This window comes from Pseudomonas silesiensis, assembly GCF_001661075.1.
In the GTDB taxonomy this organism is placed as follows: Bacteria; Pseudomonadota; Gammaproteobacteria; order Pseudomonadales; family Pseudomonadaceae; genus Aquipseudomonas; species Aquipseudomonas silesiensis.
On record NZ_CP014870.1, the window covers coordinates 858977 to 1087209 of the forward strand.

A 228233-nucleotide genomic window follows, 5' to 3' on the forward strand; every position below is an offset into this window, starting at 1 on the left:
ATCCTTGATTGGCGGCTGGCCACCTATCATGCGTTTACCGATTGCCAGTTTCCCGTTGTCGGGCATTTTCGACAGCGGCCAGAGTTCGGCCATGAACAGCGCAGGCAGGGCGATCTCCGGGGGGCGGCGCTTGAGTTCTTCGAAGATATGCCGAGCGGCTTTATCCACAGGCCAGGAGAGGCGGGACGGCACGTCGTTGTTCGCGGCCGGCAGTGTGTCGACGAAGCCCGGGCTGACCATGGTGACTTCGATGCCGTCCGGCGCCAGATTGAGGCGCAAGGACTCGAACAAATACCGCAAGCCGGCTTTCGAAGTGCCATGGGCTTCGGCCCGGGGCAGCGGCAGATAGGTTGCCGGACTGGCCATCCCCACCAGGTGCGGCGCAGTCCCGGCCCGCAGCAAGGGCACGGCAGCTTCGATGCAATAACTGCTGGCAAGCAGGTTAGTGCGTACGACGTGCTCAATGATTGAAGCATCCAGCTGCCGGGCGTCGACATACTCGCAAGTGCCGGCGTTAAGGATTACTGAATCCAGCGAGCCCCACTCCCGGGCAATCCGTTCGCCGATTTCACGCACGGTCTGGCTGTTGGTCAGGTCACCAGCCACCACCATCACCCGTCCTGGATAGCGCTTGGACAAGACTTTCAAAGATGCCACCGAGCGTGAACTGACCGCCAGGTGGGCGCCGGTTTTCAGTATTTCTTCGGCCAACGCCGCGCCAATACCGTTGCCGGCACCGGTCAGCCAATAGCGTCGTGGAAGTGTAACGCTCATCCCATGCTCCTTTTCAGCCAGGCACACGACTGGCCCAATACGGGTAAATGTTCATAAATAGTGCCCGGGCATCGAAGCAATCCCGGTAGCCATGTACTTTCCTGCGCAGGCGATCACTCATCCCCGGCTCCTGCGTTCTGCCGCGACGGTAGATTCTTGAACGCCGCCAACGCTCGCGCGCGGGACTCACTAAGATTGACGATTGGCAACGGATAACCTGCCACACCAAACAGCCCGCCGAGGTTTGCCGGGTCGTGCACTTCTTTTTTGCTCAGTCCGGCCAATTCCGGCAGCCAGTGCTTGATGAATACGCCCTCGGCGTCAAATTTTACCGACTGGCTCAACGGGTTGAAAATCCGGAAATACGGCGCCGAATCGGTGCCGGTGGATGAACTCCACTGCCAGCCGCCGTTGTTCGCCGCAAGGTCGCCATCGATCAGGTGGCGCATGAAAAAGCGTTCGCCTTCGCGCCAGTCGATCAGCAGGTTCTTGGTCAGAAACATCGCCACGACCATACGCAGACGATTGTGCATCCAGCCGGTTTCAAGCAATTGGCGCATGGCCGCATCGATGATGGGCAGGCCGGTGCGTGCTTGCTGCCAGGCCAGGAGTTCTTCAGGCGCATGGCGCCAGGCCAGGGCCTCGGTTTCCGGGCGGAAGGCGCGGTGACGGGACACCCGTGGGTAGCCCACCAGAATGTGTTTGTAGAACTCGCGCCACAGCAACTCATTGATCCAGGTGACGGCGCCCACGTTGCCGCTTTCGAATTCACCCTGATTGCTTTGCAGGGCCGCATGCAGGCATTGTCGAGGGGATATCACGCCTGCAGCGAGGTAGGCCGAAAGCTGGCTGGTGCCGGGTTTGGCCGGGAAGTCCCGCTCGCTTTCGTAGTAGTGGATCCGGGCGTCGGTGAAAGTGTCGAGGCGGCGCCGGGCTTCGCATTCACCCGCTGGCCAGAGGGCGCGCAAGCTGTCACCGGGCGAGTCGAAGCCCTCGATGTCTGCGGGGATCTTGTCCGGTTTGATGCTCAAGGATGCTTGCACCCTTGGGGCGTGCACCAGGCTCGGAAGCGCATGATGCAGGCGTTCATGGCACACCTTGCGGAACTGGCTGAACACCTGGAAATACGTGCCGGTCCTGGTCAGGACGCTCCCGGGCTTGAACAACAGCTGGTCGAGATAGCTGTGAAACTCGATGCCCCGGCTCTTCAGCGCGTCAGCCACCGCCAGGTCCCGGCGGGTTTCATGAATGCCGTATTCCTCGTTGACGTGTACCGCATCAATCGCCAACTGCTGACAAAGCTCGAGCAAAACATTCGGAGCGTCATCCCAGCGTGCTGCCTGGCGGATCAACAAGGGAATATTCAGTTCGTTCAGTGCGTGGCTTAACTCGCTCAGGTTGCGCAGCCAGAAATCCACTTTGCACGGCGCATCGTCATGCTCTCGCCATTGTTCCGGACTCAGCAGATACACCGCCACGCTCGGACCCCGCGCTGCAGCGGCCGAGAGGGCGGTGTTGTCATGTAGGCGCAAGTCGCTGCGCAGCCAGATCAATTGCATGGTGGTGTCCATGGATAACAATTAAATGAGCCCGCGCTGGACCAGTTCCTGGTGAGCCGATAACGGATCTTCGGCCAGGAACACGTCAGCAGTCACGGTGGCTCTTGCGGACAACTCGGTGTGGTGGATGCGCACCGTGGGTCCTGCAATCATTTTTGGGCAACTGACGCCATTCAAAAGTTTCGTCAGCTGTGAAAGGTTCATCGCTTTACTGGAGTACAGTAGTACACCGCGTGCTTTCAGGTGATCGACCGCAAGCGCGAGTTCACCGGCAGGCAGCGGCCAGTCGAACACCTCCACCGGGCAATCGGCGCTGCTGATCAACCAGGCGGTCAGCCACAGGTGGGGTTCCAGCGGCAAGTCCGAGTGATTGATCAACAGCAGCGGCGCGCTGCGCAACTGCCGGTTGTTATGGTAGATGCGGGCGCCGAACTTGCTGCGAAGCCAGGAATAAAAAAACACGCGCTCCATCTGCGCGCCGAACTGGCCTTGCCAACGTTGTTCCAGCTCCGCCAGCAACGGCATCAGCAGTTGTTCGCACACGATTCGCGGTGGATACAGCGCCATGGCCTGGTTGACGGTGTCATCGAGGGTGCGTTCGCTCAGTTGAGTCACCGCGTGCAGCAGTGTGTGGCGCAGCACATGCCAATCGTTTTCAACCGATTCGGTAAACGCCTGGGGGGTGTCGAGCAATTGCTTGACCTGGCTGACGGCAACGCCGCGATCGAGCCAGGTAAGAATCGTCAGGATGCGTTGAACATGTTCGGCGCGGAACAACCGATGCCCTTTGGGCGTACGTTGCGGCACAATCAGGCCATATCGCCGTTCCCAGGCGCGCAGGGTCACGGCATTGACGCCAGTCTGGCGAGCCACCTCACGAATGGGCAGCCAGCCTTCATCGAGGGCCTTTGCGAAGTCGGCGCCCACGTCTGCTCTGGCGCCGGTGTCGAGTGGGGTTTTCATCAGATCGCGTTTCGCAGGCTGAGATTTTCCGGGTGCGGTTGCAGGTAAACCTGCTGCGCGATGTAGGGGTCCGGATGCTGGCGAAAATAATGTTTGAGCAGGGTCAGCGGCACCACCAGCGGCACGATGCCTTGACGGTACTGGCCGATGACGTGCTGCACTTCCTGCTTGTCTTCAGCGCTGATCGCTTGTTTCAGGTAACCACTGATGTGCTGCAAGACATTGGTGTGGGTGCGGCGCGTGGCGCATTTTTTCAAGGCGGCCATCAGTTCGCTGAAATAGCGTGGGCCCAGTTCGCCGGGATCGGTCTGGCCCATGTTGCCCAACAGATTGCCCAAGGTTTTGTATTGCACCGGGTTGTGGGCCATCAACAGGTATTTGTAGCGCGAGTGAAAGTCCGTGAGGCCGTGGCGGGTCAGGCCTGCTTGCCGCAACTGCTGCCAGGCGCTGTAGGCGAATACGCGGGTCAGGAAGTTTTCCCGCAGCACCGGGTCGTTGAGCCGACCCTCTTCTTCCACCGGCAAATCCGGATGCAGGGCGCAAAACGCCTGGGCGTAGATACCGCGACCGCCGCCGTCCACTGGCGCCCCGTTGGCGTGGTAGACCTTGACCCGTTCCAGTCCGCATGACGGGGATTTCTGCATAAAGATGTAGCCGCAGATATCGCTGAGCTCGGCCGCCATTTGCCGGCCATAGCCCGCCAGTGGCCGAGTGACGTTGAGAGCGGGATCGACTGTGCCGATGGCATCGGGTTGTTCGGGGCTACCCACCAGGCGGATGGGTTGGCGCGGAATGCCGAGGCCGATGGCAACTTCCGGACACACCGGGACGAAATCGAAGTAGTCAGTGAGGGTGTGGCTGCACAGCCGCGATTGCTTGTGCCCGCCGTTGAAGCGCACCTCGGCACCCATGAGGCAGGCGCTGATGGCGATTTTAGGTTTCACGGTGGGGCAGGGCATCGGGGGCACCTCGAATCCAGACCTGTACAGATTTTTTGCTCTGTACAACATGTGCTCCATCATAGATTCAAAGGTGTACAAGTCAAATTATTTGTATAAGTTTTCCATGCTAACCCCAATTTCCTGCGAAGACATCTCCTGTAGGCGCCGGCTTGCCGGCGAAAGGATTCAAGCCATGCGGTGTTCTTCATGGCACCTTCGCTGCGGAGCGGCAATCCGACAAACCAGCCATTACCGACATTTACTGCAGGTGCGCGTGCAACCGCCTGGCAGCTTCCTGACCGCTGAGCCAGGCACCTTCGACCCGTCCGGACAGACACCAGTCGCCGCACACGTAAAGACCCAGATCGGCATCGGCCAGCACGCCCCATTCATGGCTGGTGGCAGGGCGGGCGTAGAGCCAGCGATGGGCAAGGCTGAAGGTTGGAGCGGGCATGGCGTCATGCAGCAATTCGGCGAATGCGCCATGCAATTGCTCGATCACCGCTTCCTTGGACAGGTCGATATGCTGCCGGCTCCAGGCACTGGTGGCATGCAGGACCCAAGTGTCCAGGGTGTTGTCGCGCCCAGGTTTGCTGCGGTTGCGGGCCAGCCAGTCGAGCGGGCTGTCTTGCACGAAGCAGCCTTCCATGGGCGTGTCCAGCGGCGTTTCGAAGGCCAGTGCGACAGCCCAGGTCGGGTCCATTTTCACCCCGGCAGCGGCCCCGGCGAGCTTCGGCGCGGAGGCCAGCAGCGCGGTGGCCTGCGGTGCCGGCGTGGCGATTACTACATGGCCGAACGGGCCGTGGGTGAAGCCTTCGGCATCCTGCAGATGCCAGTGCTCTTCGCCACGATAGACCTCGGTGATCCGGCAGGCGAACTGCACTTCCAGATCGCCAAGCAGGCCGCGGGTGATGGCGCTCATACGGGGCGTACCGACCCAGCGGGTCTGTTCGTCCGGCGAAAGATTGAGTTGGCCGCCGTGGTAGGTGTAGAGCTGCGGCGTCCACTCGGCGACCCAGCCGTTGGCTTGCCAACGCTGGACTTCCGTGACGAAGCGACGATCGCGGGCGGTGAAATATTGCGCGCCCAGGTCCAGAGCCCCCGCATCGCTGCGTTTGCTCGACATGCGTCCGCCACTGCCGCGGCTTTTATCGAAAAGTTGAACGACATGCCCGGCCTCCGTAAGGGCCTGGGCGGCTGATAGTCCGGCGATGCCGGTGCCGATGATTGCGATAGGTACAGTCATAGGGGCCTCGTTTACCTTTCTGTACAGACTACGCCGTGGATTAAACCTGTACAATATTGTTTTTTGGTATAACTTTTAGCGTTCTCGATCTGACAGCTTGGCCTATTGTTAAACACAGACCTGCTCGATACCAAAGATCCCTGCTTATAAAAATAGACTAGTGATCAGGGTTAAACGCCACGCGAGGAAGTAGTCATGCACATATTGCTGACCGGCGGTACTGGTTTGATAGGACGTCAGCTCTGCCGACACTGGTTGAGTCAGGGGCATCGTCTGACGGTCTTGAGCCGCACGCCGGAAAAAGTCGCAAAAATTTGCGGGGCACAGGTGCGTGGTGTCGCACTGTTCGAAGACCTTGGGCAGGAAACCGTCGATGCCGTTATCAATCTGGCGGGGGCGCCGATTGCCGACCGGCCATGGACCACCAAGCGCAAGGCGTTGCTCTGGAGCAGCCGGATCACACTGACCGAAACGATGCTGGCCTGGCTCGAAAGCCGCGAGCAGAAACCGCAGGTATTGATCTCGGGCTCCGCCATCGGCTGGTATGGCGATGGAGGCGAACGGGAATTGACCGAGCAATCGCCTCCGGTCATCGATGATTTCGCCAGTCAGTTGTGCATCGCCTGGGAGGAGACCGCGCAGCGTGCCGAAGCCTTGGGCATTCGCGTGATCCTGATTCGTACCGGGCTGGTACTGTCGGCCGAGGGCGGCTTTTTGTCGCGGCTGCTGGTGCCGTTCAAACTGGGGCTGGGCGGGCCGATCGGCAACGGTCGACAGTGGATGCCGTGGATCCATATCAACGATCAAATCGCCCTGATTGATTTTCTTCTGCATCGGAATGACGCCAGCGGTCCTTATAATGCCTGCGCGCCCCAGCCGGTGCGCAATCACGAGTTCGCCAAGACGTTGGGCAGCGTGCTGCACCGCCCGTCGTTCATGCCGATGCCGGCCCTGGCGTTAAAAGTCTGTCTGGGCGAGCTGTCATTGCTGTTGCTAGGCGGCCAGAAGGCTGTACCGGCTCGCTTGCTGCAAGCGGGATTCACCTTTCGGTTCACTGATTTGCGCGCGGCTCTGGACGATCTGTCCAGCCGCCTCTGAAATAGGACGTTGCATGACCGATCACGCATTGCTTCTGGTCAACCTGGGCTCGCCTGCCTCCACCTCGGTGGCCGATGTGCGCAGTTACCTCAATCAATTTCTGATGGACCCTTATGTGATCGACTTGCCATGGCCGGTGCGACGGTTATTGGTTTCGCTGATCCTGTTCAAGCGGCCGGAACAATCGGCCCACGCCTATGCCTCGATCTGGTGGGAAGAGGGCTCGCCGCTGGTGGTGCTCAGCCGTCGCCTGCAACAGGCCGTGACCGCGCAATGGACCCACGGCCCGGTGGAACTGGCGATGCGCTACGGCGAGCCGTCGATCGAGTCGACGCTGGTGCGCATGGCGGGGCAGGGGATCAAACGTATCACCCTGGCGCCCCTGTACCCGCAGTTCGCCGACAGCACGGTGACGACGGTGATCGAAGAAGCCAAACGGGTCGTGCGTGAGCACAACCTCGATGTTCAGTTCTCCATTCTTCAGCCGTTCTACGACCAGCCGGAATACCTTGACGCGCTGGTTGCCAGTGCCAGGCCTCATCTGCAGCAGGATTTCGATCACTTGTTGTTGAGCTTCCATGGCTTGCCCGAGCGGCACCTGAAGAAACTCAACCCAGGCCACTGTTTCGAGGGCGGCGGCGATTGTTGCGCCAGTGCGCCACCGGAAGTGGTCGCGACCTGTTATCGCGGTCAGTGCCTGCGAACGGCGGCGGAGTTTGCCAAACGCATGGGCTTGCCGGACGGCAAGTGGTCGGTGTCGTTTCAGTCGCGTCTGGGTCGGGCCAAATGGATTGACCCCTACACCGAAGCGCGCCTTGATGAGTTGGCTGGAATGGGCGTGAGAAAAGTGCTGGTGATGTGCCCGGCATTTGTCGCCGATTGCATTGAGACGCTTGAGGAAATTGGTGATCGCGGGAAGGAGCAGTTCCGTGAAGCGGGGGGAGAGGAGTTGGTGCTGGTGCCGTGCCTCAATGATGATCCGCAGTGGGCGCGGGCGTTGAGCGCCTTGTGCGAGCGGGCGCCACTGGCGCTTTAGAAGCTTTGCCGGCAAGCCGGCTCCTACACAGGTCGTGTGATCGACACAAAACCTGTAGGAGCCGGCTTGCCGGCGAAGGCGTCTCAAGCAGCAACAAAAATCTCTGCCTTACAACAGCGTCTCATCCGCCTTCTTGTGCTTCCAGCTGTCATTGCCCGGCAGCAACAGGTTCAGCGCAATCGCCGTTACCGCGCACAGCGCGATGCCTTTGAGGCCGAAGTCGTCCGGGCCAGTGCCGGTGCCGACCAGCACGCCGCCAATCCCGAACACCAGTGTTACCGAGACAATCACCAGATTGCGCGCCTCGCCCAGGTCGATTTTATGGCGGATCAGGGTGTTCATCCCCACCGCCGCGATCGAGCCGAACAACAGGCACAGAATCCCGCCCATCACCGGCACCGGGATGCTTTGCAGTAGCGCACCGAATTTGCCGACGAATGCCAGGCTGATGGCGAAGATCGCCGCCCAGGTCATGATTTTCGGGTTGTAGTTCTTGGTCAGCATCACCGCGCCCGTCACTTCGGCGTACGTGGTGTTAGGCGGACCGCCAAACAGGCCGGCGGCGGTGGTCGCAATCCCGTCACCGAGCAACGTGCGGTGCAGGCCGGGCTTCTTCAGGTAGTCGCGACCGGTCACGCTGCCCACGGCAATCACGCCGCCGATATGCTCGATGGCCGGCGCCAATGCCACCGGGACGATGAACAGAATCGCCTGCCAGTTGAACTCCGGCGCGGTGAAGTGTGGAATCGCAAACCAGGGAGCGGCGGCGATCTTCGCGGTATCGACCACGCCGAAATAGAACGCCATCGCAAAGCCCACCAGCACGCCGGAGATAATCGGCACCAGGCGAAAAATGCCTTTGCCGAACACCGCGACGATCAGGGTGGTCAGCAACGCCGGCATCGAGATCAACATCGCCGTCTGGTAATGAATCAGCTCGGCGCCGTCGCCCGACTTGCCCATCGCCATGTTCGCGGCAATCGGCGCCATGGCCAGGCCGATGGAGATGATGACCGGGCCAATCACCACCGGGGGCAGCAAACGGTCGATGAAACCGGTGCCTTTGATTTTCACTGCCAGGCCGAGGAAGGTGTAGACGAAGCCTGCCGCCATGATACCGCCCATGGTCGCTGCGAGTCCGAATTGGCCCTTGGCGAGAATGATCGGGGTAATAAAGGCAAAGCTCGACGCCAGGAACACGGGCACCTGACGCCCGGTGACGATCTGAAACAGAATCGTCCCAAGGCCAGCAGTGAACAGTGCCACGTTCGGATCGAGGCCGGTAATCAGCGGCATCAATACCAACGCCCCGAACGCCACGAACAGCATCTGCGCACCAGACAGCACCGTGCGCCAGAGCGGATCGTTGAACTCATCCTGCATGGTCACGCGTCCTTCTGCTTGGTACCGAAGATCTTGTCACCGGCATCGCCCAAGCCTGGGATGATGTAACCGTGTTCATTCAATTTTTCATCGATGGAAGCGGTGTAGATGGTCACGTCCGGGTGAGCCTTCTCCACGGCGGCGATGCCTTCTGGTGCAGCGACCAGCACCATGGCGCGGATGTCGCGGCACCCGGCTTTCTTCAGCAGGTCGATGGTGGCGACCATGGAACTGCCGGTGGCGAGCATCGGGTCGATGATCATCGCCAGGCGTTCGTTGATTTCCGGGACCAGTTTTTCCAGGTAGGTATGAGCTTGCAGGGTCTGTTCGTTGCGGGCCACGCCCACGGCGCTGACCTTGGCGCCCGGGATCAGGCTGAGCACGCCTTCGAGCATGCCGATACCGGCGCGCAGGATCGGTACCACGGTAATTTTCTTGCCGGCGATTTTCTCCACCGACACGGTGCCGGCCCAACCTTCGATATCGTAGGTTTCCAGCGGCAGGTCTTTGGTGGCTTCGTAGGTCAGCAGGGCGCCGACTTCCTGAGCGAGCTCACGGAAATTCTTGGTGCTGATGTCGGCGCGGCGCATAAGGCCAAGTTTATGACGGATCAGCGGATGGCGGATCTCGAGGATGGGCATGGGAAAGGCTCCGGCGGCGGGCAAAAAAACCGGCCTAGATTAATCTATCCGAGGGTGTTGTCCTATAGACATTCAGAACGTTAGTCCACAAACGCTTGATCTGGCCGTGCGGGATGCGTACCTTTGCCCGCTTTTCCGTATCCGTCCCCCTGGAGAGCGCCATGTCCGCTGATCTCGAGCATATCCGTCAAATCATGCGAGAGGCTGACTGCCTGTACACCGAAGCTGAAGTCGAGGCGGCCATCGCCCGCGTCGGTGCACACATCAACGACCAGTTGGCCGAGAGCAATCCGGTGGTGTTCTGCGTGATGAACGGCGGGCTGATCTTCGCCGGCAAGCTGCTCACGCATTTGCAATTCCCGCTGGAAGCGTCCTACCTGCACGCCACCCGTTATCGCAACGAAACCAGCGGCGGCGACCTGTTCTGGAAAGCCAAGCCGGAAGTCTCGTTCATCGACCGTGACGTGCTGATCATCGACGACATCCTCGACGAAGGTCACACCCTGGGCGCGATCATCGACTTCTGCAAACACGCCGGCGCGCGCAAAGTGCACACCGCCGTGCTGATCGACAAGGACCACGACCGCAAGGCCCGCCCGGACCTGAAAGCCGATTTCGTCGGCCTGCCGTGCATCGACCGTTACATCTTCGGTTACGGCATGGACTACAAAGGCTACTGGCGCAACGCCAACGGGATTTTTGCTGTTAAAGGAATGTAAGCAGATGACCACGCCGAGCTTTCTTGATCAAACCCTGTTCACTGAATTGGCCGAGAAAGCCGCGGCGAATCCTCGTGGGCGTCAGCATCACAACTTTCATCAGATGGAAGATGCCTGTCACCGCATGGCCGTAGGGTTGCAACCGGACACCTACATCCCGCCTCACCGTCATCTGGGCGATAACAAAGCCGAGACCTTACTGGTCCTCAAGGGGCGGCTTGGTCTGTTGATTTTCGACGAGTCCGGCGTGGTGGTGAAGAAGCAAATCCTGCAAGCCGGTGGCGACTGTGTGGGCGTGGACCTGCCGACCGGCGTGTTTCATGGCTTGGTGGTGCTGGAAGCCGACAGTTTGATGTTCGAGTGCAAGGCCGGTCCTTATCGTCCGGTCGGTGAGGGTGAGCTGGCGCCGTGGGCGCCGCGTGAAGGCGAGCCTGGTGTTGCCGAATATCACGCCTGGATGCGCGCGCAGTTCGATTGAGTTTCACCCTGTGGGAGCGAGCTTGCTCGCGATAGCGGTGCGTCAGGCAATGATGATGTCCACTGACAGTCCGCTATCGCGAGCAAGCTCGCTCCCACAGTGGTTTCGTGTTCACCAATCCACTGTCATACGCCCATGGTAGAGTGCTCGGCCACGTCTCCGGAGCCCGTCATGAGTCTATTGATCCGCAGCTGCGCCGCCCTGTTGCTGACCCTCAGTTTGCCCCTTGCCGCCGCTCCGGCGCCGATGCACGCGCAGTTTCTGCCCCCGGATGACCTGACCCTGCGTGACGCGGCTCCCGAGCAGCAACAACTGCTGCAGGTCACCGACTACGCCGTGGTGGTGGGCAGCCAGCGCCAGTCCAACCAGCAGCCGATTCCGGTCACGTCCCCCTTACTGATCCGCCTCAAGGGCAAACCCTTGAACAAGGGCGCAACCATCAACCAGGTACTGATCAACTTCGATGGCGAAAGCAAAAGCCTGAAAAAGCCGGTCTACGACGACAAGAGCAAAACTCTGACGCTGTTTTATCCGATGACCCAGTATCGGGTGGTGATCGACCTGTTGCGTAACGACACGGTGTATTGCCAGTTCCTCAGCTATGCCAACGGCCATGTCTGGGCCGATCTGCACACCGGCAGTGTTCGTCCGCGTTGAGCCCGGCGCCATGTGAGGGGTAAACTGCCCGCCCCGTGAAATGTCAGGCTGGAGTCGGCAATGCGTAAAGATAAGAAGCAAGTGATTGGTGACGAGATCGGTGATGCGCAGATCAAGCTGTTCCTCGATTTTGAGCCGGTCGATGCCACTTCGCCGTCGCTGCACAAGCTGATCAAGGCTTATCGCGGACTGCGCATCGATGATTTCGAGCGTTTTCTGACGTTCTTCGTCGAAGCCGGTCTGGATCTGGACGGCAAGGATGAGCACGGTAATGACTTCGTTGCTTTGATCAAGGATCAGCGCAATGCGGCCGATTACATCGAGTTGATCGAGAAGGCTCGCGGTTAACCACATGTGCTCGCCACAAATTATTTAACCGCACATAAAAAAACGCCCCGTCTTCAATGAAAACGGGGCGTTTTTTGTGCAACCGAATCAAGCGTAGCTTTCGGTCTCGCTGCTGGCTTCAACCAGTTCCAGTGCAATGTTGTTCTGCACATTGATCTTGCGATACAGCGCAGCATCGGTTTCCAGAACCTTTTCCCGTGCCGGGAAAATTTCCGCCAGTTTGGCAGCCCATTCGCTGGAGGCCTTGTTCGGGAAGCATTTTTCGATCAGCTCAAGCATGATCGAAACCGTCACCGAAGCACCGGGCGAAGCACCGAGCAGGGCAGCAAGGGAACCGTCCTTGGCTGCGACCAGTTCGGTACCGAACTGCAGGACGCCGCCTTTCTTCGGATCTTTCTTGATGATCTGCACCCGTTGGCCAGCCACTTCCAGGCGCCAGTCTTCGGCTTTCGCCTGAGGGTAGAAGCGACGCAGGGATTCCAGGCGCTGCTCCATCGACTGCATGACTTCGCTCACCAGGTACTTGGTCAGGTCCATGTTGTTTTTCGCCACCGCCAGCATCGGGCCGATGTTGCCGGCGCGAACCGACATCGGCAGGTCCATGAACGAGCCGTGCTTGAGGAACTTGGTGGTGAAACCGGCGTATGGCCCGAACAGCAGGGACTTCTTGCCGTCTACGACACGGGTGTCCAGGTGCGGCACCGACATGGGTGGCGAACCGACTGCTGCCTGGCTGTAGACCTTGGCCTGGTGGTGCTTGACCACCTCCGGGTTGTCGCAACGCAGCCACTGGCCGCTGATCGGGAAGCCGCCGAAGCCTTTGCTTTCTTCGATGCCCGAAGCCTGCAACAGCGGCAATGCCGCGCCGCCGGCGCCGAGGAAGACGAATTTGGCATCGACTTCGCGGGTGTTGCCGCTGTTGACGTCCTTGATGCTGACGGTCCAGCCACCGTTGTTACGCTTCAGGCCGGTGACGCGCTTGCAGTACTTGACCTGGGCATCGGGTGCGCTGGTCAGGTGCTTGAGCAATTGATTGGTCAGGGCGCCGAAATTGACGTCGGTGCCATTGATGACGCGGGTGGCGGCGACGACTTCGTCGGCCGGCCGGCCTGGCATCATCAGCGGCATCCACTCGGCCATGGTGGCCTTGTCTTCGGTGTATTCCATGTCCGCGAAGGCGTGATGCTTGCTCATCAACTCGAAGCGTTCCTTGAGGAAGGAAACGCCAGCGTCACCCTGGACGAAGCTCAGGTGCGGCACCGGGCTGATGAAGGTCCTGGACGAGCCGAAGGTGCTCTTTTTGGTCAGGTAGGTCCAGAACTGCTTCGACACCTCGAACTGGGTATTGATGTGCACGGCTTTCTTGATGTCGACGGTGCCGTCGGCGGCCTGCGGCGTGTAGTTGAGCTCGCATAGCCCGGCGTGGCCGGTCCCGGCGTTGTTCCACGGGTTCGAACTCTCCGCGGCACCGGAATCCATCAGCTCGACGACTTCCAGCTTGATCGCGGGGTCGAGCTCTTTGAGCAGTACAGCCAGGGTGGCACTCATGATGCCGGCCCCAACCAGTACTACGTCGACTGCTTCGTTATGCGCCATTTAACGCGTCTCCAAAATCTGCAGCACCAAATTGTCGGCATGGCTGCCAGGCGTTACGGGGCGTGTCAGTGATGCCCCAAGTACCCATGGCAGGATCGCCATGTCCGAATCTTCGCAATTTTTCGCAACTTCGACGGACGCTACCGGCCGGGTCCAAAAGAGTTATGAACTCACTTCGACACGCGGTTGGCAATTCGACTTATGGTCGATACATCCGTTTGTGCAACCAAATCCGTAGCGGACAGGCTTCAGGCTCCGGTGTTCGAGGAATACTCGGTCCTGTGTCGTTGGGCTGTTTCAGACGCTAATGGTGCATATTCAGACGCAAAACTATTCATTTGCTCGCCACACTCTTGTGAAGTTGTGAAAACCCGTTTTTTTCACGCTCTTTTGAAGACGTGAACCTCAAAAAGGGCTGTCCCAGCCTGGCACCGGGCCCGGATGGATGGCCGCCATGCAATACATGACAGTCAAAACGGGCAAACAGCTCAGTGACCGAGCGTAATGACAGCTCTGCAGATTCGCGAAAAGTGGGGTTTTTGCCTAAGGGACAGCAAGCGCGCCAGCTTCACTCGATCTGTGTGGGCGGCTCTCTGTGGGCGGTGCGGGGTGCCAATACCAGGGGCATTGACGATGCTGCGAGGCCCGATCAGGAGACGTCCTTATAATCGGGGGGAGATTGTAACGAAGAAACGCGGGGAAATGGTCGAGTTTGATGAGTTTTATTAGGCGTTCGGTCAGGTGGTCAACAGATGTTGAGCCCGCGCGCGGGGTTGGCGCTGGCTGACACGGGCGTTGGCGGGTAGCGGATGGTGCAACCAGTTGAGACGAATTTCTTCGATTTCGACCCAGCCATCGCCCATGGGCTGGAGGCTGCACTGCTTGAATGCCTGGCAATGGCCATTGCGGTCGAGCAGGGCGAAGCAGCGGTGCAGTGGGCGTGGCGCGAACAGCGAGATGAGATAACGCATGGCGAAGTACCTTGGGGGGACTGCTGTGAAGAGTGGCATCGAGTCGTGACGTAAAAGTGTATGAGCGATGACAGGTACGTGACAGGTATCGCGGTCTGAAAGATTTGTCAGACTTTTCCGTAATGGTTGCGCTGGTTCGCTGCAGGGGCGCACCGCTATACTGCGGGCTTGTTTGTGCCTGAATTCTGGAGAGAAGAGCATGTTGCAACGCCTGTTGTTCGGTTTGATGACTGTGACCAGTTTGACCCTGGTCGGCTGCGCCCACAGCCCGCAACAACTGAATCCGGAACCCAAGCTGACGACGCAGCTGGCGCCGGTCGGTCGTGGCCAGCCGGTGGTGGTGCGCGTGGTGGACGGTCGTCCGTCGCCAACCCTGGGCACCCGCGGTGGCTTGTACCCCGAGACCAGCGCGATCACGGTGCAGGGCGCGCAGATCCTGCCGAAGTTGCAGGCCCAGGCTGAAGCGGCCGTGCGTCTGCTGGGCTTTACCCCGACGTCCAACGCGATGAATGCGCCGCAAATCACCGTGACCCTGGCGGAGCTTAAATACCAATCGCCCAAGGAAGGCATGTACGTGACCGAGGCGACCATTGGCGCGACCTTCCGCTCCGATGTGCAGAACGCCAACCGCCGTTACAGCGGCCGCTATGGTGCATCCCTGGACCAGCGTTTCGGTATGGCGCCCAATCAGGAAACCAATACCAAGCTGGTCAGCGATGTGTTGAGCGATGCATTGACGCGTCTGTTCAAGGATCCGTCGATTGGCCAGATTCTCAACGAATGATGCACTCCCCCTGTAGGAGCGAGCTTGCTCGCGATGGACGTGAACGATGACGCGTGCAATCTGAATAAACGCGTTGCCTTAACGTTTTTCGCGAGCAAGCTCGCTCCTACAGGGGGCGGTGTTGGGTTCGGCGGGTAGCGGACGACAGGCTGACGCAGACAGCAATCTGCCAAATGGTGCGTTATTTGTCGCAAAAGGCGCCGCCGCAGGGGGGGCATTCGGTAGAATCCGCGCCGTGGTCGTCGATCCGGCGCCTGCCACAACTGTTTTTTCCGAGGTTCGTGATGTCGCTGCATTTGATGACGCTGTTTACCGCCCATCCCGCCAAATTGATCAACCTGCTGGCCTTGCTGTTTGCCTTCCCTGGCAGCTGGCTGCTGCATGCGACCCGTCGTCGTGAGCAGCGTGCGCTGGCGAGCATCGAGGCGCAACGCCAGCGTCGTCCTGGCGAAGAGCCCGACCTGGATTGGGCGACCTTGCGCATGAACCGGTTCTTCTACCGCTTCGGTTTCGCTTGCCTGGGGTTGGCTCTGCTGGTGTCGTGGATCAGCACACAGGTCTAGATCGTTAAAGCACAAGATCCCGGATAAAGAAAACGGCGCCTGAGGGCGCCGTTGTCGTATCAAGCCGTTACCTTACAAAGGCAATCCCGCCTTGACCCGGTACTGATTACGCACCGGTGTCGCATATTGCAGCACCAGGTACGGGCGATGCTCCTCGGGGCATGCCTCCAGGCGTCGCTGCCATTCCTCCTGCGCCTTGATCAACTCATCGGCCGCAAACACTTCGGTGGCTTTGGGCACCTGCAATTGTGGGTCGGCGTCTTTCCACTGCGCATATGCCAGGTAATGCACCGGGAATAACCGATAGCCGCCGAGAATCTGCTTGTCCATCTCGATCGCCAATTGCTTGGTGTCTTCGAACAGCTGCGTGATCGGCGCGGCGAAGTTCACATGGACGCGGCCCTTGTAGCCGGTGATGCCCTTGGCGATGCTCACGTCGTCCTCGCCCGGCACTTTGGTGTAGCTGCCAGTGGTGGCGCGGATGAACAGCTCGCGGGCCTTGGCCTGGTCGCACGGGTCGTACTCGTAGCTGATCGACACCGGAGTGACGTTCAGCGAGCGGATGACCTCGCCGAACGGCTCGTCCTTGCGGCTCATGTGGAACATCTTGAGGATCGCCGATTCGGTGCGATCGTCGCCGTCCTTGGCGCGACCTTCGGCCTGGGCGATCCAGATCGACGCGCAATCGTTACGGATCGAGTGGTTGATATAGGCCGACAGCAATTGATAGGCCGCCATCTTCTCGCGCCGACCGATGATCGAACGGTGCACGATGAAACTCTTGTTCAGGCGCATCAGGTCGCTGACGAAGGGCTTTTGCAGCAGGTTGTCGCCAATCGCGATGCGGGGTGTCGGCAGGCCGGCATGGTATACGGCATAGTTGACGAAGGCCGGGTCCATCACGATGTCGCGGTGATTGGCGATGAACAGATAGGCGCTGCCGGACTTGAACTGCTCGACGCCGGTGTACGTCACGCCATCGGTGGCCCGCTCGATGGTGTGGTCGACGTAGAACTCGACTTTGTCCTGCAGCGTGGCCACCGAATTGACGCCGGCGAACTCACGGCGCAGCCGATGAGCTATAAGAGGTTTGAGCATCCAGCCGAAGGCACCGGCATAACGCGGGAAGCGGAAGTGGATGAGGATATCTAGAAACGCCTTGTCACCAAGCAGCCGATCCAGCACTGCCGGGACTTCGCTATCGTCGTAAGGTCGGATGGCATCGAATTCGCCCATCATGCTCTCTTGTTGGAAACGGCTAGGGTAAGTAAAGGTTTTGATCGAAAACCAACGGGACACGGTCTGAAAAGGTAGCCAGACAAAAATAGCCCTGCAAATAGACCGGCGATTATACGCACAAGTCACCTGGGAGACCGCGATGCTGGAAACCGAGCGCTACGAATGTCCGTATTGTGGTGAAGAGGCTGAAGCCGTACTGGATTTGTCTGGCGGCGATCAGACGTATATCGAGGACTGCCCGGTGTGTTGTCGCCCCATTACGTTTGTCCTGCAGACCGACGGGCAGGAATGGTTGCTCGAAGTTCACAGCGAAAACGAATGAAAAGGGGCACGCCATGCAGCGAATCTATGAGCCGGAAAACCTGATGGAAGGGGAGTTGCTGCAAGGCATGCTGGCCAGCGAGGGCATCGAGGCGCATCTGGTGGGTCGCGATTTGGTCGGGGGTAGCGGCGAATTGCCGATCTTCGGCCTGCTGGGGTTATCGGTCGATAACGATCAGGCTGACTACGCCAGGGAACTGATCACTGCGTACAATACCGCGCTGCCGCTGTCCGGCGATGAACCGGAGAGTTTTCCCGGCACGCTGGTCTGTTAGGCTGGTGTTCGTTTTATCTAGAGTTGTGCTGCCCCATGTGTGGACGTTATGCCCTGTTTCGCTGGAACCCCGCCTTTGCGGCCCTGCCTGGTTTTCCCGCCGATCAACAGGCCCAGTGGAATATTTCTCCCAATGATTCGGTGTTGATGCTGCGTGCCGGCAGTGATGGCCAGCGTGAGTTGGCCCGCGCCCGTTGGGGGCTGACTCCGCCGTGGCTGACCGACCTGTCCCGCACCCCGGCCCATGCCCGCGCCGAAACCGTGGCCGAACAACCGATGTTCCGCGAGGCCCTGCGTGTGCGCCGCTGTCTGCTGCCGGCCAACGGTTTCTACGAATGGCGCGGCACCACCCGCAAGCGTCCGTACTGGCTGACCCCGGCGGAGGGCTCGGCGCTGTTTTTTGCGGCGATCTGGGAAGCCTATCCGGTGCAGGAGCAGATATGGCTGAGTACGGCTGTGATCACCCAGCCGGCAGCGAGTCAGCGTCGGCCGTTGATTCTCGATGCGGCGGGGCAGGAGGCCTGGCTCAATCCCGAGACACCGCTGCATGGGTTGCAGGCGTTGCTTGCCAGTGAGCCCACGGCGTTGCGCGAGCGGGTGCTGGCGAACATGGTGAATGATCCGAAGCTTAATGGGCCGGAGTGTCTGACGCCGGGTTAATGGTTGTTTGTGCTGATGCCATCGCCGCACCGCCGCGATGGGGCCCTCGGATCAGACCTTGAACTGATTGATCCATGACCCGCCCTTCTTTGTGGCAATCGACTTATCCGCTGAAGTTTTTTTACCGCAGTCATGGGAGCTTTATCCAAAATATCGGTCTGCATGTCTGATGTATCTGGCGCCGAAACCAATCCACGCCTAGGATACCCGGCATGTTTTCAGGGAGTTTTTTGATGAGCAAGACATTGGTTTTGTGTGCGCTGAGCGCAGGTTTGCTGCTCGCCGGTTGTCAGTCGGTCAATACCACCAGCGGTGGCGCGGTGGGCGTTGAGCGCAAACAGTACATGTTCAGCATGTTGTCGACTGATGAGGTCAACCAGATGTACGCCCAGTCTTATCAAAAGACGGTGGGCGAGGCGACCAGCAAAGGCGTGCTGGACAAGACCAGCAACGATGCCCGGCGCGTCCAGGCGATCGCCGACCGGCTGATTGCCCAGGCACCGAAATTTCGTCCGGATTCGGCACAGTGGAAGTGGGAAGTCAATCTGATCAAGAGCGACGAACTCAACGCCAACTGCGGGCCTGGCGGCAAGATCTTTTTCTACACCGGGCTGATTGACAGCCTGAAACTGACCGACGATGAAATCGCCGCGATCATGGGCCATGAAATTGCCCACGCCCTGCGCGAACACGGTCGGGAAGCGATGTCCAAGGCTTACGGTATCGAGATGGCCAAGCAGGGTGCAGGTGCCTTGTTCGGCCTGGGCCAGGGCAGCCTGGCGCTGGCGGACACCGTGGCCAACTACGGCATGACCCTGCCCAACAGCCGCTCCAATGAAAACGAGGCGGACCTGATTGGCCTGGAACTGGCCGCCCGCGCCGGGTACAACCCGAACGCCGCGATCACCCTGTGGAACAAGATGAGCAAAGCTTCGGAAGGTTCGCCACCGGAGTTCATGAGCACTCACCCGGCTTCGTCGAGTCGTATTGCTTCGTTGCAGGCGGCGATTCCGAAGGTGATGCCGTTGTACGAACAGGCCAAGAAGTCCTGATAGTCATGCGGTGACGCCACTGACGCCTTCGCTGTAGGAGCGAGCGGTGCGGCGATCCGACTTGCCCGCGAAGGGATCGATGCGGTCCGCCTGATATATCGCGTTATCGTTCTTCGCGGGCAAGTCGGATCGCCGCACCGTTCGCTCCTACAGCGAAGAACGGTTACGCGGTGCTACTGACTAAACGCATCAAACCCACCCACTGCTCTGCATCGCCTTGTACACCGCGACAATCGCCAGGATGAGGAACGCCGACGCCGCCAGGCGACGGATCAATGTCAGTGGCAGTTTGTCCGCGGCAAAGTTACCCGCCAGTACCACCGGCACGTTGGCAATCAGCATGCCGAGGGTGGTGCCGATGATCACCAGCCACAGTTCCGGGTATTGCGCCGCCAGCATCACAGTGGCGACCTGGGTCTTGTCCCCCATTTCCGCGAGGAAAAACGCGATCAGCGTGGTCAGGAACGGTCCGAATTTGCGGGCGGTGCTGGCTTCGTCGTCGTCCATCTTGTCCGGCACCAGGGTCCACAATGCAGTCGCGGCGAAGCAGGCGGCGAGGATCCAGTGCAACGTCGAATCCGAGAAGAAACTGCCGAACCAGGCGCCTACCACACCGGCTGCCGCATGGTTGGCCAGGGTCGCGGCGACAATGCCGGCGATGATGGGCCAGGGCTTGCGAAAACGGGCAGCGAGGATGAGTGCGAGCAGTTGCGTCTTGTCGCCGATTTCGGCCAAGGCAACGATCGCGGTAGGAACGAGTAAAGAATCCAGCATCAGGGTTTTCCTAAGGGGCGGGTCGACACGGCTATGACACGTACAGCCTTCCCGCCCCGGGTAAGGTGTTCGTGTCATAGGTCTTGTCAAACCCTGCGTTCCGTCTGATGCGGACGCTTGGGTCGCATACGCCATGGTCTGTTGACCAAGTATGTTGACGTATGCCGGACGAGCATGGCGCTCGTGGGAGACTACTCCCCTAGGACGGAGCGGATTCTGCCTAGGCAAATCCGATTGAGCAAGCCTCTTTTTTTAAAAGAAGTGTCAGCCGCGCTTGGCCCGGTAGATCCTGAAACCTTGTCCTTCGGCCTTGATCGCACACACACCAAGGTGCTCTTCGATCAGCGGCTGATACTTCAGGAAGCTATTCGCTACCAGCCGCAGTTCGCCACCATTTTTCAGATGTTTGGCCGCTTTTCGCAGCAAATTCTCTGTGGCGTGATAATCGGTATGCACCCCGACATGGAAGGGCGGATTGCTCAGGATGGCGCTCAAACCCATGGGGGCGGCATCGATTCCGTCACCGGTAATAACGTCCGCTTCGAGGCCGTTGGCAGCCAATGTCAGACGACTGCTGGCAGCGGCAAATGCATCCACATCGAGCAAGGTCACCAGATTGTGCGGGTAGCGACGCTTCACCGCAGCGCCCAACACACCGGCACCGCAACCGAAGTCCAACAGATGGCCGCTCGGTAACTTGTCCAGATGTTCCAGCAGCAAGGCGCTGCCGCGATCCAGCCGGCCGTGGCTGAACACTCCTGGAAGACTGATGACTTTCAACGGGCCTTCCGCCAGCGGCAATTCGTATTCCTGGGCCAGGCTTTCCAGTGATTTGGCTTGCGGCGCATTGGCCACGGTGACTTGCCAAAGCTGGCAATGCCGCGCGCTGTCGAGTTTGCGCGGTTTGCCGAAGGGATTGAGTTGCTTGGCCGCGCCCTCGATGCCGCTGCGTTTTTCGCCGACCAGGTACACCTCGCGACCGGCCAGGCGCGAAGCGACGGCATTGAGGATGTAATCGGTCAGGTCCTTGGACTTGGGCAGAAACACCACGGCGGCGTCGAACCCGCGCTCCGGCACCGTTACGCCAAAATGGCTGCGCTCGGCAAACCGCGCGTCCAGCGCCGCTTGATCGCCGGCGTGCCAGCACCAGCCATGGGCATCGGGCAGACGACCCAGCAGGTCGTCGGCGGGCAAGCCGGCCAACAACACCGGACCCTGGAATAATTCAGCCTGGCGAAGCAGTACTTCACTGCGCGGATCCATCATCTGCTCCTTGAAAAAAAGTGCCGCAGTTTATCAACTGACAACCCGCAGCGCCTTACCGCTGAAGTATCCCCGGGCGTTCTCGGTCAATTGGCCAACGATCCGTTGCCGCGCTTCGCGACTGCCCCAGGCATTGTGCGGCGTGACGATCAGCCGTGGGATGTCATGGGCCAACAGCGGGTTGCCAGCCGTCGGTGGCTCGACGCTCAGCACGTCGGTGGCCGCGCCGCCCAGATGACCGTTGCGCAAGGCGTCGGCCAAGGCCTGTTCGTCGATCAGGCCGCCGCGCGCGGTGTTGATCACGAAGGCTCCGGGTTTCATCGACGCCAGTTGCGCAGCACCGATGAAGTGGCGGGTGTGTTCGTTGAGCGGGCAGTGCAGGGTCAGCGCGTCGATTTGCGGCAGCAGTTCATCCAGTGGCAAGCGATCCGGCCGGGCCGGGCGTCCCGGAATCTGCCCCAGCAACACGCGCATGCCGAACGCTTCGGCCAGCCGTGCGACCGCGCCGCCCAATTCGCCGTGCCCGAGCAGGCCGAGGGTTTTGCCTTGCAGTTCGACAATCGGGTAGTCCAGCAGGCAGAACTGTTTCGCCTGCTGCCAGCGACCTTCGCCGACGGCTTTCTGATAGTCGGCCAGGCGGGTCGCCAGATTGAGCAGCAACATGATGGTGTGTTGAGCCACCGACGGCGTACCGTAACCCTGACAGTTGCACACCGTTATGCCATGGGCGCGGGCAGCGACGAGGTCGACGTTGTTGGTGCCTGTGGCGGTGATCAGGATCAGCTTCAGTTCGGGGCTGGCGGCGATGGCATCGGCATCGATCAGGATTTTGTTGCTGATGGCGACGGTGGCGCCCTTGAGGCGTTCGATCACCTGGTCAGGCGTGGTCTGCGCGAACAGCTGCAGTTCGCTGAAACAGGCACGCAACGGGCTGAGGTCGAGATCGCCCAGGTCCAGGGAGGGATGGTCGAGGAAAACGGCGCGGTGAGAGTTCGTCATCAACTGTACCTTTTGTGCATTGAACTGAAGGCGTAATCTGCCGAGCCTACCAGATGAAACAAACAGTTACGCATCATCATGGCAGACGCAGAACCTGTGGGAGCGGGCTTGCCCGCGAAGGGGAGTGTCAGGCAACAATTTCGGCGACTGACACACCGCTTTCGCGGGCAAGCCCGCTCCCACAGGGAGCTCGTCCGGTCATTTATTTACTTCAATCGATCTGCCCCAGAGGAGCCCCCATGTACTGGACAGAATTCTTGACCGTTGCCCTGATTCATTTGCTCGCCGTCGCCAGCCCCGGCCCTGACTTTGCCGTGGTGGTCCGTGAAAGCGTGACCCACGGTCGTCGCGCCGGCACCTGGACGGCGCTGGGCGTCGGCATGGCGATTTTCCTGCACGTCGGTTACTCGTTGCTCGGCATCGGCCTGATCGTGTCGCAGTCGATCGTGTTGTTCAACGCCTTGAAATGGGCCGCCGCCGCTTATCTGCTGTATATCGGCTTCAAGGCTTTGCGTGCCCGTCCGGCCAAGGCGGTGACGGATGACCTGCACAAGGAAGCAGGCGAGCGCACGGCTCGTGGCGCCTTCACGTCGGGTTTCGTGACCAATGGCCTGAACCCGAAAGCCACGCTGTTCTTCCTGTCGCTGTTCACTGTGGTGATCAATCCACACACTCCGCTGACAGTGCAGGCTGGCTACGGCCTTTATCTGGCGCTGGCCACGGCGGTGTGGTTTTGCCTGGTGGCGATGCTGTTCAGCCAGCAGCGCGTGCGCGCCGGTTTTGCCCGCATGGGTCATTGGTTCGACCGGACCATGGGCGCGGTGCTGATCGCCATTGGCGTGAAACTCGCCTTTACCGAGATGCATTGATCTGTAGGAGCCGGCTTGCTGGCGAAAAGGTCACCGCGGTGTTTCTGAATAACCGCAGTGAGGCCATCGCCAGCAAGCCGGCTCCTACAGAGGGCCGTGTCTGGACCGGATACCTGCAGGTGCTGGCGCAACGCTATCATCTGCTCGGCTCTGCAAATCATTCCTTTGGCTGATTTGGCTGATGCACAAGGGCACTAGAGTGCTTACTTTCAGCCACGACCGTGCAGTCAGAAAAGGGATTCTTATGTTGCAGACTCGCGTTATCCCCCCAGCCGAAGGCGCTTACCAGTACCCGCTGTTGATCAAACGGTTGTTGATGTCCGGCGCGCGTTACGAGAAAACCCGCGAGATCATCTACCGCGACCAGTTGCGCTACAGCTATCCGACCCTGATCGAGCGGGTCGCACGGCTGGCCAACGTACTCACGGCTGCCGGCGTCAAGGCGGGCGATACCGTGGCGGTGATGGACTGGGACAGCCATCGATACCTGGAGTGCATGTTCGCCATCCCGATGATCGGTGCGGTGATCCACACCATCAACGTGCGCCTTTCGCCGGAACAGATCCTCTACACCATGAACCACGCCGAGGACCGCTTCGTGCTGGTCAACAGCGAGTTCGTCGGGCTGTACACCGCCATTGCCGGGCACCTGACCACGGTAGAGAAAACCCTGCTGCTGACCGACCTGCCGGAAAAGACCGCCGAATTGCCAAACCTCATCGGCGAGTACGAGCAGTTGCTGGCGGCGGCGAGCACGCAGTATGACTTCCAGGACTTCGACGAAAACTCGGTCGCGACCACCTTCTACACCACCGGCACCACCGGTAACCCCAAAGGCGTGTACTTCACCCATCGGCAACTGGTGCTGCACACCATGGGTGTGTCGACGATCATGGGCGCCATCGACAGCGTAAGGCTGCTGGGCACCAACGACGTGTACATGCCCATCACCCCGATGTTCCACGTGCACGCCTGGGGCCTGCCGTATGTGGCGACCATGCTCGGGCTCAAGCAGGTCTATCCCGGTCGCTATGACCCGGAGTATCTGGTGGAGCTGTGGCGCAAGGAGAAGGTCACCTTTTCCCACTGCGTGCCGACCATCCTGCAGATGGTCCTCAATTCCAAGGCGGCGCAAGGCACGGATTTCGGTGGCTGGAAAATCGTCATCGGCGGCAGTGCGCTGAATCGCGCGTTGTACGAAGCGGCCAAGGCCAAAAACATTCAGCTGACCGCCGCCTACGGCATGTCGGAAACCGGGCCGCTGGTCTCGTGCGCGCACCTCAACGACGAGCTGATGGCCGGCACCGAGGACGAACGCACCACATACCGGATCAAGGCCGGAGTGCCGGGGCCCCTGGTGGAGGCGGCGATCGTCGACACCGACGGCAACTTCCTGCCCGCCGATGGCGAGACCCAGGGCGAACTGGTGCTGCGTGCGCCGTGGCTCACCGAAGGTTATTTCAACGAGCCGCAGAAGGGCGCCGAGCTCTGGGCCGGGGGCTGGCTGCACACCGGTGACGTGGCGACCCTGGACAGCATGGGGGTGATCGACATTCGCGACCGGATCAAGGACGTGATCAAGACCGGTGGCGAGTGGATTTCCTCACTGGACCTGGAAGACCTGATCAGCCGCCACCCGGCGGTACGCGAAGTAGCAGTGGTGGGCATTGCCGACCCGCAATGGGGTGAGCGGCCGTTCGCCTTGCTGGTGATCCGCGAAGGCCAGGTTATCGGGGCGAAGGAGCTCAAGGAGCACCTCAAGCCGTTCGTGGAGCAGGGACACCTGAGCAAGTGGGCGATCCCGAGCCAGATCGCCCTTGTTACTGAAATTCCCAAGACCAGTGTCGGCAAACTCGACAAGAAGCGGATTCGCGTCGACATCACCGAATGGCAAGCCAACAACAGCACCTTCCTCTCCACGCTTTAAGCGTCCCTGGCGTGCCCGAAAAGGCACGCCAGGCCCACCAAGCAAGCGCTTGGCTTGTCAAATCCGAATTTTCAGCCATCCTTGCCGTGCCGACAGGTGTCGGATTGGCGAAAGGACTGTTCCAGAGTGGTTGGCGCTGCAAATCACACTTTAGAGGGATCAAGCAGTACTACCTGCTGGCTATAGTCCGCTCAAGGATTTTTAAGAACGGAGCACACGCACGAACCGGGGCGATGCAACTTTGGAATGACTTAGGGCCACCTTGGCGCCCAGTCATCCATAGCGTTTTTAAGAGTGCTAATTGCCATAACAATAATGCACATGGAGTAGCGTCGATGACATCAGTAAACCAGTTCTGGCGCAGGGCGAAACTGCCCTTGGCGGTCAGTCTTGCCTCTACGCTCGCCGGGCCAGCATTCGGCGTCAGTTTCAACGTTGGTGAAATCGAAGGTCAGTTCGACTCATCCCTGTCGATCGGAGCCAGTTGGTCTACCGAGAGTGCCAACAAGAACCTCATCGGCGTCAACAACGGCGGTCGCGGCCTGTCCCAGACCTCCGACGATGGTCACTTGAACTTCAAGAGCGGCGAAACCTTCTCGAAGATCTTCAAGGGTATCCATGACCTTGAATTGAAATATGGCGACACCGGCGTTTTTGTCCGTGGCAAATACTGGTACGACTTCGAACTCAAGGACGAAAGTCGTCCGTTCAAGGACATCAGCGACAGCAACCGCAAGGAAGGCGCCAAGTCCTCCGGCGGGCAGATCCTCGATGCATTCGTCTACCACAACTATGCGATTGCCGATCAGCCGGGCTCCGTGCGTCTGGGCAAGCAGGTCGTGAGCTGGGGCGAAAGTACCTTCATCGGCGGCGGCATCAACTCGATCAACCCGATCGACGTTTCCGCGTTCCGTCGTCCGGGTGCCGAGATCAAGGAAGGCCTGATCCCGGTCAACATGTTCTATGTGTCCCAGAGCCTCACCGAGAACCTCTCGACCGAAGCCTTCTATCAACTGGAATGGGACCAGACCGTCACCGACAACTGCGGCACGTTCTTCTCGCAACCGGACGTGATCTCCGATGGCTGCGACAACAACCTCGCGGTATTGCGCACCCGCAATGGCCTCAACAGTGCACTGGCGGCTGCGGGCCTGCCGGCCGGGCTGCGTAATGCCAGCATCAATACACTCGCGGCCAGGGGCGTGACCTGGGGCGACCCGGATGAAGGCGTGATCGTTCGTCGCGGTCCGGATCGCGATGCACGGGACAGCGGCCAGTTTGGCGTGTCCTTCAAATACATGTTCGATCCGCTGGACACCGAGTTCGGCGCCTACTTCATGAATTACCACAGCCGTGCGCCGATTTTCAGCGGCCATGGCGCACCGGCGAGCGCCTACAGTGGAGCAGGTCTGGTCGGGGGGCTGGTGGGTGCAGGCGTTCCGCTCGGCGTTGCGGCCGGCCTGGCGCCGACCTTGCTGCCGTTGGTGGTGGCGGGCAACTCCAGCTACTACGTCGAATACCCTGAAGATATTCGCCTGTATGGTCTGAGCTTCTCCACCACCTTGCCTACCGGTACCGCGTGGAGTGGTGAAGTCAGCTACCGGCCGAATGCTCCGGTTCAGCTCAACACCACCGACATCCTCTTTTCCGGCCTGACGCCGCTGAACCCTAACGTCTCCGCGCTTCAAGGTCAGCCAGGGCAGGATCAACAAGGCTATCGCCGCAAGGAAGTCACTCAGCTGCAGACGACCTTTACCCACTTCTTCGACCAGGTGATGGGTGCTGCGCGCCTGACGTTGGTGGGTGAGGTCGGCTATACCCACGTCGGCGGCCTGGAAAGCAACTCCGAAGCCCGCTACGGCCGTGACCCGAGCTACGGTCCCGGTCCGTTGCCAGGTGGCCAGTGTCAGGTACTGAACACAGGGACTCTGGCCGGCGGCCCGCAGAACAACGTGAGTCGTTACTGCGAAAACGATGGCTTCACCACCGCCAACTCCTGGGGTTATCGCGGTCGTGCCATCTGGGAATACAACGACGCAATCGCCGGGGTGAACCTCAAGCCGAACGTGGCCTGGTCCCATGACGTGGAAGGTTACTCGCCTGGTCCTGGCGGCAACTTCGAGGAGGGTCGCAAAGCGGTCAGCCTGGGCGTCGATGCCGAGTACCAGAACACCTACACCGCGAGCCTGGCATACACCAACTTCTTCGACGGCAAGTACACCACCACGGATGATCGCGACTTCGTTGCGCTCAGCTTCGGCGTGAACTTCTAAGCACTGTATTTTCAGGACTAACACATATGAAAATAACAAAGAGTCTGTTCCACGTCGGTGTCCTGGGGCTTTCGCTGCTGGCGACCGGTGTGATGGCGGCGGTCCCTGCGGCCGAAGCGGACAAGCTGGGCAAGAGCCTGACCCCGATGGGCGCCGAGATGGCGGGCAACGCCGACGGTTCTATCCCTGCCTGGAAACCCATGGCGAAAAACGCCGGTAACGTTGACGGCAAAGGCTTCCTGTCCGACCCGTTCGTCAGTGAAAAACCGCTGTTTACCATCACGGCGCAGAACGTCGACCAGTACAAGGGCAAGCTTGCCCCGGGCCAGTACGCGATGTTCAAGCGTTACCCCGAAACCTTCAAGATGCCGGTCTACCCGTCCCATCGCGGCGCAACCGTACCGGATGCGGTGTTTGCTTCCATCAAGAAAAACGCCACCAGTACCAACCTGGTGTCCGGTGGCAACGGCCTGGAAAACTTCGAGACCGCGATACCGTTCCCGATTCCGAAAACCGGTGTGGAAGTGATCTGGAACCACATCACCCGCTATCGTGGCGGCAGCGTGACCCGTCTGGTCACCCAGGCCACGCCGCAGCCGAACGGCTCGTACAGCCTGGTGTACTTCCAGGACCAGTTCGTGTTCCGCGACAAGATGAAGGATTACGATCCGGCGAACCCGGGCAACATCCTGTTCTACTTCAAGCAGAAAGTGACCGCGCCGGCACGTCTGGCCGGCGGTGTGCTGCTGGTGCACGAAACCCTCGACCAGGTGAAAGAGCCACGTTCGGCGTGGGTCTACAACGCCGGTCAGCGTCGGGTACGGCGTGCGCCGCAAGTGTCCTATGACGGGCCGGGTACCGCTGCCGATGGCCTGCGTACCTCCGACAACCTGGACATGTACAACGGTGCACCGGATCGTTACGACTGGAAACTCGAAGGCAAGAAAGAGATGTACATCGCCTCCGACGCCTACAAGCTCGACGATCCGAAGCTGAAGTACGCCGATATCATCAAGGCGGGTCACATCAACCAGGACCTGGCTCGCTACGAGCTGCGCCGGGTCTGGCATGTGGTGGCGACCTTGAAGGAAGGTCAGCGGCATATCTACGCCAAGCGTGACTTCTACATCGACGAGGACACCTGGCAAGCCGCGGTGATCGACCACTACGACGGTCGTAATCAGCTCTGGCGCGTGGCGGAAGCTCACGCCCAGAACTATTACAACGTCCAGGTGCCTTGGTACACCCTGGAAACCCTGTATGACCTGCAGTCGGGTCGTTACCTGGCGCTGGGCATGAAGAACGAAGAAAAGTCGGCGTATGACTTCGGATTCACCGCAACCACCAGCGACTTCACCCCGGCGGCATTGCGTCAGGATGGTGTTCGCTAACGTTCACCCAGACAGAGGCCGCACCCTCGAAAAACGCCCCGACCGGTTCGGGGCGTTTTTTGGCGTGGTCTTTTTGTAGCCATTTGTAGCAACCTCCTTCATTCCCTCTTCGTTTACCGCTAGTCTGCGGACATCTGCAACGCCGCCATCAGCATTCGAACAAGAGCCGGCCATGACTGATCTGTCCCCACTCCGAGGCCCTGCAAGCGTCACCGTCGCCGCACTGGACGGGCGCTTTTTTCGGCCGCCGTTGCCTGATGGCCACGTGCTGCGGCCGCGTTTGTGCGAGCGCCTGAGTGCCGGTCTCGGTGGCAGGCTGTTGCTGGTCAGTGCCCCGGCCGGGTTCGGCAAAAGCTCATTGGCCGTGGAGTTCTGTCAGGGGTTGCCGGACCATTGGCAAAGCCTCTGGCTGGGGTTGAGTCCGCGCGACAGCGACCCCGGGCGTTTTCTTGAACGGTTGCTCGAAGGCCTCCAGGATTACTTTCCGCAACTGGGCAGACAGTCCCTGGGTTTGCTGAAAATGCGCCAGCGGCATCAACCCTTCGCCTTCGAAGAATGGCTGGACGGTTTGCTCGACGAATTGGCCGTGCATTTGTCGCCGACGGCGCCGCTGCTCCTGGTACTCGACGATTACCATCTTGCCCAGGGCCCGGTGCTCGATCGTTGCCTGCAGTTTTTCCTCAATCATCTTCCCGACGGCTTGCTGGTGATGGTGACCAGCCGTCAGCGTCCGGACTGGCACCTGGCGCGCCTGCGACTGTCACGGCAACTGCTCGAGTTGCATGAGCAGGACTTGCGCCTGACCCACGACGAAGCCCTGACCCTGCTCGATCGACACAGCACCTCCTTGCGCGGCGAAGCGCTGGAGAACCTGATCCAGCGCAGCGAAGGCTGGGTCGCAGGCCTGCGCTTCTGGCTGCTGGCGGCCTCCGAAGCGGGCACCGCCGGCGCGTTACCCCAGTCCTTGCATGGTGGGGAAGGGCTGATCCGCGATTACCTGCTCGAAGAGGTCATCGATTGCCTGCCCGCCGAAGTGCAGGCGTTCCTGTACGACACCGCGCCTCAGGAACGCTTTTGCAGCGAGTTGTGCGACGCCGTTCGCGAAGCCCACGACAGCGCCGAGATCCTGCGTTTCCTCTCGGCCCATCAGGTGTTTCTGGTCCCGCTGGACGAACAGGGTCACTGGTATCGTTACCACCATCTGTTTTCCGACCTGCTGCGCACGCGGCCTGCCACACCGGCGATGGTCCCGGTGGCGAGCCTGCACCTGCGCGCCTGTCGCTGGTTCAATGCCCAGGGATTGCTCGATGAGGCGGTGGAGCAGGCACTGCGGGCCGGGCACCTGGATGTCGCGGCGAACCTGGTGCAAAACCTTTCGGAAGAGCAACTGCTGGCGGAACAGAACGTCGGCATGTTGCTGCGCTGGAAAATGGACTTGCCCGACAGCCTGCTGGTCAGCACGCCACGGCTGATCGTGCTGTACAGCTGGGCGTTGGGACTGGCCTGTCAGCTGGACGCCGCCGAGGAACTGGCCAGTCATTTGAGCCGCTTCCTGCCGGCCCCGTCGGCCACGGCGCAGAAGTCCATGCTGGCGCAATGGCTGGCCTTGAGCGGAATCATCGCCCGGGGCCGCGGCAATCGCGAGCTGACATTGCTCTATTGCACCGAAGCACTGGAGAGCCTCCCGTCCAGGCGTTACGGCCAACGCCTGATGTGCCTCTCGACCTTGTCCAACCTGGCCATTACCGACGGTGACCTGTGGCGTGCACGAGGTTTGAACCGTGACTCCCTGGAGTTGGCGCAACGGGTCGGCAATCCGTTGTTCGAAGCGCTGGCCCACTACGACCGGGGCCGGGTGTTGCAAGCGCGGGGCGAGATCCTGCGGGCACTGGAGGAGGTCCGTCAGGGGCTGCAACGCCTGCAAGGGTTATCCCCGCAACGGCTGTTTGCCGTACGCGCCCGGCTGACACTGTATGAAGGTTTCCTGCTGGCCCTGCGCCTGCAACCACAAGCTGCGCGTCTGCGATTACTCGCGGGTTTGACCGAGGCGCGCGCCTGTCGCGATATCAGCGTGTTGATCGGCCATTGCGTGATCGCCCGGCTCGAAGGCAGCAGCGGTGAATTCGCCAAAGCCTTCGCCGAACTCGCCGAAGCCGAACGCCTGATGCACATCTGGGACGTGCCGCCGATCTACTACCTGGCGATGATCACGCTGGTCAAATGCGAACTGTGGCTGGCCCAGGGCCGTACCGATCTGGCCGAAGCCTGGCTTACGCGATTGGGCCAGACCTACAACGGCGATCATCCTGCTGCGCCTCCGGAATTCCATCCACAGTTGCCGCTGCATATCGAATTGCAGCAGGCCTTGCTGGAAGTGATCCAGGGCCAGCCGATGCAGGCCGAAGGACGCTTGAATGCGTTGCTCGAAAATGGCCAGCAGACAGGCCGGCAGCTGCTCAGCGTGATGGCGCTGACCCAGAAAACCGAACTGCTGCTGGCACACAATCGCGAGCCCGAGGCCCGCAAGGCCTTGAGTCAGGCACTGGAAGCGGCGGCCGGTGGAGTGCTGCAACCGTTTAACGGGTTGTTGACAGAACAGCCGGACTGGCTGCGTGGGCAACTCCAACTCGGTGCGCCGACCCCCGTTTCATTGAGCCTTTCAGAAAAACTTCCGGCAGTGGCAGCCCGACCCGCAGCGGAGTCATCCGCTTCCGCGGAACAACTCAGTACGCGGGAAATGGCCGTCCTGCGTTTGATCGCCCAGGGTTGTTCGAATCAGGAAATCAGCGATCAGCTGTTTATCTCGCTACACACGGTGAAAACTCATGCCAGCCATATCAACAGCAAACTTGGGGTTGAACGGCGAACGCAAGCGGTTGCCAGGGCGAAAGAGTTGGGTGTATTGCAGTAATCGCCGTTCGAAGACCCACCGAAACAAGGAGATCCTTGCCATCAAAGGATTTCGGTCATTTCTCCTCTGAAACAGTCACATCCGGATGTATGCCCACGTCGATGGGGTGCTTCAGGAGCGACAGTAAGCCTATGGAGCAGTCGTCTCCGGTTTTACTGGCAATGGACTGTTGCAGGTTGTCACCCAACACATCCCTCATTTTTTTTCTGGGTAATGTTGCATTCCACTCCAGCAACTTTTGGATTGCAGGGGCGGGGACGCCGCTGGATTTGTGATAGAGGCTTTCTGCGGTGCCGTCGCTCATGATCGCGAAGCCAGTCTTGGCGTCGATTTGCCCACGGTACAACCTGAGCCGCGACGCCGCTTTATTGTCAGTTAGAAACAGGGTGGTGTTGGCGAATTCGCCATTTTCTGGATGAGAAAGGGTCTGAAGCTGTCCGTCTGCATCAAGGCTTGCGATGACGCCATCGCCCAAGTGGCCTGCCAGGTAGCGGCCTCGTGAGTAAGCGACGAACGACAAGGTACAGGCAAAGTCGTTGATATCGCCGCCGACCTTTGCAGATTTGCGTTTGAACGCATCCAAACAGCGATAAATCAGTCGCTGGGCTGCCTTCGCATTGTGTTTGTCCATGTTTTGCCAGAGGCTTTCAAAGTTTTTGCAGACAAAGGCCAAGGTAGCCGTGACCGCTACGCGTGCGCCGATTTCGGATCTGGCTCTGGAACCAGCCCCATCGGCCAATGAAATGCAGGTCACCTCGTTGGACTCTCTGGCCGCGACATAGTCCTGGCAAGGCGTTTGAGTCTTGAGGTGCGAGCGTCCTGCCACAAACGCGCAGGCCGTTTTGCAGCTTAGGTCTATCGGGATCTCAGGCATGGTTCAGACCTGTGCCCAAGCTTCGATACCTTTAATATCAAGCGTCACCGCGTCACCAGGTGTCGATTGAGACGCTCGCGAAACGCTTCGGCTCAGCCAGTCAAAGAATTCTTTGAAGTGCAAACCTTTGAGGCGCAGGGGCGGGCGCGTCGGAGAAAACTGGGCCAACGACTGTAGGTTCGCCGCCGCACCGATCGCGATCGGGAAAACGGTCAATTTGCGTTTGCTGATCATGCTGGCCACGCGAGCGGTCGCCTCGGCAATATCATCTGTCGATTCGCCATCGGTCATTAGGACCATCCAGGGTTGGAAATAATCAACTCCGGCACGTTGATAATCTTCCTTGCGTGCTTCCAGCAAGTCCAAAGCGATGCTCACGGCGTGCCCCATCGGTGTCATGCCCGATGCCACCAACGGCGGGACGTCCTGACGACTGATGGAGCCGAAATCCAGCATTTTTTGCGCTGTCCCGCCGAAGGTCACGATGCAGATTTCAGCGGCATATTGCGCCACCTCATCGTCACGAATCGCCTCGAAAAACATCTGAACGCCGGAATGCAGTTCCGCGATGGGCTCGCCTTCCATTGATCCGCTGACGTCCAGCACGAGGCACACGGGCACGCGAGAGGTCGGGTTTTCGGCCAGATCTTCCTGGCGGAGGAGATAGTCTTCTTGCATGGGATTATCCTGTTGAACTGAGCGTTACAAAAAACGCTTCAAGAGTTGTTTGAGCCAGCGCACAACGATGCTCTCGTGATTGAGCGGGCGTGCTGGCGCGGTTCGGAAAGGTTGCGGTCGGGCGGAAGCAGGTTGCTGCTGCGGTGTTGTCGGCGTCTGGCGCACGGGGGCAGGCGATGGCGCAGAAGCAGGCACGGTGCGTTTAGGTACAGGTGCAGGTGTCGTCATGTTACGTACCGGCGGCGGGTTCGGGCGAGGCGTGGCGGCCGCTGGAGGTGGCGCCACACGCTGCACTGCCTGCTCGGTTTTCTTTTGGCTTTCGCTGGCCAGGTGCTTCAACTTGGCCGACTTTTGACACTCCGCACATCGAGTCGATTTACCCGAGGCCTGCATTTTCTTAAACCAGGCTTTGGATTCGGTGTAGGTTTTTTTGCAGCTGCCGCAGACAGCCTCAACCGGGTCGGTGATACGAAACGCGGCGGGGAACAGTTCATCGGAATGCTTGCCCTTGTGCAACTCTTCGCCGTACTGAGCCAGTAGCGTCAACCAGTCACCGATCGGTCGACGCTGATTATCTTCGAATGTGTTGCTGAACGCCTGTTTGAGCAGGTACGGCAAATGACTCCAGATATTCTGCCAGGTGCCCACCGGGGTGACGCTTACCTTGCCTTTGCCACTGTCCTTCTTGAATCGATAGGGGAAGTTCATGTTCCTGATGTTGTCGGACGCCGTTCCGCCACCTTGTTGGGAATAGGGTGGTTTGCCTGGCAGCAGGATCATGAACAGCATGGTGGCGACGGCGAACAGTTCGTGATCTTTTGTACGCAGGTATTTGCCATACTCTTTCCCCTGAATCTCAGGCGCGGTGAAAGGCACGGTGCCAACTTCGCAGGGAAAATGATCGACCTGAAAGCTGTCTGTATCGACCATCCAGACCTTGTTGCTATCCGGAGTGACGAGCAAGTTCATGGGATTGATGTCGCCCACAATGATGTTCAGCGAATGCAGGTATTGCACCTGTTTCAGAAACGCAATCGCGACATTCACCAGATCTCGTCGCGTCCAGTGCGGGAACGTTTTGGCCAGTAACGGTTTGACGAATACCGAGGTCTGAAGGGTTTTCCCTTCTGCCCGAGGCATCACATAGCCAACAAACTCTTGATCAGCATTGAAAACCAGTTCGGTCGGCCAACAAATGCCAGGCTCAACGATACGGCGTGTCACCATGAGCTCGATTTTCTCACGGCGCCGGATACTGAGCTTTCCGGTGTGATAAATCTTGCACACTTCAGCGTTGCCTGCCGCGCCGTAAATTGTCCCTTCGCCACCGGAGCTGATTGACTTGCCAAGCGTCAATCGGCGGCCGCTTGACGTTGTTACCACCGAGCCTTCTGTGACAATTGTGCCTCTATTCTGGATAAGACGATCGGGTATGGCGAGGGGCGTCTTGGGCTGGTCGAAAGGCATCAGTGGGGCGCGGCCGACCCAGCGTATGGCTCGTGCATCAGCAGCTTTGCACTGAATGAGTTGCGCCTCATCGCAAGTCAGTAACAGCAGGTCGTAGTGACGGCACAAGTCGACGGCGTCATCCGACTTGATCTGGTCTTGTGGTGCCGTCGTTCGCTTGAGCGCGAAGATCGGTTGGCCATCGAAAGCGCATTCGGCCAGTAAATCCCCGGGACGCAGTGTTGTACCTTTGGGGAGCGCGCCGTGCGGTCGCGAAGGCTGGCCGGCGAAAAGCTGGAAAAATTGTCGAGCGTTTTTGTGGACCTGTTCGTGTCCTTTTGTCAGGGACTGAAGCTCCAGAAGATCGGAGTAGGCGATAAAGGGCAGACCATTCTTGCCGCGAATGCGGTTGATAATGTCCGGGTCCAGAAAGAGGACGCTTTTATCGATGAGCACATGTTCCATTGAAGGGGGCATTGGCTTCCTGCCATCTTGTTTCAAAATAGGCGCGGCGCGAGGATAACCTATCAATTTTGCGGACCACAACCGCAGTACCCAGCCTTGGCATCAGGATTAAACCCATGCAAACCCCGAATACAGCCCTTATCCGTGAAACTTTCCCCGTCGGCCCGTTGCAGTGCAACTGCACGATCATCGGCGATCCGATCACGAAAAAAGCCATTGTGGTCGATCCGGGTGGCAATCATGAATTGATCCTGGCACGCCTCGACGCCCTGGGCCTGAAGGTGGTCAGCATCATCCACACCCACGCGCACCTGGATCACTTCCTGGCCTCCGGTCAATTGAAGGAGAAAACCGGCGCGACCCTGCATTTGCACAAGGAAGATCAATTTCTCTGGGACAACCTGGAGATGCAATGCCAGATGTTCGGGGTGCCCTACACGCCGGTGCCGTCGCCGGATCGCTGGTTGGCCGACGATGAAGAGCTGGCCTGCGGCTGCGGCGTGGCATTGCACACGCCGGGGCATACGCCGGGGTCCATGAGCTTCTGGTTCGCCGAGGCCAAATTGCTGATTGCCGGTGATACCTTGTTTCGGCGCGGAGTAGGGCGCACAGATTTGTGGGGTGGCGATCAGGCGACCATCGTGCGTTCGATCAAGCAGCGGCTGTATACCCTCGATGAAGAAGCGACGGTGGTGACGGGGCATGGTCCTGACACGCGCCTGGGGGATGAAATGCGCGAGAACCCGTTTGTGCGCGCTTGATGTGCATTTGTGCACAGTCCGGGTGGAATTTTTGCCCATAAAAACGATCCAACGCCCGCAAAGGCTGACGCCTAGGTCCGTTGCACCACAGAATGCATAAAATCAGGAGCTATACATGTTCACCAAGCAGCGTTTGATTATTGTCGCTACGGCTGTGGCCTTGCTGTCTGGCTGCGCCTCGCCTAACCCTTACGACAATCAGGGTCAAGCTCAGGGCCAGGCCGACAGTGGTTCCACAGGCATGAGCAAAACCGCCAAATACGGCGGGCTCGGCGCGCTGGCCGGTGCGTTGGCCGGTGCGGCCATCGGCCACGACAACCGTGGCAAAGGCGCGCTGATTGGCGCGGCCGTGGTAGGTGCTTCCGCTGCCGGTTATGGTTATTACGCCGACCAGCAAGAGAAAAAACTGCGGGCCAGCATGGCCAACACAGGCGTTGAAGTGCAGCGTGAGGGCGATCAGATCAAGCTGATCATGCCGGGCAACATCACCTTCGCCACCGATTCGGCGAACATCGCCTCGAGCTTCTATCAGCCGCTGAACAACCTGGCGGGTTCGCTCAAGGAGTTCAGTCAGAACCAGATCGAGATCGTCGGCTACACCGACAGCACCGGCAGCCGCCAGCACAACATGGACCTGTCCCAGCGTCGCGCCCAAAGCGTGGCGACCTACCTGACGTCCCAGGGTGTCAGCGGTGCCAACCTGAGCGCCCGTGGCGCCGGTCCGGATAGCCCCGTTGCTAGCAACGCCGACGTCAATGGCCGGGCGCAGAACCGTCGGGTCGAGGTCAACCTGAAGGCGATTCCGGGTCAGCAGTATGGCGCCCAGCAGCAAGGCACCGTTCAGCAATACCCGTAACACCGCAAAACCCTGTAGGAGCGAGCTTGCCCGCGATGCGGCCCTGACAGGCACCAGAACCAGTGGGCCAGAAACAAAAAGCCCCCGGACAATCACTCATCCGGGGGCTTTTTGCGTCGCGCGAAACCTGATTACTTCTTCAGGCCATAATGCTCATCCAGCATACCCGGCGCATTCGGGGCTTTCGGTGCGTAGTCGCGAGGCGGCTCCTGATTGCGCGGTGGCGTCAGGCGTTCCCGTGGAGCCTGCGACGCGTCGGCGTGCAGGGCGGCCAGCAAGCGTTGGCGGGTCTGCTCGTCCAGGGCCAGGCGATTGGCACCCTCGGCGAGATGGTCCTGCACTTCCTGATAGCTCGCAGTCAGTTTCTTGACCAGTGTCGCAGTGCTGTTGAAGTGGGTAACCACCTCGTTCTGATAATTGTCGAAACGTTCCTGAACGTCATCCAGCTGACGTTGCGTGCGGTTAGGCGCGGCATTCGGCACCAGGCGAGCGATCAGGAATCCAATGGCGACACCCACAACCAGGGCAAGAGTCGGCAACAACCAAACTAAGAGCGAGTGTTCCACGAGTCCTTCCTCTATAAACGGCTTTGCTTTACGTTAACGGCTCGAACCTGCGCTGTATACCGCGATTCACTCGCAATAGATTGGCACAGACAATTTGCTAGACGAATCGACCCGATTCGAGGTCACGGAGTTCCTTCCTTGCTTATGCGCGAAACCCCTGTAGTGATTGATGGCCCGGTCGGTAAACTGGAAGCCCTCTACCTTGACAATGACCAGCCCCGCGGTCTGGCGCTGATCTGCCACCCGAACCCGGTGCAGGGCGGCACCATGCTCAACAAAGTGGTCTCGACCCTGCAACGCACTGCCCGCGATGCCGGTTTGATTACCCTGCGTTTCAATTACCGTGGCGTCGGTGCCAGTGAGGGCTCGCACGACATGGGCACCGGCGAAGTCGATGATGCCCAGGCGGTCGCCGCATGGTTACGGGCGAAACATCCTGATTTACCATTGACGCTGTTTGGCTTCTCCTTCGGCGGTTTTGTTGCGGCAAGTCTCGGCGGCCGCCTGGAAGTCCAGGGCGAGCAGCTCAAGCATCTGTTCATGGTGGCGCCGGCAGTCATGCGCCTGGGCGATCAGGAACAAGTGCCACACCAGGTCGCACTGACCCTGATCCAGCCGGAAACCGACGAAGTCATCGATCCGCAGTTGGTCTACGACTGGTCCGAAAAACTCGAGCGTCCCCATGAGCTGCTGAAAGTGGCAGAATGCGGACACTTTTTTCATGGCAAGCTGACCGATCTCAAGGATCTGATCCTGCCGCGTCTTTCGAACTGATTGCAGTCTGACAAGCGATTACCCATGACGACTCGTACCCGTATCCTCACCGGCATCACCACCACCGGCACGCCGCACCTGGGCAACTATGCCGGCGCGATCCGCCCGGCGATCCTGGCCAGCCGCGACAGCAATGCCGATTCGTTCTACTTCCTGGCCGACTACCACGCCCTGATCAAGTGCGATGACCCGCTGCGCATTCAGCGCTCGCGCCTGGAAATCGCCGCGACCTGGCTGGCCGGTGGCCTGGATGTGGAACGCGTGACCTTCTATCGCCAGTCCGACATCCCGGAAATCCCCGAGCTGACCTGGCTGCTGACCTGCGTCGCCGCCAAGGGCCTGCTCAACCGCGCCCACGCCTACAAGGCCTCGGTGGACAAGAACGTCGAGACCGGCGAAGACCCGGATGCCGGCATCACCATGGGCCTGTACAGCTACCCGGTCCTGATGGCCGCGGACATTCTGATGTTCAACGCGCACAAAGTGCCGGTGGGTCGTGACCAGATCCAGCACGTGGAAATGGCCCGGGACATCGGCCAGCGCTTCAACCACCTGTTTGGCCAGGGCAAAGAATTCTTCACCATGCCCGAGGCGCTGATCGAAGAAAGCGTCGCCACGCTGCCAGGCCTCGACGGTCGCAAGATGTCGAAGAGCTACGACAACACTATTCCGTTGTTCAGCAGCGCCAAGGAAATGAAGGACGCGATTTCGCGGATCGTCACCGACTCCCGCGCCCCGGGCGAAGCGAAAGATCCGGATAACTCGCACCTGTTCACCCTGTTCCAGGCATTCGCCACCCCGGCGCAGTCCGCCGAATTCCGCAGCGAACTGTTGCAGGGCCTGGGTTGGGGCGAGGCGAAGAATCGTCTGTTCCAACTGTTGGACAGCGAACTGGGTGAGTCCCGTGAGCGTTACCACCAACTGATCGAGCGCCCGGCGGATCTGGAAGACATCCTGCAGATCGGTGCGAAAAAAGCCCGTTCGGTCGCCACGCCATTCCTCCACGAACTGCGTGAAGCGGTTGGCCTGCGTTCTTTCGTCGCCCAGACGCAAGTCGCGGCGACCACCAAAAAGAAAGCCGCGAAAGCCGCGCGTTTTGTCAGCTTCCGTGAAGAAGACAGCAGTTTCCGTTTCCGCCTGCTGGCGGCCGATGGCGAGCAACTGCTGCTGTCGCGCAACTTCGCCGATGGCAAAACCGCAGGCCAGGTGACCAAGCAGCTGCAAGCGGGTCAGCCGTTGGATGTACGCAGTGAAGACCGTAGCTTCAGCGTCTGGTTAGAAGGCGAGTGCGTGGCCGACAGCCCGACATTTGCTGACAACGCCGCTCGCGACGTCGCCATCGACGCCTTGAGGGTTGCGCTGACACCGGTCCAGGAATAATCAACGGCTCTGCCCGACCAAGGGCTGATTGCCATTCCCCCGGGCCGTCGCTACAGTGACGGCCCGTTTTTGTTGCCTTGCTAACGAATTATGACGCCCCTAGAACGATATCAAGCTGATCTGAAACGCCCGGAATTCTTCCATGACGCCGCGCAGGAAACTGCGGTGCGCCATTTGCAGCGCCTGTACGACGATCTGGTCGCTGCCTCGCAGAACAAACCGGGCCTGCTCGGCAAACTGTTTGGCAAAAAAGACCAGGCGCCAGTCAGGGGCCTGTACTTCTGGGGCGGCGTTGGTCGCGGCAAGACTTACCTGGTCGACACCTTCTTCGAAGCGCTGCCGTTCAAGGAAAAGACTCGCACTCACTTCCACCGCTTCATGAAGCGCGTGCATGAAGAGATGAAGACCCTGGGCGGGGAAAAAAACCCGCTGACCATCATCGCCAGGCGTTTCTCCGACGAGTCGCGCGTGATTTGTTTCGATGAGTTCTTCGTCTCCGACATCACCGACGCGATGATTCTTGGCACGCTGATGGAAGAGCTGTTCAAGAACGGCGTGACCCTGGTCGCGACGTCGAACATCGTGCCGGACGGCCTGTACAAGGATGGCCTGCAGCGTGCGCGTTTCCTGCCGGCCATTGCGCTGATCAAGCAGAACACCGAGATCGTCAACGTCGACAGCGGCGTCGATTACCGTCTACGTCACCTCGAGCAAGCGGAACTGTTCCACTTTCCGCTGGATGAAGCGGCCCAGGAAAGCCTGCGCAAGAGCTTCCGGGCCCTGACCCCAGAATGCACGGCCGCCATCGAAAACGATGTGCTGATGATCGAGAACCGTGAAATCCGTGCTGTGCGCACCTGCGATGACGTGGCCTGGTTCGACTTCCGCGAACTGTGCGACGGCCCGCGTAGCCAGAACGATTACATCGAACTGGGTAAAATCTTCCACGCGGTGTTGCTCAGCAATGTCGAGCAGATGAGCGTCACCACCGACGACATCGCCCGACGCTTCATCAACATGGTCGACGAGTTCTACGACCGTAACGTGAAACTGATCATTTCTGCCGAAGTCGAGCTTAAAGACCTCTATACCGGCGGTCGCCTGAACTTCGAGTTCCAGCGCACGCTTAGCCGCCTGCTGGAAATGCAATCCCACGAATTCCTGGCCCGGGCACATAAGCCGTAGACAATTCGAAAACATAAAAAAGGGCCTGCAAATGCAGGCCCTTTTTTGTGTTCGAACTTTCTGACACACCACATACCCTGTGGGAGTGAGCTTGCTCGCGATAGCGGTGTGTCAGGCACATCATTGCTGGATGTGCCGCCGTCATCGCGAGCAAGCTCGCTCCCACAGGTCGGAATGTCAGTCTCGAGCGAGAAAACATGCAAGTTCATCCTGCCGCTGACAGCCCACCAGCAACCACAGCAGGATTCGGGCTTTGCGCGGACAGAGAAACCCCGTCATCAAAGCGCCTCTACCAATCAAATCCATCTCGCTGCCGGTAAAACCATACGACGCTTGAGCGGTGGCACCTGATCCGGTGCGTGTCGCAATGAGGACAGGGATTTTCCTGGCGATTTTTTCGACAGCATCAGCCCACTGTTCCGACACATGACCTGCTCCGAAACCAGCAATCACCAAGCCGTCGTAACCCAGGTCCAGGATGTTATCCAATAACAGGGTCTCGGCCGACAGCGTGCTTTCCAGCAGGGCAATTGCCTGTGTTGTTCGCTGCGGCAAGGGTAAAAGCTTCCGTTGGGACGGCTCGTGAAAATAACGGACGCTATCTTCCAGAAGCATGCCCGTGGGACCCACCACCGGTGATGAAAACGCCTGTAACGCCAATGAGTCGGTTTTGCGCACTGAATTTGCGTGGTGCACCTGGCCGCCCATCACCACTTGAGCGCCGCGGCAGCGACTGTTTGACGCCAGCGCAACCCGGCAAGCGTCCAGTAAATTCGCTGGACCATCAGCTCCCACCTGGCTTGCCGCCCGCATGGCACCGGTCAGGATCAACGGCGCATCGTGGTGCCACAAGTAATCAAAAAATGCTGCGGTCTCTTCAAGGGTATCCGTGCCTTGAGTAATGACCACGCCCGTCGCACCCTTCTCGACCTGAGCGTTCGCCCAGTGGAGAACGCTCAACAAAAATTCGAAACTCAACGAAGCACTCGGGTGCAGGCCGAGTGTTTCTACAGTGATCCGCGCCAGGTTTTTCAATTCCGGCACCGTGGTCAGGAGGGCTTCGCCGCTGACTGCCGGGACAACGCCTGCGCCGACATGGCTGGCTTGCATGCTCACGGTGCCGCCTAGCGCCGCGATGGCCAATTTTGGCAGATCCATGGTTTACCTCGCTTGTTGATGAGGAGGGCAGGCTGTACCAGAAGGTCCAGCCTGATGGCAGCGCTTCAGCCGGCTATCAGCAGCCCGATAAACGGAATGATCAGCAGGGTACTGATGGCCATGGAGAGGACATTCCCGATGTAGGGGTGCATATCGCCCGGTACCCTTTTGGCAAGAGCGCATGCCAATGGTGGAGCGATCAGTGCGCCCAACAGGGCGCTCGACGTTATGACTTGCCAACTGCCGCCATAGGTCAGAACCGCCGCCGGTACGACCGACACCAGCGGAACGTAGGTGGGATACCAGCCGAGGCGCCTCCATTGGCGACGCCATATCACCACGCCCAAGGCGGAGGTCAGCGCCTGCGCACCGATCAGTTGCGGCAGCAAGCCTGAGCCGTAAGCAGGGCTCATGGGATTCAAGGCGTAGGCCAGCAGTACTCCCAGCAGCAGACCGATGCTGGCCAGCTCATTACCGAAGAACGGCGCTTCCGAAAAATCCGCCAATACCCGGCGCAGGCCCCAGATGATTCCGTAGTCGGTGGTTTTACTCTTGGCTGGTTCAACTTCGGGCGCGGGTGATTCCTTGGGCCGGGACTTCACCAGATTGGGCACATGACGACACAGTAGGAATGCCAGGACACTGGCAACCGCCATGCCAGAGACGTTGCCGATCACTACGGGTAAGCCCAGTGGATTGCAGACGTAGTTGACGATCAGCAAACAAAGCGGAGTGACGAGCACGGCGCCCATGATTGCGCCATTGATTGTCACCTTCCAGCCGCCGCCGAACATCAGCACCATAGCTGCCGGTAGTGAAACAAACGCTGCAAATGTGGGTTGCCAGCTGTTGGCCGTAACCGTCCAGCCCCACAACAGATTGCTCAGCAACAATCCAAGCAGCGAACTGGTGACAAGCCACGGCCATAATCCGCTGCCGTAGGAAATGGCAAAGCCTTGCCATACTTTTCCCGTTCGATTGGCCCAGTAGGCCAGATAAGCTCCAGCCAGCAGCCCGATCGAAGCGAACTCGTGTTTGTAGAATGCAACCTCGCTGATGTCTCCCAATACCCAGCGCAACCAGGCACTCGGATCGGGGAGGTTCGACACCATGTGGTTATAGTCGGGCCAATGGGCAGACCATGATGAGCGGTGGGTGAACGAAAGCCAGGCGATCAGCAGTCCGGTGCCGATCACCAGCAAGATGATCGAGTTATCAAGCTTCTTGCTGGCGAGCGGATTCAGCCGATGGGTATCGGTAGTGGGTTCCATGGTTGGGCCTCCCCGATCAGCGTGGGAGAGCAGGGTGTTGGATGTAACCGAGCATCTGATCATAGAGATCGGTGCGTCGGTCACGATGCAGATCGTTCAGGTTGTTCCAGATGGGGGCACTGCGGGCGCTGGTCAGGTCAATATCGGCAAAAAGTATTTCTTGTCTGTCCGCCGACGCCACTTCGCCAATCGGCCAGCCATGGGTGCCGGCAATCAATGAGCAGCCCAGGTAACGAGCGCCTCGCTCTTCACCGATCCGGCTGGCGGCTGCAATAAACACATTGTTGACATGAGCGGCCGTCATCGTCAGATACGAAGCCATGCATTTCCCGGCGTCATCGAACAGCGGCGGAGGCGTCCACACCCAGTTGTTCAGGCTGCAAATGATGTCCGCGCCTTGTTGACTGAGGATTCGCGGTACCTCCGGGAACCAGATGTCCCAGCAGATCAACAATCCGATACGGCCGATGGGCGTATCAAACACCGGGAAACCCAAGTCACCCGGCGTGAACCACAGCTTTTCAAGGTTCCATAAATGGGCTTTGCGGTACTTCCCGATAAAGCCGTCCGGACCTACCAGTACAGCTGTATTAAAGAGTCGCATACCATCGCGTTCGGCCAGCCCCGCAACCAGGTAAACCTTGTGGTTGCGGGCGAAGTCCATCCAGCTTTGGACGCACGGCCCGCCGGGAACCTCTTCTGAATGGTCGAAAGCGTCCTGCCGGCTGGTGAAGAAATAGCCTGTACTGGAAAGCTCGGGTAGCACGATGAGATTTGCACCGCCGTTCACGGCCTCCTGCGCCAATTCCAGGCAGCGACACAGATTTCCTTCCCGGTTTTTCATGCCGACTTGTGGATCGAATTGCACGACTGCTACACGAACAGGACTTGTTGATTCGCTCATACGGGTGACCTCGTTTTTATTGTTTTTCAACTTGTTTAATCGCGGTTTTATTAAGCGTCGAAGACTCAAGTGCGAGGAAGTCAGCCGTTTCCTTTTCGGTTGTAGTCCGTTTCCCAAGATTGGTGAGGGCGAGCCAATGCATGGCCTGCATTGGCTCTTTCCTGGGGGATCGAGGTCAGGTTCTGAGTTTGTATTCGGGGTAATCAGCCATGGAGAAGCCGCCATTGAAGGTAGCCTCGGTTTTGTTACAGATATGGATGACTGCATCGACCGCGCCGCGGAAGCAAGGCTCAGTCCAGCCGGCATCGACTGAAAAAGACTCTCCACAAAGGTAGAGGCCAGAGATGGCAGCGTAATCCCTGTTGTACTTCATCAAGCTCACGGCATCGTAATAAGTGCCAGGCCTATATAATTTTGCACATCCCAACGCATTTTTGTCCGTCATCCAGCGATGCACGACAGCTTGTTCGATGCCGATATATGGTGAAATTTTTTCCTGAATATTTGCAGCATTCATCAGTATGCGATCAAGCTCTTTTACGCATTTCTTGACCAGCTCCTTATCAGTGAACAAGGCGAGTTTGGTCGCATCGTCTTCCCAGGTGTAACTCAGGAGGATGCAGTCATAGCTATAATTTTCATTGTAGCGATAGGTGTATACGTCGTGAATGAAGCTGTCAGTGACAATGGCTTGCGGGATAGTGGTGTTTTTTAATAAAAATGACTTCTTGAGAGGGGCAAAAACTTTGCAGCTGGTTTCCCAGTGAGCGGTTTTATAGGCATTTATCGTTTCGAAAGGAAGCATTTCCTGATTGAAATTTTCCAGTGTTATTCGAGTTTCGAGCAGCCAGGAAGGAAGGGTCATGATGACGGAATCAAAATCGTCGAATTGTTCCTGAGTGTGCTCTGGATCGCTAGTTTTCCAGTTGTAATAAACACGTATCTTTTTGTTATCCAGTTTTTTCAGTTTGGTTACGGAGGAGTCGGTAAGGAAGCCGTCAATTCTCTCGAGGCTGTGCTCATAAAAAGATTTTCCGGTCGCATCCGTGTTTATAAACAGTAAGCATTCATCCAGTGCTGCAAGACCGATGTATCGCGGTCTGTCGAATCCCAGCCCCTTGGAGTCAAATACGGCTTCGCTGTGCAAGTGAGGGGACGCAACGGGATTGCCAGTTGAGTCCACTCGGCCTTGAACCAGTTGCAGCTGACTGCTGAATCCGAAAATCGCTGTGCGCATGGGATATAGCGAGCAGACATCGTAAAAGGCGCCCCAGCTACCGTCACCGATTCCTATTGCGTAAAAAATGGCGGATTCATCCGCCGTCATGCCCATCCCGCCGAAGTCGCCGGGCGAGCTTTCATCCCAAGCGGTGATTACGGGCATGCGGACCAAGTCGCGAAACGAAACGTTCTCGTATTTTTCGACGATCGCCGCCCAGATGGTTTCCCATTTTTCGCTGGCGTAGACCTCTGAAATGTGACGACTCATTCGGTCGGCAAAGGCTTTCCATTTGGCGTATACCTTCTGAAGTTCGTCTCCCGGAGGGGGAGTTTGACCATCTTCATTTTTCCAGATGAGCATGTGTGGAAGCGTTGCGCCTCCAACGCTCCCTTCTCGCAAATAAATTCCGGTTGACGTTACCCACTGACTGCCAGGGTTTGCGAAGTCTGAAATAGCTAGCTCGAATTCATTGGCATAATAGGCCATCAGGGAGCGGCCTTCCTTCGGTGGCTCGTCTGCTCTGTTGAAAAAAGGCATTCGCATAGCGCCCATCTCGAAAGGTGTATGGCCTTCTGGCGAGTTAGGGCTGCCTGGTATCGTCAGGTGTCTGCCACCTATCCGTTTGGATTGTTCGATTAGTGTTACATGATTAAACCCGCAGCGATAAAGCTCTCTTGTTGCGGTGAGCCCGGTAACGCCTGCGCCAATAATACATATCTTATGGTTTGGATTGGTCGCTCGTGCGATGCCACTTTCCTGTTCCACCAATGTTCGATAGTCGAAGCATAAGTCCGGCGGGTTGGGGAAGCGAGCACGCCACTTGTTTTTTGCAGTGCGCTTTGTCCGAGCGATATTCCTGGCGATTTGTGACGGGTAGTCGTAGCTGGATCCAATAGTCACTTTTATCTTCCCTGATAGATAGTCGATCTCTGGTAGGGAAGTATGTTTGATTTTTTGTTTGGTCCCTGCAAGAGCAAAACGACACGCTCTCGTTCGGCGCATTCCTATTGAGTTGTGGGAAAACTATCTCGGCATTTACTAGTACCTGTAGGAACAATGCTTGCCCGCAATTGAAACGACGTGGTGTATCAGGCAAAACGAGTCATCGTTCATCGCCAGCAAGCTGTGCTCCTACAGGGTTCGCAGTGGTTTACGCCGCCTGCTGAAATTGCTGCCGATACTGGTTCGGCGACAACTCCGTATGCTGGCGGAACAGCCGCGCAAAGAAGCTGGCATCGTCGTAGCCCACCTCGTAACTGATGGTCTTGATGCTCTTGCGGCTACCGGACAGCAGGCCCTTGGCGGTTTCGATGCGCAGGCGTTGCAGGTAATGCAGCGGTTTGTCGCCGGTGGCGGTCTGGAAGCGGCGCATGAAGTTGCGGATGCTCATGCCGTGCTCGCGGGCGACGTCTTCGAAGCGGAATTTGTCGGCGAAGTGATCTTCGAGCCAGTGCTGGATTTGCAGGATGATCACGTCCTGGTGCAGTTTCTGCCCGCCGAAGCCGATGCGTCCCGGCGCGTAGCTGCGCTGCACTTCGTAGAGAATGTCGCGGGCTACGGCCTGGGCCACATTGGCGCCACAGAAGCGCTCGATCAGGTAGATGTAGAGATCGCAGGCCGAGGTGGTACCGCCGGCGCAAAACAGGTTGTCGGCGTCGGTCAGGTGCTTGTCCTGATTGAGCTGGACCTGCGGGAAGCGTTCGGCAAAGGCATTGAAGAAGCGCCAGTAGGTGGTCGCTTCCTTGCCATCGAGCAAGCCGGCTTCGGCGAGCCAGAAGACGCCGGTGGCCTCGCCACACAGCACCGCGCCACGCGCATGTTGCTGACGCAGCCACGGCAAGACCTGTGGATAACGTTGGCAGAGCGTTTCGAAGTCGTCCCAGAATGCTGGAAGGATGATGACGTCGGCATTTTCCAGGCCGCCATCTACCGGCATGATCACGTCGCTGAAGCTGTTCACCGGTTTGCCGTCGGGACTGACCAGCCGCGTTTCGAACGCCGGCGTCAGGCCGTGGCCCAGTTGTTTGCCGTAACGCAGGCTGGCCAGGTGGAAGAAATCCTTGGCTTGCATGAGGGTGGAAGCGAAAACCCGGTCGATAGCCAGGATGCTGACGCGCCGCAAGGGCGTGGAGGCTCGGTTAGACATAATTCAACTTTATTCTTATAGGGGAAAGTGGTCACCAGACGGCTGGATCGTCTTATTTTTTGTCTGATGTGTCCAGTGTCCTGTATCGCTGGCGAGGCTTAGTCTCTGAAGGATCACTCCTTCCCGCAATAACGACAGGTGCCGCATGATCCCCAGAACCTTGTTCAGTCCCGAGCACGAACTGTTTCGCGACAGCGTGCGAACCTTCCTCGAAAAAGAAGCCGTGCCCTTTCATGGGCAGTGGGAAAAACAAGGCTACATCGACCGCAAACTCTGGAACAAGGCGGGGGAGGCGGGGATGCTCTGTTCGCATCTGCCGGAAGAGTATGGCGGGCTGGGCGCGGATTTTCTGTACAGCGCAGTGGTGATCGAAGAAGTGGGACGCCTGGGCCTGACCGGGATCGGTTTTTCTCTTCATTCGGACATTGTTGCGCCTTATATCCTGCATTACGGCAGTGAAGCACTGAAGCATAAATACCTGCCGAAACTGGTGTCCGGCGAAATGGTCACTGCGATTGCCATGACCGAGCCGGGCGCCGGTTCCGACCTGCAAGGGGTCAAGACCACCGCCGTGCTGGACGGCGATGACTATGTGATCAACGGTTCGAAAACCTTCATCACCAACGGCTTTCTGGCGGACCTGGTGATTGTCGTGGCCAAGACCGATCCGAAGGCCGGCGCGAAGGGCACGAGCCTGTTTCTGGTCGAGGCGGATACACCGGGTTTCGACAAGGGCAAGCGTCTGGAAAAAGTCGGCATGAAGGCTCAGGACACCTCTGAACTGTTCTTCCAGGACGTCCGGGTGCCCAAGGAAAACCTGCTCGGGCAAGCGGGGATGGGGTTTGCCTACCTGATGCAGGAGCTGCCCCAGGAGCGGCTTACCGTTGCCATCGGCGGCTTGGCTTCGGCAGAGGCGGCGCTGCAATGGACGTTGGACTACACCCGTGAGCGCAAGGCGTTCGGCAAGGCGATTGCCGATTTCCAGAACACGCGTTTCAAGCTGGCGGAGATGGCGACCGAAATTCAGATCGGCCGGGTGTTCGTCGATAAGTGCCTGGAGTTGCACCTGCAAGGCAAGCTCGACGTGCCGACGGCGGCGATGGCCAAATATTGGGGGACTGACCTGCAATGCAAGGTGCTCGACGAGTGCGTGCAGTTGCATGGCGGTTACGGCTTCATGTGGGAATACCCGATCGCCCGGGCGTGGGCGGATGCGCGGGTGCAGCGGATTTATGCCGGGACGAATGAGATCATGAAGGAGATTATTGCGCGGTCGCTTTGATCTGTGGTGACTGTCAGGGCCCCATCGCGAGCAAGCTCGCTCCCACAGGGTTCCGTGTCGATCACATATGTGTGGTTCGAGGCAGATCAACTGTGGGAGCGAGCTTGCTCGCGATTGGGTTTATGAATCCATCACGGAGCAGGATTCGGGTGATCCTTGTGAATCGCATCGATCCCCGCCAGCACTTCATCGGAAAGTTTCAGCTCGAAGCTCGCGATATTGCTATCGAGCTGCTCCAGCGTCGTCGCCCCAATGATGTTGCTGGTCACGAACGGTTGCTGCGTCACGAATGCCAACGCCATCTGCGCCGGATCCAGGCCGTGTTCACGAGCCAATGCCACATAACGGCTGCACGCTGCCTCTGACTGCGGATTGAAATAGCGGCTGAAGCGGCTGTACAGGCTCAGGCGGCCTTTGGGCGGGCGGGCGCCGCCTTCGTACTTGCCCGACAGAAAACCGAATGCCAGCGGTGAATAGGCGAGCAATCCGCACTGTTCGCGAATTGCAATTTCCGCCAGCCCGATCTCGAAGCTGCGGTTGAGCAGGTTGTAGGGGTTCTGGATCGACACCGTACGCGGCCAGCCACGGGCTTCGGCCAGGGCGAGAAAGCGCATGGTGCCCCAAGGGGTTTCGTTGGACAGGCCGATGTGGCGGATCTTGCCGGCCTTGACCTGTTCGTCCAGGGCTTCGAGGGTGTCCTCCAGCGGGGTGAGGTTGGCTTCGGTCTGGTGTTTATAGCCCAGCTGGCCGAAGAAGTTGGTGCTGCGCTCCGGCCAGTGCAGCTGGTACAGGTCGATATAGTCCGTCTGCAGGCGCTTGAGGCTGGCATCGACGGCTTCGGTGATGTGCTGGCGGTTGTGCCGCAGGTTTTTGTCACGGATGTAGTCGATGGTATTGCCTGGGCCCGCGATCTTGCTGGCGAGGATCCAGTCGGCGCGATCGCCACGTGTCTTGAAATAATTGCCGATGTAACGTTCGGTGGTGGCGTAGGTTTCGGCCTTGGGTGGCACCGGGTACATCTCGGCGGTGTCGATGAAATTGATTCCGGCGCCTTTGGCCCGTTCAATCTGGGCGAAGGCTTCAGCTTCGCTGTTTTGCTCGCCCCAGGTCATGGTGCCGAGGCAGATTGCACTCACGTTCAGATTGGTTCGGCCTAGCTGGCGATAGTCCATCGGGTGCTCCTTGGGCAAAAGAATCATAAAAGCAGGTTGAATTATTTTTCGCAATCTGCATAATTGCGCACCTCTTTCTGCAGTGGAAGTGATGCGCCGCCGCCGAAGAATCTTGCCGTTGAACGGACGCGCCGACCCGAGCCCCCGAAAGCGTCTGTATCCGGCTGCCTTTGACTTGTCAAAGTACGCACTATTCAGTAAGATCCGCCGTCTAATTTACAGGGCGGCCCCTGAGGCTATAAAGAATGAAAACTTTTACTGCTAAACCGGAAACAGTACAGCGCGACTGGTTTGTCGTCGACGCTGCAGGTCAGACCCTGGGTCGTCTGGCCACCGAAATCGCGAGCCGTCTGCGTGGCAAGCATAAAGCTGAGTACACTCCTCACGTTGACACCGGCGATTACATCGTCGTTATCAACGCCGAGCAGATTCGTGTGACCGGTGCTAAAACCACCGACAAAATCTACTACTCCCACTCCGGTTTCCCGGGCGGCATCAAGTCGATCAACTTCGAAAAACTGATCGCTAAAGCCCCTGAGCGCGTGATCGAGACCGCGGTCAAAGGCATGCTGCCTAAGAACCCGCTGGGTCGCGACATGTATCGTAAGCTGAAAGTCTATGCGGGCGCTGTACACCCTCATACTGCTCAGCAGCCCCAAGAACTGAAGTTTTAACGGAATAGTTCATTATGTCGGCGACTCAAAATTACGGCACTGGCCGTCGCAAAACCGCAACCGCACGCGTTTTCCTGCGTCCGGGCACTGGTAACATCTCCATCAACAACCGTTCGCTGGATAATTTCTTCGGCCGCGAAACTGCCCGCATGGTAGTTCGTCAGCCGCTGGAATTGACTGAGACTGTCGAGAAATTCGACATCTACGTCACCGTGATCGGCGGTGGTGTGAGTGGTCAAGCTGGCGCAATCCGCCACGGTATCACTCGCGCACTGATGCAGTACGACGAAACCCTGCGTGGCGCTCTGCGCAAAGCTGGCTTCGTTACTCGCGATGCTCGTGAAGTTGAACGTAAGAAAGTCGGTCTGCGTAAAGCGCGTAAGCGTCCGCAGTACTCGAAGCGTTAATTCGCTTTCACGTTCAAAAAGAACGCCTGGTTCCTTGCGGAGCCGGGCGTTTTTTTATGAGCGCGATTTATCCGGAAATTGTTCTGTGACAACTTGCCACATCCGCAGAAGCCCTATACTGCAAGGCTTGGCAGTGAAGCCTCGCGGTAATTACCTTGTCAGAATTGGGGCTTTTCATTACCATTCGGCAAAATTTTTATAAGTACATAGATTTACTTAGTAGATGCCTGATTTAACAGGCCACAAAGCTGATGGGAGAGGACTGAATGAGCAATGACGGCGTGAATGCAGGCCGGCGTCGCTTCTTGGTAGCAGCCACATCCGTGGTGGGTGCTGCAGGAGCGGTGGGGGCTGCGGTCCCGTTCGTGGGGTCATGGTTTCCCAGTGCCAAGGCGAAAGCCGCAGGTGCACCGGTGAAGGTGAATGTCAGCAAAATCGAGCCAGGCCAGCAGATGATTGCTGAGTGGCGCGGTCAGCCGGTGTTCATCGTCCGCCGTACCGAGGAAATCCTGGGGAATCTGAAAAAGATCGAGGGTCAGTTGTCCGACCCGACCTCCAAGAACTCGACACAACCGACTTACGTCGACCCGGAAACGCGTTCGATCAAGCCAGAGGTTCTGCTGCTGATCGGAATCTGCACGCACCTGGGTTGCTCGCCGACTTTCCGTCCGGAAGTGGCACCTGCAGATCTGGGCAAGGATTGGGTGGGGGGGTATTTCTGCCCTTGCCACGGTTCCCACTACGACCTGGCTGGCCGCGTCTACAAGTCGCAACCTGCGCCTTTGAACCTGCCAGTTCCCCCGCATTCCTATGAAACCGATGAGATTATTGTCATTGGCGTCGATACGGAGAACGCGTGATGAGCAAGTTCATGGATTGGGTTGATGCGCGCTTTCCCGCAACCAAAATGTGGGAAGACCATCTCAGCAAGTACTACGCTCCGAAGAATTTCAACTTCTTCTATTTCTTTGGCTCCCTCGCACTGCTCGTCCTGGTCAACCAGATCGTCACCGGTGTCTGGCTGACCATGAGCTACACCCCGTCGGCGGAAGAAGCCTTTGCCTCCGTTGAATACATCATGCGCGACGTCGAGTACGGCTCGATCCTGCGTATGCTGCATGCGGTCGGCGCTTCGATGTTCTTCATCGTGGTCTATCTGCACATGTTCCGTGGTTTGCTCTACGGGTCGTATCAGAAGCCGCGTGAGCTGGTGTGGGTCTTCGGCATGCTGATCTACCTGGCGCTGATGGCGGAAGCCTTCATGGGCTACCTGCTGCCGTGGGGTCAGATGTCCTACTGGGGTGCCCAGGTGATCATCTCGCTGTTCGGTGCGATTCCGCTCATCGGCGACGACCTGACCCAGTGGATCCGTGGTGACTACCTGATTTCGGGTATTACCCTGAACCGCTTCTTCGCCTTGCACGTCGTGGCGTTGCCGATCGTGATTCTCGGTCTGGTGGTGCTGCACGTTCTGGCGCTGCACGAAGTCGGATCGAACAACCCGGACGGTGTGGACATCAAGAAACACAAGGACGAAAACGGCGTACCGCTGGACGGCATTGCCTTCCACCCGTACTACACCGTGAAAGATATCGTCGGCGTGGTGGTGTTCCTGTTCATCTTCTGCTCCATCGTGTTCTTCTTCCCGGAAATGGGCGGCTACTTCCTCGAGAAGCCGAACTTTGAAGTGGCGAACGCGTTCAAGACTCCAGAGCACATCGCTCCGGTCTGGTACTTCACACCGTTCTACGCGATTCTGCGGGCGGTTCCGGACAAGCTTCTTGGCGTAATCGCCATGGGTGCGGCCATCGCGGTGCTGTTCGTCCTGCCGTGGCTGGACCGCAGTCCGGTCAAGTCGATGCGCTACAAAGGCTGGCTGAGCAAGATCTGGCTGGTGGTGTTCTGCGTTTCGTTCGTGATCCTCGGCATCCTCGGTGTTCTGGCTCCGACGCCAGGGCGTACGTTGCTGTCGCAGGTCTGTACCTTCCTGTACTTCGCCTACTTCATTCTGATGCCGTTCTACACCAGGCTCGAGAAGACCAAACCGGTTCCGGAAAGGGTGACTGGCTGATGAAAAAGCTATTTGCTGTACTGATTCTTGCTGCCATGCCTGTACTGTCCTTCGCGGCCGCACAAGGTGGTCCCGAGCTGGAAAAGGTCGACATCGACGTTTCCGACAAGGCCGCCATGCAGGATGGCGCCCGTACGTTCGCCAACTACTGCATGGGCTGCCACAGCGCCAAGTTCCAGCGTTACGAGCGTGTTGCCGATGACCTGGGCATTCCGCACGAGCTGATGCTCTCGAACCTGGTGTTCACGGGTGCCAAGATCGGCGACCACATGAGCATCGGCATGCAGCCGGCTGACGCCAAGACCTGGTTCGGTGCCGCGCCACCCGACCTGACCCTGGTGGCTCGTGTCCGTGGTACCGACTGGCTCTACGGTTACCTGAAATCGTTCTATGAAGATCCGTCGCGTCCTTGGGGTGTGAACAACAAGGTGTTCCCGAACGTCGGGATGCCTAACGTTCTGGTCGGTCTGCAAGGTCGTCAGGTCGTCGGCTGCAAACAGGTTCAGATCGTCGAGGACGGCAAGAAGCAATATGATCCGCTGACCGGTACGCCGCTGACTCATGAAGCGTGCGATCAGCTGACCATCGTGCCGAAAAGCGGTGCTTTGACCGAAGAGCAGTTCGATGAGAAGGTCAAGAATCTGGTAACCTTCCTCGCTTACTCGGCTAACCCGGTTAAGCTGCAACATCAGCGCATCGGTACGTACGTATTGCTGTACCTGGCGTTCTTCTTCGTATTCGCCTATTTGCTCAAGCGTGAGTACTGGAAAGACGTGCACTGATCAAGCTTCAAGCAATTGCTGTTAATCGCGCGCGCCCAAGGGCGTCTCTGAAAGTGTAACGAGCCTGGTGATCCAGGCGTTACGGGAGGCGCCCTCTGGGCGCGCTCGTTTTTCCGCTTCCGATAATTTCAACAAGCGAGGAGGACCGCCATGGGCGTGACCAATCGGTTGGCCTGTTACTCCGACCCCGCCGACCACTATTCCCACCGAGTGCGTATCGTACTTGCAGAGAAGGGTGTCAGCGCAGAGATCATTTACGTGGAAGCTGGTCGCCAGCCGCCTAAACTGATTGAAGTGAACCCTTACGGCAGCCTGCCCACCCTGGTCGATCGTGACCTGGCGTTGTGGGAGTCGACCGTGGTGATGGAATATCTGGATGAGCGTTACCCGCACCCGCCGTTACTGCCGGTTTATCCCGTAGCGCGTGCCAACAGCCGTCTGCTGATTCATCGCATTCAGCGTGACTGGTGTGGTCTGGTGGATCTGATCCTGGATTCCCGGTCCAAGGAAGCGGCCCGTGTCGTGGCTCGTAAAGAGTTGCGCGAAAGCCTGACCGGCGTGTCGCCATTGTTCGCCGACAAGCCGTTCTTCCTCAGCGAGGAACAAAGTCTGGTGGATTGCTGCCTATTGCCAATACTCTGGCGATTGCCGATTCTGGGCATTGAACTGCCGCGGCCTGCCAAGCCGCTGCTTGATTACATGGAGCGCTCGTTTGCGCGTGAGGCATTCCAGGCGAGTCTGTCTGGTGTCGAACGCGATATGCGCTAAGGCTTAAGGAGCCGCTATGAACTCCAGTCGACCTTATCTGGTCCGTGCGCTCTACGAGTGGATTGTGGACAACGATTGCACCCCGCACATGCTGGTCAATTCCGAATATCCATCGGTGCAGGTGCCTCAGGGTTTTGCCAGTGACGGACAAATTGTCCTGAATGTATCGCCGGCGGCCGTGCGTCATCTGCACATGGATAACGAGGCGGTCAGCTTCGAAGGGCGCTTCGGTGGCGTGCCGCATACGCTGTACGTGCCTATCGCATCGATCCTGGGCATTTATGCCCGTGAGAACGGCCAGGGCATGGTGTTCGATCTGGAATCGCCCATGGATGGCGAGGATGAGATCGAGCCGGATGATGATATTCCGCCACCCGACAGTGAGCCGCCGCGTCCCAGCGGTCGACCGAGTTTGAAGGTGGTGAAGTAATAAAAAGGCGATCCGAATGGATCGCCTTTTTTATTACTTCCGTAGGAGCCAGGCTTGCCGGCGAAGGGGCCCTCAAGGACGCCTTCGCCGGCAAGCCTGGCTCCTACAGGTCGACGGCGATCTCAAGGACGCCATCGCCGGCAAGCCTGGCTCCTACAGGGGGGGGTCAGTCGATGTATTCGAACAGTTTCACGATCTTCTGCACCCCGGAAACGCTCTGCACCAGGCTGGTTGCCTGGGCCGCTTCCTGCTTGGTCAGCAAGCCCAGCAGGTAAACGATCCCGTTTTCGGTAACAACCTTGATGCGCGACCCCGGAATGCTCGCATCGGCCAGCATCTGGGTCTTGATCTTGGAGGTTAGCCAGGTGTCGTTCTGGCGAGCAAGGAAGCTTGAAGGTGGCAGCACCTGCAGTTCGTTGTGAACCTTTTTCACGCGCTGAACCGCGGCGGCAACCTGCTCGGCCTTGGCCTTGAGGTCGGCACGCGGCGTTTGGCCCGCGAGCAGCACAACGCCGTTGAAGCTGGTGATCACGATGTGTGATCCGTTGTCCAGGACAGGATCGGCCTTGGCGATATTCACGCCGGCCTTGGTTTCGATCAGGGAGTCGTCGATCTTGCTGCCGAAGGTGCGGGTACCGCGGTCATCATCGATCGGTGCTTCACGGCTGGCGTTAACCACCGAAGTGCAGCCGCTGATGCCGAGGCACAGGGTCAAGGCCAGTAGGCCTAGGCGATTAGGGGTCATTCTTCACTCCCGAACAGTTGGCTGTCGATCAAGTCGCAAAGGCAATGGATCGCCAGCAGGTGGACTTCCTGAATACGTGCGGTGACGTTGGCCGGAACGCGAATTTCGACGTCCTCGGGCAAAAGCAGCGACGCCATGCCGCCGCCGTCACGACCCGTCAATGCTACGACAATCATTTCGCGATCATGTGCGGCCTGGATCGCTTGAATTATGTTCGCCGAGTTGCCGCTGGTGGAAATCGCCAGCAATACATCGCCCGGCTGGCCGAGGGCGCGGATTTGTTTGGAGAAAATTTCGTTGTAGCTGTAGTCATTGGCGATCGAGGTGATCGTCGAGCTGTCGGTGGTCAGCGCGATGGCTGGCAGGCTCGGGCGTTCACGTTCGAAGCGGTTGAGCAGCTCCGACGAGAAATGCTGGGCATCGCCGGCGGAACCGCCGTTGCCGCAGGAGAGCATTTTGCCCTCGTTGAGCAGGGCGTTGACCATGACCTGGCTGGCTTGCTCGATGTGCGGTGCAAGTACTTCCATCGCCTGTTGCTTGGTGTCGATACTGGCCTGAAAAAGCTGGCGAATTCGCGATTGCATGTCCATCTGTGTGACCTTAATTAGCGCGGCTACTGGGCACATGAATGTGCAGCCCGCAAAGCAAAGAGCAAAAGTGTTGGGTGAAAGTGTCCGGTTCGCGGCGCAAGCGATCAGCTGTCGAAGGCATTCTGCAACCAGTTCAACCGGGCGAGGTCGCTGTCGATGGCAACCACGTCGAAGCGGCAAGGGGAATTGGCCCAACGCGACTCGCGCTGAAGAAAATATTGCGCGGCGAAAATCAGTTTCTGCCGCTTGCGCCCATCGATGCTATCGAGTGCGCCACCCCATTGGGTGTTCTTTCTGTAGCGGACTTCAACGAATACTACTGTATCGCCATCAAGCATGACCAGATCAAGCTCGCCGCGTTTACACAACCAGTTCTGCGCCAGGAGGCGCAGACCCTGTTGCTCAAGATGCTCGAGCGCGTGGCGCTCGGCATCTTTTCCGCTTTGCTGGCGTGACCTGTCAGGCATCAGCGTTGGGTGTCCGGCAGGCGTTGAACCTGGCCATTGACGAACTGGGCCCATGGCAACTGGCGCACTACACGCTGGTTTTGCGTCATGCCCAGGCTGCCCGACTGACCTTCGATACGGCTCTCCGGCAAAGCCTTGAGTTGCCCCAGGCGTGGCGCCAGGCGATAAGCGTCGACGCCCATCGCATACAGGCGACCCAGGCTGCCGCCGGCTTGTGGCCATTGAGCGGTCACCTGGCGGCGCAGTGGATCGTTGGCGTCCAGCAACCAGGGCGTTTCGCAGAAGCGCACGCCATTCATGTCGTTGTACTGGTTCTGGTCGCCGCTGGCGCTGAACACGTGGGAGGTGGCATAGACCGGCACGTCACCCGCGTATTGGAAGTTCAGGGTCGGCTTGATCTGCTGGGCTTGCTGAGGCGTTGCCGCGAGGAAGATGAACTCGATGTCCTGGCGACGCGAAGGCTGGGCAGCGACCTGTCCGCCAACGGTGCTCTGCAGGCTCTTGGCGCGACCTTCGCTCTGGCGCAGCTGGAACATGTCGGCAATCTGCTGGGCCAGCTGCACGGGCTGATCGACGCGCTCGGTCGCGACGATGCTGCCGCCGTTGGCCTGCCAGTCTTGACTGAAAGCCCTCATGACACGATCGCCCCATTCGCCTTTCGGCACCATGATGGCGGCGCGATGCAGGCCATCGGCGCGCGCGCGACGGGATACTTCCCGGGCTTCGTCTTCGGCAGCCAGGCCGAACTGGTACAGTTGTGCCGGACCTTGTTCGCCTTCGCTGTAGTTCAGCGCCAGGGTGGTGATCGGCAGTTGCGGGCGAGCGCTGAGCTGTTTGACCAGCGGTTTCTCCAGCGGGCCGACGACCAGTTGCACGCCGTCGGCCTGGGCCTTGCGATAAAAATCATCCAGGGACGTCAGGCGCGAGCTGTCGTAGAACTCGATGGCCGGTGGCTGTTGACCAGCCTGTTGCGCCTGGTAGTGAGCAGCCATGAATCCTTCGCGCAATGCTTTGCCGACCGAGGCCAGCGGGCCCTCCTGCGGCAGCAGCAGGGCGATCTTGCCCAAGGGCTGGCTGGCCAGTTCCTTGAGTTTGCTCAGCGGCAACGGCAGTTGAATGGCGGCGGGGTGCTTGGGGTTCTGGGCGCGCCAGTTGTCGATCGCGGCTTGCTGTTGTTCCAGGGTGCCGGCGGATTTTACCGCCAGGGCCAGGCTCATCCAGCCGCCGAGGTCATCGGTGGAGGTCGGCTGCAATTGATCGGTCGGCAGCGAGGCGATCAGCGTCCAGATCGCCTCGTGGTTCTTGCCGGCCGCTTCGCCTTCCAGCATCGGCGCGATGAAGATGCGCGCCCGTGCGGCGGCCAGGGTCTGGCCATCGGCTTCAAGGGCGCGGGCATGCACGGTGCCGGTGCGAACCTGCTGCTCGACCGGCAATTGCGCCAGGTGTTGCAGGCTTGGATGGCTCAGCGCCGTCAACGCCGCTTTCGGTTGATTGCGGGCCAGGGCCAGTTCAGCCGCCAGGGTGCTGGCGAAAACCTGCGGGCCAGGCTTGAGTTGCTCGACGGGCACTTGTTGCAGGATTTGCGCGGACTGGCCGGCGTTACCCTGGCGATAGGCCAGGTCTGCCGCATTCAGGCGCAGCAAGGCGGCTTTTTCCGGGTCTTTACTTTGAGCGGCCTGTTGGAGCAATTGCTCGATACTGGCATCAGGGGTCCGTGGAAGTTCGCCAAGGCTGGAGGAGGGCGAGCTGGCGCAAGCCGCCAGCAAGGCAGCGAGGCAGAGGGCAGTGAACAGCCGCAGGCAAGCGATCATGTAGTGTTCCTGATACTCGATCAAATTAGCGTGGAATTGTACCCAAGCGCTGGCCGGGGCGCGATGTTACTGGCGTGAATCGATCAATTTAGCTCATGCAAATGTTGCAGTACGGCATAAAAGGCAGAAAAACCAGGGATGGCTTGCGCCTGTCGCGAACGTCGCTACGCGCTACAATGGCGGCTTTTACCGATCATGAGGTGTGCGCTTTGACTGCTCCAGGTGCTTTGAATTCCGCTGCCGGCTCGCTTTATGTGGTGGCGACGCCCATCGGCAACCTGGACGATATCAGTGCGCGGGCACTGAAAATCCTGCGCGAGGTGGCACTGATTGCCGCCGAAGACACCCGCCACTCGCAGCGGTTGATGCAGCACTTCGGCATTCCCACACCGCTGGCGGCCTGCCATGAACATAACGAACGGGATGAAGGTAGCCGCTTTATTACCCGTCTGCTGGCCGGCGACGATGTGGCGTTGATCTCCGATGCGGGGACACCGCTGATTTCCGATCCGGGTTATCACCTGGTGCGTCAGGCCCGTGCCGCGGGCATCAATGTAGTGCCGGTGCCGGGTGCCTGCGCATTGATTGCAGCGTTGTCGGCGGCAGGCCTGCCGTCGGATCGTTTCATTTTCGAAGGCTTTCTCCCGGCCAAGGCCGTGGGGCGCCGTGCTCGCCTGGAGCAGGTAAAGGAAGAGCCGCGCACGCTGATTTTCTATGAGGCCCCGCACCGCATCCTTGAATGCCTGCAAGATATGGAGCTGGTCTTCGGGCCGGAGCGTCCGGCGTTGCTGGCGCGGGAACTGACCAAAACCTTTGAAACGCTCAAGGGCTTGCCGTTGGCCGAGCTTCGCGAGTTCGTCGAGTCGGACAGTAATCAGCAGCGCGGCGAGTGCGTCGTGTTGGTGGCGGGCTGGTCGGCGCCCGAAACCGAGGATGCCGTCAGTAGCGAAGCGATGCGTATCCTTAATCTGTTGCTCGAAGAAATGCCGCTCAAGCGTGCCGCCGCGTTGGCGGCGCAGATTACCGGCGAGCGCAAGAATGTGCTCTACCAGGTCGCGCTGGATAAGCAGAAGGGCGAGTAAAACCCGACGCAAAGGCAGGGTCCAAGGCGTTTAGCGCTTGTTCTTCGGCCGCTCTACCGTTAACCTTCGCGGCGGAGAGTCGATCGGACAGTCGCTGCCCTCTATGAAAATTAGGGGGGGGAGGAAAGTCCGGGCTCCATAGGGCGAAGTGCCAGGTAATGCCTGGGAGGCGTGAGCCTACGGAAAGTGCCACAGAAAATAACCGCCTAAGCGCTTCGGCGCCGGTAAGGGTGAAAAGGTGCGGTAAGAGCGCACCGCACGACTGGCAACAGTTCGTGGCTAGGTAAACCCCACTTGGAGCAAGACCAAATAGGGTCCCAAGGCGTGGCCCGCGCTGGGACCGGGTAGGTTGCTAAAGATGTCCAGTGATGGCCATCGTAGACGAATGACTGTTCAAGACAGAACCCGGCTTACAGATCGACTCTCCACCTTTTTTTCAGCCTCTGCTTAACTCATTGAGCAGGGGTGCTGTGATGGCAATTTCCCTCCTTTCACAATCGTCAGCAGAAGCACTTCTGTAATACCAAAAAAATCTTACTCTTAACAAAATACTTTAACTTCCGAGCCCAGGCTTCTGTTCTGGCTCAAGTTATTGGTTAGCTTCACCTGCCGGATCCCCGTAGCCCCCTCCTTTATGCCCCTAAATCCAAGTTCTGTAAGGGTTTTCCTTTGATGTGCGCCTTGACGGTGCGGTAGCCGCATTCCTATAGTGTGCGCAAGTGGCGGAAAGTGGCACGAAGTGGGTTTTTTGAGCTAAAACCGCTAGAATTTGGAGAAACGCTGTCGTGTTTCGCGGAGCTAATGCAATCAGTCTTGATGCAAAGGGCCGTCTCGCTATGCCGAGCCGGTACCGTGACGAGCTGGTTTCGCGCAGTTCCGGTCAATTGATCGTCACGATCGATGCCGTTGATCCATGTCTGTGTGTTTATCCCCTCGATGAGTGGGAAATCATTGAAACCAAATTGCGCGCATTGCCTTCGCTCCGCGAAGAGAACCGCCGTCTGCAGCGTTTATTGATTGGTAATGCCGTCGATCTCGAGCTCGATGGCAGTGGTCGTTTTCTGGTTCCGCCGCGTCTTCGTGAATATGCCAGGTTGGATAAGCGCGCGATGTTGGTAGGCCAACTGAACAAGTTCCAATTGTGGGACGAGGATGCCTGGGACGCGGTTTCTGCCGCTGACCTGGCTGCTATTCAACAACCGGGCTCCATGCCTGATGAACTGCGTGATTTGATCCTGTGACTATTGATAGCGGCTTTAACCACATCACCGTACTGCTTGACGAAGCCGTCGAGGCTCTCGCCGTACGACCTGATGGCTGCTATCTGGACGGTACGTTCGGACGCGGCGGACACAGCCGGTTGATCCTCAGCCAGCTCGGGCCGGATGGTCGGGTACTCGGGTTCGATAAAGATCCTCAAGCGATTGCCACCGGGCAAACGCTAGCGGCCGAAGACGGCCGCTTTGTCATTGTACAGCGTAGCTTTGCCGAGCTCGGTTCGGAAGTCGCCGAACGCGGCCTGACGGGCAAGGTCAGCGGCGTTCTGCTCGATCTGGGCGTGTCTTCGCCGCAACTCGACGACCCTGAGCGCGGCTTCAGTTTCCTCAACGATGGGCCGCTGGATATGCGCATGGACCCGTCCCGCGGGATCAGCGCTGCCGAATTCGTCAACACTGCGCCGGTGGAAGAAATTGCCCGGGTGTTCAAGGAGTACGGCGAAGAACGTTTCTCCGGTCGCATGGCCCGTGCCGTGGCCGAGCGTCGCGACATCAAGCCGTTCGAGCGCACTGGCGATCTGGCTGAAGTCCTGAAAGTCGCCAACCCGGCGTGGGAAAAGGGCAAGAACCCGGCGACCCGTGCGTTCCAGGGCCTGCGCATCCACGTCAACAACGAACTGGGCGATCTGGAGGCCGGTCTCGAAGCCGCCCTGGACTGCCTGGAAGTCGGCGGTCGTCTGGTGGTTATCAGCTTCCATTCGCTGGAAGACCGCATCGTCAAACTGTTCATGCGCAAACTGGTGAAAGGCGAAGCCGACAACCTGCCGCGCAACCTGCCAGTACGTCACGTCGCCTTCGAACCGAAAATCAAGGTCCATGGCAAGGCGCAGTCCGCCTCCGAGGCCGAACTCAAAGCCAACCCTCGTTCACGCAGCGCCATCATGCGTGTCGCGGAGAAATTGCGGTGAGCAGGCTTTTCGCCAAGCCACTTCCTGGCGGAAGCTTTTTCATGCTGCTGCTGTTTGTCGGCGTGCTCGTGTCTGCCGTCGGCGTGTCCTACAGCGCCCACTGGAACCGTCAGCTGCTGAACTCGCTGTACAACGAGTTGAGCGTGCGCGACAAGGCCCAGGCGGAGTGGGGCCGGTTGATTCTCGAACAGAGCACCTGGACCGCCCACAGCCGTATCGAAGTCCTGGCAACCGAGCAACTGAAGATGCGCATTCCCGGCGCCGCTGAAGTGCAGATGGTGGCGCCATGATGAAACTCGAAGGCGCACTCTTTCCGTGGCGATTTCGCCTGGTGCTGGGCTTGCTCGGCGTCATGGTCGCGGCCATTGCCTGGCGCATCATCGACCTGCAAGTCGTCGACCGTGCCTTCCTGAAAGGCCAGGGCGACGCGCGCAGTGTTCGACACATCCCGATTCCGGCTCACCGTGGCTTGATCACCGACCGTAATGGCGAGCCTTTGGCCGTGAGTACGCCGGTCACCACCCTGTGGGCCAATGCCAAGGAAATGCAGCTGGCCAAAGAGAAGTGGCCAGCTCTGGCCGCTGCGCTGGGGCAGGATCCCAAAGCCCTGGCCGAACGTCTCGAAGCCCAGGCCAATAAAGAATTCATTTACCTGGTGCGCGGGCTCACCCCCGAACAAGGCCAGTCCGTGCTCGATCTGAAAGTGCCGGGGGTTTATGGCATTGAAGAGTTCCGGCGCTTCTACCCGGCCGGTGAAGTCACCGCGCACATGGTCGGATTTACCGACATCGACGACCATGGCCGAGAAGGGGTCGAACTGGCCTACGACGAATGGCTGGCCGGGGTGCCGGGCAAGCGACAGGTCATCAAGGACCGGCGCGGCCGACTTATCAAGGATGTCCAGGTCACCAAAAACGCCAAGGCCGGAAAGCCCTTGGCGTTGTCCATTGATCTGCGCCTGCAGTATCTGGCCAACCGTGAACTGCGCAACGCGATCATCGAGAACGGCGCCAAGGCTGGCAGCCTGGTGATCATGGACGTGAAGACCGGCGAGATCCTCGCCATGGTCAACCAGCCGACCTACAACCCGAACAACCGGCGCAACCTGCAACCGGCGATGATGCGCAACCGCGCAATGATCGATGTGTTCGAGCCGGGTTCGACCATGAAAGCGATCTCCATGAGCGCCGCCATCGAAACCGGTCGCTGGAAACCAAGCGATACCGTCGAGGTTTACCCGGGCACGCTGCAGCTGGGCAAGTACACCATTCGTGACGTTTCCAAATCCGAAGGTCCGGTGCTCGACCTGACCGGGATCCTGATCAATTCCAGTAACGTCGGCATGAGCAAGGTCGCGTTCGACATCGGCGGCGAAACCATTTTCCGCCTGGCACAGAAAGTCGGTCTTGGCCAGGACACCGGTCTGGGTTTCCCGGGCGAGCGCGTCGGCAACCTGCCGAACTACCGCGAATGGCGCAAGGCGGAAACCGCCACGTTGTCCTACGGCTACGGTATTTCCGTGACCGCGATCCAGTTGGTCCACGCCTTCTCGGCCTTGGCCAACAATGGTCGCCTCGCGCCACTGACGCTGATCAAAACCGACAAGGTGCCGCAATCCACCGAAGTGCTGCCCGAAGCGGTCGCGAAAACCATGCAGACCATGCTGCAGCAGGTGATCGAAGCTCCGCGCGGAGTATTCCGTGCGCAGGTGCCGGCCTATCACGTGGGCGGCAAGTCCGGTACCGCACGTAAAACGTCGGTCGGTACCAAAGGCTATGCCGTGAACTCCTACCGCTCGCTGTTTGCCGGCTTCGGACCGATGAGCGATCCGCGCTACGCAATCGTCGTGGTGATCGATGAACCGACCAAGGCCGGTTACTACGGCGGCCTGGTATCGGCGCCAGTATTCAGCAAAGTGATGTCCGGGACCCTGCGCTTGATGAACATCACGCCGGACAATCTGCCACCTGTTCAACAAGCGAACGTAACACCAGTCGTTCCGCTAAAAGCCAATGGAGGGCGCGGCTGATGTCCCTGAGCCTGAACAAGATTTTCGCCCACGCCGGCCGCGATCTGTTGATCCGCGAACTGACCCTGGACAGCCGCAACGTGCGGGCGGGCGATCTGTTTCTCGCCGTTCCTGGCGCCAAATTCGACGGTCGAGCGCACATTGCCGACGCCTTGCAGCGCGGTGCCGCAGCCGTGGCTTATGAAGTCGAAGGCGCGACAGTGCTGCCGATCACCGACGTGCCGCTGATTCCGGTCAAGGGCCTGGGGGCGCAGCTGTCGGATATCGCGGGGCGTTTTTATGGTGATCCGAGCCGTCATCTGAATCTGATCGGCGTCACCGGCACCAACGGTAAAACCAGCGTAACGCAGCTGGTCGCGCAAGCGCTGGACTTGCTCGGTCAGCATTGTGGCATCGTCGGTACCCTGGGCTCCGGTTTCCATGGCGCGCTGCAAAGCGGCCTGCACACCACCCCGAACCCGATTGCCGTGCAAGCGACCCTTGCCGACCTGAAAAAGGCCGGTGCCAAAGCCGTGGCGATGGAAGTCTCTTCCCATGGTCTGGATCAGGGGCGCGTGACGGCGTTGGCGTTCGATGTGGCAGTGATGACCAACCTGTCCCGCGATCATCTGGATTACCACGGCACCATGCAGGCCTATGGCGAAGCCAAGGCCAGGCTGTTTGCCTGGAACGATTTGAAATGCCGGGTGGTTAACCTCGATGACGATTTCGGCCGGCGACTGGCTGCCGACAAGCGCGAGTCGCGGTTGATCACCTACAGCCTGGAAGATTCCCGCGCCTACCTCTATTGCCGTGAAGCGCACTTCGACGACGAAGGCGTGCGCGCCACACTGGTCACCCCGCAGGGCCAACATTTTTTGCGCAGTACCTTGCTCGGTCGCTTCAACCTGAGCAACGTACTGGCCGCCGTGGGTGCCTTGCTCGGACTGGACTACGCCCTGGACGAAATTCTCAAGGTGTTGCCGAAACTCGAAGGCCCGGCCGGTCGCATGCAGCGGCTTGGCGGGGGTTCCCAGCCCTTGGTGGTGGTTGATTACGCCCACACGCCGGACGCGCTGGAAAAAGTCTTGATGGCCCTGCGTCCGCACGCCAAGGGCCGTTTGCTGTGCCTGTTCGGTTGCGGCGGTGATCGCGATCGCGGCAAGCGTCCGCTGATGGCCGAAGTGGTCGAGCGCCTGGCCGACGGTGTGCTGGTAACCGACGACAACCCGCGTACCGAAGACCCCGCGGTGATTTTCGATGACATCCGCGCCGGCTTCACGGCTGTGGATAAAGTCACGTTCGTCGCTGGCCGTGGCCAGGCGATCGCCCAGCTGATCGCCAGCGCTTCGGCGGATGACGTGATTGTCCTGGCTGGCAAAGGTCATGAGGACTATCAGGAAATCAATGGCGAGCGTCACGCATTCTCCGATCTGGTCGAGGCCGATCATGCCTTGACCGCGTGGGAGGTGGCCCATGCTTAAAGCCTTGAAACTGAGCCAACTGACCGATGCGCTGAACGGCCGGTTGCTGATGGCCGACGCCACCTTCGATGGCGTCAGTATCGACAGTCGCGCCATCAAGCCGGGCCAGCTGTTCATTGCCCTGACCGGTCCGCGCTTCGATGGCCATGACTATTTGAACGACGTGGCCAGCCTGGGCGCCGCCTGTGCGTTGGTCGAGCGTGAAGTCGCTGACTGCGCGCTGCCGCAACTGCTGGTTAAGGATGCCCGCCAGGCCCTGGGGCAATTGGGCGCGATGAATCGTGCCGCGTTTACCCATCCCGTGGCGGCCATCACCGGCTCCAGCGGCAAGACCACGGTCAAGGAGATGCTCGCCAGCATCCTGCGCACACGCGGTTCGGTACTGGCGACCCGCGGTAATCTGAACAATGACCTCGGCGTACCGCTGACCCTGCTCGAACTCGCGCCGGAACACACCGCAGCAGTGATCGAGCTTGGCGCTTCGCGGCTCGGCGAAATTGCCTACACCGTCGCCATGACCAAGCCCCATGTGGCCGTGCTCAACAACGCAGGAACCGCCCACGTCGGCGAGTTCGGCGGGCCGGAAAAAATCGTTGAAGCCAAGGGTGAGATCATTGTAGGGCTGGCGGCCGATGGCATCGCCGTGCTCAATCTCGACGACAAGGCGTTCGCCATCTGGAAGGCCCGCGCCGCCGGTCGCCAGGTACTGACGTTCGCCCTGAGCAATGTCAGCGCCGACTTCTTTGCCAGCGATCTTGACCGCGACGCTCGCGGCTGCCCGGCCTTCATTCTGCACAGCCCTGAAGGTGAGGAGCGGGTTCAACTGAACCTGCTCGGCACCCATAACGTCGCCAATGCCCTGGCCGCCGCAGCGGCAGCCCATGCATTGGGCGTATCGCTGTCCGGCATCGTCGCCGGCCTTGGCGCGGTGCAACCGGTCAAGGGTCGCACTGTCGCGCAACTGGCCAGCAATGGCATGCGCGTGATCGATGACACGTACAACGCGAATCCCACCTCCATGTGTGCCGCCGTTGATATACTGGCCGGCTTTTCCGGCCGCACCGTCCTGGTGCTCGGGGATATCGGCGAGTTGGGCGAGTGGGCGGAGCAGGGGCACCGCGATGTGGGCGAATACGCCCGTGGCAAGGTTTGCGCGCTTTACGCTGTCGGGCCACTGATGGCCCACGCCGTGAACGCCTTCGGTGAGCAGGCCTGGCACTTCAGCACTCAGGCTGAACTGATCAAGGCGCTCGAGGCCGAGCAAGACACAAACACCACCATTTTGATCAAAGGCTCGCGCAGCGCGGCGATGGAAAACATCGTCGCCGCTTTGTGCGGGACCCGTCTGGAGAAACATTAATGCTGCTGCTGCTAGCGGAGTATATGCAACAGTTCTACAAAGGCTTCGCGGTCTTCCAGTACCTGACCCTGCGCGGGATCCTCGGTGTGCTGACCGCGTTGGTTTTGTCGCTGTGCTATGGCCCGTGGATGATCCGTACTTTGCAGAAACGTCAGATCGGTCAATCCGTTCGTAACGACGGTCCACAATCGCACCTGTCCAAATCCGGCACCCCGACCATGGGCGGCGCGCTGATTCTTTCGTCCATCGGCGTCAGCACCTTGCTCTGGGCAGACCTGAGCAACCGTTATGTCTGGACCGTACTGCTGGTGACCTTGCTGTTTGGCGCCATCGGCTGGGTCGATGACTACCGCAAGGTGATCGAGAAGAACTCCCGTGGTCTGCCGAGTCGCTGGAAATACTTCTGGCAATCGGTGTTCGGCCTGGGGGCGGCGATCTTCCTGTTCATGACCGCCACGACGCCGGTGGAAACCACCCTGATCCTGCCGATGCTCAAGGACCACAGCATTGCGCTGGGCGCAGGCTTCATCGTCCTGACTTATTTCGTGATCGTCGGTTCGAGCAACGCGGTCAACCTGACCGATGGCCTCGACGGCCTGGCGATCATGCCGACCGTGATGGTTGGCGGCGGGCTGGGGATCTTCTGCTACCTCTCGGGTAACGTGAAGTTCGCCGAATACCTGCTGATTCCTTATGTTCCGGGCGCCGGCGAGTTGATCGTGTTCTGCGGCGCGCTGATCGGCGCGGGCCTGGGCTTCCTCTGGTTCAACACCTATCCGGCCCAGGTGTTCATGGGCGATGTTGGCGCGCTCGCGCTGGGCGCGGCCCTGGGCACTATCGCGGTGATCGTCCGTCAGGAAATCGTCCTGTTTATCATGGGCGGCGTGTTCGTGATGGAGACCCTGTCGGTCGTGATCCAGGTTGCCTCCTTCAAGCTGACCGGTCGCCGTGTGTTCCGCATGGCACCGATTCACCACCACTTTGAACTCAAGGGCTGGCCCGAGCCGCGTGTGATCGTCCGTTTCTGGATCATCACCGTGATTCTGGTACTGGTCGGCCTTGCCACCCTGAAGCTGAGGTAGAACGAGTGTCTCTGATCGCTTCTGACCACTTCCGCATCGTTGTCGGCCTCGGCAAGAGCGGCATGTCCCTGGTTCGCTTCCTGGCGAACCGGGGCACGTCGTTTGCTGTCGCCGATACGCGGGAAAATCCACCGGAACTGGCCACGCTCAAGCGTGACTATCCGCACGTGGAAGTGCGTTGTGGCGAGCTGGACGTCGAGTTCCTGTGCCGCGCCGACGAGCTCTACGTGAGCCCTGGCCTGGCGCTGGCGACCCCGGCCCTGCAGGCTGCCGCCGCCCGTGGCGTTAAATTGTCCGGCGATATCGAGCTGTTCGCGCGTAACGCGAAAGCGCCGATTGTCGCCATCAGCGGTTCCAACGCGAAAAGCACCGTCACCACCCTGGTCGGCGAGATGGCGGCAGCGGCGGGCAAACGTGTTGCTGTCGGGGGCAACCTCGGCACGCCGGCGCTGGACCTGCTCAGCGACGATGTCGAGCTGTACGTGATGGAACTGTCGAGCTTCCAGCTTGAGACCACCGATCACCTCGGTGCGGAAGTGGCGACCGTGCTCAACGTCAGCGAAGATCACATGGACCGCTACAGCGGCCTGCCGGCCTACCACCTGGCCAAGCACCGGATTTTCCGGGGTGCCCGACAGTTCGTGGTCAACCGCCAGGATGCCCTGAGCCGTCCGTTGATAGGCGAGGGCCAGCCGTGCTGGACCTTCGGCTTGAGCAAGCCCGATTTCAAGGCTTTTGGCATTCGCGAAGAAGACGGCGAGAAGTACCTGGCCTTCGAATTCCAGAACCTGATGCCGGTGCGCGAGTTGAAAATTCGCGGCGCGCATAACCAGTCCAACGCCCTGGCGGCATTGGCGCTGGGTCACGCCGTCGGCCTGCCGTTCGACGCCATGCTCGCCAGCCTGCGCACCTTCGCCGGGCTCGAACACCGCTGCCAATGGGTCCGCGACCTGGATGGCGTGAGCTACTACAACGATTCCAAAGCCACCAACGTCGGCGCCGCACTGGCCGCCATTGAAGGCCTGGGCGCGGACATCGACGGCAAACTCGTGCTGATCGCCGGTGGCGACGGCAAGGGTGCCGAGTTCAAGGACCTGCGGGCTCCGGTGGCGGTCAACTGTCGCGCCGTCATTTTGCTGGGCCGTGACGCCGACAGGATTGGTGAGGCCATTGGCGATGCCGTGCCGCTGATTCGCGTGGGTTCGCTGGTCGAAGCCGTGGAGCAATGCCGCGCCATCGCAGAACAGGGCGACGCGGTGCTGCTGTCGCCGGCCTGCGCCAGTTTCGACATGTTCAAGAACTACGAAGACCGTGGTCACCAGTTCGTCCGCGCTGTGGAGGAACTGGCATGAGCCTGAGAAACATCATCAAGCCGTATCCATCGCCGATCATCACCGGGCGCGGTATCGACCTCGATTTTCCGATGCTCGCCGGTTGCCTGGCACTGCTCGGCCTGGGGCTGGTCATGATCACGTCCGCCTCGTCGGAAGTGGCCGCAGTGCAATCGGGCAACACCCTGTACCACATGATCCGCCACCTGATTTACCTGGTGCTCGGCCTGGGGGCGTGCGTCGTCACCATGATGATTCCGATTGCCACCTGGCAACGTCTCGGCTGGTTGATGCTGCTCGGCGCCTTCGGTTTGCTGGTGATGGTGATCATCCCGGGGATCGGCCGCGAGGTGAACGGGTCGATGCGCTGGATCGGTTTCAGTTTCTTCAACGTACAGCCATCGGAAATCGCCAAGGTATTTGTCGTCATTTACCTCGCTGGTTACCTCGTGCGTCGCCAGAAAGAAGTCCGCGAAAGCTGGATGGGGTTCTTCAAGCCCTTCATCGTCCTGCTGCCCATGGCCGGTCTGTTGCTGATGGAGCCGGACTTCGGTGCCACCGTGGTCATGATGGGCGCGGCGGCCGCGATGCTGTTCCTCGGCGGGGTCGGGCTGTTCCGCTTCACCTTGATGGTGGCGCTGGCATTCGGGGCAGTGACCGTCCTGGTTCAGGCGCAACCCTACCGGATGGCCCGTCTGATTACCTTTACCGACCCCTGGGCCGACCAGTTCGGTTCCGGCTACCAGCTGACCCAGGCGCTGATCGCCTTCGGTCGCGGCGAGTGGCTGGGCGTTGGCCTGGGCAATAGCGTGCAGAAGCAGTTCTACCTGCCCGAAGCTCACACCGACTTCGTGTTCTCGGTCCTGGCCGAAGAGCTCGGCATGGTGGGTTCCCTGTGCACCGTCGCCCTGTTCGTGTTCGTGTGTGTGCGCGGCATGTACATCGGTTTGTGGGCCGAGAAAGCCAAGCAGTATTTCGCGGCGTATGTGGCCTACGGCCTGTCGTTCCTGTGGATCGGTCAGTTCCTGATCAACATCGGGGTGAATGTCGGCCTGTTGCCGACCAAAGGCCTGACCCTGCCGTTCCTCAGTTACGGCGGCAGTTCGCTGGTGATCTGCTGTGCCTGTCTCGGCTTGTTGCTGCGCATCGAGTGGGAGAGTCGAACCCATTTGGGCAGTGAAGAGATGGAGTTCCAGGAGAGCGACTTCGCCGAGGAGCCGACCCATGGGCGCTAACGTCTTGATCATGGCGGGCGGCACCGGTGGCCACGTGTTCCCGGCGCTGGCCTGTGCACGCGAGTTCCAGGCCCGGGGCTACACCGTGCATTGGCTCGGGACCCCGCGCGGCATCGAGAATGAGCTGGTGCCGCTGGCCGGTATCGAGCTGCACCGGATCGACGCCAGCGGTCTGCGGGGCAAGGGCAAGCTGTCCCTGTTCAAGGCGCCGTTCATGGTACTCAAATCCATTTGGCAGGCACGGGCGATCATTCGCCAGCTGCAGCCGGTGTGTGTGGTCGGTTTCGGTGGATTTGTGACCGGACCCGGTGGTGTTGCAGCCAAACTGGCCGGCGTGCCGGTGATCGTTCACGAGCAGAACGCCGTGGCGGGTACCGCCAATCGGTTGCTGGTGCCGTTGGCCGCCCGGGTCTGTGAAGCGTTCCCCGACACCTTTACCCTGTCGGGCAGCCGTCGGACCACCGGTAACCCGGTGCGCACCGAGTTGTTCCTCGAGACACCGCGACCCGCCCTGGCAGGTCGCAAGGCGCGTTTGCTGATCCTGGGCGGAAGCCTGGGCGCAGAACCGTTGAACAAATTGCTGCCTGAAGCCCTGTCGCAAGTCGACCCCGACCTGCGTCCGGAGGTGTTTCATCAGGCCGGCAAAAACCACGATGAAGTGACCGCAGAGCGCTATCGCGCGGCTGGCGTCGAGGCGCAAGTGCAGCCTTTCATCAAAGACATGGCCCAAGCCTATGGCTGGGCCGACCTGGTGGTATGCCGCGCAGGCGCGCTGACCATCAGTGAACTGGCCGCCGCCGGTCTGCCCTCGATGCTGGTGCCATTGCCCCATGCGATCGACGATCACCAGACCCGCAACGCCGATTATTTGGCCCGGGAAGGCGCTGCTTTCCTGATGCCACAAAGAACGACTGGCGCAGCGGATCTTGCCGCACGCCTGACAGAGGTCCTGATGCAACCACAACGACTCGCCGACATGGCCACCGCCGCCCGCCGCCTGGCCAAACCCGATGCCACCCGTAACGTGGTCGATACCTGCCTGGAGGTGGCCCATGGTTGAGAATCAGAAAGCCATGCCGCATCCGGAAATGCGCCGCATCCGTCGCATCCACTTCGTCGGTATCGGCGGCGTGGGCATGTGCGGCATTGCCGAAGTGTTGCTGAACCTGGGCTATCAAGTGTCCGGTTCCGACCTGAAGGCTTCGCCGGTGACCGAGCGTCTGGAGTCCTTTGGCGCCCAGATCTTTATCGGCCACCGTGCCGAGAACGCCGCGACCGCCGATGTGCTGGTCACCTCCAGTGCCGTGAACACGTCCAACCCGGAAGTCGCCACCGCCCTGGAGCGCCGGATTCCGGTGGTGCCGCGGGCAGAAATGCTCGCCGAGCTGATGCGTTATCGCCACGGCATCGCCGTCGCCGGTACCCACGGCAAAACCACCACCACCAGCCTGATCGCTTCGGTGTTCGCCGCCGGTGGCCTGGACCCGACATTCGTGATCGGTGGCCGTCTGAATGCAGCGGGTACCAATGCCCAGCTGGGCACCAGCCGTTACCTGATTGCCGAAGCCGATGAAAGCGACGCCAGTTTCCTGCACTTGCAGCCGTTGGTGGCCGTGGTCACCAACATCGACGCCGATCACATGGCGACCTACGACGGTGACTTCAACAAGCTGAAGAAAACCTTCGTCGAGTTCCTGCACAACCTGCCGTTCTACGGTCTGGCGGTGGTGTGCCTGGACGATCCGGTGGTGCGCGAAATCCTGCCATTGGTCAAGCGTCCGACCGTTACCTACGGCTTCGACGACGACGCCGACGTGCGCGCGATCAATGTGCGCCAGCAAGGCATGCAGACCTTCTTCACTGTGTTGCGTCCCGACCGTGAACCGCTGGATGTCTCGGTGAACATGCCGGGCAACCACAACGTGCTCAACTCGCTGGCCACCATCTGCATCGCCACTGACGAGGGCGTCAGCGACGAAGCCATCGTCCAGGGCCTGTCCGGGTTCCAGGGCGTTGGTCGCCGCTTCCAGGTCTACGGCGAACTGCCGGTAGAAGGCGGCAACGTGATGCTGGTCGACGACTACGGTCACCACCCGACCGAAGTGGCCGCGGTGATCAAGGCCGTGCGCGGAGGCTGGCCGGAGCGTCGCCTGGTGATGGTTTACCAGCCGCACCGCTACAGCCGCACTCGCGACCTGTACGACGATTTCGTCAATGTACTGGCCGATGCCAACGTCCTGCTGCTGATGGAAGTCTATCCGGCCGGCGAAGAGCCGATCCCCGGGGCCGACAGCCGCAAGCTGTGCAACAGCATCCGCCAGCGCGGTCAACTCGACCCGATCTACATCGAGCGTGGCGTCGATCTGGCGCCGCTGGTCAAGCCGCTGCTGCGTGCCGGCGACATCCTGCTGTGCCAGGGTGCCGGTGATATCGGTGGTCTCGCACCGAAATTGTTGAAGAGTCCGTTGTTCGCGGGCGCGGTTGCCGCGCCGAGCGTGGGGAAGTTGAAATGACTGCTGTTTACGCCAACCTCGTCTCCACTGTCGCGCCGAAAGACTTCGGCCGCGTCGCCGTGCTGTTCGGCGGCAAGAGTGCCGAGCGTGAGGTATCCCTGAAGTCGGGTAACGCGGTGCTCGACGCGCTGCTCAGCGCCGGTGTCGACGCATTCGGTCTCGACGTCGGCGATGACCTGCTGCAGCGCCTGATGAACGAAAAGATCGACCGCGCCTTCGTCATCCTCCACGGTCGTGGCGGTGAAGACGGCAGCATGCAGGGCCTGCTCGAATGCCTGGGCATTCCGTACACCGGTAGCGGCATCCTGGCCTCGGCACTGGCGATGGACAAGCTGCGCACCAAGCAGGTCTGGCACAGCCTCGGCATTCCGACGCCACGCCACGCGGTGCTGAGCTCTGAGGCCGATTGTATTTCGGCAGCGACGGAACTGGGCTTCCCTTTGATCGTCAAACCGGCCCATGAAGGTTCAAGTATCGGTATGGCCAAAGTGACGAGCGCGTCTGAATTGATCGACGCGTGGAAAGCGGCCAGTACCTACGATTCGCAAGTGTTGGTCGAGCAATGGATTCAAGGTCCGGAGTTCACCATCGCCACCCTGCGTGACCAGGTGTTGCCACCGATTGCCCTGGGCACGACCCACAGTTTCTACGACTACGACGCCAAGTACGTGGCATCCGATACCCAGTACCGGATCCCGTGTGGCCTCGACAGCAGCAAGGAACAAGAACTCATGGACCTCACGGCCAAAGCCTGTGAGGCGCTGGGTATCGCCGGTTGGGGCAGGGCGGACGTGATGCAGGACGCCGACGGGCAGTTCTGGTTTCTGGAAGTCAACACCGCACCGGGCATGACCGATCACAGTCTGGTGCCGATGGCCGCCCGTGCCGCCGGTCTGGATTTCCAGCAACTGGTGTTGGCGATTCTGGCGGCCAGTGTTGCCGGTAACGCTGCCATTCACGCCGCCAGTAACAACGAGCCGCGAGGTTAAGACCATGCAAGGCGCTCAGCTGAGACATCAGCCTCCCGCACCGACCGGCCGCAAGCCGGTACCGCGGGGTGCAAGCCGAATGGTGGCCAAAGAGCCGATGTCCGCGCGCCTGCCGAAAGCCAATTTTGCTTTTATCAAAAGCCTGTTCTGGCCGGTGCTGCTGGTAGCGCTGGGTTTCGGCACCTACGAAGGCGCACAGCGTTTGCTGCCGTACGCCGACCGGCCGATCAGCAAGATCGCGGTGCAGGGCGACTTGAGTTACATCAGCCAGCAAGCGGTGCAGCAGCGGATCGCCCCGTTCGTGGCGGCGAGCTTCTTCACCATCGACCTGGCGGGCATGCGCACCGAGCTGGAACAGATGCCATGGATTGCCCACGCGGAAGTACGCAGGGTATGGCCGGATCAAGTGGTGATCCGCCTGGAAGAACAACTGCCGGTGGCCCGTTGGGGCGACGAATCGCTGTTGAACAACCAGGGACAGGCGTTCACCCCGCGTGAACTGGCGAACTACGAACACCTGCCACAGCTGTTCGGCCCACAACGGGCTCAACAGAAAGTGATGCAGCAATACCAGGTGCTGAGCCAGATGCTCAGGCCGTTGGGCTTCTCGATTGCACGGCTGGAGTTGCGTGATCGAGGCAGCTGGTTCCTGACCACCGGCGCAGGCAGCGCGGGTCCGGGGATCGAACTGCTGCTGGGACGCGGCAACCAGGTGGAAAAGATGCGCCGCTTCATTGCCATCTATGACAAGACGCTCAAAGAACAGATTACGAACATTGCGCGCATCGATCTGCGCTACGCCAACGGCCTCGCTGTTGGCTGGCGGGAACCGGTAGCGCCTACGACAGCCCAACCCGCTGTCGCGAAGAATTAAGAGAGGCAGGACCCATGGCAAACGTGCAAAGCGGCAAAATGATCGTCGGTCTCGATATCGGCACCTCCAAGGTGGTGGCGCTGGTCGGCGAGGTCTCGGACGACGGCACGCTGGAAATCGTCGGGATCGGTACCCATCCGTCCCGTGGCCTGAAGAAGGGCGTGGTGGTGAACATCGAGTCCACCGTGCAGTCGATCCAGCGCGCGATCGAAGAAGCGCAGCTGATGGCCGGTTGCCGGATCCACTCGGCGTTCGTCGGCGTGGCGGGCAATCACATCCGCAGCCTGAACTCCCACGGCATCGTGGCGATTCGCGATCGCGAAGTCAGCTCCGCCGACCTTGAGCGCGTACTCGACGCCGCCCAGGCTGTGGCGATCCCGGCTGACCAGCGCGTGCTGCATACCCTGCCGCAGGATTACGTGATCGATAACCAGGAAGGCGTGCGTGAGCCGCTGGGCATGTCCGGCGTACGCCTGGAAGCCAAGGTCCACGTGGTCACCTGCGCCGTCAACGCCGCACAGAACATTGAAAAATGCGTGCGTCGCTGCGGCCTGGAAATCGACGACATCATTCTCGAGCAACTGGCTTCGGCCTACTCGGTGCTGACCGACGACGAGAAAGAGCTGGGCGTGTGCCTGGTGGACATCGGCGGCGGCACCACCGACATCGCGATCTTCACCGAAGGCGCCATCCGTCACACCGCGGTGATCCCGATTGCGGGCGACCAGGTGACCAACGACATCGCCATGGCGTTGCGCACTCCGACCCAGTACGCCGAAGAAATCAAGATTCGCTACGCCTGCGCCCTGGCCAAACTGGCCGGTGCCGGCGAAACCATCAAGGTGCCAAGCGTTGGCGACCGTCCACCGCGCGAGCTGTCCCGTCAGGCCCTGGCCGAAGTGGTCGAGCCGCGTTACGACGAGCTGTTCACGCTGATCCAGGCCGAACTGCGTCGCAGCGGCTACGAAGACCTGATCCCGGCCGGCATCGTGCTGACCGGCGGCACCTCGAAAATGGAAGGCGCGGTCGAACTGGCCGAAGAGATCTTCCACATGCCGGTCCGCCTGGGCGTGCCCCATGGCGTCAAGGGCCTGGACGACGTCGTCCGCAACCCGATCTATTCCACTGGCGTCGGCCTGTTGATGTACGGCCTGCAGAAGCAGTCCGACGGGATATCGTTCTCGGGCATCAGCAGCCGCGACAGCTACAGCAATGAAGAACCGAAAGTCGCCTTGCTCGATCGCTTCAAGAGCTGGGTACAGGGCAACTTCTAAAGATGTACCGCAGCACCGTTGTAGATACAGGCAGTAGGCGCAAAAACTAGAGAAATGAAAGGAGAGGGAAAATGTTCGAACTCGTAGACAACATCCCCGCAAGCCCGGTTATAAAAGTTATCGGTGTTGGCGGAGGCGGCGGCAACGCCGTCAACCACATGGTCAAGAGCAACATTGAAGGCGTTGAATTCATCTGCGCCAACACTGATGCCCAGGCGCTGAAAAGCATCGGCGCGCGGACCATCCTGCAACTGGGCACCGGCGTGACCAAAGGTCTCGGCGCTGGCGCCAACCCTGAAGTAGGTCGTCAGGCCGCTCTCGAAGACCGTGAGCGCATTGCCGAGGTCCTGCAGGGTACCAACATGGTGTTCATCACCACTGGCATGGGCGGCGGTACCGGTACCGGTGCTGCGCCGATCATTGCCGAAGTGGCCAAGGAAATGGGGATCCTCACCGTTGCGGTGGTGACCCGTCCGTTCCCGTTCGAAGGCCGCAAGCGCATGCAGATCGCCGACGAAGGTATCCGTCTGCTGTCTGAAAGCGTCGACTCGTTGATCACCATCCCCAACGAGAAGCTGCTGACCATCCTCGGCAAGGACGCAAGCCTCTTGTCGGCTTTCGCCAAGGCCGACGATGTACTGGCCGGTGCCGTTCGCGGTATCTCCGACATCATCAAGCGTCCGGGCATGATCAACGTCGACTTTGCCGACGTCCGTACCGTGATGAGCGAAATGGGCATGGCAATGATGGGCACTGGCTGCGCCAGCGGTCCGAACCGTGCACGCGAGGCCACCGAAGCGGCCATTCGCAACCCGTTGCTCGAAGACGTTAACCTGCAAGGTGCACGCGGCATCCTGGTGAACATCACCGCCGGTCCTGACCTGTCCCTGGGTGAGTACTCCGACGTGGGTAGCATCATCGAAGCCTTCGCTTCCGAGCACGCGATGGTCAAGGTCGGTACCGTTATCGATCCGGACATGCGCGACGAGCTGCACGTGACTGTGGTTGCCACAGGTCTGGGCGCGAAAATCGAGAAGGCTGTGAAGCTCATCGATAACACCGTGCATACCTCCATGGCTTCCCAGCCACAACAACAAGCCCCTGCACGCCAGGAACAGCCAGCGGTAAACTACCGTGATCTGGACCGTCCGACCGTCATGCGCAACCAGGCTCAGGCCGGTGCTGCGGCTGCCGCGAAGATGAATCCGCAAGACGACCTGGACTACCTGGACATTCCGGCTTTCCTGCGTCGTCAGGCCGATTGATGGAATGTATCAGGGCTATGAAGGTGATTGGTGTTCAGCAAAGGCGTGGTCTGCTATTATCGCCAGCCTTTGTTGATACCAGTTCGCAATTTGCGCTGAAGCGGCCCAAGCCATGATTAAACAACGCACACTGAAAAATATTATCCGTGCCACAGGTGTAGGCCTGCACTCCGGGGAGAAGGTATACCTGACCCTCAAGCCAGCGCCTGTCGATACCGGCATTGTGTTTTGTCGTGCCGACCTCGACCCTGTGGTGCAGATTCCTGCACGCGCGGAAAACGTTGGTGAAACCACGATGTCGACCACATTGGTCAGTGGTGACACCAAGGTGGATACGGTAGAGCACTTGCTCTCGGCCATGGCCGGCCTGGGCATCGATAACGCCTACGTCGAGCTCTCCGCGTCCGAAGTTCCGATCATGGATGGTAGCGCTGGACCTTTCGTATTCCTGATTCAGTCGGCGGGCCTGGAAGAACAGGACGCCGCCAAGAAATTCATCCGCATCCTGCGGGAAGTGACAGTGGAAGACGGCGACAAGCGCGCCACTTTCGTCCCTTTCGAAGGCTTCAAGGTGAGTTTCGAGATCGATTTTGATCACCCGGTTTTCCGTGACCGCACACAAAGTGCAAGCGTGGATTTTTCCAGCACTTCGTTCGTAAAAGAAGTCAGCCGCGCCCGTACCTTTGGTTTCATGAGTGACATCGAGTATCTGCGCAAGCACAACCTCGCACTCGGCGGCAGCGTTGAAAACGCTATTGTGGTCGACGCGGATGGTGTACTGAACGAAGACGGCCTTCGTTATGAAGACGAATTCGTCAAGCACAAGATCCTCGATGCAATTGGTGACCTCTACCTCTTGGGCAATAGCCTGATTGGTGAGTTCAAGGGCTTCAAGTCGGGACATGCATTGAACAACCAGCTGCTGCGCAAGTTGATTGAGCAGACAGATGCCTGGGAAGTCGTGACTTTCGAAGACGCCAGCACTGCACCGATCTCTTACATGCGCCCAGTTGCGGCCGTGTAAGCAAAAAACCTCTCTAGTTTTTCAAGGCTGCCTTCGGGTGGCCTTTTTTTATGCCCCGAATTGGCGGTGATCCGACGATGGGCCCCGTCGCCACCGCATCATTTCTCAGCCGGACGAAACCACCCGATTACGCCCACTTTCCTTGGCCTGATACAACGCCTTGTCCGCGGCAAACAGCAATTGCTCCAGGCTGAAGTCGCTCTTCGTGGTCCAGGTGCTGATACCAATACTGACAGTCATTGGAAACTCCGCATCCCCCGTCAACGGCAATTGCTCGACCGAACAACGGATGTGTTCGGCAATCTGCTGCGCACCCTGGCTATCGGTTTCGGCGAGAATCACCGAAAACTCCTCGCCACCATAACGGGCGACCAGATCAGCCGGCCGTCGGACATGGGCGCTGATGACCTTCGCCAGTGACCGCAACGCATCATCGCCACCCTGATGTCCGTGGCGATCGTTGAAGTCCTTGAAATGGTCGGCATCGATCATCAGCAGCGACAACGGCATGCCTGAGCGCTGGGCGCGAAACCACTCATGGCGCAGCACTTGATCCAGGGTTCGGCGGTTGGCCAGACCAGTCAAGGCGTCCGTGGCCGCCAATTGCGCAAGCTCCTGCTCGGCATTACGTCGCAGGCGCAATTCCCGGCTGAACAACCAGGTCAGCCAGAGCAGGCTCACGCATAGTGCCAAGGTCGCCAGACTGACCACCAGCGCCGTGCGTTTCCACGACGCATAGACTTCGTCGCTGGACAGGGCAACGATGACGATCAACGGCAAGTCGCCTACCTTGGAAAACGTGTACAGGCGTTTATCCTGGTAGAGGCTTGAAGTGCCGGTGAAGCTGCCGTTGCCTTCTTTGACGATACGCTGGAAGTTGGGGCGGTTGCTGAAGTCCTTGCCGATCAGCTCCTCGGCCGGACGCGGTTGCAGGGCCAGGAGAATACCGTCCTTGCTGATCAGGGTGACGGTACTGTCGCGACCGATGTTCAAACTGTTGAACAACTGATCGAAGTAGTTCAACCGCATGGCGGCTTCGGCCACGCCGAGGAATTCGCCGTGGGGGCCACTGATACGGCGGCTGAAACTGATACGCCATTCATTGTCTGCCTCTGCAGACTTGAACGGGCGGCTGATGAACATCCCCGGGGTCCGGTCATTCACATGGGACTGGAAGTATTCACGGTCGGCAAAGTTGCCCTTTCTGGGTTGCACCGAGGCCGAATCGGCAATCACGTCGCCCTGGTTATCGAGCAACAAAATGTCGCCTTTGTAGGGCGCAGCCGTGGCGCGGTCGAACAGGGCCAGGTGGCGGATAAGCGGGGATACGGATTTGAGGTCTTCACGCTGCGAGGCGGCAATCAAACCCAACAACGACAGATCGTAGAGTTGTATGTTGCGCAGGACGTCGGCGTCGATCAATTGCACGATATTGGACGCTGCGCGAGTGGCCGACAACTCGGCGTTGGCGCGTTCACGGATCAGCAGGAAGGCGACCATGCTCAGTATGGCAATCACCAACAGCAAACTGCCGAGGGTCAGAAGCCGTTCCGGTCGTGTCGAACGGATCGGGTGGTGAGGTATCGCACGGCGCACACTCATGGTTCTGACTTCTACTGATAAGGCGATAAGAAACTGCTGGTGCGAGCGTCGGTGCCGCGCGCCGGAGACCGGTAGCGTTTACAGCGCCTGTATAAATCCGAAGCAAAAAAAAGGCCAGCAAAACATGCTGGCCTTTTTGTAGCCTGAGTCAGGTAAAGGTAAACCGGTCGTCGCGGATCACTCGGTTATCGTTGCAGCAAGTGCAACGAACGGCAAAAAAAAAGCCGCTGATAGCAGCGGCTTGAAGACAACGTTTCACAGGTAAGAGCCAATGAAAGTGTCGAGGGAAACAGAGTGTTTTTTAACAATTCAGCTGTCTTTCTCCAGGCCGGTCTGGGCCCGATTGGTCGACGCCTGAGGGGCTTGCGCGGCATTCTGAGCCTTGGCCGTCATTTCGCTCTGATACTCTTCGAACGCTGCAGCCCGTGCGTTGTTTTGCGCGGCGAAAGTCTGCGACTCTTCAGCCATGGCGACCGGAGACAGGAACAACGAGGACAAAACGAAAGCGCTGGCAATACCCATTGTGTTGGACATCTTTAAAACCTTCTTGCTTGGCAAGTGCTGTTTGGTGCGGCAAAGATAAGGCGCAATGAGGCGGGGAAAAAGAGCGGATTCATGAAAGGACTGTTGCGTAAAATACAAGGATCGACTGTAGGAGCCGGCTTGTCGGCGATGGGCGTGAACGATAACGCTTGAAGCCTGACACCCCCGTGGCGCTCTCAGGTTCTTCGTCGGAACGCCGCCCGGAGCAAGCTCGCTCCTACAGGGGGGGGCGGTCAGACCGGCAAGTGGATGCCGAAGATATTCATGCCGTGATCACTGCGCACGAACACGTCCCCGCCATGCATCAGTGCAATTGCCTTGACGATCGCCAGTCCCAGGCCGTGGTTGTTGCCACTGTTGCTGCGCGAAGCATCGACCCGATAGAAACGCTCGAACAGTCGCGGCAGATGCTCGCTGGCAATCGGCGATCCCGGGTTCGCGACACCGATGCTCACCTGATGCTCCTCGGCCTCGATGCGCACCTGAATCACTTGCCCGGGCTCGGTGTGCTGCACGGCATTGCTCAGCAGATTGATCAATGCCCGGCGCAGATGCGCGATTTCGATCCGCACTTGGGCATCGCCACTGACCTGCACCTGGACCTGGGCGTCTTCGAGGATGAAATCCAGGTATTCCAGGGTCGTTGCCACTTCATCCGCCAGGGAGGTGGAGGTCAGCTTGGTGGCCTTGCTGCCCTGGTCGGCGCTGGCGAGAAACAGCATGTCATTGATGATCGAACGCAACCGTTCAAGCTCTTCGAGGTTCGATTGCAGCACTTCGAAGTAGTGTTCGGCGGAACGGCCACGGGTCAGTGCCACCTGGGTCTGGCCGATCAGGTTGGTCAGCGGCGAGCGCAGTTCGTGGGCCACGTCGGCGTTGAATGATTCCAGGCGTGAATAGGCCTGTTCGACGCGTTCGAGGGTGGAGTTGAACGAGTTGACGAACTGATTGAGCTCCGGCGGCAGTGAGGCCAGCCGCAACCGCCCGGAACGCAATGGCGGGGCCAGGCGCTGGGCTTCCTGAGACAGCTTGATCAGGGGCTTGAGGCCGATCCGCGCCACCCAATAACCAAGTGCCGAAGCCAGTAACACCCCGATGATCGCCAGGCTGATCAGGGCGATCAACAAGTGGTGCTGTGTCTGCAAAAACGTTTCGGTGTCGATGCCGATCATGAAGCGCAGTGGCGGTCGCTGATCCTTGGCGGGGAACTGGCTGACCAGCACCTTCAATGGATAAGGCTGATCCGGCAAATTAAGGTCGCGCATGCCCAGCGGCCCCAGGGCAAAGGCGCGAATCTGCGGCGTCAGGTTGCCGTATTCGTAGTGGGGGTCGCCGCTGATGATCCAGAACCTGATGCGCTTGTCTTCTTCACCCAGCAGCTTGAGCTTGTTGTTGATCTTCACCCAATGCTCCGGCGTGCCGTACCGGCCGACGGTGGATTCGAGCACGCTGTAGCGCGCGTCCAGCTCGGCTTCGGGCAACAGGCCCAGGCCTTTGTCGACCTGCTGGTACAGGGCCCAGCCGATCAACAGAAACACCAGCAGCGCCACCAGCGTAAACATCCCGCTCAAGCGCAGGGCAATGCTGTTACTGGACACCACGGCTCTCCAGCACATAACCCATGCCACGGATGGTGTGCAGCAGTTTCTCTTCGAACGGTCCGTCGAGCTTGGCTCGCAGGCGTTTGATCGCGACTTCGACCACGTTGGCGTCGCTGTCGAAATTGATGTCCCAGACCATTTCGGCAATGGCGGTTTTCGAGAGGATTTCACCTTGTCGACGGGCCAGCACACTGAGCAGCGAGAACTCCTTGGCCGTCAGATCCAGGCGGATGCCGGCGCGGGTGGCCTTGCGGCTGATCAAATCGATCCACAGGTCGGCGATGCTCACCTGCACCGGTTCATGGCCGCCGCTGCGGCGGGTCAAGGCTTGCAGGCGCGCCACCAGCTCCAGGAAGGAAAACGGTTTGCCGAGGTAATCGTCGGCGCCGTCGCGCAGGCCTCTGATGCGATCTTCCACACGCTCCCGGGCGGTGAGCATGATCACCGGGGTTTGCTTGCGCGCACGCAACGCGCGCAGTACGCCGAAGCCGTCGAGGCCCGGCAGCATGACGTCGAGGACGATGACCGCGTAGTCGCTTTCCAGCGCCAGGTGCAATCCGCCGACGCCGTCGCGCGCCAGGTCCACGGTGTACCCCTGTTCCGTCAGGCCGCGATGCAGATAGTCCGCGGTTTTTTCCTCGTCTTCGATAATCAGAACGCGCATGACCCTGCCTCAGTCTGTGGTAGCCGGCACCGCTAGTGGTGCGGGTTTGGGTCTATGGAATAGCCGCTCGAGCCACAAGTATATGACCGGAGTGGTGAACAGCGTCAGCGCCTGGCTCACCAGCAGGCCGCCGACGACCGCGATCCCCAATGGTTGGCGCAGTTCGGCGCCGGTGCCGTAACCGAGCATCAGCGGCAGGGCGCCGAGCAGGGCGGCGAGGGTGGTCATGATGATCGGCCGGAACCGGGTGAGGCAGGCCTGGTAGATCGCCTCTTCCGGAGCCAGGCCACCTTTGCGCTGGGCGTCGAGGGCGAAGTCGATCATCAGGATGCCGTTTTTCTTGACGATGCCGATCAACAGCACCAGCCCGATCAGCGCCATGATCGAAAAGTCCTGGCCCCAGATCCACAGCATGATCACCGCGCCAAGCCCCGCCGACGGCAGGGTCGAGATGATCGTCAGCGGGTGCACGAAGCTCTCGTAGAGCACGCCGAGAATGATATACACCGCCAACAGCGCCGCCAGAATCAGCCAGGGCTGGCTGGCCAGCGAACTCTGGAACGCCTGGGCCGCGCCCTGGAAATTACCGCTGATGGCCGTCGGCATGCCGATTTCGGCCTTGGCCTGATTGAGCATGATCACCGCATCGCCCAAGGCCACGCCGGGTGCCAGGTTGAACGACAGATTGGCAGCCGGGAACATGCCGTCATGGGCAATGGATAGCGGGCCGATGGTCGGCGCATCGAATTTCGCCAGTGCCGAGAGCGGCACCATCTCCCCGCTCAATGGCGAGCGCAGGTAGAAGTAGTTGAGGCTTTCGGCTTTGCCGCGTTGTTTTGTGTCCAGTTCCAGGATCACGTTGTACTGGTTGGTCTGGGTCTGGAATTCATTGATTTGCCGCTGGCCGAAGGCGTCATACAGCGCTTCGTCGACATCACTGGCAGTCAGGCCGAAACGGGCTGCCGCGCTACGATCGATGCTGATATGGGTAATGCTGCCGCCCAGTTGCAAGTCGTTGGAAATGTCGCGAAAGGCCGGGTTGCCGCGCAGTTTTTCCGTCAGGCGTTGGGTCCAGGTGCTGAGGGTCGCGCCGTCGTTGCTCTTGAGCACGTATTGGTACTGGGCGCGACTCGGGCCGGCGCTGAGGTTGATGTCCTGGCCGGCGCGAAGGTACAGCACGATGCCCGGGACTTTCATCAGTTGCGGGCGAATCCGGTCGATGAACTCGCTGGCCGAGACGTCGCGGTCGCCGCGTTTTTTCAGGGAGATCCAGAAGCGTCCGTTGGCGATGGTCTGGTTGCTGCCCGAGACGCCGACCGAGTGGGAAAAAGCTTCCACGGCCGGGTCGGCAGCGACGATTTCGGCCATCGCCAGGTGTTTTTTCACCATGTCGCCGTAGGAAATATCAGCGGCCGCCTCGGTGGTGCCGAGTACAAAACCGGTGTCCTGCACCGGGAAGAAGCCCTTCGGAATAAAAATGTAACCGCTGATGGCCAGTACCAGGGACAGGCCGAACACGCCGATCATCAACGTCTGATGGGCGAGGGCGCGGCGCAGGCCTTTTTCATACCACGCCAGCAAGCGCTCGCCGAACCCCGGCTTGTCATGGGCGCGATACACCGGCGCACGCATGAACAATGCGGCGAGGGTCGGCGCCAGGGTCAGGGACACCACCACCGAAATCATGATGGTCGAGGTCGCGGTCAGGGCAAACTCCTTGAACAGTCGCCCGACCACGCCGCCCATGAACAGCAACGGAATGAACGCCGCCACCAGCGAGACACTGATCGAGACCACGGTAAACCCAATCTCGCCGGCGCCCTTGATCGCCGCCTCGCGCATGCCGTCGCCCGCCTCCAGGTGCCGGTGGATGTTTTCCACGACCACGATCGCATCGTCGACCACAAACCCCACGGCCACTACAATCGCCACCAGCGTCAGGTTGTTCAGGCTGAAACCCATGATGTACATCAGGGCGAAACTGGCGATCAACGACACACCGAGCACGGCAGTCACGATCAAGGTCGCCGACAGCTGGCGCAGGAACATTGCCATCACCGCCACCACCAGCATGATCGCAATCAGCAAGGTGATTTCCACTTCGTGCAACGAGGCGCGGATGGTCTGGGTCCGGTCGACCAGCACCCCGACCTGGACCGAGGCGGGCAGCATGGCCTCCAGCGTCGGCAAGGCCGCCTGGATCCGGTCCACGGTCTCGACGATATTGGCGCCTGGTTGCCGGAAGATCACCAGGTTGACGCCCGGTTGGTCGCCGGCCCACGCCTGGACGTAGGCGTTTTCCGCGCCGTTGACCACTTTTGCGACATCTCTGAGATGAACCGGTGCACCGTCCTTGTAGGAAACGATGAGTTGGCTGTATTCCTCGGGGTGGAATAGCTGGTCGTTGGTGGACAGGGTCGAAATGCTCGACTCGCCGTACAACGCACCTTTGGCCAGGTTGAGGCTGGTCTGTTGCAGCGCCAGGCGAATGTCCGCCAGGGTCAGGCCGATGGCGGCGAGTTTGTCCGCCGAAGCCTGAACGCGGATGGCCGGACGCTGCTGACCGGTGATGTTGATCTGGCCTACGCCATCGATCTGGCTGATCTGACGGGAGAGCAGGGTTTCGACCAGGTCGCTGAGTTCCGTTCCGGGCATCTGGGTCGAGTTGATGCTGAGGATCAGCACCGGGCTGTCGGCCGGGTTGACCTTGCGCCAGGTGGGCAGGTTCGGCATGTCCTTGGGCAGTTTGCCGGCAGCGGTGTTGATCGCCGCCTGGACTTCCTGGGCGGCGGTGTCGATGCTTTTGTCGAGGGTGAACTGCAGGGTCAGGTTGGTCGAGCCCAGGGCGCTGCTCGAGGTCATCTGGGTCACGCCGGGGATGGCACTGAACTGCACTTCAAGCGGTGTGGCGACCGACGATGCCATGGTTTCCGGGCTGGCGCCGGGCAGTTGTGCGGCCACCTGGATGGTCGGGAATTCGGCTTCCGGCAGCGGCGCGATCGGCAACCGCGGGAAGGCGATGACACCGAGCAATACCAGGGCGAAGGTCAGCAGGATCGTCGCCACCGGATGATCGATGCACCATGCCGAAACCGAGCCGTGGCCCTTCATGGTTGCGGCTCCGACCGGACCACTTGCGGCGGCTCGGTCAGTACCTGGACCGTGGAGCCTTGCTTGAGGCGCGACTGGCCATCGCTGACCAGCACGTCGCCCGGTTTGACGCCTTTGATGATGTCCTGGCCGCTGCCTTGGTGAACCATTTGCACCTGGACGGTTTCGACTTTGTCACCGTTGACCCGGTAAACGAAATGTTGATCCAGGCCGCGTTGTACGACAGTGGGCGGCACCACCAGCGCGTCTTTATCCAGCGCTGTCTGAATCTTTACCGTCACCAGCAGGCCCGGCCAGAGTTTTTGCCCGGCGTTGTTGAATTCTGCCTTGGCGCGGATCGTTCCGGTGTTGGCGTTGATCTGGTTGTCGATCAGGGTCAGATGGCCTTCGCCCAGCAGGTTGCCGGTTTCGCCATCGGTGTCGGCGCCGATGTAGGCCTTGACCCGGGCACGCTGTGGATCGTTGATCAGGCCTTGCAGGGTCGGCAGCATTTGCTGCGGCAGGGAAAACTCCACGGCGATGGGGTCGATCTGGGTCACGGTGAACAAGCCTTGGGTGTCGCTCATGCGCAGGAAGTTGCCTTCGTCCACCGTACGAATCCCGACGCGACCGCTGACTGGGGAACGAATCTGAGTGTAGGAAAGCTGCACCTGGGCGGCGTCGATCGAGGCTTGGTTGCCCTGGGCGGTGGCCTTGAGTTGATTGACCAGGGCTTGTTGCTGGTCGTAGGTCTGCTTGGAAACACCGTCGTCGACGCTCAGCAATTTGTAGCGTTTGAGGTTGACCAGCGCGACCTGCAACTGCGCCTGGCTTTCGCCCAGTTGCGCCCGGGCCAGGTCGAGACTGGCGCGGATCGAGCGGTCGTCGATGGTCGCTAGCAGGTCGCCTTTGTTCACCAGTTGGCCTTCCTTGACCAGGATTCTGGTGAGAATGCCGTCGATCTGCGGGCGCACCACGACGCTGTGCAGGGACAATACCGAGCCAATGCCGCTGACGTAACGGGGCACATCTTTTTCGACGACGGCGACCACCCGCACGGGGATGGCGGAGGGGGCGGCCAGTTTTGCCGTGGCGGGCATGGTGAGATACCAGGTGCCCAGCGCTGCCAGGGCTATCAGCAGACCGGCGATCAAGGCGGTTTTTTTCTGAATTCGCATGCGAGTGGGGCGCCGGGCTGGGTGGTCGGAGTTTTTGTCAGGTTTATACCTTCCTTTATAAACCTGTTCGCCCGTCAGGAAGGTGACGGGTAACTGACGGCGCTGTCAGTTTGGGGTTTGGGGTGACTGTTCTGGCCATACTATGTAGGAGCGAGCTTGCTCCGGGCGGCGTTCCGACGATGGACGTTAACGATAACGCAGGCGGCCTGGATGAACGCGGTGCATGGATGTTTTTCGCGAGCAAGCTCGCTCCTACAAGGATCGTGGGGAGGTATACTGCCGCCTTTCGCGGCTCGCTGACCGGGCCCGACTCTTTTGCATTACCCGGAGCTTTCATGACTTCCCCGACACAACCGCCGGTTGCCGACGCCTCGAGCGACGACCAGGCAGACCTGCCAGACAGCGTCGACTCCAGCGCAGACAGCGACACCAAAGCCGCGATTCCTGCGTTCAAGTTCCCGTTCAAACCGGGTGAGCTGGCTGCCGCGAAGAATGCCAGCCAGCCCTGGTACAAGAATGGCGCGAAGAATGGCCATACCAAGACGCCGGGGGCGGCGCCTCCCGGGACTCGTCGTTCGATGGGCAAGCGTTAAGGTTTAAGCTCTGCGGTGTCTGGTCTGCCGCCTTCGCGGGCAAGCCCGCTCCCACAGTGATCGGGGTGAACGTGATTTCAATGCACACCACCAAATCCTGTGGGAGCGGGCTTGCCCGCGAAGGGGCCTTAACAGGCGGCACACCCCTTGAATCAAGCCGCCCGCAACGAAATAAACGCATAATTCAACGGCTCATCAGTCGCCACCTGCGCCCCAGCCTCCAGCACTTGCCCGGCGATGTCATCGCCAGACACATGGAACGTCCATTCGCTGCCCCAGTCATCCAGCGTCTTTCCAGCCACCTGGTCGATCACTGAAGCAAACGCAGCCATGTCCGGCAAATAAGCAGTAAACCCGTCACCTTTCAGTGCTGTCGTCCGAATGCCCAATAACGCGCAAATCGCATCCTTGGTCTGGATCTCATCGCGATCCGCCTGACGGGAGCGCTGGATCAGGTCCACCAACCCCTGATCGACCAATTGGCCACCCACAATCAGATCCGGCCCTTTTTCCCATGCCTCGGGCGGACATTCCTTCACCGCGGTATTCAGGGGAATGTGCGGATTGATTTCCATCGGATAGATGCGGCACACCAGCGGCCGGCGCTCGTAAATACGGCAGAGGTTATCTTCGTCAAGATTCCGGCAGGGACCGGCGTTGTAGGCGGCAAAGGTGATCGCCACGTACGCCTCTGTTCCGCCGCTTCGAACCACCACCGAACGGCGTTCGGCGTGTTCGCGTTGCTGCACGGGCAAGCCCAGGCCATTGCCCAGGAAGCCTTCCACCAGCACGATGACTTGACCGCCGTCGGCCGCCCACATCCGGGTTTCGGCCAGGGTCAGGGGGACATGGTGGTCGTTGCAGCATTTGCCGCACCCTACGCAGGAAAACGTCGTATTCATTGAGCAATCGGTCGCATATGGGGGCATGAAATGGCGACAGAAAGCCACCGTTGAGGCGGGTGTCAAAGCAAGTAATGCGCCAGTCACTGCGCCTTGGCGGCTGGGCGGATGGAGTCCCACTCGGTCACGTAGGCGGTTTTGCTTTTTTTGTTGAAAAGGCACAGCTCGGTGCCTTGCTGACCTTTCATGTGTTTTTGCGGGTATTGGCCTTGCAGCAGCAGTGCGGTGTAGCCAACCCGGTCATCGAACTGTGCGGCGTTGCCGACGGGTTTGGCATGCTTCAGGCCGCTGGCCTTGGTGCAACCGGCGAGCACGGCTTTGTCGTAGGCGGTCCAGGCGTCGGGGCTGGAGGCGTGGGCCTGGGTGGCGAGGGCGGTGAGGCAGAGGAGGGTCAGGGTGGCAGCTTTCATGGTTGAGGCATCCTTGGGTGTTGGGTTGGCCAAATGCCTGGAGTATGCCTGATGGTTTTGTATTGAATGTGTCGGCCCCTTCGCTGTAGGAGCGAGGCTTGCCCGCGAACGCGGTGTGTCAGACCGGAACCGCTTCCCGGCGGACTACGTACATCCCGGCACTTTCATACAAGCGCTGTGCCCGAAGATTGCCCTCCAACACCTTCAAATCCACAAACCCTTCCCGCCGCTGCTGAAACACGCTGAAAGCATGCAGCAGCAAAGCGCGTCCCAACCCCTGGCCCTGAGCTCGCGGATGCACCACCAGGCTCTTGATAAAGGCGCTGGTCCAGCACTGGCACACGCCAGCGATGCCCTCGGCATCCAGGGCGATAAAGCACAGGGTCGGATCGTACTCCGGGTCGGTTTCGAAACGCTGTTGCCAGACGTCAAGCGCCGACACGCGAGCGCCACCTTCCTGGTAGCCCCGTTGCATCAATTGATGCACGGCGTGCGCCAGTTCCGGGCGGTAGTCGCTCAAGACAATCCCTTGAGGCCAGATGATATCGGGCAGCGCCTCGGCAAGATTACGCCGCAGCAGAAAGCAGTATTCCTCGGCCAAGGCTCAATGACCTTGTTCGGCGACGGCTTTGGCCGCTTCGATCAGGCATTTGGTCAATTCCGGCGAGGAGAACTTGGTCAGTACCGCATTGGCCCCGGCCAGCCGGGCTTTTTCGCTGTTCATCGCACTGTTCAGCGAGGTGTGCAGCAGTACATAAAGGTGCGCGAAGTCCGGCGTTTCCCGCAGGGTGCGGGTGAAGGCATAGCCGTCCATTTCCGACATTTCGATGTCCGAGACGATCAGGTTGATCTGCTGGGCAGTGCCTTGCAGGTCCAGCAGGCAGTCGATGGCTTCCCTGGCACTGCGCGCGGTGTGGCATTGCAGCCCGAGGTTGCGCAGGGTGTGCACCGATTGCTGCAGGGCGACCTGGCTGTCATCGACCACCAGGATCCGTGCATTGCCGAGGATTTCGGCGTCTTCCATGCTCAGTTCGGTCGGGGCCATCTCGATCTGCGCCGGGGCGATGCCGTGGATGACTTTTTCGATGTCCAGCACCTGCACCAGGGTACCGTCGACCGAGGTCACGCCGGTGATGTACGAGCGCACGCCGCCGGAGCCAAAGGGGGGCGGACGGATGTCGGTGGACAGGCAGTGAACGATCTTGCTCACCGCCTGAACGTGCAGGCCCTGCTTGGAGCGGCTGACGTCGGTGACAATCAGGCAGCCGCCGTTCGGGTCTTCCAGGGGGCGCTCGCCGATAGCGCGGCTGAGGTCGATCACCGACAACGCAGTACCGCGCAAGGTGGCAATGCCTTTGACGTGGGGGTGGGATTCCGGCAGTCGGGTCAGTGGCGGGCAGGGGATGATTTCGCTGACTTTCAGCAGGTTGATCGCCATCAGCTTGCCGCTGCGCAAGGTAAACAGCAAAAGCGAAAGTGAGTCTGCGCGGGCGTTGTTGGAGGACATAAAAACCTTCTGTGGAAAAAGGTGGGGTTGGCGATCGCGGGATCGCCGACAACTATCGATGCCGGGTTATCGACTTGTCGGGGGCAGGCTTTAGTAAATTGGGTGAATGGTAGAGCCCCTTCGCGAGCAGACTCGCTCCCACAAGGATTGCGTAAAACCTGTGGGAGCGACGGTGCGACGATTAGACCTGCTCGCGAAGGGGCCATCACTTCATACCCAGTCTCTTCGCCATCCGCCCAAGGTTTGCCCGGTCCAGGCCCAGCTCCCGGGCTGCACTCGCCCAATTGTGGTGATGGCGTTCCAGGCAGGCGCTGATCAATTGGCGCTGATAATGTTCGGTGGCCTCGCGTAAATCTCCCGATACCAATGCCACGGGGACGGCGGTCGGTTGCTCGGAGGCGACTTCAACGCTGCCATCGGGTAAATCCAGATCCGCCGCACTCAAGCTGAGGATCTTCGGCCGTTCCTTGCAGTTGCCCAAGGCTTTCAGCGCACTGCGGCCGATCAAGTGCTCCAGCTCCCGCACGTTCCCTGGCCACGTATAGGCCAGCAGTGCAGCCTGGGCGTCGTTGCTCAGGCGCAGGCTGTTGAGCCCCATGCGCGAGCGGTTCTGCTCCAGAAAAAAGCCGCTGAGCAGCAACACATCGCGTCCGCGATCGCGCAGTGCCGGCACCAGCAAAGGGTAGACACTCAGTCGATGGTAAAAGTCTGCACGGTAGCGACCGCGGCGCACTTCCTCGGCCAGGTCGCGGTTGGTCGCGGCAATCAATCGCACGTCGACCTGATGCTCCTTGTCCGACCCCAGGCGCTGCAGCTGACCGCTTTGCAACACGCGCAGCAATTTGGCCTGCACCGTCAGGGACAGCTCGCCGACTTCATCGAGAAACAGCGTGCCGCCATTGGCCAGTTCGAATTTGCCGCGTCGATCGTTCATCGCGCCGGTAAACGCCCCGCGGACGTGGCCAAACAGTTCACTCTCCACCAGCGTCTCCGGCAGAGCGGCGCAGTTGAGGCTGATGATCGGCTTGTCGGCTCGGGGCGAGGCCGCGTGGATGGCTTGGGCTACGAGCTCCTTGCCGACCCCGGTTTCGCCGGTGATCAGCACGGTCAGATCGCTGCCGCCCACCAGATTGATTTCTTCCACCAACCGTTTGTGGGCCTTGCTCTGGCCGATCATCTCGCGGTTCTGCTGGCCGCTGGCCTGGCGATACACCTCGGCGCGCTGATGTTCGTCTTCGACACGATTGGCCAGGCGTTCGATGCGCTCGGCGGCGTTGACCGTGGCGGCGGCGAGGCTGGCGAAGGCTTGCAGGGCGTCCAGTTCGATCGGTTCGAAGCGCTCGGGGTCGAGGGCGTCGAGGGTCAGCAAGCCCCAGGGGCGCTCGTCGATAAACAGCGGGCAGCCGATGCAGTCGTGGACTTCCAGATGCTCCTCGAGGCCATGAACCAGGCCGTCGTAGGGGTCGGGCAAGTCGCTGTCGGCGGCGAACCGGGTCGGCCCCGGGCTACTGAGCAAGGCTTCGAATCGCGGGTGCTCGCTGATCTTGAAACGTCGACCCAGAGTGTCGGTGCTCAACCCGTCGACAGCCAGCGGCACCAGCCATTCGCCATCAATGCGCAGCAGGGCGGCGGCATCGCAAGGCAGCAGGGCGCGCATGGCTTCGAGCAGGCGTCGATAGCGCTCGCCTTCGGGCAATTCGCGGGACAGGTCCGAGACCAGTGGCAGCAGGGCGGTCAGCAGGGATTTTGCAGTCATAGTGACTCCATGTAGTCGGTATGACTATAAGCCGGGCTGTGTCTTTTTGACTATTCTATTTTCAAATAATTGATTTATAACAAATTAATTGTTGGCATGAAAACTGATAAGTCTAGGCCATTCAATTAGAAAACCAGTCGTTCAGGAGTCATTTAATGCTTAGCGTTCAAGACCGTGCAATCGTCAAATCTACCGTGCCGTTGCTGGAAAGTGGTGGCGAAGCCTTGATCACTCACTTCTACCGCATGATGCTCTCCGAATACCCGGAGGTGCGCCCGCTGTTCAACCAGGCCCACCAGGCCAGCGGTGATCAGCCCCGTGCCCTGGCCAACGGCGTCCTGATGTATGCGCGACACATCGATCAGCTCGACCAACTGGGCGATCTGGTGGCCAAGATCATCAACAAGCACGTGGCCCTGCAGATTCTGCCGGAACACTACCCGATCGTCGGTAGCTGCCTGCTGCGCGCCATCTCCGAAGTGCTGGGTGACGAGATTGCCACGCCGCAAGTGATGGCCGCCTGGGGCGCCGCCTACGGTCAATTGGCCGACATCCTGATCGGTGCAGAAACCAGCATCTACGACCAGAAAGAACAGGCGCCCGGCGGCTGGCGCGGGGCGCGGGAATTCATCGTGGTGGCCAAGGTTGAAGAGAGCGCGGAAATCACGTCGTTCTATTTCGAGCCGGCTGACAAAGGCGCGATTCTGGCGGCAGAACCCGGCCAGTACATCGGCATGAAGCTGATCCTCGATGGCGAAGAGATCCGCCGTAACTATTCGCTGTCGGCCCTGGCCGACAAAGGCCAATACCGCATCAGCGTCAAACGTGAAGAGGGTGGGCGCGCCTCCAATCACCTGCACGATCAACTGCACGTCGGTTCCAGCATCCAGCTGTTCCCGCCATCGGGCGAGTTCACCCTGACCGCAAGCGACAAGCCGTTGGTTCTGATCAGCGGCGGCGTCGGCATCACCCCGACCCTGCCGATGCTCGAAGCCGCACTGGCGACCGAGCGCCCGGTGCACTTTATCCACTGCGCCCGCAACGGCAGCGTCCACGCCTTCCGCGACTGGATCGACGGCCTGGCCGAGCGTCATCCGCAGCTCAAGCGCTTCTATTGCTACGACGAAGATGACGGTGTCAGCCCGGCGGCGGACAAGGTCGGGCTGTTGAGCCAGGAGCAACTAAGCGAATGGTTGCCGCAGCAGCGCGACCTGGACGCTTACTTCCTCGGACCTAAAGGTTTCATGACGGCGGTCAAGCGTCACCTCAAGGCGTTGGGTGTACCGGAGAAGCAAAGCCGTTACGAGTTCTTCGGGCCGGCTTCGGCGCTGGAATAATCACTGACACCAAGAGATCGTACGATCTCTCGTAGGAGCCAGGCTTGCCGGCGAAGGCGTCCTCAAGATCGCCTTCGCCGGCAAGCCTGGCTCCTACAGGACGGCCTTCGCCGGCGAGCCTGGCTCCTACAGGACGCCTTCGCCGGCGAGCCTGGCTCCTACAGGACGCCTTCGCCGGCGAGCCTGGCTCCTACAGGACGCCTTCGCCGGCAAGCCTGGCTCCTACAGGACGCCTTCGCCGGCAAGCCTGGCTCCTACAGGACGCTTTCGCCGGCAAGCCTGGCTCCTACAGGACGTTTTCGCCGGCAAGCCTGGCTCCTACGGATGCGTATTGGTTTTCACCCCTTCAATTCCTTCAAATGCTTGTACACCGTCGCCCGCCCCATGTTCAGCACGTTCGCCACATAGTTGGAGGCGCTTTTGCCTTTGAAGGCGCCTTCGGCATGCAAGGCCAGCACCAGTTCGCGTTTGTGGTCGCGGGTGAGCAGGTTCAGGCTCAGCTGGCGCTCGCGCAGCCAGGCGTGGAGGAAGGTATTGATCCGCTCCTGCCAGTCATCGCGAAACAGTGAATCCGGCTGCGGAATCAACTTGCTCGGCGACAGGAACAGATCCAGCGCCGCCTTGGCATTCTCGAACAGTGAAATATTCAGATTGATGCACAGCACGGCCAGCGGATGACCGTCGCTGTCACGCAGCACGCTACTGAGGCTGCGAATTTTCTGGCCATCCCAATTGAGCTTTTCGTAAGGCCCGATGTTGCGTTCGCTGATGTCGTCGCTGAGCATGTCCTCCAGCGCCGAATCGTCACCGATTTCCCGTTTCGACAGGTTGTTGGCGATGTAGTCGACCTTTTGCGTGCGCAAATCGTGCAGCACCACTTCGGCATGGGGGAAGAACAGCGTGGCGATGGCGTCGGCAATCGCCCGGAAGTTGTCCAGCGGCGAACGTGCCTGCGCAGAGCCATCCAGGGCCGGATCGTGTTCGTGGGCGTTCATAGTGGAGCTCCAGGCAGCATCGGCACCCTGTGAAAACAGGGTGCTGGAAGTTTGCCGCAATCGTGGCGAGGCGTCACCTGAGGACGTCACTCAGTCCAGGCGGGCGGGGGACAGCATGGCGGCGCTCAGGCCAAAACGTGTGAGTTGCTCAGGCAAGGCTTCGCCGCGAACCAGGGCGGTGCTCGCCAGGCCCATGGCGGGCGAGGTCTGGATGCCGTAACCGCCTTGTGCCGCGACCCAGAACAGCCCGGGCACTTGCGGATCGAAGCCGGACAGCAAATCACCGTCATGTACGAAGCTGCGCAGTCCGGCCCAGGTACGGGTCGGTCGGCGGATGGTCAGGGTGGTGGCTTCTTCGATCTGATAGATGCCCATCGCGATGTCCAACTCTTCGGGCTGCACGTCGTGGGGTTCCACCGGGTCGGCGTTGGCCGGCGAGCCGAGGAACATGCCGGCGTCGGGTTTCATATAGAAGGATTCATCGAGACTGACCAGCATCGGCCAGTGGTGGATGTCCACGCCTTCGGGGCCGGCGAAGATGAAGGCCGCGCGCCGCTTCGGTTGCAGGCCCAGTGGCCTGGCGCCTGCCAGTTCACCGATCTTGTCGGCCCAGGCGCCGGCGGCGTTGATGATGATCGGAGCGCTGAACGTCTGGCCGTTGGTTTGCACCTGCCACATGCCTTCGGCATCACGGGTCAGGCTCAGCACTTCGCTGTCGGTATGCACTTCACCCTGGTTGCGGCGGATGCCGCGCAGGTAGCCCTGGTGCAAGGCATCGGTGTCGATATCACTGGCGGTCGGGTCGTAGATCGCGCCGTGGACTTTTTCCCGGCGCAGGATCGGCAGGCGCGCACAGGCTTCGTCGGCGTTGAGCAGTTGCATCTCCGGCACCGTGGCTTTGGCGCTCAGGTATTGATTGTTCAACTCGGCTGGATCGCCGGTGAAATCCACGGTCATTTCACCGCGCGGGGTCAGCAGCGGGTGCTCGCAGAAACCGGCGGGTGGGGCGTCGAAGAAATCGCGGCTGGCCTGGGTCAACGCCCGGACTTGAGGTGTGCCATAGGCGGCGGTGAACAAGGCCGCCGAACGTCCGGTGGAGTGGTAAGCCGGATGGGATTCGCGTTCGAGCACAATCACCCGGGCCTGCCGGGACAGCCAGAAGCCGGTGGAAGCGCCGGCAATCCCGCCGCCGATGATGATGTAGTCTGCCTGGCTCATGAACGTCTCCTGATGGGGCGCAAATGCCGAAAATTGTGGAGATCCCCTTGTGGGAGAGGGCTTGCTCGCGAATGCGATTTGTCAGTCGACATTATCGGTGGATGTCAGACCGCATTCGCGAGCAAGCCCGCTCCCACAGGTTTTGTGGTGTTAGTGCTGCAGGCGGTAGATGGCGTTAGCCAGCGCAATGTCTTCCAGGCCCAGGCCAATGGAGCGGAAGAACACGTGACGGTCGTAGTCCGGACGCTGGACTTTTCCGCTGAGCAGATCGGGCAGGTCGCCGACAACGGCGCCCTTGTCCCAGCCATGCCGTTCACCGGCAATCAGCATCTCGCCAGCCGAACCCGGCGTGGTCAGGCGATAGTCGCAAAACACCTGCATGTCATTGAGGCTCTGCGGCGGCACTTCATGGGCGCGCGGGGCGTTGGTGCTGATCGAGGTGATCAGCGCCGGCTTGCTCAGCTCGGAAGGGTCGATCACCGGGCCAGCAGACGAGGTGCAGAGCAGGATGACATCGGCGTCCTGGACGGCCGCTTCGCGACTGTCGACCAGGGTCAGGCGTGGGTCGAGGGCACGCAACGGTGCCAGCGCCTCGGCATTTTTGCCGCTCAGGCTCGGCGAGTAGAGGCTGATGCTCTGCCAGTCGCGCAGACCCTTGACGTAGTGCAGATGCGCCTGGGCCACTTTGCCGCTGCCGATTATCGCCAGGCGCTGCGCCTTCAGCGGCGCGAGGGCATCGACCGCCACCGCCGTCGTCGCCGCAGTGCGGGCGGTGGTCAGTTCGCCGGCATCGCACAGCAACAACGGCTGACCGGTCTGCATCGACATCAACAGCGTCCAGGCCGTTACCAATGGGCCTTCTTCGCGCACGATGTAGGGTGAAGTCTTGACCCCATAAACACCCTCCGTGGCCAGCACGCCCAGGTAGTTGATGAAGTCGCCAGCACCCTGGGGAAACTCAACCAGTTGCTGCGCCGGTTGCACCGCTTGCCCAGCGGCCAGGTCGCGGAACAACTTGCGCAGGATGTGTGGCACGTCGATCTGTGCCAGCAGCTCGCGGGCCTGGTATTGAGTGATCACGTAGGGCGTACTGGACATGGTCGGCTCCGGGAGTTGGAAGTAAACTAATTTGTCCATTATGGACTTTTAGTTATTTCGAGCAAGCGCCTTTTGTTGGAGCAAGCTCGCTCCTACAGTGATTTCGGGGCGAAAAAAAAGCGCAGTCCGTTTCCGGCTGCGCCTTTTTTCAATGCGCCGGGGTTACGGGCGCTTGCGCTCTACCGCCCGCAGCAAATGCGTCGGTGGCGTTTCACAGTTGATCTTGCGACCCAGAAGCGCCTCGATGGACGGTAGCTGGTAGGAATCGTCTTCACCGGCAAAACTGATGGATACACCGTCGGCGCCGGCGCGACCGGTACGGCCGATGCGGTGCACGTAGTCGTCCGGGACTTCCGGCAAGGTGAAGTTGATCACATGGCTGATGCCTTCGATGTGAATGCCGCGACCGGCCACGTCAGTGGCGACCAGCACGCGGATCTTGCCTTCGCGGAAACCTTCCAGGGTCTTGATGCGTTTGTGCTGCGGCACATCGCCGGACAGCTGCGCGGCATTCACGCCATCACGCACCAGGCGCTCTTCGATGCGTCGCACTTCATCCTTGCGGTTGGCGAACACCATCACCCGCTCCCAACCGTTGTCGTTGACCAGGTTGTAGAGCAGTTTGTATTTGTCGGCACCGGCCACGGCGTAGATGTGCTGTTCGACGTTTTCGCTGGCCACGTTCTGCGACTCGATCTCGACGATCGACGGATCGGTGGTCCATTGCTTGGCCAGGTTCATCACGTCTTCGGTGAAGGTCGCGGAGAACAGCAGCGTCTGACGTTCGTTCTTCGGCGGAGTCTGGCGAATGATCTGACGCACTTGTGGGATGAAACCCATGTCGAGCATCCGGTCGGCTTCATCCAGGACCATGACTTCGACCATGTCCAGGTGCACGTCGCCGCGCTGGTTGAAGTCCAGCAAACGACCCGGAGTGGCGACGAGGATGTCGCAATGACGGGCTTCGAGATGCTTGAGCTGCTTGTCGAAGTCCATGCCGCCGACAAACGTCATGACGTTGAGGCCGGTGTACTTGGTCAGGTCGGCTGCGTCCTTGGCGATCTGCACCACCAGTTCCCGGGTCGGGGCAATGATCAGCGCCCGCGGCTCGCCCATGTAGCGCTCTTTCGGCGGTGGGGTTTGCAGCAACTGGGTGATGATCGAAATCAGGAACGCGGCGGTTTTGCCGGTGCCGGTCTGGGCGCGACCGATGGCGTCTTTGCCCGCCAGGGTAAAACCAAGCACCTGCGCCTGGATCGGCGTGCAATACGGGAAGCCCAGGTCCTGGATGGCATGCATCAGTTCGGGGGCAAGTTTGAAATCGTGGAAACGGGTTTTGCCTTCCTGGGGTTCGACGGCGAAATCTTCGAGTTTCCAGGGAATGACCGGCGCTTTCGGCTTGGGTTCGCGACGGGGTTTTACAGGTTTTGCGGCTTCGCTGAGCGGTTGCTCGGCGGCGATGGCCGGGGCAGGTTGGACGGCCGGTGTGGGTACCGGCGCGTGCTTCGGTACCGCTGCGGCTGCGGTCCGACCAGGCTGATGACCGTCGGTGCGGTGGCTGGGGAGGTGAGACGGAGCGCTGGAGACTGGCGCGAGCTGCTCAGTCTCGCTTTTACCGAACATTTTCTTGAGTGCTTTGAGCACGGTCATCTCATCAATTGATTAAGGAATATACGCCGGCCAGTGTAATGCAAGAATCGGGCGCGGCGTAGGGGGATGGATCAATGGGCTGTTTTTCCCTTGAACGGTTAACGCAAACCCTCGGCGAGCCACTTGCCGATGTCGCGAATCTCCTCGGGTAACACTTCGTGACCCATTGGGTATTCCTGCCATGTCACGGTGACACCACGCTGCTTTAAATACTCGTAGGCAGTCCGGCCCATGGAGTTTTGCACCACGTCATCGTACTGGCCGTGCAAGGACAGCACGGGAATGCGCTGCTGGCTGGCGGAAAGCTCCAGTTCGTCGCTGAAGGTCGGTGCATAGGTCGAGAGGGCAAGTACGCCACCCAGTGGCCCCTGCCATTTCAAAAATGCGGTGTGCAACACCACGGCACCGCCTTGGGAGAAGCCGGCCAGGAAGATCCGCGAGGCGTCTATTCCGCCAGCGCGTTGCTCTTCGATCAAATCGAAGACCCGTTGCGCGGACGCTTCCAGCTGCTCGCGGCTGATCGCGCGCGCCGGGCTCATGGCCAATATGTCGTACCAGCTCGGCATCTCGTAACCGCCATTGATGGTGACGGCGCGGGTCGGTGCCTGGGGCAGGACGAAGCGGGTACTCAGCAGTACTTCCTGAAGCGCTTCAGCCACCGGCAGGAAGTCGTAGCGGTCGGCACCCAGGCCGTGCAGCCAGATAACGCAGGCGTCTGCGGGCTTGACGGGTTGAAGAATCAAGGGCTCGGTCATGGGTGCTCCATATATGTGCGTGCGCTCTCGATCAGTGCGAGATCCGGGGGCGCGTCTGGTTGATCAGTTAAGAAGATGTCGCAAGGCTACAAGTTTTGCTATTGACCTGTCGCTTAAACGCTTTCTCGAGCGCTCTGGTACGGGCTTTGCTATGGGGAATCGGTACAACCGATCCCGCGCCTGGCGGTAACACTATCAGTGTACTGCTGGCTGTGGGATAGCAAAAAATCCGGTGATGGATGTTCGCCAGTGGCCGCTACGGGCTTCGCGAACGTGAAAGGGCTACCGCCCGTTCGGCCGATTGGTGAGAAGTGAGAGGTCCATGCTGTGGATTTTCTCCTACTAGACTCATGGCGCAGGTCCGACGTCGGTTGACCCAAAAAAAAGCCAACATGGGTCTACAACGCCTCACAAGGGTGCGACAGGACTTACGCTCCGACACAACAAGAGCAAAACTGGAGGTTTGAATGAAGATGTTGAAATCCACCCTGGCCGTCGTGACTGCAGCCGCAGTGCTCGGCGTCAGTGGGTTCGCTCAGGCGGGTGCGACCCTGGATGCAGTGCAGAAAAAAGGTTTCGTACAGTGCGGTGTCAGTGACGGTCTGCCGGGCTTCTCGGTTCCGGACTCCACTGGCAAGATCATCGGTATCGACGCCGACGTCTGCCGCGCGGTGGCCGCTGCCGTATTCGGCGACGCGACCAAGGTCAAATTCAGCCAGTTGAACGCCAAAGAGCGCTTCACCGCGTTGCAGTCCGGCGAAATCGACGTGCTGTCGCGCAACACCACCTGGACCAGCTCCCGCGATTCGGGCATGGGCCTGGTGTTTGCCGGCGTGACTTACTACGACGGCATCGGCTTCCTGGTGAATAACAAGCTGGGCGTGAAGAGCGCCAAGGAGCTCGACGGCGCCACCATCTGCATTCAAGCCGGTACCACCACCGAGCTCAACGTTTCCGACTACTTCCGCGGCAACGGTCTGAAATACACCCCGATCACCTTCGACACCTCCGATGAAAGCGCCAAGTCGCTGGAATCCGGTCGTTGCGACGTGCTGACCTCCGACAAATCCCAGCTCTACGCACAACGCAGCAAGCTGGGCACTCCGACCGACTACGTCGTTCTGCCGGAAACCATCTCCAAGGAGCCCCTGGGCCCAGTCGTGCGTAAAGGCGACGAAGAGTGGTTCAGCATTGTGAAGTGGACCCTGTTCGCCATGCTCAACGCCGAAGAAATGGGCATCACCCAGAAAAACGTCGAAGCTGAAGCCAAAGCCACCAAGAACCCGGACGTCGCTCGTCTGCTGGGTGCTGACGGCGAATACGGCAAAGACCTGAAAGTGAAGAAAGACTGGGTCGTGCAGATCGTCAAGCAAGTGGGCAACTACGGTGAAGTGTTCGAGCGAAACCTCGGCAAGAGCACTCCGCTGGCCATCGACCGCGGGCTGAACGCCCTGTGGAACAACGGCGGCATTCAATACGCACCACCAGTGCGCTGATGGTTCTATCACCCGGTGGGCCAACCGCCGGGTGATGTTCTGTTCCATTCTTAGCGGGGCACTTCATGCAAAATTCAATCGGCGCACCAAAGCAGAGGCTCAGCCTCAGCGATCCAAAAGTGCGTGCGTGGCTATTTCAGATCATCACCATTGTCGCGGTGGTCTCGATGGGCTGGTACCTGTTCGACAATACGCAGACCAACCTTGAGCACCGGGGCATTACCTCCGGCTTCAGCTTTCTGGAGCGCAGTGCCGGTTTCGGCATCGCTCAGCACCTGATCGACTACACCGAATCGGACAGCTATGCCCGGGTGTTCGTCATCGGCCTGCTCAACACCCTGCTGGTGACCTTCATTGGCGTGATCCTGGCGACGATCCTCGGGTTCATCGTGGGTGTGTCACGGCTGTCGAAAAACTGGATCATCGCCAAGCTGGCGACGGTGTATGTCGAGGTTTTCCGTAACATTCCGCCGCTGCTGCAAATCCTGTTCTGGTACTTCGCGGTGTTCCTGACCATGCCGGGGCCGCGCAACAGCCATAACTTCGGCGACACCTTCTTCGTCAGCAGCCGCGGCCTGAACATGCCGGCGGCGTTGGCGGCGGACGGTTTCTGGCCGTTTGTGGCGAGCATTGTCGTGGCCATTGTCGCCATCGTGCTGGTGAACCGTTGGGCCACCAAACGCTTCGAAGCGACCGGCGTGCCGTTCCACAAGTTCTGGGCCAGCCTGGCGTTGTTCCTGCTGATCCCGGCGCTGTGCGCCTTGATCTTCGGTGCGCCGGTGCATTGGGAAATGCCGCAGCTCAAGGGCTTCAACTTCGTCGGCGGCTGGGTGCTAATCCCGGAACTGCTGGCGCTGACCCTGGCCCTGACCGTATACACCGCGGCGTTCATCGCCGAGATCGTGCGTTCGGGCATCAAGTCGGTCAGCCACGGCCAGACCGAAGCGGCGCACTCGTTGGGGCTGCGCAACGGCCCGACCCTGCGCAAGGTGATCATCCCGCAAGCCCTGCGCGTGATCATTCCCCCTCTGACCAGCCAATACCTGAACCTGGCGAAGAACTCCTCGCTGGCGGCCGGTATCGGTTACCCGGAAATGGTCTCGTTGTTTGCCGGTACGGTGCTGAACCAGACCGGGCAGGCGATCGAGGTGATTGCGATCACCATGAGCGTGTACCTGGCGATCAGTATCAGCATTTCCCTGCTGATGAACTGGTACAACAAGCGCATTGCGCTGATCGAGCGGTAAGGAAAAGCGCATGACGACTCATACTTTCAAACCTGACATGCCACCGCCGAACCGCAGTATCGGCGTGGTGGCGTGGATGCGCGCGAACATGTTCTCCAGCTGGCTCAACACCCTGTTGACCCTGTTCGCGTTCTATCTCATCTACCTGGTGGTCCCGCCGATCCTGAGCTGGGCGATCCTCGACGCCAACTGGGTCGGCACCAGCCAGTCCGACTGCACCAAGGACGGCGCTTGCTGGGTGTTCATCCAGCAACGCTTCGGCCAGTTCATGTATGGCTACTACCCGGTGGACCTGCGCTGGCGCGTGGACTTGACCGTGTGGCTGGCGGTGATCGGCGTGGCCCCGTTGTTCATCTCGCGCTTCCCGCGTAAAGCGGTGTACGGGCTGAGCTTTCTGGTGCTGTACCCGATCATTGCCTGGTGCCTGCTGCACGGCGGCGTGTTCGGCTTGACCCAGGTGGCGACCAGCCAGTGGGGCGGCTTGATGCTGACCCTGGTGATCGCCACCGTCGGTATTGCCGGTGCATTGCCGCTGGGGATCGTGCTGGCGCTGGGGCGGCGTTCGAACATGCCGGCAATTCGGGTAGTCTGCGTGACCTTCATCGAATTCTGGCGCGGCGTGCCGTTGATCACGGTGCTGTTCATGTCCTCGGTGATGCTGCCGTTGTTCCTGCCCGAAGGCATGAACTTCGACAAACTGCTGCGGGCGCTGATCGGCGTGATCCTGTTCCAGTCGGCTTACGTGGCCGAAGTGGTGCGTGGCGGTCTGCAAGCGATTCCCAAAGGCCAGTACGAAGCGGCGGCGGCGATGGGCCTGGGTTACTGGCGCAGCATGGGCCTGGTGATCCTGCCGCAAGCCCTGAAGCTGGTGATCCCCGGCATCGTCAACACCTTCATTGCGCTGTTCAAGGACACAAGCCTTGTGATCATCATCGGCCTGTTCGACCTGCTCAACAGTGTCAAGCAAGCCGCCGCCGATCCGAAATGGCTGGGCATGGCCACTGAAGGCTATGTGTTCGCGGCCCTGGTGTTCTGGATTTTCTGTTTTGGTATGTCCCGCTACTCCATGCATTTGGAACGTAAGCTGGACACTGGCCACAAGCGTTAGGAGCGTAATTTATGAGTGAAGCGATCAAACAGCCTGTGAGCCCTGAAGGCATTATTCAGATGCAGGGCGTGAACAAGTGGTACGGCCAGTTCCACGTGTTGAAAGACATCAACCTCAACGTCAAGCAGGGCGAGCGTATCGTGCTGTGCGGCCCGTCGGGTTCTGGCAAATCCACCACCATCCGCTGTCTCAACCGTCTGGAAGAGCACCAGCAGGGTCGTATCGTGGTCGATGGCGTGGAGCTGACCAACGACCTCAAGCAGATCGAATCGGTACGCCGTGAAGTCGGCATGGTGTTCCAGCACTTCAACCTGTTCCCGCACCTGACCATCCTGCAGAACTGCACCCTGGCGCCAATGTGGGTGCGCAAGATGCCCAAGCGCAAGGCCGAGGAAATCGCCATGCATTACCTGGAGCGCGTGCGCATTCCGGAGCAGGCGCACAAATACCCGGGGCAACTGTCCGGCGGTCAGCAGCAGCGCGTGGCGATTGCCCGGGCGCTGTGCATGAAACCGAAAATCATGCTGTTCGACGAACCGACTTCGGCGCTCGATCCGGAGATGGTGAAAGAGGTGCTCGACACAATGATCGGCCTGGCCGAAGACGGCATGACCATGCTCTGCGTGACCCACGAAATGGGCTTCGCCCGCACCGTGGCCAACCGGGTGATCTTCATGGACAAGGGTGAAATCGTCGAACAAGCGGCGCCGAACGACTTCTTCGATAACCCGCAGAATGATCGGACCAAGCTGTTCTTGAGCCAGATCCTGCATTGATCGACGTTTGGCAGTGAAATAAACCCGGACCTGTTCCGGGTTTATTTTTGCCCGCAGAACACACATCCCCTGTAGGAGCAAGCTCGCTCCTACAAAGGTTGTTCGCAGAATCCGGGTTGCCCTCGTGGACAAACCTGACTAACATGTCAGAAAAATTCATCCTATGATTGGATGAAAGGGCGAATTCCATGTCAGATATTTCTCCATTAGTTAAACGATCCCTGGTCGATCAGGCCCTGGATCAATTACGCCTGCGGATCAATCAAGGCGTCTGGACGGTCGGCCAGCGCTTGCCCACCGAGCCGGAATTGGCGACCGAGCTGGGCATCAGCCGCAACACCGTGCGCGAAGCCATGCGCGTGCTGGCGTTTTCCGGTTTGATCGAGATCCGCCAAGGCGACGGCAGCTACCTGCGGGCAGTGTTTGACCCCCTGGACACGATGAAAGCCTTGTCCCGCTGCTCTCCTGAGCAGGCGCGTGAAACCCGGCACATCCTGGAAGTCGAAGCCATCGGCCTGGCGGCGTTGCGCCGTACCGATGAAGACCTGGTGGCTTTGCGCGAAGCGTTGGGCGTCAGTGGCGGTCACTACCACGGTGATCTCGACACCTACATTGCTTGCGACCTCGTGTTCCACCGGCGTCTGGTAGATGCAGCGCACAACCCGACTCTCAGTGAGTTGTATCGCTATTTCTCGAGCATCGTCGGCGCGCATTTGCGCCAGACCCTGAACATCTCACCCCGACGCCAAGCGGTGTTCGACCTTCATGTCGAACTGCTAGATGCCGTCGAGCAACGCGACCCGGAACGGGCCAAAGCCCTGTCGAGGCAGTTGATCAATGAACCTTGAAGCCCAAAACCCCATGTCCACCCAGCAGGCCGGCAACAGCAATAAAACCGAGCGCAAGCGTACGGCGGAGCTCGAAGAGCTGTTGATCGACGCCGAGGCCGATGACGAACAGGTTCAGCAAACGCACCCGGTCCTGCGGCGGCCATGGTTGTTGTTGCTCGGCCTGATTCTGGTGGCGTTGAATTTACGTCCAGCATTGTCGAGCATGGCGCCGATACTCAGCGAGGTCTCGAAGACGCTGGGGTTATCGGCTGCCCAGGCCGGATTGCTGACGACCTTGCCAGTACTTTGCCTGGGTCTGTTCGCCCCCTTGGCGCCGGTGCTGGCACGACGTTTTGGTGCCGAGCGAGTGGTGTTGGGGATTCTTCTGATGCTGGCCGGCGGGATCATTTTGCGCAGCTCTTTCGGTGAGGTCGGCCTGTTCGCCGGCAGCGTACTGGCAGGCGCCAGCATCGGGGTGATCGGCGTGCTGCTGCCCGGCATTGTAAAACGCGACTTCCCGAAACAAGCCGGCACCATGACCGGCGTCTACACCATGGCTCTGTGCCTGGGCGCGGCCATGGCGGCTGGCGCGACCGTGCCTTTGAGCGAACATTTCGACAAAAGCTGGGCCTTGGGTCTCGGCTTCTGGGTAGTTCCAGCGTTGTTCGCAGCAATCTTCTGGTTGCCGCAAGTCAATCAGAAACACGGCGCGCATCATGTTGCCTATCGGGTCCGAGGGCTGTTGCGTGATCCGTTGGCCTGGCAAGTGACCTTATACATGGGCCTGCAATCGTCTTTGGCCTACATCGTGTTTGGCTGGCTGCCGTCGATTCTGATCGGGCGCGGCCTGACGCCAACCCAGGCTGGTCTGGTGTTGTCGGGGTCGGTGCTTATCCAGTTGATCAGCTCGCTGGCAGCACCCTGGCTGGCGACGCGTGGCAAGGATCAGCGAATGGCGATCGTGATCGTCATGGCAATGACTCTCGGCGGTTTGTTCGGTTGCCTGTATGCACCGCTCGATGGTTTGTGGGGCTGGGCGATCCTGCTGGGGTTGGGGCAAGGCGCTACGTTCAGCCTGGCATTGACCCTGATTGTGCTGCGCTCGCGGGACGCCCATGTGGCGGCCAACCTGTCGAGCATGGCCCAGGGCTTCGGTTACACCCTGGCATCCATGGGACCGTTCGCGGTCGGCATCGTGCATGACTGGACCGGTGGCTGGACCGCACTGGGCTGGATTTTCGGCGTCATCGGCTTCGGCGCGATCATTGCCGGTCTCGGTGCCGGGCGTTCGCTTTATGTGCAAGTGCAAAGCGAAAAGATCTGAGGCTGAACCCTCACTCTATTGATTAAGCGAAAATCAATGTGGGAGCGAGCTTGCTCGCGAAGACGGTGGTTCAGGCTCAGGCGATGTTGAATGTGCCGGCCTCTTCGCGAGCAAGCTCGCTCCCACAGGTTTTGTGGCTGCCGAAGATTTGCGTGGTATTCGGTATTCGAATGCCGATAGAGTTTCCACAGTTTGCAGATTATCGTGCTGGCAATCTGTCCATTTCTTGGAGTTTGCCCATGAGTGACGCCCACGCTGCTTTGATCACCCAGTTCTACCAAGCCTTCCAGCGCCTGGATGCCGAAGCCATGAGCGCTTGCTACACCGATGACGTGGTGTTCAGTGACCCGGCGTTCGGCGAGCTGCGCGGCCGTGATGCCGGTGACATGTGGCGCATGCTCACTACCCGGGCCAAGGATTTCTCCCTGACGTTCGACAACGTGCGCAGCGATGAACGCACCGGCGCTGCGCACTGGGTGGCGACCTACCTGTTCAGCCAGACCGGCAACACCGTGGTCAATGACATTCAGGCGCGTTTCGTGTTTCGCGACGGCAAGATTTGCGAGCATCACGACAGTTTTGATCTGTGGGCCTGGTCCCGTCAGGCGCTGGGATTCAAAGGGCTGCTGCTGGGCTGGACACCTGCGGTGAGAAACGCCGTTCGTGCGCAAGCGTTAAAGGGGCTAAAGGCATTCCAGGCCAGTCGCTGATAAGATCACGTCTTGTTTCCTACAAGCCTTGATCGTCACGTGAACACCTCGAGCGAATCTACCGTCATTGCCGCCGAACCGTCGCTGCCCGTCAGTAAAACCTGGTTCGTCTACCTTGTTCGCGCGGCTAATGGTTCGCTCTACTGCGGGATCAGCGACGATCCCGTCCGCCGTTTCGCCACCCACCAAAGCGGCAAAGGCGCGCGTTTCTTCCTGTCCAGCCCGGCCGTGGCATTGGTGTATACCGAAGTCTGCCGCGACAAAAGCGACGCCCTGCGGCAGGAACGGCTGATCAAAAAACTGAAAAAAAGCGCCAAGGAATGCCTGGTGGCGAGCGCGACGGCAGGCTTATCAATCTGACTGATAAGTTCCCATCAGGCAGATGGGTGGGCTGGGTGTGGATTGCGCGCTAAGCTGCGCACTCCTTACCCGTGCGGCGGAGCCGAGCATGTCCGAGTTGATTCTTCATCATTACCCGACGTCCCCTTTTTCCGAAAAGGCCCGCCTGCTGTTGGGTTTCAAGGGGCTGTCCTGGCGCTCGGTAACAATTTCGCCGGTGATGCCAAAACCCGATCTGACGGCGTTGACCGGAGGCTATCGCAAGACGCCCGTGTTGCAGGTTGGCGCTGATGTCTATTGCGACACGGCACTGATCGCCCGTCGCCTGGAACAGGAAAAAGCCCTGCCGGCGTTTTTTCCGGAAGGTCAGGAAATGATCGCTGCGACCTTCGCTGCCTGGGCTGATTCGGTGGTATTCCAACATGCGGTCAGCCTGGTGTTTCAACCGGAATCGATCGCTGTACGCTTCGGCACTATGCCACCGGAAGCGATCAAGGCGTTCATTGCCGATCGCACCGAGTTGTTCAGCGGTGGCAGCGCCACGCGCTTGTCGGCCGAGCAGGCCCGGCATCAATGGCCAACGATCATGGCACGCCTGGAGCAGCAGCTTCAGCGCGAGCAGGGCGACTTCCTGTTGGGTGAGCCATCGATCGCCGACTTTGCCCTGGCGCATCCGTTGTGGTTCCTCAAGGCGACGCCCGTCACGTCACCCTTGGTCGATGCTTATCCGGCGGTTTCGGCGTGGCTGGGACGCGTGCTGGGCTTCGGTCATGGCGCGTTCAGCGAGATGACGTCCGGAGAGGCATTGGAGATTGCGCGCAATGCCACCCCGGCGGCGTTGCCGGATGAGCAGTTCGAAGAGCCAAACGGGTTTCAGGCGGGCCAACAGGTCGTGATTGCCGCCACCGATTACGGTGTTGACCCGGTGGCCGGTGAGTTGCTGTTTGCAGGCTGCGAAGAATTGATTGTGCGTCGCGAAGACGAGCGTGGCGGCGTGGTGCATGTGCACTTTCCGCGCTTTGGATTTCGTATCGAAGCGCAATAAGCGCCAACACGGATCCCCAGTCATACACCGACCCCTGTAGGAGCGAGGCTTGCCCGCGAAGAACGATGGCGCAGTATGTCTGTTAAACCGCGTCATCGTTCTTCGCGGGCAAGCCTCGCTCCTACAGGGGGGGATGTTATTCCAGGGCGGCGAGGATCGCATCCGGGTCGTACCCGCGTATCAACGTCCCGTTCACATCGAGGATCGGAATCCCGCCGCCGCCCAATGCTTCATACGCCTTGCGCGCTTCGGCATCCTTCTCGATATCGAATTCCCTGTAGGGAATGCCTTTCTGATCAAGAAAGCGTCGGGCCAGTTTGCAGTAACCACACCATTCGGTGGCGTAGAGTACGACGTTGGCCTTGGCCTGAGTGTGCTCGGATACCACTTGTGACGGGTTGAACAGCCGCTCGATCTTGCCCCAGTTCTGGTAGACCACAACCACGAGCAGGATCAGCAGGCATTTCTTCAGGACCCCGGCCAGCATCAGTTGCGTCGCTTGAGCTGGTCGGTGAGTTGGGTCGGCAGGCCTTTGATGATCAGCGTGCCGGCCTCTTCGTCGTATTCGATCTTCGAGCCCAGCAGGTGTGCTTCGAAGCTGATCGACAGGCCTTCGGCACGGCCCGTGAAGCGGCGGAACTGGTTCAGGGTGCGTTTATCCGCCGGGATTTCCGGCGACAGACCGTAGTCCTTGTTGCGGATGTGATCGTAGAAGGCTTTCGGCCTTTCTTCGTCGATCAATTCCGAGAGCTCTTCCAGGCCCATGGGTTCGCCCATTTTTGCCTGGCTGCTGGCGTAATCGACCAGGGTTTTGGTCTTCTCGCGGGCGGACTCTTCCGGCAGGTCTTCGCTTTCGACGAAGTCGCTGAACGCCTTGAGCAAGGTGCGGGTTTCGCCCGGACCGTCGACGCCTTCCTGGCAGCCGATGAAGTCGCGGAAATACTCCGAAACCTTTTTCCCGTTCTTGCCTTTGATGAACGAAATGTACTGCCTGGACTGCTTGTTGTTCTGCCACTCGGAGACGTTGATCCGCGCCGCGAGGTGCAACTGACCCAGGTCCAGGTGCCGGGACGGGGTCACGTCCAGTTGTTCGGTCACTGCGACGCCTTCGCTGTGGTGCAGTAGGGCGATCGCCAGGTAATCGGTCATGCCCTGCTGGTAATGCGCAAACAGCACGTGGCCGCCCACAGAGAGGTTCGACTCTTCCATCAGCTTTTGCAGATGTTCCACCGCCACCCGGCTGAATGCCGTGAAATCCTTGCCGCCATCGAGGTATTCCTTCAGCCAGCCGCTGAACGGATGTGCCCCGGACTCGGCATGGAAGAAACCCCAGGCCTTGCCTTGTTTGGCGTTGTAGCTCTCGTTGAGATCGGCAAGCATGTACTCGATGGCGCTCGACTCGGGCAGTTCTTCGTTGCGGGCATGGAGAACTGCAGGTGTGCCGTCGGGTTTTTTGTCGATCAGGTGGACGATGCAATGACGGATCGGCATGGGCTTCTCGGCTGATTGAAGAGAGGAGGGCGTGCTCCCCGAAAAAGCGCCCAGTGTACCGCAACCACTGGTTATGGCGCGGCACGAAGGGCAATTCCAGCCCTCTCGACGGTGCTTATGCGGTTTTTTGCAGTTTTAGTGTAATAAAGCTGACCAATTGGGTAGCTAGAGGCGGATATTTCCCCGTCTCTGTGCTAGTTTTGCCCGGTCTTACGCGTAGTCACTGCGTTAAGCGTGCATTCAGCATTTGTCAGGTCGAACCAAACCCTGATTTCGGTATCTATAACCCCGATCCCGTGGTTATTGGCCGAGGGTGCCAGATCCAGAAGATCGGGCTCGATGGCTGACACTGCACTCTGCAATCCATATGAATTTGATAGGGAAGGAACACTACATGGCTCTTACTAAAGACCAACTGATCGCCGACATCGCTGAAGCTATCGACGCGCCAAAAACCACCGCGCGTAACGCTCTGGACCAACTGGGCCAAATCGTTGCCGATCAGCTGGAAAACGGCGGCGAAATCACCCTGCCAGGTATCGGCAAGCTGAAAGTGACTGAGCGTCCTGCCCGTACTGGCCGCAACCCTTCGACTGGCGCTGCCATCGAAATCGCTGCCAAGAAAGTGATCAAGCTGGTTGTGGCCAAAGGCCTGACCGACGCTGTCAACAAGTAAGACTTGTTGAAAAAAACCGTGCTCCGGAGCAATCCGGGCACGGTTTTTTTGTGTCTGGGATTCCTCCAAACACCGTTGATCCCTGTGGGAGCGGGCAAGCCCGCTCCCACAGGGTTTTTCGCAGCTCTGGGGATGCGAGGGGCAGCCTTTACTCAGCTCTTGCGCGCCCAACGTTCACGCCAGACTTGTTGCTCGGATTTGGTCTGGAACGTCCAGGCGACGAAACGGCTTTGTTTCTGCCCTTGCGACATTTCCACGACCTGGCTTTCCAGCACGCCAGCCTTTTTCAGCGCCGTCTGGATCGCTGGCAGGTTTGAGGCTTTCGAGACCAGGGTGCTGAACCAAAGCACTTTGTGTTGAAAATGCGCGCTCTCGGCGATCAGTTGCGTCACAAACCGTGCTTCGCCGCCTTCACACCACAATTCGGCCGACTGACCGCCAAAGTTCAGCACCGGCAGTTTGCGTTTCGGATCGGCCCGGCCCAGCGCGCGCCATTTACGCTCGCTGCCCTTGGTGGCCTCGTCCATCGACGCGTGGAACGGCGGGTTGCACATGGTCAGGTCAAAGCGTTCGCCGGGTTCGAGCAGGCCCAGCAGGATGTGCTTGGGATTACTCTGCTGGCGCAGCTGGATGGCTTTGTTCAGCCCGTTGGATTGCACGATGGCCTTGGCGGCGGCCACGGCCGTCGGGTCGATCTCCGAGCCGAGGAAGTGCCAACGGTAATCGCTGTAGCCGATCAACGGATAGACGCAGTTGGCGCCCATGCCGATATCGAGCACCTTGACCGGCGCACCCCGAGGGATCTCGCCATCGTTGACGCTGGCCAGCAGGTCGGCCAGGAAGTGCACATAATCAGCACGACCAGGGACAGGAGGGCACAGGTAGTCAGCCGGGATGTCCCAATGGGCAATGCCGTAGAACGATTTGAGCAGCGCCCGGTTGAACACCCGCACCGCGTCCGGGCTGGCGAAGTCGATGCTTTCCTTGCCGTACGGATTGATGATCACGAACTGCGCCAGTTCCGGCGTGGTCTTGATCAGCGCCGGGAAGTCGTAGCGACCCTGATGGCGGTTGCGCGGGTGCAGGCTGGCCTTCTCGCGGGGTTCCACGGCTTTGGCCGGGGTGGCGGAGTCAGGCTTCTTGCGCGCAGGTCTTGGTGTGCGGGGGGCGTTCATGGGCGTTGTCGATTCGGGTATGGCTAAAAGTGGCGGGTATTGTCCCACAGACAATGACTGCGCGGGGGATCCCGTAGGAGCGAGGCTTGCCCGCGAAGAACGATAATGCGGTATGTCTGTTTGACCGGATCGCGATCTTCGCGGGCAAGCCTCGCTCCTACAGAAAGCGGGTTTTGGTGTTTGGCGGGCATAAAAAAGGGAGGCCGTTGCGGACCTCCCTTTTTCAGTGCGATTCGCCGTTACAAACTGGCAATCCGCGCATGCTGCTCGGCCAACTTGCCCAAAGCCTGTTCGGCTTCAGCCAGTTTGGCGCGTTCCTTGTCGATCACTTCGGCCGGGGCCTTGTCGACGAAGCCGGCATTGGACAGCTTGCCGCCCACGCGCTGGACTTCGCCCTGCAGACGCAGGATTTCCTTGTCCAGACGTGCCAGTTCGGCGTCCTTGTCGATCAGGCCGGCCATCGGCACCAGCACTTCCATCTCGCCAACCAGAGCGGTGGCGGACAGCGGTGCTTCTTCGCCAGCCTGGAGAACGGTGATCGACTCCAGACGCGCCAGCTTCTTCAGCAGCGCTTCGTTCTCGGTGAGGCGACGCTGATCTTCGGCACTGACGTTTTTCAGGAACAGGTTCAGCGGCTTGCCCGGGCCGATGTTCATTTCGCCACGGATGTTACGCGTGCCGAGCATCAGGCCCTTGAGCCATTCGATGTCGTCTTCGGCGCCCTGATCGATGCGCTCTTCATTGGCCACTGGCCAAGGTTGCAACATGATCGTCTTGCCTTCGATACCGGCCAGCGGCGCGACGCGCTGCCAGATTTCTTCGGTGATGAACGGCATGAACGGGTGCGCCAGGCGCAGCGCGACTTCCAATACCCGAACCAGCGTGCGACGCGTACCGCGCTGGCGTTCGACCGGTGCGTTTTCGTCCCACAGCACAGGCTTGGACAGTTCCAGGTACCAGTCGCAATACTGGTTCCAGATGAACTCGTACAAGGCTTGGGCGGCCAGATCGAAACGGAACTGATCGAGCTGACGGGTCACTTCGGCTTCGGTGCGTTGCAGCTGCGAGATGATCCAGCGATCCGCCAGGGACAGTTCAAAGGCTTCGCCGTTCTGGCCGCAGTCTTCGCCCTTGTCCAGCACGTAGCGCGCGGCGTTCCAGATCTTGTTGCAGAAGTTGCGATAGCCTTCGACGCGGCCCATGTCGAACTTGATGTCGCGGCCGGTGGAGGCCAGCGAGCAGAACGTGAAGCGCAAGGCGTCGGTGCCATAACTGGCGATGCCGTCGGCGAACTCGTCGCGGGTCTGCTTCTCGATCTTCTTCGCCAGCTTCGGCTGCATCATGCCCGAGGTGCGTTTCTGCACCAGGTCTTCGAGTTCGATGCCGTCGATGATGTCCAGCGGGTCCAGGACGTTGCCCTTGGACTTGGACATCTTCTGGCCTTGGCCATCACGCACCAGGCCATGAACATAAACGGTCTTGAACGGAACCTGTGGCGTGCCGTCTTCGTTTTTCACCAGGTGCATGGTGAGCATGATCATCCGGGCAACCCAGAAGAAAATGATGTCGAAACCGGTCACCAGCACGTCGGTGGAGTGGAATTTTTTCAGGAATTCGGTCTGCTCCGGCCAGCCGAGGGTGGAGAAGGTCCACAGCCCCGAACTGAACCAGGTGTCGAGAACGTCGTTGTCCTGTTGCAGCGCAACGTCCGGGCCGAGGTTGTTCTTGGCACGCACTTCGGCTTCGTCGCGACCGACATAGACCTTGCCCGACTCGTCGTACCAGGCCGGAATCCGGTGGCCCCACCACAGCTGACGGCTGATGCACCAGTCCTGGATGTCGCGCATCCACGAGAAGTACATGTTTTCGTATTGCTTGGGCACGAACTGAATGCGGCCATCTTCAACCGCAGCAATGGCCGGCTCGGCCAATGGCTTGGTCGAAACGTACCACTGGTCGGTCAGCCACGGCTCGATGATGGTGCCGGAGCGGTCGCCTTTGGGCACTTTCAGGCCGTGATCGTCGACGCTGACCAGCAGGCCGGCGGCTTCGAATGCAGCCACGATCTGCTTGCGCGCTTCGAAACGGTCCAGGCCGGCGTATTCGGCTGGAAGCTTGCCGTCGACTTCGGTGTTCAGCGTGCCGTCCAGGTTGAACACCTGGGCTGCAGGCAGAACATTGGCGTTTTTGTCGAAGATGTTCAGCAGCGGCAGATTGTGGCGCTTGCCGACTTCGTAGTCGTTGAAATCGTGGGCCGGGGTGATTTTCACGCAACCGGTGCCGAATTCAGGATCGCAGTAATCGTCGGCGATGATCGGGATGCGGCGGCCGACCAGCGGCAGCTCGACAAATTGGCCGATCAGGGCTTTGTAGCGTTCATCGTTCGGGTTAACGGCCACGGCGGCATCGCCGAGCATGGTTTCCGGGCGAGTGGTCGCGACGATCAGGTAATCCTTGCCTTCAGCGGTCTTGGCGCCGTCCGCCAGCGGGTACTTCAGGTTCCACAGGAAACCTTTCTCGTCGTGGTTTTCCACTTCGAGGTCGGAAATCGCCGTGTGCAACTTGGTGTCCCAGTTGACCAGACGCTTGCCGCGGTAGATCAGGCCGTCTTCGTGCAGGCGCACGAACGCTTCTTTAACCGCTTCCGAGAGACCGTCGTCCATGGTGAAGCGCTCGCGGCTCCAGTCCACGGACGAGCCGAGGCGGCGGATCTGACGGCTGATGTTGCCGCCGGACTGATCCTTCCATTCCCAGACTTTCTCGAGGAATTTTTCACGGCCCAGGTCGTGACGGTTCTGGCCCTGGGCTTCGAGTTGACGCTCCACCAGCATTTGCGTGGCGATGCCGGCGTGGTCCGTGCCCGGCTGCCACAGGGTGTTGCGACCCTGCATGCGGCGGAAACGGATCAGGGCGTCCATGATCGCGTTGTTGAAGCCATGCCCCATGTGCAGGCTGCCGGTGACGTTCGGCGGCGGGATCATGATGGTGTAGGACTCGCCCGCGCCTTGCGGGGCGAAGTAATTCTCTGACTCCCAGGTGTTGTACCAGGAAGCTTCAATGGCGTGCGGCTGGTAGGTCTTATCCATGCGCGGCGGGACCCTATTGGCATTTATTCAGGAAAAGCCGGCAAGTATAGCGGGGCATGGGGCAGAGGGCGAGTTGATCACGGGATGAGCTGACTATCAGCCATTGCACAAAAACAATGTGGGAGCCGGGCTTGCTCGCGAAGGCAGCCTGTCATCCAACACAAATGTTGAATGTTACTGCCTCTTCGCGAGCAAGCCCGCTCCCACATTGGAATGGTGGTGTCTATTCGTACTGGCTGAGAAGCCGATCCATCCGCGCGGCGAGCCGGCGTTTGATTTCGGTTTCGATGTGCGGGGCGAAGTCGTCGATCACGTCTTGCATGATCAGCATGGCGGCGGAGCGCAGTTCGCCGTCCAGATGCAGCAGGGCGTCCGGGCCTTTATTGGCCTCAGGTGCAGGCTCGGCGGCAGGGGTGGGTGGTGTCGGTTCGATCGTAGGCTGGGAAGCGCTGACCGCATCGAACAACATCGGAATCTGTTCCTGATCATCGTCCTCGACCGTATCGGTCAGCAGGGGCGGTTGCAGGTTATCGTCGCCGAGCAGTTGCCGGATCGACTCGAGGTCGTCCAGCAGGTGCGCGGACTGTTGCTGTTTTGGAGTGTCCATCGGAATGCTCAGAGTCGCTGTAGACGGTGATCTTGCAGAGGATAGCCCTGTTCGCGGTAGAAGCGGAAACTCTCCCGCGCGGCCTGACGAATCGTCGGATCTTCAACCACCACTTCCGCCACGCGGGCGAATTGCCCGGCGAAGGTCGGGACTTTCAGGTCGAGGTTGACCAGCAGGTCCTGATGCGGACCGCAGTCATCGCCCAGGCCTAGCACAATCACCCCCTCCGGCTCGCTTTCGGCGGGACCGTGAGGCACGAAGCTTTCGCCCTTGAAAGCCCACAGGCGCGCATCGAGAGCGTCACGCTGGGCGGCATCGCTGCAATGCAGGTAGATGCGGTGGCCCATGCGCCAGGCTTTCTCGGTGAGCTTGCAGGCGAAATCCAGCCGCGCCGAAGGATCGGCGCTGGGCAGGATATAGAAGTCGACTTTGGTCATTGCGGTTCCTGGAATCAACTTCCGCGGAATCTGTAGGAGCGAGCTTGCTCGCGAAGGTCGTCAACGATTACGCGGGAAACCAGGTTAATCGCGGCGATCTTGAGTTTTTCGCGAGCAAGCTCGCTCCTACAGTGGTCAGTGAGCGATATTTAGGCTTTGGCGCGGTCCAGCAGGTATTGGGTCAGCAGTGGGACCGGACGGCCAGTGGCGCCCTTGTCCTTGCCGCCGCTGGTCCACGCGGTGCCGGCGATGTCCAGGTGCGCCCAGTTCAGGTTCTTGGTGAAGCGCGACAGGAAGCAGGCCGCAGTGATGGTGCCGGCTTTCGGACCGCCAATGTTGGCGATGTCGGCGAACGGGCTGTCCAGCTGTTCCTGGTACTCATCGAACAGCGGCAGCTGCCAGGCGCGGTCGTCGGCGGACTGGCCGGCGCGCAACAGTTGGCCGATCAGTTCGTCGTTGTTGCCCAGCAGGCCCGAGGCATGGGAGCCCAGTGCGACGACGCAAGCGCCGGTCAGGGTGGCAATGTCGATGACCGCTTGCGGCTTGAAGCGCTCGGAGTAGGTCAGGGCATCGCACAGCACCAGACGGCCTTCGGCGTCGGTGTTGAGGATTTCCACGGTCTGGCCGCTCATGGTGGTGACAATGTCGCCAGGGCGTGCAGCGTTGCCGCTCGGCATGTTCTCGGCGCAGGCCAGGATGCACACCAGGTTGATCGGCAGTTTCAGTTCGAGCACGGCACGCAGGGTGCCGAAGACGCTGGCGGCGCCGCCCATGTCGTACTTCATTTCATCCATGCCGGCGCCGGGTTTCAGGCTGATGCCGCCGGTGTCGAAGGTGATGCCTTTGCCGACCAGTGCGTACGGCTTCTCGGATTTCTTGCCGCCGTTGTACTGCATGACGATCAGGCGCGGTGGCTGGGCACTGCCCTGGCCAACGGCATAGAACGAACCCATGCCCAGGTCCTTGATCTTTTTCTCATCGAGGACTTCGACTTTCAGGCTCTTGAACTCCTTGCCCAGGTTCTTCGCCTGTTCACCGAGGAAGGTCGGGTGGCAAATGTTCGGCGGCAGGTTGCCCAGGTTGCGGGTAAACGCCATGCCATTGGCGATGGCGGTGGCATGGGCCACGGCGCGCTCGACTTCAGCCTGTGCTGCCTTGATGGTCACCAGGGTGACTTTCTTCAGGGTGCGGGGCTCGGCTTTCTGGCTCTTGAACTGATCGAAAGTGTATTCGCCGTCCACCAGGGTTTCGGCCAGCAGGCGGGTCTTGCCGTAGCTGTCGCGACCCTTGACCACGATTTCATCCAGGGCGAGCACGGCATCGTTGCCGCCCAGGCCCTTGAGAGTGTTGAGGATGCCGGCGACGATTTTGCGGAACGGGCGGTCGCCCAACTCGTCGTCCTTGCCGACACCTACCAGCAACACACGCTCGGCCTTGAGGTTCGGCACGCTGTGCAGCAACAGGCTCTGACCGACTTTGCCGGCCAGATCGCCACGCTTGAGCACCGTACTGATGGCGCCGCCGCTCAGTTCGTCGAGTTGGCGGGCAGTGGCGCCGAGTTTGCGGTCTTCGCCGACGGCGACCACCAGAGTGGCGGTCTTCAACGTTTCTGGGCTAACGCTTTTTACAACCAGTTCCATGTCCGGGTCCCTGAATGAATGGTCAACAACGCAAGCGTAAGAACTTGCTTATAAATAGAAAGACGCAAGACGCGGTCTGCGACAAAGGCCGCAGTTTGAACCTCGCCGCCTGCGCCTGACAACCCTCGGCCGTACGATTGTAGGAGCGAGCCTGCTCGCGAAAAACCCGAGACCACCGGGGGTATCAGGCTACCCGCGTTATCGTTGACGTCCATCGCGAGCGAGCTCGCTCCTACACGCACCCTGCGCCATTGCGCAGTGACAGGCGCACCCAATCACAGGATAATGCGCCAACTTTTTCGGCGGCTCTGCCCTGCGGGCCGTCTGATACGTTTGCTTGTTTGGCCGCCTTAGCCTGACAACCCTGGAGTGTCTGGTTTGATTGTCTTTCGTTATCTGTCCCGAGAAGTCCTGTTGACCTTGAGCGCCGTCAGTGCGGTGCTGCTGGTCATCATCATGAGTGGACGCTTCATCAAATACCTCGCCCAGGCGGCTGCCGGCCTCCTGGATCCGGGCTCGCTGTTTCTGATCATGGGTTTTCGCCTGCCGGGTTTTTTGCAGTTGATTCTGCCGTTGGGCCTGTTCCTCGGGATTCTGCTGGCCTACGGTCGGTTGTACCTTGAAAGCGAAATGACCGTACTGTCGGCCACCGGCATGAGCCAGCAGCGGCTGTTGGCCATGACGATGTTTCCGGCCACCCTGGTGGCATTGGTGGTGGCGTGGCTAAGCCTGAGCCTGGCGCCGCAAGGGGCCAATCAGTTCCAGTTGCTGCTGAACAAGCAGGATGCCCTGACCGAGTTCGACACCCTTGAGCCCGGCCGTTTCCAGGCGCTGCGTGACGGAACGCGGGTGACCTACACCGAAAAGCTGTCGGATGACCGCATCAACCTGGGCGGCGTCTTCATTTCGCAGAAGAACGTCTCCGCGGACGAAAAGAAGGATCGCGGGATTTCCGTGCTGGTGGCCGAGAACGGGCGCCAGGAAATCCGCGCCGACGGCAACCGCTACCTGATTCTCGAAAACGGCTATCGCTATGACGGTAATCCGGGTCAGGCCGACTACCGGGCGATCAAATATGAGGAGTACGGTGTATTGCTGCCCAAGCCGGACGTCAGCGATGAAGTCACCGACCGTGACGCGATGCCCACCGGCTCCCTGCTGGGCAGTGACGATATCCGTTCCCGCACCGAATTGCAGTGGCGCCTGTCCTTGCCGCTGCTGGTGTTCATCGTGACCCTGATGGCCGTTCCACTGTCCCGGGTCAACCCGCGCCAGGGCCGCTTCCTCAAGCTGTTGCCGGCGATTCTGCTTTATATGGCTTACCTGTCGATCCTGATTGCCGCCCGCGGGGCCCTGGAGAAGGGCAAGATCCCGCCGGCGCTGGGGTTGTGGTGGGTGCATGCGATCTTCCTGGTCATCGGCCTGGGCCTGCTCTATTGGGAGCCACTGCGCTTGAAAATGGCGAGTCGCCGCAGCGCGCTGGAGGTGGCCCGTGGTTAAGCTCGATCGCTACATCGGCAGCAGCGTGTTCATGGCAATCCTGGCCGTACTGGGGATCATTCTCGGTCTGGCGACGCTGTTTGCCTTTATCGACGAGATGAGCGACGTCAGCGATACCTACACCCTGGTCGATGTGTTGAGTTACGTCCTGCTGACCGCGCCACGCCGTCTTTACGACATGTTGCCGATGGCGGCGCTGATCGGTTGCCTGATCGGCCTCGGCAGCCTGGCCAGTCACAGCGAACTGACGATCATGCGCGCGGCAGGCGTGTCGGTCGGGCGGATCGTCTGGGCGGTCATGAAGCCGATGCTGGTGCTGATGGTCGCGGGACTGCTGATTGGCGAATACGTCGCCCCGGCAACGGAAGTCACTGCCCAGGCCAATCGCTCCCTGGCCCAGGGCAGCGGCGATGCGCAAAGCGCCAAGCATGGTCTGTGGCACCGCCAGGGTGACGAGTTCATCCATGTCAACTCGGTGCAGCCCAACGGCCTGTTGTATGGCGTGACCCGTTATCGCTTCGATGATCAACGCCACATATTGTCTTCGAGCTTCGCCAAACGTGCGGAATTCGACAAGGATCACTGGCAGTTGAGCGACGTCACGACCACGCTGTTCCATGAAAAGAGCACCGAAGTGGTGACGACCCCGGTCGAGCGCTGGAACGTGGCACTGAGCCCGCAATTGCTCAGTACCGTGGTGATGTCCCCCGATTCGCTGTCGATCACCGGCCTGTGGGGTTATATCCACTACCTGGCTGACCAGGGGCTGAGCAATGGTCGTTATTGGCTGGCATTTTGGGTCAAGGTGTTGCAGCCGCTGGTCACCGCGGCCCTGGTACTGATGGCGATTTCCTTCATCTTCGGTCCGTTGCGTTCGGTGACCCTCGGTCAGCGGGTGTTCACGGGTGTGCTGGTGGGCTTTACCTTCCGTATCGTCCAGGATCTGCTGGGGCCTTCGAGCCTGGTGTTCGGTTTTCCGCCACTGCTTGCGGTGCTGTTGCCGGCCAGTATCTGCGCCCTCGCCGGGCTCTGGTTGCTGCGCCGGGCCGGTTGATTACGGGGATTTCCCGTTCCGGTCGATGACAAGAAAACGCCCCTGCCCCATGGCCGGGGCGTTTTTGTACATGCCGTCTGACCTGCAAACGTGACGCTTGCGCCGTGGATCAGGTACAATTCCCGGCTATTTTTCGGCGGGCTATGCCTGCAGCCTTTTTGAGTGTTGATCCGTGAGTGATTTGAGTCATATCCGCAATTTCTCCATCATCGCCCACATTGACCATGGCAAGTCGACGCTGGCCGATCGCTTCATCCAGATGTGCGGCGGCCTTGCCGAGCGCGAAATGGAAGCCCAGGTGCTGGACTCCATGGACCTGGAACGTGAACGCGGGATCACCATCAAGGCCCACAGCGTCACTCTGTATTACACCGCTCGCGATGGCATCAAGTATCAGCTGAACTTCATCGACACCCCGGGCCACGTCGACTTCACCTACGAAGTCAGCCGCTCGCTGGCGGCCTGTGAAGGTGCGTTGCTGGTGGTCGATGCCGGTCAGGGCGTTGAAGCGCAATCGGTAGCCAACTGCTACACGGCGATAGAGCAGGGCCTGGAAGTCATGCCGGTGCTGAACAAGATCGACCTGCCGCAGGCCGATCCGGACCGCGTCAAGGAAGAAATCGAGAAGATCATCGGCATCGACGCTACCGATGCGGTCGAGTGCAGCGCCAAGACCGGCCTGGGCGTCGACGAAGTGCTCGAGCGCCTGGTTCACACCATTCCCGCGCCGACCGGCAACTACGAAGATCCGCTGCAAGCGTTGATCATCGACTCCTGGTTCGACAACTACCTGGGCGTTGTGTCCCTGGTTCGCGTGCGCCACGGTCGTGTGAAGAAGGGTGACAAGATCCTGGTCAAGTCCACCGGCAAGATCCACCTGGTGGACAGCGTCGGTGTGTTCAACCCGAAACACACCGCCACCGTCGACCTGAAGGCTGGCGAAGTGGGCTTCATCATCGCCGGCATCAAGGACATTCACGGTGCACCGGTGGGTGACACCCTGACCCTGAGCTCCACCCCCGACGTTGACGTGCTGCCCGGCTTCAAACGCATTCAGCCGCAGGTTTACGCCGGTCTGTTCCCGGTCAGCTCCGACGACTTCGAAGATTTCCGTGAAGCCCTGCAAAAGCTCACGCTCAACGACTCGTCCCTGCAGTACACCCCGGAAAGCTCCGACGCCCTGGGCTTCGGCTTCCGTTGCGGGTTCCTCGGCATGCTGCACATGGAAATCATCCAGGAGCGCCTCGAGCGCGAGTACGACCTGGACCTGATCACCACGGCGCCGACAGTGATTTTCGAGCTGTTGCTCAAGACCGGCGAAACGATTTACGTCGACAACCCGTCCAAACTTCCGGACCTGTCCTCGATCGAAGACATGCGTGAGCCGATCGTGCGGGCCAACATTCTTGTGCCGCAAGAGCACCTGGGCAACGTCATTACCCTGTGCATCGAAAAGCGTGGCGTGCAGCACGACATGCTGTTCCTCGGTACCCAGGTTCAGGTGACCTACGATCTGCCGATGAACGAAGTGGTGCTGGACTTCTTCGACCGTCTGAAGTCAACCAGCCGTGGCTATGCTTCGCTGGACTACCATTTCGACCGTTATCAATCGGCTAATCTGGTGAAACTGGATGTGCTGATCAACGGTGACAAGGTCGACGCCCTGGCGCTGATCGTGCACAAGGATAATGCGCACTACAAAGGTCGCCAGTTGACCGAGAAGATGAAAGAACTGATTCCACGCCAGATGTTCGACGTCGCGATCCAGGCTGCCATTGGCGGGCAGATCATTGCGCGGACCTCTGTCAAGGCGCTCAGAAAGAACGTATTGGCCAAATGCTACGGCGGTGACGTTAGCCGTAAGAAAAAGCTGCTTGAAAAGCAAAAGGCCGGTAAGAAACGCATGAAGCAAGTCGGTAACGTGGAAATTCCACAAGAAGCCTTCCTTGCAGTGCTCAGGTTGGATAGTTAGGTCCTATGTCACTAAATTTCCCGCTGTTGCTGGTCATCGCCGTGTTCGTCTGCGGCCTGTTGGCGTTGCTCGATCTGGTTTTCCTGGCGCCGCGTCGGCGTGCCGCCATTACCTCCTATCAGGGCAGCGTCAGTCAGCCTGATGGGGTGGTGGTCGAGAAACTGAACAAAGAGCCGCTGCTGGTCGAATACGGCAAGTCGTTCTTCCCGGTGTTGTTCATCGTGCTGGTACTGCGTTCGTTCCTGGTGGAACCGTTCCAGATTCCTTCCGGCTCGATGAAACCGACCCTGGACGTTGGCGACTTCATTCTGGTGAACAAGTTTTCTTACGGGATCCGCTTGCCGGTGATCGACAAGAAAGTCATCGAAGTCGGTGATCCGCAGCGCGGCGATGTGATGGTGTTCCGCTTCCCGAGCGATCCGAGCGTCAACTACATCAAGCGCGTCGTGGGCCTGCCGGGTGACCAGATTCGCTATACCGCCGACAAGCGTCTGTTCGTCAACGGCGAGTCGATTGCCGAGCAACTGGTTGGTTCCGAGCCGGGCACGCTGGGCAGCGCCGAGCTCTACAAGGAAAAACTCGGCGTCGCCGAACATCTGATCCGCAAGGAGATGAGCCGCTACCGCGCAGCTCCGGACCGTTCGTGGACCGTGCCCGCCGGGCACTACTTCATGATGGGCGACAACCGCGACAACTCGAACGACAGTCGCTTCTGGGATGATCCGAGCATTCCCAAGGATCTGCTGGGCATGGTTCCCGACAAGAATATCGTCGGCAAGGCCTTTGCAGTCTGGATGAGCTGGCCGGAACCCAAACTCAGTCACCTGCCGAATTTCTCGCGGGTCGGGCTGATCAAGTAATCAAACACGGCGCTGTTGAACACAGCGCCGAATGCATTTCTGGAACCGGCACAATGGGTGCCAGATGCATGAAAACAATGATATTCAGGACGTAATTTTTGAACACAGCGTTAATTGTCCCAAGCCTGCGCCGCACCACGGCGATGGCGGTGGAATCCAGCCACGAACTCAGCGTGGGTAAACCGTGAGCGTCTCCTTAAGCCGTCTCGAGCGTCAGCTCGGCTACACCTTCAAGGACCAGGAACTGATGGTCCTGGCCCTGACTCACCGCAGCTTTGCCGGGCGCAATAACGAACGTCTGGAATTCCTCGGTGATGCCATCCTCAATTTCGTCGCCGGCGAGGCGCTGTTCGATCGCTTCCCGCTGGCCCGCGAAGGCCAGCTGTCGCGTTTGCGCGCCCGCCTGGTGAAAGGCGAGACCCTGGCCGTACTGGCCCGCGGTTTCGATCTGGGCGAATACCTGCGCCTGGGTTCCGGCGAGTTGAAAAGCGGCGGTTTCCGTCGCGAGTCGATTCTGGCCGATGCCCTTGAAGCGCTGATTGGCGCGATCTACCTGGACGCCGGCATGGACATGGCGCGCGAACGCGTGCTGGCCTGGCTGGCCGGGGAGTTCGAAGGCCTGACGCTGGTCGACACCAACAAAGATCCGAAAACCCGCCTGCAGGAATTCCTGCAGTCCCGGGGTTGTGAGCTGCCGCGTTACGAAGTGGTGGATATCCAGGGTGAGCCGCATTGCCGGACGTTCTTCGTCGAATGTGAAATCACCTTACTGAATGAAAAAAGCCGAGGTCAGGGTGTGAGTCGTCGTATTGCCGAACAGGTAGCGGCCGCCGCAGCACTGATTGCCCTGGGTGTGGAGAATGGCAATGACTGATTCAACCGCAACACGCTGTGGCTATGTTGCCATCGTCGGCCGTCCCAACGTGGGCAAGTCCACGCTGCTGAACCACATCCTCGGCCAGAAGCTCGCGATCACCTCGCGCAAGCCGCAGACCACCCGCCACAACATGCTCGGTATCAAGACCGAAGGCGACGTGCAAGCGATCTACGTCGACACCCCGGGCATGCACAAGGGTGGCGAGAAGGCCCTGAACCGCTACATGAACAAGACCGCTTCGGCGGCGTTGAAAGACGTCGACGTGGTGATCTTCGTGGTTGACCGCACCAAGTGGACCGACGAAGACCAGATGGTCCTCGAGCGCGTCCAGTACGTGACCGGCCCGCTGATCGTCGCGTTGAACAAGACCGATCGCATCGAAGACAAATCCGAGCTGATGCCGCACCTGACCTGGTTGCAGGAACAGCTGCCGAACGCGCAGATCATGCCGATCTCGGCCCAGCACGGGCACAACCTCGACGCGCTGGAGCGGGTAATTGCCGGTTACCTGCCGGAGAACGATCACTTCTTCCCCGAAGATCAGATCACCGACCGCAGCAGTCGCTTCCTCGCCGCTGAGCTGGTGCGCGAGAAAATCATGCGCCAGTTGGGCGCTGAGCTGCCGTACCAGATCACCGTGGAAATCGAAGAGTTCAAGCAGCAGGGGAAAACCCTGCACATCCATGCGTTGATCCTCGTCGAGCGTGACGGCCAGAAGAAGATCATCATTGGCGACAAGGGCGAGCGCATCAAGCGCATCGGCACCGAGGCGCGCAAGGACATGGAGCTGCTGTTCGACTCCAAGATCATGCTTAACCTGTGGGTCAAGGTGAAAGGCGGCTGGTCCGACGACGAGCGCGCGTTGCGTTCGCTGGGTTACGGCGACCTGTAAATCGTCTGGCAGCACATAGATCCACTGTGGGAGCGGGCTTGCTCGCGAAGAGGATGTAACATTCAGCATTGATGTTGACTGTCACACCGCCTTCGCGAGCAAGCCCGCTCCCACATTGGTTTTGGGTTGTCTGAAAAACTGCAATCCTTCATCGAGAGCTTTATGTCCCAGCCTCCCAGCCAGCCCGCCTTCGTGCTCCACAGTCGCGCCTACCGCGAAAACAGCGCGCTGGTGGACTTTCTCACGCCGCAAGGGCGGCTGCGGGCGGTGTTGCGCAGTGCGCGGGGCAAGGCGGGGACACTGGCGCGGCCGTTCGTGCCACTGGAAGTCGAATTCCGGGGGAGGGGGGAGCTGAAGAACGTCGGGCGCATGGAAAGTGCTGGCGTTTCCACCTGGCTCATTGGTGAGGCGTTGTTCAGTGGCCTCTATCTCAACGAACTGTTGATTCGCCTGTTGCCCGCAGAAGACCCCCATCCCGCCGTCTTCGATCACTACGCCGCCACCTTGCTCGCCCTGGCCGAAGGCCGTCCGCTGGAGCCGCTGCTGCGATCCTTCGAATGGCGGCTGCTGGATGACTTGGGTTACGGCTTCGCCTTGACCACCGATATCCATGGCGAACCCATTGCGCCGGACGGCCTCTACCGCTTGCAGGTCGATGCCGGCCTGGAGCGGGTCTATCTGTTGCAACCCGGTCTGTTCAACGGCACCGAACTGCTGGCCATGGCCGACGCCGACTGGTCCGCGCCCGGCGCGTTGTCCGCGGCCAAACGCTTGATGCGTCAGGCGCTGGCCGTGCATCTGGGCGGCCGTCCATTAGTCAGTCGCGAGCTGTTTCGCAAGCCGTAGAGTCTGTTGACGCCTTCTGGCGATCGTGACGAGCGTCCGCTCTGCGCAGGGCCGCGTTGCTCGAAACTTGTTTGGAGCAACCGATACGACCGCCACCAAACGTCAACAGACCCTGGCTCCCCGTGTATGCTGTGCACCGAACTTTCCCTTCTTCAGGAGCGCTTCCGTGACCACCAGCAATCGCATTCTTCTTGGCGTGAACATCGACCACGTTGCCACCCTGCGCCAGGCCCGGGGCACTCGTTACCCGGATCCGGTCAAGGCAGCACTCGACGCCGAAGAGGCGGGCGCCGACGGCATCACCGTGCACCTGCGTGAAGACCGCCGGCACATCCAGGAGCGCGACGTGCTGCTGCTCAAGGACGTGCTGCAAACCCGCATGAACTTCGAAATGGGCGTCACCGAAGAAATGATGGCGTTCGCCGAGCGCATCCGCCCGGCCCACATTTGCCTGGTCCCGGAAACCCGCCAGGAACTGACCACCGAAGGCGGTCTGGACGTGGCGGGGCAGGAAGCACGGATCAAGGCGGCGGTGGATCGCCTGGCGAAGATCGGCTGTGAAGTGTCGCTGTTCATCGATGCGGACGAGCGGCAGATCGAAGCGTCCCGTCGTGTAGGGGCACCGGCCATCGAGTTGCACACTGGTCGTTACGCGGATGCCGAGACGCCGACGCAAGTGGCTGAAGAGCTCAAGCGTGTGGCCGATGGCGTGGCGTTTGGTCTGGCCCAGGGCCTGATCGTCAATGCCGGCCACGGTCTGCACTACCACAACGTTGAAGCTGTGGCGGCGATCAAAGGCATCAATGAACTGAACATCGGCCATGCGCTGGTGGCCCATGCGTTGTTTGTCGGGTTCAAGTCGGCTGTGTCGGAAATGAAAGCGCTGATCCTGGCCGCCGCACTAAAGGGTTGAGATCGGCGGTGCTGCCTTCGCGGGCAAGCCTCGCTCCTACAGGTTTGCGTCGACCCGCAATTGTGTGTTCGACGCAGATCCGTAGGAGCGAGGCTTGCCCGCGAAGGCGTCCTCGAAAACACCGGAAATCTAGAGCTGCGGGGTTTCCTGGTTCGGCTTGGTCTTGTCGACCCCCGGCACATGCAGGCTGCCCTCGGCGACCTGGTCGCCTTCAAGCTGCGGCTGCGTGACCCAGGTCAGGATGTCGTAATAACGACGGATGTTCGCCACAAAGTGCACCGGCTCTCCACCCCGGGCGTAGCCGTAGCGGGTTTTGCTGTACCACTTCTTCTCGGACAGCCGCGGCAGGATTTTCTTCACGTCCAGCCACTTGTCCGGGTTAAGCCCTTCCTTGGCCGCCAGTTTGCGCGCGTCATCCAGGTGGCCGCTGCCAACGTTGTAGGCCGCCAGGGCAAACCAGGTGCGATCCGGTTCCTGGATCGAATCGTCCAGCTGTTCCTTCATGTAGGCCAGGTACTTGGCGCCGCCCATGATGCTCTGTTTGGGGTCGAGGCGATTGGACACGCCCATGGCTTGTGCGGTGTTCTGGGTCAGCATCATCAGCCCGCGCACGCCGGTCTTGGAGGTGACGGCCGCTTGCCACAGGGATTCCTGATAACCGACCGCGGCCAGCAGGCGCCAGTCGACTTTCTCTTTCTTGGCGTACGCCTTGAAGTGCTGTTCGTACTTGGGCAGCCGTTGCTGCAAGTGCTGGGCGAAGGTGTAGGCGCCCACGTAGCCGAGTACATCCACATGCCCGTAATAGCGGTCCTTGAGGCGTTGCAGGGTGCCGTTCTTCTTCACCTTGTCGAGGTAGCTGTTGATCTCGTTCAGCAGGCTGTTGTCGTCGCCAGCCGCTACGGCCCAGCTCTGGTTGCTGGCATTGCCGAGATCGAAGGCCACTCGCACGTTGGGGAAGTAGACCTGGTTCATCGCGACTTCGTTGGAGTCGACCAGGGTCAGGTCGATCTGATCTTCGTCCACCATGCGCAGCAGGTCGACGACTTCAACGGCGTCGGACTCTTCGTATTCGATGCGGGGGTATTTCTTTTTCAGTTCCGCCAGCTGCTCGGCGTGGGTGCTGCCCTTGAGCACCATGATCTTCTTGCCCACCAGATCCTTCGCATCGGTTGGCCGCGATTGGCCGTTGCGATAGATGATCTGAGGGGTGACTTCCAGGTAGGAGTGGGAAAACCGCACCTGCTTCTTGCGCTGCTCGCTGGCGACCAGGCCGGCGGCAGCCAGCACCGGGCCGTTGGGCTTGCCCACCTGGTTGAACAGGTCGTCGAGGTTGTCGGCGGTTTCGATCTTGAGTTCGACCCCCAGATCGTCGGCGAAGCGCTTCACCAGCTCGTATTCGAAGCCGGTTTCACCGTTGCGATCCTGAAAGTAGGTGGCCGGGCTGTTTCGGGTAACCACCCGCAGCACGCCATCCTCCTTTACGCGCTCGAGTGTGTTGGGTTTATCAACACAGCCACTGAGCATCAGGAAGAGACCGGTTGCGATCAGCCATTTGGCGTACCGCGGACGCAAAGCCGTTGGGGAAAACATCTGCGCAGTATACGCAAAGGACCACGAGCGCCATATCTCGACAGCGAAGGGCTTGTCTGTTAGAGGGCGAAAAACTTGTCCTGGGCCCGCTGGAATGGGCTTGTACGGCACTTTATGACACAAAAAATAAGCCGTGGCGCCATTCCCCAAGTGCCCGGGTCGCGGCCCCGGGCAGGCGGCCCGACGTCTGGATACAGCCGTGCGTACCGTTTCGAGTGATGTCGCGGCCCGTTTAGGCTAGAATGCACGGCCTCAAAGCACACCCCTTCCCGAGGCTGTCCCGAAGATGTTGATCCTGCGCGGCGCTCCTGCCCTTTCTGCCTTTCGCCACAGCAAACTCCTTGAGCAACTGAGCCAGAAGGTTCCGGCTGTCAGTGGCTTGTATGCTGAATTCGCTCACTTCGCCGAAGTTACCGGCGTCCTGACCGGCGACGAACAGCAGGTGCTTGCGCGCCTTCTGAAGTACGGCCCAAGCGTTCCAGTACAAGAGCCAACCGGTCGTCTGTTTCTGGTGTTGCCACGTTTTGGCACTATCTCGCCGTGGTCCAGTAAAGCCAGCGACATCGCCCGCAACTGTGGGCTGAGCAAGATCCAGCGTCTGGAACGCGGCATCGCGTTCTACGTCGCCGGCCAGTTCAGCGAGTCTGAAGCGCAACTGATTTCCGATGCGCTGCACGACCGCATGACCCAGATCGTCCTCGCCAGCCTTGAACAGGCTGCCGGCCTGTTCAGCCACGCCGAGCCCAAGCCCCTGACCGCGATCGACGTGCTGGGTGGCGGCCGCGCCGCGCTGGAAAAAGCCAACACCGAGCTGGGCCTGGCCCTGGCCGAAGACGAGATCGACTACCTGGTCAACGCCTTCGTCGGCTTGAAGCGCAACCCGCACGATATCGAACTGATGATGTTCGCCCAGGCGAACTCCGAGCACTGCCGTCACAAGATCTTCAACGCCAGTTGGGACATCGACGGTCAGAGCCAGGAAAAAAGCCTGTTCGGCATGATCAAGAACACCTACGTGATGCACAGCGAAGGCGTGCTGTCCGCTTACAAGGACAACGCTTCGGTGATCGTCGGCAACGTCGCCGGCCGATTCTTCCCGGACCCTGAAACCCGCCAGTACGGCGCGGTGCAGGAACCGGTGCACATCCTGATGAAAGTCGAAACCCACAACCACCCGACCGCGATCGCCCCGTTCCCGGGCGCGTCCACCGGTAGCGGTGGCGAGATCCGCGACGAAGGCGCCACCGGTCGCGGCGCCAAGCCCAAGGCTGGCCTGACCGGTTTCACCGTGTCCAACCTGCAGATCCCGGGCTTCGAGCAGCCGTGGGAAGTGCCGTACGGCAAGCCTGAGCGCATCGTGACCGCGCTGGACATCATGATCGAAGGCCCACTGGGGGGCGCCGCGTTCAACAACGAATTCGGCCGTCCGGCCCTGACCGGTTACTTCCGTACCTTCGAACAGTCGATCACCACCCCCCGTGGCGACGAGGTTCGTGGTTACCACAAGCCGATCATGCTGGCCGGCGGCATGGGTAACATCCGTGCCGAACACGTGCAGAAAGGCGAGATCACCGTCGGCTCCAAGCTGATTGTGCTCGGCGGCCCGGCGATGCTGATCGGCCTGGGCGGCGGCGCGGCTTCCTCCATGGCCACCGGCACCAGCTCTGCAGACCTGGACTTCGCTTCCGTACAGCGCGAAAACCCGGAGATGGAGCGTCGCTGCCAGGAAGTCATCGACCGTTGCTGGCAGTTGGGCGACAAAAACCCGATCAGCTTCATCCACGACGTCGGCGCGGGCGGTCTGTCCAACGCCTTCCCGGAACTGGTCAACGACGGCAACCGTGGCGGTCGCTTCGAACTGCGCAACATTCCAAACGACGAGCCGGGCATGGCCCCGCACGAAATCTGGAGTAACGAATCCCAGGAACGTTACGTTCTGGCGGTGGGACCTGCGGACTTCGAACGCTTCCAGGCGATCTGCGAGCGCGAGCGCTGCCCGTTTGCCGTGGTTGGCGAAGCCACTGCCGAACCACAGCTTACGGTCACGGATAGCCACTTCGGCAACAGCCCGGTGGACATGCCACTCGAAGTGCTGCTGGGCAAAGCCCCGCGCATGCACCGTTCGGCCGTTCGCGAAAACGAGCTTGGCGACGATTTCGATCCGTCGACCCTGGAGATTGCCGACTGCGTAGAGCGCGTTCTGCATCACCCGGCCGTGGCCAGCAAAAGCTTCCTGATCACCATCGGCGACCGCACCATCACCGGCCTCGTGGCCCGTGACCAGATGGTCGGCCCATGGCAGGTTCCGGTAGCCGACGTTGCCGTCACCGCCACCAGCTTCGACGTCTACACCGGCGAAGCCATGGCCATGGGCGAGCGCACTCCGCTCGCGCTGCTGGACGCCCCGGCGTCTGGCCGCATGGCCATCGGCGAAACCCTGACCAACATCGCCGCTTCGCGCATCAACAAGATCTCCGACATCAAGCTGTCGGCGAACTGGATGTCCGCGGCCGGTCACCCGGGCGAAGACGCGCGCCTGTACGACACCGTGAAAGCGGTCGGCATGGAACTGTGCCCGGACCTGGGCATTACCATTCCGGTGGGCAAGGACTCCATGTCCATGGCCACGCGCTGGAACGATAATGGCGAAGACAAGACCGTGACCTCGCCGATGTCCCTGATCGTGACCGGTTTCGCGCCAGTGGCTGACATCCGTCAGACCCTGACCCCGGAACTGCGCATGGACAAGGGCACCACCGACCTGATCCTGATCGACCTGGGCCGTGGCCAGAACCGCATGGGCGCCTCGATCCTGGCCCAGGTTCACGGCAAGCTCGGCTCGCAAGCGCCGGATGTCGATGATGCCGAAGACCTCAAAGCCTTCTTCGCCGTGATCCAGGGCCTGAACGCCGACGGTCACCTGCTGGCGTACCACGACCGTTCCGACGGTGGTCTGCTGACCAGCGTGGTGGAAATGGCCTTCGCCGGCCATTGCGGTCTGAGCCTGAACCTCGACGGTCTGGCAGAAACCTCCGCCGACATCGCTGCAATCCTGTTCAACGAAGAGCTGGGCGCCGTGATCCAGGTTCGCCAGGATGCTACCCCGGACATCCTCGCGCAGTTCAGCGCTGCCGGTTTGGGCGAGTGCGTGTCGGTGATCGGTCAGCCGATGAACAACGGCCAGATCAACATCACCTTCAACGGCGAAACCGTATTCGAAGGCCAGCGTCGTCTGCTGCAACGTCAGTGGGCTGAAACCAGCTACCAGATCCAGCGTCTGCGCGATAATGCCGACTGCGCCGAACAAGAGTTCGACGTGCTGCTGGAAGAAGACAACCCGGGCCTGAGCGTCAAGCTCAGCTACGACGTCAATCAGGACGTCGCCGCGCCATACATCAAGAAAGGCATCCGCCCACAGGTTGCCGTGCTGCGTGAGCAGGGCGTCAACGGTCAGGTGGAAATGGCGGCTGCGTTCGACCGTGCCGGTTTCAACGCGATCGACGTGCACATGAGCGACATTCTGGCCGGCCGCGTCGACCTGAACGAGTTCAAGGGACTGGTCGCTTGCGGCGGTTTCTCCTACGGCGACGTATTGGGTGCCGGTGAAGGCTGGGCCAAGTCCGCGCTGTTCAACAGCCGTGCTCGCGATGCCTTCCAGGGCTTCTTCGAACGCAACGACAGCTTTACCCTCGGCGTGTGCAACGGTTGCCAGATGATGTCCAACCTGCACGAGCTGATCCCGGGCAGCGAGTTCTGGCCGCACTTCGTACGCAACCGCTCCGAGCAGTTCGAAGCGCGCGTGGCGATGGTTCAGGTCCAGGAATCGAATTCGATCTTCCTGCAGGGCATGGCCGGTTCGCGCATGCCGATCGCCATCGCTCACGGTGAAGGTCATGCCGAGTTCGCCAGCGAAGAAGCGTTGCTGGAAGCCGATCTGTCGGGTTGCGTGGCGATGCGTTTCGTCGACAACCACGGCAAGGTCACCGAAAGCTACCCGGCCAACCCGAACGGTTCGCCGCGCGGGATCACCGGGCTGACCAGCCGTGACGGTCGCGTCACGATCATGATGCCGCACCCGGAGCGGGTATTCCGTGCGGTGCAGAACTCGTGGCGCTCGGAAGACTGGAACGAAGACGCACCTTGGATGCGTATGTTCCGTAACGCTCGCGTCTGGGTTAACTAAGCGCCGTGTACAAGCTCGGCTTTTTTGTTCCCGACAGTCATGTTGAGGTGGTCAAGGACGCCCTGTTCGCTGCCGGCGGTGGGCGGATTGGCGACTATGACCACTGTGCGTGGCAGGTGCTTGGGACTGGTCAGTTTCGGCCTTTGGATGGCAGTCAGCCGTTCATTGGCGAAGCTGGGCAGGTCGAGCAGGTCGAGGAATGGAAAGTTGAGCTGGTGGTGGCGGATGAGTTGATCGTGGCCGTGGTGGCTGCGCTGAAACTCAGCCACCCCTATGAGACGCCGGCTTATGAGGTGTGGCGGTTGGAGGATTTCTGATCTTTTGGCTGCTGAAATGAGAAACCCGCTGAGAGTGATCTCAGCGGGTTTTTTATTGCCTTGAATTTTTCGCGGCCCTACGCTCCGCGGAGCGGCACCTTTGGCAGCTAAGGGCGAATCTCGATCATCGTGCCATCCGGCACCAGGCCCCAGACCTCGCGCATGTCCATGTTGCGCATGGCGATGCAGCCGTCGGTCCAGTCCAGGGTGTGGAACAGGTCTTCGGGGTTGTCTTCGGTGTCCGGGGTGCCGTGGATCATGATCATGCCGCCGGGCTCGACGCCTTCGCGACGAGAGCGGGCGGCGTCGCTGATGTTCGGGTAGGAAATGTGCATCGACAGATTGAAACGGTCGCTGGTCTTGCGCCAGTCCAGCCAGTAAAAACCTTCAGGCGTGCGTTTATCGCCTTCCATGAGTTTCGGACCAACGGGTCTTTTTCCCAATGAAATGCGATAGGTCTTGAGCGGCTTGCCGTCGTTGATCAATTGCAGTTGGTGGGCGGACTTGAGAACCAGGACTTTTTCGACGACTTTGCCGTCCAGGGTTTCCGCTGTGGAGGCCTGGGAAACAGTGATGAACGACAAACAAAACACGGCAAGCAACCAGCGCATTGAAACGATATCCCTGAAAGGTGTCGCGACTATTTTATTTATAGAAGGTTTTTTAACGGATGGCAGGTTGAACGAGCGGCGGGATCGATTCCGACCGCACGGGGTAGGTCTCGATCCGTCGGTCTGCGAAATAGCATTCTAGGGTACGGCCTACCGTACGGAAAGCCAGCTCGGACCAAGGGATGTCGGCCTCCTCGAACAGTGCCACTTCCAGGCTTTCGGGGCCGGCGGAAAAATCCAGATCCACCAGCTCCGCACGAAAGAACACGTGCACCTGACTGATGTGCGGCACGTCGATCAAGGTATAGATGCTCAGGTTGCGTACCCGGGCACACGCCTCTTCAGCGGTCTCGCGAATCGCCGCCTGCTCGATGGTTTCGCCGTTCTCCATGAAGCCTGCGGGCAGGGTCCAGTAACCGAGTCGTGGCTCGATGGCGCGTCGGCACAACAACACCTTCGTGCCCCAGACCGGTACGCAACCGGCGACGATATTGGGGTTCTGGTAATGAATCGTGTGACAGCTGTCGCAGACATATCGCAGGCGCGAATCGCCTTCTGGAATGCGCTGGATCACCGGGTTGCCGCACTGACTGCAAAATTTCATGCTTGGGTTCCTGAATGCTGCGCCTATCTTGGCGTGCGGCGGTGTCAGTCGGCAAGTTGTCGTTTAGCGACATGCAGCGGTTATGGGGTTGGGCGGCCGGTTCGATTGGTGCATGATGCAAGGTAGCGAATAAGTCGAGAAGCCTCATGCTGGACGAGCTATTGCATCGAGTAAGCAACCACATCCCACGCACACTGGAAACCGACAAGCGTTTTCCCGAGGCCGCGGTCCTGGTGCCCATCACTCGCAGTGATGAACCGGAACTGGTTCTGACCCTGCGCGCCAGCGGGCTGTCGACCCATGGCGGTGAAGTCGCTTTCCCCGGTGGTCGCCGCGACCCCGAAGACCCTGACCTTGTGTTCACCGCCCTGCGCGAAGCCGAAGAAGAAATCGGCCTGCCACCGGGGCTGGTCGAAGTGATCGGCCCGCTGAGTCCCCTGATCTCCCTGCACGGCATCAACGTCACACCCTATGTCGGGGTGATTCCGGACTTCGTCGACTATCAGGCCAACGACGCCGAGATTGCCGCAGTGTTCAGCGTACCCCTGGAATTCTTCCGCAAGGATCCTCGCGAACATACCCATCGCATCGATTACCAGGGCCGCAGTTGGTACGTGCCGAGTTATCGTTATGGCGAATACAAGATCTGGGGTCTGACCGCGATCATGATCGTCGAGTTGATCAACCTGCTTTATGACGCCAGAATCAGTCTGCACCAACCACCCAAGCGTTTTACCGACACCTGAAGCCATCGTTCGAAATGGCCGAACCTTTTTTTCAAGTGAGCCTGCCTGAGCCTCGAGGGAACATAGATGAAATATCGCTTGGGCGACGCCCGCGTCGAAACCCATCCACAGAGCTGGATCGCACCCAGCGCCGTGCTGGTCGGCAAGGTCAGGCTGGAAGAGGGCGCCAACGTCTGGTTCAACGCCGTGCTGCGTGGCGACAACGAATTGATCCTGATCGGCAAGAACAGCAACGTCCAGGATGGCACGGTGATGCACACCGACATGGGCTACCCGCTGACCATCGGCACCGGCGTGACCATCGGCCACAACGCCATGCTCCACGGTTGCACGGTCGGTGATTACAGCCTGATCGGGATTAACGCAGTGATTCTCAACGGCGCGAAAATCGGCAAGAACTGCATCATCGGCGCCAACTCGCTGATTGGTGAAGGCAAGGAAATTCCGGACGGCTCGCTGGTCATGGGGTCGCCCGGCAAGGTGGTGCGCGAGTTGACCGACGCACAGAAGAAGATGCTGGAAGCCAGTGCCGCCCACTATGTGCATAACGCCCAGCGTTACGCCCGCGATCTGGCAGAGCAGGAACAATGAACACCCCCGAACGCCCGGTCCGCTCGCCTTGTGTGAATATCTGTGCACTGGACGACGATGACATCTGCACTGGCTGTCAGCGCACGGTGGAAGAGATCACGCGCTGGAGCCGGATGGACAACGAGGAGCGGCGCAGGGTGCTGGGGCTGTGCCATGAGCGGGCCAAATCCAGTGGGATCCTCTGGATGCTGCCTGCGAAATCCGATTCCTGACCACTGTGTAGGAGCGAGCTTGCTCGCGATGGACTCAAGAGCGCCGCGTTTAACCAGTAAACACGCGTTATCGTTAACGACCATCGCGAGCAAGCTCGCTCCTACATGTCATCAGGCCGTCGCCGGCTGAAGCCAAACCCTGCGGTTCATGTAAAATGTCGGGCTTTCTTCCCATGGGAAGCGCGCAGGCTCTTACAGGTCAATCACGCCGCGACCCTCGATGATCCGCTCCATAGAGGACCTGAGATGACCCGTATCGGAACTCCACTGTCGCCCACCGCGACCCGCGTTTTGTTGTGTGGCTGTGGTGAGCTGGGCAAGGAAGTGGTGATCGAGCTGCAACGCCTGGGCGTAGAAGTGATTGCCGTGGATCGCTACGCCAACGCGCCGGCCATGCAGGTTGCCCATCGCAGCCACGTGATCAACATGCTCGACGGCGCTGCCCTGCGTGCCGTGATCGAGGCCGAGCAGCCGCACTTCATCGTGCCGGAAATCGAAGCCATCGCCACCGCGACCCTGGTCGAGCTTGAAGCGCAAGGTTTCACCGTGATCCCGACGGCGCGTGCCACGCAGCTGACCATGAACCGCGAAGGTATCCGTCGCCTGGCCGCCGAAGAGCTGGACTTGCCGACCTCGCCGTACCACTTTGCCGACACCTTCGAAGATTACAGCAAGGCCATCGAAGACCTGGGTTTCCCCTGTGTGGTCAAGCCGGTGATGAGTTCCTCGGGCAAGGGCCAGAGCCTGTTGCGCAGCGCCGATGACGTGAAAACCGCGTGGGATTACGCGCAAGAAGGCGGCCGCGCCGGTAAAGGTCGGGTGATCATCGAGGGCTTCATCGACTTCGACTACGAAATCACCCTGTTGACCGTGCGTCACGTCGGCGGCACGACGTTCTGCGCACCCGTCGGCCATCGTCAGGAGAAGGGCGACTACCAGGAATCCTGGCAGCCACAGGCCATGAGCCCGGTGGCCCTGGCGCAATCCCAGCACGTGGCCAAGGCGGTCACCGAGGCCTTGGGTGGCCGTGGCCTGTTTGGCGTCGAGCTGTTCATCAAGGGCGATCAGGTGTGGTTCAGCGAAGTGTCGCCACGTCCCCATGACACCGGTCTGGTAACCCTGATTTCCCAGGACCTGTCGCAGTTCGCCCTGCATGCTCGGGCGATCCTGGGCCTGCCGATTCCGTTGATCCGTCAGTTCGGGCCTTCGGCTTCGGCGGTGATCCTGGTGGAAGGGCAATCGACCCAGACCGCTTTCGCCAACCTGGGCGCTGCTTTGAGCGAGCCGGATACGGCGTTGCGCCTGTTTGGCAAGCCTGAGGTCAATGGCCAGCGGCGGATGGGGGTGGCGTTGGCGCGGGATGAGTCGATCGAGGCGGCTCGTGCCAAGGCGACCCGCGCTTCCCAGGCTGTCGTGGTCGAGCTCTAAACCGAGGCGCGGCTATCGCGAGCAAGCTCGCTCCCACAGGGTTTTCGGCTGGTCACAAGTTTTGTGTACACCCGAGCACCCTGTGGGAGCGGGCTTGCTCCGGGCGGCGATCCGACGATGGCGGTCTGTCAGGCAACCCTGTTCAGATCGTTGTTGCGCGTCTCCTTAAGGCACAGCACCGCAATCAAACTCAACACCGCCGCCCCCGACACATACCCGCCGACATAACTCAAACCCCCCATCTCCACCAGTTTCTGCGCAAAGAACGGCGCCGCCGAAGCCCCGACGATCCCGCCCAGGTTGTAGGCCGCCGACGCCCCGGTATAGCGCACGTGGGTCGGAAACAGCTCTGGCAGCAGCGCCCCCATTGGCGCGAAGGTCACGCCCATCAGAAACAGCTCGATGCACAGGAACAACGCCACGCTCCACGTCGATCCCTGGGTCAGCAGCGGTTCCATCAGGAATCCGGACAGAATCGCCAGCACGCCGCCAATGATCAGCACCGGTTTGCGCCCGTAACGGTCACTGGCCAAGGCCGACAACGGCGTAGCCGCGGCCATGAACAGGACGGCGAAGCACAACAGCGCGAGGAAGGTTTCGCGGGTGTAGCCGAGTGTCGACACGCCATAGCTCAACGAAAACACGGTCGAGATGTAGAACAGCGCGTAACAAACCACCATCGACCCGGCACCCAGCAGCATGGGCGCCCAGTATTGGCTGAACAGTTCCACCAACGGGATCTTCACCCGTTCCTGGCGCGCCATGGCATTGGCGAACACCGGTGTTTCGTGGAGCTTGAGGCGCACGTACAGGCCGACCATCACCAGCGCGGCGCTGAGCAGGAACGGGATCCGCCAGCCCCACGAGCGGAACTGTTCGTCGTCCAGGGTCATGGCGAGGGTCAGGAACAGTCCGTTGGCCGCGAGAAAACCGATCGAAGGGCCCAGCTGCGGGAACATGCCGAACCAGGCGCGCTTGCCTTTGGGGGCGTTCTCCGTCGCCAGCAGCGCTGCGCCGCCCCATTCACCGCCCAGCCCCAGGCCTTGGCCGAAGCGCAATACGCACAGCAGGATCGGCGCCCAGGCCCCGATGCTGTCGTAACCCGGCAGCACGCCGATCAGGGTGGTGCATACGCCCATCAGCAGCAGGGAGGCTACCAGGGTCGATTTGCGCCCGATGCGGTCTCCGAAGTGGCCGAACAGCGCCGAGCCCAGCGGTCGGGCAAGGAACGCAATGCCGAAGGTGAGGAACGCCGACAGCATCTGCGCGGTGCCGGAGGTCTGCGGAAAGAACACCGGGCCGATCACCAGCGCTGCCGCAGTGGCATAGACGTAGAAGTCGTAGAACTCGATGGCGGTACCGATGAAGCTCGCGGTGGCCACCCGGGTGGCGGAGTTCGTCGGTTGTGCGGGCGTGCTGTCGTTATAAGTCGTGCTGGTCGTCATGCGGTAATCCCTGACAGTCATGTGCTCCAGTGGAGCGAATTATTATGGTCGAACACCCAGGGATGTGGGTTTAACGCAGAGTGCGGGTAGCACAGGGGTAGGGCGGGGCTTGGGTAAGCGGTTCGATTATAGGAAGGAGGCTAACGATCAAACAAGGGGCCAACGGTTCACGATGGCATTGTGGCGGTGCGGCGATCCGACAAGCCCCCTGGCCACAGGGATTGTGTCTGGCTCTAGATGACGGCTGGAACCAAAGTGGTATGCCAGATCAACACGCGTGTAACGCGGTTGTCCTCGGTTTCGAGGATTTCCAGCCGATACCGCCCGATCTTCAGGCACACCGCGCTTTCCGGAATCGTCTCCAGCGCTTCGGTGACCAACCCGTTCAGGGTTTTCGGTCCATCGCTGGGCAGGTGCCAGCCCAGGCTCTTGTTCAGGTCGCGAATCGACGCCGCGCCATCGATCACCAGTCGCCCATCGGCCTGGGGATGGATATGCGGGTTATCCAGGCTGTGCTGGCTTTCGAACTCACCGACGATTTCTTCGAGAATGTCTTCCAGTGTCACGATGCCGAGCACTTCGCCGTACTCGTCGACCACCATGCCCAGGCGTCGCTGCTGTTTATGGAAATTGAGCAGCTGCAACTGCAGCGGTGTGCTTTCGGGCACGAAGTACGGCTCGTGACTGGCCGCCAGCAGCGATTCCATGGTCAGGCTGCCGTCGGGCAACAGGTGCCGGATCTGGCGGGTATTGAGCACCGCTTCGACCTGGTTGATGTCGCTGTGGAACACCGGCAGGCGCGTGCGCTTGTTGTGGCGCAGTTGTTCGATGATGTCCGAAAGGGGGTCGTCGAGGTTGATCCCGTCGACATCGCTGCGCGGCACCAGAATGTCGTTGACCGTGATGTTGTCCAGCGCGTGGATGCCTGACAACGGATGCGGACGACAGACTGGCTGGTCGTGATCGTCGCGCCGCTCCCGCTGCGCCTCGTCTTCACTGTGTTGCACCACTTTGGCTTTGCGGGCGAACGGCCGCATCAGTAATTGGCTGATGCCGTTGAGCAGCCAGGCGGCGGGGTAGATGATTTTCAGCGGCGCGCGGAGCAAGGTGTTGCCCAGGGCCAGGATCGCGTCCGGGTAGCGAACGGCGAGGGAGCGTGGCAGGTAGTCGGCGAACACCAGCAGGACCGCGCCGGCCCCGACGCACGCGGCCCATGGACCGTTTTCAGCCCAGGTAAAAATCGCCAGCAACGTGCTGATGACCACCACGAGCGCGCGGCATAGGGTGTTGCACAGGATCAGGCTGTTCAGCGGGAAACTCAGTTTCGCCACGGGTTTGTCACTGGAGCGCGAAGCGGTGCGCTGGGCAAGCAAGTGTTGCTGTGCCGCTTCGATGGCGGTAAACAGCCCCGACCATAAAATCAGCAGGGCCATGACTGCGAGCATCGGCCCTATGGGCAATTCGTCCATTAATGCGGCCCGTCAGATGTGCAGGATGTATTCGCGGACCAGCTTGCTGCCGAAGTACGCCAGCATCAGCAGGCAGAAACCGGCGAGGGTCCAGCGAATGGCCTTGTGTCCGCGCCAGCCCAGGCGGGTGCGACCCCAGAGCAGCACGCTGAAGACGATCCAGGCCAGGCACGCCAGCAAGGTCTTGTGCACCAGGTGCTGGGCGAACAGGTTGTCGACGAACAGCCAGCCGGAGATCAGCGACAACGACAACAGGGTCCAGCCAGCCCAGAGGAAGCCGAACAGCAGGCTTTCCATGGTTTGCAGTGGCGGGAAGTTCTTGATCAGTCCGGACGGGTGCTTGTGCTTGAGTTGATGGTCCTGGACCAGCAACAGCAACGCCTGGAACACCGCAATGGTGAACATGCCGTAGGCGAGGATCGACAGCAGGATGTGGGCGAGGATGCCTGGCTCCTCGTCGATGATCTGCACCGTGCCGGCGGGGGCGATCTGCGAGAGGATCACGGTGGCGAGGCCCAGCGGGAACAGCAATATCAGCAGGTTCTCCACCGGAATCCGCGAGCAGGCCAGCAGTGTCAGGGCAATGACCGCCGCGGCGATCAGGCTGGCGGCGCTGAAAAAATCCAGGCCCAGGCCGATCGGCGTCAACAGATGGGTGAACAGGCTGGCACTGTGAGCCAGCACGGCCAGCACGCCGAGCGTGACCAGCAGGCGCTTGTTGGCCTTGGCGCCGGTGGCCAGACGAGTGCCCTGATAGAGGGTCGCAGCGGCGTATAAGCAGGCGGCGGCGAGGGTGGTAAGCAAACTGGGTGACAAGGGGAGCATAAATCCTGTTAGGCAAGCCCGAAAGGCGCTGAGTTTGGCATAGAAACCACACGGCACGAAAGTGCGAGGTGTCCGCCAGACGCAGTCTTCGCTATAATCCGCGACCTGCCCACGCCGCAGGCTCGCCGAGCACATGTTTAATCCGGTCTGGGCCGCCATTATCCCGGTCTACACAGGGCCTGAAAGGATCGCGCAATGTTTGAAAACTTAACCGACCGTCTCTCGCAGACGCTGCGCCATGTCACCGGCAAGGCCAAGCTGACCGAGGACAACATCAAAGACACCCTGCGTGAAGTGCGCATGGCGTTGCTCGAAGCCGATGTCGCCTTGCCGGTGGTCAAAGACTTCGTCAACTCGGTCAAGGAACGCGCCGTCGGTACCGAGGTGTCGCGCAGCCTGACGCCGGGCCAGGCCTTCGTGAAGATTGTCCAGGCCGAACTCGAAAGCCTGATGGGCGCAGCCAACGAAGACTTGAACCTGAGCGCCGTTCCGCCAGCGGTCATTCTGATGGCCGGTCTGCAGGGTGCGGGTAAAACCACCACCGCCGGCAAGCTCGCGCGCTTCCTTAAAGAGCGCAAGAAGAAGTCGGTCATGGTCGTGTCCGCGGACGTTTACCGTCCTGCGGCGATCAAGCAGCTGGAAATGCTTGCCGGTGAAGTCGGCGTGACCTTCTTCCCGTCCGACCTGAGCCAGAAGCCGGTCGAGATCGCGCAAGCGGCCATTAAAGAAGCCAAGCTGAAATTCATCGACGTGGTCATCGTCGATACCGCCGGTCGCCTGCACATCGATGAAGAGATGATGGGCGAGATCAAGGCGCTGCATGCCGCGATCAACCCGGTCGAAACCCTGTTCGTGGTCGATGCCATGACCGGCCAGGATGCCGCCAACACGGCCAAGGCCTTTGGTGACGCGCTGCCCCTGACCGGTGTGATCCTGACCAAGGTCGACGGCGACGCCCGTGGCGGTGCCGCCCTGTCGGTGCGTGCCATCACCGGCAAGCCGATCAAGTTCATCGGTATGGGCGAGAAGAGCGAAGCGCTCGATCCGTTCCACCCTGAGCGTATCGCCTCGCGCATCCTTGGCATGGGCGACGTGCTCAGCCTGATCGAGCAGGCCGAGCAGACCCTCGACAAGGACAAGGCCGACAAGCTGGCCAAGAAGCTGAAGAAGGGGAAGGGCTTCGACCTCGAAGACTTCCGCGATCAGCTGCAACAGATGAAAAACATGGGCGGCCTCGGCGGCCTCATGGACAAACTGCCGAACATCGGCGGGGTGAACCTGGCGCAAATGGGCAATGCCCAGGGTGCGGCAGAAAAGCAATTCAAGCAGATGGAAGCCATCATCAATTCCATGACCCCGGCCGAGCGCCGCGACCCTGAGCTGATCAGCGGTTCGCGCAAACGCCGGATCGCCATGGGTTCCGGCACCCAGGTGCAGGACATCGGTCGCTTGATCAAGCAGCACAAGCAGATGCAGAAGATGATGAAGAAATTCTCCGCGAAAGGCGGAATGGCCAAAATGATGCGTGGCATGGGCGGTATGTTGCCCGGCGGCGGTATGCCCAAGATGTAAAGAATCCGCGCCGTCAGAGATGTCGGCGCAGTACCACAGAAATGTGGGATCTCCAGCAAACCCGCACTTGGCGGGAGCTGACTGGCCGTTTTCAACGACGGCTCTATAGCAAATCTGGATGGCGACCGAAAGGCCGCCGGAAAAAGACATTTGCAAAAGTCCGGATATTCCTTAGAATATGCGGCCTTTCGGGCACCTATGCCCGCTGTGCCTTTAGATTTGCAGCACCGACTACAGGAACGATGTTCACATGCTAACAATCCGTCTTGCCCTTGGCGGCTCCAAAAAGCGCCCGTTTTACCACTTGACCGTAACCGACAGCCGCAACCCGCGCGACGGTTCGCACAAGGAACAGGTTGGTTTCTTCAACCCTGTTGCTCGTGGTCAAGAAGTCCGTCTGTCCGTGAACCAAGAGCGCGTAGCCTACTGGCTGAGCGTTGGTGCACAACCTTCTGAGCGTGTTGCTCAGTTGTTGAAGGAATCTGCTAAGGCTGCGGCCTGAGCAATATGAACGCGACGCCAGCTGTTGCTGATGATTTGATCGTTATCGGCAAGATTTATTCTGTTCACGGCGTTCGCGGCGAAGTGAAGGTGTATTCCTTTACTGATCCGACTGAAAACCTGTTGCAGTACAAAACCTGGACGCTCAAGCGCGAAGGTAGTGTGAAACAGGTCGAGCTGGTCAGCGGACGTGGGAACGACAAGTTCCTGGTCGCAAAGCTCAAGGGTCTCGATGATCGTGAAGAAGCGCGTCTTCTGGCCGGTTATGAGATCTGCGTGCCACGCAACCTGTTCCCTGAATTGACCGACGGCGAGTACTACTGGTACCAGCTGGAAGGTCTGAAGGTTATTGATCAACTCGGGCAATTGCTCGGGAAAATCGATCATCTTCTGGAAACCGGCGCCAATGATGTAATGGTGGTCAAGCCTTGCGCTGGCAGCCTGGATGATCGCGAACGCCTGTTGCCCTATACGGAGCAATGCGTGTTGGCTGTCGACCTGGCCGCAGGCGAGATGAAGGTGGAATGGGATGCGGACTTCTAAACGTGGCTAACCTGCGCGTAGAAGTGATCAGTTTGTTTCCCGAGATGTTCTCCGCCATCAGCGAGTACGGCATCACCAGTCGTGCGGTGAAACAGGGGCTGTTGCAGCTCACCTGTTGGAATCCGCGAGACTACACGACGGATCGACATCACACTGTGGACGATCGCCCATTTGGCGGTGGTCCGGGCATGGTGATGAAGATCAAGCCCCTGGAAGATGCTCTGGTTCAGGCCAAGGCAGCAGCCGGGGAGGCGGCGAAGGTGATTTACCTGTCCCCCCAAGGCCGTCAACTGACTCAGTCGGCGGTACGCGAGTTGGCGAATCTGGATGCATTGATCCTGATTGCCGGCCGCTATGAAGGCATTGACGAGCGTTTTATTGAAGCTCATGTCGATGAAGAGTGGTCGATTGGCGACTATGTACTGTCTGGCGGTGAGCTGCCGGCGATGGTCCTGATCGATGCGGTTACACGACTGCTGCCTGGAGCTTTAGGGCATGCGGACTCCGCCGAGGAAGATTCCTTTACGGATGGTTTGCTGGATTGCCCGCACTACACCCGACCGGAGGTGTATGCGGATCAGCGTGTTCCCGACGTATTGCTAAGTGGCAATCACGCGCATATCCGGCGTTGGCGTTTACAGCAGTCCCTTGGTCGGACCTTTGAACGACGCGCCGATCTTCTGGAAAGCCGCTCGCTTTCTGGAGAAGAGAAGAAGCTGCTCGAGGAATACATCCGCGAGCGGGACGATAGTTAACAACGTATCGATGGTAAATCCGACGATTTACCTTAGGAGCACAGCATGACTAACAAAATCATCCTTGCACTCGAAGCAGAGCAGATGACCAAAGAGATCCCTACCTTTGCCCCGGGCGACACCATTGTCGTTCAGGTGAAAGTGAAGGAAGGCGACCGTTCGCGTCTGCAAGCGTTCGAAGGTGTTGTTATCGCCAAGCGTAACCGCGGCGTAAACAGTGCTTTCACCGTGCGTAAAATCTCCAACGGTGTTGGCGTAGAGCGTACTTTCCAGACCTACAGCCCGCAAATCGACAGCATGGCCGTTAAACGTCGCGGTGACGTACGTAAAGCCAAGCTGTACTACCTGCGTGACCTGTCCGGTAAAGCAGCTCGCATCAAGGAAAAACTGTCTTAAGTCCAGACAGCTTCCGATGCAGAAAAAAGCAGCCTACGGGCTGCTTTTTTGTTGTCCGCGATTTACCCGATACAAACCTGACCTGTAGGAGCGAGGCCTGCCCGCGAAGACGTCATATCAGCCAGCATAAATGTTGAATGTAAGTCCGTCTTCGCGGGCAAGCCTCGCTCCTACAAGAGATCACGCCATCACCCAATCAATTGCATCAGGCTCTATAAAGCCGCAGCAGGCTATGAAAGACTTGCCATCAGTTTTCCAGTCGCCTGAGCCCCTATGCCCGCCATCGATCACCCCCTGATAGACCAGTTTCTCGACGCCCTGTGGCTGGAAAAGGGTCTTTCCGATAACACCCGCGACGCCTATCGCAGCGACCTGGCCTTGTTCAACGGCTGGTTACAAGAGAAAGGACTGGAGCTGATCGACGCCGGCCGCGAATTGATCCTCGATCACCTTGCCTGGCGCCTGGAACAAAACTACAAACCCCGTTCAACTGCACGATTTCTCTCCGGCGTGCGTGGGTTTTATCGCTATTTATTGCGGGAAAAGTTAATCGCTACCGATCCGACCTTGCGCGTCGATATGCCTCAGCTTGGCAGGCCTTTACCCAAATCCTTGTCGGAAGCCGATGTGGAGGCGCTGCTCAAGGCGCCGGACTTGAGCGAAGCGATCGGTCAGCGTGATCGCGCCATGCTTGAAGTGCTTTATGCCTGTGGTTTGCGAGTCACCGAGCTGATCAGCCTGACCCTGGAGCAGGTCAACCTGCGCCAGGGGGTGCTGCGGGTGATGGGCAAGGGCAGCAAGGAACGGCTGGTGCCGATGGGCGAGGAGGCGATCGTCTGGGTCGAGCGCTACATGCGCGATGGTCGCAACGAACTGCTGGGTGGGCGCCCGAGCGATGTCATGTTCCCCAGCCAGCGCGGCGAACAGATGACCCGCCAGACCTTCTGGCACCGTATCAAGCATCAGGCCAAGGTCGCCGGGATCGGCAAGTCGCTGTCGCCGCACACGTTGCGCCATGCCTTCGCCACGCACCTGCTTAACCACGGCGCCGACTTGCGAGTGGTGCAAATGCTGCTGGGGCACAGCGATCTATCTACCACGCAGATCTACACTCACGTTGCCCGTGCGCGCCTGCAAGACCTGCACGCCAAACACCACCCGCGCGGCTGAACACGGTTCCTGTGGGAGCGGGCTTGCCCGCGATTGCGGTGTGTCAGTAAAAGTTGTGTCGACTGACATTCCGCAATCGCGGGCAAGCCCGCTCCCACAGTGAATTGTGTTGTCCCAATGTCTTGCGTCAGGCGCATTCGGCCGCAGGGGCCTTATGTGGTAGGCTTTGCCGGTTTGCACGATGGGCGATTATGACCCGGTGTTTCGGCACGGGCGTTCTGATCGTCCCATTTGTCCGCCCTCAGGAGTTCTCATGCGTCTGACCCAGATTTTCGCCGCCGCAGCCATTGCGTTGGTCAGCACCTTTGCCGTCGCCGATGATGCGGCCGACAAAGCCATTCGTAAAAGCCTGGAAAACCTCCAGCTCGAAGTTCCGGTAGAAAGCATCTCCGCCAGTCCTCTGCCCGGCCTCTACGAAGTCAGACTCAAAGGCAGCCGCGTACTGTACGCCAGTGCCGACGGCCAATACGTGGTTCAGGGCTACATGTTCCAGCTCAAGGACGGCAAGCCGGTCAACCTGACCGAGAAGACCGAACGCCTTGGCGTTTCCAAACTGGTCAACGCGATCCCGGTAGCGGAAACCGTGGTGTACCCGGCGATCGGCGAAACCAAATCGCACATCACCGTGTTCACCGACACCACGTGCCCGTACTGCCACAAGCTGCACGCCGAAGTGCCTGAGCTGAACAAGCGCGGCATCGAAGTGCGTTACGTGGCGTTTCCACGTCAGGGCCTGGGCTCGCCGGGTGACGAACAGCTGCAGGCGGTCTGGTGCTCGAAAGACAAGAAAGCCGCCATGGACAAAATGTCCGATGGCAAGGAAATCAAGGCCGCCAAGTGCGATAACCCGGTTTCCAAACAGTTCGCCCTGGGTCAGTCGATCGGCGTGAACGGTACACCGGCCATCGTTTTGGCTGATGGCCAGGTCATTCCGGGCTACCAGCCCGCGCCACAAGTCGCCAAACTGGCACTGGGTGCGAAATAAGGTTCGTTGTCAGCCTTTGACGATCATGGTCGGGCGGTCAATCGCCTGGCCATCAATAGAGAGCCGCGAATATGCGGTTGTTTTCACGGCCGGCCTCGAGTCGGCCGTTTTATGGGGAGTTCACAGTGAAACCGGTCAAAGTAGGCATCTGTGGGTTAGGGACCGTCGGTGGCGGTACCTTCAACGTACTTCAGCGCAACGCCGAGGAAATTGCTCGTCGTGCCGGGCGTGGAATCGAAGTGGCACAAATTGCCATGCGCACGCCAAAGCCTCAGTTCCAGACGACCGGTATTGCGATTACCAACGATGTGTTCGAAGTGGCCACGAACCCTGAGATCGACATCGTCATAGAGCTGGTGGGCGGCTACACCGTTGCCCGCGAGCTGGTACTCAAGGCCATCGAGAATGGCAAGCATGTGGTCACCGCGAACAAGGCACTGATCGCCGTTCACGGTAATGAAATTTTCGCCAAGGCTCGCGAGAAGGGCGTCATCGTGGCGTTCGAAGCGGCCGTGGCCGGTGGCATCCCGGTGATCAAGGCGATCCGTGAAGGCCTGTCCGCCAACCGCATCAACTGGGTTGCCGGGATCATCAACGGCACCGGCAACTTCATCCTCACCGAAATGCGTGAGAAGGGTCGCACCTTCGAAGACGTACTCGCCGAGGCGCAAGCCCTGGGTTACGCCGAAGCGGATCCGACCTTCGACGTCGAAGGCATCGATGCAGCCCACAAGCTGACGATCCTGGCGTCCATTGCGTTCGGTATTCCGCTGCAATTCGACAAGGCTTACACCGAAGGCATCACCAGACTGACCACCGCTGACGTGAATTACGCCGAAGCGCTAGGCTATCGCATCAAGCACCTGGGCGTGGCGCGCAGCACCGCGGCCGGCATCGAGTTGCGTGTGCATCCGACGCTGATCCCGGCCGATCGCCTGCTCGCCAACGTCAACGGCGTGATGAACGCGGTGATGGTCAACGGTGACGCCGCCGGTTCGACCCTGTTCTACGGCGCGGGCGCCGGCATGGAGCCGACCGCTTCGTCGGTGATCGCGGACCTGGTGGACGTGGTTCGCGCCATGACCTCCGACCCGGAAAACCGCGTGCCGCACCTGGCTTTCCAGCCGGATTCGCTGTCGGCGCACCCGATCCTGCCGATCGAAGCCTGCAAGAGTGCCTACTACCTGCGTATCCAGGCCAAGGATCATCCTGGCGTGCTGGCCCAGGTGGCGAGCATCCTCTCGGAACGTGGCATCAACATCGAATCGATCATGCAGAAGGAAGTCGAAGAACACGACGGCCTGGTGCCAATGATCATGCTGACGCACCGTGTGCTGGAACAGCACATGAACGACGCGATCACCGCCCTGGAGACCTTGGAAGGCGTGGTCGGCCCGGTCGTACGGATCCGCGTCGAGCACCTGAACTAAGCCGTTATCGTTCACCGGGCCCGCACGCGGGCCCGGCATTGCGAACACTGTCTATTGGAGCCAGTCATGCGTTATATCAGTACCCGCGGCCAGGCACCGGCCCTGAATTTCGAAGATGTCCTGCTGGCCGGTCTCGCCACCGACGGCGGTCTGTACGTCCCGGAAAACCTGCCACGTTTCACCCAGGAAGAAATCGCTTCCTGGGCCGGCCTGCCGTATCACGAGCTGGCCTTCCGGGTGATGCGCCCATTCGTGGCGGGCAGCATTCCAGATGCCGATTTCAAAAAGATCCTTGAAGAAACATACGGTGTGTTCTCCCACAGCGCCGTAGCGCCACTGCGCCAGCTGAACGGCAACGAATGGGTGTTGGAGCTGTTCCACGGCCCGACCCTGGCGTTCAAGGACTTCGCCCTGCAACTGCTCGGTCGTCTGCTGGACTACGTGCTGGAAAAACGCGGCGAGCGCGTGGTGATCGTCGGGGCCACCTCCGGTGACACCGGTTCGGCCGCCATCGAAGGCTGCAAGCACTGCGAAAACGTCGACATCTTCATCCTGCACCCGCACAACCGCGTGTCCGAAGTGCAACGCCGCCAGATGACCACCATTTTTGGTGAGAACATCCACAACATCGCCATCGAAGGCAACTTCGATGACTGCCAGGAAATGGTCAAGGCCAGCTTCGCCGACCAGAGCTTCCTCAAAGGCACGCGCCTGGTGGCGGTGAACTCGATCAACTGGGCGCGGATCATGGCCCAGATCGTCTATTACTTCCACGCAGCCCTGCAGTTGGGCGGCCCGGCACGCTCGGTATCGTTCTCGGTACCCACCGGCAACTTCGGCGATATCTTCGCCGGTTACCTGGCCCGCAACATGGGCCTGCCGATCAACCAGTTGATCGTCGCCACCAACCGCAACGACATCCTGCACCGCTTCATGAGCGGCAATCAGTACGTCAAGGAGACCCTGCACGCCACGCTGTCGCCGTCCATGGACATCATGGTGTCGTCGAACTTCGAACGTCTGCTGTTCGACCTGCACGGTCGCAACGGTGCGGCGATTGCCGGCCTGATGGACAACTTCAAGCAAGGTGGCGGTTTCAGCGTCGAACAGGAACGCTGGACCGAGGCCCGCAAGCTGTTCGACTCCCTGGCCGTGGACGACGCACAAACCTGCGAAACCATCGCTGAAGTCTACGAACAGACGGGTGAACTGCTGGATCCGCACACGGCCATTGGCGTCAAGGCCGCACGCGAATGCCGTCGCAGCCTGGATATTCCGATGGTCATCCTGGGCACGGCCCACCCGGTCAAGTTCCCGGACGCCGTGAAAAAAGCCGGTGTAGGAAAAGCGCTTGAACTGCCTGTGCATCTTGCTGATTTGTTTGAGCGAGATGAGCGCTGCACGGTATTGCCAAATGACCTGAAAGCCGTGCAGGCCTTTGTCAGTCAGCATGGCAACCGCGGCAAGCCCCTGTAACCGGCATAAGCTGTCACACATTGAAGCCCGTCTCCTGACGGGCTTTCTCGTTTTCGGATGTCACACTTGTCGTATGTCGAATATGAGGAATCGCCCTTCAAGGACGGGCGATTCGATGAACAAGGAAGTGACAATGCCATTTTTCAAAGGATTGAAACCCGCCGCCTGTTGGATGTTTTTACTTGGCGCCATGGGCATCGCGCATTGGGTGATGGCGGCGCATTCGGCGACACCTGAACCCAGGGGCGCAGTCGCTGGCGCGACGCTAAGACTCAACGCTCAGGAACTGCAATGGATCGCCGAGCACCCGCGAGTCATTGTCGCGTCGAAGCAGTATCCGCTGTACCTGTTCAAGGATGAGCAGGGTCAATGGAGCGGGCTGTACGAAGATGTACTCACACGCATCAGCGCCATGACCGGGCTGCAATTTGAGCATAAAGAAACCTTTTCCACCGAGCAGATGCTGGAGCAACTGGCAAGCGGCGCGGCGAACTTGAGTACGACGTTGTCGATGAATGACGAGCGCAAGGGGTTTCTGGATTTCAGTCACGCGTTCGGTGGCGCAGGTTGGGTATTGATCGGGCGGGCTGGGGAGCCGCCATTGAAATCCCTGGAGCAACTGTCGAGGCGAGTGGTGGTGCTGCCGGCCCGGCACGCCCTCGAATCGATGATTCGCCGTGACTATCCAGCCATCCATTTGCATTCGGTCAAGACCTACGCCGAGGCCCGGGCGCTGGTGGAAATCGGTGAGGCCGATGCCACCATTTACTCCGAGATCGGAGCGCATGTTTACCCGTCGGGACAGCTCAGGGTCGGGAATGTGGTGGAGGGCAAATGGGACGCCGATTACCTGGCGCTAGGCAAAGGCCAGCCGCAATTGTTGGGCATTCTCAACAAGGCGCTTGAAGCGTTTGCGCCTGCGGAATTGCGCGCCATTCGCCTGAAATGGGCCAGTGGAAGTGCTTCGTTGCAAGCGCCCGCTCCATGGCAACCACTGACTACCTGGGGTTGTGGGGGCGGGGTGGCAATCGGCATTTTCGCTTTTTCGATACTTTGGCGCCGTCGGCTCAAGGCCATGACCCGGCAGCGTCTGGCGGCCGAAACAGACCTGCGTGACCAACTGGCCTTTCAACTTGCGTTGATGGACACCATGCCCGATCCGATGTTTGTTCGGGATCTGGAAGGCCGGTTGGTCATGTGCAACAAAAGTTATGAGGAAAGTTTGTCGACTCGTTTCGACCAGGTCCAGGGACGGCAGTTGATCGAACTCGATATCTTGCCCAGGGAGACTGCCGAACTGCTGCATGCCGAGGTCATGGCACAGCTGGGTACTCGCAAGTCGAGCTTTTGTGAGCGTCGGTTGCTGTTCAAGAGTGGGCCCAGGGATATTTACCAGTGGGCGGTGCCATTCTACAGCGCAGACGGAACATTGCGCGGCCTGCTGGGTGGGTGGAGCGATATCGGCAAGTGCAAGAAGCAGGCGTGAAGGATTTGCCGCCTCTGTTTTATCTTTGTCATCTTCGCCGTGCATGCTCCATCGACCAGAGACGCCGATGCTCTGCAATCGGCATCCAGAACTTTCCTCCAGGGCCCGCGGTCATTTACAGTGGACACGCCCCAGGCACTTTGTTTTCGGACTATTGAGTGGTGATCGAGATGGAAAGTATCAGTCTATTGCTCGGTGAGGCTCTGAGCCCGTATCAGGTAAGGTTGACCCCGTCGGGACCCCAGGGCGCATGCCTGGTGACTCTGAAAAATTCGACTGGCGCCATTGTGGTCGAACGGGAATTCAACCAGGCACAGTTGACCGATAAGCGGCTGCTGACGGATGTGGTCGACGGATTGCATCGCGATGTGCTGATTGCCGAAGGGCGTCTGGAGCCCTGCGTGATCGCAGCGTTACGCAATGCTGCTCAGGGTAAGCCCCTGGCCAGCCGAAAATGAAATTGTCCTTTGTGGGAACCTTCCTGCTCCAAGGTCGGTCAGATCATGTAACAGCAGGATCAAGCATTGTGCTCCGGTGCTTGTAGCTTGCTGTTACTGGTCTTTATGTAGGCCACGTTTAACCCCGAGTCGTCTCCCCACTTCTCGGGGTTTCTTTTTGTCCACGATTTGTCATGGCCCGGCCTGCTGGCTGAAAAATGCCCTGCTGGCTTCCAGGTAATCGCTGCGACTGTCCGGGTCCAGCCAGGCGGCATAGGCCTGGCTCAGGCGCTCGTGGGGCAGGTCGCGCAGCACCTGGTTGATCTCGATGATGGCCTGTCGGCCCTGAGGGGTGTCAGTACAGCCGATGTAACCGGACAGGTACTTGCCTGTGCCGCGGATCGGGTAGAACTGCAAGTCATCTTCCGCGATCCCTTGCTGGCGGGCCTGGTAGCGGATCTCCGAGCGGTACCCCAACAACAGTCGCAAGCGTCCCAGGCGTTGCATCTGCAACAGGCTGCCCAACGCGTCGTTGCCATAGTGGAGCGTCAGCGCATGGGCGGGTGCCTGTTTGAGCAGTGCATCGAGATACTCGCCATAGTTGCGCTCGGCAATGATTCCCAGCTTCTCGCCACCACTGGCCAGCAGAGCCGCCAGGTCCACTTCGCCGTCCTGGATAAAAGGCGTCAGCAGCTGCCGATCGACGCGCCGCACTGCCAGGCCATTGCTGATGGCCCGAAAGACCGGGATGGAAAACGCCATCCAGCTGGCGCGTTCCTGGCTCCAGTTCAGCGCCGCATCGCACGTGAGGGAGGGCTCGTGGAGCATTTGCAAGCCGCGAGCACGATTGACCCGCATCAGAGTGTGTTGGTATTGCGGCATGCGAGCGATCAGCAACGGCAACAGTTGATCGATGACACCCTGGCCCTTTTCCGGACCTTCGAAAATCATCAGCGGCGGAAGATCGCGCAACAGCCAGACCAGGGTTTCCTTGGGCTGCGCCCACGTCGACTGAGCCTGACTGGCGAGCAAGATGAAAACCGCCACTGCGCACAGCGTTCGTGCGCCGCACAACCGGCAGCGGTCGATGAGTCGCGCAGGCAGGCGCTGCAGCCTAAATGGCGCCGTCTTCACGCAGCTTTGCGATCTGTTCCTTGTCGTAACCAAGGTCGTCCAGTACCTGCGCATTGTGTTCGCCCAACTGCGGCCCGACCCATTCGGATGTGCCAGGTGTCTCTGAGAGTTTCGGCACGATCCCCGGCATCTTGAAATCCTTGCCGTCCGGCAGCTTGGCCTTGAGGAACATTTCCCTGGCCAGGTACTGCGGATCGCTGAACATGTCTTCGGCACTGAAGATCCGACTGGCCGGTACCTCGGCCTGATTCAACTGCTCGATGATGGCATCCAGCGGCAGTGAATTGACCCAGCGATCAATCACCCCGTAAATCTCGTCGCGACGGCTATCGCGCCCATCGTTGCTGGCCAATTGCGGGTCGTTGGCCAGGTCTTCCCGGCCGATGAGCAGCATGAAGCGCTTGAAAATGGCATCGCCGTTGGCACCGATCTGCACGTGCTTGCCGTCGGCGCTGGTATGGATCGAAGAGGGCGTGATACCGGGCATGATGTTGCCGGTGCGTTCGCGGATGAAACCGAACACGTCGAACTCCGGGACCATGCTTTCCATCATGGCGAAGATCGCTTCATACAGCGCGACATCGACCACTTGGCCCAGGCCGCCGTTGACCTCGCGATGTCGCAGGGCCATCAGCGCGCCAATCACGCCCCAGAGTGCGGCAATCGAATCGCCGATGGAGATACCGGTGCGCACCGGTGGTCGGTCTTCAAAACCGGTGATGTAGCGCAGGCCGCCCATGGATTCACCGACGGCGCCAAATCCTGGCTGATCCTTCATCGGTCCGGTCTGACCGAATCCCGATAGACGCACCATCACCAGTTTCGGGTTCAGTGCGTGCAGGACGTCCCAGCCCAGGCCGAGTTTTTCCAGGACGCCCGGGCGAAAATTCTCGATCAGAATGTCCGCTTCGCCGAGCAGCTTCTTCAAAATCGCCAGACCGTCGGGATGCTTGAGGTTCAGCGTCAGGGACTTCTTGTTGCGGGCCTGAACGAACCACCACAACGAGGTGCCTTCGTACAGCTTGCGCCATTTGCGCAAGGGGTCGCCACCGTCCGGGGATTCAATCTTGATCACTTCGGCACCGAATTCACCACAAATGCGCGAGGCAAACGGCCCGGCGATCAATGTGCCCAATTCGATGACTTTCAGACCTGAGAGCGGTTTGGCGGTAAACGGCATGCTGGATCCTGTAGGACATAGGCTTAACGGGTACAGCGTTTTAGCATAGCCCGGCGTCAGCCGCCCAAGGTTGATTCGCCTTCAATTCGTTGATTGCCTGTCGCATCGGTTAGACTTGCCGCCTTTCCACGTATCAAGAAGCCCGTTCATGGCCCAGCCGTCCACGACCTACAAGTTTGAACTGAACCTCACCGACCTCGACCGCAGCATCTACGAGAGCGTGAAGCAGACCATCGCCCGTCACCCGTCGGAAACCGAAGAACGCATGACCGTGCGACTGCTGGCCTACGCCTTCTGGTACAACGAGCAGCTGTCGTTTGGTCGCGGCCTGTCAGACGTCGATGAACCAGCCTTGTGGGAAAAGAGCCTGGATGACCGTGTCCTGCACTGGATCGAAGTCGGCCAGCCAGACGCCGATCGCCTGACCTGGTGCTCGCGCCGCACCGAACGCACCAGCCTGCTGGCCTATGGCAGCCTGCGCGTCTGGGAAACAAAAGTGATCCCGGCGATCAAGAACCTGAAAAACGTGCACATTGCCGCGGTCCCCCAGGACGTCCTGGAGACCTTGGCCAAAGACATGCCACGCGTCATCAAGTGGGATGTGATGATCAGCGAAGGGACGATTTTCGTCACCGACGACCGTGGTCAGCACGAAGTGCAGCTGCAGTGGCTGAGCGGCGAACGCGGCTGATCGATCACCGCGGCATCGCTTCACCCGGTTTTGTCCCACCTATCCAAGAGAAGCACCTGTCACCCCATGCGCATCGAACCTCGCCTGTTGCCCGACCCCCTGCCATTCCTCGGTGATCTGCCACCGCTGTTGACCCGCCTGTACGCGGCGCGGGGCGTGCAGTGCGAAGCCGAACTGGACAAGAGCCTGGCGCGGCTGATTCCGTTCCAGCGGCTGAAGGGCATAGAGGGTGCGGTGGATTTGCTGGTCGCGGCGCTGGAGCAGCGTCAGCGGATTCTGATCGTCGGTGACTTCGACGCCGATGGGGCGACGGCCAGTACCGTGGGCATGCTGGGGTTGCAGCTGTTGGGTGCGGCTCATGTCGACTACCTGGTGCCGAACCGGTTCGAATACGGTTACGGCCTGACCCCGGAAATCGTCGAAGTCGCACTGACCCGCGACCCTCAACTGCTGATTACCGTGGATAACGGTATCTCCAGCGTCGAAGGCGTGGCGGCGGCGAAGAAGGCCGGGCTCAAGGTCCTGGTTACCGATCACCACTTGCCCGGCGACGAGCTGCCGCTGGCCGATGCCATCGTCAATCCCAACCAGCCGGGTTGCGAGTTCCCGAGCAAGGCGCTGGCCGGGGTCGGGGTGATTTTCTATGTATTGATGGCCTTGCGTGCGCGTCTGCGCAGCCTGGGCCGGTACGAGACCACGCCGCAGCCGAATATCGGCGAATTGCTGGATCTGGTGGCCCTCGGCAGTGTCGCCGACGTGGTGCCGCTGGATGCCAACAACCGGATTCTCGTGCACCAGGGCCTGGAGCGCATTCGCGCCGGACGTGCCCGACCGGGGATCAAGGCGATCCTCGAAGTGGCCAAGCGTGACCCTGCGCGCATTACCTCTACCGATCTGGGGTTTATTGTCGGGCCACGGCTGAACGCGGCCGGGCGACTGGATGACATGAGCCTGGGCATTGAATGCCTGCTCACCGAAGACGTCGGGCTTGCCCGGGAAATGGCAGCACAGCTCGACGGCATGAACCAGGATCGCAAATCCATCGAGCAAGGCATGCAGCGTGAGGCCCTGGCCCAGCTCAAGGATTTGCCGGTGGAATCGATGCCGTTCGGTCTGTGCCTGTTCGATCCCGAGTGGCACCAGGGCGTCATCGGTATCCTCGCCTCGCGTATGAAAGAGCGCTATTTTCGTCCGACCATCGCCTTTGCCGATGCGGGCGATGGCCTGCTCAAGGGCTCGGGGCGTTCGGTCCAGGGTTTTCATATTCGCGACGCCTTGAGCGTGGTCGCGGCGCAGCATCCGAATCTGATCAGCAAATACGGCGGCCACGCCATGGCGGCTGGCCTGACGTTGCCGGAAGCTAATTTTCCGTTGTTCGCCGAAGCCTTCGATGCCGAAGTCCGTCGGCAATTGCGCGAAGAGGACCTGACCGGCCGGCTGCTGTCCGACGGCACCCTGGCCGTCGAGGAATTTCACCTGGAACTGGCCCGTGCCTTGCGGCATGCCGGACCTTGGGGGCAGCACTTTCCCGAGCCGTTGTTTCATGGGGTGTTCCAGTTGGTCGAGCAGCGCGTCGTCGGCGAGCGGCACCTCAAGGTGGTGCTGAGAAGCGAATGTGGCTCGGTGAAACTTGATGGTATTGCCTTTGGCATCGACCGCGACATCTGGCCGAATCCGACCATCAAATGGGTGGAATTGGCCTACAAGCTCGACCTCAACGAGTTTCGCGGGAATGAGACGGTGCAGTTGATGATTGCCCACATCGAACCGCGCTGAGCCATTCGCTGTAGGAGCGAGGCTTGCCCGCGAAGGCGATCTTCCAGACACCAATCCATCTCAAACCTCCCTCATCCCCCGATGTCGACTAGGCTCTAAGCACTGCTTGATAATCCTTGTGACGTCTTGTCGAATTTTTTACCCGCGGGGGCGGGTGCTGCAGCTTTTTTTCCTGTCACTCGTCGACTTTCAAACAGAACCCTGGAGCCTGCCCACTGATTCGAGAGGTGCCCCATGAGTCTGCTGCTTGAACCCTACACCATTCGCCAATTGACCCTGCTCAACCGCATTGCGGTCTCGCCGATGTGCCAGTACTCGAGCGTCAATGGCCTGGCCAATGACTGGCACCTGGTCCACCTTGGCAGCCGCGCTGTCGGGGGCGCCGGTCTGGTGTTTACCGAAGCCACGGCGGTCACTGCCGATGGGCGGATCACCGCCGATGACCTCGGTCTGTGGAGCGACGAACAGATCGAACCCCTGCAACGTATCACCCGCTTCATCACCGCTCAGGGCGCCGTCGCCGGCATTCAACTGGCCCACGCCGGGCGCAAGGCCAGCACTTACAGGCCTTGGCTGGGCAAGCATGGCAGCGTCAAACCCGATGACGGAGGCTGGGTTCCGGTCGGTCCTTCACCAATCGCTTTCGATCCACAGCACACCCAACCCAGGCAGCTTGATGAAGGCCAGATCGCCGACGTCATCCAGGCCTTTGTCGAGTCGGCCAAAAGAGCGCTGACCGCCGGTTTCAAAGTGGTGGAAATACACGCCGCCCACGGTTATCTGTTGCACCAGTTCCTGTCGCCCCTGAGCAATCAGCGACGGGATCAATATGGCGGTTCGTTCGAAAATAGAATCCGGTTGGTGCTGCAAGTCACCGAGGCGGTGCGTGCGGTATGGCCCGAGGAGCTGCCGCTGTTTGTGCGGGTGTCGGCCACCGATTGGGTGGAAGACGGCTGGAACCCTGATGAAACCGTCGAACTGGCACGGCGCCTTCACGCGTTGGGCGTGGACCTGATTGACGTGTCGTCAGGTGGTACAGCGGTCAACGCCGAAATTCCCACAGGGCCGGGTTATCAGACCCGCTTCGCCGAACGTGTGCGCAAGGAGTCAGGCATTGCCACCGGCACGGTAGGCATGATTACCGAACCCGCACAGGCCGAGCACATATTGCGTACCTGCCAGGCCGACATCATCTTCCTGGCTCGGGAACTGCTGCGCGATCCGTACTGGCCACTGCATGCCGATGACGACCTGGGTGGGCGCAAGGCCATCTGGCCGGCGCAGTATCAGCGGGCAACCCATCGGGAGCAGCCGATCCATGAGTCGGATTTGCGTGATTGAGTGAGGCTGTAGAAACAAAAAAGCCCCGGTCGTGTTGATCGGGGCTTTTGTGTTTCTTTGCCGGGATATTTACTGCCTGTTCAGCCGCCTTCGCGGGCAAGTCGAATCGTCGCACCGCCGCTCCCACAGTTGATCGTCGTCGCACGCAAAACCTGCGTCTTATGGAGATCCAATGTGGGAGCGGGCTTGCCCGCGAAGGGGCCGGCTCAGCCAACCCCTTCCTGTCAGGTGTACTTACGCTTCTCCGGCGCCGGCGGGAAGTACTGGTACAACCAGGTTTCACTCAAGGTCCGGTCATTGGTGCGAATGAACAACCGCAGCTCCACCGGCGCCACGCTGTCGTTGGTCGGGTACCAGTCGAACGTGATTCGATAGCCCTTGATGGCATCCAGCACCAGCACGTTGAAATCTTTCACCTCGCCGTTCGAGCAGGTCACCACGGGCTCGATCCCCGCACCCTCCGGCAAGCGATCAAGACCGCCGCCCGTGAAGTCCACGGCAAACCGTCGCGCCCAGACTTCCGGGTAATGCTCGCCAGGCGCCCAGCCTTCGATGAAGCCGCCCATGCCCGAACGGGTCGCATTGACCCGCGCCAGCGGCGTACTCACCGGTGGCAATGCGCTCCAGTAGAGCTTGTAGCCGTAGTTCAGTGAATCGCCAGCGGCCACCGGTTTTTTCGGGGTCCAGAAGGCGACGATGTTATCCAGGGTTTCGCCGGTCGTAGGAATTTCCAACAGATCGATCGAGCCTTCGCCCCACGCAGTCGTAGGTTCTACCCACAGGCTTGGGCGCTTGCTGTACCAGTCGACGGTATCCTGGTAATTGGCGAACTCGTGATCGGTCTGCACCAGGCCGAAACCTTTTGGATCGGTGTCGGCGAAGGCGTTGAATTGCAGGGTGGCCGGGTTGTTCAGGGGACGGCAGATCCACTCGCCATTACCACGCCACATCGCCAGGCGATCGGAGTCGTGGATTTGCGGATGAATGGTGTCGCACATGCGGCGCTCATGGGTGCCACAACTGAACATGCTGGTCATCGGCGCGATGCCCAGCTGTTCGATGGCGGTGCGCGCATTGATGTGAGCATCGATGGCCATCACCACGCGTTCGGCCTGGCAATCGATGTCGAAACGGTAGGCGCCGGTGGCGCTCGGCGAATCCAGCAGCGCATAGACCACGAAACGGGTGCTGTCCTTGCCCGGCGTCTCGAACCAGAACTTGGTGAAGTCCGGGAATTCCTCGCGCTTTTTGGCATAGGTATCGATCGCCAGGCCGCGGGCCGACAGACCGTACTGGCCAGAGGCATCTACCGCACGGAAATAACTGGCGCCGAGGAAGGACAACACGTCGTGCCTGTCCAGTTCCGGGGCCTTGAACAGCTTGAACCCGGAAAAGCCCAGGTCACCGGTCAGTTGCTTGGTGTCGACCGTGGTTTTTTCATAGTTGAACAGGTTCGGGCGGAAATGCACCTCGCGCGACTGACGCGTCTTGGGGTCGACGCTGTACATGCGCACCGGCTGTTTGAAACCCATGCCGACGTGGAAAAACTGCACATCCAGTTGACCCTTCAGGTCTTTCCACAGGGAGTGGTTGCCGTCGTAGCGGATCGCGTTGAAGTTCTGCGGGGTCATGGTCGCCAGGGTCGGCGGCAATACCTGTTTGGTGTCCTGATAGCGGCTACCGGCGAGTTGCTTGGCCTGGATTTTCAGGGCTTCGAAGTCGAACGCCTGAGCCTCGCCATCGGCCGTTCCGTTTCCGGCCCAGGCTCGAGCGGCCAGCAGGCCGGAGGCTGATAAACCGGTGTAAGCCGCGATGGCCATGGACGCTTTGAGCAAATTCCTGCGGTGCATAAGTACAACCTGTCGTGAACAATCCCGCACCGTTCCTGGCACATTGGATCAAAAATGGAGGTTCGGACATGCCTTCGGCCAAACGCAACGGAGTTTAAACAGATGCCAAATAGCTTAAACCGTTCGGTCGCAGAGGAAAAATGATTGATGGCCTGACAATGGCGCAGTAAGTGAAACAAGACATGTCAGTAAAAATGTCTGACAGCGATTTCTGATTTATAGGGCATTTCTGCTTTTTTCGATTAATTACTCTAAAAATCGCTTTTCAGTCCGGATAACTTCCTATTCTATGGACATGACCGGTTTCTGCCCTCAGGCCGGTGGGATTCAGTTGGCACCAGGTGACCGCTGAAAAAGGGTAGGGCGATGCGGCTTTTCAAGTTTTCTCTGACGTATAGAAGGACATCGTCCATGTCGAAAGTACAAGGCATCACCGAACTGTTGGGAATCTTTCCGTGCCTGGTCTCCGGGCGGAGGAGGCGTCGACTCAATTCCGAGGAGATGAAACTGGTTGAGCGCTATCGCGAGTTGTCTGAGAGCGACCGGATTGCCATGCGCTATCTGGTGGACGCGATGCGCAGTGTTTCGCGGTTTTGAGCAGGTAGTGGATTGGGCCGTGGCACTGGTGCCACGGCCGGATCCTCTCATTGACCGGTGTTCAGGTAGCTATCATGTCGACAATCAAGAGCAATGAAGGCCAAGTCACGATTCCCGAGCCAATTCGGGAGGAAGAAGACAAGGCGGGTGAGGCCGGTGTCTCTGATCGGTTCGAGGCCGTTCGGGGTAAAGCTGATATCAAAGGACGAACCGACGATTTGATGACGTTACTGCGAAGTGAAGACTGATGATGTGGGTCGACGCCGCTGAACGGTGTCTTCCTTGAACCAGCGTTGAGGCTATCGCGAGCAAGCTTGCTCCTACGGGTTGGTGGCGTTCAGATGATTGGATACGCCATAAACCTGGAGCGAGACTTGCCCGCGACGCTTTTAATGCTTGAACATCACATGCCGCACCACCGTGTAGTCCTCCAGCCCATACAAGGACATGTCCTTGCCATACCCCGACAACTTCTGCCCGCCATGGGGCATTTCGCTGACCAGCATGAAGTGCGTGTTCACCCAGGTGCAGCCGTAGTGCAAGCGGGCCGACAGGCGATGTGCGCGACCGACGTCCGAGGTCCAGAGCGACGACGCCAGGCCGTAGTCCGAATCGTTGGCCCAGCCCAGCACCTGCGCCTCATCGGTGAATCGGGTCACCGACACCACCGGCCCGAACACTTCGCGGCGGACGATCTCGTCGTCCTGTTGCGCATCGGCCAGCACCGTCGGCTCGAAGAAGTAGCCATCGCCTTCCACCGCCTTGCCCCCGGTGATCAAGCGGATATGCGGCTGTGCCACGGCACGTGCAACGAATCCGGCCACGCGGTCGCGATGCTGCGCGGTGATCAGCGGGCCCAGCTCGGTCGACGGATCATCCTGCACGCCATACTTGATGCTGCTGACCGCCGCGCCGAGTTTCTCGACGAAGCTGTCGTAAATGCCTTCCTGCGCATAGATGCGGCACGCGGCGGTGCAGTCCTGGCCGGCGTTGTAGAAGCCGAAGGTGCGAATGCCTTCCACGGCGGCGTCGATGTCGGCATCGTCGAAGATGATCACCGGCGCCTTGCCGCCCAGCTCCATGTGCAGGCGTTTGACGCTGTCGGCGGTGCTGGAAATGATGTTGGAGCCCGTCGCGATCGAGCCGGTCAGCGACACCATGCGCACTTTCGGATGATTGACCAGCGGTCCGCCGACCGTAGGGCCACGGCCGAACACCAGATTGAGCACACCGGCCGGTAAAATTTCCGACGCCAGTTGCGCCAGACGCATCGCAGTCAGCGGGGTTTGTTCCGACGGCTTGAGCACCACGGTATTACCGGCGGCCAAGGCTGGGGCGATTTTCCAGGCGACCATCATCAGCGGGTAGTTCCACGGTGCAATGGAGGCGATCACGCCCACGGGGTCGCGACGGATCATCGAGGTGTGCCCGGCCAGGTACTCACCCCCGGCCGAACCGCTCAGGCAACGGCTGGCGCCGGCGAAGAAACGGAACACGTCGGCAATCGCCGGGATCTCGTCGTTCAGCGCGGCGCTGTAAGGTTTGCCGCAGTTGTCCGATTCCAGTTTGGCCAGCTCTTCGCCATGGGCTTCAATGGCGTCGGCGAGTTTGAGCAGCAGCAGCGAGCGTTCCTTCGGCGTGGTCTGCGACCAGCTTTCGAAGGCGCTGTCGGCGGCGCGCACGGCGGCATCGACCTGGGCTTCGCTGGCTTCGTTGATATCCACCAGTACCCGGCCCAGCGCCGGGTTGAACACCGGTTGGGCCGGGCCTTCGCCATCGATCAGTTGGCCGTTGATCAGGAGTTGGGTTTGCATGGCATTGTCCTCCTCGAATCCATTGATTTTCTATCGGAACCGAATCCTTGTAGGAGCGAGGCTTGCCCGCGAAGGCGGTGTGTCAGCCCACATCAATGTTGAATGTGATGGCCTCTTCGCGGGCAAGCCTCGCTCTACAGGGATCGGTTCGGGAAATGAGTTGTCAGTCATTTCCCTCCGCTACCGGCCACACTCTCCCCGCCACGGGTCAAGTAATACGCGCCGAGAATCGGCAGCATGGTCACCATCATCACCAGCATCGCGACGACGTTGGTCACCGGCACGTCCCGCGGGCGGCTGAGCTGGTTGAGCAGCCACAGCGGCAAGGTGCGTTCATGGCCGGCGGTAAAGGTGGTGACGATGATCTCGTCGAACGACAGCGCAAACGCGAGCATGCCACCGGCCAGCAACGCCGAGCCGAGGTTCGGCAGGATGATGTAGCGGAAGGTCTGCCAACCGTCGGCGCCGAGGTCCATCGAGGCTTCGATCAAACTGTGCGAGGTGCGGCGCAACCGGGCGATGACGTTGTTGTAGACGATCACCACGCAGAAGGTCGCGTGACCGACGATGATGGTGAACATCCCCGGCTCGATGCCCAGCGTCTTGAACGTCGCCAATAGCGCGATACCGGTGATGATCCCCGGCAACGCGATCGGCAGGATCAGCATCAGCGAGATGCCCTGCTTGCCGAAGAAGTCCCGGCGGTACAACGCCGCCGACGCCAGCGTGCCAAGGACCAGTGCAATAAGTGTAGCAACGGCCGCAATCTGCAATGACAGCTTGATCGCTTCCAGCACGTCGGGCCGCGAGAACGCCACGCCGATCCATTTCAGGGTGAAACCCCTGGGCGGAAAACTGAACGCCGCGTCTTCGGTGTTGAAGGCGTACAGGAAGATGATCAGGATCGGGAAGTGCAAGAACACCAACCCGCCCCAGGCTGCGATGCGCAGTCCTGAAGAAGCCTTTTCAGAGTGCATCGAAAGCCCCCAGTCGCTTGACGATTGACAGGTAGATGGCGATCAGCACGATCGGCACCAGCGTGAACGCCGCGGCCATGGGCATGTTGCCGATCGCGCCTTGCTGGGCGTACACCATGCTGCCCACGAAGTAACCCGGCGGGCCCACCAGTTGCGGCACGATGAAATCGCCCAGGGTCAGGGAAAAGGTGAAGATGGACCCGGCGGCAATGCCCGGAACCGACAGTGGCAACGTCACCTGCATGAAGGTCTGGCGCGGGGTTGCCCCGAGGTCGGCCGAGGCTTGCAACAGCGACGGCGGCAGACGCTCAAGGGAGGCCTGGATCGGCAGGATCATGAACGGCAGCCAGATGTAGACGAATACCATGAAACGCCCCAGGTGCGAGGTCGACAAGGTGCTGCCGCCCACGCCCGGGATGCCCAGCACCCATTGCAACACCGGCTCCAGCCCCAGGTGTTGAACGAACCACTGTGCGACGCCGCCCTTGGCCAGCAGCAAAGTCCAGGCATACGCCTTGACGATATAGCTGGCCCACATCGGCATCATCACCGCGATGTAGAAAAACGCCTTGGTCTTGCCGGTGGTGTAGCGGGCCATGTAGTAGGCAATCGGGAAGGCCACGACGGCGCTGGCAATCGATACAACGACGGCCATGCTCAGGGTGCGCACGATGATGTCGAAGTTCGACGGCTGGAACAGCGCTGCGAAATTCGCCAGGGTCAGCTCGGGCGTAACCGCCATGGTGAAGTCGTCGAAGGTGTAGAAACCTTGCCACAGCAGCACCAGCAGCGAACCGAGGTAGATGGCGCCGAACCACAGCAGTGGCGGTATCAGCAGCATCGACAGATACAGGTTGGGTCGGCGATACAGCAGGTTGGTAAACCTGCGCAACGGCGAACCGTCGGCCGGGGATTGCGCACCCGTCACGTTATTCAATTCACACCCCGCCGACAACGTTGTCGTGCAGTGCCACCATGGCTTCTCGCGCCCAGCGGGCACTGACGCGTTGCCCTGTCTGATGCCGGGCGCCGACGTCCAGCCATTGGTCGTTGGCCTGGCTGATGTTGAGGGTCTGGCCGTTTTCCAGCTTCAGTTCATAGCGGGTGGCGCTGCCTTGGTACTGGATATCGTGCAGCAAACCGCTGACTTCGATCTCGTGGCTGGCCAGCGGACCCTCGGCGAAACGCACGTGTTCCGGTCGTATCGAAAATGGCTGTGGATGGCCGCTCAACCGTTGCGCCAGGTCACCGCGAATCACGTTCGAGGTGCCAACGAATTCAGCTACAAACGTGGTCGCCGGTTTCATGTACAGGTTGCGTGGCGTGTCGACCTGCTCGATGCGGCCCTTGTTGAACACGGCCACGCGGTCCGACATCGACAGCGCTTCGGTCTGATCATGGGTGACGAAGATGAAGGTAATGCCGAGCTGGCGTTGCAGCTTCTTCAACTCGCCCTGCATTTGCTCGCGCAGCTTGAGGTCGAGCGCACCCAGGGGTTCGTCGAGCAGCAGCACCCGAGGGCGATTGACCAGCGCACGGGCCAGGGCCACACGCTGGCGTTGTCCGCCGGACAGTTGCACCGGTTTGCGCTCGCCGTAGCCGCCCAGGGCGACCATGGCGAGGGCTTCGTCGGCACGTTTGCGCCGTTCGGACTTGCCCACGCCTTTGACTTTCAAGCCATAAGCGACGTTGTCGAGGACGTTCATGTGCGGGAACAGCGCGTAATCCTGGAAGACGGTGTTGACGTCACGCTGATAGGGCGGCAGCCCGGCGGCCTCGACACCATGGATACGAATGGAGCCTGCGCTTGGCTGTTCGAAACCAGCGATCAGGCGCAGACAGGTGGTTTTGCCCGAGCCGGAAGGGCCCAGCATGGAGAAAAACTCGCCGTCCTGGATATCGATGGAAACCCGGTCAACGGCTTTGACTTCGCCGAACTGACGGGAAACGTTGGTGAACTGGACTGCAAGCGTCATGGTGCGATGCTCCGGGAATCTGAATCTTAAAAGCATCGCGAGCAAGTCGGATCGCCGCACCGTCGCTCCCACAGGTTCGCGGTGAAATTTGTGGGAGCGACTGTGCGGCGATCCGACTTGATCGCGAAGAGAGCTTAACGACCGCCCATGATCGCAATGTAATCCTGGGTCCAGCGGCTGTACGGCACGAACTTGCCGCCTTCGGCCTGCGGGGTTTTCCAGAAGGCAATCTTCTCGAATTGGTCAAAGCCGTTGTTCTTGCAACCTTCGGCACCGAGCAATTCGCTCTCATTGCACGCGGCCGGAACCGCCGGCAGCGAACCGAACCATGCCGCGAGGTCACCCTGGACTTTAGGTTGCAGCGACCAGTCCATCCACTTGTAGGCACAATTGGGATGCTTGGCCTCGGCGTGCAGCATGGTGGTGTCCGCCCAGCCCGTGGCACCCTCCTTGGGAATAACCGAGGCAACCGGCTGCTTGTCCGCCACCAGGCCATTGACCATGTAGCCCCAGGTGCTGGATGCCACGACGCCTTCGTTCTTGACGTCGCTCATCTGCACGGTTGCGTCATGCCAGTAGCGGTGGATCAGCGGCTGTTGCTTGCGCAGCAGGTCCAGTGCCGCCTTGTATTGCGCTTCGTTGAGCAGATACGGGTCCTTGATCCCCAGTTCCGGCTGTTTCGTCTTGAGGTAGAGCGCCGCATCGGCGATGTAGATCGGACCATCGTAGGCCTGGACCCGGCCCTTGTTGGACTTGCCGTCCGGCAACGTCTGTTCCTCGAACACCACACTCCAGCTGTCGGGGGCTGTCTTGAACACGTTGGTGTTGTACATCAATACGTTCGGACCCCATTGGTACGGGGTACCGTAGGTCTTTTTATCGACGACATACCACGGGCCATCCTTGAGACGAGGGTCGATGTTCTTCCAGTTCGCAATCAACGCCGTGTTGATCGGCTGCACACGCTTGCCGGCGACCAGGCGCAGGGACGCATCACCCGACGCGGTGACCAGGTCGTAACCGCCCTTGGTCATCAGGCTGACCATCTCATCGGAAGTGGCGGCCGTCTTGACGTTGACCTTGCACCCGGTTTCCTTCTCGAAACCGGTCACCCAGTCGTAGGCCTTGTCGCTCTCGCCACGTTCGATGTAGCCAGGCCAGGCCACGATATCCAGCTGGCCTTCGCCAGCACCGACGGCCTTCAGCGGTTCGGCCGCCTGGATGCTGGCACTGGTCAGCAGCGCGGTGGTGATTGCACTGAGCAGTGCGGTCTTGTGCACGAACATGGTGTTTCCCTCTTCTTTAATTATGGTCGGGTCGGTTTCTGAACGTGGTGGGGCCAATGGCGGTACGGCTAATTGTTAGCGTAGTGCGCTTTTATCAATGCGGTCCGTGGCAAGCCGGATTGCCGCACAACACGGTGGCCTGGCGGCGATTCACCGGGCACATCCTTGCGGCAGCCGGTGCGCTTGACGCCGCGCTGGATCAAGCAACATCTGGAAGCACTCTCGCGGACGGGTTTGGGGCACTTTCCATCTAGTCTGGTGGCCTTATTGATCCGGATAACCCCTTTTTGGAGGCGGAACATGAACACCCGTGGATTGCTCGATCAGCTACTCAAGTCCGGCCAGGATCTGTTGCAGAAAAAGAATGGCGGCTCGCAGAACAAATCGTCTGCCGGTGGGCTGGGCGGTTTGCTCGGCGGTGCCGGTGGCTCGGGCGGCCTGGGCGGGATGCTCTCCGGCGCTGGCGGTGGTGCCCTGGCAGCCGGGGCCATGGGTCTGCTGCTGGGTAACAAGAAGGTGCGCAAGGTTGGCGGCAAGGTCGCGATCTACGGCGGCCTGGCGGCGCTGGGCGTGATTGCCTACAAGGCGTTTGGCAATTGGCAGGCCCAGCAGGGCACTGCATCGAACACCGAACCCCAAACCATCGACCGCTTGCCTGCCGCCCAGGTCGAGCAGCACAGCCAGGCGATCCTCAAGGCATTGGTGGCGGCGGCCAAGGCCGACGGCCACGTCGATGCACGGGAGCGCGAATTGATCGAAGGCGAGTTCACCAAACTCGACAACGATCAGGAACTGCAGCACTGGCTGCACGCCGAACTCAACAAACCTCTCGATCCCGCCGACGTCGCACGGGCCGCCAGCACCCCGGAAATGGCCGCCGAGATGTACATCGCCAGTGTGATGCTGGTGGACGAGGAGAACTTCATGGAGAAGTCCTACCTGGATGAACTGGCGCGTCAGCTGAAGCTGGAACCGGGGTTGAAGGCCGAACTGGAGAAGCAGGTGCGCCAGGCTTCGACTCCGGTGTAAGACTTCAAACCGCCTTCGCGGGCAAGCCTCGCTCCTACGGGTGATCGTTGAGCACACCAATGTGGTTCGACTCGAAACCGTAGGAGCGAGGCTTGCCCGCGAAGGCGTCTTCGGCTGCCCCGGATTCTAACTGGCAATCCGGGCCACCTGTCTTTCCAACCCCGCGCAATTCCCCATTCAGAGCCAATCCCGCCACTTTCCCGCCAGAATGAGATACAGCGCTCAACCGTTTTAATAATGAAACACCTCCCTCGGCTATACTCCGCAGCATTTGGAAATACCTCGAGGACTGACTGTGAAGAACTGGACGTTGCGCCAACGGATCTTGGCGAGCTTTGCGGTAATTATCGCCATCATGCTGCTGATGGTCGTCGTCTCTTATTCCCGTTTACTGTCGATTGAGTCCAGCGAGAACGTTGTGCGCTCGGACAGTGTTCCCGGGATTCACTACAGCTCCCTGATTCGCGGTGCCTGGGTCGATGATTACGTGCTGACCCAGCAACTGATCGGACTGGGTGGCGGTCGAGGCATGACCCAGGCTGACAAGGATATGTACGAGGGAATCGAGGAAAGGCTGCAAACCTCGATGGCCAGCTACCGGAGTACGATTTTCGAGAAAGATGATCAGGCAAGATTCGACGAGTTTGAAAAGATTCACGATCAATATGACAAGCTGCTCGAAGAGGTCCTCGATGCCTACCAGCAAAACGACATCGAACAGGCCCGTCGCATACTCACCGAACAGATGACCCCCGCATGGGATGCCGGCCGTAAACTGCTGGATAATCTCATTGAATTCAACAGGGAGGCGGCTGAGGCGGCCACGGACTCGATCATTTCATCGGTAGCGGTGGCGAAGCTGATCATGGGCGTTTCGTTGCTGGTTGCAGTCATTATTGCCGGGGTGTGTGGTCTTTTGTTGATGCGCGCGATCATGGCGCCGATGAACCGGATCGTCGAAATTCTCGAAATCATGCGCACCGGTGATCTCAGCAACCGCCTGAACCTTGCGCGCAAGGACGAATTTGGTGTGGTGGAAACCGGCTTCAACGACATGATGGCCGAGCTGACGTCCCTGGTATCCCAGGCTCAGCGCTCGTCGGTGCAGGTCACCACGTCGGTCACCGAGATCGCTGCCACCTCCAAGCAACAGCAAGCGACGGCCACCGAAACCGCCGCCACCACCACCGAAATCGGCGCAACGTCCCGCGAGATTGCTGCCACGTCGCGTGATCTGGTGCGCACGATGACTGAAGTGTCCACCGCCGCCGATCAGGCCTCGGTGCTCGCCGGTTCCGGGCAGCAAGGGTTGGCGCGGATGGAAGAGACCATGCACTCGGTCATGGGCGCGGCCGATCTGGTCAACGCCAAGCTCGCGATCCTCAATGAGAAGGCCGGCAACATCAACCAGGTGGTGGTGACCATTGTCAAAGTCGCCGACCAGACCAATCTCCTTTCTCTCAACGCCGCCATCGAGGCTGAAAAAGCCGGTGAATATGGCCGCGGGTTTGCCGTGGTCGCCACCGAAGTGCGGCGTCTGGCGGACCAGACCGCTGTGGCCACGTACGACATCGAACAAATGGTGCGCGAGATCCAGTCGGCGGTGTCGGCCGGGGTCATGGGCATGGACAAGTTCTCTGAAGAAGTGCGCCGTGGCATGTCCGAAGTGCAGCAAATCGGAGAGCAGTTATCGCAGATCATTCATCAGGTCCAGGCATTGGCGCCGCGGGTGTTGATGGTCAACGAAGGCATGCAGGCCCAGGCCACGGGCGCGGAACAAATCAACCATGCGCTGGTGCAGCTGGGCGATGCCAGCAGCCAGACCGTCGAGTCCCTGCGCCAGGCCAGTTTTGCCATCGACGAACTGAGCCAGGTCGCCGTAGGGCTGCGTAGCGGCGTTTCGCGATTCAAAGTCTGATGAGCGAACCCACGGCTAAACGCACCGCCGTGAAGCCGGCGCTGCAATCATTGTTCCTGGTGTTCCGCATCGGCAACGAGCGCTTTGCCTTGCAGGCCATCGAGGTGGCGGAAGTGCTGCCGTGCCTGCCATTGAAGCCGATTCCCCGCGCGCCGGACTGGGTGGCGGGGGTGTTCGCCTATCGCGGTGCGGTGGTGCCGGTGATCGACCTCAGTGCACTGACCTTCGGGCATCCTGCCCAGGCTCGCACCAGCACACGCCTGGTGCTGGTCAATTACCGCCCGGGTGAAAACGCTGAGGCGCAATTGCTCGGGCTGATTCTGGAACAGGCCACCGATACCTTGCGTTGCAACCCGGCAGACTTTCAACCTTATGGCCTCGATAACCGCCAGGCGCCATACCTCGGGCCGGTGCGCGAAGATGCCCAGGGTTTGCTGCAGTGGGTGCGGGTCGCCGATCTGCTGGACGAGCAGGTTCGCGCGCTGCTGTTTCCGGCGCAGCCGGTGGACCTGGCGCTGATTGAGGAGCGACCATGAGCAGCGACCAGCGGTTTTTCGATTTCCTCAAAGAGCGCATCGGTCTCGACGTGAGCTCGGTGGGACCAGCGATCATCGAGCGCGCGGTGCGTCAGCGCAGCGCGGCGTCCAAGGCGCTGACGGCCGATGAGTACTGGCATATTTTGCAAGGCTCGCGGGACGAGCAGCAGGCGCTGATCGAAGCGGTGATCGTCCCCGAGACCTGGTTTTTCCGTTACCCGGAATCCTTCACCACCCTGGCGAAACTGGCTGCCAGGCGTCTGAGCGACATCAACAACATGCGCGCGTTGCGAATTCTCAGCCTGCCATGTTCCACCGGGGAAGAACCCTATTCCATCGCCATGGCGTTGCTCGATGCCGGGTTCCAGCCGCATCAGTTCAAAGTCGAAGGCATGGACGTCAGCCCGTTGTCGGTGGAAAAAGCCCGGCGCGCGCTGTACGGCAAGAATTCGTTCCGGGGTCAGGATATTGCGTTTCGCGATCGGCATTTCACCGCCGAAGACGAGGGCTATCGCCTCAGCGGGCGAGTGCTTGAGCAAGTGCGTTTGCAGGTCGGCAATCTGCTGGATCCGACGTTGCTGACCAACGAACCCCCTTATGACTTTGTGTTTTGCCGCAACCTCTTGATCTATTTCGATCAGCCGACCCAGCAGCAAGTATTCGAAGTGCTCAAGCGCCTGACCCATGTGCATGGCGTGCTGTTTATCGGCCCGGCCGAGGGCAGTTTGCTCGGCCGTTTCGGCATGCGTTCGATCGGCATCGCGCAGTCCTTTGCGTTCAGTCGCCAGAATGCACCGCAGCCTGTGCCCATTGCCACGTTCGTGCCGACGCCTTTGCCGGTGCGCCAACCGGTGCGCAGCATGACACCGCCGCCTGTTCGAAGTCGGCCTTTCGCAACGGTGACGCCGTTGCCTGCCCCGACGAAAGCCGCCAACCCGGACGCCGCCGCGCTGCTGGCGAACATTGCCGCGCTGGCCAACGAAGGCAAGAGCGCCGAAGCACGCGCCGCGTGCGATCGCTATTTACGCAGTCACGAGCCAGTAGCCCAGGTCTTTTACTGGCTGGGCTTGCTCAGCGATGTCACCGGCAGAGTCCTGGAGGCCCAGGGCTTTTATCGCAAGGCCTTGTACCTCGAACCGCAACATCCCGACGCGCTGATGCACCTGGCCGCCTTGCTGCAATCCCAGGGCGACACGGCGGGTGCCCGACGATTGCAGGCCCGCGCCGCCCGCAGCGAGCGCGCCGCAGACAGTGAGCGTAAACGATGAACGCCGCCGACACCTTTAGCCTCACCCATGAAGATGCCCAGGCCATCGACGACTGCTGGAACCGCATCGGTATCCATGGCGACAAGTCCTGCCCGCTGCTGAGCGAACACATTCACTGCCGCAACTGCGCGGTGTATTCAGCCGCCGCGACGCGCCTGCTCGACCGCTATGCGTTGCAGCAGGAAGATCGAGGGCAAGTTTCGACAGTGGCCGAGAGCGAGGTGAAAACCCGTTCGCTGTTGATGTTTCGTCTTGGCGAAGAATGGCTGGGCCTGGCCACCCGCAGCCTGGTGGAAGTGGCGCCAATGCAAGCGATTCACTCCTTGCCGCACCAGCGTTCCCGAGCCTTGCTTGGCGTGGCCAACGTGCGCGGTGCCCTGGTGGCATGCCTGTCCCTGGTCGAACTGCTCGGCCTCGATGGGACGGGTAGCGTGGCGTCCGGCACGCGGGTCATGCCGCGGATGCTGATTATCGCCGCCCATGGCGGGCCGGTGGTGGTGCCGGTGGATGAAGTGGACGGCATTCATGCCATCGATGAAAACATCCTCGAGGCAGCCTCGCGCTCGGGTACCCAGGCCAGCGCCAAATACACCCGTGGTGTGTTGCCATTCAAGGGACGCAGCCTGCGTTGGCTGGATGAAGAGCAACTGCTGTCCGCCGTGACCCGGAGCCTTACATGACCCCAGAGCAATTGCGCGACTCCTCGTTGCTGGAGCTGTTCAGCCTGGAAGCCGAAGCCCAGACCCAAGTGCTGAGCGCAGGCCTGCTGGCGCTGGAGCGCGATCCGACCCAGGCCGATCATCTCGAATCGTGCATGCGCGCGGCGCATTCGCTCAAGGGCGCCGCGCGGATCGTCGGTGTCGATGCCGGCGTCAGCGTGGCCCATGTGATGGAAGATTGCCTGGTCAGCGCCCAGGAAGGGCACCTGTACCTGCGCCCCGAGCACATCGATGCGTTGTTGCAAGGCACCGATCTGCTGATGCGCATCGCAACGCCCGACAACAATCCGGGCCCTGCGGATATCGAGGCCTATGTCGCCTTGATGGCTCGTTTGCTGGATCCGCTGGCGCTTGCCGCGCCGATCAGTACCCCCATCGCGCCGTTCATGGCCGAGGATCTGCTGCAAGCCACCGGGGTTGAGCTGACGATGCCGGTGCTGGACGTCGAACCGCCCACCGGCGCACCCGTCGAGCCAGCGTCCAGGGCCAGACGCTCCACCGATACCGGTGAGCGAGTCCTGCGGGTCACTGCCGAGCGTTTGAACAGCCTGCTTGACCTGTCGAGCAAATCCCTGGTGGAAACCCTGCGGCTCAAGCCGCACCTGGCTACCATGCAGCGGCTCAAGCGCCTGCAGAACAACGGCCTGCGGGCCCTGGAAAACCTCAACGTCCAGCTCAAGGAGCATGCCTTGAGCCTGGAGGCGCGGGAGGCCCTCGACGCTGCCCGTCGGTTGTTGGCCGAATCCCAGCAATTGCTGGTGGAAAAAAACGCCGAGCTGGATGAGTTCGCCTGGCAGGCCAGTCAACGGGCGCAAGTCTTGTACGACACGGCGCTGGCCTGTCGCATGCGCCCGTTTGCCGATGTGTTGAGCGGGCAAGCGCGGATGGTCCGCGACCTTGGCCGTAGCCTGGGCAAGCAGGTGCGGCTGGAGATCGAGGGCGAAAAAACCCAGGTCGATCGCGATGTGCTGGAAAAACTCGAAGCGCCGCTGACGCACCTGCTGCGCAACGCCGTGGATCACGGCATCGAATCCCCGGAACAGCGCCTGCTGGCCGGCAAACCGGCTGAAGGCTTGATCCGTTTGCGCGCCTCGCATCAGGCCGGACTGCTGGTGCTGGAGTTGAGCGATGACGGTAATGGTGTCGATCTGGAAAAGGTCCGGCGCAGCATCATCGAGCGGCAATTGTCCCCGGCTGAAACAGCTGCGCAGTTGAGCGAAGAGGAACTGCTGACATTCCTGTTCCTGCCGGGTTTCAGCTTGCGGGACACGGTCACCGAAATCTCCGGACGCGGGGTCGGGCTGGACGCGGTGCAACACATGGTCCGGCAATTGCGCGGCGCGGTCGTGCTGGAGCAAGCGGTGGGCGAGGGCAGCCATTTCCACCTCGAAGTGCCGCTGACCCTGTCGGTGGTGCGCAGCCTGGTGGTGGAAGTCGGTGACGAAGCCTATGCGTTTCCACTGGCCCACATCGAGCGCATGTGCGACCTGGAGCCGGCGGACATCGTGCAGGTCGAAGGCCGTCAGCACTTCTGGTACGAGGGCCGGCACGTCGGGCTGGTCGCCGCCAGCCAGCTCTTGCAGCGTCCGGTGAGCGCGCACAGTCAGCAGACCCTCAAAGTGGTGGTCATTCGTGAGCGCGAGGCGATTTATGGTGTGGCCGTCGAGCGTTTTATCGGTGAGCGGACGCTGGTCGTATTACCGCTGGACGAACGCCTGGGCAAGGTGCAGGACATTTCCGCCGGGGCCTTGCTCGACGACGGTTCGGTGGTGTTGATCGTCGACGTCGAAGACATGCTGCGCTCGGTCGACAAACTGCTCAACACCGGGCGCCTGGAGCGTATAGCGCGCCAGGGCAGCCAGGTCGTCGAAGCCGCTCGCAAACGGATCCTGGTGGTCGACGACTCGCTGACCGTTCGCGAGCTGCAACGCAAACTGTTGCTCAATCGCGGGTATGACGTGGCCGTGGCGGTGGACGGCATGGATGGCTGGAACGCCCTGCGTTCGGAGGATTTCGATCTGCTGATCACCGACATCGATATGCCGCGCATGGATGGCATCGAGCTGGTGTCCCTGTTGCGCCGGGACAATCGCCTGCAATCCCTGCCGGTCATGGTGGTGTCCTATAAGGATCGTGAAGAGGACCGCCGTCGTGGACTGGACGCCGGAGCCGACTATTATCTAGCCAAAGCCAGTTTTCATGACGACGCCCTGCTTGATGCAGTGGTTGAGCTTATAGGAGGAGCGCGGGCATGAAGATAGCGATCGTCAACGACATGCCCATGGCGGTGGAGGCCCTGCGCCGCGCCCTGGCGTTCGAGCCGGCACACGAGGTGGTCTGGGTCGCCGGCGATGGGGCCGAGGCAGTGCAACGCTGCGCTGAATTCACCCCGGATCTGATCCTGATGGACCTGATCATGCCGGTGATGGACGGCGTGGAAGCGACCCGGCGAATCATGGCCGCGACCCCTTGCGCGATCGTCATCGTCACGGTCGACCGCCAGCAGAATGTGCATCGAGTGTTCGAGGCCATGGGCCACGGCGCGCTGGATGTCGTCGACACGCCGGCATTGGGTGCGGGTAACCCGCAGGATGCGGCCGCACCGTTGCTGCGCAAGATCATCAACATTGGCTGGCTGATCGGTGACCGGGGCAATCGAGAGCGCGCGGCTCCGAGCCCCTTGCGCAACTCGGCTTCGCGTCAGCGGCTGATCGCCATTGGGTCGTCCGCGGGCGGGCCGGCGGCGCTGGAAGTATTGCTCAAGGGCCTGCCGCAGAATTTTTCGGCGGCTATCGTGCTGGTGCAGCATGTCGACCAGGTATTCGCCGCCGGCATGGCCGAATGGCTGAGCAGCGCCAGCGGCCTGAACGTGCGCCTGGCCCAGGAAGGCGAGCCGCCGCAGCCCGGTACGGTGTTGCTCGCCGGCACCAATCACCATATCCGCTTGTTGAAAAACGGCACGCTGGCCTACACCGCCGAACCGGTCAACGAGATCTATCGGCCCTCGATCGATGTGTTTTTCGAGAGCGTTGCCCAGTACTGGAGCGGCGATGCCGTGGGAGTTTTGTTAACCGGAATGGGACGCGATGGCGCGCAGGGGCTTAAACTCATGCGCCAACAGGGCTACCTGACCATCGCTCAAGACCAAATCAGCAGTGCGGTGTATGGCATGCCGAAGGCAGCGGCCGCCATCGACGCTGCCGTGGAAATTCGTCCACTGGACAAGATCGCGCCACGATTGCTGGAAATCTTCGGCAAATGACTCTCTTTAACAGCAATCCCGGCCCAGGCAGTACTCAGGTGACCGCACATGAATGACTTACAGCTCGACGGCTTCAAAACCGACGAAAACGCCGCCATGGTGTTGTTGGTGGACGATCAGGCGATGATCGGCGAAGCCGTGCGCCGTGGCTTGTCGAATGAAGAAAATATCGACTTTCACTTTTGCGCCGATCCGCACCAGGCTATCGCCCAGGCGATTCGCATCAAGCCGACGGTGATCCTGCAGGACCTGGTGATGCCCGGTCTCGATGGCCTGAGCCTGGTGCGCGAATACCGCAATCACCCGGCAACCAAGGACATACCGATCATTGTCCTGTCGACCAAGGAAGACCCGCTGATCAAGAGCGCGGCCTTTGCGGCCGGGGCCAACGATTACCTGGTCAAGCTGCCGGACAATATCGAGCTGGTCGCGCGCATCCGCTATCACTCCCGTTCCTACATGACCCTGCTGCAGCGCGACGCGGCGTACCGGGCGCTGCGGGTCAGCCAGCAGCAGTTGCTCGACACCAACCTGGTGCTGCAACGATTGATGAACTCCGACGGCCTGACCGGGCTGTCGAACCGCCGGCATTTCGATGAATACCTGGAACTGGAGTGGCGACGCTCGCTGCGCGACCAGAGTCAACTGTCGTTGCTGATGATCGATGTCGACTACTTCAAATCCTACAACGACAGCTTCGGCCACCTGGACGGCGATGAAGCCCTGCGCAAGGTCGCCACGGCGATCCGTGACGCCAGCGCCCGACCGTCGGACCTGCCGGCCCGTTACGGCGGCGAAGAGTTCGCCCTGGTCCTGCCCAACACATCGCCGGGCGGCGCGCGGCTGGTGGCGGAAAAACTCCGCCAGTCGGTGGCGGCACTGAAGATTCCGCACATTTCCCCTGTCGAAGGTTCGAGCCTGACCATCAGCATCGGCCTGTCGACCATGACCCCAAAGCAGGGCGGCGACTGCCGTCAATTGATCCTGGCGGCGGACAAGGGGCTGTACCTGGCGAAGAACAATGGGCGTAATCAGGTGGGGATTGAATAAACCATAGGGTTCATTCGCCGCTAAAGCCGCCAGGCGGGCTGCCTTGACAGCCTGTTTACGGTATACTCGCCGGCTTTCAAAAGTTCGCCAACGAGTGCTGCCCGCCATGGAAATCAACCCGATCCTTAACAGTATCAAGGACCTGTCCGAGCGCTCCGAAACTATTCGGGGGTATCTTTGACTACGATCAAAAGCATGAGCGTCTGACTGAAGTCAATCGCGAGCTTGAAGATCCGTCTGTCTGGAACAACCCGTCGTACGCTCAGGAACTGGGCCGCGAGCGCTCCCTGCTGGCTCAGATCGTCGAAACCCTCGACGAAATGCACAGTGGCCTGGCCGATGCCAAGGACCTGTTGCTGATGTCCGCCGAAGAAGAAGACCAGGCCGCCGTCGATGACGTCGCTGCCGAAGTCGAGCGTCTGCGCGAGTCCCTGGAAAAACTCGAATTCCGTCGCATGTTCAGCGGCGAGATGGATGCCAACAACGCCTATCTGGACATCCAGGCCGGCTCCGGCGGTACCGAGGCCCAGGACTGGGCCAACATCCTGCTGCGCATGTACCTGCGCTGGGCCGACAAGCGCGGCTTCGACGCGACCATCATGGAGCTGTCCGCCGGTGAAGTTGCCGGGATCAAGGGCGCTACCGTGCACATCAAGGGCGAATACGCCTTTGGCTGGCTGCGCACCGAAATCGGTGTGCACCGTCTGGTGCGCAAGAGCCCGTTCGACTCCGGCAACCGTCGCCACACCTCGTTCTCGGCCGTGTTCGTATCGCCGGAAATCGATGACAACATCGAAATCGACATCAACCCGTCGGACCTGCGCATCGATACCTACCGCTCCTCCGGCGCCGGTGGTCAGCACGTAAACACCACCGACTCGGCCGTACGTATCACCCACGTACCGTCCAACACCGTGGTCAGCTGCCAGAACGAACGTTCCCAGCACGCCAACAAAGACACCGCGATGAAAATGTTGCGGGCGCGCTTGTACGAGCAGGAAGTGCAGAAACGCAACGCGGCCTCGCAAGCCCTGGAAGACACCAAGTCGGACATCGGCTGGGGTCACCAGATTCGCTCCTACGTACTCGATGCGTCGCGGATCAAGGATTTGCGCACCAACATCGAACGCAGCGACTGTGACAAGGTGCTCGACGGCGACATCGACGACTACCTGATAGCCAGCTTGAAACAAGGGCTGTAAAGGCACGCGCTACAGGGTCAATACGCCCCTGTAGGAGCGAGGCTTGCCCGCGAACCCTGCCGCCAGGCAGGGGCAACGAACCCGTGATGGAATATTTAAAGACATGAGCGACCTAGAAATCGACCAGGCCCTGCAACAGGAAGAAAACTCCCTGATCGCCCTGCGCAAGGAAAAGCTGGCTGCCGAGCGTGCCAAGGGCAATGCCTTCCCGAACGACTTCCGCCGCGACAACTACTGCGAAGACTTGCAGAAGCAATACGTGGACAAGACCAAGGAAGAGCTGGCTGAGGCTGCAATCCCGGTCAAGGTTGCCGGTCGCATCATGCTCAACCGTGGCTCGTTCATGGTGATCCAGGACATGACCGGTCGCATCCAGGTTTACGTCAACCGTAAAACCCTGTCGGAAGAAACCCTGGCCTCGGTGAAAACCTGGGACATGGGCGACATCATCGCCGCTGAAGGTACCCTGGCCCGCTCCGGCAAAGGCGACCTGTACGTCGAAATGACCCACGTGCGCCTGCTGACCAAATCCCTGCGTCCGCTGCCGGACAAGCACCACGGCCTGACCGACACCGAGCAGCGCTATCGCCAGCGTTACGTTGACCTGATCGTCAACGAAGAGGTGCGCCAGACCTTCCGCGTGCGTTCGCAAGTGATTGCGCACATCCGCAGCTTCCTGATGCAGCGTGACTTCCTCGAAGTCGAAACCCCGATGCTGCAGACCATTCCGGGTGGCGCGGCGGCCAAGCCTTTCGAAACTCACCACAACGCCCTGGACATGGAAATGTTCCTGCGTATCGCGCCGGAGCTGTACCTCAAGCGCCTGGTTGTCGGTGGTTTCGAGAAGGTGTTCGAGATCAACCGCAACTTCCGCAACGAAGGTGTTTCGACTCGTCACAACCCTGAATTCACCATGTTGGAGTTCTACCAGGCCTACGCCGACTACGAAGACAACATGGACCTGACCGAAGAACTGTTCCGCGAGCTGGCGCAGCTGGTCCTGGGCAGCACCGACGTGCCTTACGGCGACAAAGTGTTCCACTTCGGCGAACCCTTCGTGCGCCTGTCGGTGTTCGACTCGATCCTCAAGTACAACCCTGAGTTGACCGCTGACGACCTGAACGACATCGACAAGGCCCGCGCCATCGCCAAGAAGGCCGGCGCCAAGGTGCTGGGCTTCGAAGGTCTGGGCAAGCTGCAGGTGATGATTTTCGAAGAGTTGGTCGAGCACAAGCTGGAGCAGCCGCACTTCATCACCCAGTACCCGTTCGAAGTGTCGCCGCTGGCTCGTCGTAACGACGAGAACCCGAACGTCACCGACCGCTTCGAGTTGTTCATCGGTGGTCGTGAAATCGCCAACGCCTACTCCGAGTTGAACGACGCGGAAGACCAGGCCGAGCGTTTCATGGCCCAGGTGGCCGACAAGGATGCGGGCGACGACGAAGCCATGCATTACGACGCCGACTTCGTTCGCGCGCTGGAGTACGGCATGCCGCCAACGGCCGGTGAAGGCATCGGCATCGACCGCCTGGTGATGCTGCTGACCAACTCCCCGTCGATCCGCGACGTGATCCTGTTCCCGCACATGCGGCCGCAAGCGTAAGTGTTTCAAATAAAAAGCCGCCTGAAATAGGCGGCTTTTTATTGCCTGTCTGGTACAAACGTATCAAATGGTTACTTTTGAAGTAAGAGAGGAATTGCTGTCGTGAACCGTGCAATGGCTCAAGAGGGTGCAGCGGGTATCGCCACTGCGGTCGCTGAAAGTGTTCAGTACCAGGGTCGCAAGGCCAGCCGACAGGGCAGCGAGCAGCGTCGACAGGACATTCTCGATGCGGCGATGCGCATTGTCGTGCGCGATGGCGTGCGGGCCGTAAGGCACCGTGCGGTGGCGGCCGAGGCCGGTGTGCCGCTGTCGGCCACCACTTACTATTTCAAGGATATCGATGACCTGCTCACCGATACCTTTGCCCAATACGTGGAGCGCAGCGCGGCATTCATGGCCAAGTTGTGGGCCAACAATGAAGGTCTGCTGCGGGAGATGGTCGCCTACGGCGATGGCAGTGCCGAGTCCCGCTCGCAACTGGCAGACGACATTGCGCGGCTGACGTCCGACTATGTTCACCGTCAATTGCAGAACCGTCGCGAACACTTGATGGCCGAGCAGGCATTCCGCCAGGAGGCGCTGTTGAACCCGCGCCTGGCGCAGCTGGTGCGCTCGCACCAGCAAATCCTGCTGCAGGGCACCTGCCACTTTTTCGAAGTATTGGGTTCCCGCGAGCCACAACAGGATGCCAAAGTGTTGACGGCGATTATCGGACGGATGGAATATCAGGGCCTGCTCAACGACGCCGAGCCTGCCGCCGAAGCCGAAATGCTCGGAATCCTCACACGCTACATGCACCTGGTATTGGCGTCGGTTTAATCCCCGGGCGGACGACTCAACCCTGTAGGAGCGAGGCTTGCCCGCGAAAGCGGTATAACCTTCAACAGTGTGTTGACTGACACAACGCCTTCGCGGGCAAGCCTCGCTCCTACAGGGTCGGTGACCATTTGGGGCGGTGTGTTCATAGGGAGTGTTGAATGAAAACCTGGCGTGTCGTTGTGATCGCCTTGTCGTTCCTGCTGCTCAGTGGCTGTCTGGTGACCTTCAGGGAACCTCTGCCCGCCAGCGAGCCCGCGCCCAAGGGGTTGCTTGGCAAATGGACCAGCACCAACGCCTGGGGCGAACCGATGAACCTGGAATTGACACGCATCAGTGGCAATCGCTATCAGGCGGTCAGTTACTTCAAGGCCAAGCCCAAGGAGCGCGAAGCCTATCCCTTCACGATGTCGCGCCATGGCAGTCGCTGGTATCTGTCAGCGAAGGTGCCGGCACAGTTCGGCGGACATTTCATCATCGCCGGATTTGAACTCACCGATAAGCAGGAACTGGTGGTCTACAACCTCGACCTCGAGCAGATCAACCAGGCCCTGGGGCAGAATGTCCTCAGCGGCGAAGGCTTCCAGACTGACGATGGCGATGGCGTGCTGATCAACACTGGCATGGACCAGGTGTTCGCCTACCTCGACGATCCGGCCAATTCCGATGTGTTCGTCGAAGCGGTGCGTTACCAGCGCCTGGCCAAAGCCAAAGCTGCAGTCAAATAAATCCAGCACGTAACGGTTTTTCTACAGGAGTTCCGGGTGGACGATTACCAGCAGTCGATACGCATTTTATCCGATCGCATTGTGCTGGCGCAGACGCCCATTCGCGTCCTCGATGCGGTGAAGTGGGACGACACCATTCGCAAGGGTTTCCTCAAGGCCAAGGGCAAGGAAATGCCGGCGGTGGACCGCGATTATTACTTGAACCGGCCGCTGGCCTTCGACTCCAGCAAAGTGAAGCTGGAATTTCAGAACATCGAGCGCGACATCACCCGTCAGCTCGGCCAGTTCAACCCGGTTGGCCAGATCATGCGCCGCATGTGCAAGGAATACCGCATGGTGGTGCGCATGCTCGAAGCGCGTGGCACCGAGGATTTCGGCCTGATTTCCCAGGAACTGTACGGCGCCGCGTCCGATGCGTTCCACGCGGGTGACCCGACCCTGTCCGACCTGGGCCTGATGCTTTCCGATTACCTGAACAACATCGACGGCCGCGGCGACCTGAAGGACGAGCCGAAGCTCCTCACCGCCAAGGACGCCGTGGATTTATTGCAAACCCGGTTGAGCAAGGTATTTGGCGAGGCCGAGGACACCATTCGGGTGTTCGAGTCCGACGGTATCGTGGCCGATGCGGCGGCCGGCGCCGACTACATCAAGATCCGCACCGATGCGATGTTCAACGAGCGTGACGTGCGCGCCCTGGAAGTCCACGAAGGGCTGGTGCATGTGGGCACCACGCTCAATGGCTTGAACCAGCCGATCTGCACCTTCCTGTCCAAGGGGCCGCCTTCATCGACCGTGACCCAGGAAGGCCTGGCGATCCTGATGGAAATCATCACCTTCGCCTCCTACCCCAGTCGCCTGCGCAAACTCACCAATCGCACCCGCGCCATTCATATGGTGGAGGAGGGTGCCGACTTCCTGCAGATCTTCGAGTTCTTCCGCGAGCAGGGGTTCGAAATGGCCGAGAGTTATGGCAACGCCAGTCGCGTATTCCGGGGTTCGGTGCCGACCGGCCTGCCATTTACCAAAGACTTGTCCTACCTCAAGGGCTTTATCATGGTCTACAACTACATTCAGTTGGCCGTGCGTAAAGGCAAGCTGGAGCAGATACCGCTGTTGTTTTGCGGCAAGACCACGCTGGAAGACATGCGTACCCTGCGCCAGTTGGTGGATGAAGGCCTGGTCGTACCGCCCAAGTACCTGCCGGAACAGTTCCGTGACATGAACGCGCTGTCGGCGTGGATGTGCTTCTCCAACTTCCTCAATCACCTGAGCCTGGACCGGATCGAGGCGGATTACTCCAATATCCTCTAAGGCTGACGACATTCCCTGTGGGAGCGAGCTTGCTCGCGATAGCGGTGTGAAAGACGACATCAATGTTGAATGTCGAGCCGCCATCGCGAGCAAGCTCGCTCCCACAGGTCACTCATTTGCCGCAGGATCGTATTCCAACTTATTTCTGCGAGGTTTCATCGGATGAGAATCCTCGGCTTCATCTGCCTTCTCCTGACCTTGAGCGGTTGCAGCTCCCTGCTGTTCTACCCCGAGCCAGGCCAGCTGTTCACTCCGGAAAAAGCCAAACTCGAATTCCGCGACGTCACCCTGACCACCGCTGACGACGTCAGGCTGCACGGCTGGTGGCTGCCAGCGAAAACAGGCGTCGAGGTCAAGGGCACGGTGCTGCACCTGCATGGCAACGGCGGCAATCTGCCCATGCACCTTGGGGGCAGTTGGTGGCTGCCGAAGCAGGGCTATCAAGTACTGCTGGTGGACTATCGCGGTTACGGCCTGTCCGAAGGTGAGCCGTCGCTACCGGCGATCTACCAGGACATCGATGCCGCGTTCAAATGGCTCGACCAGGCCCCCGAGGTCCGGGGCAAGCCGCTGATCCTGCTGGGCCAGAGCCTTGGCGGTTCGATGGCCGTGCATTACCTGGTCCAGCACCCCGAACGCCAGAAACAACTCAAGGCCGTGGTCCTCGATGGCGTGCCCGCCAGTTACCGCAGCGTCGGCCGGTTCGCCCTGAGCAACTCATGGTTGTTCTGGCCGTTCCAGGTGCCGCTGTCGTGGCTGGTGCCGGACGGCGACAGCGCCATCCACTCGATGGCACAGCTCAATGGTGTACCGAAATTGATCTACCACAGCATCGACGATCCGATCGTGCCTCTTTCCAACGGCATCCGTCTGTATCAAGCTGCGCCGCCGCCCCGGGTGCTGCAACTGACCCGAGGTGGACATGTGCAGACGTTCGCCGACCCGGTCTGGCGCAAAGTCATGCTGCGCTACCTCGACGATCCGCAGCATTTCAACGGCCTGCGCCGCCTGGGCGAGACACCGAATTACCCGGCAGCCCCGAATTCCGAAGATGAACCACCAGAGAGTCCGCAATGAGTGAAGAACGTAACGCCATCCCGCTGATCATCACCGGTATCTGCAGCATCCTCGGCACCGTCGGTGCCCTGTGGTGGTATGGCTACCTGCACTTTGCCAAACCGGAAGACGCGCTGCTGCTCAGCGACTTCACCCTGCTCAAGACCGTGCCCGGCGAAGACTACAAGGTCTCCCTGGAACCGGCTGCGCAAGTGGCCCAATGCATCGATGGCGTGCTGGTGATGTTCGACACTGAACAGAAAGGCCTGAGTGGTGTGTTGGTCAACAACAAGAAGAAGGCCGTGCGCTGCATCGGGCAGGAAACCCCGCAGAAGCTGGAACCGTAGCGCGCCCACCTGTAGGAGCGAGCGGAGCGGCAATCCGACTTGCCCGCGAAGAACGATAACGCGGTATAGCTCAAAGACCGGGTTGCCCTCTTCGCGAGCAAGCTTCGCTCCTACGAAAAGCAAAACAAAAAGCCCCGCCTGATCGAATCCGGCGGGGCTTTTCGTTACAGCAGATTCAGCTTAGTTCGAGCTGACCGCCGAACGCGGGATCACCGGCTGGTTGTCGTTGGAAATGGTCACTTCCACCCGACGGTTCATTGCACGACCCGACACGCTGCCGTTTTCAGCGACCGGGTATTCCTTGCCATAACCCTGGGCAACGATGCGCGCTGGATCAACGCCCATTTTCACCAAGGCCATGCGCACGGAACCGGCGCGGCGCTCGGACAGCGACTGGTTGTGCGAAGCCGTGCCGGTGCTGTCGGTGTAACCTTCGACAATCGCTTTACGGTCCGGGTTTTCCTGAAGGAACTGCGCCAGTTTGTTGATGTTGACCAGGCCGCTGGATTTCAGGTCAGCCCGATCGGTGGCGAACAGCACATCACCGAAGGTCACCAGGGTGCCGCGATCGGTCTGTTTGGCGTTCAGGCTGTCCTGCAGCTGTTTGATCTGCTGGTCGCGGGCATCCAGGCGGGCCTGGGCACGTTGCGCAGAAGCGTTTTTCAGGTTGGCTTCAGCGGTGCGCAGGGCGATGGTCTGCTTCGCTACTTCGACACGCTGGTTGGTCAAATAGGCAAGCTGGTCGACCTTGGCCTGGTCTTCCTTGTCCATGTAGGCCTTGTCAGCCTTGTCCAGATAGTCGCTGGCGTCTTTGGTTTCCAGTGCCGCCACTTTGCTCGCTTGCGGGTTGGCTTGCAGGCCGCTGTAGTTGGTGCGGGCCTGTTCCAGGTTAGCGTTGGGCGGCGTGGAGCAGGCAGCCAGTGCAACACTTGCAGCCAGCAGGGCAGGGATCATCAATTGTTTACGCATAATGGTTTCGTCCTTTTAGTCGAGAAGAAGTACGTCGTGCCGCGCCGCTTATTGCACGGTGCGCTGGCTTTCCTGACGCATTTCCTGAACCCCTTTCTGAGAGTCCTTCACAGCCTGATCGGCTTTCATCGCCTGGGCTTTGCGCTCTGCTACGCGAGCGTCCCACTCGGCCTGTTCGGCCAGGATCTTGGCCTCGTCATACTTTTTGTCGTGCATGGCGATTTCGGCTTGCTTGAGCTTGTCCTGGGCGGACTTCATTTCCACGGCGGCGAATTCGGTACCGCCAGCACTGACTGCACCATTCACGGCGGATTCGGTTACGGCAAATTGTTCGGTCGGCGGGTTACCGGCGCAACCGGCCAGGACCAGGCTGCTGCCGATCGCCAGTGCGGCCAGTTTCAGCCTGCGCAGGGGGGTAGACGGGGATTGGGCAGTTCGGGTCTTCATGGTCTTCAACTCCATTGGAATAACTCCTGAAAAACGTAAAAATCCATCCTGGGCAAGGAGCCGCAACCGACAATTTCCGAGGTGTTCTGACACGGCCGTCCCAGGCGTGGTTACTGGGTGTGACCCGAGGCGTTTTTCAAAAGTTCAAAGAAGATGGCCCATCGCCCGAAAAAATATTGACCGGGCGGACAAGGCTCTGGGTCGGGAACTTTGGCGATCCGGGGCGGTATTCCCCGACCGTTTTGTAGGAGCGAGCTTGCTCCGGGCGGCGTTCCGACGATGGACGTAAACGATAGCGCGTTTATTCTGAATGCACGCGTCGCCTTCAAGACCATCGCGAGCAAGCTCGCTCCTACAGGTCCAGGTCCAGGTATCAGGCTGATCAGTGTTTTGGTTTGTCACTACCGCTCGACAAATCCTGCAAATGCCGACGGGACAACGCGAGAAAACGCGGCGTTGGCCCCACGTCTTCGTACAACGGATCACCTTCTTCATCAGTGGCCACGACGGTCGAGCCCTTCACGTAGGGGAAGCTTTTCTCCAGCTCTTCCAGGGCCGCGCCGATCAGCTCGCCGAGCAGTTCTTCGGGATGCCGCTTGGGGTACATCTCGACGATCGCAGCCAGGCGCGCGGCAGCCTCCACATCCAGATGAATCTTGTAGCCGGTGTCGGTCAGGCGACCCTTGGCGTTTTCTTCCCAATGCTGGGCAAGCTCGCGGATTTTCATAGTGACCTCATTGCGCGCCTGCTCATGGCAGGCAGGGTGAGTGCCGGCTTTGGCCGACGGCAGCCGTTGTACGGCTTACTCTTCAGATTAGCTATAACGCTCAAGGTTTAAAGTCCCTTCGTCGTCTTGCTTGTAAGAAGCTGTCTGGAGCGGCACTCTTAAAGATCTTAGCCGCCCGGATTTCTTGCTGGAGAACTGCTGATGACCGATATCGATGCACGCTTGCGCGAGGACGTTCACCTGTTGGGTGAACTGTTGGGCAACACCATTCGTGAACAGTACGGGGACGGCTTTCTCGATAAGATCGAGCAGATCCGCAAGGGCGCCAAGGCCGACCGTCGCGGGTCGATGGATGCCGAGCTGAGCGCGAGCCTCGACCAATTGAGCGAAGACGAATTGCTTCCGGTCGCGCGGGCGTTCAACCAGTTTCTCAACCTGGCCAATATCGCCGAGCAATATCAGCTGATTCACCGTCGCGAAGAATCGCAGCCCGCACCGTTCGAAGCGCGGGTGCTGCCGGAGCTGCTGGCGCGTCTGCGCGCCGAAGGTCATGGCGCCGAATCCCTGGCCCGACAGCTGGGCCGGCTGGAGATCGAACTGGTCCTCACGGCTCACCCGACCGAAGTGGCGCGGCGCACGCTGATCCAGAAATACGACGCCATCGCCGCGCAACTGGCCGCCCAGGACCATCGCGACCTGACCAGTGCCGAGCGCGAGCAGATCCACGCGAAGTTGCAGCGCCTGATCGCCGAAGCCTGGCACACCGAAGAAATCCGCCGCACCCGACCGACACCCGTGGATGAGGCCAAGTGGGGCTTCGCGGTGATCGAACATTCGCTGTGGCAGGCGATTCCCAATTATTTGCGCAAGGCGGACCAGGCCCTGCAGGCTGCCACCGGCCTGCACCTGCCGCTGGAGGCGGCGCCGATCCGCTTTGCCTCGTGGATGGGCGGCGACCGGGACGGCAACCCCAATGTGACCGCTGCCGTGACCCGTGAAGTCCTGCTACTGGCGCGCTGGATGGCCGCTGACTTGTACGTGCGCGATGTCGATCACCTGGCTGCCGAGTTGTCGATGCAGCAAGCCAGCGATGCCCTCAAAGCCAAAGCCGGGGACAGCGCCGAACCTTATCGCGCCGTGCTCAAACAGCTGCGCGAACGCCTGCGCGCCACCCGTAACTGGGCCCACGCGTCCTTGACCGCGACCACGCCGGCACCGGCCAATGTACTGCAAAACAACCGCGAACTGCTCGATCCGCTGGAGCTGTGCTACCACTCGCTGCACGAATGCGGCATGGGTGTGATCGCCGACGGCCCGTTGCTCGACTGTTTGCGCCGGGCCGTGACCTTCGGCCTGTTCCTGGTGCGCCTGGATGTGCGTCAGGACTCGACCCGACACTCGGCGGCGATGACCGAAATCACAGACTACCTCGGTCTCGGTCGCTACGAAGACTGGAGCGAGGAAGAGCGCATCGCTTTCCTGATGCGCGAACTCAGCAATCGTCGACCGTTGCTGCCGGCGTACTTCAAGCCGTCCGCCGACACCGCCGAAGTGCTGGCGACCTGCCGGGAAATCGCCTCGGCACCCGGGGACTCACTCGGCTCCTATGTGATTTCCATGGCGGGTGCCGCTTCCGACGTGCTGGCGGTGCAGCTGCTGCTCAAGGAGGCCGGCGTATTGCGGCCAATGCGTGTCGTGCCCTTGTTCGAAACCCTCGCCGACCTCGATAACGCCGGCCCGGTCATTGAAAAGCTGTTGCTGCTGCCGGGCTACCGCGCGCGCCTGCAAGGGCCGCAGGAAGTGATGATCGGGTATTCCGACTCGGCCAAGGACGCCGGCACCACGGCGGCGGCCTGGGCGCAGTATCGGGCGCAGGAGCGTCTGGTCGATATCTGCCGCGAGCAGCAAGTGGAGCTGCTGTTATTCCACGGTCGCGGCGGCACCGTGGGGCGCGGTGGCGGTCCGGCTCACGCGGCGATCCTGTCGCAGCCGCCAGGTTCGGTGGCGGGGCGTTTCCGCACCACCGAGCAGGGGGAAATGATTCGTTTCAAATTTGGCCTGCCGGACATCGCCGAGCAGAACCTCAACCTGTACCTGGCCGCCGTGCTGGAAGCGACCTTGCTGCCGCCGCCACCCCCGACACCCGAGTGGCGGCACTTGATGGACGAACTGGCCGCCGATGGCGTCCGGGCCTACCGCGCCGTGGTGCGGGAGAATCCGCAGTTCGTCGAGTATTTCCGCCAGTCCACCCCGGAACAGGAGCTGGGGCGCTTGCCGTTGGGCAGCCGTCCGGCCAAGCGCCGCGCGGGCGGGATCGAAAGCCTGCGGGCGATCCCGTGGATCTTCGGCTGGACCCAGACACGCCTGATGCTGCCGGCCTGGCTCGGCTGGGAAGCCGCCCTGAGCAAGGCGCTGGAGCGCGGCGAAGGCGAGCTGCTGGGACAGATGCGCGAGCAGTGGCCGTTCTTCCGCACCCGCATCGATATGCTGGAAATGGTCCTGGCCAAGGCCGATAGCGATATCGCCCGGTCCTACGATGAGCGTCTGGTCGAGCCGGATCTGCTGCCTTTGGGTGCGCATTTACGCGACCTATTGTCGCAGGCGTGCTCAGTGGTCCTGGGGCTGACCGGTCAGTCTCAGCTGCTGGCACATAGCCCAGCCACCCTCGAATTCATCCGCTTGCGCAACACTTACCTCGATCCGCTTCATCTATTGCAGGCCGAATTATTGGCCCGCTCCAGGCAACAGGAAGTGGCGCAGGACAGCCCGGTAGAACAGGCGCTGCTGGTGTCTGTGGCGGGGATTGCCGCCGGATTGCGCAATACCGGCTAAGGTTTTTGCCGTGGGTCCGGGCACTCGATGCGGGCATCGGGTGCCTGCCGGCGCAGGGCTTAAAAGTGCTGCCAGGCGACAGTTAATGATGGGGTTGCGACTAGGGGTACCCCGTCGCAAAGGTCACGTCAGGCGCGGGTTTCTCCGACTTTTGGCGGCTTGTGTGGTCAGGGCCTGCTGTGTATCTTGATCAGCCTTCGGCCGTTTGGGCGGTCACGATCCTTTTTTTGAGATTGGCCCCACGAGGCGAATCTGACGTTATCTGTATCTATAAAAAATTGAGGAGCACATCGATGCGCGTCATTCTGCTGGGAGCTCCCGGGGCCGGTAAAGGTACTCAGGCTAAGTTCATCACCGAGAAATTCGGCATTCCGCAAATCTCCACTGGCGACATGCTGCGTGCCGCGGTCAAGGCCGGTACCGAACTGGGCCTGATCGCCAAGAGCGTCATGGACAGCGGTGGTCTGGTTTCCGATGACCTGATCATCAATCTGGTCAAGGAACGCATCAGCCAGGCCGATTGCGCCAACGGTTTCCTGTTCGACGGTTTCCCGCGCACCATTCCCCAGGCTGAAGCCCTGGTGAAGGCTGGCGTCGAGCTGGATCACGTGGTCGAAATCGCCGTCGACGACGAAGAGATCGTGCAGCGTATCGCCGGGCGTCGCGTCCACGAGGCCAGCGGTCGCGTGTACCACACCGTCTACAACCCGCCGAAAGTCGAAGGTGTTGACGATCTCACCGGTGAAGCACTGGTGCAGCGCAAGGACGACACTGAAGAAACCGTGCGTCATCGCCTGTCGGTCTACCACTCGCAGACCAAGCCGCTGGTAGCTTTCTACCAGAATCTGGCCGCTGATCAGGGCAAGCCGAAATACAGCCACATTGCTGGCGTCGGTTCGGTTGAATCGATCACCGGCAAGGTGCTTGAAGCGCTGAGCTGAACATTGCCTGATCTTCTACGGCCCGCTTGCGGGCCGTAGTTGTTTATACTGGCGCACTTTTTCTGACCTCTCTTACGGAAACATCGATGAGCACCTTGCTGGCCCTGGACACCGCGACTGAAGCTTGCTCCGTTGCCTTGCTGCATGACGGCAAGGTCACGAGCCATTACGAGGTGATCCCGCGCCTGCATGCGCAGAAGCTGTTGCCGATGATTCAGCAGTTGCTGGCCGAGGCGGGGACTAGCTTGCAGGCGGTCGATGCCATCGCTTTCGGTCGCGGCCCGGGTGCTTTTACCGGCGTGCGGATCGCCATCGGCGTGGTACAGGGACTGGCGTTTGCGCTGGATCGCCCGGTGTTGCCGGTGTCGAACCTGGCAGTGCTGGCACAACGAGCGTATCGCGAACACGGCGTCAGCCAGGTTGCAGCGGCTATCGATGCGCGGATGGATGAGGTGTATTGGGGCTGCTACCGCGAGACGGCAGGGGAGATGCGCCTGGTGGGTAATGAGGCGGTGTTGCCGCCGGAAGCGGCAGCGCTGCCGGCCGATGCCAGCGGTGAATGGTTTGGCGCGGGCACCGGCTGGGGTTATGCCGAGCGCATTGCGGTCAACCTGACCGGGCAGGATGCGGGCATGCTGCCTCATGCTGAAGACCTGCTGACCCTGGCGCGATTTGCCTGGGAGCGGGGTGAGGCGATTGTGGCGGATGAGGCGCAGCCGGTGTATTTGCGCGATAAAGTGGCGACGCCCAAGGCCCGGTAATATCCCGGACCGAGTCGGTCCAATCGCGAGCAAGCTCGCTCCTACAGGGCGAGACTGCGCAACGCCACCAATCGTCGTTTTCTGCCCGGCTTGTTAAACCTTTCGTCGTTTCTGTGTTCTAGTTATCACTCGGCTGTTTGCGAAGTGGATTGTGCGCCACTAAACTGCCATCATCGATACCGAGCCCCGCAATCATGCGTATAGACGGCCTTTCCTCCCAGTCCTACCCCATCAAGCGCCAGCCTCGCAAAGGCCGCGTAGTGGAGGACGAATCCGTCGATATCGACGGTGAGCTGGAATTTCCGTCCGAAGAGCAACTGGCCGCCCGCGCCGCCAAAGCCTCAGCGCAACGCTTGAGCAATCTACCTGCCCGTCAGCAAGACATGGTTTACCACCGCGCCATGAGCAAAACCGTATCCATGGCCTTGGCCAGCTACCTGAGCACGGCCGGTTTTGTCGAGTGGGATGCGGATGTGCTGGGTCTCGACCTGTACGTCTGATGGTGCTGCCTTACTACCTCGGCTGCCCGTCCTGGAGTGAAAACGCCTGGCGCGACTATCTCTATCCGCAAGACGCCAGGCCCGCCGAATTTCTGAATCTGTATGCCCAGGTGTTCAACGCCGTGGAAGGCAACACGACCTTCTACGCCAGCCCCTCTGCCGCCACTGTGCAGCGCTGGGCCGACACCATGCCCGAACACTTTCGCTTCACCGCCAAGTTCCCCGGCGACATCAGTCACAGCGGCGACCTGCGGGAACAACTGACGGCAGCCGAAACCTTCCTGCAATTGCTCCGCCCCTTGGGTGATCGTGTTTCGCCGTTGTGGCTGCAATTGTCGAAAAGCTTCACACCGCAACGACTGTCGGAGCTGGCCGGTTTTATCGATGCCATGGACCGACCCCTGGCAGTCGAAGTGCGGCATGACGAATTTTTCGCCAAAGGCGATGCCGAGCGCAGGCTCAATCGCCTGCTGCGGGATCGTGGCGTCGAGCGTATCTGCCTCGATTCGCGCGCGCTGTTCAGCTGCACCTCGACCGCCCCGTCAGTGCTCCACGCCCAAGCGAAAAAGCCCCGGGTTCCGCCACGTCCAGCGGCCTTTACCCAATGCCCGCAGGTACGCTTCATCGGCCATCCGCAACTGGAAGCCAATGATCCGTTCCTGGTGCCCTGGGTCGAGAAAATTGCCCTGTGGATCGAAGAAGGCCGCACGCCTTATATTTTCCTGCACACCGCCGACAATCTGCTGGCAGCCAGGCTCGCTCAGCGTTTCCATGCGCAACTGATGCTGCGTTTGCCTGGCCTGGCGCCGCTGCCTGAGCTATACAGAGAGCCCGCCGCGGAGCAACTTGGCCTGCTCTGAAGCGGATTTTTTACTCTTCCCGGGAGCCTGCCAATGAATGCGCAAACCCTTCGAGCCCAGGCGTTCAAAGCCCTGCATGAACGCGACGGCGCTTTTGTCATTCCCAACCCGTGGGACGCCGGCTCGGCGATCATGCTCGCCAGCCTTGGTTTCGAGGCGCTGGCGACCACCAGCGCCGGTTATGCCTTTTCCCAGGGCCGTCCCGATGGCGGGCTGACCCTGGACCAGACCCTGGCGAACGTTCAGGCCATAGTCGCCGCCACCCCGCTGCCGGTTGCGGTGGATCTGGAAAACGGATTCGCCGACGATCCTGTCGAATGCGCCCAAAGTCTCTTGCGGGCCGCCGCAGCAGGCGCTGTCGGTGGTTCGATCGAAGATGCCACGGGACGCGAAGACGGCCCGATCTATTGCTTCGACCATGCAGTCGCCCGCATCGAAGCCGCGGTCGCCGCCGCCCGCAGTCTGCCTTTCCCGTTCACGCTGACGGCCCGGGCGGAAAACTTTCTGCACGGCAATCCCGATCTGGACGACACGATCCGCCGGCTGCAGGCGTTTGCCGACGCCGGCGCCGACGTGCTCTATGCGCCGGGCCTGCGCAGCGCCGAGGAGGTATTGGCGGTGGTGCGTGCGGTAGCGCCGAAACCGGTCAACGTCTTGATGTCCGGCGGGCTCAAGTTGACGGTCGAACAATTGAGCCAGATGGGCGTCAAGCGGATCAGCGTGGGTTCGGCGCTGGCCCTGGCGGCGTATGGTGAATTCTTTCGTGCCGCGCAAGAGATCCGGCAGTCGGGCACCTTCGGGTTCACGTCGCGCTCCATGCCGTTCCAGCAGGCCAATCAATTGTTCAAAGGCTGAAAATGCCGGTGCTGCGGGTGGTGTTCGTGCTGTTGTTGATCATCGGCGCGGCGGCAGCGGTGAGCGTCTGGCGTGGCTGGATCACGCCGCCGCCGCAATGGAACCCCTGGGCGCCGCTGGATGTGAAGGCTGCACCCAATTTTCTGACGCGGTACAAGCTGATGCGACTGCGCGATGATCCGCAGCTGTGCGATCAGGCCCTGGGCAGCTCCGGATTGCGCGTGTCCCGCCAGGCCGACAGCTCAGGCGCGACCTGCCCGCTGATCAACACCCTGCGTGTGCAAGGCGGCGAAGTGGCCCTGAGCAGCAGTTTTCTCGCCAGTTGTCGCCTGGCGGTGTCTTTCGCCCTGTTCGAGCATCACGCGTTGCAACCCGCGGCACAGGCGGTCTATGGCCAACCTGTGACCCGCGTCGAGCATCTGGGCAGCTTTGCCTGTCGCAACGTTTACGGTCGCGAAAACGGCAGGCGCAGCCAGCATGCCAGCGCCAATGCGCTCGATATCGCCGGTTTCCGCCTGGCCGATGGCCGCTCTATCAGCGTGCTCAAGGATTGGCCGAAGGATAATCGGGACGCACGGTTTTTACGTCTGGTCCGCGATGGCGCCTGCGACATGTTCAATGGCGTATTGAGCCCGGACTACAACGCCGCCCATCGCGATCACTTTCACCTGGATGTCGGGCCATGGAGCGTATGTCGCTGAGTTTCAGGCGGCGATACGCAGGTTCTGCAACACGATCGGGCGCGCCCAGCCGGTATCGAAATCGAAGTCTTTCTGTTGCTCCAGCCGCTCTTCTGGCGAGAACGGCGGGAAGGGCTTGTCCAGCAGATGAAGTTCGAACTCGGCGATCGGCAAATGCAGGGCACGCGCTTGTGGTGCCGGGCCGGCTGGCGGCACAGGCTGACCGGCGGCCAGCACGATCGGGCGCACCCAACTGCTTTCGAAGTCCTGCTGTTGCTGCTGCGCGCGGATTTCCTCCGGCGGGAAGGGTGGGGAAGGTGCGTCCAACAGCTCTATTTCGAACTCGGCAATCGGCAGGAACAACGGCTCGGGCGGGCTTACTTTGTTGTCCTTAACCTCACATTCGCGCTGCGAAACGATGTGCGCCAGCAGATCGCTGCCAACGGTGGGTTCGACCGGGCTGTCGAGATCGACCGGTGGAAAGTTGAGCGACTCTGGCAACACCTCGCCCGACTGTTCGGCCAGTGCCCGGGCAAAAAAATCCTGCCACAGGTGACTGACACCGCTCAGTGCCTGGGTATTTTGCCGACTGTAATCGCCGTAGGGCGAGATAAAGCCGGTAATGGAGGGTTGAAAGTCTGACATTTCTCTCGGTCGACGCTCAGCTCTGGCAAAATGCTCGATAGTGTTGTTATCGGCCGTTTTTGCCGATCATTAATTTTTCGAGCGTGTTTCCCCATGATTGAGCAACCTGCGGCCTGCCGCATCCACGTCGAGGCTTCGACCCCGGCCTTTCAGCCACAGGCCGAACAATGGGCCGAGCGCCTGGGCTTGCCGATGCAGGTGGCGGACGCCGAATTTGCCTTGCAGGTGGGCGAGCAGGGTTTGCAGTTGCAACAACTGGGTGCCGATGCGCCGGGACCGGTGCGGGTGGACTTTGTCGAGGGCGGCGCGGCCCACCGTCGGTTGTTCGGTGGCGGCACGGGGCAGATGATCGCCAAGGCGGTGGGCATTGCCCAGGGCGTGCGTCCGCGGGTGCTGGATGCCACGGCAGGGTTGGGCAAGGATGCGTTCGTGCTGGCGAGCCTGGGCTGCGAGATGAACCTGATCGAGCGTCAGCCATTGATCGGCGCCTTGCTGGAAGATGGCCTGGCCCGTGGCGCGGAGGATTTCGACGTGGCGCCGATCGTGGCGCGGATGAGATTGCTCAAGGGTAATTCGATCGAAGTGATGCGCAACTGGGAAGGGGAGCCGCCCCAGGTGATCTACCTCGACCCGATGTTTCCCCATCGTGAGAAAACGGCGTTGGTGAAGAAGGAAATGCGTTTGTTCCGACCGTTGGTGGGGGATGATCCCGATGCGCCGGCGCTGCTTGAAGCGGCCCTGGCGCTGGCCAGTCACCGGGTGGTGGTCAAGCGCCCACGCAAGGCGCCGTGCATTGCGGGGCCGAAGCCGAGTCATGCGCTGGACGGGAAATCCAGTCGGTATGACATTTATCCGAAGAAAGCGCTCAAATCCTGAGACCGCGTCGCCTCCTTCGCGAGCAAGCCCGCTCCCACAGTTGATCTCTGCGGTTCACAAAATAGGTGTTCACCGCAGATCCAATGTGGGAGCGGGCTTGCTCGCGAAGGCGCCGGACCAGACACCCAAAAACTATCAGACAGCTTCCCGCCGATAAGCCCGCATAAACAACCCCACCACTTCCCGCACATGGCTCTCGGCCACATCCCCGGTCAACGGCTCGCCACACCCATACAACAAGCGAAAATTCCCCGCTCCCTTGAGCAGGCAGAAAAAGTGCTCGGCTGCATTGCGCGGCTTGTCGATGCTCAGCGCACCGCTCTGATCAACCTTGCTCAGCAATCGCTCCATCCCATGCAGCACGCGCTCCGGCCCGGCCTCGAAGAAAATCTGCGAGAGCTTCGGGTCCTGGCTGCCCAGGGTCATCATCAGCCGGTGCAGGTTCACCGATTCGTCGCTGTTGATCAGCTGATGAAAGCCACGCGCGATGTTCAACAACACCGTTTCTACCGCGACGCCGTCCGGCAATTCGAAAAACAGCGTCGGCAATTGCTCTTCGCACTTGGCGACCACTGCGGCGGAGAACAGCGTCTCCTTGTCGTTGAAATGGCTGTAGACCGTCAGCTTCGACACACCGGCTTCGGCCGCGACCGCGTCCATGCTGGTGTTGGCATAGCCATTACTCAGAAACAGAATTTTCGCCGCTTCGAGGATCGCCTGGCGCTTGGCCAGATCCTTGGGGCGGCCCGGCCCGTTGGCTGCTGAAAGAGTGTTCGACATATTCGCTTTTAATACTGGACTGGTGAGTTTGCTATTAATAACATACTGGTCAGTATAATTATTCCAAGCACCATTAGCGAAAGGTCCTTCACCATGTTCCGCTATGCCTTGCCCTTCGCGTTGCCGGTCAGTCTGGCGTTTTTCTTGTCTGCGTGCGGTCACGAAGAGGCGCCTCAAGTCACCGTCCGCCCGGCCCTGGTGGTGCAGCCAGAGCCGTCGGCCCGGACGATGGAAAGCTTTCCCGGTGAAGTCCGTGCGCGTTTCGAGCCGGAGCTGGCGTTTCGCATTGGCGGCAAAGTCAGCCGACGACTGGTCGAGGAAGGGCAGCGGGTCAAGGCTGACCAACCGCTGGCGGAGCTCGATCCTCAGGACGTGCGCCTGCAACTGGAGGCCACCCGCGCCCAGGTCGCCGCCGCCGAAGCCAATCTGAACCTGGTGCGTGCCGAGCGCGATCGCTACAAGACCCTGATGGATCGGCAGATGGTCAGTCGTTCGCAATACGACAATGCCGAAAACCTGTTCCGCTCTGGTGAAGCCCGCCTGAAGCAGATCAAGGCCGAGTTCAATGTCTCGACCAACCAGGCCAGCTACGCGGTGCTGCGCGCACCCCAGGATGGTGTGGTGGCCAAGCGTGCGGTGGAAGTCGGGCAAGTCGTGGCGGCGGGACAAACCGTGTTTACCCTGGCCACCGATGGCGAGCGCGAAGTCTCGATCAGTCTCCCGGAACAGGGCTTCGGCCGGTTCAAGGTCGGCCAGCCGGTGTCGGTGGAACTCTGGACCCAACCCGATCAACGTTTCGCCGGGCGCATCCGTGAGTTATCCCCGGCAGCCGATCCGAAATCCCGTACCTTCGCCGCGCGCATCTCATTCACTGAAGGCAAGGTTCCCGCCGAACTCGGCCAAAGTGCCCGGGTGTTCGTACAGGCCGCCGACGTGGTTACGCTGTCCGTACCGCTTTCGGCGCTGACCGCGGAGAACGGCGCGACCTACGTCTGGGTCGTCGGTGCCAACAACACCTTGAAGAAAACCCCGGTGCGCATCGGTGCTTTCGGCGAGAAAACCGTGCCTGTGCTCGAAGGCTTGAAAGCCAGTGACTGGGTAGTGGCGGCCGGTGTCCATGTGCTGCTCGAAGGGCAGCAGGTGCGCCCCGTGGATCGTTCCAACCGCGTGGTCAATCTGGCGGACAAGGAGTAGTCCCGATGGGTTTCAATCTCTCCGCATGGGCGTTGCGTAATCGCCAGATCGTCCTGTTCCTGATGCTGTTGCTGGCGGTCGTGGGGGCACTTTCCTACACCAAGCTCGGCCAAAGCGAAGACCCGCCGTTCACCTTCAAGGCCATGGTGATCCGCACGCTCTGGCCAGGGGCGACGGCGCAGGAAGTGTCGCGCCAGGTCACCGAGCGCATTGAAAAGAAGCTGATGGAAACCGGCGAGTACGAGCGCATCGTCTCGTTTTCCCGCCCAGGCGAGTCCCAGGTGACGTTCATTGCCCGGGACTCCATGCATTCGGTGGACATTCCCGAGCTCTGGTACCAGGTCCGCAAGAAGACCAACGACATCCGCCACACCCTGCCACCGGGCGTTCAGGGACCCTTCTTCAACGATGAATTCGGCACGACATTCGGCAACATCTACGCCCTGACCGGCGACGGATTCGACTACGCGGTACTCAAGGATTACGCCGACCGCATCCAGATCCAGCTGCAACGGGTCAAGGACGTGGGCAAGGTCGATCTGCTCGGCCTGCAGGACGAGAAGATCTGGATCGAACTCTCCAACGTCAAGCTCGCCACCCTCGGCCTGCCCCTGGCGGCAGTGCAGCAAGCGCTCGAGGAGCAGAACGCGGTGTCCACCGCCGGCTTCTTCGAAACCACCAGCGAGCGCTTGCAGCTACGGGTTTCGGGGAATTTCCAGACAGTCGACGAGATCAAGAACTTCCCGATCCGCGTCGGCGACCGCACCTTCCGGATCGCCGATGTAGCGAATGTTCGGCGTGGTTTCAACGATCCACCCGCGCCGCGCATGCGCTTCATGGCCGAAGATGCCATCGGACTGGCCGTGGCCATGAAGGAGGGTGGCGACATTCTGGTGCTGGGCAAGGCGCTGGAAGTCGAGTTCGCCAGGATCCAGAAAAACCTTCCGGCCGGCATGCAGTTGCGCAAGGTCTCCGACCAGCCCGCGGCGGTGAAAACCGGGGTCGGCGAGTTCGTTCAAGTACTGGTGGAAGCCCTGGCCATCGTGCTGTTGGTGAGCTTCTTCTCCCTCGGCGTGCGTACCGGCATGGTGGTCGCCCTGGCGATTCCGCTGGTGTTGGCCATGACCTTCGCCTGCATGTATTACCTCGGCATCGGCCTGCACAAAATCTCCCTCGGCGCGCTGGTGCTGGCGCTGGGGCTGCTGGTGGACGACGCGATCATCGCCGTGGAAATGATGGCGATCAAAATGGAGCAGGGCTTCGACCGGATCAAGGCCGCCAGCTATGCCTGGACCAGTACCGCGTTCCCGATGCTCACCGGCACGCTGATCACCGCGGCCGGCTTCCTGCCGATTGCCACTGCGCAATCGGGCACCGGCGAATACACCCGCTCGATCTTCCAGGTGGTGACCATTGCCTTGCTGGCGTCGTGGATCGCCGCGGTGGTGTTCGTGCCCTATCTGGGGGAGAAACTCCTGCCGGACCTGGCGAAAATTCATGCGGCCAAACACGGGACCGGCGACGGCCAGGCCGACCCCTACGGTACGCCGTTCTATCAGCGGGTCAGGCGCTTGGTGGAGTGGTGCGTGCGCTGGCGCAAGACCGTGATCCTGCTGACCGTGGTCTTGTTCATCGGCTCCATCGTGCTGTTCCGCTTTGTTCCACAGCAGTTTTTCCCGGCGTCCGGGCGTCTTGAGTTGATGGTCGACCTGAAACTGGCCGAAGGCGCTTCCCTGAGCAACACCGCCGACGAGGTCAAGCGCCTTGAAGCGCTGCTGAAGGATCATGTGGGTATCGACAACTACGTGGCCTACGTCGGCACCGGTTCGCCGCGTTTTTACCTGCCGCTGGATCAGCAACTGCCGGCGGCGAGCTTCGCCCAGTTTGTCGTCCTGGCCAAGACCATCGAGGACCGCGAACCCCTGCGTACCTGGCTGATCGAAACCCTCAACGAACAATTCCCGGCCCTGCGCTCGCGGGTCACACGTCTGGAGAACGGCCCGCCGGTAGGCTATCCGGTGCAGTTCCGGGTCACTGGCGAGCACATCGATGAAGTCCGTGCGCTGGCGCGCAAAGTCGCGGCCAAGGTTCGCGAGAACCCCCACGTGGTCAACGTCCACCTGGACTGGGAAGAGCCGAGCAAAGTCGTGTACCTGAACATCGATCAGGACCGCGCCCGGGCACTTGGCGTGAGCACGGCAAACCTGTCGAGGTTCCTGCAAAGCTCCCTGACCGGTTCCAGCGTCAGCCAGTACCGTGAAGACAACGAATTGATCGAGATCCTGCTGCGCGGCACCGTGCACGAACGCACCGAACTGTCGTTGCTGCCGAGCCTGGCGGTGCCGACCGACAACGGCCGCAGCGTGGCGCTGTCGCAGATCGCCACCCTGGAATACGGCTTCGAGGAAGGCATCATCTGGCACCGTAACCGCCTGCCCAATGTGACAGTCCGCGCCGATATCTATGGCAAGGAACAGCCGGCGACCCTGGTGCAGCAGATCATGCCGACCCTCGATCCGATCCGCGCCGAATTGCCGGACGGCTATCTGCTGGACGTCGGCGGCACCGTGGAAGATTCGGCCCGGGGGCAGAATTCGGTGAAGGCTGGGGTGCCGTTGTTCATTGTGGTGGTGCTGACCTTGCTGATGCTGCAACTGCGCAGTTTCTCGCGCACGGTGATGGTGTTTCTCACCGCGCCGCTGGGGTTGATCGGGGTGACTTTGTTTCTGATGGTGTTTCGTCAGCCGTTTGGTTTCGTTGCCATGCTGGGGACTATCGCCTTGTCCGGGATGATCATGCGTAATTCGGTGATTCTGGTGGATCAGATCGAGCAGGATATCGCTGCCGGGCTCAAGCCTTGGCAAGCGATTATCGAAGCCACGGTGCGGCGGTTCCGGCCGATTGTGTTGACGGCGTTGGCGGCGGTGCTGGCGATGATTCCGTTGTCACGCAGTGTGTTTTTCGGGCCGATGGCGGTGGCGATCATGGGGGGGTTGATTGTGGCTACGGCGCTGACGTTGTTGTTTCTTCCTGCGCTTTATGCGGCCTGGTTCAGGGTCAGGGAGGAGTCGGTTTGATTTTTTGGACTTGGCGGCCTTCGGGCCGACCAGGTTGTTGGTGGGTGAGTACATATCCGTTGCTGCGGTAACGGCCGCTTATGGTTTCGCCCTTACGGCGAGTCACTTGGAAAAGCCCCAAGTAACCAAGGGCTCTTGCCCCTTTCGTTCGGTGCCTCGCCTAGGCTCGGCATGCCCTCGCTCCGGTCCTGCTCCGTGGGCCCGCCGCGATCGGCCATCCATGGCCGTGCGCGGCTAACCCGGCATCCATGCCGGGTTGCCCACTACGCAGAACCTCCACTCGGCCTCTCGATGGGGCGGTGCGTCAAGATCAAAAGCTGCAGGCGAGCTAACGCTCGGCCTGATGAGTGGTGGAGAGCGTCGGTGTACGCCGATCATTGTAGGAGCGAGCTTGCTCCGGGCGGCGTTCCGACGATGGTCGTTAACGATAACGCGTGTTTACTGGTTAAACGCGGCGCTCTTGAGTCCATCGCGAGCAAGCTCGCTCCTACAATTTCCTGACCGGCATTGAGGCTTGCCCGCCGCACTGATTTTCCGGATGTACACGAGCCCCCTGTAGGAGCGAGGCTTGCCCGCGAAGACGGCCTGCCAGCCAACCTGATTTTACGAATGTACCCAGAACCCTTGTGGGAGCTGGCTTGCCTGCGAAGGCGGCCTGCCAGCCAACCTGATTTCAGAAATGTATCATCTCGATCCGCAGCAGTAGCACAACCAAAAAGCCCGCTGAACCTGTGGAGGCCGGCGGGCTTTTTGTGAATGATCGTCGTCTGAGACCGGCCGAGACATGGTCATCCCGAGCGATCTTTGCAAACGCACCTGTCTCAGATTTATCTGATATTGAGACCAGGGAAGCAAAATGCTGTGCTCAGGACTCAGTTTCATCAGTTTTTGAGACAGCGCCGATGAAAAAACGCCACTCTGAAGGGTACAAGATGGGGCCGCGAGTGGGTGTTCTTCCTGCGGCCTGCAACGACAACCTGAATCATTGTGGGATCGAGCTTGCTCCGGGCGGCGTTCCGACGATGGAGGTCAACGATAACGCGTGCAATCTGGATCAGCGCGTCGCCCTCGAGTCCTTCGCGAGGCCGGTCTCACTCCCACAGGTGTTGTGTTGAAACCTAGAGCGTACCGAACACTTTCTTCGCCAAACTGGTCGCCGCCGCCGCAGGGTTCTGGCGAAGGGTTTCTTCCTGTTTTCCAATCATCTCGAACAAACCGTTCAACGCCTGCTCGGTGACATAGCTTTCGATGTTGGCATTCTTTGCATCCAGCACGCCCAGCGTTGCAGCCTGGCCCGCGAACGAGTTGTACTGTTTGGCCAGTCCAACCTGGTCGGTGGCTTGCTTGACGATCGGCAGGAACTTGACACGGATCTGTTCGCGGCTGGTTTTGCTCAGGTACTGCGTGGCCGAGTCATTGCCGCCGCTAAGAATGTCCTTGGCATCGGTCACGCTCATTTTTTTCACTGCATCGACCAGGATCGGCTGGGCCTGGGTGACGGCGGATTCAGCGGCCTTGTTCATGCTGGTTTCCAGTTGATCGACCTGGGCGCCCATGCCGAACTGTTTCATTTTGCTGGCGACTTTTCCCAGTTTGCCGGGCAGTTCGATTTTCACCTCCGGGTTGTTGCTGAAGCCACCAGGCGTACCGAGCTGCTTCACGGCCAGTTGCGCGCCCTGGGTCAGGGCATCTTTCAGGCCGCCGGTGGCGTCCTTTTGCGACAGGTCGCTGAGCGACAGCGCGAAGGCGCTGGCGCAGAACATCAAGCCTGCGCACAGGCCGGCGAGATGAAAAGTAGGGCGGAGCATGGTGGCTTCCTTGTTGGAATAAATTAGCGGACGGCGTGAACGCGGATTTTCATCGACTGCGGGTCGCTGCCATCAAGCTGTACGACGTGTTGTTCGGTAGTGGTATACATCAGTTTGCCATTCACCTCGATCCGCGCGCTGACCGAATAACGATTGCCGGGTTTGACCTGTGCCGGATCGTAGCTCAGATGAAACGGCAGCGGCACCTGACCTTCGACCGGTCCTTCCTGTTCGCCAAGGACCACGGCGGGGGCGTCGGCCAGGGAAACGTCCTGCAGGCTGACGCTCAAGGTGGCGTTCGGCGGCAGGGCGATGCGTTGCAGGTAGTACACTTCGCCGTTCAGCTGGGGTTCAGCGGCAGGTTGTATCAACTGACAGGCACCCAGCAGGGTGGCGACGGCCAATAGAGAAAGTTTTTTCATCGCAGAGCTCCATATTTAAGGTGTCGCCATAAGCCTTGGCGCCTGAGGGAATTTAGTCGGTCTTCGCCACAAGCGCGACCTGATCCTCCGCATCTTCACTGCGATGCAACGCCGCCTGACGGATCGACAAGCGAATCTCCGCCGACAATACCCGCTTCGCCGCGCCTTCGGCCAGCGGACGTAGCTGTTTTTTCGGGGGGAGGGGGCGACTGGATCAGGGCAATAATTGCGCTTGAATGCTATTCAAGCGCAATTATCTTTGGAAAGATTTTAAACAAGCTCTCTCGGGTTGTAATCCATGAATACACTCGCTGATGGAGTCGTGTTGCTCAAATCTACCGGATAGTATTGACGAGCAGTATGAGTTACGGCGCTCAGAGAATTGATTTCAGCGTAAATACCGTATTCCTCGTTTTGGTCGATTTGCAGTGGATCAAAGTGCATTTTAAACGTAACGGCTTGATCATTACCTGTGCGTACAAGCGAGATTCGTTGCTTTTCTACCACTTCTTTGGAGTTTATGTTTACCAGTACGACTTTGAGCGCAGTGTTGGCGAAGATTTGATCTGCTTTCAAATACACTTCACCGTGTACGTAGATGTTGTCGGTTTTGCTCATTTCTAATATCCTTATTTGAACGCCATGAATGAAGTGGAATAATGGCACCTATGCCATGACGTAAGCGGAATTTGCGCTAAGCGTCGATCCGAACGGTTTTGAATTCAGCCACCGAAAGCCGGGGCTTGAACAGTTTCGGGCATCAGAACCAGTTTCGCGGGTTTAATCCCCAGCGACAGTTGGCGCTGGCTGTAGGTCTCGAATGAGCCAGTCAGTGCGTACAGTTGGCCTGGTTTGATCACGGATGGGTCATAACGCAGGTAGAAGGGGGTGATTTGCTTCGTCAGGCTTACGCTCTCACTAACAACAACCTCACGGTTATCATCGGTAGTCAGCTTCACAAACAGTTTTGAATCCTCAGGGTAACCAATCCGGGGCATCCAGAATTTTTCGACAGCGATATAGCCCACAGGACTCAAGTGAATGTCGGTATCGTGATCGCCTCCAGCCCACCAGAAATCCTGTTCCAGATCCAGTAACAGTGCGGTCCCTTGATGGGCGATTTTTACATCAATGGAAAAGCGACTCCCGATGTTAACCAGATCTGAATCGACAATGACCGAGAAGTTGATGGGGCGCTTCGATGGTAGTGTGTTGCTACCCCACTTGCTGTGAAGTCTGGGCGCATCCCTGTTGGTAATGTTTTGTATTCTTATGCTTATTTCGCAGTCCTCCGGTAGTTCAAAGTCTGGAGGGAAGTGCAAAAGTGCATTGATGGTATGTTGGGTCATCATGATTTCCTTATCATGTCTCGGATTGGCTTGAAAGTTTGAATGGCGACAGTGGTTAATGGTTGACGCGGCTGACCAGAATTTTCTGACCTTTCACGTGGTCTACGCCCAGTTCCACCGAGTGACGCTCAGCGGTGATAAAGACCAGCTTGCCGTCAGTCTTGATACTCGCGCTAATTGCATAGCTGTGGCCGGGTAGGACATCTGCCATGGGGTACACGAGATTAAATCCAAGCCCTGCAGTTTCTGCATGAGGAGTGACTTGGTGGGCAAGTTCTTTGGCCGAGGCATCAGCCAGAGAGACATCCAGCAGGCTGACGTAGAGGGTCGAGTTTGGCAGTAATGCAATCTTTTCGAGATAGTGCACGGTACCGCCGATGGTCTTTACGGGTTCGTTGCTCATGTTGATTTCCTTATCGATTATATCGAAATTGACGAGCGCTGAGCTTATCGTCAGAGCTGTCGAACTTTCCGTAGGAGGCTTCGTTAATTCAGGTGCGAATTGATGACGGGATAGACCAGAAGCATCCTTGCTTCTGACAATGTTGACGGCTCAGACGCGCTCGACAATATCCGCCGCATCTTCACTGCGATGCAGCGCCACCTGACGGATCGATAAACGAATCTCCGCCGGCAATACCCGCTTCGCCGCGCCTTCGGCCAACTCGCCGAGCAGTTCGTGGTAGCCCAGCTTGCCGGCTTCATCGCGCTTGAGCACGTCGAGGTCCAGCAGGGTCTGGATGAAGTGGCGGAACAGGCTCTTGTCGAAGAATTCCGGAGCGTTCAGGCCATGGAGGATCGACAGGCGCTGTGCCATGACCGTGCACAGGTCCTCCAGCTCTTCGGCAGTGATGCTGTGTTGGCCGCTGTTGAGGAGCAGGGATACGGTCATGTAGAAGCGTTGCAGGGTCTGGGCGATGCTTTTCGACAGCAGTGTCAGCAGCACGAAATGTCGCGAACTCGGTGCCGGACGCAGGTAGACGTCGTTCTCGAACCGCAGCAGGCCTTGCTCGACGAACGCCTCGAGCCACTGATCGATCACCGCATCCAGTTCGTCCAGCGGCCAGCGAATGAACAGCTCCGCTTGCAGGTACGGATACAGCGCCCGGGTGTAGCGCAGGATCTGATCGCGGCTCATGCGCGATGCGCTCTGGAAGAAGCTCGCCAGCAGTGATGGCAACGCGAAAATGTGCAGCACGTTGTTGCGGTAGTAGGTCATCAGGACGGCGTTCTGCTCGTCCAGATACAGAATCTTGCCCAGGGCATCGCTCTGCTCGGACAGCAGGTCCATGTCCTTCACGTGCTCGATCAGCGCTCGGCCGTCACCTTCCGGCAGGGTGGTGTGCGGCGAGTAGGGGACTTTGCGCAGCAGTGCCAGATACAGGTCGAGTACCCGCGCCATGGCGCGATCGTCCAGGGCCAGGCGGCTGGTGGACAACAGCGCCAGAGCGACCAGATTGACTGGGTTGATCGCTGCCGCTTCGTTCAGATGCTGCGCGACTTTCTCGCCGAGACGGTGGGTGGTTTCGTTGAGCCAGGCCGGTTTGAACTGCGGACCAAGCGCCTGCTGGCGCCAGTCGGGCTGTTCGCTGTCGAGGAATTCCGTCAGTTTGATCGGCTCGCCGAAGTTTACCGCTACCTGGCCGAAACGCTGCTTGAGCGCCCCGATGACTTTGAAAATGTCGAAGATCGATTCTTTCTTCTTGCTCGCGCCACGCAGCTCGCCGAGATAGGTCCGGCCTTCCAGTACGCGCTCGTAACCGATGTACACCGGAATGAACACGATGGGCATCCGCGATGAGCGCAGGAAGCTGCGCAGGGTGATCGCGAGCATCCCGGTTTTCGGCTGCAGCATGCGCCCGGTGCGCGAGCGGCCGCCCTCGACGAAGTACTCGACCGGGAAGCCTTTGGTGAACAGGGTGTGCAGGTATTCGTTGAACACCGAGGTGTACAGCGGATTGCCCTTGAAGGTGCGGCGCATGAAGAACGCACCGCCACGGCGCAACAGCCCGCCGATCAGCGGCATGTTGAGGTTGATCCCGGCGGCGATGTGCGGCGGGGTCAGGCCGTTGCGGAACAGCAGATAGGACAGCAGCAGATAGTCGATATGGCTGCGATGGCATGGCACGTAGATCACTTCGTGACCCTGGGCGACCTGCTGTACGCCTTCGATATTGTTGACCTTGATCCCGTCGTAGATCTTGTTCCAGAACCAGCTCAGCACCACTTCCAGAAAGCGGATCGCGGTGTAGGTGTAGTCCGAGGCGATCTCGTTGCCATAGCGCAGGGCCTGGGCCTTGGCTTTCTCCGGGGAGATGTTTTCGCGTTCGGCTTCGTCGAGGATCGCTTGCCTGACCAATGGCTGATTGAGCAGACCCTTGACCAGGTTGCGCCGGTGGGAAATGTCCGGGCCGATAACGGCGGCTTTGAGGTTGCGGAAATGCACCCGCAGAATCCGCTGGGCCATGCGCACCGTACGCTCGTGGCCCTTGTTGTGATCGATCAGTTCGCGCAGGTGGATCGGCGCCGAAAACTGCACGCGGGTCTTGCGTCCCAGCACGATGATGCTGAGCAACCGACGCAGGCGGCCGGTGACCGCCCAGCTGTCGGCGAACAGCAGTTTCCAAGGGCTTGATTCGCTGTCCGGCGACTGACCCCAGAACACGCTGACCGGAATGATTTGTGCGTCTTCGGCGGCGTTCTGGCTCAGGGCGCTGACCAGGCGGGTGAGGGTAGGTGGCGCCCCGCGTTTGTCTTGGCGTCCTAGCCAGTCGGGCGCTGGCGTCAGGTAGAAAAACGCCGCCGGTTCCACCAGGTAGCCCACCGAGACCGGCAGCACCGGGCGCGGCAGACCGGCCTTGCCGCACTCGGTATCGAGCACGGCGAGGTCGGTCAGCGAAGGATCTTGCAGGACGTAGAACACCGGACGGCTGCGGTCGAGGTTGAGGGAGAGCGAGGACTGGTTGATCGTCTCCGAGCGAACCCAGAGGTACAAGAGTCGGCGCAAGGTGCCAAACACAAGACGGCGGAGCGGGGAGCGGGTCATACGGCTTCTGCGTGAGTGGTTGAAACCGAGCAAATGCTCGGGCGGCCGATAGTGTGCCGTATTCGCCGAAAATCGGCAAAAAAGCGGCTAAGTAAAGTTGAGTTGAGAGATTTCGCGACTGTCATATACTCGGCCGCTCAACAATAAAAAGAAGGGGACTGTTTTATGGCTACGCGCGAAACCGGCAATGTGAAGTGGTTCAACGATGCCAAGGGGTATGGCTTCATCCAGCGCGAGGACGGGGTGGATGTGTTCGTGCACTACCGTGCGATCCGCGGGGAGGGGCATCGCTCGCTGGCGGAGGGTCAGCAGGTTGAGTATGCGGTGGTGACGGGTGAGAAGGGGTTGCAGGCTGAGGATGTGGTGGGGCTGTAAATCCGATCCACAGATCACCCAAAACCAATGTGGGAGCGAGCTTGCTCGCGATAGCGAACTGACATTCAACATTGATGTTGACTGAAAGGGCCTCATCGCGAGCAAGCTCGCTCCCACAGGTTTTGTGTACAGCTTTTACGCGGTTTTCCAGGTGATTTCTTCTTCACCGTCGGCGCTGATGCGCATCCAGCGGTCCGCCGTTTCTTCACCTTCTTCTTCGACCCACGTCCCCGGCGCGCAACGCACTTCGACGTTCAGCGCGACAAACGCGGCGCGGGCGCAGGCGATGTCGTCTTCCCACGGGGTCTGGTCGCTTTCCAGAAACAGGCTGTTCCATTTGCCGACAGCTTTCGGCAGCCAGGTCACCGGCACATTGCCGGCCTTGCACTTGTAGGTCTGGCCTTTCTGAACCCAATCGGTGCATGGGCCTAAAGCCGCGCCGAGCCAGGCCGCGATGGCCTTGTAGTCGACGTCGGCGTCTTTCAGGTAAATCTCGATATCGGGTTGGCGCATGGATGTCCTCACTGCGGGTCTGAAAAATCCATTCGCGGATTTAGCCGGCCTCGAGCCGTTGCTCAAGACCAAAATTATTGAAGTACGAAGTAATCGTAGCGCATCGAAACAGTGACCTCGAAAGGCGCCACTTGCTCAATGACCGCCGCCCGGCGTTCGGCACTGGCGCGCCAGCCGTGAGGTGTCATCGCCAGCAGGTTCGCGCGATCCTGACCCTTTTCCAGGGTCAGTTTGAACTCCAGTGTTTCACTGTGTTGAAGCGTCATGCCTTCCGGCACCAGGGCCAGATGCTTGTCATCCGTGTACTCACGGACTTCGTCGTACAGCCGCTCGCGCAATTCCATCAGATGGCCGCTGGTCGGTCCGACCTTCATCAAGCCGCCGCCGGAGCTGAGCAGGCGCTTGGCTTCCGCCCAGTCCAGCGGGCTGAAGACGCTGGCGAGAAACTGGCAACTGCCAGAGGCCAACGGCACCCGGGCCATGCTGGCGATCAACCAGGTCAACTGCGGGTTGCGCTTGCAAGCGCGTTTGACCGCTTCCCGGGAAATGTCCAGCGCATAACCATCGGCATTGGGCAACGCCTCGGCGATTTGCGCGGTGTAGTAACCCTCGCCACAGCCGATGTCCAGCCAGCGCTGCGGCGCGTACCCGGCAGCCAGTTCCGCCAGACGCCTGGCCACCGGCGCGTAATGGCCGGCATTCAAGAAGTCGCGGCGGGCTTCGACCATCGCCAGGTTGTCCCCGGGGTCGCGGCTGTTCTTGTGCTGCACCGGCAACAGGTTCAGGTAACCCTGGCGCGCGCGGTCGAAACGATGCCCGGCGGGGCAGGCCACGCCGTTGTCCACCGCATTCAGCGGTTCGCTGCAGATCGGGCAGGCCAGCATCAGGCGAGCAACTTGATCAGGGTCTGGTAGTAAATGTCGGTCAGCACGTCGAGGTCGGCAGCCAGCACGCGTTCGTTGACCTGATGGATCGTTGCGTTGACCGGGCCCAGTTCAACCACTTGTGTGCCCATGGTCGCGATGAAACGCCCATCGGAGGTGCCACCGCTGGTAGAGGCTTTGGTTTCGCGACCGGTGACGTCCTTGATGCTCGATGCGACGGCATCCAGCAACGCGCCCGGCTCGGTCAGGAACGGCAGGCCGGACAGGGCCCAGTCGATGTGCCAGTCCAGGCCATGCTTGTCGAGGATGTAGGCAACGCGCTTTTGCAGGCCTTCGACGGTCGACTCGGTGGAGAAGCGGAAGTTGAACACGGCCACCAGGTCACCGGGGATCACGTTGGTCGCGCCGGTGCCGGAATTGACGTTGGAGATCTGGAAGCTGGTCGGCGGGAAGAAATCGTTGCCGTGGTCCCAGTGCTCGGCAGCCAGTTCTGCCAGCGCGGGCGCGGCGAGGTGGATCGGGTTCTTCGCCAGGTGTGGATACGCCACGTGACCTTGAATCCCGCGCACGGTCAGTTTGGCGCCGAGGGAGCCGCGACGACCGTTTTTGACCACGTCACCGACCAGTGTGGTGCTCGACGGTTCGCCGACAATGCACCAGTCCAGGCGTTCCTTGCGGGCAGCGAGGCGTTCGACCACCGCCTTGGTGCCGTGATGCGCCGGGCCTTCTTCGTCGCTGGTGATCAGGAAAGCGACCTTGCCCTTGTGATCCGGGTAGTCGGCGACGAAACGCTCGGCTGCCACGGTCATGGCGGCGAGGCTGCCTTTCATGTCCGCCGCGCCACGGCCGCAAAGCATGCCGTGTTCGTCGATCAGTGCGTTGAACGGGTCGATCTGCCAGGCGGTGACCGGGCCGGTCGGGACGACGTCGGTATGGCCGGCGAAGCACAGCACCGGGCCGTCGTGTTTGCCGTGGGTCGCCCAGAAGTTATCCACATCTTCGATGCGCATGGGTTCGAGCGCAAAACCGGCATCGCCCAGGCGCTGCATCATCTGCTTCTGACAATCGGCGTCGACCGGCGTCACGGAGGGACGGCGGATCAGGTCGATGGCGAGTTGAAGGGTCGGCGAAAGGTCGGCGTGGGCCGTCATGGAAAACTCCGGAAGCTCTATTTGTAGGAGCGAGCGATGCGGCGACCCGACTTGCCCGCGAAGAACGATGATGAGGTGTATCTGTTACACCGAGTCGCTTCATTCGCGGGCAAGCCTCGCTCCTACAGGGGATGAGGCAGGCGCGCAAAATGGCGGTTATCTTAAAGCAAAACGGCAGCCATTGGCCGCCGTTTAGTGCATCCGCAGCGATTTAGACCGCTGGTAGCGGCTCGGCTTCGACCGAAGGTTTGGGCAGCGAAGACAGGAACGCCATGATCAGCGCCGCCAGGTACGGCAGCGACTGCACCAGCAGCATGGCCACCCAGAAGCGCATGTCGTTGCTCGGCATGCCATTCACCAGGTAAATCCCCAGCGCCGCACCCCACAACAGCAGCATGATGAACACTTCTTCCCGCGCTTCCGAAATCGCCACCCAGAAGCCGTGGTTATCGGCGTTTTTCGGGGTGCGGAAGAACGGAATGCTGCTGGTGAAGAAACCGTACAGCACCGCCTTGGCGATGGTGTGCGACAACGCCAGCCCGGCCAGTGCCGCGCAGAACGCATCCTTGAGGTTAACCCCCACCGCACGACGGTAGAGGAAGATGATCTTGCCGACCTTGAACACGAACAGCGCCAATGGCGGGATCGCGAAAATCAGCAACGGCGGATCGACCCGTTGCGGCACGATGATCATCGCCGCCGACCACAACAGTGCGCCAACGGTGAAGAAGATGTTCATGCCGTCCGCGACCCACGGCAACCAGCCCGCGAGGAAGTGGTAACGCTGGCCACGGGTCAGTTCGGTGTCCTTGCCGCGCAACAGGCTGGCGGTGTGACGCTTGATGATCTGAATCGCGCCATAGGCCCAGCGGAACCGCTGTTTCTTGAAGTCGATAAAGGTATCGGGCATCAGGCCTTTGCCGTAGCTGGTGTGGTAATACGCCGCCGACAGGCCTTTTTCGAATACGCGCAGGCCCAGCTCCGCGTCTTCACAGATGCACCAGTCCGCCCAGCCGAGCTCCTCGAGCACCGAGCGCCGGGTCATGGTCATGGTGCCGTGCTGGATGATCGCGTCACGGTCGTTGCGGGTGACCATGCCAATGTGGAAGAAGCCTTTGTATTCGGCGTAGCAGAGCTTCTTGAAGGTGCTTTCGTTCTGGTCGCGGTAATCCTGTGGCGATTGCACCACGGCGATTTTCGGATCGGCGAAGTGCGGCACCATGTGCTTGAGCCAGTTCGGGTCGACGCAGTAGTCCGAGTCGATCACCGCAATCACTTCGGCATCCTTGGCGGTATGCGGAATCAGGTAATTCAGCGCGCCGCCCTTGAAGCCGGCCAAGGGTGCGACGTGGAAGAACTTGAAGCGCGGGCCGAGGGTTTCGCAATAGGCCTGCACCGGCTCCCAGACCGCCGGGTCCTTGGTGTTGTTGTCGATGATCAGGACTTCGAAGTCCGGGTAATCGAGGTTGGCCAGGGCGTTGAGGGTCTGTTTGACCATCTCCGGCGGCTCGTTGTAGCAAGGCACGTGAATCGAGACTTTCGGTCGATAGTCCGAATCACCCACTACCGGCAGGAATTCGCGCCGACGCTTGTGGGTCCAGACCGCTTCGGCCAGTTCGTGGGCCTCGGTCAGCAGCACGATAAACACCCCGAGCGCGCCGAGGGCGAGCAGGAAGCCTATCGTCAGGCTGAACCAGGTGCTGTATTGCAGGCTGTAGTCATAACCGATCCACACCAGCACCGAACCGCAGAGGAACGCGATGAAGGTCAGGAAGGTGCGGCCGCGTTGACGCAGGGCCGAGCCGTCGATCATCAGCAGGGTCAGGGACAGCAGGGCCAACACCACCGAACCGACAGCCAGCACCCGCCATTGCGGAATCGCGACGACCGGGCCTTCGAAGTTGAATTTCTGCTGGCGTGCGGCGTTGAAAACGCCCCAGTAAGCGCCCACCGAACCTTCGTCACTGGCCTTCCACGGTTGGTCAAACGCTTCGATCACGAAGTAGTTGAAACTCTGGCGGTTGAGCTTGTTGACCAGTGTGCGCAGGTAGATCGCCTGGTCTGCCGGTGACGCATCGGCGCCACCGCGCATACGGCCGTTGCTCGGCCAGCCGACTTCCGACAGCAGCAGCGGTTTTTTCGGGAACATCTTTTTCAGGTCGCGGGCGCGGTCGAGCACGAACTGCCCGGACTGCTCCATCGGCACGTGTTCCCAGTACGGCAGCACGTGCGCGGCGATCAGGTCGACGTGCTTGGCCAGGCTGGGATTTTCTTTCCAGACGTGCCATTGCTCGGAAGTGGTCACTGGCACTTTCACCGCCGCGCGTACGCGATCGAGAATAATGCTGAGCTCCGGGGCGGTAATTTCCTTACGGAAGATCGCCTCGTTGCCTACAACCACCCGGACCACACTGCGCGAACTGTTGGCGATTTCGATCGCACGCGTGATCTCGCGCTCGTTACGCTCCTCGTCCGGGCTGATCCAGATGCCGAGGGTGACCCTCAGGCCGAATTCTTCTGCCAGTTTTGGAATGTTTTCCAGGGTGCCATCGACCGAGTACGTACGGATGTTGTCCGTCAGCTTGCTCAGGATCTCCAGATCCCGACGCATATCATCGTCGGTCGGGTACTGCTCTTTCTGAGGGTACTGGCCTTGCTGGAAGGGCGAGTACGAAAAACCCGAGATCTGTTCGGGCCAGTCGGGGGCGGTGACCGGGCGATTGATCAGCGCCCAGAAGCCAGTAAACAAGGCAGCGATGGCGAGCACCACCACCAGGTTGAGTCCAAATTTACGCGATGACATAGCTATTTCGGGTTCCAAAAGGCTGTGGAACTAAGGACCGGTCGGCGGGAGCCAAGGGGCGCGCATCCTACACCGGGCGTTCCTCGAGCGTACAGCTGCCAAGGAAACGCCCTACATTTGGCAATCCAACTCGACTTAAGTTCTTTCGTTGGCCTTCGTAGGTTAATTCCTGGTTCTGCGTAGCCTGATTGAAGCAACCGGGACACCGTTCATAGTTCAAAGATGCTCTTGGCCGTCTTCGGCCCTATAATGCGCGCCGGTTTTTGGGGTAATGGTCATGAGTACAGAAGATCCGCGGTTTGCTGGCATCGCCCGCTTGTATGGCATCGAGGGCCTGGAGCGCTTGCGCGCGGCCCATGTGGCGATCGTCGGCGTCGGCGGCGTCGGCTCCTGGGCGGCGGAAGCCGTTGCCCGGTGTGGCGTGGGCGAAATTTCGCTGTTCGACCTGGACGATGTCTGTGTCAGTAACGCCAATCGTCAGCTGCACGCGCTGGACAGCACCGTCGGCAAGCCCAAGGTCGAGGTGATGGCCGAGCGCCTGCGCGGGATCAACCCGGACTGCACGGTGCACGCGGTGGCGGATTTCGTCACCCGCGACACCATGGCTGAGTACATCACGCCGAACATCGACTGCGTGATCGACTGCATCGACAGCGTGAATGCCAAGGCGGCGCTGATCGCCTGGTGCAAACGGCGCAAGATCCAGATCATCACCACCGGCGGCGCGGGCGGGCAGATCGACCCGACGCTGATCCAGGTGTGCGACCTGAATCGCACCTTCAATGACCCGCTGGCCTCGAAAGTACGCTCGACCCTGCGCCGCGATTACAACTTCTCCCGCACCGTGACCCGCCATTACAGCGTGCCCTGCGTGTTTTCCACCGAACAGCTGCGCTACCCAAAGCCGGATGGCAGCATTTGCCTGCAGAAAAGTTTTGTCGGCGATGGCGTGAAGCTCGACTGCGCCGGCGGGTTTGGCGCGGTGATGATGGTGACGGCGACGTTCGGGATGGTGGCGGCGACCAAGGCTGTGGATAAGATTGTGGCTGGGGTGCGGCGGCCGGCGGATCGGGTTAAGCCTGAAGTTTAACTGTTGTGGCTGATGGCCTCTTCGTCGGAACGCCGCCCGGAGCAAGCCCGCTCCCACAGGATTCGGCTCGTACGCAAATTCCATGTACATCCAGGCCCCTGTGGGAGCGGGCTTGCCCGCAATGGCGATTAACCGGCCAACTCATTCATTCGCTGGAGCACGGCGTTCAGGCCATTGCTCCGCGAGGGAGACAGTTGCCGTGACAGCCCCAGCTGACTGAACCACTCCGGCAAATCCACCTGCTTCAACTCAGCCGCGGACAACCCATTGACCCGCGCCAGCAACAACGCCACCAACCCGCGAATCAACCGCGCATCGCTGCTCGCGGCGAACTGCCAATGCCCATCCTGCAACGCGCCCACCAGCCAGACCTGACTTTCACAGCCATGCACCCGGTTGGCTTCGACCTTGTCCACATCGCTCAGCACGGGCAGACGATCGCCCCACTGCATCAGCAGCCGCGCCCGTTGTTCCCATCCGGCGGCAGCCTGGAAGGTTTCGAGCGCAATGACGGCATCGGCCGGCAGACTCATCGCAACAACTCCAGCGCCTGATCCAGCGCTTCAAAGAACCGCTCCAGGTCTTCGGAGTCGTTGTACAGCGCCAACGACACCCGAATCGCCCCGGCCAGTTCCAGGCTTTTCAGCAGCGGCATAGCACAGTGATGGCCCGCACGTACGGCAATCCCCTGTTCCGTCAGCAGATGTGCCAGATCGGAGTTATGCACACCCTCGACCACAAAACTGACCAGCGCCAACTGCGGTTTGCCCAGCAGGCGGATGCCGGTGCGCGCCTCCAGGCCTTTGAGCAAATAGTCATGCAGGGCCGCTTCGTGGGCGGACACGGCTGCCTGATCGAGCCCGGCCAGGTAATCCAGGGTCGCCCCCAGGCCAATCACGCCGGCAATCGGCGGCGTACCCGCTTCAAAACCCAGTGGGGCCGGGCGGAAGCGGGCGTCGTGATAATTGGCATCCATCACCATTTCACCGCCAAACTGCCAGTGGCGCAGCTGCTCCAGCGCCTTATCGCGTCCGAACAGCACGCCGAGGCCCTCGGGGCCGTAGAGCTTATGGCTGGAAAACACATAGAAGTCGCAACCCAGCGCCTGCACGTCATGTCGACCATGGACGACGCCTTGGGCGCCATCGATCACGGTCAAGGCGTCATGCGCCTGCGCCATCTTCAGCAATGCGGGCAACGGTTGCCAGGCCCCGAGCACGTTGGACAGCTGACTGACTGCCAGCAGGCGCGTACGCGGGCCGATCAGCCGAGCGGCGGTATCGAGATCGATCAAACCATCGCCATCCAACGGCAAGATCACCAGCTTCAGGTCGCGACGGTGGGCCAGTTGCTGCCATGGCAACAAATTGGCGTGATGCTCCAGGGCGCTGATGACGATTTCATCGCCCGGATTGAACAGGTGTTCCAGGCCATAGGCCAGGAGATTCAGCGCGGATGTCGCGCCGTGGGTAAAGATGATCTGCCCGCAATCGCCGGCATTGAGCCATTGGGCGACTTTGCGGCGGCTGTCCTCGAACGCCTGGGTGGCGTGGGCGCCGGGCAAGTGTTGCGCCCGATGCACGTTGGCCGCGCCGTTGGCGTAGTAATGCGCCAGGGCATCGAGCAGGGCTTGGGGTTTTTGCGTGGTGGCGGCGTTGTCCAGATAGGTCTGGTCTTGCCGTTGCAGAGCGGCGATGGCCGGAAAATCGGCGCGCCAGGGAGAGGGAATCATCATGCTGTCGAGCCCTGTTGAACATGGGCGGGTGTACGCCTTACCTATTGTAGGAGCGAGGCTTGCCCGCGAAGGGGCCCTTGAGGCCGCCAAAAGCTTCGCGAGCAAGCTTCGCTCCTACAGGTGATCGTGTGCCGTTGCCGGCAGCAACGCGGCTTAGTTGTGAGCGTGCAGCGCTTCGTTCAGTTCGATGGCCGATTTGTGGGTTTTGCATTCCACGGCACCGGTCTGCGAATTGCGGCGGAACAGCAGGTCCGATTGGCCGGCCAGTTCACGGGCTTTCACCACTTTCACCAGCGCGTTGTTCTCATCCAGCAATGCCACCTTGGTCCCGGCGGTGATGTACAGGCCCGATTCAACGGTGTTGCGGTCGCCCAACGGGATACCGATACCGGCGTTGGCGCCGATCAGGCAGCCTTCGCCGACCTTGATCACGATGTTGCCGCCGCCCGACAGGGTGCCCATGGTCGAGCAACCGCCGCCCAGGTCCGAGCCCTTGCCAACGAATACGCCTGCGGAGACACGACCTTCGATCATGCCCGGGCCTTCGGTGCCCGCGTTGAAGTTGATGAAGCCTTCGTGCATCACGGTGGTGCCTTCGCCGACATAGGCGCCCAGGCGCAGACGTGCCGCATCCGCGATGCGCACACCGGCCGGTACCACGTAGTCGGTCATTTTCGGGAACTTGTCCACCGAGAACACTTCCAGCAGCTCGCCACGCAGGCGGGCTTCGAGTTGACGTTCGGCCAGTTCGCCAAGATCGATGGCGCCCTGGCTGGTCCACGCCACGTTCGGCAGCAAGGGGAAAATCCCGGCGAGGTTCAAACCATGCGGCTTGACCAGGCGGTGGGACAGCAAGTGCAGTTTGAGGTAGGCCTCAGGCGTGGAAGACAGTTGCGCATCTTCGGCCAGGACGGTCGCGACCAGCGGCTTGTGGCTTTCGGCCAGACGGGTGAGCAGGGCGGCCTGCACAGCATCGACGCCTTTGAGCGCGTCGGCCAGTTGCGACGCCTGGGCGACGCTGAAGGTGATGGCCTGGTTGCCTTCGGTGTAGCCCAGGATTGGCGCGATGGCGGCCACCAGTTCGGCCGACGGATTGAGCAGTGGCTGCGCGTAAAACACTTCCAGCCATGCGCCTTGACGGTTTTGAGTGCCGACACCAAAGGCCAGGCTGAACAGGGTAGTGGACATGTAAATACCTCTAACAAAATTGAACGGGCTGCCTTACTTGAGCGCTGCCGCGTAGATATCTGGCTTGAAGCCAATCAGGGTTCGGTCACCGAGATCGAGCACCGGGCGCTTGATCATCGAGGGTTGTGCGAGCATCAGTTCGATGGCTTTGCGCTGGTCGAGATCGGCTTTGCGTTCGTCGTCGAGCTTGCGAAAGGTCGTGCCTGCACGGTTCAACACCACTTGCCAGCCGTGCTCGTCGCACCATTGGGTCAGGTGTTCACGGTCGATTCCGGCCGTTTTGTAATCATGGAAGTCATAGCTGACAGCGTGTTCATCGAGCCAGGTGCGCGCCTTTTTCATGGTGTCACAGGCTTTGATGCCGAAAAGGTGCAACGTTTTACTTGAAACGGTCAAGGAATCGCCCCCTTTACAGGTGCTGGAAAATAAAAGGTGAAGGATTATGCCATGACCCTTGAGTTAAAACGCAAAACCCTGTGGGGGCGTGACGGCACCGGCTGGCGATCCGACGAAGGCGGTGGGTCCATCAACCTTGATGTTGGATGATACATCGCTTTCGCCGGATCACCGCCCCGGAGCAAGCTCGCTCCCGCAGGGGCGTGCCGGTGTGCGGCATTGGCGTGATGGGCAGGTAAACAATCCAGACAGCACGTCATTACCGGATGGGTGATAACGTGCTCGGAAAGTATTGGGAGATCTGGAGTTTGAGGGAAGCCAGCCTGGGAGATCTAAAATAAGCGATATAGACTGGGTTTACCGCAGCGGATAGATTTTGTTTATGTTGATCTTGTCCTGGTCACTTAATTTTGTATTTGCGCCAACGTGCCAGTCTCCATCGGTGAGGAAGTTTTCTACGCTATAGTGCATGATGGAATATTTGTCATAGTTTCCCAGGAAAATGTCGGCGTCGGTTTCTAAATCAAAAATATTGTGATCAATTTGTTCTCTGCTCCACCCAATAACATTGCTGTAGTACTCATATACTTTTCCCCGGTTCCAGGGGATATTTGCCTGGGGGTGCAAGTGTGCGTGATGCAAACCTAATGCGTGGCCGAACTCGTGAAGAACGTGGGGGCGAAAGACCATGTTCGGGTGATCTATCCCAATGACGAGTGTGGGTTCGTCCGGCTTCTCCAGTAACGCATCTGTCCCGAGTGTGGACCAGCTGTCCTTGCCCTTCATGTCAATCCGTATTTCCCCGCCAGATTCAACGAATTCGAAAGCCAGACCGACATAAGGTTCCCACTCGCGAATGTTTCGTTCTGCGTCATATTTCATATCATCGCGTAAACCTGGCATGAACGAAATAGTAATGGTTTTTCCATTTTTCCAGAACTTGCTGTAGTAACCAACCGAGCGTTTTTGGCGCCGTCCGGGCAAAGTGTTGGCGACGTTTCTGGCGTTTTCCTTGACAGCCGCAGCACGAGAGTCTTGCACATTTAGCGGCTTTTTCATTCGCACAAAGATAGGAGTCTGCATAAGTAACATCCATGTTTTTATAACGTTATATTTATCCGTCAGGATAAAAGGTTTATGGAGTATGAATATAATATGCTTGAGCGCTTGAGAGTGAGCGTTGTTGTAACCGGATAATGGATTAGAGTCCCGCCGCCGCATTGCGCAGGGCGGGACATATTTGTTTACCGTTTCGCGGTGATGAAAGCGCGAATCCGTTCCGCTGCTTCGACGCACTCCGCCAGCGGCGCGACCAGTGCCATCCGCACACGGCCGGCTCCCGGGTTGACGCCACCCACCTCACGGGACAGATAAGAACCCGGCACCACGGTCACGTGTTCTTCGACAAACAGATCACGGCAGAAGGCCTCGTCATCGCCTGCAACATTCGGCCACAAATAGAAGCCGCCATCCGGGCGTTGCACATCCATCACCGGGCTGAGGATGTCCAGCACGGCGTCATATTTTTCGCGATACAACGCCCGGTTGGCGCGCACATGCACTTCGTCATTCCAGGCGGCAACGCTGGCCAGTTGGGTCTGAACCGGCATCGCACAACCATGGTAGGTGCGATACAGCAGGAAGCCCTTGAGAATGTCGGCATCACCGGCGACGAAGCCCGAACGCAGGCCCGGCAGGTTGGAGCGCTTGGACAGGCTGTGGAACACCACGCAGCGCTTGAAATCCTTGCGGCCCAATTCCACGCAGGCCGTGAGCAGGCCGGCCGGCGGGGTCTGTTCGTCGAAGTACAGTTCGCTGTAGCACTCGTCCGCGGCGATGACGAAGTCGTATTCGTCGGCCAGGGCGATCAGTTTTTTCAGGGTTTCAACCGGGATCAAGGCGCCGGTCGGGTTGCCCGGCGAGCACAGGAACAGGATCTGGCAGCGTTTCCAGATGTCCGGCGACACGGCGTCGAAGTCGGGGTTGAAGCCGTTTTCATCCAGGCATGGCAGGTAATGCGGCTTTGCGCCGGCGAGGAATGCCGCGCCTTCGTAGATCTGATAGAAGGGATTCGGGCTGACGACCAGGGCATCGTCGCCACGGTTGACCACGGTCTGGGTGAAGGCAAACAGCGCTTCGCGGGTGCCATTGACCGGCAGTACGTTGCGCGCCGGGTCGAGCCAGCCGTTCGGGACGCCGAAGCGACGTTCGCACCAGGCCGCGATGGCCTCGCGCAGGGCGGGGATGCCCAGGGTGGTCGGGTAGACGGCCATTTGATCCAGGTTGCCGGCCAGGGCTTCGGCGACAAAGCTTGGCGAACGGTGCTTCGGCTCGCCGATGGACAGCGCGATAGGGCGCTTGTCCGGGTTTGGCGTGACGCTGCCGAGCAGGGCGCGGAGCTTCTCGAACGGGTAGGGCTGCAACTGGTTCAGAGCGTTGTTCATCGATGGATCTCGTTCGGTTTGGGAGCGGCGCTGCCCCCTGTAGGAGCGAGCTTGCTCGCGATGGTCGTCAACGGTAACGCGTGCTTGCCAGGACAACGCGGCGTATTTGAATCCATCGCGAGCAAGCTCGTTCCTACAAAAGGGCGGACCGTTGTTGATTCAGATACTCAAGCGCGACAGTTTGATTTCGGATTCCTGATTGACCGTCAGCTGTTCGACGATCGCATCCTGCAACCGGCTGCACAGCAAGGGGTCGGACAACGGATGGTTGTTCGCATCGGTGATGAAGAACACGTCTTCCACGCGCTCACCCAGTGTGGCGATCTTGGCGTTCTGCAGCGACAGGTCGAATTCCAGGAAGATCGTGCCGATCCGCGCGAGCAAGCCCGGGCGATCCGGGGCGCTGAGCTCCAGTACGGTGACCGGGCGCTGGGCGTCGTTGTGGATCGTCACCTGCGGCGCAAACGCGAAGTGCTTGAGCTGGCGCGGCACCCGACGCTGAATGATGGTCGGGTAGTCGTCCGGATTGCGCAGGGCTTCGGTCAGGCCATCGCGGATCTGTTTGACCCGCGCCGGATTATCGCCGATCGAGTCGCCGTCGGTGTCGAGCACGATATAGGTGTCGAGGGTGAACTGGCTGCTGGAAGTGATGACCCGGGCGTCGTGGATGTTCAGGTTGAGCTGGTCCATCGCGGCCACGGTCACGGCGAAGAAATCGTGCTGGTCGGGTGCGTAGATGAAGATCTGCGTGCCGCCCTCGAACTCGCGCTGGGTGGTTTCCTTGATCAGCACCAGTGGCCCGCCGTCGGCCGGCTGCTGGAGGATCGCATCACTGTGCCAGGCCACATCGCCGGCGGTGTGACGCAGGAAGTAGTCGTCGCCCAGTTGCGACCAGAGTTGTTCCACGTCGTCCGGGTCGGTGCCGCCGCGCACCAGGATGTCCAGGGCGGCGCTTTGGGTCTGGCGGATCTGTTCTTCGCGGTCCACCGGGTTTTCCAGGCCGCGGCGCAAGGCGCGCTTGGTCTCGGTATAGAGCTGGCGCAACAGGCTGGCGCGCCAGGAGTTCCATAGCGTCGGATTGGTGGCGTTGATGTCGGCGACGGTCAGTACGTACAGATAATCGAGGTGGGTTTCGTCGCCGACGGTCTGCGCGAAATCGTGAATCACCTGCGGGTCGGACAAGTCCTTGCGCTGGGCAGTGGTCGACATCAGCAAATGGTTCTGCACCAGCCAGACGATCAGGCGGCTGTCCCACACCGGCAACTGGTGGCGCTGGCAAAAGGCTTCGGCATCCACCGCGCCGATTTCCGAATGATCACCATGCCGGCCCTTGCCGATGTCGTGGTACAGCCCCGCCAGATAGATCAGCTCCGGCTTGGGCAGCTTGCCCATGAGTTTGCTGGCCAGCGGGAATTTTTCCGACACCTGGGTGTACTGCAACTTACGCAGGTGCTTGATCAGGTTCAGGGTGTGAGCGTCGACCGTATAGATGTGAAACAGGTCGTGCTGCATCTGCCCGACAATGAAGCCGAACTCCGGCAAGTACCGCCCTAGGATGCCGTAACGGTTCATCCGGCGCAGGTTGCGATGGATGCCGATCTTGCACTTGAACAGCTCGATGAACAGGCTGGTGTTGCGAATATCGTTGCGGAAGTCGTCGTCGATCAGGTGCCGGCACTCGCGCAGCAGGCGAATGGTGTCGGCGCGCACACCTTTTATTTCCGGCTGTTGTGCCATCAGCACGAAGATTTCGAGCATGGCGAACGGCGTACGGCGGAACACGTTGTCGTTACGTGCTTCGATGTAGCCATCATGCAACTGGAAGCGCGAGTTGATCGGCTGCGGCGGCGCTTCGTCTTCCGGGGCGAGGATGACTTCTTCGAAGTGCTGGATGATCAGGTCGCTGAGCTGGGCAATGCTCATCACCACCCGATAATACTGTTGCATGAAGTTTTCAATGGCTTGCTTGGCGTCATCGCCTTTGAAACCCAGCAGCCCGGCAATGGAGCGCTGGTGATCGAACAGCAAGCGGTCTTCGCTGCGGCCGGCGAGCATGTGCAACGCATAACGCACCTTCCACAGAAATTCCTGGGAGGAGGCCAGCAGGGCATTTTCGCTCTCGACCAGGAACCCTTCCCCGGCCAGCGCCCGCAGGTTCAGGGTGCCGTACTCGCGGCGGGCCATCCAGAGAATCGTCTGGATATCCCGCAGTCCACCGGGGGACCCTTTGACGTTGGGTTCCAGGTTGTACTCGGTGTCGTTGTACTTGTGATGCCGGGCCTTCTGCTCGGCGCGCTTGGCCAGGAAGAAGTCCTTGCTCGGCCACATGTGCGCGGTGCTGGTGACGTCCAGCATGCGCTGGCGCAGGCGCTCTGGGCCGCAAATGGTACGGCTTTCCATCAGGTTGGTGACGACCGTAAGGTCGGCGCGGGCCTCGACGGCACATTCGTCCACCGAGCGAACGCTCTGGCCGACTTCCAGGCCGATGTCCCACAGCAGCGTCAGAAAACGCTCGATGGAATCACGAAAAATTTCATGATCGGCGCTGTCGAGCAGGATCAGCAGATCGATATCGGAAAAGGGGTGCAGCTCACCACGACCGTAGCCACCGACCGCGACCAGGGCGATGTCGGCGTCTTCGCTCCAGTCGAACTGCTCCCAGGCCTTTTGCAGGATGTTATCGACGAACCAGGCGCGATCCTCGATCAGCCGGCGGATCTCGCGGCCGTCGCGAAAGCGCCCGTCGAGCACCTCGCGGGCCTGGCGGATCGCCTTCTTGAAGGCCGCGATCGGGCTGGCCTTCAGGGCCAGTTCCGCCTGGAACTGGCCTCGGTCGAAGAGTTCTGGGTCCACCTGCGGCATCGATTGGCTTTCCTGTCTATAAAAAGGCTGGGAGCTGCGCGGCCCGGATCAGGCCGAAACGCGTGGGATGGTGTCGTCGGCGCGCAAGGTGAAGATCTCGTAACCGGTTTCGGTCACCACCAGGGTGTGTTCCCACTGTGCCGAAAGCTTGCGGTCCTTGGTGATCGCGGTCCAGCCGTCGCCCAGCACCTTGGTGTCGGCCTTGCCCTGGTTGATCATCGGCTCGATGGTGAAGGTCATGCCGGCCTTGAGTTCCATGCCGGTGCCGGCACGACCGTAGTGCAGGATCTGCGGTTCTTCATGGAAGACCTTGCCGATGCCGTGACCGCAGAACTCGCGAACCACCGAGAAACCGTTCTTTTCCGCGTGTTTCTGGATGATTTCACCGATGTCGCCCAGGCGGCAGCCGGGTTTGACGATTTCGATGGCTTTGTACATGCATTCCTGGGTGACTTGCGACAGACGCTCGGCCCAGACCGGCACGGTGCCGACGTGGAACATGCGACTGGTGTCGCCGTGGTAGCCGTCCTTGATCACGGTGACGTCGATGTTCAGGGTGTCGCCATCCTTCAACGGCTTCTCGTTCGGAATGCCATGGCAGACCACGTGGTTGATCGAGGTGCAGATCGACTTCGGGTAGCCCTTGTAATTGAGCGGGGCAGGGATGGCCTGCTGCTCATTGACGATGTAGTCGTGGCAGATGCGGTCCAGCTCTTCGGTCGTGACGCCCGGTTTGACATATTCGGCAATCATTTCCAGCACGTCGGCGGCCAGTTTGCCGGCGACACGCATTTTCGCGATGTCCTCCGGGGTTTTCAGGGTGACGGTCATACAGGCTCTCTCTGCGCTCGATGGCGCTTGCTAAAACAAAATGGGCGTTGCGCGATCGAATCTCGCGGCCCCGAAAAACCCGATTCTATCAGACGAACAGGGCAAATCTGCGCCTCTGTGCGTCGCTTCTCTCTATAGAAGGGTGCATTGCCGGCGAAATTCCAGAGCCCGCAATAAAAGGCCTGGCCGGGATTTCAGAATCCGGGTTCCGTTTTTTTGCACCTTGTGGTATAAAATGCGCCGCTTTCCGGGGATCCCCTGAAAAGCCTAAATCCACACACGTGTCGACACGATGACCTGGGTGCCGCAAGCGAAATGCTGGTGGTTGGTCATTGGGATACGTGGAGGCCAAACCCGACTTATTAAGGAACTATCATGTCCCAAGTCAACATGCGCGATATGCTGAAGGCCGGTGTGCACTTCGGTCACCAGACCCGTTACTGGAACCCGAAAATGGGCAAGTACATTTTCGGCGCGCGTAACAAGATCCACATTATCAACCTTGAAAAAACCCTGCCAATGTTCAACGAAGCTCTGACTTTCGTAGAGCGTCTGGCCCAGGGCAAAAACAAGATCCTGTTCGTCGGCACCAAGCGTTCCGCTGGCAAGATCGTTGCTGAAGAAGCAGCACGTTGCGGTTCGCCGTACGTCGATCACCGCTGGTTGGGCGGCATGCTGACCAACTTCAAAACCATCCGTGCTTCCATCAAGCGTCTGCGTGACCTTGAAGTGCAAGCCGAAGACGGTACTTTCGCCAAGCTGACCAAGAAAGAAGCGCTGATGCGCACTCGCGATCTTGAGAAGCTCGATCGTTCCCTGGGTGGTATCAAGGACATGGGCGGTCTGCCAGACGCTCTGTTCGTTATCGACGTTGATCACGAGCGCATCGCGATCACCGAAGCCAACAAGCTGGGCATCCCTGTTATCGGCGTAGTCGATACCAACAGCAGCCCGGAAGGCGTTGACTACATCATCCCAGGCAACGATGACGCAATCCGCGCTATCCAGCTGTACATGGGTTCGATGGCTGACGCAGTCATCCGTGGTCGCAACCACGTTGCTGGCGGTACCGAGCAGTTCGTTGAAGAAGCTCCGGCAGCTGCAGCTGAGTAATTGACGCCCCTGGCGTTGACTCAGTAAGCAAAAAGGGGGCTTGGCCCCCTTTTTGCCACCTCGAAAACCGTTTGTCGGCCCCGCGCTTGCAGAGCTGTAACGTGCAGCGGCTTACAACGGTGGTTCGGGAAGAATTGATCGCCCGTTCGATCGGGTGGAATGGTTGAAAACCTATCCAAGAGGATTTTGAAATGGCAGAGATTACTGCAGCGTTGGTCAAAGAACTGCGTGAGCGTACCGGCGAAGGCATGATGGATTGCAAAAAGGCCTTGACCAAGGCCGGCGGCGACATCGAAAAAGCCATTGATGACATGCGTGCTTCGGGCGCCATCAAGGCTGCCAAAAAAGCTGGCAACGTTGCCGCTGAAGGCGCGATCGCTCTTAAAGAAGACGGTAAATCCGCCGTTCTGCTGGAAGTGAACTCGCAGACCGACTTCCTGGCTCTGCAGGACGACTTCAAGGCATTTGTTGCTGCAAGCGTTGAAAAAGCGTTCGCCGACAAGCTGACTGACGTCGCTCCGCTGATCGAAGCTCAAGAAGCCGATCGCCTGGTTCTGGTCGGCAAGGTTGGCGAAAACGTCAACATCCGTCGCCTGGCACTCGTTGAAGGTGATGTTGTTGGTGGTTACCTGCACGGCAACAAGATCGGTGTTGCGGTTGTCCTGAAGGGCGGCAGCGTTGAGCTGGCCAAAGACATCGCCATGCACGTAGCGGCGACCAACCCTGAATTCCTGCTGCCATCGGAAGTTTCCGCTGAAGCGGTCGAGCGTGAGAAGGGCGTGTTCCTGACCCTCAACGCTGACAAGATCGCCGGCAAGCCGGAAAACATCGTTGAAAACATGGTCAAGGGCCGCATCAGCAAGTTCCTGGCTGAAGCGAGCCTGGTTGAGCAGGCGTTCGTCAAGAACCCTGAAATCAAGGTCGGCGAACTGGCCAAGAAAGCCGGTGCAGAAATCGTTTCCTTCACCTACTTCAAAGTAGGCGAAGGCATCGAGAAGCCGGTCGACAACTTCGCTGAAGAAGTTGCTGCCCAGCTGGCTGCCGCCAAGCAATAAGACAGTTTTCAACTGTCGCCCTGAAGAGGCTGCCCGCTCACGCGCGCAGCCTCTTTTCAGATGGGGTACCAAATTTTTATTGGTTTCCCTTTGGAACTGGCTTACAAAGCCATGTTCCGATGGCGCTGAAGCAGCGCCAAGCAAGAGTGAACAGCCAGCTGTAAACAGCTCGCAAAGAATTTTTTAAAATACGCCGCAGGAGAGATTCGCAATGGCTCAGCAGGGCAGTGGTCATCAGGCTCGCTATAAACGCATTCTACTCAAGCTTAGCGGCGAGGCCTTGATGGGCTCGGAAGAGTTCGGGATCGATCCGAAAGTCCTGGATCGCATGGCGCTGGAAGTCGGCCAACTGGTCGGCATCGGTGTTCAGGTCGGTCTGGTCATCGGTGGTGGTAACCTGTTTCGCGGTGCGGCGCTGAGCGCGGCCGGCATGGATCGGGTCACTGGTGACCACATGGGCATGCTGGCGACTGTGATGAACGCGCTGGCCATGCGTGATGCGCTGGAGCGTGCCAATATCTCGGCCATCGTGATGTCGGCCATTTCCATGGTCGGTGTGACCGATCACTATGATCGCCGCAAAGCCATGCGCCACCTGAACGCCAAGGAAGTTGTGATTTTCGCGGCGGGTACGGGTAACCCGTTCTTCACCACGGATTCGGCAGCCTGCCTGCGCGCAATCGAAATCGATGCCGATGTGGTACTCAAGGCGACCAAGGTCGATGGCGTCTACACCGCGGATCCATTCAAGGACCCGCATGCCGAGAAGTTCGATCATCTGACTTACGATGAAGTGCTGGATCGCAAGCTGGGCGTGATGGATCTGACGGCCATTTGCCTGTGCCGCGACCATAAAATGCCGTTGCGCGTATTTAACATGAACAAGCCCGGCGCCCTGCTGAACATCGTGCACGGCGGCGCTGAAGGGACCCTGATCGAGGAAGGCCAACAATGATCAACGAAATCAAGAAAGACGCTCAAGAGCGCATGAAAAAGTCCGTGGAATCGCTGGCGCACAACTTCGGCCGTATTCGTACCGGCCAGGCGCACCCGAGCATTCTTGAAGGCGTGATGGTGCCGTATTACGGTTCCGATACGCCGATCAAGCAGGTGGCGAACATCACCGTCAAGGACGCCCGTACCCTGCAAGTCGTTGCCTTTGAGCGCAACATGCTGGGTGCAGTCGACAAAGCCATCGGCAGCGCCGGCCTGAACCTCAACCCGACCAACCTGGGTGAGTTGCTGCTGATCTCCATGCCGGCCCTGACCGAAGAAACCCGCAAGGGCTTCACCAAGCAGGCGCGCGATGTCGCTGAAGACGCTCGTGTTGCGGTGCGCAACATCCGTCGTGATGCGAATAGCCAGCTCAAGGATCTGGTCAAGGAGAAAGAAATCAGCGAAGACGAAGAGCGCCGCGCCACGGGTGAGATCGATGATCTGACCAAGAAGTACGTGGCTGAAATCGACGCGAATCTGGCGCAGAAAGAAAAAGACCTGATGGCCGTATAAGGGTCGCGTTGTCATGGATAAGATCAAGCAGAGTGCGCCGACTGCGGTGCCGCGCCATGTCGCGATCATCATGGATGGTAACAATCGTTGGGCGAAAAAGCGCTTTATGCCGGGTGTCGCCGGGCATAAAGCGGGTGTGGATGCCGTTCGGGCAGTGATCGAGGTGTGTGCCGAGGCCAAGGTCGAGGTGCTGACACTGTTCGCCTTCTCCAGTGAGAACTGGCAGCGTCCGGCGGACGAGGTCAGCGCCTTGATGGATCTGTTCTTCAGGGCGCTGCGACGTGAAGCCAAGCGCCTGAACGAGAACGACATCAGTTTGCGCATCATTGGCGACCGGTCTCGCTTTCATCCGGAGCTGCAGGCTGCCATGCGCGAGGCCGAGGCCATGACGGCGGGTGGCAATGGCTTGATCCTGCAGATCGCCGCCAACTACGGCGGTCAGTGGGATATCGCGCAAGCCGCGCAGCGTCTGGCGCGGGAAGTTCAGGCCGGGCATCTGCGTCCGGAAGACATCACCCCGCAACTGTTGCAGACCTGTCTGGTCACCGGCGACCAGCCGTTGCCGGACTTGTGCATCCGTACCGGTGGCGAACACCGCATCAGTAACTTCCTGCTGTGGCAACTGGCTTACGCCGAGTTGTACTTTTCCGACCTGTTCTGGCCGGACTTCAAACACGATGCCATGCGCAGCGCGCTGGCCGATTACGCTTCTCGTCAGCGCCGCTTCGGTAAAACGAGCGAGCAGGTCGAGTCTGGAGCCCGGGTTTAATGCTTAAACAACGAATCATCACTGCACTGATCCTGCTACCGATCGCGTTGTGCGGGTTTTTCCTGCTTGAAGGCTTCGGGTTTGCGCTGTTCATCGGGCTGGTCGTGACCCTGGGGGCCTGGGAGTGGGCGCGCCTGGCAGGCTTCACCGAGCAGCCGATCCGCGTCGCCTATGCGGTGGTGGTCGCGTTGATGCTGTTTGTCATGTACATCTTGCCGGGGCTGGCGCCGTGGGTGTTGGGCGCTTCGGTGCTCTGGTGGGGTGTTGCGACCTGGCTGGTACTGACCTACCCGCGCTCCAGCCCGCATTGGGCCAGTGCCGCCTGCAAGCTGGCGATCGGTCTGCTGATTTTGTTGCCGGCCTGGCAAGGGCTGGTTCAGATCAAGCAGCAACCCTTGGGTAACTGGCTGATCATGGCGGTGATGGTGCTGGTGTGGGGCGCCGATATCGGTGCTTACTTTTCCGGCCGCGCTTTCGGCAAGCGCAAGCTGGCCCCCCAGGTCAGTCCCGGCAAAAGCTGGGAAGGCGTGTATGGCGGGTTGGCGGCGAGCCTGGTGATCACGGCAATCGTCGGGATCGTTCGCGACTGGAGTTTCGCGCAGATGCTGATCGCTCTGATCTGCGCCGCAGTGATCGTGTTTATCTCGGTGGTGGGTGACCTCACCGAAAGCATGTTCAAGCGTCAATCCGGGATCAAGGACAGCAGCAACCTGCTGCCGGGTCACGGCGGTGTGCTCGATCGCATAGACAGTCTTACGGCGGCGATTCCAGTGTTTGCCGTGTTGCTGTGGATGGCTGCACCGTGAGCCGCCCACAGCAGATTACCGTGCTGGGGGCGACCGGCTCGATCGGTTTGAGCACGCTCGACGTCATCGCGCGTCACCCTGAGCGTTATCAGGTGTTTGCCTTGAGCGGCTACACCCGCTTGAGTGAGCTGCGGGCGCTGTGTGTGCGTCATGCGCCGCGGTTTGCCGTGGTGCCTGAAGCGAGCGCTGCCCGAGGCTTGCAGGACGACTTGCATGCGGCTGGCTTGTCGACCCGCGTGCTGGTGGGGGAGGAGGGGTTGTGCCACGTGGTGGCCGACCCTGAAGTCGACGCCGTGATGGCAGCTATCGTTGGCGCGGCGGGCTTACGTCCGACCCTGGCGGCGGTCGAGGCCGGCAAGAAAATCCTCCTGGCCAACAAAGAAGCGCTGGTGATGTCCGGTGCACTGTTCATGCAGGCCGTGCGTAAAAGCGGTTCGGTCCTGCTGCCGATCGACAGTGAGCACAACGCGATTTTCCAGTGCATGCCAGGGGATTTTGCCCGTGGCCTTGGGGCTGTCGGCGTGCGTCGGATTTTACTGACCGCCTCGGGCGGTCCGTTCCGGCAGACGCCGATGGCTGAGCTGGTGCATGTGACCCCCGATCAGGCGTGTGCCCATCCGAACTGGTCCATGGGGCGCAAGATTTCGGTGGATTCGGCCAGCATGATGAACAAGGGGCTCGAGTTGATCGAGGCCTGCTGGCTGTTCGATGCGAAGCCGTCCCAGGTCGAGGTGGTGATTCATCCACAGAGCGTGATTCACTCGCTGGTCGATTACATCGATGGTTCGGTGCTGGCCCAACTGGGCAATCCGGACATGCGTACGCCCATCGCCAATGCGCTGGCCTGGCCAGAGCGGATCGACTCGGGCGTACCGCCGCTGGATCTGTTTGCCATCGCGCGCCTGGATTTCCAGGCCCCCGATGAAGATCGTTTTCCGTGCCTGCGCCTTGCGCGCCAGGCGGCCGAAGCGGGTAACAGTGCGCCGGCCATGCTCAATGCGGCAAATGAAGTGGCAGTCGCGGCCTTTCTCGACGGACGGGTTCGTTACCCGGAAATCGCGAGTATCATCGAGGAAGTGTTGAATCTCGAACCGGTGGTTGCGGTGGACGATCTCGACGCGGTGTTCACGGCGGACACCAAGGCCCGTGTGCTGGCCGGGCAATGGTTGAGTCGTCACGGGCGGTAAGTGCTGCAATACGTTGGCCCATGCAGCAACGAACAGGATTGCGGAGAAAGTAGATGAGCGCGCTCTATATGATTGTCGGCACCCTGATAGCCTTGGGTGTGCTGGTCACCTTCCACGAATTCGGCCATTTCTGGGTCGCACGTCGCTGTGGGGTCAAAGTGCTGCGTTTTTCCGTGGGCTTCGGCATGCCACTGCTGCGCTGGCACGACAAGCAAGGCACTGAGTTCGTGGTCGCCGCCATCCCGCTGGGCGGCTATGTGAAGATGCTGGATGAGCGCGAAGGCGAAGTGCCTGCCGATCAGATCGAGCAATCGTTCAATCGCAAATCGGTTCGTCAGCGCATTGCTATCGTCGCGGCCGGTCCGATAGCCAACTTTATTCTGGCGATGTTTTTTTTCTGGGTGGTCGCC

General features: G+C 60.1%; 213 protein-coding genes, 1 other RNA gene, 1 pseudogene and 1 riboswitch (2 of these 216 running past the window's edge). Of the genes and pseudogenes, 125 read left to right on the plus strand and 90 right to left on the minus strand.

Annotated elements, in window-relative coordinates:
* From PMA3_RS03805 to PMA3_RS03825, 5 genes are all read right to left on the minus strand, one after another.
* Nucleotides 1-774, minus strand: partial view of an SDR family NAD(P)-dependent oxidoreductase gene (locus PMA3_RS03805; protein WP_064675918.1) — the 5' portion only. The gene continues 9 nt to the left of window position 1, outside the view; 774 of the gene's 783 nt are visible here — the first part of the coding sequence; its start codon is at nt 772-774; its stop codon lies off the left edge, out of view.
* Between the two features lie 113 nt (nt 775-887).
* Complete coding sequence (gene phrB, locus PMA3_RS03810; RefSeq protein ID WP_064680612.1) at nt 888-2333, minus strand: deoxyribodipyrimidine photo-lyase; 1446 nt, start codon at nt 2331-2333, stop codon at nt 888-890.
* Nucleotides 2334-2354: 21 nt separating this feature from the next.
* Nucleotides 2355-3296: a MerR family transcriptional regulator gene (locus PMA3_RS03815; RefSeq protein WP_064675919.1), complete on the minus strand. Its 942-nt coding sequence runs from the start codon at nt 3294-3296 to the stop codon at nt 2355-2357.
* Complete coding sequence (locus tag PMA3_RS03820; protein WP_064675920.1) at nt 3296-4255, minus strand: YbgA family protein; 960 nt, start codon at nt 4253-4255, stop codon at nt 3296-3298. The genes PMA3_RS03815 and PMA3_RS03820 overlap by 1 nt, the downstream gene beginning before the upstream one ends.
* A gap of 241 nt (nt 4256-4496) precedes the next feature.
* A complete protein-coding gene (locus tag PMA3_RS03825) occupies nt 4497-5483 on the minus strand; it encodes an NAD(P)/FAD-dependent oxidoreductase (RefSeq protein WP_064675921.1) in 987 nt (328 codons plus the stop codon).
* Nucleotides 5484-5678: 195 nt separating this feature from the next.
* Between PMA3_RS03825 and PMA3_RS03830 the strand changes: the two genes are divergently transcribed.
* Together PMA3_RS03830 and hemH are read left to right on the plus strand one after the other, a co-directional pair.
* Nucleotides 5679-6581: a TIGR01777 family oxidoreductase gene (locus tag PMA3_RS03830; RefSeq protein ID WP_064675922.1), complete on the plus strand. Its 903-nt coding sequence runs from the start codon at nt 5679-5681 to the stop codon at nt 6579-6581.
* 13 nt (nt 6582-6594) lie between these two features.
* On the plus strand, nt 6595-7617 hold the full coding sequence (hemH, locus tag PMA3_RS03835) for a ferrochelatase (RefSeq protein ID WP_064675923.1): 1023 nt from the start codon (nt 6595-6597) through the stop codon (nt 7615-7617).
* A 108-nt stretch (nt 7618-7725) separates the two neighbouring features.
* Here hemH and PMA3_RS03840 read toward each other — a convergent pair whose 3' ends face one another.
* Together PMA3_RS03840 and upp are read right to left on the minus strand one after the other, a co-directional pair.
* Nucleotides 7726-9000 carry a uracil-xanthine permease family protein gene (locus PMA3_RS03840; RefSeq protein ID WP_064675924.1) on the minus strand — a complete coding sequence of 425 codons (1275 nt, stop codon included), beginning with the start codon at nt 8998-9000 and terminating at the stop codon, nt 7726-7728.
* Nucleotides 9001-9002: 2 nt separating this feature from the next.
* Nucleotides 9003-9641, minus strand: coding sequence for a uracil phosphoribosyltransferase (gene upp / locus PMA3_RS03845; RefSeq protein ID WP_064675925.1), 639 nt, complete (start codon nt 9639-9641; stop codon nt 9003-9005).
* A 161-nt stretch (nt 9642-9802) separates the two neighbouring features.
* Here upp and PMA3_RS03850 point away from each other — a divergent pair, with 161 nt between their 5' ends.
* The 4 genes from PMA3_RS03850 to PMA3_RS03865 all read left to right on the plus strand — a co-directional run bounded on the left by PMA3_RS03850 (nt 9803) and on the right by PMA3_RS03865 (nt 11843).
* Nucleotides 9803-10360 carry a hypoxanthine-guanine phosphoribosyltransferase gene (locus PMA3_RS03850; RefSeq protein WP_064675926.1) on the plus strand — a complete coding sequence of 186 codons (558 nt, stop codon included), beginning with the start codon at nt 9803-9805 and terminating at the stop codon, nt 10358-10360.
* 4 nt (nt 10361-10364) lie between these two features.
* The gene (locus PMA3_RS03855; protein ID WP_064675927.1) at nt 10365-10838 is read left to right on the plus strand and encodes a WbuC family cupin fold metalloprotein; all 474 of its coding nucleotides are present in this window, start codon (nt 10365-10367) and stop codon (nt 10836-10838) included.
* Between the two features lie 171 nt (nt 10839-11009).
* Nucleotides 11010-11495, plus strand: coding sequence for a hypothetical protein (locus PMA3_RS03860; protein ID WP_064675928.1), 486 nt, complete (start codon nt 11010-11012; stop codon nt 11493-11495).
* Nucleotides 11496-11555: 60 nt separating this feature from the next.
* A complete protein-coding gene (locus PMA3_RS03865) occupies nt 11556-11843 on the plus strand; it encodes a PA4642 family protein (protein WP_064675929.1) in 288 nt (95 codons plus the stop codon).
* Between the two features lie 87 nt (nt 11844-11930).
* Here PMA3_RS03865 and mqo read toward each other — a convergent pair whose 3' ends face one another.
* Together mqo and PMA3_RS03875 are read right to left on the minus strand one after the other, a co-directional pair.
* Nucleotides 11931-13439 carry a malate dehydrogenase (quinone) gene (gene mqo, locus PMA3_RS03870; protein ID WP_064675930.1) on the minus strand — a complete coding sequence of 503 codons (1509 nt, stop codon included), beginning with the start codon at nt 13437-13439 and terminating at the stop codon, nt 11931-11933.
* Nucleotides 13440-14176: 737 nt separating this feature from the next.
* Nucleotides 14177-14410 carry a hypothetical protein gene (locus PMA3_RS03875; RefSeq protein WP_064675931.1) on the minus strand — a complete coding sequence of 78 codons (234 nt, stop codon included), beginning with the start codon at nt 14408-14410 and terminating at the stop codon, nt 14177-14179.
* Nucleotides 14411-14609: 199 nt separating this feature from the next.
* Here PMA3_RS03875 and PMA3_RS03880 point away from each other — a divergent pair, with 199 nt between their 5' ends.
* A complete protein-coding gene (locus tag PMA3_RS03880; RefSeq protein WP_064675932.1) occupies nt 14610-15194 on the plus strand; it encodes a YajG family lipoprotein in 585 nt (194 codons plus the stop codon).
* Between the two features lie 284 nt (nt 15195-15478).
* Entirely contained in the window at nt 15479-15757 is a 279-nt protein-coding gene (locus tag PMA3_RS03885; RefSeq protein ID WP_064680613.1) for a hypothetical protein, read from the plus strand.
* Between the two features lie 72 nt (nt 15758-15829).
* On the opposite strand, the gene PMA3_RS03890 is transcribed toward PMA3_RS03885, so the two are convergent.
* The gene (locus PMA3_RS03890; protein WP_064675933.1) at nt 15830-16996 is read right to left on the minus strand and encodes a 1-acyl-sn-glycerol-3-phosphate acyltransferase; all 1167 of its coding nucleotides are present in this window, start codon (nt 16994-16996) and stop codon (nt 15830-15832) included.
* 139 nt (nt 16997-17135) lie between these two features.
* Between PMA3_RS03890 and PMA3_RS03895 the strand changes: the two genes are divergently transcribed.
* From PMA3_RS03895 to PMA3_RS03910, 4 genes are all read left to right on the plus strand, one after another.
* Nucleotides 17136-17318 (plus strand): CPXCG motif-containing cysteine-rich protein, encoded by a 183-nt coding sequence (locus tag PMA3_RS03895; protein WP_008153387.1) that lies wholly within the window; start codon nt 17136-17138, stop codon nt 17316-17318.
* A 13-nt stretch (nt 17319-17331) separates the two neighbouring features.
* On the plus strand, nt 17332-17592 hold the full coding sequence (locus PMA3_RS03900; RefSeq protein WP_064675934.1) for a putative signal transducing protein: 261 nt from the start codon (nt 17332-17334) through the stop codon (nt 17590-17592).
* 35 nt (nt 17593-17627) lie between these two features.
* Nucleotides 17628-18251, plus strand: coding sequence for an SOS response-associated peptidase (locus tag PMA3_RS03905; protein WP_064675935.1), 624 nt, complete (start codon nt 17628-17630; stop codon nt 18249-18251).
* Between the two features lie 233 nt (nt 18252-18484).
* The gene (locus tag PMA3_RS03910) at nt 18485-19303 is read left to right on the plus strand and encodes a M48 family metallopeptidase (RefSeq protein WP_064675936.1); all 819 of its coding nucleotides are present in this window, start codon (nt 18485-18487) and stop codon (nt 19301-19303) included.
* Nucleotides 19304-19306: 3 nt separating this feature from the next.
* On the opposite strand, the gene PMA3_RS33395 is transcribed toward PMA3_RS03910, so the two are convergent.
* From PMA3_RS33395 to PMA3_RS03925, 4 genes are all read right to left on the minus strand, one after another.
* Entirely contained in the window at nt 19307-19441 is a 135-nt protein-coding gene (locus PMA3_RS33395; protein WP_257784580.1) for a hypothetical protein, read from the minus strand.
* A gap of 51 nt (nt 19442-19492) precedes the next feature.
* Complete coding sequence (locus PMA3_RS03915; protein ID WP_064675937.1) at nt 19493-20077, minus strand: TMEM165/GDT1 family protein; 585 nt, start codon at nt 20075-20077, stop codon at nt 19493-19495.
* An 88-nt stretch (nt 20078-20165) separates the two neighbouring features.
* Nucleotides 20166-20290, minus strand: a riboswitch (yybP-ykoY riboswitch).
* 51 nt (nt 20291-20341) lie between these two features.
* The gene (locus tag PMA3_RS03920; RefSeq protein ID WP_064675938.1) at nt 20342-21340 is read right to left on the minus strand and encodes a class I SAM-dependent methyltransferase; all 999 of its coding nucleotides are present in this window, start codon (nt 21338-21340) and stop codon (nt 20342-20344) included.
* Nucleotides 21341-21373: 33 nt separating this feature from the next.
* Entirely contained in the window at nt 21374-22339 is a 966-nt protein-coding gene (locus PMA3_RS03925) for a 2-hydroxyacid dehydrogenase (protein ID WP_064675939.1), read from the minus strand.
* Nucleotides 22340-22578: 239 nt separating this feature from the next.
* Between PMA3_RS03925 and PMA3_RS03930 the strand changes: the two genes are divergently transcribed.
* The 5 genes from PMA3_RS03930 (at nt 22579) to PMA3_RS03950 (ending at nt 31710) form a co-directional block, all read left to right on the plus strand.
* Complete coding sequence (locus PMA3_RS03930) at nt 22579-23208, plus strand: LysE family translocator (protein WP_064675940.1); 630 nt, start codon at nt 22579-22581, stop codon at nt 23206-23208.
* 244 nt (nt 23209-23452) lie between these two features.
* Nucleotides 23453-25135, plus strand: a complete 1683-nt coding sequence (locus PMA3_RS03935) for a fatty acid--CoA ligase (RefSeq protein WP_064675941.1) — start codon at nt 23453-23455, stop codon at nt 25133-25135.
* Between the two features lie 335 nt (nt 25136-25470).
* On the plus strand, nt 25471-27408 hold the full coding sequence (locus PMA3_RS03940) for a DUF1302 domain-containing protein (protein WP_064675942.1): 1938 nt from the start codon (nt 25471-25473) through the stop codon (nt 27406-27408).
* A gap of 26 nt (nt 27409-27434) precedes the next feature.
* The gene (locus PMA3_RS03945; protein ID WP_064675943.1) at nt 27435-28799 is read left to right on the plus strand and encodes a DUF1329 domain-containing protein; all 1365 of its coding nucleotides are present in this window, start codon (nt 27435-27437) and stop codon (nt 28797-28799) included.
* A gap of 172 nt (nt 28800-28971) precedes the next feature.
* Entirely contained in the window at nt 28972-31710 is a 2739-nt protein-coding gene (locus PMA3_RS03950) for a winged helix-turn-helix domain-containing protein (protein WP_064675944.1), read from the plus strand.
* A 55-nt stretch (nt 31711-31765) separates the two neighbouring features.
* Here PMA3_RS03950 and PMA3_RS03955 read toward each other — a convergent pair whose 3' ends face one another.
* Genes PMA3_RS03955 through PMA3_RS03965 form a run of 3 tightly spaced genes read right to left on the minus strand, consistent with a single transcriptional unit; the run spans nt 31766 to nt 35185 of the window.
* Entirely contained in the window at nt 31766-32584 is an 819-nt protein-coding gene (locus PMA3_RS03955) for a PP2C family serine/threonine-protein phosphatase (protein WP_064675945.1), read from the minus strand.
* 3 nt (nt 32585-32587) lie between these two features.
* Entirely contained in the window at nt 32588-33262 is a 675-nt protein-coding gene (locus PMA3_RS03960; RefSeq protein WP_064675946.1) for a vWA domain-containing protein, read from the minus strand.
* 24 nt (nt 33263-33286) lie between these two features.
* A complete protein-coding gene (locus tag PMA3_RS03965) occupies nt 33287-35185 on the minus strand; it encodes a protein kinase domain-containing protein (protein WP_064675947.1) in 1899 nt (632 codons plus the stop codon).
* Between the two features lie 104 nt (nt 35186-35289).
* Between PMA3_RS03965 and PMA3_RS03970 the strand changes: the two genes are divergently transcribed.
* Together PMA3_RS03970 and PMA3_RS03975 are read left to right on the plus strand one after the other, a co-directional pair.
* Complete coding sequence (locus PMA3_RS03970) at nt 35290-35934, plus strand: MBL fold metallo-hydrolase (protein ID WP_064675948.1); 645 nt, start codon at nt 35290-35292, stop codon at nt 35932-35934.
* 115 nt (nt 35935-36049) lie between these two features.
* On the plus strand, nt 36050-36790 hold the full coding sequence (locus PMA3_RS03975) for a YiaD family glycine zipper/OmpA-like lipoprotein (protein ID WP_064675949.1): 741 nt from the start codon (nt 36050-36052) through the stop codon (nt 36788-36790).
* 131 nt (nt 36791-36921) lie between these two features.
* Here PMA3_RS03975 and PMA3_RS03980 read toward each other — a convergent pair whose 3' ends face one another.
* A complete protein-coding gene (locus tag PMA3_RS03980) occupies nt 36922-37356 on the minus strand; it encodes a Z-ring associated ZapG family protein (RefSeq protein ID WP_064675950.1) in 435 nt (144 codons plus the stop codon).
* A gap of 144 nt (nt 37357-37500) precedes the next feature.
* On the opposite strand from PMA3_RS03980, the gene PMA3_RS03985 reads away from it, so the two are divergent.
* The 3 genes from PMA3_RS03985 (at nt 37501) to zapE (ending at nt 40695) form a co-directional block, all read left to right on the plus strand.
* Nucleotides 37501-38130: an alpha/beta hydrolase gene (locus PMA3_RS03985; protein ID WP_064675951.1), complete on the plus strand. Its 630-nt coding sequence runs from the start codon at nt 37501-37503 to the stop codon at nt 38128-38130.
* A 24-nt stretch (nt 38131-38154) separates the two neighbouring features.
* Nucleotides 38155-39510: a tryptophan--tRNA ligase gene (locus tag PMA3_RS03990; protein WP_064675952.1), complete on the plus strand. Its 1356-nt coding sequence runs from the start codon at nt 38155-38157 to the stop codon at nt 39508-39510.
* Nucleotides 39511-39600: 90 nt separating this feature from the next.
* Complete coding sequence (gene zapE / locus PMA3_RS03995) at nt 39601-40695, plus strand: cell division protein ZapE (RefSeq protein ID WP_064675953.1); 1095 nt, start codon at nt 39601-39603, stop codon at nt 40693-40695.
* A gap of 177 nt (nt 40696-40872) precedes the next feature.
* On the opposite strand, the gene PMA3_RS04000 is transcribed toward zapE, so the two are convergent.
* The 6 genes from PMA3_RS04000 to PMA3_RS04020 form a co-directional block, all read right to left on the minus strand.
* Entirely contained in the window at nt 40873-41853 is a 981-nt protein-coding gene (locus tag PMA3_RS04000) for an asparaginase (RefSeq protein ID WP_064675954.1), read from the minus strand.
* A gap of 65 nt (nt 41854-41918) precedes the next feature.
* A complete protein-coding gene (locus PMA3_RS04005) occupies nt 41919-43124 on the minus strand; it encodes a threonine/serine exporter family protein (RefSeq protein ID WP_064675955.1) in 1206 nt (401 codons plus the stop codon).
* A gap of 16 nt (nt 43125-43140) precedes the next feature.
* Entirely contained in the window at nt 43141-44028 is an 888-nt protein-coding gene (locus PMA3_RS04010) for a nitrilase family protein (protein ID WP_064675956.1), read from the minus strand.
* 16 nt (nt 44029-44044) lie between these two features.
* Complete coding sequence (locus PMA3_RS33400; protein WP_257784581.1) at nt 44045-44179, minus strand: hypothetical protein; 135 nt, start codon at nt 44177-44179, stop codon at nt 44045-44047.
* 24 nt (nt 44180-44203) lie between these two features.
* Nucleotides 44204-46150: a flavin monoamine oxidase family protein gene (locus tag PMA3_RS04015; protein ID WP_064675957.1), complete on the minus strand. Its 1947-nt coding sequence runs from the start codon at nt 46148-46150 to the stop codon at nt 44204-44206.
* Nucleotides 46151-46400: 250 nt separating this feature from the next.
* Entirely contained in the window at nt 46401-47297 is an 897-nt protein-coding gene (locus PMA3_RS04020; protein ID WP_191626349.1) for a GlxA family transcriptional regulator, read from the minus strand.
* Between the two features lie 244 nt (nt 47298-47541).
* Here PMA3_RS04020 and PMA3_RS04025 point away from each other — a divergent pair, with 244 nt between their 5' ends.
* The gene (locus tag PMA3_RS04025) at nt 47542-48678 is read left to right on the plus strand and encodes an acyl-CoA dehydrogenase family protein (RefSeq protein WP_064675959.1); all 1137 of its coding nucleotides are present in this window, start codon (nt 47542-47544) and stop codon (nt 48676-48678) included.
* Nucleotides 48679-48809: 131 nt separating this feature from the next.
* Here the strand turns inward: PMA3_RS04025 and PMA3_RS04030 are convergent, their stop codons facing one another.
* Nucleotides 48810-49850, minus strand: coding sequence for an NADP(H)-dependent aldo-keto reductase (locus PMA3_RS04030; RefSeq protein ID WP_064675960.1), 1041 nt, complete (start codon nt 49848-49850; stop codon nt 48810-48812).
* Between the two features lie 245 nt (nt 49851-50095).
* Between PMA3_RS04030 and rplM the strand changes: the two genes are divergently transcribed.
* The 7 genes from rplM (at nt 50096) to PMA3_RS04065 (ending at nt 54982) form a co-directional block, all read left to right on the plus strand.
* Nucleotides 50096-50524 carry a 50S ribosomal protein L13 gene (gene rplM, locus PMA3_RS04035; protein WP_007905295.1) on the plus strand — a complete coding sequence of 143 codons (429 nt, stop codon included), beginning with the start codon at nt 50096-50098 and terminating at the stop codon, nt 50522-50524.
* A gap of 14 nt (nt 50525-50538) precedes the next feature.
* Nucleotides 50539-50931, plus strand: a complete 393-nt coding sequence (rpsI, locus tag PMA3_RS04040; RefSeq protein ID WP_002555064.1) for a 30S ribosomal protein S9 — start codon at nt 50539-50541, stop codon at nt 50929-50931.
* A gap of 266 nt (nt 50932-51197) precedes the next feature.
* On the plus strand, nt 51198-51791 hold the full coding sequence (petA, locus tag PMA3_RS04045) for a ubiquinol-cytochrome c reductase iron-sulfur subunit (protein ID WP_064675961.1): 594 nt from the start codon (nt 51198-51200) through the stop codon (nt 51789-51791).
* A complete protein-coding gene (locus PMA3_RS04050; RefSeq protein WP_064675962.1) occupies nt 51791-53002 on the plus strand; it encodes a cytochrome b in 1212 nt (403 codons plus the stop codon). The genes petA and PMA3_RS04050 overlap by 1 nt, the downstream gene beginning before the upstream one ends.
* Complete coding sequence (locus tag PMA3_RS04055) at nt 53002-53784, plus strand: cytochrome c1 (protein WP_064675963.1); 783 nt, start codon at nt 53002-53004, stop codon at nt 53782-53784. The genes PMA3_RS04050 and PMA3_RS04055 overlap by 1 nt, the downstream gene beginning before the upstream one ends.
* Nucleotides 53785-53934: 150 nt before the next feature.
* Nucleotides 53935-54552, plus strand: coding sequence for a glutathione S-transferase N-terminal domain-containing protein (locus tag PMA3_RS04060; RefSeq protein ID WP_008155978.1), 618 nt, complete (start codon nt 53935-53937; stop codon nt 54550-54552).
* Nucleotides 54553-54568: 16 nt separating this feature from the next.
* On the plus strand, nt 54569-54982 hold the full coding sequence (locus PMA3_RS04065) for a ClpXP protease specificity-enhancing factor (RefSeq protein ID WP_064675964.1): 414 nt from the start codon (nt 54569-54571) through the stop codon (nt 54980-54982).
* 166 nt (nt 54983-55148) lie between these two features.
* Here the strand turns inward: PMA3_RS04065 and PMA3_RS04070 are convergent, their stop codons facing one another.
* From PMA3_RS04070 to PMA3_RS04085, 4 genes are all read right to left on the minus strand, one after another.
* Entirely contained in the window at nt 55149-55727 is a 579-nt protein-coding gene (locus PMA3_RS04070) for a BON domain-containing protein (RefSeq protein WP_064675965.1), read from the minus strand.
* Entirely contained in the window at nt 55724-56317 is a 594-nt protein-coding gene (locus PMA3_RS04075) for a phosphoheptose isomerase (protein ID WP_007972584.1), read from the minus strand. Before PMA3_RS04075 ends, PMA3_RS04070 begins: the two co-directional genes overlap by 4 nt.
* 104 nt (nt 56318-56421) lie before the next feature.
* Nucleotides 56422-56784, minus strand: a complete 363-nt coding sequence (locus tag PMA3_RS30455) for a YraN family protein (protein WP_082930253.1) — start codon at nt 56782-56784, stop codon at nt 56422-56424.
* On the minus strand, nt 56784-58595 hold the full coding sequence (locus PMA3_RS04085) for a penicillin-binding protein activator (RefSeq protein ID WP_064675967.1): 1812 nt from the start codon (nt 58593-58595) through the stop codon (nt 56784-56786). The genes PMA3_RS30455 and PMA3_RS04085 overlap by 1 nt, the downstream gene beginning before the upstream one ends.
* Before the next feature lie 176 nt (nt 58596-58771).
* On the opposite strand from PMA3_RS04085, the gene rsmI reads away from it, so the two are divergent.
* The 18 genes from rsmI (at nt 58772) to lpxC (ending at nt 78301) form a co-directional block, all read left to right on the plus strand.
* Nucleotides 58772-59677 carry a 16S rRNA (cytidine(1402)-2'-O)-methyltransferase gene (gene rsmI / locus PMA3_RS04090; protein ID WP_162493642.1) on the plus strand — a complete coding sequence of 302 codons (906 nt, stop codon included), beginning with the start codon at nt 58772-58774 and terminating at the stop codon, nt 59675-59677.
* A 75-nt stretch (nt 59678-59752) separates the two neighbouring features.
* Nucleotides 59753-60106, plus strand: an RNA gene (gene rnpB, locus PMA3_RS04095) — RNase P RNA component class A.
* A gap of 356 nt (nt 60107-60462) precedes the next feature.
* Nucleotides 60463-60918, plus strand: coding sequence for a division/cell wall cluster transcriptional repressor MraZ (gene mraZ / locus PMA3_RS04100; protein ID WP_064675969.1), 456 nt, complete (start codon nt 60463-60465; stop codon nt 60916-60918).
* Nucleotides 60915-61862, plus strand: coding sequence for a 16S rRNA (cytosine(1402)-N(4))-methyltransferase RsmH (gene rsmH / locus PMA3_RS04105; protein ID WP_064675970.1), 948 nt, complete (start codon nt 60915-60917; stop codon nt 61860-61862). The genes mraZ and rsmH overlap by 4 nt, the downstream gene beginning before the upstream one ends.
* Nucleotides 61859-62152, plus strand: coding sequence for a cell division protein FtsL (gene ftsL, locus PMA3_RS04110; protein WP_064675971.1), 294 nt, complete (start codon nt 61859-61861; stop codon nt 62150-62152). The genes rsmH and ftsL overlap by 4 nt, the downstream gene beginning before the upstream one ends.
* Nucleotides 62152-63891, plus strand: coding sequence for a peptidoglycan D,D-transpeptidase FtsI family protein (locus PMA3_RS04115; protein WP_191626350.1), 1740 nt, complete (start codon nt 62152-62154; stop codon nt 63889-63891). The genes ftsL and PMA3_RS04115 overlap by 1 nt, the downstream gene beginning before the upstream one ends.
* Entirely contained in the window at nt 63891-65354 is a 1464-nt protein-coding gene (locus tag PMA3_RS04120; RefSeq protein ID WP_064675973.1) for a UDP-N-acetylmuramoyl-L-alanyl-D-glutamate--2,6-diaminopimelate ligase, read from the plus strand. The genes PMA3_RS04115 and PMA3_RS04120 overlap by 1 nt, the downstream gene beginning before the upstream one ends.
* Nucleotides 65347-66714 carry a UDP-N-acetylmuramoyl-tripeptide--D-alanyl-D-alanine ligase gene (locus PMA3_RS04125; protein ID WP_064675974.1) on the plus strand — a complete coding sequence of 456 codons (1368 nt, stop codon included), beginning with the start codon at nt 65347-65349 and terminating at the stop codon, nt 66712-66714. The genes PMA3_RS04120 and PMA3_RS04125 overlap by 8 nt, the downstream gene beginning before the upstream one ends.
* Complete coding sequence (mraY, locus tag PMA3_RS04130) at nt 66714-67796, plus strand: phospho-N-acetylmuramoyl-pentapeptide-transferase (protein WP_064675975.1); 1083 nt, start codon at nt 66714-66716, stop codon at nt 67794-67796. Before PMA3_RS04125 ends, mraY begins: the two co-directional genes overlap by 1 nt.
* Before the next feature lie 5 nt (nt 67797-67801).
* Nucleotides 67802-69148, plus strand: a complete 1347-nt coding sequence (gene murD / locus PMA3_RS04135; protein ID WP_064675976.1) for a UDP-N-acetylmuramoyl-L-alanine--D-glutamate ligase — start codon at nt 67802-67804, stop codon at nt 69146-69148.
* On the plus strand, nt 69145-70362 hold the full coding sequence (ftsW, locus tag PMA3_RS04140) for a putative lipid II flippase FtsW (RefSeq protein ID WP_064675977.1): 1218 nt from the start codon (nt 69145-69147) through the stop codon (nt 70360-70362). Before murD ends, ftsW begins: the two co-directional genes overlap by 4 nt.
* Nucleotides 70352-71422 (plus strand): undecaprenyldiphospho-muramoylpentapeptide beta-N-acetylglucosaminyltransferase, encoded by a 1071-nt coding sequence (gene murG, locus PMA3_RS04145; protein ID WP_064675978.1) that lies wholly within the window; start codon nt 70352-70354, stop codon nt 71420-71422. Before ftsW ends, murG begins: the two co-directional genes overlap by 11 nt.
* Nucleotides 71415-72875 carry a UDP-N-acetylmuramate--L-alanine ligase gene (gene murC, locus PMA3_RS04150; protein ID WP_064675979.1) on the plus strand — a complete coding sequence of 487 codons (1461 nt, stop codon included), beginning with the start codon at nt 71415-71417 and terminating at the stop codon, nt 72873-72875. The genes murG and murC overlap by 8 nt, the downstream gene beginning before the upstream one ends.
* Complete coding sequence (locus PMA3_RS04155) at nt 72872-73864, plus strand: D-alanine--D-alanine ligase (protein ID WP_064675980.1); 993 nt, start codon at nt 72872-72874, stop codon at nt 73862-73864. Before murC ends, PMA3_RS04155 begins: the two co-directional genes overlap by 4 nt.
* Before the next feature lie 4 nt (nt 73865-73868).
* Nucleotides 73869-74738: a cell division protein FtsQ/DivIB gene (locus PMA3_RS04160; RefSeq protein WP_064675981.1), complete on the plus strand. Its 870-nt coding sequence runs from the start codon at nt 73869-73871 to the stop codon at nt 74736-74738.
* A gap of 14 nt (nt 74739-74752) precedes the next feature.
* Entirely contained in the window at nt 74753-76012 is a 1260-nt protein-coding gene (ftsA, locus tag PMA3_RS04165; RefSeq protein WP_033061341.1) for a cell division protein FtsA, read from the plus strand.
* Between the two features lie 71 nt (nt 76013-76083).
* Nucleotides 76084-77277, plus strand: coding sequence for a cell division protein FtsZ (ftsZ, locus tag PMA3_RS04170; RefSeq protein ID WP_064675982.1), 1194 nt, complete (start codon nt 76084-76086; stop codon nt 77275-77277).
* Between the two features lie 112 nt (nt 77278-77389).
* Entirely contained in the window at nt 77390-78301 is a 912-nt protein-coding gene (gene lpxC / locus PMA3_RS04175) for a UDP-3-O-acyl-N-acetylglucosamine deacetylase (protein ID WP_064675983.1), read from the plus strand.
* Between the two features lie 105 nt (nt 78302-78406).
* On the opposite strand, the gene PMA3_RS04180 is transcribed toward lpxC, so the two are convergent.
* From PMA3_RS04180 to PMA3_RS04205, 6 genes are all read right to left on the minus strand, one after another.
* Nucleotides 78407-79903 carry a sensor domain-containing diguanylate cyclase gene (locus PMA3_RS04180; protein WP_064675984.1) on the minus strand — a complete coding sequence of 499 codons (1497 nt, stop codon included), beginning with the start codon at nt 79901-79903 and terminating at the stop codon, nt 78407-78409.
* A gap of 309 nt (nt 79904-80212) precedes the next feature.
* Nucleotides 80213-80437: a hypothetical protein gene (locus tag PMA3_RS04185; RefSeq protein ID WP_064675985.1), complete on the minus strand. Its 225-nt coding sequence runs from the start codon at nt 80435-80437 to the stop codon at nt 80213-80215.
* 242 nt (nt 80438-80679) lie between these two features.
* Nucleotides 80680-82044 (minus strand): heavy metal sensor histidine kinase, encoded by a 1365-nt coding sequence (locus PMA3_RS04190; protein ID WP_064675986.1) that lies wholly within the window; start codon nt 82042-82044, stop codon nt 80680-80682.
* Nucleotides 82034-82711: a heavy metal response regulator transcription factor gene (locus PMA3_RS04195; RefSeq protein WP_064675987.1), complete on the minus strand. Its 678-nt coding sequence runs from the start codon at nt 82709-82711 to the stop codon at nt 82034-82036. The genes PMA3_RS04190 and PMA3_RS04195 overlap by 11 nt, the downstream gene beginning before the upstream one ends.
* A 9-nt stretch (nt 82712-82720) precedes the next feature.
* On the minus strand, nt 82721-85822 hold the full coding sequence (locus tag PMA3_RS04200; protein WP_064675988.1) for a multidrug efflux RND transporter permease subunit: 3102 nt from the start codon (nt 85820-85822) through the stop codon (nt 82721-82723).
* The gene (locus tag PMA3_RS04205) at nt 85819-86979 is read right to left on the minus strand and encodes an efflux RND transporter periplasmic adaptor subunit (protein ID WP_064675989.1); all 1161 of its coding nucleotides are present in this window, start codon (nt 86977-86979) and stop codon (nt 85819-85821) included. The genes PMA3_RS04200 and PMA3_RS04205 overlap by 4 nt, the downstream gene beginning before the upstream one ends.
* Nucleotides 86980-87314: 335 nt before the next feature.
* Here PMA3_RS04205 and PMA3_RS04210 point away from each other — a divergent pair, with 335 nt between their 5' ends.
* The gene (locus PMA3_RS04210; protein ID WP_064675990.1) at nt 87315-87572 is read left to right on the plus strand and encodes a hypothetical protein; all 258 of its coding nucleotides are present in this window, start codon (nt 87315-87317) and stop codon (nt 87570-87572) included.
* Nucleotides 87573-87724: 152 nt separating this feature from the next.
* Here the strand turns inward: PMA3_RS04210 and PMA3_RS04215 are convergent, their stop codons facing one another.
* The 5 genes from PMA3_RS04215 to norR form a co-directional block, all read right to left on the minus strand.
* Nucleotides 87725-88474 (minus strand): YkgJ family cysteine cluster protein, encoded by a 750-nt coding sequence (locus PMA3_RS04215; RefSeq protein ID WP_064675991.1) that lies wholly within the window; start codon nt 88472-88474, stop codon nt 87725-87727.
* A gap of 83 nt (nt 88475-88557) precedes the next feature.
* Nucleotides 88558-88884, minus strand: a complete 327-nt coding sequence (locus PMA3_RS04220) for a hypothetical protein (protein WP_064675992.1) — start codon at nt 88882-88884, stop codon at nt 88558-88560.
* 118 nt (nt 88885-89002) lie between these two features.
* A complete protein-coding gene (locus PMA3_RS04225; RefSeq protein WP_064680614.1) occupies nt 89003-89461 on the minus strand; it encodes a GNAT family N-acetyltransferase in 459 nt (152 codons plus the stop codon).
* Between the two features lie 27 nt (nt 89462-89488).
* Nucleotides 89489-90391 carry a chemotaxis protein CheV gene (locus PMA3_RS04230; protein WP_064675993.1) on the minus strand — a complete coding sequence of 301 codons (903 nt, stop codon included), beginning with the start codon at nt 90389-90391 and terminating at the stop codon, nt 89489-89491.
* A 205-nt stretch (nt 90392-90596) separates the two neighbouring features.
* Complete coding sequence (norR, locus tag PMA3_RS04235; RefSeq protein WP_064675994.1) at nt 90597-92147, minus strand: nitric oxide reductase transcriptional regulator NorR; 1551 nt, start codon at nt 92145-92147, stop codon at nt 90597-90599.
* Nucleotides 92148-92302: 155 nt separating this feature from the next.
* On the opposite strand from norR, the gene hmpA reads away from it, so the two are divergent.
* Entirely contained in the window at nt 92303-93484 is a 1182-nt protein-coding gene (hmpA, locus tag PMA3_RS04240; protein WP_064675995.1) for an NO-inducible flavohemoprotein, read from the plus strand.
* A 338-nt stretch (nt 93485-93822) separates the two neighbouring features.
* Here the strand turns inward: hmpA and PMA3_RS04245 are convergent, their stop codons facing one another.
* The 5 genes from PMA3_RS04245 to PMA3_RS04265 all read right to left on the minus strand — a co-directional run bounded on the left by PMA3_RS04245 (nt 93823) and on the right by PMA3_RS04265 (nt 99200).
* Entirely contained in the window at nt 93823-94479 is a 657-nt protein-coding gene (locus PMA3_RS04245; RefSeq protein ID WP_064675996.1) for a helix-turn-helix transcriptional regulator, read from the minus strand.
* Nucleotides 94480-94569: 90 nt separating this feature from the next.
* Nucleotides 94570-95697: an NAD(P)/FAD-dependent oxidoreductase gene (locus PMA3_RS04250; RefSeq protein WP_064675997.1), complete on the minus strand. Its 1128-nt coding sequence runs from the start codon at nt 95695-95697 to the stop codon at nt 94570-94572.
* Between the two features lie 150 nt (nt 95698-95847).
* Entirely contained in the window at nt 95848-96795 is a 948-nt protein-coding gene (locus PMA3_RS04255; protein WP_193408118.1) for an ornithine cyclodeaminase family protein, read from the minus strand.
* A 162-nt stretch (nt 96796-96957) separates the two neighbouring features.
* Nucleotides 96958-98445 carry an ATP-dependent RNA helicase RhlB gene (gene rhlB, locus PMA3_RS04260; protein ID WP_064675999.1) on the minus strand — a complete coding sequence of 496 codons (1488 nt, stop codon included), beginning with the start codon at nt 98443-98445 and terminating at the stop codon, nt 96958-96960.
* A 98-nt stretch (nt 98446-98543) separates the two neighbouring features.
* Nucleotides 98544-99200, minus strand: coding sequence for an alpha/beta hydrolase (locus tag PMA3_RS04265; RefSeq protein WP_064676000.1), 657 nt, complete (start codon nt 99198-99200; stop codon nt 98544-98546).
* A gap of 467 nt (nt 99201-99667) precedes the next feature.
* Here PMA3_RS04265 and PMA3_RS04270 point away from each other — a divergent pair, with 467 nt between their 5' ends.
* From PMA3_RS04270 to PMA3_RS04310, 9 genes are all read left to right on the plus strand, one after another.
* Nucleotides 99668-100696, plus strand: a complete 1029-nt coding sequence (locus tag PMA3_RS04270) for an amino acid ABC transporter substrate-binding protein (RefSeq protein WP_064676001.1) — start codon at nt 99668-99670, stop codon at nt 100694-100696.
* A gap of 65 nt (nt 100697-100761) precedes the next feature.
* The gene (locus PMA3_RS04275) at nt 100762-101943 is read left to right on the plus strand and encodes an amino acid ABC transporter permease (protein ID WP_064676002.1); all 1182 of its coding nucleotides are present in this window, start codon (nt 100762-100764) and stop codon (nt 101941-101943) included.
* Between the two features lie 10 nt (nt 101944-101953).
* Entirely contained in the window at nt 101954-103051 is a 1098-nt protein-coding gene (locus PMA3_RS04280) for an amino acid ABC transporter permease (protein ID WP_064676003.1), read from the plus strand.
* A gap of 11 nt (nt 103052-103062) precedes the next feature.
* Nucleotides 103063-103827 (plus strand): amino acid ABC transporter ATP-binding protein, encoded by a 765-nt coding sequence (locus PMA3_RS04285; protein ID WP_064676004.1) that lies wholly within the window; start codon nt 103063-103065, stop codon nt 103825-103827.
* A 188-nt stretch (nt 103828-104015) separates the two neighbouring features.
* On the plus strand, nt 104016-104675 hold the full coding sequence (locus PMA3_RS04290) for a FadR/GntR family transcriptional regulator (RefSeq protein ID WP_064676005.1): 660 nt from the start codon (nt 104016-104018) through the stop codon (nt 104673-104675).
* The gene (locus PMA3_RS04295; protein WP_064676006.1) at nt 104665-105981 is read left to right on the plus strand and encodes a CynX/NimT family MFS transporter; all 1317 of its coding nucleotides are present in this window, start codon (nt 104665-104667) and stop codon (nt 105979-105981) included. The genes PMA3_RS04290 and PMA3_RS04295 overlap by 11 nt, the downstream gene beginning before the upstream one ends.
* Before the next feature lie 239 nt (nt 105982-106220).
* Entirely contained in the window at nt 106221-106691 is a 471-nt protein-coding gene (locus PMA3_RS04300; protein WP_064676007.1) for a nuclear transport factor 2 family protein, read from the plus strand.
* A 39-nt stretch (nt 106692-106730) separates the two neighbouring features.
* On the plus strand, nt 106731-107051 hold the full coding sequence (locus PMA3_RS04305) for a GIY-YIG nuclease family protein (protein WP_064676008.1): 321 nt from the start codon (nt 106731-106733) through the stop codon (nt 107049-107051).
* 88 nt (nt 107052-107139) lie between these two features.
* Nucleotides 107140-108075: a glutathione S-transferase family protein gene (locus tag PMA3_RS04310; RefSeq protein ID WP_064676009.1), complete on the plus strand. Its 936-nt coding sequence runs from the start codon at nt 107140-107142 to the stop codon at nt 108073-108075.
* Nucleotides 108076-108211: 136 nt separating this feature from the next.
* Here the strand turns inward: PMA3_RS04310 and PMA3_RS04315 are convergent, their stop codons facing one another.
* Together PMA3_RS04315 and yejK are read right to left on the minus strand one after the other, a co-directional pair.
* On the minus strand, nt 108212-108562 hold the full coding sequence (locus PMA3_RS04315) for a glutaredoxin family protein (RefSeq protein WP_064676010.1): 351 nt from the start codon (nt 108560-108562) through the stop codon (nt 108212-108214).
* Nucleotides 108562-109566 carry a nucleoid-associated protein YejK gene (gene yejK, locus PMA3_RS04320; protein WP_064676011.1) on the minus strand — a complete coding sequence of 335 codons (1005 nt, stop codon included), beginning with the start codon at nt 109564-109566 and terminating at the stop codon, nt 108562-108564. Before yejK ends, PMA3_RS04315 begins: the two co-directional genes overlap by 1 nt.
* A gap of 394 nt (nt 109567-109960) precedes the next feature.
* Between yejK and PMA3_RS04325 the strand changes: the two genes are divergently transcribed.
* Complete coding sequence (locus tag PMA3_RS04325) at nt 109961-110242, plus strand: HU family DNA-binding protein (RefSeq protein ID WP_007905514.1); 282 nt, start codon at nt 109961-109963, stop codon at nt 110240-110242.
* A gap of 152 nt (nt 110243-110394) precedes the next feature.
* On the opposite strand, the gene rlmF is transcribed toward PMA3_RS04325, so the two are convergent.
* From rlmF to PMA3_RS04350, 5 genes are all read right to left on the minus strand, one after another.
* Nucleotides 110395-111417, minus strand: coding sequence for a 23S rRNA (adenine(1618)-N(6))-methyltransferase RlmF (rlmF, locus tag PMA3_RS04330; protein ID WP_064676012.1), 1023 nt, complete (start codon nt 111415-111417; stop codon nt 110395-110397).
* A gap of 239 nt (nt 111418-111656) precedes the next feature.
* On the minus strand, nt 111657-114503 hold the full coding sequence (locus PMA3_RS04335; RefSeq protein ID WP_064676013.1) for a valine--tRNA ligase: 2847 nt from the start codon (nt 114501-114503) through the stop codon (nt 111657-111659).
* A 223-nt stretch (nt 114504-114726) separates the two neighbouring features.
* A complete protein-coding gene (locus tag PMA3_RS04340) occupies nt 114727-115110 on the minus strand; it encodes a hypothetical protein (protein ID WP_064676014.1) in 384 nt (127 codons plus the stop codon).
* A gap of 8 nt (nt 115111-115118) precedes the next feature.
* On the minus strand, nt 115119-115547 hold the full coding sequence (locus tag PMA3_RS04345; protein ID WP_064676015.1) for a DNA polymerase III subunit chi: 429 nt from the start codon (nt 115545-115547) through the stop codon (nt 115119-115121).
* A 149-nt stretch (nt 115548-115696) separates the two neighbouring features.
* Entirely contained in the window at nt 115697-117187 is a 1491-nt protein-coding gene (locus tag PMA3_RS04350; protein ID WP_064676016.1) for a leucyl aminopeptidase, read from the minus strand.
* Nucleotides 117188-117565: 378 nt separating this feature from the next.
* Here PMA3_RS04350 and lptF (PMA3_RS04355) point away from each other — a divergent pair, with 378 nt between their 5' ends.
* The 8 genes from lptF (PMA3_RS04355) to pdxJ all read left to right on the plus strand — a co-directional run bounded on the left by lptF (PMA3_RS04355) (nt 117566) and on the right by pdxJ (nt 126101).
* The gene (gene lptF / locus PMA3_RS04355; protein ID WP_064676017.1) at nt 117566-118687 is read left to right on the plus strand and encodes an LPS export ABC transporter permease LptF; all 1122 of its coding nucleotides are present in this window, start codon (nt 117566-117568) and stop codon (nt 118685-118687) included.
* Nucleotides 118680-119741 (plus strand): LPS export ABC transporter permease LptG, encoded by a 1062-nt coding sequence (gene lptG, locus PMA3_RS04360; protein ID WP_064676018.1) that lies wholly within the window; start codon nt 118680-118682, stop codon nt 119739-119741. Before lptF (PMA3_RS04355) ends, lptG begins: the two co-directional genes overlap by 8 nt.
* 172 nt (nt 119742-119913) lie before the next feature.
* Complete coding sequence (lepA, locus tag PMA3_RS04365) at nt 119914-121713, plus strand: translation elongation factor 4 (protein ID WP_042932348.1); 1800 nt, start codon at nt 119914-119916, stop codon at nt 121711-121713.
* Nucleotides 121714-121718: 5 nt separating this feature from the next.
* Entirely contained in the window at nt 121719-122573 is an 855-nt protein-coding gene (lepB, locus tag PMA3_RS04370; protein WP_064676019.1) for a signal peptidase I, read from the plus strand.
* A 184-nt stretch (nt 122574-122757) separates the two neighbouring features.
* Nucleotides 122758-123447, plus strand: a complete 690-nt coding sequence (gene rnc / locus PMA3_RS04375; RefSeq protein ID WP_010463056.1) for a ribonuclease III — start codon at nt 122758-122760, stop codon at nt 123445-123447.
* Nucleotides 123440-124342 (plus strand): GTPase Era, encoded by a 903-nt coding sequence (gene era / locus PMA3_RS04380; RefSeq protein ID WP_064676020.1) that lies wholly within the window; start codon nt 123440-123442, stop codon nt 124340-124342. Before rnc ends, era begins: the two co-directional genes overlap by 8 nt.
* 162 nt (nt 124343-124504) lie before the next feature.
* Nucleotides 124505-125188, plus strand: a complete 684-nt coding sequence (gene recO, locus PMA3_RS04385; protein ID WP_064676021.1) for a DNA repair protein RecO — start codon at nt 124505-124507, stop codon at nt 125186-125188.
* Nucleotides 125189-125354: 166 nt separating this feature from the next.
* Nucleotides 125355-126101: a pyridoxine 5'-phosphate synthase gene (gene pdxJ, locus PMA3_RS04390; RefSeq protein ID WP_064676022.1), complete on the plus strand. Its 747-nt coding sequence runs from the start codon at nt 125355-125357 to the stop codon at nt 126099-126101.
* 129 nt (nt 126102-126230) lie between these two features.
* On the opposite strand, the gene mltF is transcribed toward pdxJ, so the two are convergent.
* Entirely contained in the window at nt 126231-127691 is a 1461-nt protein-coding gene (gene mltF, locus PMA3_RS04395; protein ID WP_064676023.1) for a membrane-bound lytic murein transglycosylase MltF, read from the minus strand.
* A 286-nt stretch (nt 127692-127977) separates the two neighbouring features.
* Here mltF and purL point away from each other — a divergent pair, with 286 nt between their 5' ends.
* Both purL and PMA3_RS04405 read left to right on the plus strand, forming a co-directional pair.
* Nucleotides 127978-131874, plus strand: a complete 3897-nt coding sequence (gene purL, locus PMA3_RS04400) for a phosphoribosylformylglycinamidine synthase (RefSeq protein WP_064676024.1) — start codon at nt 127978-127980, stop codon at nt 131872-131874.
* Between the two features lie 5 nt (nt 131875-131879).
* Complete coding sequence (locus PMA3_RS04405) at nt 131880-132191, plus strand: YqfO family protein (RefSeq protein WP_064676025.1); 312 nt, start codon at nt 131880-131882, stop codon at nt 132189-132191.
* A gap of 107 nt (nt 132192-132298) precedes the next feature.
* Here PMA3_RS04405 and PMA3_RS04410 read toward each other — a convergent pair whose 3' ends face one another.
* On the minus strand, nt 132299-132802 hold the full coding sequence (locus PMA3_RS04410; protein WP_064676026.1) for a L,D-transpeptidase family protein: 504 nt from the start codon (nt 132800-132802) through the stop codon (nt 132299-132301).
* Between the two features lie 52 nt (nt 132803-132854).
* Entirely contained in the window at nt 132855-133406 is a 552-nt protein-coding gene (locus tag PMA3_RS04415; protein ID WP_064676027.1) for an NUDIX hydrolase, read from the minus strand.
* Between the two features lie 146 nt (nt 133407-133552).
* Here PMA3_RS04415 and PMA3_RS04420 point away from each other — a divergent pair, with 146 nt between their 5' ends.
* The 4 genes from PMA3_RS04420 (at nt 133553) to purT (ending at nt 136383) form a co-directional block, all read left to right on the plus strand.
* The gene (locus tag PMA3_RS04420) at nt 133553-134152 is read left to right on the plus strand and encodes a CoA pyrophosphatase (RefSeq protein ID WP_064676028.1); all 600 of its coding nucleotides are present in this window, start codon (nt 133553-133555) and stop codon (nt 134150-134152) included.
* 66 nt (nt 134153-134218) lie between these two features.
* Nucleotides 134219-134743 carry a gamma carbonic anhydrase family protein gene (locus PMA3_RS04425; protein ID WP_064676029.1) on the plus strand — a complete coding sequence of 175 codons (525 nt, stop codon included), beginning with the start codon at nt 134219-134221 and terminating at the stop codon, nt 134741-134743.
* Complete coding sequence (locus PMA3_RS04430) at nt 134740-134955, plus strand: DUF1289 domain-containing protein (protein WP_064676030.1); 216 nt, start codon at nt 134740-134742, stop codon at nt 134953-134955. Before PMA3_RS04425 ends, PMA3_RS04430 begins: the two co-directional genes overlap by 4 nt.
* Nucleotides 134956-135201: 246 nt before the next feature.
* A complete protein-coding gene (gene purT, locus PMA3_RS04435) occupies nt 135202-136383 on the plus strand; it encodes a formate-dependent phosphoribosylglycinamide formyltransferase (protein WP_064676031.1) in 1182 nt (393 codons plus the stop codon).
* Nucleotides 136384-136511: 128 nt separating this feature from the next.
* On the opposite strand, the gene PMA3_RS04440 is transcribed toward purT, so the two are convergent.
* The 3 genes from PMA3_RS04440 to PMA3_RS04450 form a co-directional block, all read right to left on the minus strand.
* Nucleotides 136512-137828, minus strand: a complete 1317-nt coding sequence (locus PMA3_RS04440; RefSeq protein ID WP_064676032.1) for an MFS transporter — start codon at nt 137826-137828, stop codon at nt 136512-136514.
* Between the two features lie 233 nt (nt 137829-138061).
* Nucleotides 138062-139297 (minus strand): transporter associated domain-containing protein, encoded by a 1236-nt coding sequence (locus tag PMA3_RS04445; RefSeq protein WP_064676033.1) that lies wholly within the window; start codon nt 139295-139297, stop codon nt 138062-138064.
* A 12-nt stretch (nt 139298-139309) separates the two neighbouring features.
* Complete coding sequence (locus PMA3_RS04450; RefSeq protein ID WP_064676034.1) at nt 139310-140122, minus strand: cytochrome C assembly family protein; 813 nt, start codon at nt 140120-140122, stop codon at nt 139310-139312.
* A gap of 195 nt (nt 140123-140317) precedes the next feature.
* On the opposite strand from PMA3_RS04450, the gene ffh reads away from it, so the two are divergent.
* From ffh to PMA3_RS04505, 11 genes are all read left to right on the plus strand, one after another.
* Nucleotides 140318-141694, plus strand: coding sequence for a signal recognition particle protein (ffh, locus tag PMA3_RS04455; protein ID WP_064676035.1), 1377 nt, complete (start codon nt 140318-140320; stop codon nt 141692-141694).
* Between the two features lie 250 nt (nt 141695-141944).
* The gene (rpsP, locus tag PMA3_RS04460) at nt 141945-142196 is read left to right on the plus strand and encodes a 30S ribosomal protein S16 (protein ID WP_003198088.1); all 252 of its coding nucleotides are present in this window, start codon (nt 141945-141947) and stop codon (nt 142194-142196) included.
* Nucleotides 142197-142201: 5 nt separating this feature from the next.
* A complete protein-coding gene (gene rimM, locus PMA3_RS04465; RefSeq protein WP_010565276.1) occupies nt 142202-142738 on the plus strand; it encodes a ribosome maturation factor RimM in 537 nt (178 codons plus the stop codon).
* Nucleotides 142720-143493, plus strand: coding sequence for a tRNA (guanosine(37)-N1)-methyltransferase TrmD (gene trmD, locus PMA3_RS04470; RefSeq protein WP_191626332.1), 774 nt, complete (start codon nt 142720-142722; stop codon nt 143491-143493). Before rimM ends, trmD begins: the two co-directional genes overlap by 19 nt.
* Before the next feature lie 45 nt (nt 143494-143538).
* Entirely contained in the window at nt 143539-143889 is a 351-nt protein-coding gene (rplS, locus tag PMA3_RS04475) for a 50S ribosomal protein L19 (RefSeq protein ID WP_055103485.1), read from the plus strand.
* Nucleotides 143890-144162: 273 nt separating this feature from the next.
* A complete protein-coding gene (gene xerD / locus PMA3_RS04480) occupies nt 144163-145059 on the plus strand; it encodes a site-specific tyrosine recombinase XerD (RefSeq protein ID WP_064676036.1) in 897 nt (298 codons plus the stop codon).
* A 253-nt stretch (nt 145060-145312) separates the two neighbouring features.
* A complete protein-coding gene (dsbC, locus tag PMA3_RS04485; protein ID WP_064676037.1) occupies nt 145313-146044 on the plus strand; it encodes a bifunctional protein-disulfide isomerase/oxidoreductase DsbC in 732 nt (243 codons plus the stop codon).
* Between the two features lie 125 nt (nt 146045-146169).
* Nucleotides 146170-147474, plus strand: a complete 1305-nt coding sequence (locus PMA3_RS04490) for a homoserine dehydrogenase (RefSeq protein WP_064680615.1) — start codon at nt 146170-146172, stop codon at nt 147472-147474.
* Nucleotides 147475-147540: 66 nt separating this feature from the next.
* Nucleotides 147541-148950, plus strand: a complete 1410-nt coding sequence (thrC, locus tag PMA3_RS04495) for a threonine synthase (protein ID WP_064676038.1) — start codon at nt 147541-147543, stop codon at nt 148948-148950.
* 133 nt (nt 148951-149083) lie between these two features.
* Nucleotides 149084-150436 (plus strand): transporter substrate-binding domain-containing protein, encoded by a 1353-nt coding sequence (locus PMA3_RS04500; protein ID WP_064676039.1) that lies wholly within the window; start codon nt 149084-149086, stop codon nt 150434-150436.
* A gap of 170 nt (nt 150437-150606) precedes the next feature.
* On the plus strand, nt 150607-150894 hold the full coding sequence (locus tag PMA3_RS04505; protein ID WP_064676040.1) for a DUF3509 domain-containing protein: 288 nt from the start codon (nt 150607-150609) through the stop codon (nt 150892-150894).
* Nucleotides 150895-151065: 171 nt separating this feature from the next.
* On the opposite strand, the gene PMA3_RS04510 is transcribed toward PMA3_RS04505, so the two are convergent.
* Both PMA3_RS04510 and PMA3_RS04515 read right to left on the minus strand, forming a co-directional pair.
* Nucleotides 151066-151929 carry a TIGR02285 family protein gene (locus tag PMA3_RS04510; protein WP_064680616.1) on the minus strand — a complete coding sequence of 288 codons (864 nt, stop codon included), beginning with the start codon at nt 151927-151929 and terminating at the stop codon, nt 151066-151068.
* A gap of 58 nt (nt 151930-151987) precedes the next feature.
* On the minus strand, nt 151988-153187 hold the full coding sequence (locus PMA3_RS04515; protein WP_064676041.1) for a CaiB/BaiF CoA transferase family protein: 1200 nt from the start codon (nt 153185-153187) through the stop codon (nt 151988-151990).
* A gap of 148 nt (nt 153188-153335) precedes the next feature.
* On the opposite strand from PMA3_RS04515, the gene PMA3_RS04520 reads away from it, so the two are divergent.
* The 3 genes from PMA3_RS04520 to PMA3_RS04530 all read left to right on the plus strand — a co-directional run bounded on the left by PMA3_RS04520 (nt 153336) and on the right by PMA3_RS04530 (nt 156995).
* Nucleotides 153336-153878, plus strand: a complete 543-nt coding sequence (locus tag PMA3_RS04520; protein ID WP_064676042.1) for a YaeQ family protein — start codon at nt 153336-153338, stop codon at nt 153876-153878.
* Nucleotides 153879-153944: 66 nt separating this feature from the next.
* On the plus strand, nt 153945-155654 hold the full coding sequence (gene recJ, locus PMA3_RS04525; RefSeq protein WP_064676043.1) for a single-stranded-DNA-specific exonuclease RecJ: 1710 nt from the start codon (nt 153945-153947) through the stop codon (nt 155652-155654).
* Between the two features lie 234 nt (nt 155655-155888).
* Entirely contained in the window at nt 155889-156995 is a 1107-nt protein-coding gene (locus tag PMA3_RS04530; protein ID WP_064676044.1) for an NADH:flavin oxidoreductase/NADH oxidase, read from the plus strand.
* 224 nt (nt 156996-157219) lie between these two features.
* On the opposite strand, the gene PMA3_RS04535 is transcribed toward PMA3_RS04530, so the two are convergent.
* Nucleotides 157220-158845: a glucan biosynthesis protein D gene (locus tag PMA3_RS04535; protein WP_064676045.1), complete on the minus strand. Its 1626-nt coding sequence runs from the start codon at nt 158843-158845 to the stop codon at nt 157220-157222.
* Nucleotides 158846-159256: 411 nt separating this feature from the next.
* Here PMA3_RS04535 and PMA3_RS04540 point away from each other — a divergent pair, with 411 nt between their 5' ends.
* Together PMA3_RS04540 and PMA3_RS31515 are read left to right on the plus strand one after the other, a co-directional pair.
* Nucleotides 159257-159442: a hypothetical protein gene (locus tag PMA3_RS04540; RefSeq protein WP_064676046.1), complete on the plus strand. Its 186-nt coding sequence runs from the start codon at nt 159257-159259 to the stop codon at nt 159440-159442.
* Nucleotides 159443-159516: 74 nt separating this feature from the next.
* Nucleotides 159517-159690: an AbrB family transcriptional regulator gene (locus tag PMA3_RS31515; protein WP_102136386.1), complete on the plus strand. Its 174-nt coding sequence runs from the start codon at nt 159517-159519 to the stop codon at nt 159688-159690.
* A gap of 141 nt (nt 159691-159831) precedes the next feature.
* Here PMA3_RS31515 and PMA3_RS04545 read toward each other — a convergent pair whose 3' ends face one another.
* The 5 genes from PMA3_RS04545 to ydcS all read right to left on the minus strand — a co-directional run bounded on the left by PMA3_RS04545 (nt 159832) and on the right by ydcS (nt 165495).
* Complete coding sequence (locus PMA3_RS04545; protein ID WP_064676047.1) at nt 159832-161256, minus strand: gamma-aminobutyraldehyde dehydrogenase; 1425 nt, start codon at nt 161254-161256, stop codon at nt 159832-159834.
* Between the two features lie 167 nt (nt 161257-161423).
* Nucleotides 161424-162233, minus strand: coding sequence for an ABC transporter permease (locus tag PMA3_RS04550; protein ID WP_064676048.1), 810 nt, complete (start codon nt 162231-162233; stop codon nt 161424-161426).
* A complete protein-coding gene (locus PMA3_RS04555; protein ID WP_064676049.1) occupies nt 162223-163170 on the minus strand; it encodes an ABC transporter permease in 948 nt (315 codons plus the stop codon). Before PMA3_RS04555 ends, PMA3_RS04550 begins: the two co-directional genes overlap by 11 nt.
* Before the next feature lies 1 nt (nt 163171).
* Nucleotides 163172-164209 carry an ABC transporter ATP-binding protein gene (locus PMA3_RS04560; RefSeq protein WP_064676050.1) on the minus strand — a complete coding sequence of 346 codons (1038 nt, stop codon included), beginning with the start codon at nt 164207-164209 and terminating at the stop codon, nt 163172-163174.
* 134 nt (nt 164210-164343) lie between these two features.
* Entirely contained in the window at nt 164344-165495 is a 1152-nt protein-coding gene (gene ydcS, locus PMA3_RS04565; RefSeq protein WP_064676051.1) for a putative ABC transporter substrate-binding protein YdcS, read from the minus strand.
* Nucleotides 165496-165795: 300 nt separating this feature from the next.
* On the opposite strand from ydcS, the gene PMA3_RS04570 reads away from it, so the two are divergent.
* From PMA3_RS04570 to PMA3_RS04640, 15 genes are all read left to right on the plus strand, one after another.
* Entirely contained in the window at nt 165796-166524 is a 729-nt protein-coding gene (locus tag PMA3_RS04570) for a tellurite resistance TerB family protein (RefSeq protein ID WP_064676052.1), read from the plus strand.
* Between the two features lie 355 nt (nt 166525-166879).
* Nucleotides 166880-168442, plus strand: coding sequence for a methyl-accepting chemotaxis protein (locus PMA3_RS04575; RefSeq protein ID WP_420848682.1), 1563 nt, complete (start codon nt 166880-166882; stop codon nt 168440-168442).
* Complete coding sequence (locus PMA3_RS04580; RefSeq protein WP_064676054.1) at nt 168442-168978, plus strand: chemotaxis protein CheW; 537 nt, start codon at nt 168442-168444, stop codon at nt 168976-168978. Before PMA3_RS04575 ends, PMA3_RS04580 begins: the two co-directional genes overlap by 1 nt.
* Complete coding sequence (locus PMA3_RS04585) at nt 168975-170246, plus strand: CheR family methyltransferase (protein WP_064676055.1); 1272 nt, start codon at nt 168975-168977, stop codon at nt 170244-170246. The genes PMA3_RS04580 and PMA3_RS04585 overlap by 4 nt, the downstream gene beginning before the upstream one ends.
* Nucleotides 170243-170926, plus strand: coding sequence for a chemotaxis protein CheW (locus PMA3_RS04590; RefSeq protein ID WP_064676056.1), 684 nt, complete (start codon nt 170243-170245; stop codon nt 170924-170926). The genes PMA3_RS04585 and PMA3_RS04590 overlap by 4 nt, the downstream gene beginning before the upstream one ends.
* Entirely contained in the window at nt 170923-173220 is a 2298-nt protein-coding gene (locus PMA3_RS04595; protein WP_064676057.1) for a hybrid sensor histidine kinase/response regulator, read from the plus strand. The genes PMA3_RS04590 and PMA3_RS04595 overlap by 4 nt, the downstream gene beginning before the upstream one ends.
* Nucleotides 173217-174227 carry a chemotaxis response regulator protein-glutamate methylesterase gene (gene cheB / locus PMA3_RS04600; protein ID WP_064676058.1) on the plus strand — a complete coding sequence of 337 codons (1011 nt, stop codon included), beginning with the start codon at nt 173217-173219 and terminating at the stop codon, nt 174225-174227. The genes PMA3_RS04595 and cheB overlap by 4 nt, the downstream gene beginning before the upstream one ends.
* A gap of 48 nt (nt 174228-174275) precedes the next feature.
* On the plus strand, nt 174276-175277 hold the full coding sequence (locus tag PMA3_RS04605; protein WP_064676059.1) for a response regulator: 1002 nt from the start codon (nt 174276-174278) through the stop codon (nt 175275-175277).
* 106 nt (nt 175278-175383) lie between these two features.
* Nucleotides 175384-176479 (plus strand): peptide chain release factor 2 gene (prfB, locus tag PMA3_RS04610; protein ID WP_102136387.1). Its coding sequence is split into 2 segments (ribosomal slippage): nt 175384-175455 and nt 175457-176479, totalling 1095 coding nucleotides; the frame shifts between segments, so codons are not numbered across the junction.
* Between the two features lie 103 nt (nt 176480-176582).
* Nucleotides 176583-178082 (plus strand): lysine--tRNA ligase, encoded by a 1500-nt coding sequence (lysS, locus tag PMA3_RS04615; protein WP_064676061.1) that lies wholly within the window; start codon nt 176583-176585, stop codon nt 178080-178082.
* Nucleotides 178083-178184: 102 nt separating this feature from the next.
* A complete protein-coding gene (locus PMA3_RS04620) occupies nt 178185-178901 on the plus strand; it encodes a TetR/AcrR family transcriptional regulator (protein ID WP_064676062.1) in 717 nt (238 codons plus the stop codon).
* 158 nt (nt 178902-179059) lie between these two features.
* Nucleotides 179060-179626 (plus strand): hypothetical protein, encoded by a 567-nt coding sequence (locus PMA3_RS04625; RefSeq protein ID WP_064676063.1) that lies wholly within the window; start codon nt 179060-179062, stop codon nt 179624-179626.
* A 36-nt stretch (nt 179627-179662) separates the two neighbouring features.
* On the plus strand, nt 179663-180940 hold the full coding sequence (locus tag PMA3_RS04630; protein WP_064676064.1) for a flavohemoglobin expression-modulating QEGLA motif protein: 1278 nt from the start codon (nt 179663-179665) through the stop codon (nt 180938-180940).
* Between the two features lie 162 nt (nt 180941-181102).
* Nucleotides 181103-182017 (plus strand): alpha/beta hydrolase, encoded by a 915-nt coding sequence (locus tag PMA3_RS04635; RefSeq protein WP_064676065.1) that lies wholly within the window; start codon nt 181103-181105, stop codon nt 182015-182017.
* Nucleotides 182014-182343, plus strand: coding sequence for a PA3694 family proteiin (locus tag PMA3_RS04640; RefSeq protein ID WP_064676066.1), 330 nt, complete (start codon nt 182014-182016; stop codon nt 182341-182343). The genes PMA3_RS04635 and PMA3_RS04640 overlap by 4 nt, the downstream gene beginning before the upstream one ends.
* A gap of 180 nt (nt 182344-182523) precedes the next feature.
* On the opposite strand, the gene lptF (PMA3_RS04645) is transcribed toward PMA3_RS04640, so the two are convergent.
* The 3 genes from lptF (PMA3_RS04645) to PMA3_RS04655 all read right to left on the minus strand — a co-directional run bounded on the left by lptF (PMA3_RS04645) (nt 182524) and on the right by PMA3_RS04655 (nt 184486).
* The gene (gene lptF / locus PMA3_RS04645; protein WP_064676067.1) at nt 182524-183312 is read right to left on the minus strand and encodes a lipotoxin F family OmpA-related lipoprotein LptF; all 789 of its coding nucleotides are present in this window, start codon (nt 183310-183312) and stop codon (nt 182524-182526) included.
* Between the two features lie 48 nt (nt 183313-183360).
* Nucleotides 183361-183774 (minus strand): DUF4398 domain-containing protein, encoded by a 414-nt coding sequence (locus PMA3_RS04650; RefSeq protein ID WP_064676068.1) that lies wholly within the window; start codon nt 183772-183774, stop codon nt 183361-183363.
* 367 nt (nt 183775-184141) lie between these two features.
* On the minus strand, nt 184142-184486 hold the full coding sequence (locus PMA3_RS04655) for a hypothetical protein (RefSeq protein ID WP_064676069.1): 345 nt from the start codon (nt 184484-184486) through the stop codon (nt 184142-184144).
* A gap of 201 nt (nt 184487-184687) precedes the next feature.
* Between PMA3_RS04655 and ppc the strand changes: the two genes are divergently transcribed.
* The 7 genes from ppc to PMA3_RS04690 all read left to right on the plus strand — a co-directional run bounded on the left by ppc (nt 184688) and on the right by PMA3_RS04690 (nt 191936).
* Entirely contained in the window at nt 184688-187318 is a 2631-nt protein-coding gene (gene ppc, locus PMA3_RS04660; RefSeq protein WP_064676070.1) for a phosphoenolpyruvate carboxylase, read from the plus strand.
* A gap of 293 nt (nt 187319-187611) precedes the next feature.
* Complete coding sequence (adk, locus tag PMA3_RS04665) at nt 187612-188259, plus strand: adenylate kinase (RefSeq protein WP_064676071.1); 648 nt, start codon at nt 187612-187614, stop codon at nt 188257-188259.
* Between the two features lie 86 nt (nt 188260-188345).
* Nucleotides 188346-189020, plus strand: a complete 675-nt coding sequence (tsaB, locus tag PMA3_RS04670) for a tRNA (adenosine(37)-N6)-threonylcarbamoyltransferase complex dimerization subunit type 1 TsaB (RefSeq protein WP_064676072.1) — start codon at nt 188346-188348, stop codon at nt 189018-189020.
* A gap of 194 nt (nt 189021-189214) precedes the next feature.
* Entirely contained in the window at nt 189215-189520 is a 306-nt protein-coding gene (locus PMA3_RS04675; RefSeq protein ID WP_064676073.1) for a hypothetical protein, read from the plus strand.
* Complete coding sequence (locus PMA3_RS04680; RefSeq protein WP_064676074.1) at nt 189520-190380, plus strand: DUF72 domain-containing protein; 861 nt, start codon at nt 189520-189522, stop codon at nt 190378-190380. The genes PMA3_RS04675 and PMA3_RS04680 overlap by 1 nt, the downstream gene beginning before the upstream one ends.
* Nucleotides 190381-190413: 33 nt before the next feature.
* A complete protein-coding gene (locus PMA3_RS04685; protein ID WP_064676075.1) occupies nt 190414-191235 on the plus strand; it encodes an isocitrate lyase/PEP mutase family protein in 822 nt (273 codons plus the stop codon).
* Between the two features lie 2 nt (nt 191236-191237).
* Nucleotides 191238-191936, plus strand: coding sequence for an extensin-like domain-containing protein (locus PMA3_RS04690; protein WP_064676076.1), 699 nt, complete (start codon nt 191238-191240; stop codon nt 191934-191936).
* A 3-nt stretch (nt 191937-191939) separates the two neighbouring features.
* Here the strand turns inward: PMA3_RS04690 and PMA3_RS04695 are convergent, their stop codons facing one another.
* Nucleotides 191940-192560, minus strand: a complete 621-nt coding sequence (locus tag PMA3_RS04695) for a hypothetical protein (RefSeq protein ID WP_064676077.1) — start codon at nt 192558-192560, stop codon at nt 191940-191942.
* 93 nt (nt 192561-192653) lie between these two features.
* Here PMA3_RS04695 and PMA3_RS04700 point away from each other — a divergent pair, with 93 nt between their 5' ends.
* Nucleotides 192654-193436 (plus strand): class I SAM-dependent methyltransferase, encoded by a 783-nt coding sequence (locus tag PMA3_RS04700; protein WP_064676078.1) that lies wholly within the window; start codon nt 192654-192656, stop codon nt 193434-193436.
* Nucleotides 193437-193571: 135 nt separating this feature from the next.
* Here PMA3_RS04700 and PMA3_RS04705 read toward each other — a convergent pair whose 3' ends face one another.
* Nucleotides 193572-194216 (minus strand): TetR/AcrR family transcriptional regulator, encoded by a 645-nt coding sequence (locus tag PMA3_RS04705; protein WP_064676079.1) that lies wholly within the window; start codon nt 194214-194216, stop codon nt 193572-193574.
* Between the two features lie 93 nt (nt 194217-194309).
* Here PMA3_RS04705 and PMA3_RS04710 point away from each other — a divergent pair, with 93 nt between their 5' ends.
* Together PMA3_RS04710 and PMA3_RS04715 are read left to right on the plus strand one after the other, a co-directional pair.
* Nucleotides 194310-195410, plus strand: a complete 1101-nt coding sequence (locus PMA3_RS04710) for an efflux RND transporter periplasmic adaptor subunit (RefSeq protein ID WP_064676080.1) — start codon at nt 194310-194312, stop codon at nt 195408-195410.
* Nucleotides 195411-195415: 5 nt separating this feature from the next.
* A complete protein-coding gene (locus PMA3_RS04715; protein ID WP_064676081.1) occupies nt 195416-198487 on the plus strand; it encodes an efflux RND transporter permease subunit in 3072 nt (1023 codons plus the stop codon).
* Between the two features lie 1118 nt (nt 198488-199605).
* Here the strand turns inward: PMA3_RS04715 and PMA3_RS04725 are convergent.
* The 7 genes and pseudogenes from PMA3_RS04725 to plsB form a co-directional block, all read right to left on the minus strand.
* The gene (locus tag PMA3_RS04725) at nt 199606-200295 is read right to left on the minus strand and encodes a DUF4197 domain-containing protein (protein ID WP_064676083.1); all 690 of its coding nucleotides are present in this window, start codon (nt 200293-200295) and stop codon (nt 199606-199608) included.
* Between the two features lie 23 nt (nt 200296-200318).
* Complete coding sequence (locus tag PMA3_RS04730; RefSeq protein WP_064676084.1) at nt 200319-200717, minus strand: YbaY family lipoprotein; 399 nt, start codon at nt 200715-200717, stop codon at nt 200319-200321.
* Nucleotides 200718-200769: 52 nt separating this feature from the next.
* A pseudogene (locus PMA3_RS33505) lies at nt 200770-200901 on the minus strand (hypothetical protein); the annotation flags it as partial.
* A gap of 86 nt (nt 200902-200987) precedes the next feature.
* Nucleotides 200988-201335 carry a YbaY family lipoprotein gene (locus PMA3_RS04735; protein ID WP_064676085.1) on the minus strand — a complete coding sequence of 116 codons (348 nt, stop codon included), beginning with the start codon at nt 201333-201335 and terminating at the stop codon, nt 200988-200990.
* A gap of 104 nt (nt 201336-201439) precedes the next feature.
* Complete coding sequence (locus PMA3_RS04740; RefSeq protein WP_237140686.1) at nt 201440-202069, minus strand: YbaY family lipoprotein; 630 nt, start codon at nt 202067-202069, stop codon at nt 201440-201442.
* A 52-nt stretch (nt 202070-202121) separates the two neighbouring features.
* The gene (locus PMA3_RS04745) at nt 202122-202469 is read right to left on the minus strand and encodes a YbaY family lipoprotein (protein WP_064676087.1); all 348 of its coding nucleotides are present in this window, start codon (nt 202467-202469) and stop codon (nt 202122-202124) included.
* A 150-nt stretch (nt 202470-202619) separates the two neighbouring features.
* The gene (gene plsB, locus PMA3_RS04750; RefSeq protein ID WP_064676088.1) at nt 202620-205112 is read right to left on the minus strand and encodes a glycerol-3-phosphate 1-O-acyltransferase PlsB; all 2493 of its coding nucleotides are present in this window, start codon (nt 205110-205112) and stop codon (nt 202620-202622) included.
* 165 nt (nt 205113-205277) lie between these two features.
* Between plsB and PMA3_RS04755 the strand changes: the two genes are divergently transcribed.
* A complete protein-coding gene (locus PMA3_RS04755; protein ID WP_010462862.1) occupies nt 205278-205487 on the plus strand; it encodes a cold-shock protein in 210 nt (69 codons plus the stop codon).
* A 135-nt stretch (nt 205488-205622) separates the two neighbouring features.
* Here PMA3_RS04755 and PMA3_RS04760 read toward each other — a convergent pair whose 3' ends face one another.
* The 4 genes from PMA3_RS04760 to PMA3_RS04775 all read right to left on the minus strand — a co-directional run bounded on the left by PMA3_RS04760 (nt 205623) and on the right by PMA3_RS04775 (nt 210838).
* Nucleotides 205623-206000: a hypothetical protein gene (locus PMA3_RS04760; protein ID WP_064676089.1), complete on the minus strand. Its 378-nt coding sequence runs from the start codon at nt 205998-206000 to the stop codon at nt 205623-205625.
* A 74-nt stretch (nt 206001-206074) separates the two neighbouring features.
* Nucleotides 206075-206884 carry a putative RNA methyltransferase gene (locus PMA3_RS04765; RefSeq protein ID WP_064676090.1) on the minus strand — a complete coding sequence of 270 codons (810 nt, stop codon included), beginning with the start codon at nt 206882-206884 and terminating at the stop codon, nt 206075-206077.
* Nucleotides 206884-208035, minus strand: a complete 1152-nt coding sequence (dapE, locus tag PMA3_RS04770) for a succinyl-diaminopimelate desuccinylase (protein WP_064676091.1) — start codon at nt 208033-208035, stop codon at nt 206884-206886. The genes PMA3_RS04765 and dapE overlap by 1 nt, the downstream gene beginning before the upstream one ends.
* Before the next feature lie 211 nt (nt 208036-208246).
* Nucleotides 208247-210838 (minus strand): glycosyltransferase, encoded by a 2592-nt coding sequence (locus PMA3_RS04775; protein ID WP_064676092.1) that lies wholly within the window; start codon nt 210836-210838, stop codon nt 208247-208249.
* 277 nt (nt 210839-211115) lie between these two features.
* Between PMA3_RS04775 and tcdA the strand changes: the two genes are divergently transcribed.
* Nucleotides 211116-211928: a tRNA cyclic N6-threonylcarbamoyladenosine(37) synthase TcdA gene (gene tcdA, locus PMA3_RS04780; protein ID WP_162493643.1), complete on the plus strand. Its 813-nt coding sequence runs from the start codon at nt 211116-211118 to the stop codon at nt 211926-211928.
* Between the two features lie 128 nt (nt 211929-212056).
* Here the strand turns inward: tcdA and PMA3_RS04785 are convergent, their stop codons facing one another.
* The 8 genes from PMA3_RS04785 to map all read right to left on the minus strand — a co-directional run bounded on the left by PMA3_RS04785 (nt 212057) and on the right by map (nt 221384).
* Nucleotides 212057-212461, minus strand: coding sequence for a SufE family protein (locus PMA3_RS04785; protein WP_064676094.1), 405 nt, complete (start codon nt 212459-212461; stop codon nt 212057-212059).
* Entirely contained in the window at nt 212458-213663 is a 1206-nt protein-coding gene (locus tag PMA3_RS04790) for an aminotransferase class V-fold PLP-dependent enzyme (protein ID WP_064676095.1), read from the minus strand. Before PMA3_RS04790 ends, PMA3_RS04785 begins: the two co-directional genes overlap by 4 nt.
* Before the next feature lie 153 nt (nt 213664-213816).
* Nucleotides 213817-214851 (minus strand): 2,3,4,5-tetrahydropyridine-2,6-dicarboxylate N-succinyltransferase, encoded by a 1035-nt coding sequence (gene dapD / locus PMA3_RS04795; RefSeq protein WP_064676096.1) that lies wholly within the window; start codon nt 214849-214851, stop codon nt 213817-213819.
* Between the two features lie 33 nt (nt 214852-214884).
* Nucleotides 214885-215193, minus strand: a complete 309-nt coding sequence (locus tag PMA3_RS04800; RefSeq protein ID WP_228761639.1) for an arsenate reductase — start codon at nt 215191-215193, stop codon at nt 214885-214887.
* 411 nt (nt 215194-215604) lie between these two features.
* On the minus strand, nt 215605-216330 hold the full coding sequence (locus tag PMA3_RS04805; RefSeq protein WP_237140687.1) for a M12 family metallopeptidase: 726 nt from the start codon (nt 216328-216330) through the stop codon (nt 215605-215607).
* 161 nt (nt 216331-216491) lie between these two features.
* Nucleotides 216492-217691: a succinyldiaminopimelate transaminase gene (gene dapC, locus PMA3_RS04810; RefSeq protein WP_064676098.1), complete on the minus strand. Its 1200-nt coding sequence runs from the start codon at nt 217689-217691 to the stop codon at nt 216492-216494.
* Between the two features lie 159 nt (nt 217692-217850).
* Nucleotides 217851-220553, minus strand: a complete 2703-nt coding sequence (locus tag PMA3_RS04815) for a [protein-PII] uridylyltransferase (RefSeq protein ID WP_064676099.1) — start codon at nt 220551-220553, stop codon at nt 217851-217853.
* A 48-nt stretch (nt 220554-220601) separates the two neighbouring features.
* The gene (gene map / locus PMA3_RS04820) at nt 220602-221384 is read right to left on the minus strand and encodes a type I methionyl aminopeptidase (protein ID WP_064676100.1); all 783 of its coding nucleotides are present in this window, start codon (nt 221382-221384) and stop codon (nt 220602-220604) included.
* Between the two features lie 375 nt (nt 221385-221759).
* On the opposite strand from map, the gene rpsB reads away from it, so the two are divergent.
* The 8 genes from rpsB to rseP form a co-directional block, all read left to right on the plus strand.
* The gene (gene rpsB / locus PMA3_RS04825) at nt 221760-222497 is read left to right on the plus strand and encodes a 30S ribosomal protein S2 (protein WP_007907989.1); all 738 of its coding nucleotides are present in this window, start codon (nt 221760-221762) and stop codon (nt 222495-222497) included.
* Nucleotides 222498-222688: 191 nt separating this feature from the next.
* The gene (gene tsf, locus PMA3_RS04830) at nt 222689-223552 is read left to right on the plus strand and encodes a translation elongation factor Ts (protein ID WP_064676101.1); all 864 of its coding nucleotides are present in this window, start codon (nt 222689-222691) and stop codon (nt 223550-223552) included.
* A 211-nt stretch (nt 223553-223763) separates the two neighbouring features.
* Nucleotides 223764-224507, plus strand: a complete 744-nt coding sequence (gene pyrH / locus PMA3_RS04835) for a UMP kinase (RefSeq protein ID WP_064676102.1) — start codon at nt 223764-223766, stop codon at nt 224505-224507.
* Nucleotides 224504-225061 (plus strand): ribosome recycling factor, encoded by a 558-nt coding sequence (gene frr, locus PMA3_RS04840; RefSeq protein ID WP_007907979.1) that lies wholly within the window; start codon nt 224504-224506, stop codon nt 225059-225061. The genes pyrH and frr overlap by 4 nt, the downstream gene beginning before the upstream one ends.
* A 13-nt stretch (nt 225062-225074) precedes the next feature.
* Complete coding sequence (uppS, locus tag PMA3_RS04845) at nt 225075-225830, plus strand: polyprenyl diphosphate synthase (protein WP_064676103.1); 756 nt, start codon at nt 225075-225077, stop codon at nt 225828-225830.
* A complete protein-coding gene (locus tag PMA3_RS04850; protein ID WP_064676104.1) occupies nt 225830-226636 on the plus strand; it encodes a phosphatidate cytidylyltransferase in 807 nt (268 codons plus the stop codon). Before uppS ends, PMA3_RS04850 begins: the two co-directional genes overlap by 1 nt.
* Nucleotides 226633-227823 carry a 1-deoxy-D-xylulose-5-phosphate reductoisomerase gene (gene ispC, locus PMA3_RS04855; RefSeq protein ID WP_064676105.1) on the plus strand — a complete coding sequence of 397 codons (1191 nt, stop codon included), beginning with the start codon at nt 226633-226635 and terminating at the stop codon, nt 227821-227823. Before PMA3_RS04850 ends, ispC begins: the two co-directional genes overlap by 4 nt.
* 53 nt (nt 227824-227876) lie before the next feature.
* Nucleotides 227877-228233, plus strand: partial view of a sigma E protease regulator RseP gene (rseP, locus tag PMA3_RS04860; RefSeq protein ID WP_064676106.1) — the 5' portion only. Its footprint extends 996 nt past the window's final position; 357 of the gene's 1353 nt are visible here — the first part of the coding sequence; its start codon is at nt 227877-227879; its stop codon lies beyond the right edge, outside the window.

What these genes read in the sequence shown, in the direction of transcription:
- phrB (WP_064680612.1), bottom strand. Translation starts at nt 2,333, where the DNA reads ATGCAATTGATCTGGCTGCGCAGCGACTTGCGCCTACATGACAACACC.
- PMA3_RS03815 (WP_064675919.1), bottom strand. Translation starts at nt 3,296, where the DNA reads ATGAAAACCCCACTCGACACCGGCGCCAGAGCAGACGTGGGCGCCGAC.
- PMA3_RS03820 (WP_064675920.1), bottom strand. Translation starts at nt 4,255, where the DNA reads ATGCCCTGCCCCACCGTGAAACCTAAAATCGCCATCAGCGCCTGCCTC.
- PMA3_RS03825 (WP_064675921.1), bottom strand. Translation starts at nt 5,483, where the DNA reads ATGACTGTACCTATCGCAATCATCGGCACCGGCATCGCCGGACTATCA.
- PMA3_RS03830 (WP_064675922.1), top strand. Translation starts at nt 5,679, where the DNA reads ATGCACATATTGCTGACCGGCGGTACTGGTTTGATAGGACGTCAGCTC.
- hemH (WP_064675923.1), top strand. Translation starts at nt 6,595, where the DNA reads ATGACCGATCACGCATTGCTTCTGGTCAACCTGGGCTCGCCTGCCTCC.
- PMA3_RS03840 (WP_064675924.1), bottom strand. Translation starts at nt 9,000, where the DNA reads ATGCAGGATGAGTTCAACGATCCGCTCTGGCGCACGGTGCTGTCTGGT.
- upp (WP_064675925.1), bottom strand. Translation starts at nt 9,641, where the DNA reads ATGCCCATCCTCGAGATCCGCCATCCGCTGATCCGTCATAAACTTGGC.
- PMA3_RS03850 (WP_064675926.1), top strand. Translation starts at nt 9,803, where the DNA reads ATGTCCGCTGATCTCGAGCATATCCGTCAAATCATGCGAGAGGCTGAC.
- PMA3_RS03855 (WP_064675927.1), top strand. Translation starts at nt 10,365, where the DNA reads ATGACCACGCCGAGCTTTCTTGATCAAACCCTGTTCACTGAATTGGCC.
- PMA3_RS03860 (WP_064675928.1), top strand. Translation starts at nt 11,010, where the DNA reads ATGAGTCTATTGATCCGCAGCTGCGCCGCCCTGTTGCTGACCCTCAGT.
- PMA3_RS03865 (WP_064675929.1), top strand. Translation starts at nt 11,556, where the DNA reads ATGCGTAAAGATAAGAAGCAAGTGATTGGTGACGAGATCGGTGATGCG.
- mqo (WP_064675930.1), bottom strand. Translation starts at nt 13,439, where the DNA reads ATGGCGCATAACGAAGCAGTCGACGTAGTACTGGTTGGGGCCGGCATC.
- PMA3_RS03875 (WP_064675931.1), bottom strand. Translation starts at nt 14,410, where the DNA reads ATGCGTTATCTCATCTCGCTGTTCGCGCCACGCCCACTGCACCGCTGC.
- PMA3_RS03880 (WP_064675932.1), top strand. Translation starts at nt 14,610, where the DNA reads ATGTTGCAACGCCTGTTGTTCGGTTTGATGACTGTGACCAGTTTGACC.
- PMA3_RS03885 (WP_064680613.1), top strand. Translation starts at nt 15,479, where the DNA reads ATGTCGCTGCATTTGATGACGCTGTTTACCGCCCATCCCGCCAAATTG.
- PMA3_RS03890 (WP_064675933.1), bottom strand. Translation starts at nt 16,996, where the DNA reads ATGATGGGCGAATTCGATGCCATCCGACCTTACGACGATAGCGAAGTC.
- PMA3_RS03895 (WP_008153387.1), top strand. Translation starts at nt 17,136, where the DNA reads ATGCTGGAAACCGAGCGCTACGAATGTCCGTATTGTGGTGAAGAGGCT.
- PMA3_RS03900 (WP_064675934.1), top strand. Translation starts at nt 17,332, where the DNA reads ATGCAGCGAATCTATGAGCCGGAAAACCTGATGGAAGGGGAGTTGCTG.
- PMA3_RS03905 (WP_064675935.1), top strand. Translation starts at nt 17,628, where the DNA reads ATGTGTGGACGTTATGCCCTGTTTCGCTGGAACCCCGCCTTTGCGGCC.
- PMA3_RS03910 (WP_064675936.1), top strand. Translation starts at nt 18,485, where the DNA reads ATGAGCAAGACATTGGTTTTGTGTGCGCTGAGCGCAGGTTTGCTGCTC.
- PMA3_RS03915 (WP_064675937.1), bottom strand. Translation starts at nt 20,077, where the DNA reads ATGCTGGATTCTTTACTCGTTCCTACCGCGATCGTTGCCTTGGCCGAA.
- PMA3_RS03920 (WP_064675938.1), bottom strand. Translation starts at nt 21,340, where the DNA reads ATGGATCCGCGCAGTGAAGTACTGCTTCGCCAGGCTGAATTATTCCAG.
- PMA3_RS03925 (WP_064675939.1), bottom strand. Translation starts at nt 22,339, where the DNA reads ATGACGAACTCTCACCGCGCCGTTTTCCTCGACCATCCCTCCCTGGAC.
- PMA3_RS03930 (WP_064675940.1), top strand. Translation starts at nt 22,579, where the DNA reads ATGTACTGGACAGAATTCTTGACCGTTGCCCTGATTCATTTGCTCGCC.
- PMA3_RS03935 (WP_064675941.1), top strand. Translation starts at nt 23,453, where the DNA reads ATGTTGCAGACTCGCGTTATCCCCCCAGCCGAAGGCGCTTACCAGTAC.
- PMA3_RS03940 (WP_064675942.1), top strand. Translation starts at nt 25,471, where the DNA reads ATGACATCAGTAAACCAGTTCTGGCGCAGGGCGAAACTGCCCTTGGCG.
- PMA3_RS03945 (WP_064675943.1), top strand. Translation starts at nt 27,435, where the DNA reads ATGAAAATAACAAAGAGTCTGTTCCACGTCGGTGTCCTGGGGCTTTCG.
- PMA3_RS03950 (WP_064675944.1), top strand. Translation starts at nt 28,972, where the DNA reads ATGACTGATCTGTCCCCACTCCGAGGCCCTGCAAGCGTCACCGTCGCC.
- PMA3_RS03955 (WP_064675945.1), bottom strand. Translation starts at nt 32,584, where the DNA reads ATGCCTGAGATCCCGATAGACCTAAGCTGCAAAACGGCCTGCGCGTTT.
- PMA3_RS03960 (WP_064675946.1), bottom strand. Translation starts at nt 33,262, where the DNA reads ATGCAAGAAGACTATCTCCTCCGCCAGGAAGATCTGGCCGAAAACCCG.
- PMA3_RS03965 (WP_064675947.1), bottom strand. Translation starts at nt 35,185, where the DNA reads ATGCCCCCTTCAATGGAACATGTGCTCATCGATAAAAGCGTCCTCTTT.
- PMA3_RS03970 (WP_064675948.1), top strand. Translation starts at nt 35,290, where the DNA reads ATGCAAACCCCGAATACAGCCCTTATCCGTGAAACTTTCCCCGTCGGC.
- PMA3_RS03975 (WP_064675949.1), top strand. Translation starts at nt 36,050, where the DNA reads ATGTTCACCAAGCAGCGTTTGATTATTGTCGCTACGGCTGTGGCCTTG.
- PMA3_RS03985 (WP_064675951.1), top strand. Translation starts at nt 37,501, where the DNA reads ATGCGCGAAACCCCTGTAGTGATTGATGGCCCGGTCGGTAAACTGGAA.
- PMA3_RS03990 (WP_064675952.1), top strand. Translation starts at nt 38,155, where the DNA reads ATGACGACTCGTACCCGTATCCTCACCGGCATCACCACCACCGGCACG.
- zapE (WP_064675953.1), top strand. Translation starts at nt 39,601, where the DNA reads ATGACGCCCCTAGAACGATATCAAGCTGATCTGAAACGCCCGGAATTC.
- PMA3_RS04000 (WP_064675954.1), bottom strand. Translation starts at nt 41,853, where the DNA reads ATGGATCTGCCAAAATTGGCCATCGCGGCGCTAGGCGGCACCGTGAGC.
- PMA3_RS04005 (WP_064675955.1), bottom strand. Translation starts at nt 43,124, where the DNA reads ATGGAACCCACTACCGATACCCATCGGCTGAATCCGCTCGCCAGCAAG.
- PMA3_RS04010 (WP_064675956.1), bottom strand. Translation starts at nt 44,028, where the DNA reads ATGAGCGAATCAACAAGTCCTGTTCGTGTAGCAGTCGTGCAATTCGAT.
- PMA3_RS33400 (WP_257784581.1), bottom strand. Translation starts at nt 44,179, where the DNA reads ATGCAGGCCATGCATTGGCTCGCCCTCACCAATCTTGGGAAACGGACT.
- PMA3_RS04025 (WP_064675959.1), top strand. Translation starts at nt 47,542, where the DNA reads ATGATCCCCAGAACCTTGTTCAGTCCCGAGCACGAACTGTTTCGCGAC.
- PMA3_RS04030 (WP_064675960.1), bottom strand. Translation starts at nt 49,850, where the DNA reads ATGGACTATCGCCAGCTAGGCCGAACCAATCTGAACGTGAGTGCAATC.
- rplM (WP_007905295.1), top strand. Translation starts at nt 50,096, where the DNA reads ATGAAAACTTTTACTGCTAAACCGGAAACAGTACAGCGCGACTGGTTT.
- rpsI (WP_002555064.1), top strand. Translation starts at nt 50,539, where the DNA reads ATGTCGGCGACTCAAAATTACGGCACTGGCCGTCGCAAAACCGCAACC.
- petA (WP_064675961.1), top strand. Translation starts at nt 51,198, where the DNA reads ATGAGCAATGACGGCGTGAATGCAGGCCGGCGTCGCTTCTTGGTAGCA.
- PMA3_RS04050 (WP_064675962.1), top strand. Translation starts at nt 51,791, where the DNA reads ATGAGCAAGTTCATGGATTGGGTTGATGCGCGCTTTCCCGCAACCAAA.
- PMA3_RS04055 (WP_064675963.1), top strand. Translation starts at nt 53,002, where the DNA reads ATGAAAAAGCTATTTGCTGTACTGATTCTTGCTGCCATGCCTGTACTG.
- PMA3_RS04060 (WP_008155978.1), top strand. Translation starts at nt 53,935, where the DNA reads ATGGGCGTGACCAATCGGTTGGCCTGTTACTCCGACCCCGCCGACCAC.
- PMA3_RS04065 (WP_064675964.1), top strand. Translation starts at nt 54,569, where the DNA reads ATGAACTCCAGTCGACCTTATCTGGTCCGTGCGCTCTACGAGTGGATT.
- PMA3_RS04070 (WP_064675965.1), bottom strand. Translation starts at nt 55,727, where the DNA reads ATGACCCCTAATCGCCTAGGCCTACTGGCCTTGACCCTGTGCCTCGGC.
- PMA3_RS04075 (WP_007972584.1), bottom strand. Translation starts at nt 56,317, where the DNA reads ATGGACATGCAATCGCGAATTCGCCAGCTTTTTCAGGCCAGTATCGAC.
- PMA3_RS30455 (WP_082930253.1), bottom strand. Translation starts at nt 56,784, where the DNA reads ATGCCTGACAGGTCACGCCAGCAAAGCGGAAAAGATGCCGAGCGCCAC.
- PMA3_RS04085 (WP_064675967.1), bottom strand. Translation starts at nt 58,595, where the DNA reads ATGATCGCTTGCCTGCGGCTGTTCACTGCCCTCTGCCTCGCTGCCTTG.
- rsmI (WP_162493642.1), top strand. Translation starts at nt 58,772, where the DNA reads ATGGCGGCTTTTACCGATCATGAGGTGTGCGCTTTGACTGCTCCAGGT.
- PMA3_RS04115 (WP_191626350.1), top strand. Translation starts at nt 62,152, where the DNA reads ATGAAACTCGAAGGCGCACTCTTTCCGTGGCGATTTCGCCTGGTGCTG.
- PMA3_RS04120 (WP_064675973.1), top strand. Translation starts at nt 63,891, where the DNA reads ATGTCCCTGAGCCTGAACAAGATTTTCGCCCACGCCGGCCGCGATCTG.
- PMA3_RS04125 (WP_064675974.1), top strand. Translation starts at nt 65,347, where the DNA reads ATGCTTAAAGCCTTGAAACTGAGCCAACTGACCGATGCGCTGAACGGC.
- mraY (WP_064675975.1), top strand. Translation starts at nt 66,714, where the DNA reads ATGCTGCTGCTGCTAGCGGAGTATATGCAACAGTTCTACAAAGGCTTC.
- ftsW (WP_064675977.1), top strand. Translation starts at nt 69,145, where the DNA reads ATGAGCCTGAGAAACATCATCAAGCCGTATCCATCGCCGATCATCACC.
- murG (WP_064675978.1), top strand. Translation starts at nt 70,352, where the DNA reads ATGGGCGCTAACGTCTTGATCATGGCGGGCGGCACCGGTGGCCACGTG.
- murC (WP_064675979.1), top strand. Translation starts at nt 71,415, where the DNA reads ATGGTTGAGAATCAGAAAGCCATGCCGCATCCGGAAATGCGCCGCATC.
- PMA3_RS04155 (WP_064675980.1), top strand. Translation starts at nt 72,872, where the DNA reads ATGACTGCTGTTTACGCCAACCTCGTCTCCACTGTCGCGCCGAAAGAC.
- PMA3_RS04160 (WP_064675981.1), top strand. Translation starts at nt 73,869, where the DNA reads ATGCAAGGCGCTCAGCTGAGACATCAGCCTCCCGCACCGACCGGCCGC.
- ftsA (WP_033061341.1), top strand. Translation starts at nt 74,753, where the DNA reads ATGGCAAACGTGCAAAGCGGCAAAATGATCGTCGGTCTCGATATCGGC.
- ftsZ (WP_064675982.1), top strand. Translation starts at nt 76,084, where the DNA reads ATGTTCGAACTCGTAGACAACATCCCCGCAAGCCCGGTTATAAAAGTT.
- lpxC (WP_064675983.1), top strand. Translation starts at nt 77,390, where the DNA reads ATGATTAAACAACGCACACTGAAAAATATTATCCGTGCCACAGGTGTA.
- PMA3_RS04180 (WP_064675984.1), bottom strand. Translation starts at nt 79,903, where the DNA reads ATGAGTGTGCGCCGTGCGATACCTCACCACCCGATCCGTTCGACACGA.
- PMA3_RS04185 (WP_064675985.1), bottom strand. Translation starts at nt 80,437, where the DNA reads ATGTCCAACACAATGGGTATTGCCAGCGCTTTCGTTTTGTCCTCGTTG.
- PMA3_RS04195 (WP_064675987.1), bottom strand. Translation starts at nt 82,711, where the DNA reads ATGCGCGTTCTGATTATCGAAGACGAGGAAAAAACCGCGGACTATCTG.
- PMA3_RS04200 (WP_064675988.1), bottom strand. Translation starts at nt 85,822, where the DNA reads ATGAAGGGCCACGGCTCGGTTTCGGCATGGTGCATCGATCATCCGGTG.
- PMA3_RS04205 (WP_064675989.1), bottom strand. Translation starts at nt 86,979, where the DNA reads ATGCGAATTCAGAAAAAAACCGCCTTGATCGCCGGTCTGCTGATAGCC.
- PMA3_RS04210 (WP_064675990.1), top strand. Translation starts at nt 87,315, where the DNA reads ATGACTTCCCCGACACAACCGCCGGTTGCCGACGCCTCGAGCGACGAC.
- PMA3_RS04215 (WP_064675991.1), bottom strand. Translation starts at nt 88,474, where the DNA reads ATGAATACGACGTTTTCCTGCGTAGGGTGCGGCAAATGCTGCAACGAC.
- PMA3_RS04220 (WP_064675992.1), bottom strand. Translation starts at nt 88,884, where the DNA reads ATGAAAGCTGCCACCCTGACCCTCCTCTGCCTCACCGCCCTCGCCACC.
- PMA3_RS04230 (WP_064675993.1), bottom strand. Translation starts at nt 90,391, where the DNA reads ATGTCCTCCAACAACGCCCGCGCAGACTCACTTTCGCTTTTGCTGTTT.
- norR (WP_064675994.1), bottom strand. Translation starts at nt 92,147, where the DNA reads ATGACTGCAAAATCCCTGCTGACCGCCCTGCTGCCACTGGTCTCGGAC.
- hmpA (WP_064675995.1), top strand. Translation starts at nt 92,303, where the DNA reads ATGCTTAGCGTTCAAGACCGTGCAATCGTCAAATCTACCGTGCCGTTG.
- PMA3_RS04245 (WP_064675996.1), bottom strand. Translation starts at nt 94,479, where the DNA reads ATGAACGCCCACGAACACGATCCGGCCCTGGATGGCTCTGCGCAGGCA.
- PMA3_RS04250 (WP_064675997.1), bottom strand. Translation starts at nt 95,697, where the DNA reads ATGAGCCAGGCAGACTACATCATCATCGGCGGCGGGATTGCCGGCGCT.
- PMA3_RS04255 (WP_193408118.1), bottom strand. Translation starts at nt 96,795, where the DNA reads ATGTCCAGTACGCCCTACGTGATCACTCAATACCAGGCCCGCGAGCTG.
- rhlB (WP_064675999.1), bottom strand. Translation starts at nt 98,445, where the DNA reads ATGACCGTGCTCAAAGCACTCAAGAAAATGTTCGGTAAAAGCGAGACT.
- PMA3_RS04265 (WP_064676000.1), bottom strand. Translation starts at nt 99,200, where the DNA reads ATGACCGAGCCCTTGATTCTTCAACCCGTCAAGCCCGCAGACGCCTGC.
- PMA3_RS04270 (WP_064676001.1), top strand. Translation starts at nt 99,668, where the DNA reads ATGAAGATGTTGAAATCCACCCTGGCCGTCGTGACTGCAGCCGCAGTG.
- PMA3_RS04275 (WP_064676002.1), top strand. Translation starts at nt 100,762, where the DNA reads ATGCAAAATTCAATCGGCGCACCAAAGCAGAGGCTCAGCCTCAGCGAT.
- PMA3_RS04280 (WP_064676003.1), top strand. Translation starts at nt 101,954, where the DNA reads ATGACGACTCATACTTTCAAACCTGACATGCCACCGCCGAACCGCAGT.
- PMA3_RS04285 (WP_064676004.1), top strand. Translation starts at nt 103,063, where the DNA reads ATGAGTGAAGCGATCAAACAGCCTGTGAGCCCTGAAGGCATTATTCAG.
- PMA3_RS04290 (WP_064676005.1), top strand. Translation starts at nt 104,016, where the DNA reads ATGTCAGATATTTCTCCATTAGTTAAACGATCCCTGGTCGATCAGGCC.
- PMA3_RS04295 (WP_064676006.1), top strand. Translation starts at nt 104,665, where the DNA reads ATGAACCTTGAAGCCCAAAACCCCATGTCCACCCAGCAGGCCGGCAAC.
- PMA3_RS04300 (WP_064676007.1), top strand. Translation starts at nt 106,221, where the DNA reads ATGAGTGACGCCCACGCTGCTTTGATCACCCAGTTCTACCAAGCCTTC.
- PMA3_RS04310 (WP_064676009.1), top strand. Translation starts at nt 107,140, where the DNA reads ATGTCCGAGTTGATTCTTCATCATTACCCGACGTCCCCTTTTTCCGAA.
- PMA3_RS04315 (WP_064676010.1), bottom strand. Translation starts at nt 108,562, where the DNA reads ATGCTGGCCGGGGTCCTGAAGAAATGCCTGCTGATCCTGCTCGTGGTT.
- yejK (WP_064676011.1), bottom strand. Translation starts at nt 109,566, where the DNA reads ATGCCGATCCGTCATTGCATCGTCCACCTGATCGACAAAAAACCCGAC.
- PMA3_RS04325 (WP_007905514.1), top strand. Translation starts at nt 109,961, where the DNA reads ATGGCTCTTACTAAAGACCAACTGATCGCCGACATCGCTGAAGCTATC.
- rlmF (WP_064676012.1), bottom strand. Translation starts at nt 111,417, where the DNA reads ATGAACGCCCCCCGCACACCAAGACCTGCGCGCAAGAAGCCTGACTCC.
- PMA3_RS04335 (WP_064676013.1), bottom strand. Translation starts at nt 114,503, where the DNA reads ATGGATAAGACCTACCAGCCGCACGCCATTGAAGCTTCCTGGTACAAC.
- PMA3_RS04340 (WP_064676014.1), bottom strand. Translation starts at nt 115,110, where the DNA reads ATGGACACTCCAAAACAGCAACAGTCCGCGCACCTGCTGGACGACCTC.
- PMA3_RS04345 (WP_064676015.1), bottom strand. Translation starts at nt 115,547, where the DNA reads ATGACCAAAGTCGACTTCTATATCCTGCCCAGCGCCGATCCTTCGGCG.
- PMA3_RS04350 (WP_064676016.1), bottom strand. Translation starts at nt 117,187, where the DNA reads ATGGAACTGGTTGTAAAAAGCGTTAGCCCAGAAACGTTGAAGACCGCC.
- lepB (WP_064676019.1), top strand. Translation starts at nt 121,719, where the DNA reads ATGTCACTAAATTTCCCGCTGTTGCTGGTCATCGCCGTGTTCGTCTGC.
- era (WP_064676020.1), top strand. Translation starts at nt 123,440, where the DNA reads ATGACTGATTCAACCGCAACACGCTGTGGCTATGTTGCCATCGTCGGC.
- recO (WP_064676021.1), top strand. Translation starts at nt 124,505, where the DNA reads ATGTCCCAGCCTCCCAGCCAGCCCGCCTTCGTGCTCCACAGTCGCGCC.
- mltF (WP_064676023.1), bottom strand. Translation starts at nt 127,691, where the DNA reads ATGTTTTCCCCAACGGCTTTGCGTCCGCGGTACGCCAAATGGCTGATC.
- purL (WP_064676024.1), top strand. Translation starts at nt 127,978, where the DNA reads ATGTTGATCCTGCGCGGCGCTCCTGCCCTTTCTGCCTTTCGCCACAGC.
- PMA3_RS04410 (WP_064676026.1), bottom strand. Translation starts at nt 132,802, where the DNA reads ATGCGCTGGTTGCTTGCCGTGTTTTGTTTGTCGTTCATCACTGTTTCC.
- PMA3_RS04415 (WP_064676027.1), bottom strand. Translation starts at nt 133,406, where the DNA reads ATGAAATTTTGCAGTCAGTGCGGCAACCCGGTGATCCAGCGCATTCCA.
- PMA3_RS04420 (WP_064676028.1), top strand. Translation starts at nt 133,553, where the DNA reads ATGCTGGACGAGCTATTGCATCGAGTAAGCAACCACATCCCACGCACA.
- PMA3_RS04425 (WP_064676029.1), top strand. Translation starts at nt 134,219, where the DNA reads ATGAAATATCGCTTGGGCGACGCCCGCGTCGAAACCCATCCACAGAGC.
- PMA3_RS04430 (WP_064676030.1), top strand. Translation starts at nt 134,740, where the DNA reads ATGAACACCCCCGAACGCCCGGTCCGCTCGCCTTGTGTGAATATCTGT.
- purT (WP_064676031.1), top strand. Translation starts at nt 135,202, where the DNA reads ATGACCCGTATCGGAACTCCACTGTCGCCCACCGCGACCCGCGTTTTG.
- PMA3_RS04440 (WP_064676032.1), bottom strand. Translation starts at nt 137,828, where the DNA reads ATGACGACCAGCACGACTTATAACGACAGCACGCCCGCACAACCGACG.
- PMA3_RS04445 (WP_064676033.1), bottom strand. Translation starts at nt 139,297, where the DNA reads ATGGACGAATTGCCCATAGGGCCGATGCTCGCAGTCATGGCCCTGCTG.
- PMA3_RS04450 (WP_064676034.1), bottom strand. Translation starts at nt 140,122, where the DNA reads ATGCTCCCCTTGTCACCCAGTTTGCTTACCACCCTCGCCGCCGCCTGC.
- ffh (WP_064676035.1), top strand. Translation starts at nt 140,318, where the DNA reads ATGTTTGAAAACTTAACCGACCGTCTCTCGCAGACGCTGCGCCATGTC.
- rpsP (WP_003198088.1), top strand. Translation starts at nt 141,945, where the DNA reads ATGCTAACAATCCGTCTTGCCCTTGGCGGCTCCAAAAAGCGCCCGTTT.
- rimM (WP_010565276.1), top strand. Translation starts at nt 142,202, where the DNA reads ATGAACGCGACGCCAGCTGTTGCTGATGATTTGATCGTTATCGGCAAG.
- trmD (WP_191626332.1), top strand. Translation starts at nt 142,720, where the DNA reads ATGGGATGCGGACTTCTAAACGTGGCTAACCTGCGCGTAGAAGTGATC.
- rplS (WP_055103485.1), top strand. Translation starts at nt 143,539, where the DNA reads ATGACTAACAAAATCATCCTTGCACTCGAAGCAGAGCAGATGACCAAA.
- xerD (WP_064676036.1), top strand. Translation starts at nt 144,163, where the DNA reads ATGCCCGCCATCGATCACCCCCTGATAGACCAGTTTCTCGACGCCCTG.
- dsbC (WP_064676037.1), top strand. Translation starts at nt 145,313, where the DNA reads ATGCGTCTGACCCAGATTTTCGCCGCCGCAGCCATTGCGTTGGTCAGC.
- thrC (WP_064676038.1), top strand. Translation starts at nt 147,541, where the DNA reads ATGCGTTATATCAGTACCCGCGGCCAGGCACCGGCCCTGAATTTCGAA.
- PMA3_RS04500 (WP_064676039.1), top strand. Translation starts at nt 149,084, where the DNA reads ATGCCATTTTTCAAAGGATTGAAACCCGCCGCCTGTTGGATGTTTTTA.
- PMA3_RS04505 (WP_064676040.1), top strand. Translation starts at nt 150,607, where the DNA reads ATGGAAAGTATCAGTCTATTGCTCGGTGAGGCTCTGAGCCCGTATCAG.
- PMA3_RS04515 (WP_064676041.1), bottom strand. Translation starts at nt 153,187, where the DNA reads ATGCCGTTTACCGCCAAACCGCTCTCAGGTCTGAAAGTCATCGAATTG.
- PMA3_RS04520 (WP_064676042.1), top strand. Translation starts at nt 153,336, where the DNA reads ATGGCCCAGCCGTCCACGACCTACAAGTTTGAACTGAACCTCACCGAC.
- recJ (WP_064676043.1), top strand. Translation starts at nt 153,945, where the DNA reads ATGCGCATCGAACCTCGCCTGTTGCCCGACCCCCTGCCATTCCTCGGT.
- PMA3_RS04530 (WP_064676044.1), top strand. Translation starts at nt 155,889, where the DNA reads ATGAGTCTGCTGCTTGAACCCTACACCATTCGCCAATTGACCCTGCTC.
- PMA3_RS04535 (WP_064676045.1), bottom strand. Translation starts at nt 158,845, where the DNA reads ATGCACCGCAGGAATTTGCTCAAAGCGTCCATGGCCATCGCGGCTTAC.
- PMA3_RS04540 (WP_064676046.1), top strand. Translation starts at nt 159,257, where the DNA reads ATGTCGAAAGTACAAGGCATCACCGAACTGTTGGGAATCTTTCCGTGC.
- PMA3_RS31515 (WP_102136386.1), top strand. Translation starts at nt 159,517, where the DNA reads ATGTCGACAATCAAGAGCAATGAAGGCCAAGTCACGATTCCCGAGCCA.
- PMA3_RS04545 (WP_064676047.1), bottom strand. Translation starts at nt 161,256, where the DNA reads ATGCAAACCCAACTCCTGATCAACGGCCAACTGATCGATGGCGAAGGC.
- PMA3_RS04550 (WP_064676048.1), bottom strand. Translation starts at nt 162,233, where the DNA reads ATGCACTCTGAAAAGGCTTCTTCAGGACTGCGCATCGCAGCCTGGGGC.
- PMA3_RS04560 (WP_064676050.1), bottom strand. Translation starts at nt 164,209, where the DNA reads ATGACGCTTGCAGTCCAGTTCACCAACGTTTCCCGTCAGTTCGGCGAA.
- ydcS (WP_064676051.1), bottom strand. Translation starts at nt 165,495, where the DNA reads ATGTTCGTGCACAAGACCGCACTGCTCAGTGCAATCACCACCGCGCTG.
- PMA3_RS04570 (WP_064676052.1), top strand. Translation starts at nt 165,796, where the DNA reads ATGAACACCCGTGGATTGCTCGATCAGCTACTCAAGTCCGGCCAGGAT.
- PMA3_RS04575 (WP_420848682.1), top strand. Translation starts at nt 166,880, where the DNA reads ATGCTGCTGATGGTCGTCGTCTCTTATTCCCGTTTACTGTCGATTGAG.
- PMA3_RS04580 (WP_064676054.1), top strand. Translation starts at nt 168,442, where the DNA reads ATGAGCGAACCCACGGCTAAACGCACCGCCGTGAAGCCGGCGCTGCAA.
- PMA3_RS04585 (WP_064676055.1), top strand. Translation starts at nt 168,975, where the DNA reads ATGAGCAGCGACCAGCGGTTTTTCGATTTCCTCAAAGAGCGCATCGGT.
- PMA3_RS04590 (WP_064676056.1), top strand. Translation starts at nt 170,243, where the DNA reads ATGAACGCCGCCGACACCTTTAGCCTCACCCATGAAGATGCCCAGGCC.
- PMA3_RS04595 (WP_064676057.1), top strand. Translation starts at nt 170,923, where the DNA reads ATGACCCCAGAGCAATTGCGCGACTCCTCGTTGCTGGAGCTGTTCAGC.
- cheB (WP_064676058.1), top strand. Translation starts at nt 173,217, where the DNA reads ATGAAGATAGCGATCGTCAACGACATGCCCATGGCGGTGGAGGCCCTG.
- PMA3_RS04605 (WP_064676059.1), top strand. Translation starts at nt 174,276, where the DNA reads ATGAATGACTTACAGCTCGACGGCTTCAAAACCGACGAAAACGCCGCC.
- lysS (WP_064676061.1), top strand. Translation starts at nt 176,583, where the DNA reads ATGAGCGACCTAGAAATCGACCAGGCCCTGCAACAGGAAGAAAACTCC.
- PMA3_RS04625 (WP_064676063.1), top strand. Translation starts at nt 179,060, where the DNA reads ATGAAAACCTGGCGTGTCGTTGTGATCGCCTTGTCGTTCCTGCTGCTC.
- PMA3_RS04635 (WP_064676065.1), top strand. Translation starts at nt 181,103, where the DNA reads ATGAGAATCCTCGGCTTCATCTGCCTTCTCCTGACCTTGAGCGGTTGC.
- PMA3_RS04640 (WP_064676066.1), top strand. Translation starts at nt 182,014, where the DNA reads ATGAGTGAAGAACGTAACGCCATCCCGCTGATCATCACCGGTATCTGC.
- lptF (WP_064676067.1), bottom strand. Translation starts at nt 183,312, where the DNA reads ATGCGTAAACAATTGATGATCCCTGCCCTGCTGGCTGCAAGTGTTGCA.
- PMA3_RS04650 (WP_064676068.1), bottom strand. Translation starts at nt 183,774, where the DNA reads ATGGAGTTGAAGACCATGAAGACCCGAACTGCCCAATCCCCGTCTACC.
- PMA3_RS04655 (WP_064676069.1), bottom strand. Translation starts at nt 184,486, where the DNA reads ATGAAAATCCGCGAGCTTGCCCAGCATTGGGAAGAAAACGCCAAGGGT.
- ppc (WP_064676070.1), top strand. Translation starts at nt 184,688, where the DNA reads ATGACCGATATCGATGCACGCTTGCGCGAGGACGTTCACCTGTTGGGT.
- adk (WP_064676071.1), top strand. Translation starts at nt 187,612, where the DNA reads ATGCGCGTCATTCTGCTGGGAGCTCCCGGGGCCGGTAAAGGTACTCAG.
- tsaB (WP_064676072.1), top strand. Translation starts at nt 188,346, where the DNA reads ATGAGCACCTTGCTGGCCCTGGACACCGCGACTGAAGCTTGCTCCGTT.
- PMA3_RS04675 (WP_064676073.1), top strand. Translation starts at nt 189,215, where the DNA reads ATGCGTATAGACGGCCTTTCCTCCCAGTCCTACCCCATCAAGCGCCAG.
- PMA3_RS04680 (WP_064676074.1), top strand. Translation starts at nt 189,520, where the DNA reads ATGGTGCTGCCTTACTACCTCGGCTGCCCGTCCTGGAGTGAAAACGCC.
- PMA3_RS04685 (WP_064676075.1), top strand. Translation starts at nt 190,414, where the DNA reads ATGAATGCGCAAACCCTTCGAGCCCAGGCGTTCAAAGCCCTGCATGAA.
- PMA3_RS04690 (WP_064676076.1), top strand. Translation starts at nt 191,238, where the DNA reads ATGCCGGTGCTGCGGGTGGTGTTCGTGCTGTTGTTGATCATCGGCGCG.
- PMA3_RS04695 (WP_064676077.1), bottom strand. Translation starts at nt 192,560, where the DNA reads ATGTCAGACTTTCAACCCTCCATTACCGGCTTTATCTCGCCCTACGGC.
- PMA3_RS04700 (WP_064676078.1), top strand. Translation starts at nt 192,654, where the DNA reads ATGATTGAGCAACCTGCGGCCTGCCGCATCCACGTCGAGGCTTCGACC.
- PMA3_RS04705 (WP_064676079.1), bottom strand. Translation starts at nt 194,216, where the DNA reads ATGTCGAACACTCTTTCAGCAGCCAACGGGCCGGGCCGCCCCAAGGAT.
- PMA3_RS04710 (WP_064676080.1), top strand. Translation starts at nt 194,310, where the DNA reads ATGTTCCGCTATGCCTTGCCCTTCGCGTTGCCGGTCAGTCTGGCGTTT.
- PMA3_RS04715 (WP_064676081.1), top strand. Translation starts at nt 195,416, where the DNA reads ATGGGTTTCAATCTCTCCGCATGGGCGTTGCGTAATCGCCAGATCGTC.
- PMA3_RS04725 (WP_064676083.1), bottom strand. Translation starts at nt 200,295, where the DNA reads ATGCTCCGCCCTACTTTTCATCTCGCCGGCCTGTGCGCAGGCTTGATG.
- PMA3_RS04730 (WP_064676084.1), bottom strand. Translation starts at nt 200,717, where the DNA reads ATGAAAAAACTTTCTCTATTGGCCGTCGCCACCCTGCTGGGTGCCTGT.
- PMA3_RS04735 (WP_064676085.1), bottom strand. Translation starts at nt 201,335, where the DNA reads ATGAGCAAAACCGACAACATCTACGTACACGGTGAAGTGTATTTGAAA.
- PMA3_RS04740 (WP_237140686.1), bottom strand. Translation starts at nt 202,069, where the DNA reads ATGATGACCCAACATACCATCAATGCACTTTTGCACTTCCCTCCAGAC.
- PMA3_RS04745 (WP_064676087.1), bottom strand. Translation starts at nt 202,469, where the DNA reads ATGAGCAACGAACCCGTAAAGACCATCGGCGGTACCGTGCACTATCTC.
- plsB (WP_064676088.1), bottom strand. Translation starts at nt 205,112, where the DNA reads ATGACCCGCTCCCCGCTCCGCCGTCTTGTGTTTGGCACCTTGCGCCGA.
- PMA3_RS04755 (WP_010462862.1), top strand. Translation starts at nt 205,278, where the DNA reads ATGGCTACGCGCGAAACCGGCAATGTGAAGTGGTTCAACGATGCCAAG.
- PMA3_RS04760 (WP_064676089.1), bottom strand. Translation starts at nt 206,000, where the DNA reads ATGCGCCAACCCGATATCGAGATTTACCTGAAAGACGCCGACGTCGAC.
- PMA3_RS04765 (WP_064676090.1), bottom strand. Translation starts at nt 206,884, where the DNA reads ATGCTGGCCTGCCCGATCTGCAGCGAACCGCTGAATGCGGTGGACAAC.
- dapE (WP_064676091.1), bottom strand. Translation starts at nt 208,035, where the DNA reads ATGACGGCCCACGCCGACCTTTCGCCGACCCTTCAACTCGCCATCGAC.
- PMA3_RS04775 (WP_064676092.1), bottom strand. Translation starts at nt 210,838, where the DNA reads ATGTCATCGCGTAAATTTGGACTCAACCTGGTGGTGGTGCTCGCCATC.
- tcdA (WP_162493643.1), top strand. Translation starts at nt 211,116, where the DNA reads ATGAGTACAGAAGATCCGCGGTTTGCTGGCATCGCCCGCTTGTATGGC.
- PMA3_RS04785 (WP_064676094.1), bottom strand. Translation starts at nt 212,461, where the DNA reads ATGAGTCTGCCGGCCGATGCCGTCATTGCGCTCGAAACCTTCCAGGCT.
- PMA3_RS04790 (WP_064676095.1), bottom strand. Translation starts at nt 213,663, where the DNA reads ATGATGATTCCCTCTCCCTGGCGCGCCGATTTTCCGGCCATCGCCGCT.
- dapD (WP_064676096.1), bottom strand. Translation starts at nt 214,851, where the DNA reads ATGTCCACTACCCTGTTCAGCCTGGCCTTTGGTGTCGGCACTCAAAAC.
- PMA3_RS04800 (WP_228761639.1), bottom strand. Translation starts at nt 215,193, where the DNA reads ATGAAAAAGGCGCGCACCTGGCTCGATGAACACGCTGTCAGCTATGAC.
- PMA3_RS04805 (WP_237140687.1), bottom strand. Translation starts at nt 216,330, where the DNA reads ATGCAGACTCCTATCTTTGTGCGAATGAAAAAGCCGCTAAATGTGCAA.
- dapC (WP_064676098.1), bottom strand. Translation starts at nt 217,691, where the DNA reads ATGAACAACGCTCTGAACCAGTTGCAGCCCTACCCGTTCGAGAAGCTC.
- PMA3_RS04815 (WP_064676099.1), bottom strand. Translation starts at nt 220,553, where the DNA reads ATGCCGCAGGTGGACCCAGAACTCTTCGACCGAGGCCAGTTCCAGGCG.
- map (WP_064676100.1), bottom strand. Translation starts at nt 221,384, where the DNA reads ATGACCGTCACCCTGAAAACCCCGGAGGACATCGCGAAAATGCGTGTC.
- rpsB (WP_007907989.1), top strand. Translation starts at nt 221,760, where the DNA reads ATGTCCCAAGTCAACATGCGCGATATGCTGAAGGCCGGTGTGCACTTC.
- tsf (WP_064676101.1), top strand. Translation starts at nt 222,689, where the DNA reads ATGGCAGAGATTACTGCAGCGTTGGTCAAAGAACTGCGTGAGCGTACC.
- pyrH (WP_064676102.1), top strand. Translation starts at nt 223,764, where the DNA reads ATGGCTCAGCAGGGCAGTGGTCATCAGGCTCGCTATAAACGCATTCTA.
- frr (WP_007907979.1), top strand. Translation starts at nt 224,504, where the DNA reads ATGATCAACGAAATCAAGAAAGACGCTCAAGAGCGCATGAAAAAGTCC.
- uppS (WP_064676103.1), top strand. Translation starts at nt 225,075, where the DNA reads ATGGATAAGATCAAGCAGAGTGCGCCGACTGCGGTGCCGCGCCATGTC.
- PMA3_RS04850 (WP_064676104.1), top strand. Translation starts at nt 225,830, where the DNA reads ATGCTTAAACAACGAATCATCACTGCACTGATCCTGCTACCGATCGCG.